Source organism: Bacillus sp. ISL-35 (genome assembly GCF_018613355.1).
GTDB lineage: Bacteria > Bacillota > Bacilli > Bacillales > Cytobacillaceae > Mesobacillus.
Window position 1 is genome coordinate 1 of sequence record NZ_JAGGQK010000020.1, and the last position, 196,526, is coordinate 196,526.

The 196,526-nt window shown below is 44.1% G+C and carries 189 protein-coding genes; 183 read left to right on the plus strand and 6 right to left on the minus strand.

Features of this window, described 5'->3' with window-relative positions; translation table 11 throughout:
* The coding region (locus tag J7E38_RS20225) for a hypothetical protein (RefSeq protein ID WP_215038869.1) at nt 1-188 on the minus strand (188 nt) is incomplete at its 3' end.
* Between the two features lie 139 nt (nt 189-327).
* On the opposite strand from J7E38_RS20225, the gene J7E38_RS20230 reads away from it, so the two are divergent.
* The 17 genes from J7E38_RS20230 (at nt 328) to spoVM (ending at nt 18,310) form a co-directional block, all read left to right on the plus strand.
* Entirely contained in the window at nt 328-3,018 is a 2,691-nt protein-coding gene (locus J7E38_RS20230) for a calcium-translocating P-type ATPase, SERCA-type (protein ID WP_215038871.1), read from the plus strand.
* A 111-nt stretch (nt 3,019-3,129) separates the two neighbouring features.
* Entirely contained in the window at nt 3,130-4,005 is an 876-nt protein-coding gene (locus J7E38_RS20235; RefSeq protein WP_214703931.1) for a YicC/YloC family endoribonuclease, read from the plus strand.
* A gap of 56 nt (nt 4,006-4,061) precedes the next feature.
* Entirely contained in the window at nt 4,062-4,325 is a 264-nt protein-coding gene (remA, locus tag J7E38_RS20240; protein WP_023614949.1) for an extracellular matrix/biofilm regulator RemA, read from the plus strand.
* A gap of 9 nt (nt 4,326-4,334) precedes the next feature.
* Entirely contained in the window at nt 4,335-4,949 is a 615-nt protein-coding gene (gene gmk, locus J7E38_RS20245; RefSeq protein ID WP_214703937.1) for a guanylate kinase, read from the plus strand.
* Nucleotides 4,950-5,174, plus strand: a complete 225-nt coding sequence (gene rpoZ, locus J7E38_RS20250) for a DNA-directed RNA polymerase subunit omega (protein WP_214703939.1) — start codon at nt 4,950-4,952, stop codon at nt 5,172-5,174.
* Between the two features lie 153 nt (nt 5,175-5,327).
* Nucleotides 5,328-6,539, plus strand: a complete 1,212-nt coding sequence (gene coaBC, locus J7E38_RS20255) for a bifunctional phosphopantothenoylcysteine decarboxylase/phosphopantothenate--cysteine ligase CoaBC (RefSeq protein WP_214703941.1) — start codon at nt 5,328-5,330, stop codon at nt 6,537-6,539.
* Complete coding sequence (gene priA / locus J7E38_RS20260) at nt 6,536-8,950, plus strand: primosomal protein N' (RefSeq protein ID WP_214703942.1); 2,415 nt, start codon at nt 6,536-6,538, stop codon at nt 8,948-8,950. The genes coaBC and priA overlap by 4 nt, the downstream gene beginning before the upstream one ends.
* A gap of 281 nt (nt 8,951-9,231) precedes the next feature.
* Complete coding sequence (gene def, locus J7E38_RS20265) at nt 9,232-9,717, plus strand: peptide deformylase (RefSeq protein WP_214703944.1); 486 nt, start codon at nt 9,232-9,234, stop codon at nt 9,715-9,717.
* Nucleotides 9,714-10,667, plus strand: a complete 954-nt coding sequence (fmt, locus tag J7E38_RS20270) for a methionyl-tRNA formyltransferase (protein WP_214703946.1) — start codon at nt 9,714-9,716, stop codon at nt 10,665-10,667. The genes def and fmt overlap by 4 nt, the downstream gene beginning before the upstream one ends.
* Complete coding sequence (gene rsmB / locus J7E38_RS20275; protein ID WP_214703948.1) at nt 10,660-12,009, plus strand: 16S rRNA (cytosine(967)-C(5))-methyltransferase RsmB; 1,350 nt, start codon at nt 10,660-10,662, stop codon at nt 12,007-12,009. Before fmt ends, rsmB begins: the two co-directional genes overlap by 8 nt.
* A 1-nt stretch (nt 12,010) precedes the next feature.
* Entirely contained in the window at nt 12,011-13,102 is a 1,092-nt protein-coding gene (gene rlmN / locus J7E38_RS20280) for a dual-specificity RNA methyltransferase RlmN (protein ID WP_214703952.1), read from the plus strand.
* A 4-nt stretch (nt 13,103-13,106) separates the two neighbouring features.
* Nucleotides 13,107-13,859, plus strand: coding sequence for a Stp1/IreP family PP2C-type Ser/Thr phosphatase (locus J7E38_RS20285; RefSeq protein WP_214704279.1), 753 nt, complete (start codon nt 13,107-13,109; stop codon nt 13,857-13,859).
* Nucleotides 13,860-13,864: 5 nt separating this feature from the next.
* Complete coding sequence (gene pknB / locus J7E38_RS20290; protein WP_214703954.1) at nt 13,865-15,820, plus strand: Stk1 family PASTA domain-containing Ser/Thr kinase; 1,956 nt, start codon at nt 13,865-13,867, stop codon at nt 15,818-15,820.
* Between the two features lie 18 nt (nt 15,821-15,838).
* The gene (rsgA, locus tag J7E38_RS20295) at nt 15,839-16,720 is read left to right on the plus strand and encodes a ribosome small subunit-dependent GTPase A (protein WP_214703955.1); all 882 of its coding nucleotides are present in this window, start codon (nt 15,839-15,841) and stop codon (nt 16,718-16,720) included.
* Between the two features lie 3 nt (nt 16,721-16,723).
* Nucleotides 16,724-17,368 (plus strand): ribulose-phosphate 3-epimerase, encoded by a 645-nt coding sequence (gene rpe / locus J7E38_RS20300; protein WP_214703957.1) that lies wholly within the window; start codon nt 16,724-16,726, stop codon nt 17,366-17,368.
* A 75-nt stretch (nt 17,369-17,443) separates the two neighbouring features.
* A complete protein-coding gene (locus J7E38_RS20305) occupies nt 17,444-18,091 on the plus strand; it encodes a thiamine diphosphokinase (protein ID WP_214703959.1) in 648 nt (215 codons plus the stop codon).
* A gap of 138 nt (nt 18,092-18,229) precedes the next feature.
* Nucleotides 18,230-18,310 (plus strand): stage V sporulation protein SpoVM, encoded by an 81-nt coding sequence (spoVM, locus tag J7E38_RS20310; RefSeq protein WP_144475002.1) that lies wholly within the window; start codon nt 18,230-18,232, stop codon nt 18,308-18,310.
* A gap of 214 nt (nt 18,311-18,524) precedes the next feature.
* On the opposite strand, the gene rpmB is transcribed toward spoVM, so the two are convergent.
* Entirely contained in the window at nt 18,525-18,713 is a 189-nt protein-coding gene (gene rpmB / locus J7E38_RS20315) for a 50S ribosomal protein L28 (RefSeq protein ID WP_023614934.1), read from the minus strand.
* 295 nt (nt 18,714-19,008) lie between these two features.
* On the opposite strand from rpmB, the gene J7E38_RS20320 reads away from it, so the two are divergent.
* From J7E38_RS20320 to J7E38_RS20940, 125 genes are all read left to right on the plus strand, one after another.
* A complete protein-coding gene (locus tag J7E38_RS20320; protein WP_144474838.1) occupies nt 19,009-19,371 on the plus strand; it encodes an Asp23/Gls24 family envelope stress response protein in 363 nt (120 codons plus the stop codon).
* Nucleotides 19,372-19,386: 15 nt separating this feature from the next.
* A complete protein-coding gene (locus J7E38_RS20325; protein ID WP_214703961.1) occupies nt 19,387-21,057 on the plus strand; it encodes a DAK2 domain-containing protein in 1,671 nt (556 codons plus the stop codon).
* Nucleotides 21,058-21,359: 302 nt separating this feature from the next.
* The gene (recG, locus tag J7E38_RS20330; RefSeq protein WP_215038894.1) at nt 21,360-23,417 is read left to right on the plus strand and encodes an ATP-dependent DNA helicase RecG; all 2,058 of its coding nucleotides are present in this window, start codon (nt 21,360-21,362) and stop codon (nt 23,415-23,417) included.
* 310 nt (nt 23,418-23,727) lie between these two features.
* Entirely contained in the window at nt 23,728-24,297 is a 570-nt protein-coding gene (gene fapR, locus J7E38_RS20335) for a transcription factor FapR (RefSeq protein ID WP_214703965.1), read from the plus strand.
* Between the two features lie 13 nt (nt 24,298-24,310).
* Nucleotides 24,311-25,309, plus strand: coding sequence for a phosphate acyltransferase PlsX (gene plsX / locus J7E38_RS20340; RefSeq protein WP_214703967.1), 999 nt, complete (start codon nt 24,311-24,313; stop codon nt 25,307-25,309).
* 39 nt (nt 25,310-25,348) lie between these two features.
* Nucleotides 25,349-26,296 carry an ACP S-malonyltransferase gene (gene fabD, locus J7E38_RS20345; protein WP_214703969.1) on the plus strand — a complete coding sequence of 316 codons (948 nt, stop codon included), beginning with the start codon at nt 25,349-25,351 and terminating at the stop codon, nt 26,294-26,296.
* Complete coding sequence (gene fabG, locus J7E38_RS20350) at nt 26,293-27,036, plus strand: 3-oxoacyl-[acyl-carrier-protein] reductase (protein WP_214703971.1); 744 nt, start codon at nt 26,293-26,295, stop codon at nt 27,034-27,036. The genes fabD and fabG overlap by 4 nt, the downstream gene beginning before the upstream one ends.
* Nucleotides 27,037-27,140: 104 nt before the next feature.
* Nucleotides 27,141-27,374, plus strand: a complete 234-nt coding sequence (locus J7E38_RS20355) for an acyl carrier protein (protein WP_044394334.1) — start codon at nt 27,141-27,143, stop codon at nt 27,372-27,374.
* 217 nt (nt 27,375-27,591) lie between these two features.
* The gene (rnc, locus tag J7E38_RS20360) at nt 27,592-28,359 is read left to right on the plus strand and encodes a ribonuclease III (protein WP_214703972.1); all 768 of its coding nucleotides are present in this window, start codon (nt 27,592-27,594) and stop codon (nt 28,357-28,359) included.
* 188 nt (nt 28,360-28,547) lie between these two features.
* Nucleotides 28,548-32,114 carry a chromosome segregation protein SMC gene (gene smc, locus J7E38_RS20365; protein ID WP_214703973.1) on the plus strand — a complete coding sequence of 1,189 codons (3,567 nt, stop codon included), beginning with the start codon at nt 28,548-28,550 and terminating at the stop codon, nt 32,112-32,114.
* An 18-nt stretch (nt 32,115-32,132) separates the two neighbouring features.
* Complete coding sequence (gene ftsY, locus J7E38_RS20370; RefSeq protein WP_214703974.1) at nt 32,133-33,137, plus strand: signal recognition particle-docking protein FtsY; 1,005 nt, start codon at nt 32,133-32,135, stop codon at nt 33,135-33,137.
* Nucleotides 33,138-33,237: 100 nt separating this feature from the next.
* Nucleotides 33,238-33,567, plus strand: coding sequence for a putative DNA-binding protein (locus J7E38_RS20375; protein ID WP_214703975.1), 330 nt, complete (start codon nt 33,238-33,240; stop codon nt 33,565-33,567).
* Nucleotides 33,568-33,580: 13 nt separating this feature from the next.
* Complete coding sequence (gene ffh, locus J7E38_RS20380; protein ID WP_144474849.1) at nt 33,581-34,933, plus strand: signal recognition particle protein; 1,353 nt, start codon at nt 33,581-33,583, stop codon at nt 34,931-34,933.
* 109 nt (nt 34,934-35,042) lie between these two features.
* On the plus strand, nt 35,043-35,315 hold the full coding sequence (gene rpsP, locus J7E38_RS20385) for a 30S ribosomal protein S16 (protein ID WP_144474850.1): 273 nt from the start codon (nt 35,043-35,045) through the stop codon (nt 35,313-35,315).
* Between the two features lie 14 nt (nt 35,316-35,329).
* Nucleotides 35,330-35,560, plus strand: coding sequence for a KH domain-containing protein (locus J7E38_RS20390; protein ID WP_023614919.1), 231 nt, complete (start codon nt 35,330-35,332; stop codon nt 35,558-35,560).
* A 194-nt stretch (nt 35,561-35,754) separates the two neighbouring features.
* Nucleotides 35,755-36,147: a YlqD family protein gene (locus J7E38_RS20395; protein ID WP_214703976.1), complete on the plus strand. Its 393-nt coding sequence runs from the start codon at nt 35,755-35,757 to the stop codon at nt 36,145-36,147.
* Nucleotides 36,148-36,154: 7 nt separating this feature from the next.
* Nucleotides 36,155-36,673 (plus strand): ribosome maturation factor RimM, encoded by a 519-nt coding sequence (rimM, locus tag J7E38_RS20400; protein WP_214703978.1) that lies wholly within the window; start codon nt 36,155-36,157, stop codon nt 36,671-36,673.
* On the plus strand, nt 36,673-37,413 hold the full coding sequence (gene trmD / locus J7E38_RS20405; protein WP_214704280.1) for a tRNA (guanosine(37)-N1)-methyltransferase TrmD: 741 nt from the start codon (nt 36,673-36,675) through the stop codon (nt 37,411-37,413). Before rimM ends, trmD begins: the two co-directional genes overlap by 1 nt.
* Before the next feature lie 130 nt (nt 37,414-37,543).
* The gene (rplS, locus tag J7E38_RS20410) at nt 37,544-37,888 is read left to right on the plus strand and encodes a 50S ribosomal protein L19 (RefSeq protein ID WP_214703980.1); all 345 of its coding nucleotides are present in this window, start codon (nt 37,544-37,546) and stop codon (nt 37,886-37,888) included.
* Nucleotides 37,889-38,057: 169 nt separating this feature from the next.
* Nucleotides 38,058-38,612, plus strand: a complete 555-nt coding sequence (gene lepB, locus J7E38_RS20415; RefSeq protein ID WP_214703985.1) for a signal peptidase I — start codon at nt 38,058-38,060, stop codon at nt 38,610-38,612.
* A 52-nt stretch (nt 38,613-38,664) separates the two neighbouring features.
* Nucleotides 38,665-39,549, plus strand: a complete 885-nt coding sequence (gene ylqF / locus J7E38_RS20420) for a ribosome biogenesis GTPase YlqF (protein ID WP_214703987.1) — start codon at nt 38,665-38,667, stop codon at nt 39,547-39,549.
* 78 nt (nt 39,550-39,627) lie between these two features.
* On the plus strand, nt 39,628-40,398 hold the full coding sequence (locus tag J7E38_RS20425; protein WP_214703988.1) for a ribonuclease HII: 771 nt from the start codon (nt 39,628-39,630) through the stop codon (nt 40,396-40,398).
* 22 nt (nt 40,399-40,420) lie between these two features.
* Complete coding sequence (locus J7E38_RS20430) at nt 40,421-42,277, plus strand: hypothetical protein (protein ID WP_214703989.1); 1,857 nt, start codon at nt 40,421-40,423, stop codon at nt 42,275-42,277.
* Nucleotides 42,274-42,558: an EscU/YscU/HrcU family type III secretion system export apparatus switch protein gene (locus J7E38_RS20435; RefSeq protein WP_214703990.1), complete on the plus strand. Its 285-nt coding sequence runs from the start codon at nt 42,274-42,276 to the stop codon at nt 42,556-42,558. The genes J7E38_RS20430 and J7E38_RS20435 overlap by 4 nt, the downstream gene beginning before the upstream one ends.
* Nucleotides 42,559-42,859: 301 nt before the next feature.
* Nucleotides 42,860-44,020: an ADP-forming succinate--CoA ligase subunit beta gene (gene sucC, locus J7E38_RS20440; RefSeq protein WP_214703992.1), complete on the plus strand. Its 1,161-nt coding sequence runs from the start codon at nt 42,860-42,862 to the stop codon at nt 44,018-44,020.
* A 22-nt stretch (nt 44,021-44,042) separates the two neighbouring features.
* On the plus strand, nt 44,043-44,945 hold the full coding sequence (gene sucD / locus J7E38_RS20445; RefSeq protein ID WP_214703994.1) for a succinate--CoA ligase subunit alpha: 903 nt from the start codon (nt 44,043-44,045) through the stop codon (nt 44,943-44,945).
* Between the two features lie 63 nt (nt 44,946-45,008).
* Nucleotides 45,009-45,866, plus strand: coding sequence for a DNA-processing protein DprA (gene dprA, locus J7E38_RS20450; protein WP_214703996.1), 858 nt, complete (start codon nt 45,009-45,011; stop codon nt 45,864-45,866).
* Nucleotides 45,867-46,170: 304 nt separating this feature from the next.
* Complete coding sequence (topA, locus tag J7E38_RS20455) at nt 46,171-48,246, plus strand: type I DNA topoisomerase (RefSeq protein ID WP_214704003.1); 2,076 nt, start codon at nt 46,171-46,173, stop codon at nt 48,244-48,246.
* 342 nt (nt 48,247-48,588) lie between these two features.
* Nucleotides 48,589-49,896: an FADH(2)-oxidizing methylenetetrahydrofolate--tRNA-(uracil(54)-C(5))-methyltransferase TrmFO gene (trmFO, locus tag J7E38_RS20460; protein ID WP_214704005.1), complete on the plus strand. Its 1,308-nt coding sequence runs from the start codon at nt 48,589-48,591 to the stop codon at nt 49,894-49,896.
* A 60-nt stretch (nt 49,897-49,956) separates the two neighbouring features.
* Nucleotides 49,957-50,859 (plus strand): tyrosine recombinase XerC, encoded by a 903-nt coding sequence (gene xerC, locus J7E38_RS20465; RefSeq protein WP_214704007.1) that lies wholly within the window; start codon nt 49,957-49,959, stop codon nt 50,857-50,859.
* A gap of 20 nt (nt 50,860-50,879) precedes the next feature.
* Nucleotides 50,880-51,422, plus strand: a complete 543-nt coding sequence (hslV, locus tag J7E38_RS20470) for an ATP-dependent protease subunit HslV (RefSeq protein ID WP_214704009.1) — start codon at nt 50,880-50,882, stop codon at nt 51,420-51,422.
* 15 nt (nt 51,423-51,437) lie between these two features.
* A complete protein-coding gene (hslU, locus tag J7E38_RS20475) occupies nt 51,438-52,850 on the plus strand; it encodes an ATP-dependent protease ATPase subunit HslU (RefSeq protein WP_214704016.1) in 1,413 nt (470 codons plus the stop codon).
* Between the two features lie 129 nt (nt 52,851-52,979).
* The gene (gene codY / locus J7E38_RS20480) at nt 52,980-53,759 is read left to right on the plus strand and encodes a GTP-sensing pleiotropic transcriptional regulator CodY (protein WP_214704018.1); all 780 of its coding nucleotides are present in this window, start codon (nt 52,980-52,982) and stop codon (nt 53,757-53,759) included.
* A gap of 470 nt (nt 53,760-54,229) precedes the next feature.
* Nucleotides 54,230-54,625 carry a flagellar basal body rod protein FlgB gene (gene flgB / locus J7E38_RS20485; RefSeq protein ID WP_214704019.1) on the plus strand — a complete coding sequence of 132 codons (396 nt, stop codon included), beginning with the start codon at nt 54,230-54,232 and terminating at the stop codon, nt 54,623-54,625.
* 2 nt (nt 54,626-54,627) lie between these two features.
* Nucleotides 54,628-55,077 carry a flagellar basal body rod protein FlgC gene (flgC, locus tag J7E38_RS20490; protein WP_214704020.1) on the plus strand — a complete coding sequence of 150 codons (450 nt, stop codon included), beginning with the start codon at nt 54,628-54,630 and terminating at the stop codon, nt 55,075-55,077.
* 45 nt (nt 55,078-55,122) lie between these two features.
* Nucleotides 55,123-55,401 carry a flagellar hook-basal body complex protein FliE gene (gene fliE, locus J7E38_RS20495; protein ID WP_251030418.1) on the plus strand — a complete coding sequence of 93 codons (279 nt, stop codon included), beginning with the start codon at nt 55,123-55,125 and terminating at the stop codon, nt 55,399-55,401.
* A 77-nt stretch (nt 55,402-55,478) separates the two neighbouring features.
* Nucleotides 55,479-57,074: a flagellar basal-body MS-ring/collar protein FliF gene (gene fliF, locus J7E38_RS20500; protein WP_214704022.1), complete on the plus strand. Its 1,596-nt coding sequence runs from the start codon at nt 55,479-55,481 to the stop codon at nt 57,072-57,074.
* 14 nt (nt 57,075-57,088) lie between these two features.
* The gene (fliG, locus tag J7E38_RS20505) at nt 57,089-58,102 is read left to right on the plus strand and encodes a flagellar motor switch protein FliG (RefSeq protein WP_214704024.1); all 1,014 of its coding nucleotides are present in this window, start codon (nt 57,089-57,091) and stop codon (nt 58,100-58,102) included.
* Nucleotides 58,086-58,859, plus strand: a complete 774-nt coding sequence (fliH, locus tag J7E38_RS20510) for a flagellar assembly protein FliH (protein ID WP_215038895.1) — start codon at nt 58,086-58,088, stop codon at nt 58,857-58,859. The genes fliG and fliH overlap by 17 nt, the downstream gene beginning before the upstream one ends.
* Nucleotides 58,859-60,172, plus strand: a complete 1,314-nt coding sequence (gene fliI / locus J7E38_RS20515; protein ID WP_215038874.1) for a flagellar protein export ATPase FliI — start codon at nt 58,859-58,861, stop codon at nt 60,170-60,172. The genes fliH and fliI overlap by 1 nt, the downstream gene beginning before the upstream one ends.
* A 7-nt stretch (nt 60,173-60,179) precedes the next feature.
* A complete protein-coding gene (gene fliJ / locus J7E38_RS20520) occupies nt 60,180-60,626 on the plus strand; it encodes a flagellar export protein FliJ (protein WP_214704027.1) in 447 nt (148 codons plus the stop codon).
* A 4-nt stretch (nt 60,627-60,630) separates the two neighbouring features.
* Nucleotides 60,631-61,230, plus strand: coding sequence for a MotE family protein (locus tag J7E38_RS20525; protein WP_214704029.1), 600 nt, complete (start codon nt 60,631-60,633; stop codon nt 61,228-61,230).
* Nucleotides 61,231-61,260: 30 nt separating this feature from the next.
* The gene (locus J7E38_RS20530) at nt 61,261-62,505 is read left to right on the plus strand and encodes a flagellar hook-length control protein FliK (protein WP_214704030.1); all 1,245 of its coding nucleotides are present in this window, start codon (nt 61,261-61,263) and stop codon (nt 62,503-62,505) included.
* A gap of 10 nt (nt 62,506-62,515) precedes the next feature.
* Nucleotides 62,516-63,145, plus strand: coding sequence for a flagellar hook assembly protein FlgD (flgD, locus tag J7E38_RS20535; protein WP_214704031.1), 630 nt, complete (start codon nt 62,516-62,518; stop codon nt 63,143-63,145).
* A 17-nt stretch (nt 63,146-63,162) separates the two neighbouring features.
* Nucleotides 63,163-63,552, plus strand: coding sequence for a TIGR02530 family flagellar biosynthesis protein (locus tag J7E38_RS20540; RefSeq protein ID WP_214704037.1), 390 nt, complete (start codon nt 63,163-63,165; stop codon nt 63,550-63,552).
* An 85-nt stretch (nt 63,553-63,637) separates the two neighbouring features.
* Complete coding sequence (locus tag J7E38_RS20545; protein WP_214704038.1) at nt 63,638-64,837, plus strand: flagellar hook protein FlgE; 1,200 nt, start codon at nt 63,638-63,640, stop codon at nt 64,835-64,837.
* A 54-nt stretch (nt 64,838-64,891) separates the two neighbouring features.
* A complete protein-coding gene (locus J7E38_RS20550) occupies nt 64,892-65,113 on the plus strand; it encodes a flagellar FlbD family protein (RefSeq protein ID WP_214704039.1) in 222 nt (73 codons plus the stop codon).
* Nucleotides 65,103-65,531 carry a flagellar basal body-associated protein FliL gene (gene fliL / locus J7E38_RS20555; RefSeq protein WP_214704040.1) on the plus strand — a complete coding sequence of 143 codons (429 nt, stop codon included), beginning with the start codon at nt 65,103-65,105 and terminating at the stop codon, nt 65,529-65,531. The genes J7E38_RS20550 and fliL overlap by 11 nt, the downstream gene beginning before the upstream one ends.
* Before the next feature lie 42 nt (nt 65,532-65,573).
* Complete coding sequence (fliM, locus tag J7E38_RS20560) at nt 65,574-66,575, plus strand: flagellar motor switch protein FliM (protein WP_214704042.1); 1,002 nt, start codon at nt 65,574-65,576, stop codon at nt 66,573-66,575.
* A complete protein-coding gene (fliY, locus tag J7E38_RS20565) occupies nt 66,562-67,839 on the plus strand; it encodes a flagellar motor switch phosphatase FliY (RefSeq protein ID WP_215038896.1) in 1,278 nt (425 codons plus the stop codon). Before fliM ends, fliY begins: the two co-directional genes overlap by 14 nt.
* Nucleotides 67,840-67,857: 18 nt before the next feature.
* Nucleotides 67,858-68,220, plus strand: a complete 363-nt coding sequence (locus J7E38_RS20570) for a response regulator (protein ID WP_079508438.1) — start codon at nt 67,858-67,860, stop codon at nt 68,218-68,220.
* 25 nt (nt 68,221-68,245) lie between these two features.
* Nucleotides 68,246-68,920: a flagellar biosynthetic protein FliO gene (locus tag J7E38_RS20575; RefSeq protein WP_483297187.1), complete on the plus strand. Its 675-nt coding sequence runs from the start codon at nt 68,246-68,248 to the stop codon at nt 68,918-68,920.
* A complete protein-coding gene (fliP, locus tag J7E38_RS20580) occupies nt 68,913-69,578 on the plus strand; it encodes a flagellar type III secretion system pore protein FliP (protein WP_214704054.1) in 666 nt (221 codons plus the stop codon). Before J7E38_RS20575 ends, fliP begins: the two co-directional genes overlap by 8 nt.
* A gap of 14 nt (nt 69,579-69,592) precedes the next feature.
* Nucleotides 69,593-69,862, plus strand: a complete 270-nt coding sequence (gene fliQ / locus J7E38_RS20585) for a flagellar biosynthesis protein FliQ (protein WP_214704056.1) — start codon at nt 69,593-69,595, stop codon at nt 69,860-69,862.
* Between the two features lie 4 nt (nt 69,863-69,866).
* Nucleotides 69,867-70,643, plus strand: a complete 777-nt coding sequence (gene fliR / locus J7E38_RS20590; protein ID WP_214704058.1) for a flagellar biosynthetic protein FliR — start codon at nt 69,867-69,869, stop codon at nt 70,641-70,643.
* Between the two features lies 1 nt (nt 70,644).
* Nucleotides 70,645-71,730, plus strand: coding sequence for a flagellar biosynthesis protein FlhB (gene flhB / locus J7E38_RS20595; RefSeq protein WP_214704060.1), 1,086 nt, complete (start codon nt 70,645-70,647; stop codon nt 71,728-71,730).
* A gap of 35 nt (nt 71,731-71,765) precedes the next feature.
* On the plus strand, nt 71,766-73,802 hold the full coding sequence (gene flhA / locus J7E38_RS20600; RefSeq protein ID WP_214704061.1) for a flagellar biosynthesis protein FlhA: 2,037 nt from the start codon (nt 71,766-71,768) through the stop codon (nt 73,800-73,802).
* Nucleotides 73,799-74,977, plus strand: a complete 1,179-nt coding sequence (gene flhF, locus J7E38_RS20605; RefSeq protein ID WP_214704062.1) for a flagellar biosynthesis GTPase FlhF — start codon at nt 73,799-73,801, stop codon at nt 74,975-74,977. The genes flhA and flhF overlap by 4 nt, the downstream gene beginning before the upstream one ends.
* Nucleotides 74,970-75,836 carry a MinD/ParA family protein gene (locus J7E38_RS20610; protein ID WP_214704063.1) on the plus strand — a complete coding sequence of 289 codons (867 nt, stop codon included), beginning with the start codon at nt 74,970-74,972 and terminating at the stop codon, nt 75,834-75,836. The genes flhF and J7E38_RS20610 overlap by 8 nt, the downstream gene beginning before the upstream one ends.
* A 7-nt stretch (nt 75,837-75,843) precedes the next feature.
* Nucleotides 75,844-76,932 carry a protein-glutamate methylesterase/protein-glutamine glutaminase gene (locus tag J7E38_RS20615; protein ID WP_215038876.1) on the plus strand — a complete coding sequence of 363 codons (1,089 nt, stop codon included), beginning with the start codon at nt 75,844-75,846 and terminating at the stop codon, nt 76,930-76,932.
* Nucleotides 76,933-76,951: 19 nt separating this feature from the next.
* Nucleotides 76,952-79,018, plus strand: a complete 2,067-nt coding sequence (locus J7E38_RS20620; RefSeq protein ID WP_214704064.1) for a chemotaxis protein CheA — start codon at nt 76,952-76,954, stop codon at nt 79,016-79,018.
* A 42-nt stretch (nt 79,019-79,060) separates the two neighbouring features.
* On the plus strand, nt 79,061-79,516 hold the full coding sequence (locus J7E38_RS20625) for a chemotaxis protein CheW (RefSeq protein WP_214704065.1): 456 nt from the start codon (nt 79,061-79,063) through the stop codon (nt 79,514-79,516).
* An 18-nt stretch (nt 79,517-79,534) separates the two neighbouring features.
* On the plus strand, nt 79,535-80,176 hold the full coding sequence (locus tag J7E38_RS20630; protein ID WP_214704067.1) for a chemotaxis protein CheC: 642 nt from the start codon (nt 79,535-79,537) through the stop codon (nt 80,174-80,176).
* The gene (locus J7E38_RS20635; RefSeq protein ID WP_214704069.1) at nt 80,169-80,666 is read left to right on the plus strand and encodes a chemotaxis protein CheD; all 498 of its coding nucleotides are present in this window, start codon (nt 80,169-80,171) and stop codon (nt 80,664-80,666) included. Before J7E38_RS20630 ends, J7E38_RS20635 begins: the two co-directional genes overlap by 8 nt.
* A 48-nt stretch (nt 80,667-80,714) precedes the next feature.
* Entirely contained in the window at nt 80,715-81,476 is a 762-nt protein-coding gene (locus tag J7E38_RS20640; protein WP_214704071.1) for a FliA/WhiG family RNA polymerase sigma factor, read from the plus strand.
* A gap of 19 nt (nt 81,477-81,495) precedes the next feature.
* Nucleotides 81,496-82,878: a flagellar assembly protein A gene (locus J7E38_RS20645; protein ID WP_214704073.1), complete on the plus strand. Its 1,383-nt coding sequence runs from the start codon at nt 81,496-81,498 to the stop codon at nt 82,876-82,878.
* 4 nt (nt 82,879-82,882) lie between these two features.
* The gene (locus J7E38_RS20650; protein ID WP_215038884.1) at nt 82,883-83,194 is read left to right on the plus strand and encodes a hypothetical protein; all 312 of its coding nucleotides are present in this window, start codon (nt 82,883-82,885) and stop codon (nt 83,192-83,194) included.
* A gap of 9 nt (nt 83,195-83,203) precedes the next feature.
* Nucleotides 83,204-83,788, plus strand: coding sequence for a hypothetical protein (locus J7E38_RS20655; RefSeq protein ID WP_214704076.1), 585 nt, complete (start codon nt 83,204-83,206; stop codon nt 83,786-83,788).
* A gap of 144 nt (nt 83,789-83,932) precedes the next feature.
* Nucleotides 83,933-84,643: a 30S ribosomal protein S2 gene (gene rpsB / locus J7E38_RS20660; RefSeq protein ID WP_192470361.1), complete on the plus strand. Its 711-nt coding sequence runs from the start codon at nt 83,933-83,935 to the stop codon at nt 84,641-84,643.
* A gap of 148 nt (nt 84,644-84,791) precedes the next feature.
* The gene (gene tsf / locus J7E38_RS20665; protein ID WP_214704078.1) at nt 84,792-85,676 is read left to right on the plus strand and encodes a translation elongation factor Ts; all 885 of its coding nucleotides are present in this window, start codon (nt 84,792-84,794) and stop codon (nt 85,674-85,676) included.
* 132 nt (nt 85,677-85,808) lie between these two features.
* Entirely contained in the window at nt 85,809-86,534 is a 726-nt protein-coding gene (gene pyrH / locus J7E38_RS20670; protein WP_214704083.1) for a UMP kinase, read from the plus strand.
* Nucleotides 86,534-87,091 carry a ribosome recycling factor gene (gene frr, locus J7E38_RS20675; RefSeq protein WP_214704086.1) on the plus strand — a complete coding sequence of 186 codons (558 nt, stop codon included), beginning with the start codon at nt 86,534-86,536 and terminating at the stop codon, nt 87,089-87,091. The genes pyrH and frr overlap by 1 nt, the downstream gene beginning before the upstream one ends.
* A 520-nt stretch (nt 87,092-87,611) precedes the next feature.
* Nucleotides 87,612-88,388, plus strand: a complete 777-nt coding sequence (locus J7E38_RS20680) for an undecaprenyl pyrophosphate synthase (protein WP_214704088.1) — start codon at nt 87,612-87,614, stop codon at nt 88,386-88,388.
* 19 nt (nt 88,389-88,407) lie between these two features.
* Nucleotides 88,408-89,196, plus strand: a complete 789-nt coding sequence (locus tag J7E38_RS20685) for a phosphatidate cytidylyltransferase (protein WP_214704091.1) — start codon at nt 88,408-88,410, stop codon at nt 89,194-89,196.
* Between the two features lie 81 nt (nt 89,197-89,277).
* Complete coding sequence (locus J7E38_RS20690; RefSeq protein WP_215038886.1) at nt 89,278-90,420, plus strand: 1-deoxy-D-xylulose-5-phosphate reductoisomerase; 1,143 nt, start codon at nt 89,278-89,280, stop codon at nt 90,418-90,420.
* Nucleotides 90,421-90,472: 52 nt separating this feature from the next.
* Nucleotides 90,473-91,735, plus strand: coding sequence for an RIP metalloprotease RseP (gene rseP / locus J7E38_RS20695; protein WP_214704093.1), 1,263 nt, complete (start codon nt 90,473-90,475; stop codon nt 91,733-91,735).
* A gap of 96 nt (nt 91,736-91,831) precedes the next feature.
* Nucleotides 91,832-93,535, plus strand: coding sequence for a proline--tRNA ligase (locus J7E38_RS20700; RefSeq protein ID WP_214704095.1), 1,704 nt, complete (start codon nt 91,832-91,834; stop codon nt 93,533-93,535).
* Between the two features lie 534 nt (nt 93,536-94,069).
* Nucleotides 94,070-98,395 (plus strand): PolC-type DNA polymerase III, encoded by a 4,326-nt coding sequence (locus J7E38_RS20705; protein WP_214704102.1) that lies wholly within the window; start codon nt 94,070-94,072, stop codon nt 98,393-98,395.
* Nucleotides 98,396-98,678: 283 nt separating this feature from the next.
* Nucleotides 98,679-99,149 carry a ribosome maturation factor RimP gene (rimP, locus tag J7E38_RS20710; protein WP_214704103.1) on the plus strand — a complete coding sequence of 157 codons (471 nt, stop codon included), beginning with the start codon at nt 98,679-98,681 and terminating at the stop codon, nt 99,147-99,149.
* Between the two features lie 119 nt (nt 99,150-99,268).
* Nucleotides 99,269-100,378: a transcription termination factor NusA gene (nusA, locus tag J7E38_RS20715; protein WP_214704104.1), complete on the plus strand. Its 1,110-nt coding sequence runs from the start codon at nt 99,269-99,271 to the stop codon at nt 100,376-100,378.
* A 16-nt stretch (nt 100,379-100,394) separates the two neighbouring features.
* Nucleotides 100,395-100,676: an RNase P modulator RnpM gene (gene rnpM, locus J7E38_RS20720; protein WP_214704105.1), complete on the plus strand. Its 282-nt coding sequence runs from the start codon at nt 100,395-100,397 to the stop codon at nt 100,674-100,676.
* Entirely contained in the window at nt 100,676-100,978 is a 303-nt protein-coding gene (locus J7E38_RS20725; protein ID WP_214704107.1) for a YlxQ family RNA-binding protein, read from the plus strand. Before rnpM ends, J7E38_RS20725 begins: the two co-directional genes overlap by 1 nt.
* A gap of 19 nt (nt 100,979-100,997) precedes the next feature.
* The gene (infB, locus tag J7E38_RS20730) at nt 100,998-103,295 is read left to right on the plus strand and encodes a translation initiation factor IF-2 (protein ID WP_215038888.1); all 2,298 of its coding nucleotides are present in this window, start codon (nt 100,998-101,000) and stop codon (nt 103,293-103,295) included.
* The gene (locus tag J7E38_RS20735) at nt 103,295-103,576 is read left to right on the plus strand and encodes a DUF503 domain-containing protein (RefSeq protein WP_214704108.1); all 282 of its coding nucleotides are present in this window, start codon (nt 103,295-103,297) and stop codon (nt 103,574-103,576) included. Before infB ends, J7E38_RS20735 begins: the two co-directional genes overlap by 1 nt.
* Nucleotides 103,577-103,594: 18 nt before the next feature.
* Nucleotides 103,595-103,975 (plus strand): 30S ribosome-binding factor RbfA, encoded by a 381-nt coding sequence (gene rbfA, locus J7E38_RS20740; protein WP_214704115.1) that lies wholly within the window; start codon nt 103,595-103,597, stop codon nt 103,973-103,975.
* 112 nt (nt 103,976-104,087) lie between these two features.
* Entirely contained in the window at nt 104,088-105,005 is a 918-nt protein-coding gene (truB, locus tag J7E38_RS20745) for a tRNA pseudouridine(55) synthase TruB (protein WP_214704118.1), read from the plus strand.
* Nucleotides 105,006-105,094: 89 nt separating this feature from the next.
* Nucleotides 105,095-106,048 (plus strand): bifunctional riboflavin kinase/FAD synthetase, encoded by a 954-nt coding sequence (ribF, locus tag J7E38_RS20750; RefSeq protein ID WP_214704120.1) that lies wholly within the window; start codon nt 105,095-105,097, stop codon nt 106,046-106,048.
* Between the two features lie 124 nt (nt 106,049-106,172).
* Complete coding sequence (gene rpsO / locus J7E38_RS20755; protein ID WP_214704121.1) at nt 106,173-106,442, plus strand: 30S ribosomal protein S15; 270 nt, start codon at nt 106,173-106,175, stop codon at nt 106,440-106,442.
* A 292-nt stretch (nt 106,443-106,734) separates the two neighbouring features.
* Nucleotides 106,735-108,852, plus strand: coding sequence for a polyribonucleotide nucleotidyltransferase (pnp, locus tag J7E38_RS20760; RefSeq protein WP_214704125.1), 2,118 nt, complete (start codon nt 106,735-106,737; stop codon nt 108,850-108,852).
* Nucleotides 108,853-109,019: 167 nt separating this feature from the next.
* On the plus strand, nt 109,020-109,985 hold the full coding sequence (locus tag J7E38_RS20765) for a polysaccharide deacetylase family protein (protein ID WP_215038898.1): 966 nt from the start codon (nt 109,020-109,022) through the stop codon (nt 109,983-109,985).
* Between the two features lie 84 nt (nt 109,986-110,069).
* Nucleotides 110,070-111,302 carry a M16 family metallopeptidase gene (locus J7E38_RS20770; RefSeq protein WP_214704133.1) on the plus strand — a complete coding sequence of 411 codons (1,233 nt, stop codon included), beginning with the start codon at nt 110,070-110,072 and terminating at the stop codon, nt 111,300-111,302.
* 108 nt (nt 111,303-111,410) lie between these two features.
* Complete coding sequence (locus J7E38_RS20775) at nt 111,411-111,656, plus strand: YlmC/YmxH family sporulation protein (protein WP_214704134.1); 246 nt, start codon at nt 111,411-111,413, stop codon at nt 111,654-111,656.
* 380 nt (nt 111,657-112,036) lie between these two features.
* Nucleotides 112,037-112,939 carry a dipicolinic acid synthetase subunit A gene (gene dpaA, locus J7E38_RS20780; RefSeq protein ID WP_214704137.1) on the plus strand — a complete coding sequence of 301 codons (903 nt, stop codon included), beginning with the start codon at nt 112,037-112,039 and terminating at the stop codon, nt 112,937-112,939.
* The gene (dpaB, locus tag J7E38_RS20785; protein WP_144474921.1) at nt 112,936-113,532 is read left to right on the plus strand and encodes a dipicolinate synthase subunit B; all 597 of its coding nucleotides are present in this window, start codon (nt 112,936-112,938) and stop codon (nt 113,530-113,532) included. Before dpaA ends, dpaB begins: the two co-directional genes overlap by 4 nt.
* 374 nt (nt 113,533-113,906) lie before the next feature.
* The gene (gene asd, locus J7E38_RS20790; protein ID WP_214704139.1) at nt 113,907-114,956 is read left to right on the plus strand and encodes an aspartate-semialdehyde dehydrogenase; all 1,050 of its coding nucleotides are present in this window, start codon (nt 113,907-113,909) and stop codon (nt 114,954-114,956) included.
* A 42-nt stretch (nt 114,957-114,998) separates the two neighbouring features.
* On the plus strand, nt 114,999-116,243 hold the full coding sequence (dapG, locus tag J7E38_RS20795) for an aspartate kinase (protein ID WP_214704141.1): 1,245 nt from the start codon (nt 114,999-115,001) through the stop codon (nt 116,241-116,243).
* A 53-nt stretch (nt 116,244-116,296) separates the two neighbouring features.
* Nucleotides 116,297-117,163, plus strand: coding sequence for a 4-hydroxy-tetrahydrodipicolinate synthase (gene dapA, locus J7E38_RS20800; protein WP_214704142.1), 867 nt, complete (start codon nt 116,297-116,299; stop codon nt 117,161-117,163).
* Between the two features lie 447 nt (nt 117,164-117,610).
* The gene (locus J7E38_RS20805) at nt 117,611-119,281 is read left to right on the plus strand and encodes a ribonuclease J (protein ID WP_251030412.1); all 1,671 of its coding nucleotides are present in this window, start codon (nt 117,611-117,613) and stop codon (nt 119,279-119,281) included.
* Nucleotides 119,282-119,461: 180 nt separating this feature from the next.
* Nucleotides 119,462-120,211 carry a ClpP family protease gene (locus J7E38_RS20810; RefSeq protein ID WP_214704291.1) on the plus strand — a complete coding sequence of 250 codons (750 nt, stop codon included), beginning with the start codon at nt 119,462-119,464 and terminating at the stop codon, nt 120,209-120,211.
* The gene (locus J7E38_RS20815) at nt 120,208-120,420 is read left to right on the plus strand and encodes a YlzJ-like family protein (protein WP_214704144.1); all 213 of its coding nucleotides are present in this window, start codon (nt 120,208-120,210) and stop codon (nt 120,418-120,420) included. Before J7E38_RS20810 ends, J7E38_RS20815 begins: the two co-directional genes overlap by 4 nt.
* A 182-nt stretch (nt 120,421-120,602) precedes the next feature.
* Complete coding sequence (locus J7E38_RS20820; protein ID WP_214704147.1) at nt 120,603-122,939, plus strand: DNA translocase FtsK; 2,337 nt, start codon at nt 120,603-120,605, stop codon at nt 122,937-122,939.
* Between the two features lie 309 nt (nt 122,940-123,248).
* Complete coding sequence (locus tag J7E38_RS20825) at nt 123,249-123,974, plus strand: GntR family transcriptional regulator (protein WP_214704148.1); 726 nt, start codon at nt 123,249-123,251, stop codon at nt 123,972-123,974.
* Nucleotides 123,975-124,062: 88 nt separating this feature from the next.
* Entirely contained in the window at nt 124,063-125,163 is a 1,101-nt protein-coding gene (locus tag J7E38_RS20830) for a BMP family lipoprotein (RefSeq protein WP_214704151.1), read from the plus strand.
* Between the two features lie 192 nt (nt 125,164-125,355).
* Nucleotides 125,356-126,879, plus strand: coding sequence for an ABC transporter ATP-binding protein (locus tag J7E38_RS20835; protein WP_214704152.1), 1,524 nt, complete (start codon nt 125,356-125,358; stop codon nt 126,877-126,879).
* A complete protein-coding gene (locus tag J7E38_RS20840) occupies nt 126,876-127,955 on the plus strand; it encodes an ABC transporter permease (protein WP_214704154.1) in 1,080 nt (359 codons plus the stop codon). Before J7E38_RS20835 ends, J7E38_RS20840 begins: the two co-directional genes overlap by 4 nt.
* A 1-nt stretch (nt 127,956) precedes the next feature.
* A complete protein-coding gene (locus J7E38_RS20845; protein WP_214704156.1) occupies nt 127,957-128,910 on the plus strand; it encodes an ABC transporter permease in 954 nt (317 codons plus the stop codon).
* 187 nt (nt 128,911-129,097) lie between these two features.
* Nucleotides 129,098-130,183, plus strand: coding sequence for a GGDEF domain-containing protein (locus J7E38_RS20850; RefSeq protein ID WP_214704157.1), 1,086 nt, complete (start codon nt 129,098-129,100; stop codon nt 130,181-130,183).
* A gap of 228 nt (nt 130,184-130,411) precedes the next feature.
* Complete coding sequence (gene yfmF, locus J7E38_RS20855) at nt 130,412-131,689, plus strand: EF-P 5-aminopentanol modification-associated protein YfmF (RefSeq protein ID WP_214704158.1); 1,278 nt, start codon at nt 130,412-130,414, stop codon at nt 131,687-131,689.
* Nucleotides 131,689-132,981 (plus strand): EF-P 5-aminopentanol modification-associated protein YfmH, encoded by a 1,293-nt coding sequence (gene yfmH, locus J7E38_RS20860; RefSeq protein WP_214704159.1) that lies wholly within the window; start codon nt 131,689-131,691, stop codon nt 132,979-132,981. The genes yfmF and yfmH overlap by 1 nt, the downstream gene beginning before the upstream one ends.
* A gap of 73 nt (nt 132,982-133,054) precedes the next feature.
* Nucleotides 133,055-133,777: an elongation factor P 5-aminopentanone reductase gene (gene ymfI / locus J7E38_RS20865; RefSeq protein WP_214704160.1), complete on the plus strand. Its 723-nt coding sequence runs from the start codon at nt 133,055-133,057 to the stop codon at nt 133,775-133,777.
* Nucleotides 133,778-133,878: 101 nt separating this feature from the next.
* A complete protein-coding gene (locus J7E38_RS20870; protein ID WP_214704161.1) occupies nt 133,879-134,136 on the plus strand; it encodes a DUF3243 domain-containing protein in 258 nt (85 codons plus the stop codon).
* A 194-nt stretch (nt 134,137-134,330) separates the two neighbouring features.
* Entirely contained in the window at nt 134,331-135,122 is a 792-nt protein-coding gene (locus tag J7E38_RS20875; protein WP_214704166.1) for a DUF3388 domain-containing protein, read from the plus strand.
* A gap of 20 nt (nt 135,123-135,142) precedes the next feature.
* Nucleotides 135,143-136,024 (plus strand): helix-turn-helix domain-containing protein, encoded by an 882-nt coding sequence (locus J7E38_RS20880; protein WP_214704167.1) that lies wholly within the window; start codon nt 135,143-135,145, stop codon nt 136,022-136,024.
* A 206-nt stretch (nt 136,025-136,230) separates the two neighbouring features.
* Nucleotides 136,231-136,809, plus strand: a complete 579-nt coding sequence (pgsA, locus tag J7E38_RS20885; RefSeq protein ID WP_144474939.1) for a CDP-diacylglycerol--glycerol-3-phosphate 3-phosphatidyltransferase — start codon at nt 136,231-136,233, stop codon at nt 136,807-136,809.
* 23 nt (nt 136,810-136,832) lie between these two features.
* Complete coding sequence (locus tag J7E38_RS20890; RefSeq protein WP_214704169.1) at nt 136,833-138,080, plus strand: competence/damage-inducible protein A; 1,248 nt, start codon at nt 136,833-136,835, stop codon at nt 138,078-138,080.
* A 286-nt stretch (nt 138,081-138,366) separates the two neighbouring features.
* Nucleotides 138,367-139,407, plus strand: coding sequence for a recombinase RecA (recA, locus tag J7E38_RS20895; RefSeq protein WP_214704171.1), 1,041 nt, complete (start codon nt 138,367-138,369; stop codon nt 139,405-139,407).
* 295 nt (nt 139,408-139,702) lie between these two features.
* Nucleotides 139,703-141,265: a ribonuclease Y gene (gene rny, locus J7E38_RS20900; RefSeq protein ID WP_214704292.1), complete on the plus strand. Its 1,563-nt coding sequence runs from the start codon at nt 139,703-139,705 to the stop codon at nt 141,263-141,265.
* A gap of 113 nt (nt 141,266-141,378) precedes the next feature.
* Complete coding sequence (locus J7E38_RS20905) at nt 141,379-142,176, plus strand: TIGR00282 family metallophosphoesterase (RefSeq protein WP_214704172.1); 798 nt, start codon at nt 141,379-141,381, stop codon at nt 142,174-142,176.
* 1,280 nt (nt 142,177-143,456) lie between these two features.
* Nucleotides 143,457-143,717: a stage V sporulation protein SpoVS gene (gene spoVS, locus J7E38_RS20910; protein WP_010193268.1), complete on the plus strand. Its 261-nt coding sequence runs from the start codon at nt 143,457-143,459 to the stop codon at nt 143,715-143,717.
* Between the two features lie 104 nt (nt 143,718-143,821).
* A complete protein-coding gene (locus tag J7E38_RS20915) occupies nt 143,822-144,757 on the plus strand; it encodes a dipeptidase (RefSeq protein ID WP_214704173.1) in 936 nt (311 codons plus the stop codon).
* Nucleotides 144,758-145,054: 297 nt separating this feature from the next.
* Nucleotides 145,055-146,788 (plus strand): 2-oxoacid:acceptor oxidoreductase subunit alpha, encoded by a 1,734-nt coding sequence (locus J7E38_RS20920; protein ID WP_214704174.1) that lies wholly within the window; start codon nt 145,055-145,057, stop codon nt 146,786-146,788.
* Between the two features lies 1 nt (nt 146,789).
* On the plus strand, nt 146,790-147,656 hold the full coding sequence (locus J7E38_RS20925) for a 2-oxoacid:ferredoxin oxidoreductase subunit beta (protein ID WP_144474945.1): 867 nt from the start codon (nt 146,790-146,792) through the stop codon (nt 147,654-147,656).
* 335 nt (nt 147,657-147,991) lie between these two features.
* Nucleotides 147,992-149,536, plus strand: coding sequence for a tRNA (N6-isopentenyl adenosine(37)-C2)-methylthiotransferase MiaB (miaB, locus tag J7E38_RS20930; protein ID WP_214704175.1), 1,545 nt, complete (start codon nt 147,992-147,994; stop codon nt 149,534-149,536).
* 1 nt (nt 149,537) lies between these two features.
* Nucleotides 149,538-149,975, plus strand: a complete 438-nt coding sequence (locus J7E38_RS20935; RefSeq protein ID WP_214704176.1) for a YlbF/YmcA family competence regulator — start codon at nt 149,538-149,540, stop codon at nt 149,973-149,975.
* Nucleotides 149,976-150,275: 300 nt separating this feature from the next.
* On the plus strand, nt 150,276-150,818 hold the full coding sequence (locus tag J7E38_RS20940) for an outer spore coat protein CotE (protein WP_214704177.1): 543 nt from the start codon (nt 150,276-150,278) through the stop codon (nt 150,816-150,818).
* A 118-nt stretch (nt 150,819-150,936) separates the two neighbouring features.
* On the opposite strand, the gene J7E38_RS20945 is transcribed toward J7E38_RS20940, so the two are convergent.
* Nucleotides 150,937-151,848 (minus strand): 4Fe-4S binding protein, encoded by a 912-nt coding sequence (locus tag J7E38_RS20945; RefSeq protein WP_214704179.1) that lies wholly within the window; start codon nt 151,846-151,848, stop codon nt 150,937-150,939.
* A 308-nt stretch (nt 151,849-152,156) separates the two neighbouring features.
* Between J7E38_RS20945 and J7E38_RS20950 the strand changes: the two genes are divergently transcribed.
* The 17 genes from J7E38_RS20950 to J7E38_RS21030 all read left to right on the plus strand — a co-directional run bounded on the left by J7E38_RS20950 (nt 152,157) and on the right by J7E38_RS21030 (nt 170,098).
* Nucleotides 152,157-152,774 (plus strand): molecular chaperone TorD family protein, encoded by a 618-nt coding sequence (locus J7E38_RS20950; RefSeq protein ID WP_214704184.1) that lies wholly within the window; start codon nt 152,157-152,159, stop codon nt 152,772-152,774.
* A 153-nt stretch (nt 152,775-152,927) separates the two neighbouring features.
* On the plus strand, nt 152,928-155,123 hold the full coding sequence (locus J7E38_RS20955; protein WP_214704186.1) for a molybdopterin-containing oxidoreductase family protein: 2,196 nt from the start codon (nt 152,928-152,930) through the stop codon (nt 155,121-155,123).
* On the plus strand, nt 155,123-155,659 hold the full coding sequence (locus J7E38_RS20960) for a 4Fe-4S dicluster domain-containing protein (protein WP_214704188.1): 537 nt from the start codon (nt 155,123-155,125) through the stop codon (nt 155,657-155,659). The genes J7E38_RS20955 and J7E38_RS20960 overlap by 1 nt, the downstream gene beginning before the upstream one ends.
* A 6-nt stretch (nt 155,660-155,665) precedes the next feature.
* Nucleotides 155,666-156,562 carry an NrfD/PsrC family molybdoenzyme membrane anchor subunit gene (nrfD, locus tag J7E38_RS20965; protein WP_214704197.1) on the plus strand — a complete coding sequence of 299 codons (897 nt, stop codon included), beginning with the start codon at nt 155,666-155,668 and terminating at the stop codon, nt 156,560-156,562.
* Nucleotides 156,563-156,974: 412 nt separating this feature from the next.
* Complete coding sequence (locus tag J7E38_RS20970) at nt 156,975-157,439, plus strand: NUDIX hydrolase (RefSeq protein WP_214704199.1); 465 nt, start codon at nt 156,975-156,977, stop codon at nt 157,437-157,439.
* A 181-nt stretch (nt 157,440-157,620) separates the two neighbouring features.
* A complete protein-coding gene (locus tag J7E38_RS20975; protein ID WP_214704201.1) occupies nt 157,621-157,764 on the plus strand; it encodes a hypothetical protein in 144 nt (47 codons plus the stop codon).
* A 23-nt stretch (nt 157,765-157,787) separates the two neighbouring features.
* On the plus strand, nt 157,788-158,114 hold the full coding sequence (locus J7E38_RS20980) for a hypothetical protein (RefSeq protein WP_214704205.1): 327 nt from the start codon (nt 157,788-157,790) through the stop codon (nt 158,112-158,114).
* Nucleotides 158,115-158,267: 153 nt separating this feature from the next.
* The gene (locus tag J7E38_RS20985) at nt 158,268-158,714 is read left to right on the plus strand and encodes a GNAT family N-acetyltransferase (protein WP_214704206.1); all 447 of its coding nucleotides are present in this window, start codon (nt 158,268-158,270) and stop codon (nt 158,712-158,714) included.
* Between the two features lie 144 nt (nt 158,715-158,858).
* Complete coding sequence (locus tag J7E38_RS20990; RefSeq protein WP_214704210.1) at nt 158,859-159,902, plus strand: sensor histidine kinase; 1,044 nt, start codon at nt 158,859-158,861, stop codon at nt 159,900-159,902.
* Nucleotides 159,889-160,506, plus strand: a complete 618-nt coding sequence (locus J7E38_RS20995) for a response regulator transcription factor (protein WP_251030426.1) — start codon at nt 159,889-159,891, stop codon at nt 160,504-160,506. The genes J7E38_RS20990 and J7E38_RS20995 overlap by 14 nt, the downstream gene beginning before the upstream one ends.
* A gap of 151 nt (nt 160,507-160,657) precedes the next feature.
* Nucleotides 160,658-161,599 (plus strand): ABC transporter ATP-binding protein, encoded by a 942-nt coding sequence (locus J7E38_RS21000; protein ID WP_251030414.1) that lies wholly within the window; start codon nt 160,658-160,660, stop codon nt 161,597-161,599.
* Between the two features lie 13 nt (nt 161,600-161,612).
* Nucleotides 161,613-162,803, plus strand: a complete 1,191-nt coding sequence (locus J7E38_RS21005) for an ABC transporter permease (RefSeq protein ID WP_214704214.1) — start codon at nt 161,613-161,615, stop codon at nt 162,801-162,803.
* Nucleotides 162,796-163,929, plus strand: coding sequence for an ABC transporter permease (locus J7E38_RS21010; protein WP_214704215.1), 1,134 nt, complete (start codon nt 162,796-162,798; stop codon nt 163,927-163,929). The genes J7E38_RS21005 and J7E38_RS21010 overlap by 8 nt, the downstream gene beginning before the upstream one ends.
* 259 nt (nt 163,930-164,188) lie before the next feature.
* The gene (mutS, locus tag J7E38_RS21015; protein ID WP_214704216.1) at nt 164,189-166,840 is read left to right on the plus strand and encodes a DNA mismatch repair protein MutS; all 2,652 of its coding nucleotides are present in this window, start codon (nt 164,189-164,191) and stop codon (nt 166,838-166,840) included.
* Nucleotides 166,841-166,911: 71 nt separating this feature from the next.
* Nucleotides 166,912-168,840, plus strand: coding sequence for a DNA mismatch repair endonuclease MutL (mutL, locus tag J7E38_RS21020; RefSeq protein WP_214704218.1), 1,929 nt, complete (start codon nt 166,912-166,914; stop codon nt 168,838-168,840).
* Nucleotides 168,841-169,034: 194 nt separating this feature from the next.
* Nucleotides 169,035-169,478, plus strand: coding sequence for a hypothetical protein (locus J7E38_RS21025; RefSeq protein ID WP_353049963.1), 444 nt, complete (start codon nt 169,035-169,037; stop codon nt 169,476-169,478).
* A gap of 101 nt (nt 169,479-169,579) precedes the next feature.
* On the plus strand, nt 169,580-170,098 hold the full coding sequence (locus J7E38_RS21030) for a DinB family protein (protein WP_214704223.1): 519 nt from the start codon (nt 169,580-169,582) through the stop codon (nt 170,096-170,098).
* A gap of 229 nt (nt 170,099-170,327) precedes the next feature.
* Here the strand turns inward: J7E38_RS21030 and mreBH are convergent, their stop codons facing one another.
* Entirely contained in the window at nt 170,328-171,335 is a 1,008-nt protein-coding gene (gene mreBH, locus J7E38_RS21035) for a rod-share determining protein MreBH (RefSeq protein WP_214704225.1), read from the minus strand.
* Between the two features lie 276 nt (nt 171,336-171,611).
* On the opposite strand from mreBH, the gene miaA reads away from it, so the two are divergent.
* The 5 genes from miaA to J7E38_RS21060 all read left to right on the plus strand — a co-directional run bounded on the left by miaA (nt 171,612) and on the right by J7E38_RS21060 (nt 175,631).
* On the plus strand, nt 171,612-172,565 hold the full coding sequence (gene miaA / locus J7E38_RS21040) for a tRNA (adenosine(37)-N6)-dimethylallyltransferase MiaA (RefSeq protein WP_214704227.1): 954 nt from the start codon (nt 171,612-171,614) through the stop codon (nt 172,563-172,565).
* Nucleotides 172,566-172,595: 30 nt separating this feature from the next.
* Nucleotides 172,596-172,826, plus strand: a complete 231-nt coding sequence (hfq, locus tag J7E38_RS21045; RefSeq protein WP_044391830.1) for an RNA chaperone Hfq — start codon at nt 172,596-172,598, stop codon at nt 172,824-172,826.
* 307 nt (nt 172,827-173,133) lie between these two features.
* Nucleotides 173,134-174,093, plus strand: coding sequence for a stage V sporulation protein K (spoVK, locus tag J7E38_RS21050; protein ID WP_214704229.1), 960 nt, complete (start codon nt 173,134-173,136; stop codon nt 174,091-174,093).
* Between the two features lie 83 nt (nt 174,094-174,176).
* Nucleotides 174,177-174,407: a glutaredoxin family protein gene (locus tag J7E38_RS21055; RefSeq protein WP_214704231.1), complete on the plus strand. Its 231-nt coding sequence runs from the start codon at nt 174,177-174,179 to the stop codon at nt 174,405-174,407.
* A gap of 204 nt (nt 174,408-174,611) precedes the next feature.
* On the plus strand, nt 174,612-175,631 hold the full coding sequence (locus tag J7E38_RS21060; RefSeq protein ID WP_214704233.1) for an STAS domain-containing protein: 1,020 nt from the start codon (nt 174,612-174,614) through the stop codon (nt 175,629-175,631).
* 52 nt (nt 175,632-175,683) lie between these two features.
* Here J7E38_RS21060 and J7E38_RS21065 read toward each other — a convergent pair whose 3' ends face one another.
* Nucleotides 175,684-176,289: a trimeric intracellular cation channel family protein gene (locus tag J7E38_RS21065; RefSeq protein ID WP_214704235.1), complete on the minus strand. Its 606-nt coding sequence runs from the start codon at nt 176,287-176,289 to the stop codon at nt 175,684-175,686.
* A gap of 179 nt (nt 176,290-176,468) precedes the next feature.
* Between J7E38_RS21065 and hflX the strand changes: the two genes are divergently transcribed.
* The 4 genes from hflX to glnA all read left to right on the plus strand — a co-directional run bounded on the left by hflX (nt 176,469) and on the right by glnA (nt 180,957).
* Nucleotides 176,469-177,728, plus strand: a complete 1,260-nt coding sequence (gene hflX / locus J7E38_RS21070) for a GTPase HflX (protein WP_214704240.1) — start codon at nt 176,469-176,471, stop codon at nt 177,726-177,728.
* Nucleotides 177,729-177,754: 26 nt separating this feature from the next.
* Nucleotides 177,755-179,026: a methionine gamma-lyase family protein gene (locus J7E38_RS21075; RefSeq protein WP_214704241.1), complete on the plus strand. Its 1,272-nt coding sequence runs from the start codon at nt 177,755-177,757 to the stop codon at nt 179,024-179,026.
* A 144-nt stretch (nt 179,027-179,170) separates the two neighbouring features.
* Nucleotides 179,171-179,575 (plus strand): MerR family transcriptional regulator, encoded by a 405-nt coding sequence (locus tag J7E38_RS21080; protein WP_214704243.1) that lies wholly within the window; start codon nt 179,171-179,173, stop codon nt 179,573-179,575.
* Between the two features lie 41 nt (nt 179,576-179,616).
* Complete coding sequence (gene glnA, locus J7E38_RS21085) at nt 179,617-180,957, plus strand: type I glutamate--ammonia ligase (RefSeq protein ID WP_214704246.1); 1,341 nt, start codon at nt 179,617-179,619, stop codon at nt 180,955-180,957.
* A gap of 405 nt (nt 180,958-181,362) precedes the next feature.
* Here glnA and J7E38_RS21090 read toward each other — a convergent pair whose 3' ends face one another.
* Entirely contained in the window at nt 181,363-182,268 is a 906-nt protein-coding gene (locus J7E38_RS21090; protein WP_214704247.1) for a hypothetical protein, read from the minus strand.
* Nucleotides 182,269-182,920: 652 nt separating this feature from the next.
* On the opposite strand from J7E38_RS21090, the gene J7E38_RS24220 reads away from it, so the two are divergent.
* From J7E38_RS24220 to paaX, 15 genes are all read left to right on the plus strand, one after another.
* Nucleotides 182,921-183,049, plus strand: a complete 129-nt coding sequence (locus J7E38_RS24220) for a hypothetical protein (protein WP_285291762.1) — start codon at nt 182,921-182,923, stop codon at nt 183,047-183,049.
* Nucleotides 183,050-183,184: 135 nt separating this feature from the next.
* Nucleotides 183,185-183,889, plus strand: a complete 705-nt coding sequence (locus J7E38_RS21095) for a hypothetical protein (RefSeq protein WP_214704249.1) — start codon at nt 183,185-183,187, stop codon at nt 183,887-183,889.
* A gap of 542 nt (nt 183,890-184,431) precedes the next feature.
* Nucleotides 184,432-185,763, plus strand: coding sequence for a phenylacetate--CoA ligase family protein (locus J7E38_RS21100; protein WP_215038892.1), 1,332 nt, complete (start codon nt 184,432-184,434; stop codon nt 185,761-185,763).
* 14 nt (nt 185,764-185,777) lie between these two features.
* Complete coding sequence (paaA, locus tag J7E38_RS21105) at nt 185,778-186,737, plus strand: 1,2-phenylacetyl-CoA epoxidase subunit PaaA (RefSeq protein WP_214704252.1); 960 nt, start codon at nt 185,778-185,780, stop codon at nt 186,735-186,737.
* Nucleotides 186,738-186,792: 55 nt separating this feature from the next.
* Entirely contained in the window at nt 186,793-187,137 is a 345-nt protein-coding gene (gene paaB / locus J7E38_RS21110; protein WP_214704253.1) for a 1,2-phenylacetyl-CoA epoxidase subunit PaaB, read from the plus strand.
* Nucleotides 187,134-187,952, plus strand: a complete 819-nt coding sequence (paaC, locus tag J7E38_RS21115; protein WP_214704255.1) for a 1,2-phenylacetyl-CoA epoxidase subunit PaaC — start codon at nt 187,134-187,136, stop codon at nt 187,950-187,952. Before paaB ends, paaC begins: the two co-directional genes overlap by 4 nt.
* A 6-nt stretch (nt 187,953-187,958) precedes the next feature.
* Nucleotides 187,959-188,441: a 1,2-phenylacetyl-CoA epoxidase subunit PaaD gene (paaD, locus tag J7E38_RS21120; protein WP_214704266.1), complete on the plus strand. Its 483-nt coding sequence runs from the start codon at nt 187,959-187,961 to the stop codon at nt 188,439-188,441.
* 99 nt (nt 188,442-188,540) lie between these two features.
* Complete coding sequence (locus J7E38_RS21125; RefSeq protein ID WP_214704267.1) at nt 188,541-188,849, plus strand: EthD family reductase; 309 nt, start codon at nt 188,541-188,543, stop codon at nt 188,847-188,849.
* A complete protein-coding gene (locus tag J7E38_RS21130; protein ID WP_214704269.1) occupies nt 188,842-189,621 on the plus strand; it encodes an enoyl-CoA hydratase-related protein in 780 nt (259 codons plus the stop codon). Before J7E38_RS21125 ends, J7E38_RS21130 begins: the two co-directional genes overlap by 8 nt.
* A 14-nt stretch (nt 189,622-189,635) precedes the next feature.
* On the plus strand, nt 189,636-190,409 hold the full coding sequence (locus J7E38_RS21135; protein WP_214704271.1) for an enoyl-CoA hydratase-related protein: 774 nt from the start codon (nt 189,636-189,638) through the stop codon (nt 190,407-190,409).
* A 31-nt stretch (nt 190,410-190,440) separates the two neighbouring features.
* Nucleotides 190,441-191,958: an aldehyde dehydrogenase family protein gene (locus J7E38_RS21140; protein WP_214704272.1), complete on the plus strand. Its 1,518-nt coding sequence runs from the start codon at nt 190,441-190,443 to the stop codon at nt 191,956-191,958.
* A gap of 67 nt (nt 191,959-192,025) precedes the next feature.
* Nucleotides 192,026-192,889 (plus strand): 3-hydroxyacyl-CoA dehydrogenase, encoded by an 864-nt coding sequence (locus J7E38_RS21145; RefSeq protein ID WP_214704273.1) that lies wholly within the window; start codon nt 192,026-192,028, stop codon nt 192,887-192,889.
* 12 nt (nt 192,890-192,901) lie between these two features.
* Nucleotides 192,902-194,110 carry a 3-oxoadipyl-CoA thiolase gene (pcaF, locus tag J7E38_RS21150; RefSeq protein WP_214704274.1) on the plus strand — a complete coding sequence of 403 codons (1,209 nt, stop codon included), beginning with the start codon at nt 192,902-192,904 and terminating at the stop codon, nt 194,108-194,110.
* Nucleotides 194,111-194,887 carry an enoyl-CoA hydratase-related protein gene (locus J7E38_RS21155; RefSeq protein ID WP_214704275.1) on the plus strand — a complete coding sequence of 259 codons (777 nt, stop codon included), beginning with the start codon at nt 194,111-194,113 and terminating at the stop codon, nt 194,885-194,887.
* A 130-nt stretch (nt 194,888-195,017) separates the two neighbouring features.
* The gene (paaX, locus tag J7E38_RS21160) at nt 195,018-195,893 is read left to right on the plus strand and encodes a phenylacetic acid degradation operon negative regulatory protein PaaX (RefSeq protein ID WP_214704278.1); all 876 of its coding nucleotides are present in this window, start codon (nt 195,018-195,020) and stop codon (nt 195,891-195,893) included.
* Nucleotides 195,894-196,526 lie beyond the last annotated feature (633 nt).

Sequence of the window (196,526 nt, forward strand, 5' to 3'; positions counted from 1 at the left end):
TCGGAGTTGGACAGTCGCCTCTGCTTTTCGAATTGTCTAGTGTCGCCTCCTAGAAACTCCGAAACTTCAACTCCGCCGGCAGAAGCAAAAAGCGCTTCTTTGTCGGAGTCTCCAGTTTCTGCGTTTCTGGACAGTCGGCTATACTTTTCGGTTTCGGTCCGCCCAATGAAGTCAAAGAACGACTTCACTGGTCGGCCCTCCAGCGCTTGTCGGAGTTAAGCAGTCGCCTCCGCTTTTATATCTATTAAACATCTTATCATTTTTTTGGACAGGGCTGAATAAGCTTTCTTTAGAGTAGGACAAACAAGGAGGAAGTGTGATGGCCCCATGAAGTTCCATGAAATGAATGAACAAGAAATTGCTAGTGCCTTAAGAACAGATTTTACAGAAGGATTGGAGGAAAAGGAAGTAAAACGCAGACGTGATCAGCATGGGTATAATGCTCTGGCGGAAGGCGAAAAGCAATCCGCCCTGTTATTATTCTTCAGCCAGTTCAAGGATTTTATGGTGCTTGTCCTTTTGGCGGCAACGTTAATATCAGGCCTTCTTGGTGAGATGGTCGATGCAATCGCGATAATTGCTATCGTACTGGTAAATGGCATCTTGGGATTTTTTCAGGAAAGAAAGGCGGAGAAATCACTCGATGCCTTAAAGGAACTGTCAGCCCCGCAGGTTCATGTGTTAAGGGACCGGGAATGGGTGAAGATTCCTTCGAAGGAAGTCGTGCCAGGGGATGTCCTGAAATTTTCAAGTGGGGACAGGATTGGAGCGGATATTCGGCTAATTGAATCCTGGAGTCTTGAAATTGAAGAGTCGGCACTCACTGGGGAATCAGTTCCGGTTCAAAAAAGCACCACACCATTAAGAATTCCGAATCCGGGGCTTGGCGATATGGAAAATATGGCGTTCATGGGCACGATGGTCACAAGAGGAAGCGGTACCGGAGTGGTCGTTGCTACGGGAATGAAAACGGCAATGGGGCAAATTGCCGATTTGCTGCAAACCGCTGAAGCCCAGGAAACACCTCTCCAGCGCAGACTTGAACAGTTAGGAAAAATCCTGATTACAGCTGCGCTATTCCTGACACTGCTTGTTGTTGGGATTGGAGTCCTTCAAGGCCATGACCTGTATACAATGTTCCTGGCCGGGGTCAGCCTTGCCGTGGCGGCGATTCCCGAGGGTCTTCCGGCCATTGTGACCGTTGCATTGTCACTGGGTGTCCAGAGGATGATCAGAAAGAATGCGATCGTCCGGAAATTGCCTGCAGTGGAGACGCTTGGCTGTGCATCTGTCATATGCTCGGATAAGACAGGAACGATGACGCAAAACAAAATGACGGTGACCCATTTATGGAGCGGCAGCAAAACCTGGAGAGTTGATGGAGTGGGTTATTCCCCGACAGGCTTGTTTTTCCATAAGGACAAAAGCATTGATCCACAGAGCGAAAAATCACTTCAGCAGCTGCTGACCTTCGGAATGCTGTGCAATCATGCAGAGATGGTTGAGAAAGAAGGGGAGTATACCATCGATGGTGATCCAACTGAGGGGGCGCTGCTGGTTGCCGCGATGAAAGCAGGCTATCGGAAAAATCTCCTGCTCGAGCAATTTGAAATTGTCAATGAGTTCCCATTCGATTCCAAGCGGAAAATGATGAGCATAATTGTTAAAGATAAAACAGGCAGAAAATTTGCTGTTGTGAAAGGAGCACCGGATGTCCTGATTGGATTGAGTGAATCCATTCTCTGGGATGAAAGGCAGCAGCGGTTAACGAAGGAGCTGAATGCAAAAGTCCAGGGAGCAATTGACGAACTTGCAGGTAACGCATTAAGAACGATTGCAATCGCGTTCAAGCCAATTCCGCAGGGGACGGTGATCCTCCATGAAAACGAAGCTGAAAAAGACTTGACCTTCATCGGGCTGCAGGGAATGATCGATCCGCCACGTCCTGAAGTAAAAACAGCCGTAAAAGAATGCCGTGATGCAGGAATCAAAACCGTCATGATTACCGGTGACCATGTTATCACAGCAAAGGCAATCGCCAAACAGTTAGGGATATTATCAAAAGACAGCAAAGTAATAGAAGGCAAAGCTTTATCCGAAATGTCAGTTTCTGAGCTGGAGGATATTGTTGACGATGTTTCAGTTTTTGCCCGGGTATCGCCAGAGCATAAATTGAAAATTGTGAAGGCACTGCAAAACAGAGGGCATATCGTCGCAATGACAGGTGATGGAGTAAACGATTCACCGGCCATCAAAGCGGCAGATATCGGTGTGGCAATGGGTATCACGGGTACCGATGTCGCGAAGGAAGCCTCGTCTCTGGTACTTCTGGATGATAACTTTGCCACCATCAAAGCAGCTATCAAAGAAGGCCGTAATATCTATGAAAATATCAGGAAGTTCATCCGCTATCTTCTTGCCTCGAATGTTGGCGAGATTTTGGTCATGCTCTTCGCGATGATCCTCGGGCTGCCGCTGCCGCTCGTTCCGATCCAAATCCTCTGGGTGAACCTTGTTACAGATGGCCTGCCAGCAATGGCCCTTGGGCTTGATCAGCCGGAGGACGATGTGATGAAGAGGGATCCTCGCCATCCTAAGGAAGGCGTCTTCTCCCGCGGGTTAGGGTGGAAGGTCGTTTCCCGTGGCTTCTTGATTGGGCTGATGACATTGATCGCATTCATCGTTGTATATAAAAGGAACCCAGATGAACTGATCTACGCCCAAACAATTGCCTTCACAACACTTGTCATGGCTCAACTGATTCATGTGTTTGACTGCAGGAGTGAAAAATCGATCTTTGCCCGTAACCCATTCGGAAACAAATATTTGGTTTGGGCAGTAATCTCATCCCTGGTTATGGTCCTTGGCGTCATTTATTCACCTGTCTTACAGCCAATTTTCCATACGGTCCCGATCCTGCTGACTGACTGGCTGTTGATAATAGGCTTATCAGCCGTTCCAACATTTTTGCTTGCCGGAACATTTTTTGCAAGAAAAACAAAGAGAAATATGATATAATCCGTTAGGTAATAGAGAACACTCTATTGCCTTTCTTTTTTTTTACATATATTACCCGTTCCATGGGTCAACAGGAAACTCGACTTTTTGGTGAGATTGGATGTGTCTGGAATGGTCGTCAGTATGACTGGGTTTGGCAGGAGCAAGGCAGAATCTGAACGTTGCAGTGTCACGGTTGAGGTGAAAACGGTCAATCACCGTTTTTGTGAATTTCATATTCGAATGCCTCGGCAGCTCCTGAAAACGGAAGAAAAAATCAAGAAGAAACTTGGCGAACATATTAAAAGAGGAAGAGTCGAAGTATTTGTCACTTTGGAAGGCGAAGGGATCGTCAGCCGAAGGGTACATATTGACTGGGAAGCCCTTGACGAATTTGTCGATAACATATCCGAGATTAAAAACAGGTACAGTTTAGCTGGAGACTTAGAAATCCGTGATATTGTCAGCAGGGAAGACATCATCCATATTGAAGAAAAGGAAGCAGAGAATGCCGAACTGGAAATTCTTGTCCTATCTGCAGTTGAAGAGGCAGGCCTTAAGCTGGTTGAAATGCGCAGACTTGAAGGTGCAGCCCTTCAAAAGGATGTCTTGCAATATATAAGTCTGATGTCAAATCATATTTTGCGTGTAAAGCAATTTGCTCCTGATGTTGTGGAGCAGTACCGTGAGAGGCTAAGAAAAAAGATGGCTGATTTCATGGAAGGCAGTGCAGAGGATGACAGGATCATGACAGAAGCAGCTTTTTTTGCGGATAAAGCAGATATCAGCGAAGAAATTGCCAGGCTTGAAAGTCATGTAAGCCAATTCAACGAAATCCTGGAGGTGGATGAGCCCCTGGGAAGGAAGCTGGATTTCCTGCTCCAGGAAATGAACCGAGAGGTCAACACGATTGGATCCAAAGCGAATGATTCAAAGATTGCCAGGGAAGTTGTCGAGATGAAAAGCCTCCTTGAAAAGGTTAAGGAACAAGTACAAAATATAGAGTAGCGTTTAGAATGGGCCTCGCAGGGCCAAAATAATTAACTGATGATTGGGGGACCATCATGGCAATTAAGCTTATCAATATAGGCTTCGGCAATATTGTTTCAGCAAACAGGATCATTTCAATCGTAAGTCCTGAATCAGCTCCGATCAAACGGATCATCCAGGATGCACGTGATCGTGGATCTTTAATAGATGCTACATATGGAAGAAGGACCAGGGCTGTCATCGTCATGGACAGCGATCATGTCATTCTCTCTGCGGTACAGCCGGAAACAGTGGCACACCGCTTGAATGACCGAGATGATATTATTGATGAAGGGTAGGACGTGTTCATGCAGGAAAAAGGATTGTTGATTGTGCTTTCGGGACCTTCCGGTGTTGGTAAAGGAACGGTCAGGAAAGAGTTGTTTTCCCAGCCGGATACCGCTTTTGAATACTCGGTGTCCGCGACAACGCGGCTTCCGCGAGAAGGAGAACGGAATGGAGTAGATTATTTCTTCAAAACAAGGGAAGAATTTGAAGAGATGATCAGGGAGGACCAACTGCTTGAGTATGCAGAGTTTGTAGGCAATTATTATGGCACTCCTGTTGAGTACGTCCGTGAAACTCTTGATGCGGGGAAAGATGTTTTCCTTGAGATAGAAGTTCAGGGAGCCAGCCAGGTAAGAAGGAAATTTCCCGAAGGCCTGTTCATTTTCCTTGCGCCGCCTAGCCTTTCAGAATTGGAGAATCGGATCGTGACTAGAGGAACCGAGACGGAAGATATCATCAGAGGCAGGATGAAAGCGGCAAGAGAAGAGCTTGAAATGATGGAATTATATGATTATGTTGTTGAAAACGACCAGGTGGAGAGAGCAGCCTCACGTGTTAAATCGATTGTCGTTGCTGAGCACTGCCGCAGGGAACGAGTTCAACATCGTTATAAAAAAATGCTGGAGGTAGATTAAATGCTTTATCCTTCTATTGATTCTTTAATGACAAAAATTGATTCGAAATATTCTTTAGTATCTGTTGCGGCCAAGCGCGCACGCAGCATGCAGGTTCATATGGACCCAAAAATTGAAAAGTATGTTTCCAACAAATTCGTAGGAAAAGCACTTGAAGAAATCAATGCTGAAAAGCTTCACTTCAAAACAGCTGGAAGCCACGAAGAGCTCAATATCAACGAATAACACCGCGATAACAACCTATTTATTGGGTTGTTATTTTTTTGTTTTTTGTGACTTATGATGTGGTTTCATCTTGCCTATTTCATGCTTATTCTGTGAAAAAATGTTATAGTTCTATCATAATGATAGATTGTTATAAAATGGGGGTTCTCTGACATGCTGAACGGTAAAAAGATACTATTGTGCGTAACCGGCGGGATTGCTGTATATAAAGGCGCTGCGCTGACAAGCAAGTTGACCCAGGCTGGCGCAGAGGTAAAGGTAATCCTGAGTGAATCAGCAGCGAAATTTGTCACTCCGCTCACATTCCAGGCGTTGTCCAGAAGTGAGGTTTATACCGATACATTTGATGAAAAAAATCCGGAAAAGATTGCGCATATCCATTTAGCCGATTGGGCTGATCTGATCATCGTTGCCCCGGCTACTGCCAACATTATCGGCAAGCTGGCAAACGGGATTGCCGACAATATGATTTCAACGACATTGCTGGCGGCGACTGCTCCGGTTTGGATCGCTCCAGCCATGAATGTGCATATGTACCAACATCCGGCCGTTGTAAAAAATATGGAAACACTCAGGAGCTTCGGCTATGAATTCATTGAACCGGGTGAAGGCTATCTGGCATGTGGATACACAGGGAAAGGCCGCCTGGAGGAACCGGAGACGATTGTAGAGCGAGCCAGCCAGTTTTTCATAACAGAAAGCGGGGAACTTTCTGGAAAGACTGTTTTGATCACTGCGGGGCCTACGAGGGAGAAAATCGATCCAGTGCGGTTCCTTACCAATCATTCGACCGGAAAAATGGGTTACGCAATTGCCGGGGAAGCGGTAAAGATGGGGGCAAAAGTCATCCTCGTTTCCGGTCCGGTTTCCATTGCTCCGCCAAAAGGAACTGAGCTGGTTAACGTTGAAAGCGCCGAAGAGATGTACCGCGCCGCACTTGAACATTTCACGGAAACGGATGTCCTGATTGGAACCGCTGCGGTAGCAGATTACCGGCCTAAATATATTTACGAAGAAAAGATGAAGAAAAAAGAAGGCGACCAGGCACTTGAGCTGGAACGGACGAAGGATATCCTTTTTGAACTTGGGCAAAGAAAAGCTGCCCAGGTCATTGTTGGATTCGCAGCTGAAACCAATGATATCGAAAAGCACGCTATGGGCAAACTCACCAGGAAAAATGCCGACATGATTGTGGCAAATGACGTAAAAAAGGCAGGTGCCGGGTTCGGTGCCGATACAAATATTGTCACCATATACAAGAAAGACGGCAGTAAGAACGAACTGCCCCTCATGGCCAAAACGGAGGTTGCCCGTCAAATCCTCTCAGAAGTCGTCCTTCTTTTAAAAAAGGATGAAAGCCAATGAATATAGCCAGTGTTATTGTCGATGTCCCTGCAAAGCAGACGGACAAAACGTTTGACTATAAAATTCCTGATAAGTTCCTGGATGTCATTAAGCCCGGGACAAGGGTCATCGTGCCTTTTGGCCCGCGGAAAATCCAGGGTTTTGTCACGGGTCTCAAAGACCAGTCAAGTTTTTCCAAGCTGCGGTCCATCGTTGAACCGCTGGATTTGACCCCGGTATTGAATAAGGAACTTCTGCAGCTGGGGGAATGGCTGACAGAACATACATTAAGCTATAAAATTTCATCTTACCAGGCAATGCTTCCAGCAGCGCTAAAAGCAAAATACGAAAAAAAGATTGTTTTGGCAAAAGGGACGGAATTAAGTGGCTTGCCAAAAAATCTTGCCGAATTATTTCAAGAACATAGTGAACTGAAATGGGAAGATGCCGTTGCCCAGGGGCTGGTCCAGCAGCTGCAGAAAGAGGCCGCGGCCGGCAGGGTAGAGGTTGTCTACCAAGTGAAGGACAGGGTGCGCAAAAAGCTGCTCAAGCATGTTTATCCTGCGATTGGCACGGAACAGCTGCAAGAAGCAAGAGACACGCTTTCAGCACAGGCGTCAGGACAGCAGGCTGTGATTGATTTCTTCCTGGAACATCCTGAGCCTGTGGAACAGAGGCTGCTTCTCACCACTCTTGGAATCTCGCAGGCGTCGGTTCAATCACTCGTCAAAAAGGGAATCATGAAAACTGAAGAGATGGAGGTATACAGAGACCCTTATTCAGAAAGGGAATTTGAAAGGAAAGTTGCCCTGGAATTGACCGCTGAGCAGGAAAAAGCAATCAGTCCAATTCTATCTTCGATTGAAAAGGAGCTTCATGAAGTCTTCCTTCTATATGGAGTCACCGGAAGCGGCAAGACGGAAATCTACCTGCAGTCGATCCAGGAAGTCTTGCGCAAAGGAAAAGAAGCAATCGTGCTTGTGCCTGAGATCTCGTTGACTCCCCAAATGGTCACCCGTTTCAAGGAGCGGTTCGGTGACCTTGTTGCCGTCATGCACAGCGGCCTTTCTGCAGGTGAGAAATATGATGAGTGGCGGAAAATCCAGCGAAAGGAAGTCAAAGTAGTCGTAGGGGCGCGGTCGGCCATTTTTGCTCCATTCGAGAACCTCGGCATCATCATCATTGATGAAGAGCATGAAACAAGCTACAAGCAGGAAGAAAACCCGCGCTACCATGCCAGGGATGTTGCGATTCAGCGTGCTAAAACCTATGCGTGCCCGGTCGTTCTCGGCAGTGCTACACCGTCACTTGAATCCTTTGCCAGGGCGCAAAAAGGGCGATACACCTTGCTGTCGCTGCCGAAAAGGATGAACAACCAGCCACTTCCCGCAGTTGAAATCGTTGATATGCGGGAAGAGCTGCGAACGGGCAATCGGTCGATGTTTTCGGTAAAGCTTTTTGAAAAAATTAAAGACCGGCTTGAGAGGAAGGAACAGACAGTCCTGTTCCTTAATAAACGTGGACATTCCTCTTTTGTCATGTGCCGTGATTGCGGCTATGTGATGAATTGTCCGCATTGCGATATTACGCTGACCTATCACCGATACAATGAACAGATGAAATGCCATTACTGCGGGTATGAAGACAGGGTGCCGACAATTTGCCCTGAATGCAATAGTGAACATATCCGTTATTTCGGAACCGGAACTCAAAAAGTGGAGGAAGAGCTGCTCAAACTGATTCCTGAAGCAAGGATCATCAGGATGGATGTCGATACAACAGGGCGTAAGGGGTCTCATGAGAAGCTGTTGACTGCTTTCCAGGAAGGACAGGCAGATATATTATTGGGGACTCAAATGATTGCCAAGGGGCTTGATTTTCCCAATATCACGCTTGTAGGCGTGCTTTCGGCAGACACGATGCTGAATCTGCCGGATTTCCGTTCTTCGGAAAAAACTTTCCAGCTTCTGACTCAGGTCAGCGGGCGAGCTGGAAGGCACAAGCTTCCAGGTGAGGTGGTCATCCAGACTTATACCCCTGAGCACTATAGTGTTGAGCTGGCAGGAACCCAGGATTACGACCGTTTTTACCAGCAGGAGATGCTGATGCGGAAGGTGCATCAATATCCGCCGTTTTATTTTCTGTCACTTGTGACGGTCAGTCATGAAGAATTGATGAAAGTGGTATCGGTCACTGAGAAAATCGCCAAATTCATTACATCCAGACTGTCTAACGATTCAGTGGTCCTCGGCCCGGTTGCGTCGCCGATCCCTCGCATCAACGATAGATATCGTTATCAATGTCTGATAAAATACAAAAAGGAACCAGAACTTAGCACTACGCTAAAATCCATACTGGACCATTACCAGCAGGAAATGGGATCAGGCGGACTGCAGATTTCCGTCGACCTGAATCCTTACATCCTGATGTAGTGATCATTTTATGGAAGGCTGTTATCGTAAAGGTTATTGTTAAAATCTTAAAGCCGATTTTTAACGTGATAGAAGCAATTTGTATGTTAGTACTAAGTTTGCAAGCTCTTTTCTCATAATAGTCGTTAATTATGTGAATAATCTTAGGTAATTCAATCCAATTTTGTAGGCACTAGCAACAAAGTTTGAGAAAAGAGCCTTATGGAAACATGAAAGTTTACGTTAAAAGCTGATTGAACAAGCTAATACTATATTTAAATGGATTTATTGGAGGATTTATTTTGGCAATAAGAAAAATAGTAACCTACCCGGCAGAAATATTGGAGCAGGAATGTGAAAAAGTCACCGTTTTTGATAAAAAGCTGGCCAAACTGCTGGATGATATGTACGATACAATGATCGAGTTTGATGGAGTCGGCCTGGCCGCCCCTCAGATTGATATAAAGAAACAGATTGCGGTTGTCGATATTGATGATGAGCATGGCACGATCGAGATGATCAACCCGGTGGTTCTTGAAACCAGTGGTGAGCAGACTGGGCCGGAAGGGTGCTTAAGCTTTCCTGGATTGTACGGAGAAGTAACCCGGCCAAATTATGTGAAGGTGAAGGCCCAAAACCGGAAAGGAAAGACCTTTGAAATCGAGGCCGAGGAGTTTTTAGCAAGGGCGATCCTGCATGAAATCGACCATCTGCACGGTGTGTTATTTACCACGAAAGTGTCCAAATATATGGAAGAAGCTGATTTAGAGGAGTTGAACCAGGAATGACAAGAATTGTATTTATGGGAACTCCAGACTTTTCAGTACCGGTTTTGCGAAGGCTGGTAGAGGAAGGTTACGAGGTGGTCGGCGTCGTCACGCAGCCTGATCGCCCTGTTGGCAGAAAACGCGTACTGACGCCGCCTCCTGTAAAAGCAGAAGCGCTGAAGCATGGCATCCCGGTTTACCAGCCGGAGAAAATCCGCCAAAAGGAAGAACTGGATAAAATCCTCGCGCTTGAACCAGATTTAATCGTCACTGCAGCCTTTGGACAGATTCTGCCAAATCAGCTGCTTGAAGCACCAAAGTTTGGCTGTATCAATGTCCATGCTTCACTCTTGCCCGAATTGCGCGGTGGTGCACCTATCCATTACGCAATCATTGAAGGAAAAGAGAAGACGGGTATCACGATTATGTATATGGTTGAAAAGCTGGACGCTGGCGACATCCTGACACAAGTCGAAGTTCCGATCACGGAAACAGATACAGTAGGTTCATTGCACGATAAAATGAGCCCTGCTGGAGCAGATCTTTTATCTGAGACAATTCCAAGGTTATTGAACGGGGAGATCTCTCCTGTTCCGCAAAATGATGCCGAAGCGACTTTTGCCTGGAATATCAAGCGTGAACAGGAGAAAATTGACTGGAGCAAACCAGGACACGAAATCTATAACCATATCCGCGGCATGAATCCCTGGCCGGTTGCCTATACGACAATGGATGGTGCAGTGATGAAGATATGGAGTTCTGTGAAGACGGACTATAAAGGGAGCGGACAAGCCGGGACGATCGTCAAGATTGAAGATGACGGTTTTATAGTGGCAACCGGAGATGAAACAGCCATTAAGATTACAGAGCTCCAGCCAGCTGGCAAGAAAAAGATGGACGCTAAGCAATTCCTGCTTGGGGCAGGGTCGAATTTAGAGCCCGGCGTCAGGTTAGGAGACTGGAATGAGTAAAAAGAAGAATGTCAGGGATACTGCATTGCAGCTGTTGGAAACGGTTGAAAAGAACCAGGCTTACAGCAATCTGCTCCTGAACAATGCAATTGAAAAAAATGAAATTAATCCCATCGATGTCGGCTTGTTGACTGAGTTGGTTTATGGGACTTTACAGCGAAAAATGACTCTCGATTTTTACCTTAAGCCGTTCATCGAGAAAAACAAGAAATTGCAAACCTGGGTGGTCAATCTGCTGCGGATGACTGTTTATCAGATGGAGTATTTAGATAAAATACCAGACAGGGCAGCGATTTTTGAAGCAGTCGAAATTTCCAAGCGGCGAGGACATAAAGGCATTGCCAGCCTGGTGAATGGTGTGCTCCGCAGCATTCAGCGAAACGGACTTCCTTCCCTGGATTCGATATCCAACCCAGCGGAAAGAATCTCAATAGAAACAAGCCACCCATTATGGTTAGTCAAAAGGTGGGTAGATCAGTTCGGGATTGAAAAGACAAGAGAAATGTGCGAAGTGAATCTGACTGCGCCGCTGCAGACAGGAAGGGTCAATTTGACAAGGATTTCCCGTGAGGAGTGCCTGGAATTGCTGGCGGAAGAAGGCTTTGAAGTGGAACCCAGCCCAATCCTGCCAGAAGCCATCAAATGTCTCCGAGGCAATCTCGCCTCTTCTAAGGCATTTAAATATGGTTTGTTGACAATTCAGGACGAGAGTTCTATGCTAGTTGCCCATGCACTAGGCATTCAGGAAGAAGAAGTAATCCTCGATGCATGTGCTGCCCCTGGGGGGAAATCCTCTCATATTGCGGAAAAGCTTGGCAACAGCGGCAAAGTGATCTCACTGGACCTTCACGACCATAAAGTCAAGCTGATTGCCCAGAATGCTAAGCGTCTTGGCCTCGAGAATATCGAAGCGCAAAAAATGGACAGCCGGGAGGCGGCACAACGATTCAAGCATGAATCGATTGACCGCGTTTTGCTTGATGCACCTTGCTCAGGACTGGGCGTAATGAGACGGAAGCCTGATATGAAATATACGAAGAAAGAACAGGATCTCAGCCAGCTAAAGTCAATCCAGCTGAGCCTCCTTGAATCAGTCGCGCCATTGCTTAAAGATGGCGGTACGCTTGTCTATAGCACTTGCACAGTAGATCGGGAAGAAAACCAGGAAGTAATAGAAATATTTTTACGCGAGCATCCTGAATTCTCAGGAGATCCAACACTTGCAGAAAGAATGCCAGATGCAATCAGGCCATTGATCAATGGTTTCGATATTCAGATTCTTCCTCAGGATTTTGGTTCGGATGGGTTTTATATTGCTTGTTTGAGAAAGAAGGTGGAATAACATGGAACAGGAAAAATCAACTAGAACATCAGCAACACAAGAATCAGTCAAGAAATCCATTTATTCACTTCAGCTGCACGAACTGAAAGACTGGCTGAAGGAACAAGGAGAAAAGCCATTCAGGGCAGAACAAATCTATGACTGGCTTTACAAGAAGAGAGCAGCTTCATTCGAAGATATGTCCAATCTGTCAAAGCCTTTACGCGACAAGCTGGAACAGCATTTTGTGCTGACTACCCTGAGTACGATCATCCAGCAGACATCATCAGATGGAACCATCAAGTTCCTGTTTGAACTGCATGATGGGGTCTCAATTGAAACCGTGCTGATGAGGCATGAATATGGAAATTCCGTATGTGTAACAACACAGGTTGGCTGCCGCATTGGCTGCACATTTTGTGCTTCGACACTTGGTGGCTTAAAAAGGAATCTGGAAGCAGGAGAAATCGTTGCCCAGGTCGTAAAGGTACAACAAGCTCTTGATGAAACAGACGAGAGAGTAAGCTCAATCGTCATCATGGGGATCGGTGAGCCGTTCGATAACTATGATCACATGCTTTCATTCCTGAAAATCATGAACCATGACAAAGGGATGAACATCGGAGCCCGCCATATTACTGTATCGACCAGCGGAATCATTCCAAAGATTTATGAATTTGCGGATGAAAACATGCAAATCAATTTTGCGATCTCACTGCATGCTCCGAATACCGAGCTTCGCAGCAGATTGATGCCAATCAACCGAGCATACAAGCTTCCTGATTTAATGGATGCGGTCCGCTACTATGTAAACAAAACCGGCCGCAGAATCAGTTTTGAATATGGTCTTTTTGGCGGCGTGAATGATCAGGTTGAGCATGCGGAAGAGCTTGCCCAGCTGGTAAAAGGATTGAAATGCCATATCAATTTGATTCCGGTCAACTATGTACCTGAACGCGATTACGTAAGGACACCTAAGAGCCAGATCTTCAAATTTGAACGTACTCTCCGCGACCGTGGAGTGAATGTAACGATAAGAAGAGAACAAGGGCATGATATTGAAGCAGCTTGCGGACAACTTCGGGCAAAAGAAAGAAAAGAAGAGACGAGGTGACAAGATGAAGGCTGTTTTCATGACAGACAGGGGAAAGGTTCGCCTGCATAATGAAGACAATGGCGGCATCTTTATGAACTCTCACGGACAACGCCTTGCCATCGTAGCAGATGGCATGGGCGGCCACCGTGCAGGAGATGTAGCCAGTGAAATGACAATCCAGCATCTAAAAGGTCTTTGGGAAAAGTCAACAAAGATACATACAGCAGAAGAAGCGGAACAATGGCTGCAGGAGTCTGTTTTACAAGTGAATCAGGAGATTTTTCAGCACTCATTGAATCATACGGAATGTGAGGGCATGGGCACGACAATTGTTGCTTCCATTTGCACGAACCTGTTCGCAACAGTGGTGAACATCGGTGACAGCCGCTGTTATTTACTGAATGAAACAGGATTCAAACAGTTGACAGAGGATCATTCCCTCGTCAATGAACTTGTACGTTCCGGACAAATTTCTAAAGAAGATGCAGAGCACCATCCTCGTAAAAATGTTCTATTAAGAGCCCTTGGAACAGAAGAATCAGTGGAGATGGACATTAAGACCATTATCTATGAAGAGGAAGATGTGCTGTTGCTTTGTTCGGATGGCCTTTCCAATAAAGTGAGCCAGGAAGAAATGGAAAGCATCCTGACAGACAATCATATGTCACTGGAAGATAAAGCGGCAGAATTTATCAAAAGGGCCAATCAGTATGGCGGCGAAGATAATATAACTCTTGCAATCGTCGAATACCAGGAATTCAACGAGGGCAGGTGAAAAATATGATCATCGGAAAAAGAATCAGCGGCCGTTATAAAATCAAGGATATGATCGGCGGCGGCGGGATGGCGAATGTCTATCTTGCGCATGATATGATCCTTGACAGGGATGTTGCGGTCAAAATGCTCCGTCTTGATTTTGCCAATGACGATGAATTCATCCGCAGGTTCCATAGAGAGGCACAATCTGCAACGAGCCTTGCCCATCCGAACATCGTCAGTATATATGATGTCGGAGAAGAGGACGGACTATACTATATCGTGATGGAATATGTCGACGGCCAGACACTGAAGCAATACATACAGCAGCATGCACCAGTTCCAGTTGAAGAAGCCCTGGACATCATGAAGCAGCTGACATCTGCTATCTCCCATGCCCATCATAATCATATTGTCCACCGTGATATCAAGCCGCATAATATTTTGGTAGACAGCAGCGGTACAGTGAAAATTACAGACTTTGGCATTGCGATGGCATTGAGTGCAACAAGCATCACCCAGACGAATTCAGTGCTGGGATCTGTGCATTACCTGTCACCAGAACAGGCCAGAGGCGGCATGGCAAATAAAAAATCGGATATTTATTCAATTGGGATCGTCATGTTTGAATTGCTGACAGGCAGACTCCCTTTTTCAGGTGAATCAGCCGTATCCATCGCATTGAAGCATCTTCAGTCGGAAACGCCTTCTTTAAAAAGATGGAATCCGCAAATCCCGCAAAGCGTTGAGAATATCGTGCTCAAGGCCACTGCGAAGGATCCATTCCATCGATACGACAATGTCGATGAAATGGAAGAGGATTTAAGGACAGCGCTTGACAGCAACCGTCTGAATGAGAGCAAGTTTGTCATACCGGAGGACGATGAAGCAACCAAAGCGATTCCTATCATAACGAATGACCGGCCTTATCATAATCTAGATGAAACGATTATCCGCAAAGATGCCCAAAACTCCATGGAACAGGCACCAAAAGATAAACAGCTGAAAAAGAAGAAAAAGAAATGGCCAATTATTTTAACTGTTTTGTTTTTGCTTATTCTGACTGCGGGTATTGTCATGGTGACGATGGGGCCAGATCTTTTTGGGCCAAAAGAGAAGGAAGTGCCTGAAGTTACAGGCATGGAAGTCGATGAAGCTGTTGCCGAATTGATGTCCGCTGGTTTCATCATTGGTGACAAAAAAGAAATCAGTGATGAAGAAATCGAAGAAGGCAATGTCATACGGACCAATCCAAAGGCCGGAAAGATGATTAAAGAGGGCAATAAAATTGATCTTTATATCAGCACAGGCAAGGAAGAAATAGAGTTATCGGATTATACAGGCAGAATGTACGATGATGTAGAGAGATTGCTCGAATCAAAGAATTTTGGGAACCCTGTAAAAAATGAAATCCATGATGACAGTGAACCTGGTACAATCTTGAAGCAATATCCTCCGGGCGGGGAGTTTGTAATCCCCGATGAAACGGAAATGGAATTCACCGTCAGTATTGGGCCAGAGTTAATAAAGCTTGAAGATCTGAGCGGTTATAATGAAAAAGCGCTTAATAATTATTTGCAGATGTATGGTTTAGAGAAAGAAAGCACAGAAGAATTCCATGAAACGGTTCAAGAAGGATCAGTCATTTCCCAAGAACCAGCTCCTGGTACTGAACTAAAAAAAGGAAGTAAAGTAAAAGTGGTCATTTCTAAAGGGCCTGAGCAGATACCTCCTAAGGTCGTCAAAGAAAAGATCAATATTCAATATGAGCCTGCAGAGCCCGACCAAGAGCAATCCATTCAGATTTATGTCGATGATTTGGAGCACAACATCTCAGTTCCCTATGACTCCTTTGTAATAACAGAGAACAGGGAATATGAAATTGAACTCAGGATTCCGGCAGGCGGTAAAGCGTCATATATGGTAATGCGGGATAACAGTATGATCCTTAGTGACGAGGTTCCATATCCAGAAGACTAACAGACAGGGAGTGTTGCTATGCCTGAGGGCAAAATTATCAAGGCGCTGAGCGGTTTTTATTATGTTGCCAATGAGGACGGAATAGTGCAATGCCGTGGAAGAGGGGTTTTCCGCAAGAATAAGGTTACACCCCTTGTTGGTGACGAGGTGGTTTTCCAGGCTGAGAATGACACGGAAGGCTATATCCTGGAAGTCAAGGACCGGAAAAATGAGCTGGTCCGTCCGCCGATTGCGAATGTAGACCAGGCCATCCTTGTTTTTTCAGCTGTTGAACCTGGCTTCAGTACAGCCTTGCTCGACCGGTTTTTAGTTCTTGTAGAATATAATCACATTGAGCCCCTCATCTGCATTACGAAAATGGATTTGACCAATGAACAGGAGAAATCGCGTCTCGAAGAATATGCAGAGGATTATCGGAAAGCAGGCTATGAGGTTATTCTTACATCTTCTGAAACTTCTGAGGGTCTGGAAAAGTTGAGACCTCATATTGAGGGAAAGATTTCAGTCTTTGCGGGCCAATCTGGAGTCGGGAAGTCATCCCTGCTCAATGCGATCCGGCCAGATCTCGAGTTGAAAACCGATGATATATCCTCCCATCTGGGCAGGGGCAAGCATACGACAAGACATGTGGAGCTGATTACCATTAATAATGGGCTTGTTGCTGACACTCCTGGATTCAGTTCTCTTGAATTCACGGAGATCGAAGCGGAAGAGCTAAATTCATGCTTTCCTGATCTTGCTGAGGTCAGCGAGGATTGCAAGTTCCGCGGCTGTCTTCATATGGCTGAGCCCAAATGTGCGGTCAAAGCAGCAGTCGAGTCAGGCACTCTGCCTGAATACAGGTATGAGCATTATAAAGACTTTTTGTTAGAAATCAAAGATAGAAAGCCGAGGTATTGATTCATGGTTAAGATCGCACCTTCAATCTTATCAGCCGACTTTGCGCGACTTGGCGAAGAAATAAAGGATGTCGAGCGCGGCGGGGCCGATTATATCCATGTGGATGTAATGGATGGGCATTTCGTGCCGAATATCACGATCGGGCCACTGATTGTCGAGGCAATCAGGCCGGTGACAAAGCTTCCCCTTGACGTTCACCTGATGATTGAGAACCCGGACCAATATATTGAAGCATTTGCAAGGGCAGGTGCCGATTATATCACTGTCCATGTGGAAGCATGCAGACATCTTCACAGGACAATCCAATTGATTAAATCAACAGGGGTCAAGGCAGGCGTCGTCTTAAATCCTGCTACACCAGCAGAAAGCCTGAAGTACATCATCGAGGATGTTGACATGGTCCTGCTTATGTCAGTCAATCCTGGTTTTGGCGGTCAGAAGTTCATCTCTTCCGTACTTCCAAAAATCAGGGAAGTCAAAGAACTGGCTGATTCACTGAATCCAGACCTGGAAATCGAGGTCGACGGCGGAGTGAACGAGGAGACGGCCAAGCTTGTGATTGAAGCTGGGGCAAATGTTCTCGTGGCGGGTTCGGCAATCTTCAATAAAGAAGACAGAGAAGCCGCGATCGCCGGCTTGAGACCATAAAGAAAAGCCAGCCTTACAGAGGCTGGCTTTTCTTCAATAAGGGCAATGGAATCCAGAAACAAAGGAGATCTTTTAATGAAAATTAACTTGGTTGCCGGTGGACCGCGGTACCTGATACCTGATTTCCATCTTTACGAAGAGGAAAATGTGATCTGGGTAGGGATTGATAGGGGTGTATTTTATTTATTAGAAGCAGGAGTCAATCCCGCAGCAGCATTTGGCGATTTCGATTCCGTTTCCGAAGAAGAATTGGCTAACATTGAAAAGGCGGTTGCCGACTTGAAGAAATTCAAGCCGGAAAAAGATGAAACCGATATGGAGCTGGCGCTAAATTGGGCTCTGGATCAGCACCCGGAGTCGATTGCCATTTTTGGTGCGACAGGGGGGCGCCTTGACCATTTTATGGCCAATATCCAGCTGCTGGTCAGGCCCCTTGAAGAGGATGCTCCTGTACACATCCAGATCATTGATTCCCATAATATTTTATATGTGAAAAAACCAGGAAGCTATACAGTAAAGCAGATTGAAGATTTCAAGTATGTTTCCTTCCTTCCAGTCACACCAGCTGTCTCCGGACTGTCGCTTGAAAATTTCAAATACCCGTTAAATGATTGTCATATTCCGATGGGCTCGACACTATGTATTAGTAATGAACTTATTAGAGGTCATGGTACTTTTTCTTTTTCCGAAGGCATATTATTAGTTGTAAGGAGCAAGGATTGAGATGTCTTCATTTAGCTCATGGTTCTTTTCAGCAATATGAATTCTTCCCCTGAAAAGAGCAAATTTTGTATACCCGGGAATATACTATAGGGATACAGAAAGAAGACGGGTTTGCGAGAGATGGTGAGGAGGGACGGTATGAGATTCTATACAATCAAACTGCCTAGATTTTTGGGTGGCCTCGTACGGGCGATGTTAGGTGCATTTAAAAAGGATTAAAAACCATTTAGCGTGAAGAATAATCAAAGATTGAAAACCGATATGCAAGCATTTGGCACCCTGGTGACGGGGTGCTATTATTTTTTATCGAATTGGGCAGAATGAACAGAAGGATGGACGGTGCAAGTTCAGGCAATAAAAAAGGCATCCTTTATGGATGCCGTGCAGCTTACTTCCGGCTGCTGGAGCCAGGCAGTAAGTCTGCGGTTTTTAATTATACGCGTTCAACTTTACCTGATCTTAGAGCTCTTGCAGATACCCAAACACGCTTTGGCTTACCGTCTACAAGAATACGTACTTTTTGAAGGTTAGCACCCCATGTACGCTTGTTAGCGTTCATTGCGTGGGAGCGTGCGTTACCAGAACGAGTTGATTTACCAGTTACTACACATTTACGTGGCATATGATTTCCCTCCTAACTGACAAAAGCTGTTACTATTTTTTGCTGCAATTATTTGCATATCGTCAGAATTGCGAATGAAACAGGATAACCTTTTCTCTGACATACTTTAATAATTTATCATAGAAATTTCCCATTTGCAATACTTCCGGTAAAAGCTATAAAGAAAAAAACCTTGACATATAGTTCAGATTCTTGCTGAATAATAAAGGGAAGGGCAGAATAACTTTAAAAATTGATTGGCTTATAGTAAAATAACTGTAGCATAATGCTATTTTTTCCAAAGGGGGAACGAGTCATGTCCATCGAGCTAAAAACGAAGTACGGACAAATTGATATATCAAATGATGTCATTGCAACAATTGCAGGCGGTGCAGCAGTTGATTGTTATGGTATTGTCGGGATGGCTTCAAAGAATCAGATCAAGGACGGATTAACAGATATCCTGCGCAGGGAGAATTTTACCCGCGGAGTCATCGTTCGCCAGGAAAATGACGAAGTACATATCGATATGTATATTATTGTGAGCTATGGGACGAAAATTTCCGAGGTTGCCCACAATGTCCAGTCAAAGGTTAAGTACACCCTTGATAAAACAGTCGGGCTGGCTGTTGACTCGGTCAATATTTACGTTCAGGGAGTTCGTGTAACGAACCCGTAAGAGGAGGAAAGATTTGTGTCTATTAATGTTCTAGACGGAAAACGTTTTGCGGAGATGGTGATTCAGGGTGCCAACCATTTGGCGGCGAATGCCAAGTATGTCGACGCGTTGAACGTCTTCCCTGTTCCTGATGGTGATACGGGAACAAATATGAATTTATCCATGACTTCCGGAGCTAAGGAAGTAAAGAACAATGTGCAGGAACATATCGGGAAGGTAGGTTCCGCGCTTGCTAAAGGTTTGCTTATGGGAGCGAGGGGGAACTCAGGAGTCATCCTTTCCCAATTGTTCCGCGGATTTGCGAAAGCAATTGAAACAAAGCCGACTGTTACATCTGTTGAATTTGCAGCTGCGTTAAACGCTGGTGTGGAGACTGCTTACAAAGCAGTTATGAAGCCGGTTGAGGGAACGATTTTAACAGTGGCCAAAGATGCTGCAAGGCATGCTGTTGCAGTCGCACCAAACCACGACAGCATTGACGGACTTATGGAAGAGGTTCTTAAAGAAGCGAAAGCGTCATTGAATCGCACACCAGATTTGCTGCCGGTCCTGAAGGAAGTAGGAGTAGTAGACAGTGGCGGACAAGGACTTGTTTTCGTTTATGAAGGCTTTCTTGCAGAATTGAAGGGCGAAAAGCTTCCTGACTCCCCATCTGCCATGCCAAACATGACTGAGCTTGTAAGCGCCGAGCACCATAAGAGTGTCCAGAGCCACATGAATACGGAGGACATCGAATTCGGCTATTGTACTGAATTCATGGTCAGGCTTGAAGGGAAAGAGGCATTCTCTGAGGAGAATTTCCGTCAGGACTTGAGCAAATATGGAGATTCTCTTCTTGTCATTTCCGACGAAGAGGTCGTAAAAGTACATATCCACTCAGAACAGCCTGGCGATGTTTTGTCTTATGGACAAAAATACGGAAGCCTCATCAATATGAAAATCGAAAATATGCGTCAGCAGCATACGGATATTGTCGGTGAATCGACAACACCGTTGCGCACACAGACTAATGAACCAAAGAAAGAAAAGCAGGAATACGGAATCGTCGCTGTCTCGATGGGTTCCGGCATTGCCGAACTTTTCCGCAGCATTGGTGCTAATGCCGTGATCGAAGGCGGGCAGACGATGAATCCGAGCACCGAGGATATCATCAAGGCTGTCAAAGAGGTAAACGCACGAAAGGTCATCATCCTGCCGAACAATAAAAACATCATCATGGCTGCAGAACAGGCAGCTGAGGTAGCGGAGGAAGAAGTGGTAGTCATCCCTTCAAAAACTGTGCCTCAGGGAATGACAGCATTGCTCTCATTCAATCCATCAGCCGATCCTGCCGCAAATAAAGATGCGATGTCAGAAGCGATGCAGCATGTGAAAACGGGTCAACTGACATATGCAGTGCGTGACACCAGCATCGATGGACTTGAAATCTCAACCGGAGATTTCATGGGCCTGGCAGATGGAAAAATTGTCTTGAAAGATCGGGATAAAGTTAAAGCAGCAAAGGACCTGCTGGACCAGATGCTCGATGAAGACACTGAAATCCTGACCATCCTTAAAGGGGAAGACGCTTCAGATGAAGATGTTGATTCCATCGTTGAGTTTGTTGAGGGTAAATATGGAGATGTTGAGATAGAAGTCCATAATGGAGAACAGCCATTATACGCCTTCATCTTCGCAATTGAATAAATAATTCCGGTTTCGGAGAATCTCCGGCTGGACAAATAAAATTGCAATATGATACTAAGAAATAGAAGGGGATTCCCCTTCTATTTCGTTTTGTATACAAAAGGATTATCATATCTGAAAAGTAAACGTAAGAACAGCTGTATGAACTGAATACAGGGTGGTTGGACAAAAAGGAACTTTGCATTGTCATTCTGATCTCCAATTAAATCAAAATAACATCAGTACTCCAGAAACAGCGTAAGGAGGGGGAGCGGCAGCACCGATTGGCCGGGAGCTGGAGGCCAAGAGTTTCGGCACACCGCTTGAATAATGTGAATGAACAACTAAAGCAACCAGTAACAGCAATAAAAGGGATCGGCAATGAAATGGCGGAGACTCTGGCGGATATGCACATCAGGACTGTCGGTGATCTGCTCGAATACTTCCCATATCGTTATGAAGATTATCGGCTTAAAGATCTGGCAGAAGTAAAGCATGACGAAAGAGTCACGGTGGAGGGCAAGGTACACAGCGAGCCTGCACTCGTCTATTACGGACGGAAAAAGAATCGACTTACCGTCAGGCTGCTAGTAGGCCGTTACTTAATCATTGTCACTTTCTTTAACCAGCCTTATTTAAAACAAAAAATATCCCTCGGAGAGACGATTACTGTCACGGGGAAATGGGATCAGCACAGACAGACGATCACTGCCAGTCAAATGTCATTGGGAGAGCAAGCTCAAAGCCAGGATTTTGAACCGGTTTATGCGGTGAAAGGAAAAATGACCGTAAAAACGATCAGAAGGCTGATCAAGCAGGCTTTTTCCCAGTTCGGACATGAAATAGACGAGATATTGCCGGCAGAGCTTTTGCAAAAATATAAGCTGCTGAACCGCAGGGATGCGTTACGAATCATGCACCTTCCTTCAGGTTCTGACGAGATGAAGCAGGCGAGAAGAAGATTTGTGTACGAGGAGTTTCTGTTATTCCAGCTTAAAATGCAGTCTTTGCGGAAATTGGAACGTGAACAGAGTCCAGGTATTGCGTTTGCCTATGAATTGGACAAGCTGAAGCAATTCATCGGCGGGCTTCCATTCCCGCTAACCGGAGCCCAAAAACGGGTAGTCAATGAGATCCTCGGTGACATGAAATCGCCTTACCGTATGAACCGCCTCCTACAAGGTGATGTCGGTTCAGGTAAAACGGTGGTCGCAGCGATTGCCCTTTATGCCGCAAAGACAGCTGGCTATCAAGGAGCATTGATGGTCCCAACGGAAATACTGGCCGAACAACACTCGCAGTCCCTGACACAGTTGCTTGAGCCATTCGGTGTAAAAGCGGCTCTGCTGACAAGCTCGGTAAAGGGGAAGCGCCGAAGAGAGATGCTCGAGCAGCTAAAGCAGGGTGACGTTGATGTCTTGATCGGGACGCATGCTTTGATCCAGGATGAAGTCGACTTCCAGAGCCTTGGTCTCGTCATCACAGATGAACAACATCGATTTGGGGTTGAACAAAGGCGGGTTCTTAGGGAGAAGGGTGAAAATCCGGATGTCCTGTTCATGACAGCAACACCTATCCCGAGGACATTGGCAATCACGGTCTTTGGTGAAATGGATGTCTCGGTGATCGATGAAATGCCGGCGGGTCGCAAGACGATCGAAACGTATTGGGCCAAGCACGAGATGCTTGAACGGGTGCTTGCTTTCATGGAAAAGGAACTGGCAAAAGGAAGGCAGGCCTATGTGATATGCCCATTGATCGAGGAGTCAGATAAGCTTGATGTCCAGAATGCGATCGATGTCCACAGCACCTTGAGTTTCTATTTTAAGGGAAGATTTCAGGTTGGCTTGATGCATGGACGTCTCCATTCCGATGAAAAAGACCAGGTGATGAAGGCCTTCAGTGAAAATGAAGTGCAAGTGCTCGTATCCACTACCGTCGTGGAAGTTGGAGTGAATGTCCCGAACGCGACGGTGATGCTCATATATGATGCCGAAAGATTTGGTCTGTCACAGCTCCACCAGCTTAGAGGCAGGGTTGGCCGTGGCAGTGACCAATCATATTGCATTTTGCTCGCCGATCCGAAAAGCGAAGTCGGGAAAGAGCGCATGAAAATCATGTCAGAAACCAATGATGGTTTTGTTCTTAGTGAGAAGGATCTGGAGCTGCGCGGTCCTGGAGATTTCTTCGGAAAAAAACAAAGCGGTCTGCCAGAATTCAAAGTGGCGGATATGGTCCATGACTACCGAGCTTTGGAAACAGCGAGGAATGATGCATCCTTGCTGGTGCAGTCAGGAGCTTTCTGGCAAAGCGAAAAATATCGTTTATTGCGAGAGTATCTCGCAGAGTCCGGTGCGCTGGCAAATGAAAAACTGGATTGACCCAATTCAATCTACTTATTTTTAGAAGAATGATAGAGCGGAAGCAGTCATCTGCTTCCTTTTTTTATAGGTTAAGAAAGTATAAAATTCACTTCGAGAATTGTCCAGCTCCAGCGCCTAGCCCCTCGAGACGTTTCGGTCCGCCCAATAAAGTCAAAGAACGACTTCACCGGTCGGCCCTCCAACGCTTGTCAGGGCTGACCAAGGCGCTTACGCTTTTCTGATAAAAATATTTCTTCTTGCAATCTTTTTTTATAATATATATACTACTATTAGTACCTAGTCTTAATAGCTCGGGCGGTGTTTTTAAATGAAACGCAATAAAAAAGAACGGCAGTCACTGCTGACTGATACGATAAAAGATAACCCATTCATAACAGATGAAGAGCTGGCCGAAAAATTTGCTGTCAGCATCCAGACGATAAGACTGGACAGACTCGAATTGTCTATTCCTGAACTTAGGGAGAGAATTAAGAACGTTGCTGAAAAACGTTTTGAAGACGAAGTCCGTTCATTGCCGCTGGAAGAAGTAATTGGAGAAATCATAGATATTGAACTTGACCAGAGTGCAATTTCCATACTTGATATAAAAAGAGAACATGTTTTCAAACGAAATAAAATCGCCAGAGGACACCACTTGTTTGCACAGGCGAATTCATTGGCGGTTGCTGTGATCAATGATGAGCTGGCGCTGACCGCAAAATCGAATATCCAGTTTACCAGATCGGTAAAAGAAGGTGAACGGGTCATCGCCAAAGCGAGGGTCACAAAAATCGATAGTGATAATGGGCGGACAATCGTGGAAGTGATGAGTTACGTAAATAGTGAACTCGTCTTCAAAGGCGAATTTGAAATGTACAGATCAAATAATGAAAAGTAAGGGATGAAAAGCGATGAGGCTTGCAGTAGATGCGATGGGCGGAGACAATGCACCAAAAGAAATCGTCCTCGGAGCAATGAAAGCAGTAGAGAACTTCAAAGACATACATATCCTCCTTGTGGGTGACGAGAAAAAAATCAGGGAGCATTTGACGGCAGAAGAAAGAATTGAAATTCTACATACTGAAGAGGTCATCCTGGGAACAGACGAACCTGTAAGGGCTGTTCGCCGTAAAAAGACTGCATCTATGGTTCTGGCGGCACAGCAGGTAGCGGACGGAAAAGCCGACGCCTGCATTTCAGCAGGAAACACTGGAGCGCTGATGGCTGCAGGATTGTTTGTGATTGGCCGGATCGAAGGCATAGAACGGCCTGCGCTTGCTCCGACACTTCCGACGATTGGTGGAGAAGGCTTCCTGCTTCTGGATGTTGGCGCAAATGCTGACGCCAAGCCGGAGCATCTTGTCCAATATGCGATCATGGGCTCTATCTACAGTGAGAAAGCAAGGGGGATTGAGCGCCCGAGGGTTGGATTGCTGAATATCGGCACAGAAGAGAAGAAGGGCAATGAATTGGTAAGAAGCACTTTTGAATTGCTGAAAGACGCAGATATCAATTTTATCGGCAATGTCGAATCAAGAGACTTGCTGGATGGTGTGGCAGATGTGGTCGTGGCGGACGGATTCACCGGCAATATGGTGCTGAAGACTATCGAAGGAACGGCTATGTCAGTATTTAAAATGCTGAAATCGGCCCTGACATCAAGCTTCAAGAGCAAGATGGCTGCCGCAGTTCTGAAGCCAGACCTTACACAATTGAAAAATAAGATGGATTACACAGAATACGGTGGTGCCGGATTGTTCGGATTGAAAGCTCCGGTCATTAAGGCACACGGATCATCGGATGCGAATGCCGTTTTCAACTCAATCCGACAGGCCAGAGAAATGGTTGAAAATGATGTTTCAGGCACAATCAGGGCGGCAGTTGAAAAAAGAGAAGGCGTTAATCAGTAGGATCAACTGGATAAAATAAACGATAAAGGGGAATCTTTCATGGGGAAAATCGCGTTTTTATTTCCGGGCCAGGGGTCACAGACAGTTGGCATGGGGCAGGCACTTGCTGAATCCGAGCAAACAGTTTCCGAAACATTTAAAAAAGCGGATGAAGTCCTTGGGGAGTCACTGAGCAAATTGATATTCGAAGGTCCTCAGGAAAAGCTGACCCTCACGACAAATGCGCAGCCTGCACTGCTGACGACAAGCATTGCCGTCCTGAAATATTTCAGCCAGTTTGGAATCAAGCCGGACTTTACCGCAGGCCATAGCCTTGGCGAATATTCAGCACTTGTTGCATCGGAGGCGCTGTCCTTTGAGGATGCAGTGTACGCAGTCCGCCAGCGTGGTGAGTTCATGGAAGAAGCGGTGCCAAATGGAGAGGGCACAATGGCAGCCGTCCTTGGAATGGATCGCGATAAACTTATGGATGTGACCGAGACCGTATCGGCAGGTGGCAATCCTGTTCAGTTGGCCAATTTAAATTGCCCGGGGCAAATTGTCATTTCAGGTTCCAAACTTGGAGTGGAAGAAGCGTCTGTAAAAGCCAAGGAAGCCGGAGCAAAACGGGTTATTCCTTTGGATGTGAGCGGGCCATTCCATTCTTCGCTAATGAAGCCTGCAGCCGAAAGATTTGAAGCTGTACTGGACAATATTTCACTTAAGGAAGCCTCAACCCCTGTGATCGGCAATGTGACTGCTGAACCGATGACAGAAGCATCTGAAATCAAAAAGAGATTGGTAGAGCAGCTATACTCTCCTGTACTATGGGAGGATTCTGTGACAAAGATGCTTGAACTCGGAGTTGATACTTTCGTAGAAATCGGACCTGGCAAGGTGTTATCCGGTCTTGTAAAAAAAGTGAACCGCTCTGCAAGGACATTCGCAATCTATGATGCGGAAACTTGTACTGCGGCCGTGGCAGCATTGAAGGAGGAAAAGGAATGAGACTTGAAGGTAAAGTAGCGCTTGTAACAGGCGCATCACGTGGAATTGGCCGGGAAATCGCCTTTGAACTTGCCCGTGAAGGTGCCTCGGTTGCTGTCAATTATGCCGGCAGTGAAGCCAAAGCATTAGAAGTGGTTGATGGAATCAAAGCGATGGGCCGGGATGCTTTTGCCATCCAGGCGGATGTTTCCAGTTCTGATTCAGTGACAAGTATGGTAAAAGAAACAATCGAACATTTCGGGAAGCTTGACATACTTGTTAACAATGCGGGTATTACAAAAGATAACCTGTTGATGAGAATGAAAGAATCCGAGTGGGATGATGTCATCAACATCAACCTTAAAGGTGTCTTCCTTTGCACGAAAGCTGTCACAAGGCAAATGATGAAGCAAAGAAGCGGAAGGATCATCAATATTTCATCGATCGTCGGTGTCAGCGGTAATCCGGGGCAAGCCAATTATGTCGCCGCAAAGTCCGGAGTGATCGGGCTGACAAAAACCTCTGCGAAAGAATTATCGTCAAGAGGAATCACTGTCAATGCCATTGCGCCAGGCTTTATCACGACTGACATGACTGATAAACTGAATGAAGACGTCAAGGCGGAAATGCTGAAGCAAATACCATTGGCGCGTTTTGGAGAGCCAAAGGATATTGCCCGGACTGTTATCTTCCTCGCTTCTGAAGACGGTGCTTATATGACAGGCCAAACCCTCCACGTCGATGGCGGCATGGTAATGTAGAAGCCTGCACACCTGAAAAAAGCCAGAACAAAATAAAAAGTGATTGCAGCCATTTATTAATTATATAAAATCATCTATAATGGCTTGAGGGGAGGTGAACGAGCATGGCAGACGTTTTAGAACGCGTAACAAAAATTATTGTTGACCGTTTGGGAGTAGATGAATCTCAAGTAACTTTAGAAGCATCTTTTAAAGATGATCTAGGTGCTGATTCCCTTGATGTTGTTGAATTGGTTATGGAATTGGAAGACGAATTCAACATGGAAATTTCCGATGATGACGCTGAGAAAATCGGTACAGTTGGTGACGCTGTGAACTACATAAATAGCCAAGTGTAATTGTTCGATTTACTGAGAAGCTCCGTTTTTAAAAAACGGGGCTTTCTTCTGTAAATAAAGCTCTTGGCTTTCTTCAGTATGGAATCTGCTGGAATCAAACCAAGTTTTTTTGCTTTATGGACATCATTTTTTGTAAACTGTTAGTAGTCTGTATGAATTGTGTAATCCGCAATTCATGTAAAATCAGCTTTAATTTATGAGCAAGGTGGAATTAATCATGCGCAATAATGGCAGAGAAAGAGATAAGAAGAATATCCGCGCAAAGGACATGAAATTCAAAGAATTCCAGGATAGGATTGGAATTCATTTTGACAGTGACAAGCTATTGAAACAGGCTTTTACCCATTCATCCTATGTGAATGAGCATCGCAGGAAACCCCATGAGGATAATGAGAGACTGGAATTCCTCGGGGACGCTGTGTTGGAACTGACTGTATCCCAATTTTTGTTTAAAAAATACCCGATGATGAGCGAGGGTGAATTGACAAAGCTGCGGGCAGCTGTCGTTTGTGAACCGTCGCTTGTGGCTTTTGCCAATGAGCTAGCCTTTGGCGAACTGGTGCTACTTGGCAAAGGTGAAGAAATGACAGGCGGCAGGACAAGGCCTGCACTCCTGGCTGATGTTTTCGAAGCATTCATCGGTGCTTTGTACCTTGATAAAGGAATTGATACAGTCACAACATTTCTGGAAGAAATCGTATTTCCAAAAATCAATGCCGGTGCTTTTTCTCATGTGATGGATTTTAAGAGCCAGCTTCAGGAACTCGTCCAGCGCGATGCCGCAGGCTCGCTGGAATACAAGATCATGAAGGAGATTGGTCCAGCGCACAGCAGGGAATTCGAATCCCGTGTCTACCTGAATGGCCAAGAATTGGGTGCTGGTACTGGCCGCTCCAAGAAGGAAGCAGAGCAGCATGCTGCCCAGATGGCTCTTGAAAAGCTGAAGGCCCACATAGAGGCTGCCCCGGAACAGGACGAACAATAGGACACAAGGCTGATGATAGAATCATTAATGATTTTCGCTATGAGAAAAGCCAGCTATAGAGCTTAGCCAGTTACACCCTGGATTGGCGTTCCTCAAGAAATTAGCGAAAAGCTTTGACTTGGAGCAGCTCGAGTCGCTTGTGCCTAATGACATCTCAGATAAAGTTAAACAGGAAAGGGAGAGCCATATTGTTTTTAAAACGATTAGATGTGGTCGGCTTTAAATCGTTTGCCGAGAGAATCTCTGTCGAATTCGTTCCGGGCGTGACCGCTGTCGTAGGACCGAATGGAAGCGGAAAGAGCAATATCACCGATTCCATTCGCTGGGTTCTAGGGGAACAATCAGCCCGGTCGCTACGAGGCGCAAAGATGGAGGATATTATTTTTGCCGGCAGTGATTCACGAAAACCGCTTAATTTTGCAGAAGTCACATTAACCCTTGATAACGAAGACCAAGCTTTGCCGCTCGATTATAACGAAGTGAGTGTAACAAGACGTGTCTACCGATCAGGAGATAGTGAATACTTAATCAATAAACAGAATTGCAGACTGAAGGATATTGTCGATTTATTCATGGATTCCGGACTTGGACGAGAAGCCTTCTCCATCATCAGCCAGGGAAGGGTTGAAGAAATCCTCAACAGCAAGCCTGAAGAACGGAGGACCATCTTTGAAGAAGCGGCTGGAGTCCTAAAGTATAAATCACGGAAGAAAAAAGCAGAAAGCAAGCTGTTCGAAACGCAGGAGAACTTAAACCGTGTAACTGACATCATCCATGAGCTTGAAGGCCAGGTTGAGCCTTTGAAAATCCAGGCATCGATTGCAAAGGATTATCTCCAGCAAAAAGAAGAACTTGAACAGATTGAAGTAGCGCTGACAGCGTATGAAATAGAGGAGCTGCATGCCCGCTGGGAGCAGCTCTCTAGGCAGCTGGAACAGCATAAAGAAGATGAAATCAAGCAGTCTGCGATTCTTCAGAAAAAAGAGGCGGAAATTGAAAGAATGAGGGATCAGTTGGCTGCGCTGGATGAATCGGTCAGCGATCTTCAAAATGTCCTCCTGCATGCAAGCGAGGAGCTTGAAAAGCTGGAAGGCAGGAGGGAAGTCCTCAAGGAACGTAAAAAAAATGCCTCTCAGAATAAAGGCCAGCTTGAAAAGAATATTGAGGAACTGACATTCTCCATTGCCAGACTTGAAGAACAGAAGGCTGAATATGAGCAATCTGTATCTGAGCTGGCGGCAGAGGCGGCTGCGCTGCAAAAAGAGCTTCAGGAAAAACAGGAGCAATTGAAGCTCTATAGCGAAGATGTCGAGCTCAAGATCGATTCGATCAAAAGTGATTATATCGAGGTGCTGAATGAACAGGCCGGCGCCAAAAATGAAAAAATCTATATCGATCAGCAGCTCCAGCAGCATGCAGCCAAGGGGTCAAGACTGGATCATGACAATGATCGGTTTGTATCGATTCGCGATGAGATCAATGAAAAGAAAGCTGAAATCGAGAAGAAGGCCGCTTCGGCACAACTGGAATTGGAAGAACAGGCAAAGCTTTATTTTAATGAACAGAAGAAACTGGAATCGCTAAGAAACAATTATGAGAAGCAAGAAAAAACACTTTATCAAGCCTATCAGTTCCTGCAGCAGGCGAAATCGAAGAAAGAAATGCTCGAGGAAATGGAAGAAGACTATTCAGGCTTCTTCCAGGGGGTCAAAGAAGTGTTGAAAGCCAGGAATACCCGTCTTCAAGGGGTAGAGGGAGCCATTGCCGAACTAATCCATGTACCCAAGCAATATGAAACGGCAATTGAAACGGCTCTTGGCGGGGCAATGCAGCATATTGTGGTCCAGACGGAAGAAAATGCACGGGCTGCGATCCAGTATCTAAAGCAAAAATCATTTGGCAGAGCAACCTTCCTGCCTCTCAGCATCATCAAGGGCAAGTATCTGGCAAGCTCTCAGCTATCACTTCTTTCAGGGCACAGCGCCTATATCGGCACTGCAGCTGATTTGATTCAATATGATCAAAAGTATGCTGAGGTCATAAAGAACCTGCTTGGAAATGTCGTGATTTCAAGAGATTTGAAGGGTGCCAATGAAATAGCGAAAATGCTGCAATACCGCAGCAGGATCGTGACCCTTGAAGGCGACGTAGTCAATCCGGGCGGTTCGATGACGGGCGGTGCAGTGAAGCAGAAGTCATCATCACTTTTAAGCCGTAAAGGTGAATTAGAGGATTTGACCAACAAGCTGGCTGACATGGAAGAGAAAACCAGGACGCTGGAATCGCGGGTAAAAACATTGAAGGCTGACACGCAATCAAGTGAAGCAAGGCTTGAAGAACTCAGGAAAACCGGAGAAGAGCTTCGTTTCAAGCAGCAGGCCCTGAAAGGTGACCTAAGGGAAGTCGAGCTGGAACATAAAAATATCAATGAACGTTTGTCTGTCTATGATTCTGAAAAGACCCAGCTTGATACAGACAAGGAAAAGCTTGAATCAAGATTGGTCGAATTGGATGAGCTGCTGGCAAAGTATCAGCAGACTCTAATTCAATTTGATAAAGAAATAGAAAGACTGACAGAGCTGAAAAACTCGAATTCTACCTCCAAGGATACGCTTGTTTCTGAAATCAGTGATTTGAAAATCAGCCTGGCTGCAAAGAAAGAGCAGCTTTCGCATGTGAAGGAAAAACTGGATTCTGCAAGCTTGCAGGCAGAAGAACAATCAGCGAAATTGTCAGTGCTGAAAGAAGACCTGTCACTTCTTTCATCAGAAATGACGGATAGTTCCTCCGGAGAAACTCAGCTGGAGGAAGCAGCAAAGCGGAAGCTTCAGGATAAAAATGAAACATTGAAGCTGATCGCATCCAGGAGACATGAGAGGCTTGAACTGCAGAACAGGCTCGAGGACCAGGAATTGGAGTCGAAGGAGCTAAGAAGGCTGCAAAAAGGCATCAATGAAGTCCTCAAGGATGAGGAAGTAAAACTGAACAGGCTAGATGTGGAACTGGACAATAAGCTCGCTCATCTTCGCGAAGAGTACCTGCTTTCCTATGAGGGTGCTAAAGAGCAGTATCCGCTGACAATCCCGGCTGATGAAGCAAGACGGAAAGTAAAGCTTATCAAACTGGCGATTGAAGAACTGGGAACCGTCAATCTTGGTGCAATAGAGGAATATGAGAGAGTATCTGAACGTTATGAATTCCTGCTGGAGCAAAAAAATGACCTCCAGGAAGCAAAGGACACTCTTTTCCTTGTCATCGAGGAAATGGACCAGGAAATGAAGAAGCGTTTTGAGCAGACATTCACCGGCATCCGTTCCCACTTCGAACCCGTTTTCCAGGCGTTGTTCGGCGGAGGAAGAGCAGATTTGCGGCTGACCCAGCCTGATGACCTGTTAAACACCGGTGTCGAAATTGTTGCACAGCCACCCGGGAAAAAGCTTCAGAACCTCGGGCTGTTGTCTGGCGGTGAGCGTGCATTGACGGCGATCGCACTGCTGTTCTCCATCCTGAAGGTACGTCCAGTCCCATTCTGTATTCTGGATGAAGTGGAAGCGGCATTGGATGAAGCCAATGTATACCGATTCGCCCAATACCTGAAAAAATACCGTGATGAAACGCAATTTATTGTCATCACCCACCGAAAAGGTACAATGGAGGAAGCGGATGTCCTGTATGGTGTAACAATGCAGGAATCGGGCGTCTCCAAGCTTGTGTCCGTCCGGCTGGAGGACTCAAAAGAACTTGTGAAATTGTAATGAGAGAGGCGATGGACTGTGAGTTTTTTCAAGAAATTGAAAGAAAAATTTACGACACAGACTGAGAGTGTCACAGAGAAATTCAGAGATGGCTTGACGAAAACGAGGGATAACTTTTCCAATAAAGTGAATGACCTTGTATCCCGTTATCGTAAAGTCGATGAGGAATTTTTCGAAGAGCTTGAAGAAATCCTCATCCAGGCGGATGTTGGATTCGAAACGGTGATGGAATTAGTCGAGGAACTGAAGAAAGAGGTTAAGCGACGCAACATCCAGGATACGAAAGATGTCCAGGCTGTCATTTCCGAGAAGCTTGTTGAAATTTATGAAAACGGAGCAGATGAACAATCGTTCGACCTGAACATCCAGGAAGATGGATTGACTGTCATCTTGTTCGTAGGAGTCAATGGCGTCGGCAAAACAACGACCATCGGCAAACTGGCCCATAAATTCAAGAGTGAAGGAAAGACTGTCCTTCTTGCTGCAGGGGATACATTCCGTGCAGGTGCAATCGAGCAGCTTGAGGTCTGGGGAGAGCGTGTCGGGGTGGATGTCATCAAGCAGGCAGAAGGCTCCGACCCTGCGGCTGTCATGTATGATGCTGTCCAGTCTGCGAAATCCCGTAAAGCAGATATCCTGATTTGCGATACGGCCGGACGTCTTCAAAACAAGGTCAATCTCATGAAGGAACTTGAAAAGGTGAAACGTGTCATTGAACGTGAAGTGCCGGGTGCTCCTCATGAGGTATTGCTTGTACTGGATGCCACTACCGGCCAGAACGCACTGATCCAGGCCAAGACGTTCAAGGAAGCGACAGATGTCAGCGGCATCGTTCTGACCAAGCTTGACGGTACTGCCAAGGGTGGTATTGTCCTTGCCATACGCAATGAATTGAATATCCCGGTGAAGTATGTCGGTCTTGGCGAAAAGATGGATGACCTCCAGGAATTCGATCCTGAAAGATATGTATATGGCCTGTTTGCTGACCTTGTCGAGGAAGAGGAAATAGCGGAAGAATCTTGATTTACAGGCATATGGCTGTAAAGAACTTATCTTGACAGGGAAGAGGAACGTGTGTAAACTCTTAATGTAAAGGTATTTCACTTAACATGGGGGAATTGAAATGCTTGAGAAAACGAACCGAATGAATTATTTGTATGATTTTTATCAGGCATTGCTGACTCCAAAACAAAGCAGTTATATGGCTCTATACTATCTTGATGATTACTCTCTGGGGGAAATTGCGGAAGAGTATGATGTTAGCCGGCAGGCGGTATACGACAACATCAAACGTACCGAAGCGATGCTTGAGGAGTATGAAGAGAAGTTGTTGCTGTTCGAAAAATTCCAGAAACGAATAGAGCTGATTTCCAAAATGAAAAAGCTTGTGGGGAATGGCGAGAACAGCGGTGATCTAGCTGAAATGATAGCCGAGCTTGAGAAATTAGACTAGGGAGGCACATGATATGGCATTTGAAGGATTGGCCGACCGACTGCAAAATACAATGCAAAAGATCCGCGGAAAAGGCAAGGTCTCAGAAGCGGATGTAAAAGAAATGATGCGAGAGGTCCGTCTGGCGCTTCTTGAAGCCGACGTTAACTTTAAAGTTGTAAAAGACTTCGTGAAGAAGGTCACTGAAAGGGCTATAGGCCAGGAGGTTGTAAAAAGCCTGACACCAGGCCAGCAGGTCATCAAGGTTGTTAAAGAAGAACTAACCGAGTTGATGGGCGGGGAACAAAGCAAGATTGCTGCCTCCAATCGCCCGCCGACTGTCATCATGATGGTCGGTCTTCAAGGTGCGGGTAAAACGACAACAACCGGAAAGCTGGCAAATCTTCTTCGCAAAAAATATAACCGCAAGCCATTGCTTGTAGCGGCGGATATCTACCGCCCGGCTGCGATCAAGCAGCTTGAGACACTCGGCAAGCAATTGAGCATGCCGGTATTCTCGCTGGGAGACCAGGTCAGCCCGGTTGAAATTGCCAAGCAGGCAATTGCCAAGGCGAAGGAAGACCACAATGACTATGTCCTCATCGATACTGCGGGCCGTCTTCATGTGGATGAAAACCTGATGGATGAGCTTAAGCAGATCAAGGAGCTTTCTAAACCTGATGAAATCTTCCTTGTTGTCGATGCGATGACAGGGCAGGATGCCGTCAATGTGGCCCAGAGCTTCAATGAACAGCTTGGCTTGACTGGTGTTGTCCTTACGAAGCTTGACGGCGATACTCGTGGCGGTGCAGCGCTCTCCATCCGTGCGGTGACCAATACGCCAATCAAGTTTGTTGGTCTTGGCGAAAAACTTGATGCACTGGAAGCATTTCACCCTGAAAGGATGGCATCCAGAATCCTTGGAATGGGAGATGTCCTTACTCTGATCGAGAAGGCCCAGGCCAATGTTGATGAAGAGAAAGCGAAAGAGCTCGAGAAAAAAATGCGCACAGCATCCTTTACCCTTGACGACTTCCTGGACCAGCTTGGCCAAGTAAGGAAGATGGGGCCGCTGGATGAAATCCTGAAAATGATGCCTGGTGCAAATAAAATCAAGGGCATGAACAATCTCCAAATCGACGAGAAACAAATCTCGCATGTTGAGGCGATCATCCAATCGATGACGGCCAATGAAAAAACTCATCCTGAAATCATCAACGCCAACAGGCGCAAACGGATCGCGAAAGGAAGCGGGACCTCCATCCAGGAAGTCAACCGTCTCCTGAAACAATTCGAAGATATGAAAAAGATGATGAAACAGATGACGAACATGCAGCAAAAAGGCAAGAAAAAAGGCGGATTCAAGCTGCCGTTCAACCCTTTTTAACTTGTAAATTCAGGTATTTTCAGTCTGTAAAGAAAAAAACCTTTACAAGCTGTTTTTAATTTGGTATTATTCTATCTTGTGTGAAACTATTCGGAGGTGCTTATTTAAAATGGCAGTAAAAATTCGTTTAAAACGTATGGGAGCTAAAAAATCTCCTTTCTATCGTATTGTAGTAGCTGATTCCCGTTCACCACGTGACGGCCGTTTCATCGAGTCTGTAGGAACTTACAACCCAGTTGCTCAACCAGCAGTGGTTGAACTTAACGAAGAGTTGGTTCTTAAGTGGTTGAACGACGGAGCAAAACCATCTGATACAGTGCGTAACTTGTTCTCTAAGCAAGGTATCATGGAAAAATTCCACAACGCAAAGCTTAGCAAGTAATTGTGGACACGCCCATGAAAGAATTAATCGAGACGATCGTGAAACCCCTTGTTGATTTTCCGGAAGATGTTCATGTGAATGAACATGAAGAGGATCAGCGCGTAACCTATAAGCTTTCCGTCAACAAAAGTGATATGGGCAAAGTAATTGGAAAGCAAGGCCGCGTTGCAAAGGCGATTCGAACAGTAGTCTATGCAGCAGGATCATCACAGCAAAAGAAGATTTTCTTGGAAATCGTCGAATAACAATCAGCTGCGCAAGCAGAAGGTAGATAACTCTATATGATTGTTCTAAAAGGGAGGGGTAACCCTCCTTTTTTCTATTTTCAGAAACTAGGGTATAATAGATACTTGATATAGTAATGAGCACTAGGTTAATGGTTATCTGTGACCAGCTCTGAAAAATGCTGTGAACAGGTTGGCTTTAAGGAGGGAATGCTTTGAAGGTACTGCAAAAGGTCATTGTCAAACAGGTACTGACAGAAGAAAGCAAGGAAAAAATCCACCAAAAATACCACTCCAGAAAGCTTCAGCTGCAGAAAGAATGCGATCAACTTAGATTTGAACTCAAGAAACTAGAAAAATCCAAGAAGTTTTCGCCTGAAACATTGAAGAAGCATTTTGAACAGGAAATAAAAGTCCATAAAGAAAAAATCAAACTCCTGGATTTTCAAATAGAACAACTACATATTCTTCCGCTTGGGAGTGAAATTAAAGAAACAGAGCTTCAGGGGATCGTTGAAGTGAATATAGGCGATCAGTGGGATGAGTTTCTTTCAGGTAAGACAATAATTGTAAAAGATGGCATCGTGACCGAAATACGCGAGAGGTGATCAAACAATGGAGAAATTTTTTAATGTAGGAAAGATTGTCAACACGCATGGAATCCGGGGCGAGGTAAGGGTGATCTCAAGAACGGACTTTCCAGAGGAGCGTTACAAAATAGGCAATACACTATTTTTATTCATGCCAGGTTCAAAGGATCCAGAGACATTGGTCGTGAAAAGCCACAGGACACATAAGAATTTCAATCTGCTGACATTTGAAGGCTTCGATAATGTCAATCAGGTTGAAAGGATGAGGGGCGGTATCCTCAAGGTTCCTGAGACACAGCGCGGTGAACTGGAGGAAGGCGAGTTCTACTTCCAGGATATTATCGGCTGCACAATGATGACCACCGATGGGGAAGAACTTGGCAAGGTAATCGAGATCCTCACGCCAGGTGCCAACGATGTATGGGTGGTTAAGGGAGAAAAAGGCAAGGAAGTCCTGATTCCGTATATTGAAGACATCGTGAAAAAAGTTGACGTCAAGGAAAAGATGATTGTGATTGAGCCGATGGAAGGGCTCCTCTCATGATGAATATCGATGTCCTTTCCATTTTTCCAGAAATGTTCGAAGGTGTATTTGGCCAGTCGATCTTGAAGAAGGCTGCTGAAAAAGGAGCTGCCAGGTATAATGTCGTCAACTTCCGAGATTATGCCGATAACAAGCATCAGACCGTTGATGATTATCCATACGGAGGCGGTGCCGGAATGGTCTTGAAGCCGCAGCCTATCTTTGATGCAGTAACAGGTTTAAAAGAACAGGCAAAAAGCACTTCGCCTAGAGTGATCCTGATGTGTCCTCAGGGGGAAAGGTATACACAGAAAAAAGCCGAAGAGTTGGCAAAGGAAGAACATTTGATTTTCATCTGCGGACATTATGAGGGATATGACGAACGCATCCGTGAGCATGTCATCACCGATGAGATTTCGATCGGCGATTATGTCCTCACAGGCGGCGAGCTCGGGGCAATGGTCGTGATCGACAGCGTTGTGCGCCTGCTCCCGGGTGTACTGGGCAGTGAAGAGTCCCATATCCAGGATTCTTTCAGCACAGGGCTGCTAGAGCACCCGCACTATACCAGACCGGCAGACTTCCGGGGGATGAAAGTTCCGGATGTGCTCGTCTCCGGCAATCATAAGCTGATTGAAGAATGGCGGATGAAGGAAAGTCTTAGAAGGACGCTGAGCCGGAGGCCTGATCTTCTTGAAGAAGCAGATTTGACTGATCAGCAAAAAAAATGGCTGGATGAGCTGATAAAACTTAATGAATAATATTGCAGTCAGTCCCTGTTTATGTTAAGATACTTCTTGTGGCTAAAAGCAATCGTGCTGGATGTCGCTTATAACAATGTTCCGCTGCAAAGAAAGTATGCAAGAGCATTCGTGGGAGGAGTTGAAAACGATGCAACAATTAATCGAAGAAATCACAAAAGCACAACTTCGCACTGATCTTCCATCTTTCCGTCCTGGTGACACTGTACGTGTACACGTTAAGGTTGTTGAGGGAACTCGCGAACGTATCCAGTTGTTTGAAGGTGTAGTGATTAAGCGTCGTGGTGGTGGAATCAGCGAAACTTTTACAGTACGTAAGGTTTCTTACGGAGTAGGCGTTGAGCGTACTTTCCCTGTTAACACACCAAAAATTGCGAAGCTTGAAGTAATCCGCCGCGGTAAAGTCCGCCGTGCGAAACTTTACTACCTGCGTAACCTGCGCGGTAAAAAAGCTCGTATCAAAGAAATTCGATAAGAATGAATGTCAAAAAGGAGCTTGCCTAGCCAAGCTCCTTTTTCATTACAAATTGCCTGAATGAAAATTTATTTTAAAAAATCATCGCCCATCGTGTTTATCTTGACTGACTTATGTAAAATAAAGTTATGTACCTAAACTACATTTATTTTGGAATGGTGGGAAAAGAATGGCCGAAAAAAAGAAAAACGAACTATGGGAATGGACGAAGGCACTGCTGATTGCTGTCGTGCTCGCAGCAGTGATCCGATACTTTTTATTTGCCCCAATCGTAGTGGACGGATTATCGATGATGCCGACTCTCCATGACCAGGACCGAATGATCGTAAATAAGCTGAGCTATAAAGTGGGGGAGCCTGAAAGATTTGATATCATTGTCTTTCATGCACCAGAGAACAAAGATTACATAAAAAGAGTCATCGGCCTTCCAGGCGATAAAATAGAATACAAAAATGACACGCTGTATGTGAATGGCAAAGCATATGAAGAACCATACTTGGAAGAATATAAAAAACAGGTGATTGATGGGCCCCTGACAGACCCATTCACGCTGGAAGAGAAGATTGGCAGTGAAACAGTCCCTGAAGGGCATCTGTTCGTCATGGGCGATAACCGTCGTTTCAGTAAGGACAGCCGTCACATAGGCACTGTTCCATTCGAAAAGGTATTGGGAAAAACAAATGTCATTTACTGGCCGATTGAAGATATCCGGACAATAGACTAGTATTTGAACTGCCGCCGTATTGAAAGTTGTAAACAGATAGGAGGTGGCTGCTTTGACGATCCAATGGTTTCCTGGCCATATGGCCAAGGCTCGCAGAGAGGTCACGGAAAAATTAAAGCTTGTCGATGTCATATTTGAACTGGTGGATGCCAGGATTCCATACTCATCCAGAAATCCAATGATTGATGAAATCATCCAGCATAAGCCAAGAATAGTTTTATTGAACAAAGCAGATATGGCCGACAAAGCTGTCACCGATCAGTGGCTGCGCTATTATCGTGAAAAAGGGATAACTGCACTTGCAATTAATTCACAGGCCGGGACAGGCTTAAAGCAAATTGTCCAGGAATCAAAGGTCCTGCTTAAGGATAAACTTGACCGCTTAAAGTCTAAAGGAGTCAAGCCAAGAGCAATCCGGGCGATGATCGTCGGGATTCCGAACGCAGGGAAATCGACATTGATCAACCGCCTTGCCGGAAAAAATATTGCCCAGACCGGGAACAGGCCGGGTGTGACGAAGGCCCAGCAGTGGATCAAGGTAGGAAAAGAACTTGAACTCCTTGATACTCCAGGAATCCTCTGGCCAAAATTTGAGGATCAGGAAGTAGGGACTAAGCTCGCGATAACAGGGGCAATCAAGGATACCATTCTCAATCTTCAGGATTTAACCGTATATGCATTAAGGTTCCTGGAAAAGCAATACCCTGAGCGGCTGCAGGAAAGGTACAAGCTTTCCTCGCTCCCTGAGGATATTGTTGAACTTTTCGACGAGATTGGCGATTTCCGGGGCTGCAAAATGGCTGGCGGTTATGTTGACTATGACAAAGTGGCTGAACTGGTAATCAGGGAAATACGCACTGAAAAATTAGGTCCTCTTTCCTTTGAAAGACCTCAAGACCTGTTGAATGAAGATGCAGATAAACAAGAAGAAAATTGAAGGTCCTGATTTCAGGACCTTTATTTTTCTTTCTTCTTGCCGATACATAATAAAGAACATAACTAGGGGAAATTGGATATGGAAAAATGGACAATTGGCGAAATTGATCAGGTGCTATTCAGTAAAGAGAAAGTGGATAGGGAATTCATTGAGGAATTAAAAAAAGACAACCGCAAAGGTGTTCAAAAACTCATCATGAAATGGGAGAAGCAAGAAGCGCAAAAAGAACTGATCCACAGGCAGTTCGTTGAGATGACATCTTTTGAAAGGAAGTATCGGTCCCAGGGTTTCAGGTTTCTTGCCGGTATTGATGAAGCCGGCCGCGGACCGCTAGCTGGCCCGGTTGTAGCTGGGGCAGTCATCCTGCCGGAGGATTTTTACCTTCCGGGCCTCAATGATTCTAAGAAACTGACAGAAGCGAAAAGGGAAGAATATTTTAAAATCATTAATGACCAAGCTCTTGCTGTCGGTATTGGAATCATCGAAGCTGCCGAAATAGATGAAATCAATATTCTTGAGGCGAGTAAAAAAGCGATGCTCCATGCGGCAGCCCAATTGGAAATTAATCCTGATTTTCTATTGATTGATGCAGTCAAGCTGGTGACACCTTATCCCTTTGAAGCATTAATCAAAGGAGATGCCAGAAGCATCTCCATAGCCGCGGCTTCGGTCATTGCAAAGGTGACAAGGGACCGGCTGATGAAGGAGCTGGGTCTTCGATTCCCGCAATATGGCTTTCAGGCAAATATGGGTTATGGAACTGCTGAGCATTTGAATGCCCTGAGAGAACACGGCGTTACAGACCATCACCGGAAGACCTTCGCTCCGGTAAGAGAGTGTATTCAGTAGAACTTGGCAAAGCGGGTGAACCATGGAAACAGGAGCGCTTAAAAGTTTATTTAACCAAAAGACAACACAGCAAACAAAAATAACCGAATTCCGACCAGGGCAAATCATCAATGGAAAAATCATTAAGCTATACCCTGATCAAGTAGCTGAAGTTCAAATCGGGAACCAAAAAATGGTCGCCCAATTAGAAGTGCCGTTATCTGCAAATGAACGCTATTGGTTTCAGGTTCAGCCAGGAGAAGGAAAGGTCCATTTAAAGCTGATTAGTTCAAGTGCTGAGGAGAAGGGCCAGCCAGGGAACCTGGCCAGGGTCCTGGCTGAATTCGGATTGCAGCCGACAAAGGAAAACCTGGATCTTGTCCGTTTTTTCATCAAGGAACAGCTCCCTGTCAATGGTGAGCTTCTTAAACTCGCGTCAGAATGGTTAAAATCGGCTGAATCCCGGACTGCAGGCCAGGATGCCATAAAGATGCTGCTGACAAGGGGGATGCCTTTAACCAAGACTGCATTTGAGGCCCTTTATACAGCCACGAAGGAACAGTCGCTGGTTATGCTTATGGAACAGCTCGGAAAGTCCCTGGAGGCAGCAGAAGACACGGATACAGTTGCAAGCCTGAAAAAGCTATTGGATGAGATGCTGCCAGCAAACAGGGCTATATCCTCTGCAGCCGCTTTGAACCATCTTGCTTCAGCTTGGCTCGGCAGCAATGGGAAGGAAAGCGAAGCCGCTTTGGGACTGCTTCAACAGTACGGAGCGATTCCGGCAAAAAGCAGTGAAAGCAATGTTTTGCAGCAGCTGTTATCGAATCTTCAAAATTTGGATGTAGAAGAAAAGAATTTGCCAGAAGGATTGAAATTTGTTAAGACTGTCTTAACGCTTATCGAGAAGGGAGACAGTTTCTCCGTACGGCAGATCATGGCAAGCTTCAACCCTGATAAATCATTTCCTGTAAACAATGTCGCAGACTCGCTTCATTTCATTTTTGACAGGACAAATGGAAAGGACACGAATGTGCAAACCGGACTCCTTGCCTTTAAACAGCTATTATCACACGCCAATGTCAACGGTGCGATGTCCTTCATACTTGCGGGGGAAGCAGACTGGGAACAAGCAGGAATAAAACTGCTGGAGGCTGCAGGAAGGCAGCAGCAAGCCCGTACAGGGGGAATGCATGCCCAGCTGTTATCGGAAGCCGCGGGCAAAGCAGAGCCGGCACCTGCACTTCAGGAAAACGGAATCTCACTTCTGTCGGATGCAAGGATAAAAGGATATCTTTCTGCTCTGGGCCTCTCTTACGAACACCATCTTAGTGAAGTCATGAAGGAGGGCGAGGTGGGAAAAGCGCAGGTCCCAGATACACTTAAATCACTGACACTTCGATTGTTGAATGAAAATCCTCCTCAGGCTGTCAAAGACGCTGCAGAGCCGCTGTTAAATAAACTCACAGGCTTCCAGCTGCTGTCGCAGGAAGCAGGCCCAATTCAGCAGCTCGTGGTCCAGGTCCCTTTTATTCTGGGAGGGAAGACAAGTGAACTCTCGATGCAGTGGAGTGGGAAAAGGACTGAAGATGGCAAAATAGACGCTGATTTTTGCCGTGTCCTCTTTTACCTGAAGCTACAGCACCTTGACGATACCATTATCGATATGCAAGTTCAGAATCGAGTCATGAGCATACAGATTTTTAATGATCAACCCGATCTTAAGAAAATGGCCGAACAGATGACGCCGTTATTGAAAAAAAAGTTGGCTGAATTGGATTATCAGCTGTCTGCTGTTCACTTCCATGTCCCAGGGCGATCTAAGGCTGGAAGGAATCAGCGCAGTCTATCAGAATTATATGGGCAAAAAGAATATTATGGAGTGGATATTAAAATATGAAAACTCCTAAGCATACAAGAAAGACAGCTGTTGCTCTGGGGTATAACGCGGGAAGCATGGATGCCCCAAAAGTGATGGCGAAGGGAAAGGGCCTTGTGGCTCAGCAAATCATCGAAAAAGCAAAGGATCATGATATTCCCATCCAGGAAGACCCATCATTGGTTGAAGTATTGTCGCAGCTGGAATTAAATGAGAGAATACCAGAAGAACTGTACCAGGCAGTGGCCGAGGTTTTTTCCTATATCTATCATCTTGACCAGCAAGCAGGGAAACGAAATTAATATTTTCAATCAATAAAAATAGTTTTTCCATCCAGGAATTTCAATGCTAAAAGCCGGGAAAGGTTATCATCCCGGCTTTTTATAATAGCATTCAATCACAATGAAACTTTTTTACAATATTTAAAAACGGGAAATATTTAAATCATAAAGGTAGACAATCAATATTTCATTATATAAAATGAAAGCGCAGTCTATTTTTTAAAAATTTAAATGAATTATATTTTCTACTTAGGAAAACATTTTCAGGCCATAGTCTGGCCATGAAACGATGAAGTTTTTCTAATAGATAGGAGGATGGGAAATGAATGTCCATGAGTATCAAGGAAAAGAAATCCTCAGAAAATATGGGGTAAAAGTACCTAATGGGAAGGTTGCTTTTACAGTTGATGAAGCTGTTGAAGCGGCTAAAGAGCTTGGTACGTCAGTAGTAGTCGTAAAAGCTCAGATCCATGCCGGCGGAAGGGGTAAAGCTGGCGGTGTCAAGGTTGCGAAAAACCTTGACGAAGTGCGTACATATGCTTCCGAAATCCTGGGCAAGACGCTGGTTACTCACCAGACTGGACCAGAAGGCAAGGAAGTAAAACGTCTGTTGATTGAAGAAGGCTGTGACATCAAGAAGGAGTACTACGTAGGTCTTGTACTTGACCGCGCGACTTCACGAGTTGTCCTGATGGCTTCAGAAGAGGGCGGAACGGAAATTGAAGAAGTTGCAGAAGCGACTCCTGAAAAAATCTTCAAAGAAGAAATCGATCCTGTGCTAGGCTTGATGCCATATCAGGCTCGCCGTATCGCTTTCAATATCAACATTCCTAAAGAGCTTGTCAACCAGGCTGTTAAATTCATGATGGGCTTATATACTGCGTATATCGAAAAAGATTGCTCAATCGCTGAAATCAACCCGCTTGTTGTTACAGGTGACGGACAGGTAATGGCTCTTGACGCTAAACTAAACTTCGATGCGAATGCTCTTTATCGTCAGAAGGATGTCCTTGAGTACCGCGACCTGGAAGAAGAGGATCCAAAAGAAATTGAAGCATCCAAGTATGACTTGAGCTATATTTCTTTGGATGGCAACATCGGCTGCATGGTTAACGGTGCCGGACTTGCGATGGCAACAATGGACATCGTCAAGCATTACGGCGGAGACCCTGCCAACTTCCTTGATGTTGGGGGCGGTGCTACTGCAGAGAAAGTAACAGAAGCATTCAAAATCATCCTTTCAGATCCAAATGTTAAGGGTATCTTTGTTAATATCTTCGGCGGCATCATGAAGTGTGATGTCATCGCTACAGGTGTCGTGGAAGCAGCCAAGCAGGTTGGTCTTGAAGTGCCACTTGTCGTCCGCCTGGAAGGTACTAACGTTGATCTTGGAAAACAGATTCTGAACGAATCTGGCTTGAATATCATTGCTGCTGAATCAATGGCAGACGGCGCTGAAAAAATCGTTTCATTAGTTAAGTAGGATCGAAAGGAGAGAATTTGACGTGAGCGTATTCATTAATAAAGATACAAAGGTCATTGTTCAAGGAATTACGGGTTCTACAGCCCTTTTCCATACAAAACAAATGCTTGAATATGGTACAAAAATTGTTGGGGGAACATCTCCTGGCAAGGGCGGTTCAGAAGTAGAAGGCGTTCCTGTATTCAACACAGTAAAAGAAGCTGTTGAAACGACTGGTGCTAACGCGTCTGTTATCTATGTGCCTGCTCCATTCGCAGCAGATGCGATCATTGAAGCTGTAGATGCTGAGCTTGATCTGGCAATCTGTATCACAGAGCATATCCCAGTATTGGATATGGTCAAGGTAAAACGTTATATGGAAGGCAAGAAGACTCGCCTGGTAGGCCCTAACTGCCCTGGTGTCATTACTCCTGACGAGTGCAAGATCGGCATCATGCCTGGTTATATCCATACTAAAGGGCATGTCGGTGTTGTATCACGTTCCGGAACATTGACATACGAAGCTGTACACCAGTTGACTCAGGCTGGAATTGGCCAATCCACAGCTGTAGGTATCGGCGGAGACCCGGTAAACGGAACAAACTTCATCGATGTTCTAAAAGCATTCAATGAAGATCCTGAAACGTACGCTGTTATCATGATTGGTGAGATCGGCGGTACGGCTGAAGAAGAAGCGGCTGAGTGGGTCAAGGCACACATGACCAAACCAGTTGTCGGCTTCATAGGCGGAAGAACGGCTCCTCCAGGAAAGCGCATGGGTCACGCTGGTGCGATCATTTCAGGCGGAAAGGGTACTGCTGACGAAAAGATCCGTGTTATGAACGAATGCGGAATCAAGGTAGCTGATACTCCGTCTGTCATGGGTGAAACGCTGATCGGCGTATTGAAAGAACAAGGATTGTACGATAAGTGCAAAACACACTAATATAATCAAACAGGCAGTCCCTCTGAACAGAGGGGCTGTTTATTAATCCCTGGGGGGAAGAAAATGGACGAATTTAAAAGGAAACTGATTCAGCTTGTCCACAGCAGGCATGCGAGCTGGAAAACAATCTATTCCATCCTGAAATACGATGCATCCAGAAATATTAATGAAGAAACTCAATATGCCTTCAAAAATCAACCTCAAACACAACAACTCCAACGAGACCTTCAGCTCATATCCGTTGATCGACTTCTCTTTCAATACTCCTCACAAAATATCCATCTTATCACCATTTTTGATGCTGAATACCCTGAAAGACTCAAGAATATCTATCAGCCTCCATGGGTCCTTTTTGCTAAAGGTGATCTTTCTCTGCTGAAAATAGACAAAGCCCTGGCTGTAGTTGGCTCCAGGAATGCGACAGACTATGGGTTTAAGTCTATTGATTTCTTGTTTCCTTCATTAATAGAGAAGAATATTATGATTGTAAGCGGGCTTGCAAAAGGGATCGATGCGCATGCCCATAAAACAGCGATCAAACTTGTCGGTAAAACAATCGGAGTCATTGCCGGAGGTTTTCATCATCTATATCCCAGGGAAAATAGCAAGCTGGCAGAATATATGATGGAAAAGCAGCTCGTGGTATCGGAATATCCTCCTTCCACTTACCCGGCAAAATGGCATTTTCCGATGCGAAACAGGATTATCAGCGGCCTTTCAGAGGGTACACTGGTTATTGAGGCAAGAAAGAAGAGCGGTTCATTGATCACCGCAGATTTTGCTTTGAATGATGGTCGGAATGTATTTGCTGTTCCCGGAAGTATTCTGACACCAGATTCAGATGGAGTCCACTATTTGATTCAACAGGGCGCGAAATTGATAAAAAGTCCGGAGGATATCCTGGAGGAACTCGGAAACTAATCTGTAATGATAACAAAAGAATTGTATATAATGCTTAAAAAGCAGGAAGAATTGACGTTTTGGAGCTAAGATCGAACAGTTAAACTTGTTTTGAATTACCCCATTTTGGAAGAAAATTATGAATAAATCTCAGAAATTGCAACAAAAAGGTTGAAATAATTTTCAATCTGTTATACATTTTGCATCAGGTATTTTAAAATCCCCAAATCAGATGAAACCGTTTACTTTTAGGGTAAATTTGACAATTTTAAGATATGTATATAATAATTAATGATAATTTTATACCTCTAAGGAGGACAAATGGATGTCAGATTTTTTAGTAATCGTCGAATCGCCGGCCAAGGCTAAGACGATCGAGCGTTATCTTGGTAAAAAATATAAAGTGAAAGCTTCTATGGGCCATTTGATAGATTTGCCCAAGAGCCAAATGGGAATCGATACAGAAAATAACTATAACCCAAAATACATTACAATCAGGGGCAAGGGTCCCGTACTGAAAGAATTGAAATCTGCCGCTAAAAAGGCAAAGAAAGTCTATCTCGCGGCTGACCCCGACAGAGAAGGGGAAGCGATTGCCTGGCATTTAGCGCAAAGCCTTGAGGTTGATGTTCATTCCGATTGCCGGGTAGTATTCAATGAGATTACGAAGGATGCCATCAAGGAATCGTTCAAACACCCGAGGGCGATCAATATGGACCTGGTAGATGCCCAGCAGGCGCGCCGTGCATTAGACAGGCTGGTAGGATACAATATCAGCCCGCTCCTTTGGAAGAAGGTAAAGAAAGGGCTGAGTGCAGGCCGTGTTCAATCTGTCGCTTTAAGAATGATCATCGACCGCGAAAAAGAAATTGCGGCCTTTGAACCTGAAGAATATTGGACAATCGGTGCTGAATTCCTAAAAGGCAAAAATGCTTTTGAAGCTTCCTTTTATGGAATTGGCAAGGAAAAAGCCGAATTGAAATCTGAGGAAGATGTAAAGAACATCCTCAAGCAAGTGAAGGGGAACAAATTCTCAGTCGATTCAGTGACGAAGAAGGAAAGGAAAAGAAATCCAGCACCACCATTCATCACTTCTTCATTGCAGCAGGAAGCAGCAAGAAAACTTAATTTCCGTGCCAAGAAGACGATGATGCTTGCCCAACAGCTTTATGAAGGAATCGATCTTGGAAAAGAAGGAACAGTCGGTTTGATTACGTATATGAGAACGGACTCTACGAGGATTTCCGAGCTTGCCCAGGGAGAAGCAAAAGAGTATATCATTGGCGAATATGGCGAAAAATTTGTCCAAACCGAGCCGAGAAAAGAGAAGAAACAATCAAACGCTCAAGATGCCCATGAAGCGATCAGGCCAACGAGCACAATGAAAGTTCCGGAGAAGATTAAGGAATTTCTTTCAAGGGACCAGTACAGGCTTTATAAATTGATCTGGGAACGATTCGTAGCCAGCCAGATGGCTTCTGCGATCATGGATACGATGAGCGTTGATTTAAGGAATGGAGATATTACTTTCCGTGCGACCGGATCAAAGGTTAAATTTCCAGGTTTCATGAAGGTGTATGTAGAAGGAACGGATGACCAGGTTGAAGAAAAAGATAAATTCCTTCCTGACCTTAAAGAAGGAGACGAGGTCACCAAGAAAGATATTGAACCGAAACAGCACTTCACCCAGCCGCCTCCAAGGTATACAGAAGCCAGGCTCGTAAGGACGCTAGAAGAAATGGGAATCGGCCGGCCATCAACATATGCGCCAACTCTTGATACAATCCAGAAAAGGGGATATGTATCCCTTGATAATAAGCGGTTTGTACCGACAGAACTTGGCGAGGTCATTCATGAATTAATGATTGAATTCTTCCCGGAGATCCTGGATTTAGAGTTCACAGCTAAAATGGAAGAGAACCTTGACCATGTCGAGGAAGGAAAAATCAATTGGGTCAAGGTCATTGATGATTTTTATCGGGATTTTGAAAAGAGTCTTGAAGTAGCAGAGAAAGAAATGCAGGAAATTGAAATCAAGGATGAACCTGCAGGTGAGGATTGTGAACAATGCGGCTCGCCAATGGTCTTTAAGATGGGTCGTTACGGAAAGTTCATGGCTTGCAGCAATTTCCCTGAATGCCGGAACACGAAGGCAATTGTCAAGGATATAGGTGTCAAGTGCCCGAAATGCGAAGAGGGGAACATCATCGAACGAAAAAGCAAGAAACGCCGCATTTTCTACGGCTGTGACCGCTATCCTGAGTGTGACTTCCTATCATGGGACAAACCACTTGCACGGAAATGCCCGAAATGCGAAAATATGCTTGTCGAGAAGAAGCTTAAAAAGGGTGTCCAGGTTCAGTGTACAGAATGTGATTTCAAAGAAGAACCACAAAGCTAGAGTGAGCCATGGGCTCACTCTTTATGTTTGTAAAGAAGTTGCAAAGCGCCTTCACTGCCATGCCCTCCAGTGCTTGTGAGGGCTGATCAAGGCGCTTCCGCTTTTCTAAAAAATGAAACTTTTTTCTTTCTTTTTCGTAAAGAAAAGTGCAAAATGATACAGGTGTCAGGGAAAAGTAAGTAAGATGAGTATATAATAGAAGCTTTATGTAAAGGCAGATGGTATAATAAGCTTTTTGATAATGCTGTTCATGCGACTTTGCCTGATCTAGGAGCATTACATACTGTCTAAAAATGGTTTTTCACTAATTGATGACTTTTAATAGCAATGGAGGAAATAGATATGACAGAAGCAACAGTAAATGTCATTGGTGCCGGTCTTGCCGGAAGTGAAGCTGCCTGGCAGCTTGCCGAGAGAGGCATCAAAGTCAACCTATATGAAATGAGGCCGGTGAAGCAGACACCTGCCCACCATACCGATAAATTTGCCGAGCTGGTTTGCAGTAATTCTTTACGGGCGAATACATTGACAAATGCCGTAGGAGTATTAAAGGAAGAAATGAGAATGCTAAATTCTGTCATCATCGGAGCTGCAGACGCATGTGCTGTTCCAGCTGGCGGTGCTCTGGCTGTCGACCGGCATGAATTTGCTGCTCACGTAACGAATTCTGTAAAAGAGCATCCGAACGTAACGGTCATTAATGAAGAAATCACTGAAATTCCTGAAGGGCCTACCGTCATTGCCACCGGGCCATTGACAAGCCAAGCATTGTCCGAGCAATTGAAGCAGCTTACTGGGGAAGAATATCTATACTTTTATGATGCGGCTGCACCGATCCTCGAAAAGGAAAGCATCGATATGGATAAAGTCTACCTGAAATCCAGATATGATAAAGGCGAAGCTGCCTACCTTAACTGTCCAATGACAGAAGAAGAATTCGACAGATTTTACGAAGCGTTAATTACCGCTGAAACTGTTCCGTTGAAGGAATTCGAAAAGGAAGTCTTTTTCGAAGGCTGCATGCCGATTGAGGTTATGGCACAAAGAGGAAGAAAGACGATGCTGTTTGGCCCTATGAAACCAGTAGGTCTAGAGGATCCAAGAACAGGGAAAAGGCCATATGCTGTTGTCCAGCTGCGCCAGGATGATGCTGCGGGCACATTGTACAATATTGTTGGCTTCCAGACACATTTGAAATGGGGTCCGCAAAAAGAAGTGCTAAGGTTAATTCCGGGTCTTGAAAATGCTGAGATCGTCCGTTATGGTGTCATGCACCGCAACACGTTCATCAATTCTCCAAGAGTCCTTAAAGCGACATATCAATTCAGGAATAGAGAGGATTTATTTTTTGCGGGACAGATGACCGGTGTCGAAGGTTATGTAGAATCTGCTGCCAGCGGCTTGATTGCCGGAATCAATGCTGCACGTCTTGTCAAAGGGGAAGAGCCAGTTGAATTCCCGCATGAAACAGCGATGGGCAGTATGGCGAGATATATTACAACAACTAACGCAAAGAATTTCCAGCCGATGAACGCTAACTTTGGTCTTTTCCCTGATCTTCCAGAGAAAATCAAAGCCAAGCAGGAACGTAATGAAAAGCATGCTTCCAGAGCATTGGAAACAATTCAGAAATTTGTGAAAAATTTGTAATTTCTATTGCGAGGGCTATATAAATATGATACTATTTAGTAGCCCTTGTGAGGTGATAAGATGGAAGCAAATGTGAACAATTCTTTAAAGTTGTTTATTGAATATTTACAAATTGAGAAAAACTACTCACAATATACAATTGAACATTATCAACATGATATTAGGGGATTTTTTTTGTTCATGTCTGAACAAGGGCTGACAAGTCTGGATGATGTTGAGTATGCGGACACAAGGATTTACCTGACAAAATTATTTGATCAGCAGCTCTCCAGAAAATCAGTCGCGCGGAAGATTTCCTGCATGCGCAGCTTTTATAAGTTTTTGCTTCGTGAGAAAATGGTCGGTGACAATCCATTTTCGCTTGTATCCATCCCGAAACTGGAAAAGCGGCTGCCGGATTTTTTTTATGAAGAGGAACTATCTCAGCTGTTCAAAGCATGTGAAACCGAAACAGCACTTGGAAAAAGGAACAATGCACTCCTGGAGCTGCTTTATGCAACGGGAATCCGTGTAGGTGAGTGCTGTAAAATACAGGTGAAGGAAGTGGATTTGTCTCTTTCGACTGTTTTGGTTCATGGAAAAAGGAAAAAGGATCGATATGTGCCTTTCGGAAGTTTTGCTCAGGATGCGATTGAAGACTACATAAAGAATGGGAGGCCAGACTTGCTGAACGGCAAGGATGATCATGGCCAATTGTTCGTAAACTTCCGTGGAGGCCCTCTTTCAGACAGAGGGATCAGGGAAATTCTGAACAAACTAATTGAAAAGTCTGCCCTTACCGGTAAAATCCATCCGCATAAATTGCGGCATTCCTTTGCGACACATATGATGAGCAACGGAGCTGATATGAGGACTGTCCAGGAGCTTCTGGGGCATGCCTTCCTGTCTTCGACGCAAGTATATACCCATGTTACAAAGGAACACTTACGCAATATTTATATGTCACACCACCCGAGGGCATAAGCCAAAAGGAGGACGAAAAGATGTCGGAATTCCATGCCACTACGATATTTGCTGTTCAACATAAAGGGCAATGCGCCATGTCAGGCGATGGTCAGGTTACCATGGGCAATGCTGTAGTGATGAAACACACAGCAAAGAAGGTCCGGAAGTTGTTTAATGGTAAAGTAATTGCAGGTTTTGCTGGTTCGGTAGCTGATGCGTTCACCTTGTTTGAAAAGTTCGAAGGCAAGCTGGAGGAATACAACGGCAATCTTCAGAGGGCTGCTGTGGAGCTTGCCAAACAGTGGAGGAGCGACAAAGTCCTCCGACAGCTTGAAGCCATGCTGATCGTAATGAATGAAAGTGGTATGCTTCTCATTTCCGGAACTGGTGAAGTCATCGAACCTGATGACGGCATTCTTGCCATCGGCTCTGGCGGGAATTATGCCTTGTCTGCTGGCCGTGCGTTAAAGCAATATGCTGGGGACCATCTGACAGCTAAAGATATCGCGAAGTCTTCATTGGAAATTGCAGCTGATATTTGTGTCTACACAAACCACAATATCATTGTGGAAGAACTGTAATGATAAAAAGGAGTGATGAGTGTGAAACAAACAACAAATTTAACTCCAAGGCAGATCGTTGAAAAGCTGGACCAGTATATAATCGGACAAAAGGATGCAAAAAAAGCGGTGGCAGTTGCTCTTAGGAACAGGTATCGCCGTGGATTGCTCGCTGAAAATATCAGGGATGAGATCATTCCCAAGAACATCCTGATGATTGGACCCACGGGCGTCGGTAAAACGGAAATTGCCAGAAGGATGGCTAAATTGGTTGGCGCTCCTTTCGTCAAGGTTGAAGCCACCAAATTTACCGAAGTCGGCTATGTGGGCCGTGATGTCGAGTCAATGGTCAGGGATCTGGTCGAAACATCAATCAGACTTGTGAAAGAAGAGAAGATGGAGAAGGTCAAGGAACCAGCGGAAGAGAATGCAAATCGCCGTCTCGTTGAGCTCCTTGTCCCATCAGCGAAAAAATCGGTGAATTATAAAAATCCTTTGGAAATGCTCTTTGGCGGCAGCCAGCAGCAGCCTGAACAAGAAACAAGCCAGTCCGAGGATATGGGATTATTCGAAAAACGGAAAATCATTAAGCAAAGGCTCGAACAAGGAGAGCTTGAAGATGAGCTGGTAACCGTTGAAGTCGAAGAGCAGGCGCCTTCCATGTTTGATATGCTCCAGGGCTCCGGGATGGAACAAATGGGGATGAACATGCAGGATGCATTAAGCGGCCTGATGCCAAAGAAACGGAAGAAACGGAAACTTCCTGTACGTGAGGCAAGGAAATTGCTGATCAACGAGGAAGCGCAAAAGCTGATCGATATGGATGAGGTTACGCAGGAAGCTACATATCGTGCTGAGCAGGCGGGTATCATTTTCATTGATGAAATTGACAAAATCGCCAGCAAGAATTCCGGCGGTTCCAGTGCGGACGTCTCTCGAGAGGGTGTTCAACGAGACATCCTGCCTGTAGTGGAAGGTTCGACGGTCAACACGAAATATGGTCCTGTCAAAACAGATCACATCTTATTCGTCGCTGCAGGTGCCTTCCATATGGCAAAACCGTCTGATCTGATACCGGAACTGCAAGGTCGTTTCCCGATTCGCGTCGAGCTCACCAAGCTGACTGTTGATGATTTCTATCGGATTCTGGTTGAACCAGATAATGCATTGACAAAGCAATATGAAGCTTTATTGGAAACAGAAGGTATACAAATTGAATTTTCTGACGATGCTATTCGTAAGATAGCAGAAGTCGCATTCGAAGTGAATCAGAATACGGATAATATTGGAGCCAGAAGGCTGCAGACGATTCTGGAGAAGCTTCTTGAAGATCTGAGCTTTGAAGCACCAGACATCAATATGGAGAAGGTAGCGATCACTCCGCAATATGTTGAAGAAAAACTGGGCGCTATCTCAAGAAATAAGGATTTAAGCCAGTTCATATTATAATGGTTAACCGTTTTAATGCATACTCAATAGGGTAGACAAATAAAGGCTGCCTATTGTGCTAAAGCATTGAAACAAGCCATTATTAAAATAAACGTTATTTTTGTTTGAAGCAAATAGGAGGAAGAAACAATGGACTTACTATCAAAAACGAGAAAAATTAATGCCCTGCTCCAAAAAGCTGCCGGTAAACCGGTGAACTTCAAAGAAATGTCAGAAACACTAAGTGAAGTAATCGAAGCAAATATCTTTGTTGTCAGCCGCAGAGGGAAGCTGCTAGGCGTCGGAATCAATCAGCAAATTGAAAACGAGCGCATGGTAAAAATGCTTGAAGACCGCCAGTTCCCTGAAGAGTATACAAAGAATCTATTCAACATCCAGGAGACATCTCCGAATTTGGATGTGGACAGTGAGTATACAGCATTCCCTGTTGAAAACAGAGAGTTATTCAAGAATGGATTGACAACAATTGTGCCAATCATCGGCGGCGGCGAGCGACTTGGAACATTAATCCTTGCTCGTCTGGAAGAACAGTTCCATGACGATGATCTTATCCTTGCCGAATACGGCGCAACTGTTGTAGGAATGGAAATCCTGCGTGAAAAGGCTGAAGAGATCGAGGATGAAGCACGAAGCAAAGCTGTCGTCCAGATGGCAATCAGCTCACTATCGTACAGCGAACTTGAAGCAATCGAGCACATCTTTGAAGAACTTAACGGAAAAGAAGGCTTGCTTGTTGCATCAAAAATCGCAGACAGAGTCGGCATCACTCGTTCTGTCATCGTAAACGCATTGCGTAAGCTGGAAAGCGCCGGCGTCATTGAATCCCGTTCTTTAGGTATGAAAGGAACATACATTAAAGTATTGAACGATAAGTTCTTGTTTGAGCTAGAAAAACTTAAAAATAACTAAAAGAAAAATCCGCTGACCTCAGCGGATTTTTTTTGGTCTTATTTGGTGAGTCATGATCTAAGCAACCATTGAAATATTACAAAAAGATTGCGGCTTTTTTACACGGGTGCATTCATGGATTGTATTTCTACAGGAAAAAATAAAGAAAATAATGGAAAATAAATAATTACTTATGGGTATTTTAACCCGACTGCGTAACTTTTAAGGAATATTATTTAATGCTTTTTTCCTGGTTAACTAATAAAACTTTACAAAAAAATGGGTGGTTTTTTAAAAAATATAAATAAAAGTAAACACATAGGTCTTTTGTCCTGTTTTGTAAAATGAGCAATATGCATGATAAAAATTAACTGAAAGTACATAGACAGATTATTTCAGATTCTTTACAATTAGTGATAGATTGACGAAATTCACCAAGGAATTACAAATTTCAGCAAAATCATCCTGTTTTGTAAATGAGAGGTGCAAAAATGAAATTGTTTTCAAATACGGTATCGACGCTGGAACATGCGCTAAACTACTCTTCTGCAAAGCAGAAAGTTATTTCGCAAAATATTGCCAATGTTGATACGCCTAACTATAAAGCGAAGGATGTGTCTTTCAAAGCGGTATTTCAGGATGTTATGGGGCAATCCTTTCAAGCGCATAAATCGGACTTACGACATTATGACTTCACCAGCAGACCAAGCCGTATGCCGGGAGTCATCAATAAACCAAACGTCAATTATAACGAGAATGGGAATAGCGTTGATTTGGATAAAGAAATGGCCGATATGGCAACAAACCAAATTTACTATAATGCGCTGACTGAGAGGATCAATGGGAAATTCAATACGCTCCAATCCGTCATAAGGGGAGGCAAGTAGGAATGACAATCTTTCATAGCATGGATACGACAGCATCTGCGTTAACTGCGCAGCGTCTAAGAATGGACGTCATCTCCTCCAATATGGCGAATGTCGATTCCACAAGAGGTGTGAATGGAGAGCCTTATCGCAGGAAGATGGTTGTCATGCAGCCAAAGGAAGGAAGCTTCTCTTCATTCCTAAATAAAGCCATGGGAAAAACGGACGGATCAGGAGCTGGAAATGGAGTTAAAGTAACAAGAATCATAGAGGACAGAGAAAATCCTCTCAAAATGGTATATGATCCAGAGCATCCCGATGCTGATGCAGATGGCTACGTTGCATATCCTAATGTGGACCCTTTAAGGGAGATGGTGGACTTAATAAGTGCCACTCGTTCGTATGAAGCAAACGTTACAGTTTTCAACGCCTCAAAGGGCATGATGATGAAAGCACTTGAAATTGGAAAGTAAGGAGATAACTAAATGAATACAGCTGGGATCAATTCGGTAACCCAAATGGTCAAGCCTTTTGAAACAAAAGGGTCTGCTCCCACACCTACACCATACGAAGCGCAGAAAAGTTTTTCGTCCGTACTTAAGCAATCAATTGAAAATTTAAATGAAACTCAGCTTCAATCCGATGTGCTGACCGAAAAACTTGCTCGTGGAGAAAATATTGACCTTCACCAGGTGATGATCGCAAGCCAAAAGGCGAGCATTACACTGCAGGCAACCATGGAAGTCAGAAATAAAGTGATCGAAGCATATCAAGAAATGATGAGAATGCAAGTTTAATATTATTGGCTAAAAACTAAGATTAGATCGGTTATTAGCTGTATAAAAAGAAGAGACATAATAACCGGGGGATTGAAATGAAAGAAACCGTTCAAAAGTATATACATACAATGAAGGATTTCTGGCAAGGGCGCACCAGAAAACAAAAAATAAGTATTGGGGCGTCTATTTTCTTTATTTTGACCGTTGCCGTCCTAACCGCTTTTTTGGCCACAAGGACTTCCCTAGTGCCGCTTTATAGCAATCTATCACCCGCCGAGACGGGAACAATCAAAGAAAGTCTTGATGCCAGGGGCATTAAATCAGAAATAACGGATGGCGGAAAAACCATTATGGTTCCCGAAGAGTCAGTCGATAGCTTGAAAGTAGAGCTGGCCGCTGAAGGGATTCCGAAGTCGGGCAGTATCGATTATTCATTCTTTAGCCAGAACGCAGGCATGGGCATGACAGATAACGAGTTCAATGTACTGAAGCTTGAAGCCATGCAGACGGAATTGGCCAATTTGATGAAAGGAATCGATGGAGTCAATGATGCCAAGGTAATGATCAACCTTCCTGAAAAAGGAATATTTGTCAGTGATAATGAGGAGCCGGCTTCGGCATCCATCGTGCTCAACACCAGTCCGGGTTATCAATTTAAGGATGAACAGATCACTGCTCTTTACCATCTGGTAGCAAAAAGTGTTCCGAATCTTCCTACTGATAATATCGTCATCATGAATCAGTTTTTTGAGTACTTTGATTTAAAAAATGAAAAAAATTCCAGTGGCGCTACATTCGCCTCACAGCATGAAATTAAACAAGAGATTGAAAGAGATGTTCAGAGACAAGTCCAAAATATGCTCGGAACGCTAATGGGTCATGATAAAGTCGTTGTTTCAGTAACTGCCGATATTGACTTTACCCAGGAAAACAGGGAAGAAAACCTCGTTGAGCCTGTTGATAAAGAAAATATGGAAGGAATCGCAATCAGTGCCCAGCGGATTACAGAGACATTTACGGGTAATGCTGATCAGGCTGGAGGGATTCCTGAAGGAGGCAATCCTGGAGAAACGACTGGTTCCCAATACCTTGAGGGAGCGACCGGGAACGGTGACTATGAACGAGTGGAAGAAACCATTAATAATGAAGTAAGCAGGATCCGTAAAGAAATAACAGAAAGCCCGTACAAGGTGAGGGATTTGGGAATCCAGGTAATGGTTGAACCTCCGACTCCTGATGACCCTAATTCATTGCCTCAGGAAAGAAGAGAAGATATAACCAAAATCCTCGGTACGATTATCAGGACAACTATTGATAAAGATGCTCTTGGAACAGAGTTGACTGATGAGGTGATTGAGGACAAGGTTGTCGTTTCTGTCCAGCCGTTCAACGGAAAGGTCACATTCGATAATCAGGTTGTTGAAAAACTGCCTTGGTGGGTATACCTCATCGGCGGATTGCTGCTGGCGGTAATTGTCGTCCTGCTGCTGTTATTCATGAGATCAAGAAAGAACAAAGTGGAAGAAGAAGAGTATGTCATGGAAGAAAAGTATGAACCAATTCGTGTTCCTGATGTGAACAAGGAATTTGAAACAGAAGGCACAATGAAGAAAAAACAGCTGGAAAAAATGGCGAAAGAAAAGCCAGAGGATTTCGCAAAGCTATTGCGGACATGGATTTCTGAGGATTAGGAGGGGGACCAACAGTGAGGAAAGACCAAAAAGAATTAACTGGAAAACAGAAGGCAGCCATCCTCCTGATCTCGCTTGGACCAGATGTTTCTGCTTCGGTATACAAGCATCTAAGTGAAGAAGAAATCGAGAAGCTTACACTTGAAATCTCAGGTGTGAAAAAAGTGGACTCCATGGCAAAGGAAGAAATTCTTGAAGAGTTTCACAGCATTGCGCTGGCGCAGGATTACATCACCCAGGGCGGAATCGGATATGCGAAAACGGTATTGGAAAAAGCATTAGGAACCGATCAGGCAGCGGTAATCATCAATAGATTGACTTCATCACTGCAAGTAAGGCCGTTTGATTTTGCGAGAAAAGCGGATGCTGGCCAGATTCTCAATTTCATCCAAAATGAGCATCCGCAAACGATCGCACTGATCCTTTCTTATTTGGACTCCGCACAGGCCGGACAGATCTTATCTGAACTGCCGCAGGAAGTACAGGCGGATATTGCCCGTCGTATTGCAGTGATGGACAGTACCTCACCGGAAATCATTAATGAGGTAGAGCAAATCCTTGAAAGAAAGCTGTCAGCTACTGTCACTCAGGATTATACTCAAACCGGCGGAATCGAGGCTGTTGTTGATGTATTGAACGGTGTAGACCGTGCAACCGAGCGCACAATTCTCGATGCACTGGAAATCCAGGACCCTGAACTGGCTGAGGAAATCAAAAAGCGGATGTTCGTATTTGAAGATATTGTCACTCTTGATAACCGGGCGATCCAGCGTGTTATCCGCGATTGTGAAAATGAAGATCTTATGCTTGCTCTTAAGGTATCAAGTGATGAGGTCAAGGAGATTGTCTTCAAAAATATGTCTAAACGGATGATGGAAACCTTCCAGGATGAAATGGAATTCATGGGCCCTGTAAGGCTGCGTGATGTGGAAGAGGCTCAATCAAGGATTGTTGCCATCATTCGCCGCCTGGAGGAAGCCGGTGAAATCGTCATTGCCCGTGGCGGAGGGGATGATATCATTGTCTAGGCTAATCAAATCACAATTCACCACTGCTTTGACAACAGAAAAGAAAGTCATTTCCATCAGGATGCTGGAAACTTCCGCAGAAGCAGAAACTGCTTCGCCTGTCTTCACTCATACAGAGGATGAGAGGAAGAGAATCCTGGACAACGCTGTGATGGAAGCAAATCGTATTGTTTCGAAGGCGATAGAGGAAGCCGATTTTATCAGGAGGCAGGTTGCATCCGAAAAGCAGGATTGGGAACAGCAAAAAGATATTTTGGCTGAGGAATCCAGGCAATCGGGTTTTGAACAGGGATATCAAGATGGCAGACATCAAGGGTACGAAGAATACCGTCAGGCAATAATGTTTGCACAAGAAACGGTGGATGCGGCGAAACAGGATTACCAGAACCATATCGACTCTTCGGAAAAAGTGATTCTCGACCTTGGGGTGAAAATCGCAGGAAAGATCATTGGAGAAAAATTGGCCGCTGATGAAGGGTTCCTTCCGCTTGTTAAAAGAGCATTGAAAAATGCAAGGGATTATAAGGACATTCAGCTACATGTCCATCCAAACCACTATCAGGAATTGCTTGCTCACAAAGAGGAATTGATCGCTATTTTTCCAAAAGAGATTGTGTTCTACATCTATCCGGATGAGGAACTGGAAGAAACGGCCTGCCTGATCGAATCTGAAAATGGCAGGATTGATGCTAGTGTGGACAGCCAGTTGGAAGAAATCAAAAATAAACTGTTCGAGATTCTGGAGAGTGAACTATAGTGAAGGCTGAGGATTTATTGCATCATGTCGACTCTTTGGATAGCTTCAAGCGTTTCGGCAGGATCAAGCGGGTAGTTGGCTTGATGATCGAATCTCAAGGTCCGGAAAGTTCAATTGGGGATGTTTGTTTCATCCATGTAGGCACAAAGAAGAAACGGAAGATCCAGGCTGAGGTCGTCGGATTTAAAGATGAAAATGTCATTCTGATGCCTTATACATCTCTTCATGATATCTCGCCTGGAAGTCTCGTGGAAACTACTATGAAACCACTTGAAATAAAAGCCGGTCCAGGTTTGATTGGGAAAATCGTTGATTCTCTGGGAGTCCCATTGGATCAATCCAGTCTCCCGAAAGGACTTGCATCGGTTCCAACAGAGCAAGATCCACCCAACCCTTTGAGCAGGCCGCCAATCTCAGAACCAATCGAAGTTGGAGTCAGGATGATTGACAGTCTGCTGACAGTTGGCAATGGCCAGCGTGTTGGGATATTTGCGGGTAGTGGTGTGGGGAAAAGTACTTTGCTGGGAATGATTGCGCGAAACACTACCGCAGACCTGAATGTCATCGGGCTGATTGGAGAACGTGGAAGAGAAGTAAGGGAGTTCATTGAACGCGATTTAGGGCCTGAAGGTTTAAAGCGTTCGATTGTCGTTGTCGCAACATCAGATCAACCGGCATTGATGCGGATCAAAGGGGCTTATACGGCAACCGCGATCGCAGAATATTTTCGCGATAAAGGCCTGAATGTCATGCTCATGATGGATTCTGTAACGCGAGTCGCGATGGCGCAGCGTGAAGTTGGTCTGGCTGTTGGCGAGCCTCCAACGACCAAAGGTTACACTCCATCGGTGTTCGCGATCCTATCAAGGCTTCTCGAAAGAACAGGTACCAATGAATTTGGGTCGATCACTGGCTTCTACACTGTCCTTGTCGATGGAGATGATATGAATGAGCCTATTGCAGATACAGTTCGGGGAATCCTGGATGGCCATTTTGTACTGGACAGGGACTTGGCCAATAAAGGACAATACCCTGCAGTGAATGTCCTGAAAAGTATCAGCAGGATCATGAACAATATTGTCAGCGATGATCATGTAAAGGCAGCTGAGAGATTGAGGGAATTATTAAGCACCTATATGAACTCTGAAGATTTGATCAATATAGGGGCCTATAAGAAAGGCACGTCTGCGGAAATCGATGAAGCCATTATGAAGTACCCTCAAATACTGAATTTCTTGAAGCAGAGTACAAATGAAAAGGTCTCGATCAATGAGAGTGTAGAGGCTCTATTGCAGCTAGTAAGGAAAGGTTGATCGTTCGATGCGTTATCAATACAAATTTGATAAAATCCTTTCTCTCAAGTCAAGAGAAATGGACGAGGCACAAGTCGTTTACCAAGAATCAGTCAAAAAGTTCGAAGATGCGGCTGAAAGACTTTATGAGCTTTTAAAGAAAAAAGAAGATCTTGAGAGCTTCCAATCTGACAGGCTTCTCGGTGGTTTGCCGGTACAGGAAATACGTCACCATCAACAATTTATCGGCAATCTGGAAAAATCGATTGCGCATTATCAAAAAGTTGTGATGAACGCGAGGAATATAATGAACTTTCAGCAAATGCAACTGATGGAAAAGAACAAGGAAGTCAAAAAGTACGAAAAAATCAAAGAGAAAGACCATCTCCAGTTTCTTGCGAATGAAAAGTATGCGGAGAGCAGGATGATGGACGAAGTCTCGATTCAGCAATACATGAACCGGGAAATTAGGTGATTAAATGGCGGAGAACATGGAGGAAAAAGAAAACCAGCGTGAGAGTAAGTTCCAGGGTTTTTTGCTCGTAGTAGCAATACCGATTCTATTTGCGATTGTTGTGGCTTTGGTTGCCCTTTCCTTTCTAGGAATCAATATTTTTGAAACAGCAAAGGATATCGGCGGCAGGGTCCCATTCCTATCAGAAATCGTGAAAGAAGATAAGCAGCCATCCGTTGAGGAGTTCCAAAAGAATATCGTCAGTCTGGAGGCAGAGATAAAGGACCGTGAAGCTAAAGTGGAACAGCTTCAGTCCAAAGTCGACAGCAAGGATACACAGTTGAAAAGAATTGAACTCGAGAAAGCCCAGCTTCAGGCGCAGATAGAGGAATTGACTGCAATCCAGGAAGAAAACAAACGAGCATTCCGGGAAATTGTCAAGACGTATGAAACGATGTCAGCCAAAAGCGCTGCTCCGATTATTTCTAAAATGGAATCAGATGAAGCGGTAAAGATCCTGACAAATATCAAACCAGAATCACTTGCTGCAATCATGGAAAAGCTTCCGGCAGATGTAGCAGCAAGATATACGGAATTATTGACGAACGAAACGGAAAGCAATTAGAGAGTTGCATTTTTGAAAGGGGGTGAAAAGATGGAAATTGGAGGCCTTGGATTCTTTAATAGTGTCGCAGCTGTGAAACAGCCTGCATTCGGCAAGAGTGAAATGGAAGGCGGTTTTGCTGGCATGATGGCAATGGTCCTTTCTGGAGCAAATGGCGCAAAGACTGCTGAAACACCAGGACAAGATACTAAAGCATTAGAGAGTCTGGCAGATTTGGCTGGCTTTTTAAACACTGAGGACCTGTTGGATTTGGAAGATGGACTGAAGCTGATGGAATCGCTTATGACAGATTCAGAAAATCTTTTAGGCCAGGCTCTTTCCCATTTAGGAATCAGCATGGATCAAGTTCAGCTGCTTCTTCAGAAATGGTCTGGGATCAATGAGGGAAGGAAAGATAATCTTCCTGAAGATGAATTGCTGGCGTCACTTGCCGCTATCCTGGCTGGAATCGCAAATTTGCCAAAAAATGAACTCGCCGCCAGGCTTGATACCAATGATGTTGAAACCATCAAGGCTCTAAAGCTGTATGAGCTGATGTCCAAGTATGCTGATGGCTATGAATCTAAGAGCGCAGCATCACTGAAGGAGACGGTGCAGAAACTTGAGGAAACTTTGACTAGCCTTTTAAAACCTGATAACCGAAGTGGTCAAAGTGAGTATATACAAACTCGATTTACCCAGTTAGCAAGAGAGTTAAACCTGTTAAATGCGAAAAAAACAAATTTTACAGAAGTTAATAGTTTAGCAGATACAGAACCGTCCATTAAGACGGATGGGCAAACGGGGGCTGTTACATTTCTCCCTCAAATGGGAAGGGCAGAGCAGCTGACATTAATGATGAATAGTCCTGAAAGACCCGTTTCAGCAGAGCAATTAATGAAACAATTCGAAGCCATTCTCTCAAAATCTCAATTCATGAATAGCGGCGGAACACAAAAGCTTTTCATAAAATTGTTTCCCGAGCACCTGGGCAGCATTCGGGTAGAGTTATTCCAAAAAGACCAGACAATGATGGCCAGGATCATTACTACTTCCGGCACTGCAAAAGAAACATTGGAATCCCATATTAACGGTCTCAAACAGGCTTTCGCTGCACAAAACCTTTCAGTCGAGAGAATCGAAGTTTCCCAGCAGCAGGCACAACAAGAGCGGTTCTTGAATAGAGATTCCCAGCAGCAGGAAAGACAGCAGGACAACAGGGAACGTGAAAAGAAAGAAGATCAAGGGGATTTTACCCTAACCTTCGAGGAAGCACTGCTAAATACTGAAGCATAGGAGCAAGACAATGGTGAACTCAATCAATTCTTCTTATCTGCTATCGAATCTTCAAAAGGACAGGAAAGCCGGTTCAGACATTCTTGGGAAAGATGATTTTTTGAAAATCCTCATGACCCAGCTTCAGAACCAGGATCCTATGAATCCGATGCAGGATAAGGACTTTATAGCGCAAATGGCAACATTCTCGACACTTGAGCAAATAACGAATATGGGAAAATCTATCGACCGTTTTGTTCAGGCAGAGCAGCAAAACAAGATGATCTCCTACAGTCAGTTTGTAGGCAAGGAGGTTACCTGGCATAAGATTGACACTGCCGACGGCCAGGAAACGATTCAACAAGGAAATGGAAAGGTCGCCTCTGTCCAGTTCAAGGAAGATACCGTTTCGTTTATTCTTGAGGATGGCACTGTCCTGGAACCTGCTAACATTTCCCAGATCAATGAGCTATCAAGTGAAAACCATATGCTGCAGGCGAGCATGCTGATTGGTAAATCTGTTACCTATCTAGATGAAAATAAACAAGAGAAATCAGCTAATGTCCTGTCTGTTTCATTTAAAAATGGAAAGACATCCTATTTACTGGATGATGAGAATAAAACAAGCATCATTTCTTCACAGATCACCAAAATTCAATGACCTAAGGAAGTGAGGTAATGGATAAAACAAATTTTCGTCCAATTCATTCACTGCCTGTTAACAGGACAAACCAAAAACCTGTGAAAGCCAACAACTTTACGCAAACACCTTTTTCCTTGCAATTGCAAAATGCCATCCAATCGAAGAATGGACTGACCATTAGCAAGCATGCAACTGAACGCTTGGAGCAGCGGGGAATAAGCATTTCCCAGGAGCGCTGGAACAGGATTGAGGAAAAAGTCAGTCAGGCGAAGGCCAAGGGCGTGAGTGATTCGCTTGTCCTGCTGAAAGACGCAGCGCTGATTGTCAGTGCGAAAAACAACACCGTCATCACTGCGATGGGCAGGCAGGAAGCGGCAGAACAAATTTTCACCAATATTAATGGAACGATTGTTATGGAAAATTAAAAATACTAAATGGCTGGACCTTCACGGAGGCCTGGGCTGTGGACCGATTGAAGCAGCCCCTAAATCGAAAGGAGTTTTACAAGTTATGCTTCGTTCAATGTACTCAGGAATCAGCGGAATGAAAAATTTCCAGACTAAGCTTGATGTCATCGGCAACAACATCGCCAATGTAAATACATACGGCTTCAAAAAAGGCCGTGTCACTTTTAAAGATACAATGAATCAAACCATCTCTGGAGCAAGTGCTGCGACACAGAATAAAGGCGGAAAGAACCCGATGCAGGTAGGCCTTGGTTCTACAATCGCAAGTATTGACATGATCGATACCCAGTCAAGCCTGCAAACTACAGGCCGTGCGCTTGACCTTGCCATATCGGGAGATGGCTACTTTGTAGTAAAACAGGGACAATCACAGATGTATACACGTGCCGGAAACTTCTATCTGGATGATAATGGGACGCTTGTTACCGGGGATGGATTGAAGGTACAATCATTGAATAATGGAGTTCTTGAAGACATTACAGTTAACGTAAATGCCTTGTTACCGGCCAAGGTTACGACCGAGTTGGAGATGAAAGGAAACCTACCAAAGGACGCGAAAGGTTCATCTGAACTGCTTCAGCAATTAAAGGTGGTGGATAATGACGGAATAGAACATGTGATTGACATGACCATCTCTCCAATTAATGCATCTACTGGTGACTGGAAATTGTCATTTGTTGATAAATCATTGCCTGTTGATCCAAACAATCCTAATGCCAATATAGAAGAAGTGGATATTAAAATTCCAACAGATGATATCGAAAATGCAGATCTGCTAATTAATAAAGGAGGAGTAGCAACCGTATTCAAAGTGGCTATTCCACTGGAAAATCTGACTATTGATGGTGGCAGCCTTGACGCAAACGCCTACCCTGACGGCAACACCCAGGGTGCTCTGGAAAGCTTCAACATCGGCTCAACTGGTGAAATCAATGGAGTATTCTCGAATGGATTAGTCCTCACGCTTGGACAACTTGCGCTTGCTAAATTCAGCAATCCGTCAGGTCTTTCCAAGGTAGGGAATAATACATTACAGGAATCAGTTAACTCTGGAACAGCCAATATTAATGTTCCTGGAGAAGGCAGGGGATCCATCGCAGCTGGGGCACTTGAAATGTCCAATGTAGACCTTTCTGAAGAATTCACGGAAATGATCACGGCTCAGCGTGGTTTCCAGGCAAATACAAGAATCATTACTACATCAGATGAAATCCTCCAGGAGCTCGTGAACTTAAAACGATAGATTAAGAGAGGAGCAGGGCTGAAAGGGTCATCCTTTTAGCCCCTGTGGATAATAGTGATAAAAGTAACGAAATTAAATGGTAAATCGTTCAGGATTAATTCATTATTTATTGAGACTATTGAGGCCTTTCCGGACACAACGATCACGCTGGCCAATGGCCGGAAGTATGTAGTCAGGGAAAGTGAAAATGAAGTAGCGATTTTAATCAAGGAATATTACCAGAGTATCGGCCTTCTCGGAGGTCGGTTGTTGGAGGAACTGGATCATGAAGAATAATAAACTGGTCATGATTATGACAGTCATGCTGGTAGCCATCCTGCTCGTAGGAACAGTCGCAGTTGTAGCGGTGATGAAGCTAAAAGCTGGTGATGGTGAAAAGGAACCAAGTATTGAAGAGGTGCTGGAAGCTTCGGTAGATATACCGGAGGTAACGACGAACCTAGCTTCAAATGATTTCATCAAAATTTCATTCAAAATTGAAACAGATGGTAAAAAAGCAAAAGAAGAACTAGAGAAGAGAGATTTCCAGGTTAAGAACCTGATTATCTATGAACTATCCGAGAAAAAGGCTGAAGAACTGCAAGGCAAGGAAGGCAAGATGAACCTCGAAGAAACTCTCAAAGTGAAGTTGAATGACCTGATGCAGGATGGAAAAATCAAGAAGGTCTACATAACAGGTTCTCTCCTCCAGTAACAGAATGAATCTTATTACCGTAAACGTATGGAGGTGAAGAGAATGTCGGGAGAGGTATTATCACAAAATGAAATAGATGCTTTGTTGTCCGCCCTGTCTACAGGAGAAATGGATGCCGATGAATTAAAGAAGGAACAGGTAGAAAAAAGAGTCAAAGTATATGATTTCAGGAGGGCATTGCGTTTCTCTAAGGATCAAATCCGCAGCCTGACCCGAATTCATGAAAACTTTGCCAGGCTGCTGACAACTTTTTTCTCAGCTCAGCTAAGGACATATGTCAATATTAGCGTGGCTTCAGCTGACCAGATACCTTATGAAGAATTCATTCGGTCTATACCAAAGATTACGATATTAAATGTGTTTGATGTAGAACCGCTTGAAGGCAGGATCCTCATGGAAGTCAATCCGAACATTGCTTATGCCATGATGGACCGTCTGCTAGGCGGCAGGGGGACAAGCCACAACAAAGTTGACAGTTTGACAGAAATTGAGACAAAGATCATGTCAAATATGTTTGAGAAAGCTTTTGAAAATTTCAGGGAGGCATGGGGGTCGATTTCGGATATCGATCCGCAGCTTTCGGAATTTGAAATCAATCCGCAATTCTTGCAGATGGTTTCTCCAAATGAAACTGTCGTAGTCATCTCTTTGAATACGACGATCGGGGAAGCGAGCGGAATGATCAATATATGTATACCGCATGTAGTCCTGGAACCGATCATTCCTAAATTGTCAGTGAAATATTGGATGCAATCGGATAAGAAACAAAGCTTGCCAATTGAAAATTCAGTACTGCAGAGTGAAATCCAAAAGGCTGATGTTTCAATTACAGCAGAAATAGGGTCGTCTGAAATTTCGATCCAGGATTTTCTTATGCTTGATATCGGCGATGTAATTGAATTGAATCAGCAGATAGACCAGCCTTTACTGATAAAAGTCGGAGATATCCCTAAATTTGTAGGACAGCCAGGGAAATTGAACAAGAAGTTAGCCATTCAAGTGTTTGATACATTTAAGGGGGGAGACGATGATGGTGAGCGATGACATGTTATCTCAAGATGAAATTGATGCGCTTCTAAGAGGGACTTCTGATGAGGCGGAAGAAACAGAAAACGTGATTGATGTAGATGACTATTTTTCTTTTATGGAGAGAGATGCCCTCGGTGAAATAGGGAATATTTCATTCGGCAGCTCTGCTACAGCATTATCCACTCTGCTGAACCAAAAGGTTGAAATCAATACACCTACGGTTACAGTTGTGCACAAGTCCAAACTGGAAGATGAATTCCCGGATCCGTATGTGGCGGTCCAAGTGCATTATACAGAGGGATTCATCGGCAGCAATATGCTTGTGATCCAGCAAAATGACGCAGCGATCATCGCCGACTTAATGCTGGGCGGCGATGGAATGAATCCAAGGGAACTGCTTGATGAAATCCAGCTTAGTGCAGTTCAAGAGGCGATGAACCAGATGATGGGTTCGGCGGCAACCTCAATGTCAACTGTATTTAGCAAGAGGGTCGATATTTCGCCTCCAAATATCAATCTATTGAATGTGGTTGAAGGGGAAGGAACAGAATCGATTCCTGAAGATGATATTTTAGTTAAGGTATCATTCTCTTTAAAAATTGGCAGTTTAATTGATTCAAACATCATGCAGCTTTTGCCGGTAACCTTCGCGAAAAGTCTTGTTGATGAATTATTGAATCCAGGGGGATCAGGAGCGGTCCAGCAGGAAGAGGCTGTGCCTCAAACACCGCAGGCCAACCAGGCTGCCACAGAACAAAACAATCCTTATGAACAAGGGCAGCAGCAAAATACTGTTCAACACCAAGGTTTCCAGCAGCCGGAATATCAGCCGCAGCCGGAGCAGGTTTATTATCAGCCTCAGGCACAGCAAAATATCCCGCAAGGATATGGATATAATCCTCAGCCGATGCAGCAGGGGCCGCAGCATTATGGCGGCAATGTGATGGCCGGAAGCCAGCCGACAGTCCAGCCGGCAGTCTTCTCCAGTTTCGAGAATGTTCAAGGGCAGCAGGCTGAAACAAAGAACCTGAATATGCTGCTTGATATTCCGTTACAGGTAACTGTGGAGCTGGGAAGGACGAAACGCTCGGTAAAGGACATCCTTGAACTAGGTTCCGGATCAATCATTGAATTGGATAAACTGGCAGGCGAGCCTGTCGATATCCTGGTGAACAACCGTTTGATTGCACAAGGGGAAGTAGTGGTCATCGATGAGAACTTTGGAGTCCGGGTTACAGATATTATCAGCCAGAGCGATCGAATTAAAAAATTGAAATAATCTACAGGAGGAATTCCAATGGCGAACAAAATTTTAGTCGTAGACGATGCGGCTTTCATGAGAATGATGATCAAAGATATTTTAACAAAGAATGGGTTTGAGGTGGTTGCTGAAGCTGCTGATGGAGCCCAGGCTCTTGAGAAATATAAAGAATTTCAGCCTGACCTCGTCACAATGGATATTACCATGCCGGAAATGGATGGAATCACTTCACTGAAGGAGATTAAAAAGATCAATCCAAATGCCAAGGTCATCATGTGTTCAGCAATGGGCCAGCAGGCAATGGTCATTGATGCCATCCAGGCAGGAGCGAAGGATTTCATCGTGAAACCTTTTCAGGCAGATCGAGTTATTGAAGCGATTTCCAAAACATTAGGATAATGGACTTATTTATCTATTTTAGAGGGTGCGGCAATTGTTAAGACTAATCCGAACTGCCTCGGCCATTCTTTTCTTATTAGCTGCTCTGTTCAGTCCTATTGGCTTGACTAATGCAGAGCAGCTGAATAAAAGTGTTCAGGATTGCATGAAAAATCCTGATTCTTGTGATGATGGGCAGGCAAAAACTACAGCAAAACAATCAGGTGAAGCACAAGCACAACCACAAGTAGGAGTAAGTTTCCTGGATTTTGTCAGGATGATCCTTGCTACGGTCTTTGTGGCAGCGTTAATATATTTCCTTCTCAAATTCATCAATAAGAAAAGTATGTCATATAAAAGCTCACAGCTTGTTGAGAATCTTGGTGGCACAAGCCTTGGAGCCAACAGGTCTGTCCAGATCGTAAAGGCGGGAAACCGGCTTTTGATTGTTGGAGTGGGTGAAAATATTCAGCTGTTGAGAGAAATAGACGATCCAGAAGAGTACGATCAAGTCATCCAGGAGTATAACAATAAAATGGAACAGCTTATACAGCCAAGCGATATTGTGACAAAGTTGCTTAAAAGAACGAAGAAAGATGGCAGCGATCCACAAAGTTCCAACTTTTCCGCATTGCTTAAAAGTCAGCTGAATGACATGGCGAGCGGACGAAAGAAGATGCTTGAGGAGATACAAAAGAAAGGGTCAAAGAACGATGAATGAGTTCATGGAGTTTTTCAACAGCAGTGATCCAGAAAGTGTATCTACATCCGTAAAATTGATGCTCTTGCTGACTGTACTTTCGATTGCGCCTGGCATCTTGATTCTAATGACCAGTTTTACAAGGATCATCATCGTTCTTTCCTTTGTCAGAACGGCGCTTGCCACTCAGCAAATGCCGCCTAACCAGGTACTGGTTGGCCTTGCGATGTTCCTGTCATTCTTCATCATGGCACCTACTTTCCAGGAAGTGAATGAACAGGCCCTTACACCGTTATTTAATGAAGAAATCAATCTGGAGCAGGCTTATGATAAGGCATCGATTCCTTTCAAGGAGTTCATGAGCGCACATACGAGGCAGAAGGACCTGGCATTATTCCTTCAATATGCTAAGGCGGACACCCCTGAATCGGTGCAGGATATTCCGCTGACGGCGCTTGTCCCGGCTTTTGCGATCAGTGAAATCAAAACGGCATTCCAGATTGGCTTTATGATTTTCATCCCATTCCTGGTGATTGATATGGTAGTAGCGAGTGTCCTGATGTCAATGGGTATGATGATGCTGCCGCCGGTAATGATTTCTCTGCCATTCAAAATCCTCCTGTTTGTCATGGTGGATGGCTGGTATTTAGTCGTGAAATCATTATTACAAAGTTTTTAAGCAGGTGATTGATAATGACAGCAGAATCGGTAATCTCAATAGCCGAGCGAGGAATATATACAGTTTTAATGATCTCAGGACCGCTGCTGATTTTGGCGCTTGTAGTGGGCTTGATTGTCAGTATTTTTCAGGCAACCACACAAATACAGGAACAGACGCTGGCTTTCGTTCCGAAAATTGTAGCTGTTCTCATCGGTGTTATTTTTTTCGGTCCCTGGATGCTCAGCTATATGCTTTCCTATGCAACAGAGATCTTTTCAAATCTTACAAGGTTCGTAGGCTGATGGGATGCTAGATTTTATTCCATCCTTTCCGGCTTTCCTGCTGATTTTTGTGAGGGTAACATCATTCTTCCTGATGATGCCGTTATTTTCCTATCGGACTATCCCGGCAACGCATAAAATAGGCCTTGGTTTCATGCTGGCACTTATCATGTTTTCTGCGATCGGTGCTCCTGAGGTAGCGATTGACAGCGTCTATTTCATGTTAGTCATCAAGGAGGCCCTGGTTGGGTTATTCATAGGGTTCATTGCGGCGATGATGATGGCTGCTATCCAGATTGCCGGCGGTTTTATCGACTTCCAGATGGGGTTTGCGATTGCGAATGTCATCGATCCACAAACAGGCGCACAAAGTCCGTTGATGGGACAATATTTATATACCATTGCCCTTTTGTTTTTACTGACTGTCAATGGCCATCATTTGCTGATGGATGGAATCTTTTACAGCTATAACTTTATACCGATTGACCAGCTGATGATCCCTTTCGGCAATGAAAACATCGCGGAATTCGTTATTCTTTCTTTTAATAAGATGTTCATCATTGCCTTCCAGATGTCCCTGCCAGTTGTGGGCACATTGTTTCTGGTGGACGTTGCACTTGGAATCGTGGCCAGGACTGTGCCGCAGCTGAATATTTTCGTTGTTGGCCTGCCAATTAAAATCGGTGTCAGCTTTTTGGTCCTTATAGCGGTTATGGGTGTGCTGATCGCAGTTACATCGGATCTTGTTTCGACAACACTCTCGACGATGCGGGGATTGATGGAACTGATCGGGGGAGCTTAAAATGAACTTTTTGAAATTGGACCTGCAATTTTTTGCTGGTGAAAAAACAGAAAAAGCGACGCCTAAAAAAAGGCAGGATGCCCGAAAAAAAGGGCAGGTTGCCAAAAGTCAGGATGTCAATACGGCGATTGTATTGCTTGCCGTATTCCTGTTTTTGATGTTTTTTGGGAAAACAATGGTTGAGAGATTGATTGGGGTTCTCCGCCATGCACTGCAAAATTATATGTTCATGGAATTGACCGCAAATAATATAGAATCGATTGTGATTGAAATACTTGGTGAACTTGTCTTTTTCCTCGGCCCGGTGATGGCCGTTGCCTTGATTGCAGGGGTAGCCGCCAATTATATACAGGTTGGCTTTATGTTTTCCACTGAGGCTATTCAGATGAAACTGGAGAAAATTAATCCGATCAGCGGCTTTAAAAGGATTTTCTCGATGAGGGCAATTGTCGAGTTACTTAAATCAATTCTTAAGATCACCTTCATTGGAGTCATCGCTTTTTCCGTCCTTTGGCTGAGGATGGATGAAGTATTGCTGCTGGCCAATAAAAGTGTCGGTGCCGCAATCGCGACAATTGCCGGGCTAACGCTTCAAATGGGGCTTTTTGCTTCCGGAGCATTGCTATTTTTGTCATTATTGGACTTTTTGTACCAAAAATATGACTTTGAAAAGGGTATCCGCATGTCAAAGCAAGACTTGAAGGATGAGTATAAGAATATAGAAGGTGACCCGCTCATCAAATCAAAGATCAAGCAGAAGCAAAGAGAGATGGCAATGCGGCGGATGATGCAAGAAGTTCCGAAGGCAGATGTAGTCATAACGAACCCGACTCACTACGCCATAGCTTTAAAGTATGACGAAGAGAAGTCCGATGCGCCAGTCGTGGTTGCCAAAGGTGTCGATTTTGTCGCGCAGAAAATCAAATTGATTGCCAAAGAAAATGAAATCATGACTGTCGAAAATCGTCCGCTTGCCAGGGCTTTATATAGTCAGGCTGAAATCGGGGACGCCATACCTGAGGAATTTTTCAAGGCCGTGGCCGAGATTCTCGCGTATGTATATCAAACAAAAAATAAAGTGCTGTAATTTTCAAGGTATGCAGTGTTTAGGAGAGAAGAAATATGTCCGGAAAAGACCTATCTGTCATATTCGGTGTCATTTTAATAGTTGCGATGTTAATCATTCCTTTCCCATCCTGGCTGTTAAGTATACTGATTATGGTCAATATATCAATCGCACTGCTGGTGCTTTTGAACACAATGAATATGACGGAGCCGCTGCAATTTTCTGTTTTTCCTTCATTGCTGTTAATTTTAACTTTGTTTCGTCTGGGCCTCAATGTCTCCACAACCCGTTCCATCCTGTCACATGGAGAGGCTGGGGGAGTTGTTGAGGTATTCGGTTCTTTCGTTGTAGGTGGAAATGTAGTAGTAGGTATGGTTGTTTTCTTCATTTTGGTCATTATCCAATTCATAGTCATCACAAAAGGGTCTGAACGTGTATCAGAGGTTGCTGCGAGGTTTACACTTGATGCGATGCCCGGTAAACAAATGAGCATCGATGCTGATTTGAACGCAGGGATGATCTCTGAACAACAGGCCCGTGAACGACGCGAAAAGGTAAGCAGGGAGTCTGATTTCTATGGAGCGATGGACGGAGCCAGCAAGTTTGTTAAAGGGGATGCAATTGCTGGTATCATCATCGTTCTGATTAACCTGATTTTTGGTATCGTTATCGGTATGACGCAGCAGGGACTGGGGATTGGCGATGCTGCTCAACGGTACTCGCTATTGACAGTGGGAGATGGCATTGTAAGCCAGATCCCTGCGTTGTTGATTTCAACTGCTACTGGCATTGTCGTCACTAGGGCAGCATCAGATGGGAATTTGGGTTTCGACATAACTTCACAGCTAACTGCTTACCCAAAGATGCTTTATGTGGCCGGTGGTACAATCTTCATGCTTGGTTTGTTCACACCAATAACAGATTTGCTGACCATTCCGTTAGCCGGGTTATTAGCTTATGGCGGATATGCTTTCTCCCGTGTAACTGAACCTGATCAACAACAGCTTCAGGAAATGGAAGAGGATATCCAGATGGATGAGATGAAGAGCCCGGAAAGTGTTGTCAATCTATTGAATGTCGATCCAATAGAGTTCGAATTCGGTTACGGACTGATTCCTCTGGCAGACGCCAACCAGGGTGGAGACCTCCTTGACCGGATTGTCATGATCAGAAGGCAGCTTGCCATTGAGCTGGGACTCGTTATCCCTGTCGTCAGGATCCGTGACAATATCCAGCTTCAGCCCAATGAATACCGGCTGAAAATCAAAGGCAACGAAATGGCCAGGGGAGAATTGCTTCTGGACCACTATCTCGCCATGAGTCCTGGAATCGAGGATGAATCGATTGAAGGAATTGATACGGTTGAACCAAGCTTTGGCTTACCGGCAAAGTGGATTACAGAAGAAATGAAGGAACAGGCTGAAATTTTTGGTTATACCGTCGTTGATCCGCCTTCAGTCGTATCCACGCACATTACGGAAGTGATCAAAGCAAATGCCCACGAGCTTCTTGGACGACAGGAAACAAAGCAGCTGATCGACCATCTTCGGGAAAGCTATCCTATACTGGTCGAGGAAGCTACGCCAAATCCATTGTCAGTAGGCGAAATCCAAAAGGTGCTTGGCAAGCTGCTTAGGGAGAATGTCTCAATCAGGAACCTGCCGATCATCTTTGAAACACTTGCAGATTATGGAAAAGTCACAACTGATACGGATATCCTTGCCGAATATGTACGCCAGGCGCTGGCAAGGCAAATCACCAACCAGTATTCAAGAAATGGAGAAACACTTAAGGTCATAACATTATCTGGCAGGGTAGAAAAAATGATAGCCGAAGGTGTACAGCAAACCGAACATGGAAACTATCTGTCGCTTGATCCAACGGTTTCCCAGGGAATCCTCGAATCAGTTGCAAGTCAGGTGGAGCAGTTGAGCATCATGGAACAGACACCGATCATCCTCTGCTCGCCAGCAGTAAGGATGTATGTACGCCAGCTGACGGAAAGATATTTTGCCCAGATCCCTGTATTGTCATATAACGAACTTGAAGCGAATGTCGAAGTCCAAAGTGTCGGAGTGGTGAATATAGAATGAAAGTAAAAAAATATACAGCTTCATCCATGCCCGAAGCAATGAAACAGGTTAGATCCGAGCTTGGCAGCGATGCCGTGATCCTGAATTCCCGTGTGGTCCAGACAGGAGGATTCATGGGTTTCTTCAAGAAAAACAGCATCGAGGTCATTGCCGCTATTGATCCGGACACTGAGATCGCCTCTAAACCGGTAAACTTGGATAAATCCTTGAAATATAATACTTCATCCAAAAAAACAGAAGAACCTAAAGCAGAACAAACCTTTTATAAAAAGGGAACGGAACTGACGGCACCATCAATGGCTGACAAAGATTTATTAAAGGAGATATCACAGCTGAAAGACATGCTTAAGTCATCTGGCAGCACAGAAGGAATTTCACTTCCAGATCCTGTGAGCAGGCACCTTCAGCACTTAAGGGATCAGGATGTGGACCAGTCTATTATTGATGAATTGTCTGGTGTCATTCTGGAAAAATGGTATTTGAACGGTGCAGCTGCAAGTGAAGGTGAAGTCGCTGAATGGAGTGCTCAAGCCATTCGGCAAAGGTTGAGCGGACTTTCTTTCGGCGGGGTTTCTTTTACAAAGAAATTCGTCAATGTGATTGGACCGACAGGCGTCGGGAAAACAACTACGCTGGCAAAAATCGCTGCGGAATGTGTATTGAAGCATCAAAAGAAGGTAGCTTTTATTACGACGGACACCTATAGGATCGCAGCGATTGAGCAGTTGAAAACATATGCGAAAATCCTAAATGTGCCAATCGAGGTCTGCTACAACATGGACGATTACAAGGCAGCGACCGGGAAGTTCGCACAATATGATGTGGTTTTCATTGATACAGCAGGACGGAATTTCAGGAATCAAAAATATGTAAATGATTTGAACGATGTCATTGATTTCAGCGAGGAAATGGAAACCTTCCTTGTATTGGCGCTGACTTCAAAACAAAAGGATATGGAGGAAATACGCAATCAATTTTCACTTATCCATATCGACAAATTCATCTTTACCAAACTTGATGAGACTTCCGTTTACGGTTCAATGCTCAATATGGCGGAAAAGTTTTCGACCGGTATTGCCTATTTGACCAATGGCCAGGATGTACCTGATGATTTAATCGGGGCCAGTCCGGAAATTACGGCCAATACAATCATTGGAGTCAACCACTATGAGTGACCAGGCAGAAAAGTTAAGAAACCGGCTCATGACGAATATTCCGATGAATGAAGCAAAGACCCTTGCTGTTGTCAGCGGAAAGGGAGGGGTAGGGAAATCGAACTTTTCTCTGAACTTCTCGATTTCCCTGGCAAAGCAGGGAAGTCGAGTATTGCTATTTGATCTGGATATCGGAATGGGAAACATCGAGATTTTAATGGGCAAGCATTCTCCTCTGTCGATCGCTGACTTTCTTTCAGGTAAAGCATCAATGGAAGAAGTGATTTTTCAAGGCCCACATGGGGTTGAATATATATCGGGCGGAACAGGCTTGAGCCAGCTGATCCGGATGGACAGGGAAAGTGTCGAATATTTCACCTCAAGTTTAAGTGATGTATTAAGAAAATATGATTATATTATTTTTGATATGGGAGCGGGTTTGAATGAAGAAACTCTCTCAATCCTTCTGTCGGTAAACGAAATTTTCGTGATTACCACAACTGAGCCGACCTCCTTGATGGATGCCTACGCTACAATGAAATACATCCATCTTGCCGATGCCGGGCTGCCCTTTTATCTTGTCGTCAACAGGGCTGGTACAGTCAAGGAAGGCAAGGAAACGATGGCCAGGCTTGAGGATGTACTCGTTAAATTTCTGGGCAGGACTCCAATCAAGCTCGGGATTCTGCCGGATGATAAAACGGTCCAGGAAGCAGTAAAGCGGCAAATTCCTTTTGTGCTGTTCAATGAACGGTCACAAGCGTCAAAGGGAATGGCCCAAATTATCGAAAAATATATCAATAAAGAGAGCTACAATGCCGAAAAGAGAGATAACAGGAGTTTTACAGCAAGATTGAAGCAATTCCTTTTCGAAAGGTAGTGGTCGAGTGGCAAAGATAAGAGTTCTCATCGTAGATGATTCAGCTTTCATGCGAAAGCTGATCAGCGACTTTCTATCAGAACACCCAGAGATAGAGATTATAGGCTCGGCGCGAAACGGAGAGGATGCCATAAGGAAATTCCGGGAAATGCGCCCTGATGTCATTACCCTTGATGTCGAAATGCCAAAACTGAATGGCCTCGAGGTCCTGAAAATGATCATGCAGGAACGTCCTCTTCCTGTCGTCATGCTTTCTAGCACAACTAAAGAAGGCGCGGACACGACACTGCAGGCAATTCAGGCAGGTGCGGTGGATTTTGTGGCAAAACCTTCAGGATCCATATCGATTGATCTACATAAAGTCAAAACAGAGTTAATCCAGAAAGTGCTGTCTGCAAGCAAGGCGAACCTGTCCAAAATAAACAGCCAGCATGAACCAAGAACAGTCAGAAAACAGGTGTCCCAGGCAGCAGAACCGGACAGAAAGCGATCTGAGGTCCTGTACAACAGAAGATTTGATCAAGAATCAAAAAAAATCGTCTGTATCGGAACGTCAACAGGAGGGCCAAGGGCTTTGCAGCAAGTATTAACCTCACTTCCTAAAGATATTGGCGTACCGGTGCTTGTTGTCCAGCACATGCCGCCCGGCTTTACCAAGTCCCTTGCCAGCCGACTGGATTCCTTGAGCCAGATTACCGTCAAGGAAGCGGAGGATGGAGAGCTGCTGCAAAAAGGAACAGCCTATATTGCCCCTGGCGGATTTCATTTGGAAGTTAAGAATGTTGGTACGGCTCTGGCAATCAGTTTAAGTCAATCACCACCTCGAAACGGTCATCGTCCTTCTGTGGACGTAATGTTCGAGTCGGTCAGCACCATCAAGAATTACTCGAAAATTGCTGTCATCATGACCGGGATGGGTGCGGATGGCTCAAAAGGGCTGGTTGAATTGAAAAAGAACGGCATGGTAAAAGCGATTGCCGAATCGCAGGATACATCCATTGTATTTGGGATGCCAAAAGCAGCGATTGCAACGAACATGGTTGATGACGTAGCAAATGTCGATCACATTGCAGAAACAATCATGAATTATATTTAAGGCCGGAGGTGCGGTGCACATGGAGTTAAATCAATATCTTGAAGTGTTTTTAGAAGAAAGTAGAGAGCATTTACAGACCTGTAATGAGCAGCTGCTGGAGCTGGAGAAAAATCCACAGGATTTGTCGATCATAAATGAAATTTTCAGATCTGCCCATACGTTAAAAGGGATGTCAGCAACGATGGGGTATGAGGATATAGCAAGCCTGACGCATCAAATGGAGAACGTTCTGGATGCAATCCGTAATAACCGTTTGCTCACGACTCCAGAAATCATCGATGTAATCTTTATGGCTGTTGACCATCTCGAGGATATGGTTGAATCTATCGGATCTGGAGGAGATGGGAAGAAGGACGTTTCCGAAACAGTCGAGAAGTTGAAATTGATTGAAAAGGGAGAGCCGTTATCAGGTTCTGCAGATTTGGAAGTGGCTGCAGCTGCAACCTTGGAAGCAACTCCAAAGTCTGCCTCCAGCTATGATGAATTTGAACTGACCGTCTTGAAGCAGTCCAAAGAACAGGGCTTCGGTGTGTATGAAATTGAAATCGGGTTGCGTGAAGATTGCCTTCTGAAAGCCGCCCGCGTGTACATGGTATTTGAAGTGCTGGAAAAAATCGGAGAGGTAATCAAAGCGAATCCTTCAGTTGAACAACTAGAGGAAGAGCAGTTTGATGATGAGTTTTCAGTAACCATTATCTCAAGGGAAGAGCCTGAAGATATCAAAGGAAAGATCATGAAGGTATCTGAAGTGGTCAAAACCGATGTGCGGCCAATTGATTTCAATGAAGCAAAACCAGACTTAACGACTGAAATCCCGGAAAAACCAATCGACACAGATACAGGAAAGTTACAAGCTGCTGAATCGTCTTCTGCCAACGCAATATCAGACGCAGCGCCAGTCCAAGAAGGTAAGAGCAGCGTTAAACAGCAGACTAATAGCAGCAAAACGATCCGTGTAAATATCGAACGGCTCGATATTCTCATGAATTTATTTGAAGAGTTAGTCATCGACCGCGGACGATTGGAGCAAATATCCAAAGAGTTGGAGAATGGCGAATTAACTGAAACGGTTGAGCGTATGTCCAGGATTTCCGGAGACTTGCAAAATATCATCCTGAATATGCGGATGGTGCAGGTGGAAACGGTATTCAATCGATTCCCTAGAATGATCCGTCAATTAGCGAGGGACTTGGATAAAAAAATCAATCTTGAAATCGTCGGCGCGGAAACAGAATTGGATCGTACTGTGATTGATGAAATCGGCGACCCACTCGTGCACTTACTGCGAAATTCTGTAGACCATGGCATTGAATCACCGGAAGTTCGCAGGGCCAAGGGCAAGAACGAAGAAGGAACTGTGGTGCTGCGTGCATTCCATAGCGGAAATCATGTGTTCATTGAAATTGAAGATGACGGTGCCGGAATCAACAAAGACAAAGTATTGCAGAAAGCCATCAGCAAGGGAATCATTACGGAACAATCCGCTGCTGGCTTTACGGATAAACAAGCCTATGAATTGATTCTTTCATCAGGTTTTTCTACAGCAGAGACCATTTCTGATATCTCCGGGCGCGGAGTAGGGCTGGATGTTGTGAAAAATACAATCGAATCACTGGGAGGCTCTATTTCTATTGATTCCAAGGAGAATCAGGGCACGATCTTCTCGATTCAGCTTCCGCTTACATTATCAATCATTTCGGTCATGTTAGTAGAAATCCAAAAGGAGAAATTCGCTATTCCGCTATCTTCTATTATCGAGACAGCGATTATCAAGGATTCTGAAATCATGAATGCCCATAATCAAAAGGTGATTGATTTCAGGGGCAAGGTCGTCCCGCTGCTATTCCTGAAAGATATCTTCGAGGTTCCTAACGAAGGAGAGGAAGATCAGTTCCACTCTGTCATAATTGTCCGAAAAGGAGATAAAATGGCTGGTTTGATCGTCGACTCCTTCATAGGCCAGCAAGAGGTAGTCCTAAAATCGCTAGGAAATTACTTAACCAATGTTTTTGCGATTTCCGGTGCAACGATTCTTGGTGATGGCCAGGTAGCATTGATTGTGGATTGCAACGCATTGATTAAATAGATTCCTTGGCAGACTGATGATGATATTTTAGGAGTGATGAAGATGGATGAAAGTTTGGTTTCAGATTTGAAAGTAATCGTTTTCCAATTAAATCAAAAAGAATATGCAGTCCCTGTGAGTCAGGTTAGGTCAATTGAAAAAATCATGCATATCACCAGAGTTCCACATGTGAACCCTTTTGTGAAAGGGGTTATGAACCTTAGAGGAGTGGTCACTCCTCTATTGGATTTGCGTGTCAGGTTTGGCATGGAGGAACAAAGTTACTCAGACAGCACCCGAGTCATCATTGTTGCAGATGATGATAAAGAAGTAGGGTTGATTGTGGATGGAGCAAACGATGTCATTGATATACCATCAAGCATGATTGAACCTCCGCCCGAGGTAGTAGGCCTTGCTGCAGAGGGATTCATCAAAGGAGTTGCCAATCTCGATAGAAGATTACTAATTTTAATTGATTTGGATAAAATTCTTGAGTCCGATGAAGTAAAAGCTATATAGGCGGAAAGGAATCTGGCTATGACTTTTCTAAAAAGCATTTCGGACATTCACCTGGATATTTTAAAAGAGGTTGGAAACATTGGCGCTGGTCATGCTGCAACAGCCTTATCAACTCTATTGAATAAAAAGATTGATATGAAAGTGCCCAGTGTCAGGGTCGTGTCATTCGACGAAGTGATGGAACTGGCAGGAGGCGCGGATAATGTCGTAGCAAGCGTATTCCTCCGGATCGAGGGAGAGGCTCCCGGGAGTATGTTTTTTATCCTTCCGCTCCCTCAGGCAGAAAAATATATCCGCCAGCTGACTAAGAACCAGTCATTCTCATTTTCCGATGAACAGGACAATGAGTTGGCATTGTCGGCACTTCAGGAATTAGGCAATATTTTATCAGGTTCTTATCTTTCCTCATTGTCCGATTTCACCAATTTAAGCATGTATCCATCTGTTCCTGCTCTTAGTATTGATATGGTGGGGGCAGTCATCAGTTTTGGGCTGTTGGAGTTATCACAGGTGAGTGATTACGCGATCGTGATTGATACGGCCCTGGATGAAGAAGATGCCAAGCTGCCAGAAAGTGTGAGAGGCCATTTCTTCTTATTGCCTGACCCTGATTCATTCCATATCATTTTTTCTGCGCTGGGAGTAAAGGTTGATGCATAAAACAGCAGAAATCATTAAAGTGGGCATTGCGGATATGAATATTGTGAAAGTACCTGATTTGATCCGGACCACTGGTCTGGGGTCCTGTGTTGGTGTGGTGCTGTATGATCAGGGTGCAGAATTGGCCGGCATGGCGCATATCATGCTTCCGGATTCATCGCTTTCGCGAACAGAACCGCTGAATAAGGCAAAATTCGCCGATACAGCAATCAAAGAACTTTTGGAAGTCATGATTCAATCAGGTGCAAGACAGGCAAGCATAAAAGCAAAGATTGCCGGTGGCGCACAAATGTTCCAGTTTTCAGGCAGCAGTGACATGATGAGAATTGGACCGAGGAATGTAGAAGGCGTTTTAAAGGAATTGAAAGAACTTCGAATTCCCCTCATAGCCCACGATGTAGGCGGCAATAGCGGCAGGACCATCGAATTCGATCCGAAGTCTGGTTTAATGCAAATCAGGACTGTGAATAAAGGGAATAGTGAGATTTAGTTAGGATAGCAACTAGAAAAATGCGTAATGCGCGTGAGGAGGGTGACAATGGTGCGAGGATCCACTTCGGAAGAACAGTTAACATGGGATAAATGGGTACAATCCCGAGATCCGGATGCGGGGAATATGCTGATAAAAAAATATATGCCACTTGTTTCCTACCATGTGCAAAGAATCTCTGTGAGTCTTCCGAAGAGTGTTTCCAGGGATGATTTAAGAAGCTTAGGGATGATTGGTTTATATGATGCTCTCGAAAAATTCGATCCAAACAGGGATCTGAAGTTTGATACATATTCTTCATTTCGGATTCGCGGGGCGATTTTGGACGGATTAAGAAAGGAAGACTGGCTTCCAAGAAGTACCCGGGAAAAAGCAAAGAAAATAGATGCAGCAATTGAGAGACTTGAACAGCGCTTGATGCGCAATGCGACTATTGAGGAAATTGCCAGTGAATTGAATATGGATGAAACGGAGATACACACAACTATCAATGAACATTTTTTCGCGAATGTCCTCTCAATAGATGAGCATCCAAATGAAAATGATGAACGTGACAACCAGTCATTCGTCATCAAGGACGAAAAGGCTGAGATCCCTGAGGACAAGCTCATTAAATCTGAGCTTCTTGAAGAAGTAGCTGACAAGATTTCAAAATTGAATGATAAAGAACAACTTGTGCTGAGTTTGTTTTACAAAGAAGAATTAACCTTAACAGAAATCGGTCAAGTCATGAATTTATCTACCTCCAGAATTTCACAAATTCATTCAAAGGCAATTTTTAAGTTGAGAAAATGGCTGGAATCAGCCTGATAAAAGGCAGGAGATGGATGTGGCGACGGATTATTTAGTGAGGATATCCAATGACAGGCTTTCTGCTGAACTTGAAATTGATATCCAGGAACATGATTTTTCATTATCTGTTCGAAATTTATTGAGCGTCCTGGAAAAAGAGAATATTGTGTTCGGTATTAAAATGGATGTATTGGCGCAAATTGCCGAAAATCCTGCTTCTGTTGAATATCCTGTAACAATTGCCGTTGGAATGCCAAATGTGGATGGTGAAGATTCCTATTTGCGCAATGAACTAACACAAACCAGCATGGAGGAACAGAAAGTCTTTCATTTCCGTTCGATTATGCATATCCCGTCAGTAAGGAAAGGTCAGTTGCTCGCATGTGTTGTCCCTCCTGTCAACGGAACACCTGGGAAAGACGTAACCGGAAGGATCGTTCCGGCAAAGCCCGGCCGTCCGCTTAGGGTCAAAGCAGGGGATAATGTGATGTTCGAAGCTGGACAATTTTATGCCGTATGCGATGGACAAGTAAGTATTACGCAGAAATCCATTTCCGTTAATCCTGTTTATGAGGTAAAAGGTGATCTTGATTTGAGAACAGGGAATTTGGACTTTGTGGGCAATATCGTCATAAAAGGCAATGTTCCCAGCGGTTATGAGCTGAAAGCCGGCGGGGACATCATCGTAGATGGACTAGTTGAAGCAGCCAATCTCCAGGCAGGAGGAAATATTGTCGTTAAAGGCGGAGTGGCCGGAGCGATGAAGGGGAGAATGACTGCAGGCGGGAACGTATTCGCCAATTATCTTAACCAGGCAAATGTAAAAGCTGGCCAGGATATCATTGTCAAGTCATCCATCCTCCACAGCAAACTGACAGCTGCTGGAAGTGTGGACTGCCAAACTGGCACTATCATCGGAGGTACCATTTCGGCTGGCCGGAATATTTCAGTCAAGGAACTAGGAAATGAGCTCTTTACCAAAACCGAGTTAGCTGTAGGCTGGGATCCCTTGCTTGAGAAAACTGAACAGGAAACGATTGCTTCCATCGAAACAGCAAGAGTGAATATACGGAAACTGACAGAAATAGAAGTGAAGCTTGCTGAAATTGGCAGGCGTGCAGGTGCCTTGACGAACGATCAGAAGCAAATGATTGCGAAACAGCGGAATACCAGGCTGCAGCTTGAAGAATCCCTAGCAGAACTGTTGGCAGATCTGGAGTTTTTACAGCTTGAAAAACAGGATCGATTGAATTCCTGCTTAACCGTTAATGATAAGGTATTCCCAAATACGAAGGTGTTTTTCGGGAAGTACGCCTTCTTGACAAACCAGATATACAAAAAGGTGAATTTCTATCTCGAAAATAGTGAGATTTCAATTAATCCGATTGTAAAAGTCGAGACTTCACAAGTTAGGAAGTGACATGATGAGCCTCAAAGCAATCGAAATGCAGATTGCTCTTCCGAGGACACATGATGCCGGCAAAATTCAAGAGCAACTTCAACAGCGGGGACAGCATCTTCAGGAGCATGCGGCACAAAGTGTGACGAAGGAAGATGATTTAAAACGCAAGACGGTGGTTAAAAACAACCAGAAGCAGGAAGCCCGCCTTAATCAGGAGGACGGCCAACCAGGAGGCCAACAGCAAAAGGGCAGGGACAATCAAAAGAACAAGGATGAACAAAATGTACAGCCACACCACCCTTATAAAGGGAAGGTGATTGATTACAGCGGATAGAGGGATACAATGACCACTTTTCTACTACTCTTAAGCCTCATACTGAACGCGGCGGCAATCTTCGCCATTATCCTATTATATTTACGGCAAAATCGGCTTGTTGAAGCAGAAAAAAAACAGGAAAAAATCATCAGCGAAATGGAAGAGATTTTTTCGTCCTATCTTTATGAATTGAAGGAAGAGAATGATAAATTTCTTGAGTTGATGACGAACACCAATATTCAAGTGAATACGGGCAAAGAGGAAATGCATCCTGATGAAACTAATATGGGATCACAGAAGGACCCCGAAGTCAGAAACCACAAAATCCAACAACACCGTCCCGGTAAAGGGATATCCTATCACGCTGCAAGACAGGCATACCATAAAGCAGGTGAATCAATCACAGTCCCGCCTGGAGATACGGAACTGACAGAAATCGATAACGGCCAACCTGCCGATCCAGAACCAAAAACAAAGGAAATCAGCTTGATTGATCAAGTTACAGCCATGAGACATCAGGGGCTGACGATCGAAGAAATAGCCAGGGATCTGGATAAAGGGAAAACGGAGATAGAACTTTTACTTAAATTTCGTCAAAATACAAAAGATTAACTTGATTGTCAGTTTTATTTATGCTATATTATCTCATGGTGTTAATACACACGTTCAATGATTTGGCCAGATGGTGCTGCGAAGGCAGTTCCTGGCTGAAGATGAGTTGGACGGAGGAAATCAAAACCATTAGGAGGAAACACAATGTCAGTAATTTCTATGAAGCAACTGCTTGAAGCTGGTGTACACTTCGGTCACCAGACTCGCCGTTGGAACCCTAAGATGAAGAAATATATCTTCACTGAGCGTAACGGCATCTACATCATCGACCTTCAAAAGACTGTTAAGAAGGTTGAAGAAGCTTACAACTACGTGAAAGAGCTAGCTGGTAACGGCGGTACTGTTCTTTTCGTAGGTACTAAGAAACAAGCTCAAGATTCTGTTAAAGAAGAAGCAGCTCGTTCTGGTATGTACTATGTGAACCAACGTTGGTTGGGTGGTACTCTAACTAACTTTGAAACAATCCAAAAGCGTATCTCTCGTCTTAAGAACATCGAAAGAATGTCAGAAGACGGAACTTTTGAAGTACTTCCTAAGAAAGAAGTAGTTCAATTGAAGAAAGAGCAAGAGCGTTTAGAAAAGTTCTTGGGCGGAATCAAGGACATGAAGGGCCTTCCAGATGCTCTTTTCATCATTGACCCACGCAAAGAGCGCATCGCTGTTGCTGAAGCACGCAAATTGAACATTCCTATCGTTGGAATTGTTGATACAAACTGTGATCCAGACGAAATCGACGTAGTTATCCCTGCGAACGATGACGCGATCCGCGCTGTTAAATTGTTAACTTCTAAAATGGCTGACGCTATTATTGAAGCTAAGCAAGGCGAAGAAACTACAGAAACTGTAGAAGCTTAATTTAAAATAAGGTGATATAGGGAAGCACCCTTTATCACCTTTTTTTAAGACTTTATTCCATATAAGCCTCATTAGGGTTTATATTGGCAAAATCAAGTTAAAATAAAGTATAGTTACATATAACCGAGATTTTAGGAGGAATTTCATTATGGCAATTACTGCACAAATGGTTAAAGAATTGCGCGAAAAAACTGGCGCAGGTATGATGGACTGCAAAAAGGCACTTCAGGAAACAAATGGTGATATGGACCAGGCAATCGATTTCCTTCGTGAAAAAGGTATCGCTAAAGCTGCGAAAAAAGCTGACCGTATCGCTGCTGAAGGAACAACTTACATCCTTACAGAAGGAAATGAAGCAGTCATCCTTGAAGTGAACTCTGAAACAGACTTCGTAGCAAAGAACGAAGGCTTCCAGGTTCTTGTTAAGGAAATCGCTGAGCATCTTCTTAAGAATAAGCCAGCATCTGTAGAAGAAGCTAATGCTCAAACAATGGGAAATGGCGATACAGTAGAAACGACTATCAACAATGCAATCGCTAAAATCGGTGAGAAGTTGTCACTTCGCCGCTTTAAAGTTGTAACTAAGACTGATAGCGATGCATTCGGTGCTTACCTTCACATGGGCGGACGCATTGGCGTTTTATCTGTTCTTGAAGGAACTACAGACGAAGCAGCAGCTAAAGATGTTTCTATGCACATCGCTGCATTGAACCCTAAATATGTATCACGTGATGAAGTATCACAAGAAGAAGTTGAGCATGAGCGTCAAATTCTTACACAACAAGCTCTTAACGAAGGCAAGCCAGAAAATATCGTTGCGAAAATGGTTGAAGGCCGCCTAAGCAAATATTTCGAAGATGTTTGTGTTCTTGATCAGGCATTCGTAAAGAACCCTGACCAAAAAGTACGCCAGTTTGTTGAATCAAAAGGCGGAACACTTCGTGAGTTCACTCGTTATGAAGTAGGCGAAGGCATCGAAAAGCGTGAAGATAACTTTGCTGAAGAAGTAATGAATCAGGTAAACAAGAAATAGTTTTTCACTAGCCTATGTAATTGCAGGGAACACTACAGTGTTCCCTGTTTTTGGACATAGCTTTAATTAGGCTTTTCCTTAAGCATGCGTGCATGCTTTCGCTAAGCCTTAAATTACATATGGAGGTACCCTATGACCAGCCCTAAATACAAAAGAGTTGTTTTAAAGTTAAGTGGAGAAGCATTAGCCGGAGAACAAGGATTTGGCATCAATCCGTCGGTAATCAAAAATGTTGCAGACCAGGTAAAGGAGATTGCTGAGCTGGGTGTGGAAGTCGCTGTAGTAGTAGGCGGAGGAAATATCTGGAGAGGCAAAATCGGCGAAGAAATGGGAATGGACAGAGCGACGGCAGACTATATGGGCATGCTTGCTACCGTCATGAATTCCCTGTCATTGCAGGACAGTCTGGAACAAGCGGGAATCGAGACAAGGGTTCAAACTTCCATCGAAATGCGTCAGGTTGCAGAACCGTATATTAGAAGAAGAGCAATCAGGCATCTCGAGAAGAAACGCGTTGTCATTTTTGCAGCAGGAACAGGAAATCCGTACTTCTCAACGGATACTACAGCTGCCTTGCGTGCTGCTGAGATCGAAGCAGATGTGATCCTTATGGCGAAAAATAATGTCGATGGTGTATATTCAGCTGATCCGCGCATTGACAAGAACGCAACTAAATATGAAGAACTTTCATACCTGGATGTGCTCAAGGAAGGTCTTGCTGTCATGGATTCAACAGCTTCATCCCTGTGTATGGACAATGATATCCCATTGATTGTATTCTCTATCATGGAAAAAGGTAATATTAAACGAGCCGTTATGGGCGAAACAATCGGAACAACAGTGAGGGGGAAAAACTAATGCCAAAACAAGCTATTGCTAATGTAAAAGAAAGAATGTCAAAAGCGATCCAGGCTTTTTCACGTGAACTTGCCAGCATCCGTGCAGGAAGAGCAAACGCCTCTCTTTTAGACAGGATTCAGGTGGATTATTATGGTGCACCAACACCAGTCAATCAGCTTGCCGGAATTTCTGTGCCGGAAGCTCGTCTTCTGGTCATCCAGCCGTATGATAAGTCAATCCTTGGAGAAATCGAAAAAGCCATCCTGAAGTCTGATTTGGGATTAAATCCTGCTAATGATGGATCCATCATTAGAATCGCGATTCCTCAGTTAACAGAAGAACGACGCAAAGAACTTGCAAAGCTCGTGAAAAAGGAAGCTGAAGAAGCGAAAATCGCTGTCCGTAACATCCGCCGTGATGGAAATGAAGACTTGAAGAAACTAGAGAAAAACGGAGAAATCACTGAAGATGACCTCCGTGGATACTCTGACGATATTCAAAAGCTTACTGATGAGCATATTGCCAAGATCGATCAGATTGCAAAAGACAAAGAAAAAGAAATCATGGAAGTTTAATTCCAGGTAGTGATCATCGAAAACCCTCTGTTTTCCAGGGGGTTTTTTCTCTATACATAATAGCGGGAATGAAGAGATTGGAATGTGAACCAGTCAGCTGTTTCAGAAGGACCTGGCAGAGAGTCATGGCATAGGAAATCAGCCATTTATTCTGGTGCAACAGCAAATTTTCGTAAAGTACATAAAACAATGAGTTTACGTAAACGGCCTGAATGATAGAATATAATAATATTAGCTGTATTATTCTGTTTTAACTTCGAACAACATAGTCTGTATATAAGGCGGCTATTGATCTCGAGCAGGCAAAAACAAAATAATATCACGCATAGTCCATCCGTTTATAGAGATATCTTTATTCTTTTTTGGTATGATAGTGGCATATGGAAAAGAAAGAGAGAAGAAAAGGATTACTCTATGGCTTTTGGTGAGCAGTCCAGCTTCAGTGCCAGACCATTACCGGGAAAAGTCAGCCCGGTTGATTGAATGGTGCTAAAGATAATCTTTTGGGGGAGCTGTCACAATGTTAAATAAAATGAATCCGTGGAAGAAGGATCCAAGTCCATCCGGTTTCCGAGATCGAATACTTCAAATAAAAGAACATCAAGTCCCGTCCCATGTAGCCATTATCATGGATGGAAACGGACGCTGGGCAAAAAAACGCGCGTTACCCCGTGTAGCTGGCCACCATGAAGGGATGAAGGTTGTCCGGAAAATTACCAAACTGGCCAATCAAATTGGGGTCAAAACTCTGACTGTATATGCTTTCTCTACAGAGAACTGGAAAAGGCCAAAAATGGAAGTTGATTTCCTGATGAAGCTGCCAGAAGAATTCCTTGGTACATTCCTTCCTGAATTAATTGAGGAAAATGTCCGGGTCGAAATGATAGGATACATGGATAAGCTTCCAGAGCATACAAGAAAAGCAGTTGGGAAAGCAATGGAGGATACTAAGGATAATACAGGCCTAGTTTTGAATTTTGCTCTTAATTACGGGAGCAGGGCAGAAATTTTAGATGGTGTCAAAAAAGTCATGGAAGATGTGAGAAGTGGCAAGATTTCAGAAGATGATTTGACCGAAGAAGTTTTTTCTTCGTACTTGATGACAAAGGACATGATTGATCCCGATTTACTGATCAGGACAAGCGGAGAAATTCGTTTAAGCAATTTCATGCTTTGGCAGCTTGCCTATACAGAGTTCTGGTTCACTGACGTACTTTGGCCCGATTTTAACGAAGAACATTTAATCGAAGCAATAGAAGCATTCCAGGGCCGTCAGCGGCGTTTTGGAGGAGTATAAAAAAGGTGTGAATAAGTAAATGAAGCAAAGAATCATTACAGCAGTCATAGCAGCAGCTATTTTTCTTCCAATCGTGATCTTCGGAGGCTGGCCATTCATCGCAATGGTATATTTAATAGCTTCCGTTGCCTTATATGAAGCGCTAAAAATGAAACAGTTAAATCTTTTTTCGGTTCCGGGAATTCTTTCCCTGGTCCTGTTATGGATTTTCCTGATTCCGAGTCAGTACAGCGGCTTTCTAAATGAGTTTGATTATACTAAATTGGAGCTTTTCTTCCTTGGAGTACTATTGTTTTTGACTTATACTGTCATTACTAAAAATCGATTCACATTTGAAGATGTTGCATTTTCGATTATGTCGACTCTTTATGTCGGACTTGGTTTTTACTTCTTTATTGAAACACGTGAAGCAAGCCTGATTTATGTATTTTATTCGCTGTTCATCATTTGGGCGACTGATTCAGGTGCGTATTTTATCGGAAGGGCAATTGGCAAACATAAGCTTTGGCCGGAAATCAGCCCAAACAAGACGACAGAGGGCTTTTTTGGAGGGATCGTATCCGCGCTTATCGTTGCTCTGTTGTTCAGCATATTCGGTGATATGGAAGTATCGGCTATCATCCTGTTGACTGCGACTGCTTTCTTATCTGTTTTTGGACAAATAGGCGATCTTGTCGAGTCTGCGCTGAAACGCCATTATAATGTCAAGGACTCAGGCAACATCCTCCCTGGACATGGCGGCATGCTAGACAGGTTTGACAGTCTGCTGTTTGTCTGGCCATTAATCCACTTATTCCATCTGTTGTGATTAATCTAAGATGGAACCTAAAAGCATGATCGTTCCGGGTGTGGACATTTACCCGTTGAAGATATTAGGAGTGAAAGAATAGTGAAAAGAATCAGCTTGTTGGGTGCGACGGGATCGATTGGGATCCAGACACTTGAAGTCATCAGGGAGCACCCCGAGGAGTTTAAACTTGTTTCAATGTCTGCTGGCCGGAACATAGAGCTAAGCAGGAAAATCATCAAAGAATTTCAGCCAGAACTGGTTTCAGTACAGGAAAAGGACGATGCCGACCGGTTAAAGTCAGAGTTTCCATCGGTCAAAATAGTGCATGGACTGGCTGGGCTTGAAGAAACAGCGGTCTTTAACAAGGCTGATGTCCTGGTAAATGCTGTCCTTGGCAGTGTAGGGTTAAGGCCGACTCTTGAAGCAATCCGTTCAGGCAAAACCATCGCGATTGCCAATAAAGAAACGCTTGTTACCGCCGGCCATATCGTCATGGAAGAAGCAAAACGCCATAAAGTGGCCATCCTTCCGGTCGACAGTGAACATTCTGCTATCTTCCAGGCTTTACAGGGAGAAAAAGAAAAAAATATTGAACGTTTGATCCTTACAGCATCAGGCGGAAGCTTCAGGGACCGGACAAGGGAAGAACTGCATGGGGTGACAAAATCAGATGCTTTGAACCATCCCAACTGGTCGATGGGAGCAAAAATAACGATTGATTCCGCCACAATGATGAACAAAGGTTTAGAGGTCATCGAAGCGCACTGGCTATTTTCTCTTCCGTATGACGATATTTCTGTTCTCCTCCACCGGGAGAGCATCATCCATTCGATGGTTGAATTCCATGATACCAGTATCATCGCCCAGCTCGGGACACCAGATATGAAAGTGCCGATTCAGTATGCTCTTACATACCCAGACCGGCTGCCGCTTGTGTCAGGAAAGAGACTGAACCTGGCCGAAATAGGAAGGCTTCACTTTAAGGATATGGATCTTGAACGATTCCGGTGCCTAAAGTTTGCTTATAATGCCGGACGGGCAGGAGGAACGATGCCTGCGGTGATGAACGCGGCAAACGAAGCAGCTGTTGCTGCCTTTTTAGAGGACAGAATCACTTTCCTCCAAATTGAAGACTTGATAGAGAAAGCAATGGAACATCATGGCATCATTGAAACTCCAGACCTCGAAACAATTCAAGAGGTTGACAGAGAGACAAGAAACTTTGTAAATTCGCTAGTATAAAGGTGAATCTTACAAAGTGGATTCTTATCCTTAAAAAAGGTGGTTAGATAATTTGAATACAGTTATTGCCTTCATTGTCATTTTTGGCGCCCTCGTATTCTTCCATGAACTTGGGCATCTGATATTCGCCAAACGGGCCGGCATCCTTTGCCGGGAATTTGCGATTGGATTCGGGCCTAAAGTCTTCTCGCACAAGAAAAATGAAACGGTTTATACGGTCCGTCTCCTCCCCATCGGCGGTTTTGTGAGAATGGCTGGCGAAGACCCGGAAATGATTGAAATCAAGCCAGGGCACAGAGTAGGTTTGCTTTTTAATAAGAATGATGAAGTTCAAAAAATCATCCTTACGAACAAGGACAAGTATCCTGATGCGAGGATCATCGAAGTTGAAAAAGCGGATATTGAACACGAGCTTTTTATTAAAGGTTATGAGGAAGGAGAGGACGACAGCCAGCTGAAATCCTTTCCTGTCAGTAAAACAGCGGTACTTGTCGAGAATGGTGTAGAGACACAGATTGCGCCATTTGACAGGCAGTTCGCATCAAAAACCCTTGGCCAAAGAACAATGGCGATCTTCGCAGGACCGATGATGAATTTTATCCTGGCAATGGTGATTTTCATTATCCTTGCTTTGTTTCAGGGGATTCCTTCAGACGAACCAGTACTGGGCAAGCTTACACCTGATGGCAGTGCCCTTAAAGCGGGTCTGCAGGAAGGGGATGTAGTCAACAGCATTGAAGGCTCAGAAGTTTCAAGCTGGCAGGATGTTGTGGAAATCATCCGCAAAAACCCTGGAAATGAACTTGATTTCTCGATCAACCGTGAAGGACAAAGCATGGAATTGCCGGTTACACCTGAAGTGAAAGACGTAGAAGGTGAAAAAATCGGCTTGATTGGTGTATACAGCCCTGTAGAAAAATCACCATTAAAGTCAATCTCGTATGGCGTCAAGGAAACATATTTCTGGACAACTGAAATTTTCTCCATGTTAGGGAAACTCTTGACTGGCCAATTTTCGATTGACGCTTTATCGGGCCCTGTAGGAATCTATGTGTCCACCGATACTGTGGCTAAGTCAGGAATTTTCTATTTAATGAAATGGGCTGCGATCCTAAGCATCAACCTCGGGATCATGAACTTGCTTCCATTCCCAGCTTTGGATGGCGGCAGGCTGACCTTCTTTGCGGTTGAAGCGCTTAGAGGAAAACCGATCGACAAGCAAAAAGAAGGAATGGTCCACTTCATTGGCTTTGCGTTATTGATGCTGCTGATGCTCGTGGTCACATGGAATGATATTCAAAGGTTTTTCCTGTAAAAAAAGATGGTTGGATATGAACTTCCTGCCCGGGATTAATCGGGCAGGAACATTTTTTCAAAGAGAGATGAAATAATCATAATGAGGTGTTAATCTATGAAGCAAAGTATGTCGCTTATTCCTACTTTAAGAGAAGTACCAGCTGACGCAGATGTAAAAAGCCATCAGCTTTTGCTAAGAGCCGGCTTCATCCGTCAAAATGCCAGCGGTATATATACATACATGCCTTTAGGGCGAAAGGTCCTGCAAAAAGTAGAGGCAATCATCAGGGAAGAAATGAACCATGCCGGTGCGGCTGAGTTATTCATGCCTGCGCTCCAGCAAGCGGAACTATGGCAGGAATCCGGCCGCTGGTATTCTTATGGTCCAGAGCTAATGAGACTGAAGGACAGGAATGATCGTGAGTTTGCCCTTGGCGCGACCCATGAAGAGGTCATCACCAGCCTTGTGCGTGATGAAGTAAAGTCTTATAAGCGCTTGCCGCTGACACTTTATCAGATCCAAACAAAATTCCGTGACGAAAAGCGACCAAGATTCGGACTCCTTCGCGGCCGTGAATTCATCATGAAGGATGCTTATTCCTTCCATGCAACCCAGGAAAGTCTGGATGAAGTATATGAACGCATTTTTCAGGCATATTCCAATGTGTTCCGGCGTTGTGGCCTGAATTTTCGTGCAGTCATTGCTGATTCGGGAGCAATGGGAGGAAAAGACACCCATGAGTTCATGGTTCTTTCAGATATTGGAGAGGATACAATTGCCTACTCTGATACATCCAATTATGCTGCGAACATCGAAATGGCTCCAGTCACTGCAGTGTACGAAAAGAGCTGCGAACCGGCTAAAGAGCTGGAAAAAGTCCGCACAGAAGGCAAGAAGACAATCGAAGAAGTTTCAGGTTTCCTGAATGTCGAAGAGAAAGATTGCATCAAGTCTCTGCTGTTCAAAGTAGATGATCGCTTTGTGCTTGTTTTGGTACGTGGGGACCATGAAGTGAACGATATCAAACTGAAAAATTATTATGGAGCTGCGATTGTTGAATTAGCAGATACCAATACGACTAATGAAGTACTTGGCTGCTCTGTTGGCTCCCTGGGACCAATAGGCGTGGATGGCGTAGAGGTCATCGCAGATCATGCTGTTGAAGCTATCGTCAACGGTGTCTGTGGCGCTAATGAAGAAGATTACCATTATACAAATGTGAATCCTGAACGTGACTTCAAGAATACAGCCTATATTGACCTTCGCTTTATTAAAGAAGGAGATCCATCTCCAGACGGACAGGGAACGATCGTTTTCGCAAAGGGAATCGAAGTAGGCCATGTATTCAAGCTAGGCACAAGGTATAGCGAATCGATGAATGCTGAAATCCTTGATGAAAACGGAAGGTCAAAGCCAATGATCATGGGCTGCTATGGTATCGGGGTATCTCGTACAATGGCAGCAGTTGCCGAGCAATTCAATGATGAAAGCGGACTTGTATGGCCAACGAATATTTCTCCATTCGACGTCCATCTGATCGCTGTGAACATGAAAGACAGTGCACAGGCAGAACTGGCTGAAGACCTGTATTCCAGCCTGCAGCATGCAGGAATGGAAATCCTGATGGATGACCGACAGGAGCGCCCAGGAGTGAAATTCGCTGATTCGGACCTCATTGGTTTGCCTGTAAGAGTCACCGTCGGCAAGAAAGCCAGTGAAGGAATCGTCGAAGTCAAAATCCGCAAAAACGGCGAAATGCAGGAAGTGCACAAAGATGATCTGGCGAATACACTGAAAAACATTTTGAAAGAACTATAATCAGAAGGCGGATCCTTTATCAGGGTCCGCTTTTTCATTTTAATCGATTATAGCTATACTTTGAGAGATTAATGAAATTAGAGCTTGTTTAAAGAAATTAATAATATATAAGAGAATAGTTCTTCCTGTCCTGCGGGATCAGCTGGTCAGGTGAGACCCCGCGGACGCCAACGGCGGCGTGGAGGCTCACCGCCAGCCAGGAAGAATTGCCTTTTGAAAAAGCCGGCTGTTGGGCTTTTTCATTATTCTTCCAGCGGATAACGAAGCGCCCGGAACGGAAATCAACAGCCCCCTTCCTACCTCGACTAAGTGAAAAAACGTTATTTTTGTCTTTGTTTTAACCACTCGAGTTTAGTTGTAAGGAATGCAATGATTAATCGAAATGGAAATATCAAACACGGGTAACGGCGCAACCATTTTATGTTATAATAACCTTTGCTATTAAACACTAAATGATAAAACTAAAACAGTTTTCAACGGGCCATTTCGCCCGATAGATAGAAATAAAGCTTTTCAGATGGGAGAGAAATAAACATGAGTGATCTTTCGTCAGGGAAAAAAGAAAGGTTTCAGCTCCTGCTGCAGCAGCTGCAGCTTACAGAAGATGCCATTGTCACCCAATTCCAAAATGCTGAAATTGACAGGGTCATAATTGAAAAGCAGGCAAGGAAATGGCATTTCTTTTTCCAATTTGAAAGAATCATTCCTAGTCAGCTTTTTAGCAGCTTTGCAGGAAAACTCGAGCAGACCTTTTCACATATTGCAAAGATATCCTACTCGGTGAAAGTGCTGGAGCAGGCAATCAGCGAACAGCAAATCCTTGATTACTGGAAGATGTGCATAAAGGAAATTGATGGGATTGCACCTCCGTTATTGAAGCTCCTGAATGAACAGGTACCAAAAGTTCAGGGGACAAAAATCATTCTAACAGCCAGGAATGAAGCTGAAGGACTTGCTCTTAAAAGGAAATACGGGGTCATTATTGCTGAGATCTACCAGGGTTTCGGTTTTCCGCCATTGATAGTGGATACTGTTGTCAGTGAAGATAGCAGTTCGGATGAATATGAAAAATTCATGAAGGCAAAAGAGAAGGAAGACCAGGAACGCGGATTGATGGCGATGATTGAAATGCAGAAGAAGGAAGCAGAAAAAGCCCAGGGGGATGGACCAGCTCAGGATGGGCCAGTAACCATCGGCCTGACGATCAAAGATGATGCTGATTTCCGCAAGCTTGAGGACATCATTGATGAAGAGCGCCGCGTAGCTGTCGAAGGATATGTATTCTTCGCCGAGACCAAAGAGCTTCGCAGCGGCAGGACGCTTCTGACCTTCAAGATTACCGATTACACCAGCTCCATCATGGTAAAAATGTTCTCGCGAGATAAGGAAGACGCCGCTATTTACCAGCGCATTTCAAAAGGGATGTGGCTAAAGGTAAGAGGAAGCATCCAAAACGACACCTTTGTTCGCGATCTTGTCATGATTGGAAATGACGTGAATGAAATCAAGCCTAAAGGAAGAATTGATTCTGCGCCAGAAGGCGAAAAAAGAGTCGAGCTTCACCTTCACAGTCCAATGAGCCAGATGGATGCAGTGACTCCTGTCAGCGCACTGGTCGCCCAGGCAGCAAAGTGGGGACACAAAGCCGTTGCGATTACAGACCATGCAGTCGTCCAATCTTACCCGGAGGCATATGGAGCCGGGAAGAAAAATGATATCAAAATCCTTTATGGTGTAGAAATCAACCTTGTGGATGATGGGGTGCCGATTGCGTATAATGACGCTCATCGAGTGCTGGCTGATGATACGTATGTCGTTTTTGACGTCGAAACAACAGGTCTTTCAGCTGTATATGATACGATTATTGAACTTGCCGCTGTCAAAATCCGCGGCGGTGAAATCATCGACCGGTTCGAATCGTTCGCAAATCCACACCATCGGTTGTCGGCCACGACGATCAACCTAACCGGCATCACGGATGATATGGTCCGAAATGCACCGGAGGTAAGTGAAGTCCTGCAAAAGTTCCATGAGTGGACAGCAGACAGTGTTCTTGTTGCCCACAACGCATCATTCGATATGGGCTTCCTGAATGTCGGCTATAAAAAGATTGGTATAGGAAAAGCTCCAAATCCGGTAATTGATACACTGGAATTAGGCCGCTTCCTGTATCCTGATATGAAGAACCATAGATTGAATACCCTTGCCAAAAAGTTCGATATTGAATTGACACAGCATCACCGTGCGATTTATGATGCCGAAGCGACCGGGTACCTATTGTTGAAAATGCTAAAGGATGCCGCTGAAAAGGGACTGGAATACCATGACCAGCTGAATGACAATATGGGTCAGGGGAAAGCTTTCCAAAGAGCTCGTCCATATCACGCCACATTGCTGGCTAAAAATGAAGTCGGTTTGAAAAACATCTTCAAGCTGGTTTCGATTTCTCATATTGATTATTTTTACAGAGTGCCAAGAATTCCGCGTTCGTTGCTGAATAAGCATCGCGAAGGGATCTTGATTGGTTCCGGATGCGACAAAGGGGAAGTTTTTGAAGGCATGATGCAAAAAGGTCCAGAAGAGGTCGAAGAGGCAGCGCAGTTCTATGACTATCTTGAAGTCCACCCAAAAGCAGTTTATGCCCACTTGCTGGAGCTGGAATTAGTCAGGGACCAGAAAGCACTCGAGGATATTATTACAAATATCGTCAAGCTTGGAGAGAAACTGGACTTGCCGGTAGTTGCTACAGGAAATGTCCATTACTTAAATGAAAATGATAAGATCTACCGCAAAATTCTCGTAAATTCCCAGGGCGGTGCTAATCCACTGAACCGGCATGAGCTTCCTGACGTTCATTTCAGGACCACGAATGAAATGCTGGACGCCTTTAAGTTTTTGGGAGAGGAAAAAGCGAAAGAAATTGTCGTTGAAAATACGAACAAGGTTGCTGATATGATCGATGTTATCAAACCGATCAAAGACGATCTTTACACGCCAAAAATTGAAGGCGCCGATGAAGAAATGCGCAGCATGAGCTATGGAATGGCCCGAAGCATCTATGGGGATGACCTTCCTGAAATCGTAGAGGCACGCCTTGAAAAAGAACTGAAGAGTATCATAGATAATGGATTTGCTGTTATCTATTTGATTTCTCATAAACTCGTTAAAAAATCTTTGGATGATGGCTATCTCGTAGGTTCCCGTGGATCAGTCGGTTCTTCTTTCGTTGCGACAATGACTGAAATCACGGAAGTCAACCCGCTGCCGCCGCACTATGTATGCCCTAAGTGCAAGAAATCTGAGTTCTTCAATGATGGTTCGGTCGGTTCAGGTTTTGACCTTCCTGACAAGGACTGCCCGGATTGCGGTATAAAATATAAAAAGGACGGTCACGACATTCCGTTTGAAACCTTCCTTGGATTTAAAGGGGACAAGGTTCCCGATATCGACTTGAACTTCTCGGGTGAATACCAGCCGCGTGCCCATAACTATACGAAAGTCCTGTTTGGTGAGGATTATGTTTACCGCGCTGGAACAATTGGGACAGTTGCGGATAAAACAGCGTATGGTTATGTAAAAGGCTATCAGGGTGACAATAACCTCAATCTGAGGGGGGCGGAAATAGACCGTCTCGCATCTGGCTGTACTGGTGTCAAACGAACAACCGGACAGCACCCTGGCGGAATCATTGTTGTGCCGGATTACATGGATATTTTTGATTTTTCGCCGATCCAATTCCCGGCAGACAGCAGCACTTCCGAATGGAAAACGACTCACTTTGATTTCCATTCAATTCACGATAACTTGTTAAAGCTGGATATTCTCGGTCACGATGACCCGACCGTAATCAGGATGCTTCAGGATTTAAGCGGAATCGACCCTAAGACAATTCCGACGGATGATCCTGAGGTGATGAAGATTTTCAGCGGTACAGAATCTATCGGTGTTACAGCGGAACAAATCATGTCGAAGACTGGATCGCTGGGGATTCCGGAATTTGGTACGCGCTTTGTACGCCAGATGCTTGAGGATACGAAGCCGACGACATTCTCGGAGCTTGTCCAGATCTCCGGCCTTTCCCATGGAACGGACGTTTGGCTCGGCAATGCCCAGGAATTGATCCATAACAATATCTGTAACCTTAGCGAGGTAATTGGCTGCCGTGATGATATCATGGTTTACCTGATCTATCAGGGCCTTGAGCCGGCATTCGCCTTTAAAATCATGGAATCTGTCCGTAAAGGTAAAGGCCTGACGGATGAAATGGAAGAGGAAATGCGGAAGAACAAGGTGCCTGAATGGTATATTGATTCTTGTAAAAAGATCAAGTACATGTTCCCTAAAGCCCACGCAGCTGCCTACGTTCTGATGGCTGTCAGGATCGCGTATTTCAAAGTGCACCATCCGCTCATGTACTATGCAGCATACTTCACAGTCAGAGCAGATGATTTCGATGTAGACGCGATGGTCCGTGGATCAGAAAGTATCCGAGCAGTCATCGAGGAAATCAACGCCAAAGGGCTTGATGCTTCGACAAAAGAGAAGAACTTGATGACCGTAATGGAACTGGCACTTGAAATGTGTGAACGCGGATTTGGGTTCGCAAAAGTAGATTTGTACAAATCAAGTGCAACAGAATTCATCATAGAAGGCGATAAATTGATTCCGCCATTCAATGCGATCCCTGGACTCGGTACAAACGCTGCGATCAATATTGTCAATGCGCGTCAACAGGGAGAATTCCTGTCAAAAGAAGACCTCCAGCAGCGCGGAAAGATCTCAAAAACAATCCTGGAATATCTCGACAATCATGGCTGCCTGGAAGGAATGCCTGACCAGAACCAATTGTCATTATTCTAATGGAGGTCCATCTGGACAAATTCTTTTAGATGAATAAAATAGACTCCGTTTACGGGGTCTATTTTTATTAAATAAAAATCATGGGCTAACTGCATGAAATCAGCGTTAAGACACCCTTTGTTTGCAATAAATATCTGGTTATGTTATATTTTTATTGGAAATACTAAGGATAACTCTGGCAGAGGAGAGTGGGGCAACCCGCTCTTTCTTGTTTGTTAAGCACTTTTTCGTGGGATAATAACCAAAAAAGTATGAACTCATGTTATGTCAAAGGAGGGATTTTATGAGCAAGGTTACAGAAACAGTGGAAGAGCTAGTAACTCCCATCTTAAATGAAAATAACTTGGAATTAGTAGACATTGAATACGTCAAAGAGGGAAAGAACTGGTTCCTGCGCGTATACATTGATAAGGACAACGGTATTGATATCGAGGAATGCGGCATCGTCAGTGAGCGCCTTAGCGAGAAGCTTGATGCCATTGATCCAATCCCGCATAACTACTTTTTGGAAGTTTCCTCACCAGGTGCAGAACGCCCTTTGAAAAAGGAAAAAGATTATCAAAAAGCCATCGGCAAGAATGTCTTTATAAAGACGTATGAACCAATTGATGGGGAAAAGGCGTTTGAGGGGATCTTGACCGATTATAATGGTGAAACCGTAACTGTGGAAATGAAGATCAAAACCCGTAAGAAAACAGTTCAAATACCTTTTGATAAGATTGCCAGCGCAAGGCTTGCAGTCACTTTTTCATAATCTGTCCAGAAATATCTTCAGTTAAATATTTAAAAGGCCGATTTGGATTATTCAGGTTACATAGTTTCTGAAAAAAGCCTTAAAAAGATGGGTAGTTAAAAAAGGGGGATTTATATCTCATGAGCAGCGAATTGTTGGATGCTCTTACAATTCTTGAAAAAGAAAAAGGGATTTCCAGAGACGTTTTAATTGACGCAATTGAAGCAGCACTAATTTCTGCGTACCGACGCAACTTCAATCAGGCCCAAAACGTCCGCATTGACTTGAATTTGGGAAATGGTTCAATGCGTGTTTTTGCCAGAAAAGAAGTAGTTGATGAAGTCTTCGATCCGCGTCTGGAGATTTCACTGGAAGACGCACAAAAAATCAATCCTAACTATGTAGTAGAAGATGTAGTTGAACTCGAAGTCACGCCGAAGGACTTCGGCAGGATTGCTGCACAGACTGCCAAACAGGTTGTCACTCAACGTGTCCGTGAAGCTGAAAGAGGAATCATCTATTCAGAATTCATCGATCGTGAAGAGGATATCATGACAGGCATTGTCCAGCGTCAGGATCCAAAGTTCATCTATGTGAGCCTGGGTAAAATCGAGGCGATCCTGCCAGCGAATGAGCAGATGCCAAACGAACATTACAAGCCTCATGACCGCATCAAAGTTTTTATCACCAAGGTTGAAAAAACCACTAAAGGCCCACAAATTTTCGTTTCCAGAACCCACCCGGGGCTGTTGAAGAGACTTTTCGAAATTGAAGTGCCTGAAATCTATGACGGCACTGTTGAAATTAAATCAGTCGCACGTGAAGCAGGAGACCGTTCAAAGATCTCTGTCCATTCAGATAACCAAGAGGTTGACCCAGTAGGTTCATGTGTCGGTCCTCGCGGAAATCGTGTTCAGGCTGTCGTTAATGAGCTTAAGGGCGAAAAAATCGACATCGTCAAATGGTCTGAGGATCCAGTTGTATTTGTTGCAAATGCATTGAGCCCTTCTAAAGTACTTGATGTCATCGTCAATGAAGAGGAAAAAGCAACAACGGTAATCGTTCCGGATTATCAGCTATCACTAGCGATTGGAAAACGCGGCCAAAACGCGCGGCTTGCCGCTAAGCTGACTGGATGGAAAATTGACATCAAAGCGGAAACTGAGGCAAGAGAGTCCGGGATTTATCCACGCGACAATGAGCCACTATTATCTGCCGATGATGATTATGAAGATGAAGACATCGATTAATGTGAGGTGAATGATCGTGAACAGCCGTAAAAAGGTTCCTATGCGAAAATGTGTCGCAACCGGTGAAATGAGACCGAAAAAAGAACTAGTTCGCATCGTTCGCTCCAAAGAAGGAGAAGTATCCGTTGACCTGACAGGCAAGAAATCAGGCCGTGGAGCTTATCTTTCAAAAGAAAAAGAAGCAGTGGAATTAGCAAGAAAACGAAATATATTGTCCAAGCAGCTTGAAACACAAGTGGACGATGCAATATATGATGAGCTGAATGACCTCATCGAAAAGGAGAGCAGACGATCCTGATGAACTCTAATCAATGGATGTCACTGCTTGGTTTAGCCAATCGAGCGCGGAAAATTATTTCAGGGGAAGAGCTTTCCGTCAAAGAAATCAGAAGCGGAAAAGCGAAACTCATTTTGCTTTCAGCGGATGCATCCGCAAATACTACAAAGAAGATTACCGACAAGTGCAACTCCTATAACGTTCCCTTCAAGATGGTTCCGGACAGGTTCCAGCTTGGCCAGGCGATTGGAAAGGAAGCACGTGTTGTAGTAGCCCTGTTGGACGAGGGTTTTGCAAAAAAACTGTTGACGTTGCTCGATTAATTCTAGCGGGGGTGAAAATATGAGTAAAACACGCGTTTATGAATATGCAAAAAAGCATAATTTATCGAGTAAAGACGTGATTATAAAATTAAAAGAAATGAATATTGAGGTTTCTAACCATATGACTGCAATGGAAGAGGAAACTGTCAAGAAGCTGGATTCGATCTACCAAAAGAAAGATGGTAATCAGCCAGCGAAGAAGCCGCAGCAAAATCAGCCAAAGGCTGCGCAGGGTGACAAACAGGGCCAGAACCGCAACCAGGGCCAAAAGCCAAATCAGGGCCAGAATCGCAATCAAGGCCAAAATCAGCAAAAAAACAATAATGGACAGCAGAAGCCTCAGCTTAAGACGACTGCCAGCGCGTTTTCTGATGATGAGCGTCGTGCGACAACACCTGAAAAGGTAAAAACTTCTGCAGCAGCTAAAAAGCCTGGAAATTCCCAGCCTTTCAACAAAAACAACAACAAGAACAAACAGAACAACAGAAACAGAAACCAGCAGAACCAAAATAAAGGCAGACAAAACCAGCAGCAGGTACAACAGCAGCCGAAAAAGGTAAAAGAGCTTCCAACAAAAATTACCTTCAGTGAATCCCTCACAGTGGCTGAACTAGCCAAGAAGCTGAACCGTGAGCCTTCAGAAATCATCAAGAAGCTCTTCATGCTTGGTGTCATGGCAACAATCAACCAGGATCTCGATAAAGACGCAATCGAATTGATCGCCACTGACTATGGTGTCGAAGTGGAAGAGGAAATCAAAATCGATTCAACAGATCTTGAAGTTTACTTTAATGAGGATGAGGCTGCAACTTTGGTTGAGAGGCCTTCCGTCGTTACCATCATGGGCCACGTTGACCATGGTAAAACAACGTTGCTTGACTCTATCCGAAATACTAAGGTGACAGCTGGCGAAGCTGGGGGAATCACTCAGCATATCGGTGCCTACCAGGTTGAAGATAATGGCAAGAAAATTACGTTCCTTGACACACCTGGTCACGCGGCCTTCACAACCATGCGTGCTCGCGGTGCGAAAATTACGGATATCACGATTCTGGTTGTTGCTGCTGATGATGGTGTCAAGCCACAGACAGTGGAAGCATTGAACCATGCAAAAGCGGCCGAAGTTCCAATCATCGTTGCCGTTAACAAGATGGATAAACCAACTGCAAATCCTGATCGTGTCATGCAGGAATTGACAGAATATGGCCTTGTTCCGGAAGCATGGGGCGGGGATACAATCTTTGTGCCAATCTCGGCATTGACAGGTGAGGGGATTGACAGCTTACTTGAAATGATTCTTCTTGTAGGTGAAGTGGAAGAATACAAAGCAAATCCGAACAGAAATGCAATTGGTACTGTGATTGAAGCGCAGCTTGACAAAGGGCGCGGCTCCGTGGCAACTTTGCTTGTCAAGAATGGTACTTTGAAAATTGGGGATCCGATTGTTGTCGGAAACACATTCGGACGTGTACGTGCTATGGTGAACGACTTAGGCCGTCGCGTAAAAGAAGCTGGACCGTCTACTCCTGTAGAAATTACAGGTTTGAATGATGTGCCACAGGCGGGTGACCGCTTCGTCGTGTTCGAAGACGAAAAAACTGCGCGCCAAATTGGCGAAACCCGTTCACAGCAGGCATTGCAGGCACAGCGCAGCGAAAAAACGCGCGTAAGCCTCGATACATTGTTTGAACATATGAAACAAGGGGAAATGAAAGACCTAAATCTAATTATTAAAGCCGACGTTCAAGGTTCAGTTGAAGCACTTGCTGCAGCATTGCAAAAACTGGAGGTTGAAGGTGTAAATGTAAGAATCATTCACACTGGTGTTGGTGCGATCAATGAGTCTGACATCACCCTTGCAGCAGCTTCAAATGGTATCGTCATCGGTTTCAACGTCCGTCCGGACAATAATGCAAAACGCGCTGCGGATTCTGAAAGTGTCGATATCCGACTTCACCGCATTATCTATAAGGTAATCGAAGAAATCGAATCTGCGATGAAGGGTATGCTTGATCCGGTTTATGCTGAAAAGATCATTGGCCAGGCTGAAGTCCGCCAGACTTTCAAAGTATCAAAAATCGGAACAATTGCTGGCTCATATGTCACTGATGGTAAGATTACACGTGACAGCGGCGTTCGCCTGATCCGTGACGGAGTCGTCATTTTTGAAGGGGAAGTCGATGCGCTGAAACGCTTCAAAGATGATGCCAAGGAAGTAGCGCAGGGCTATGAATGCGGTATTACCATTAAAAACTTCAATGACGTCAAGGAAGGCGATGTAATTGAAGCATATATCATGGAAGAAGTGGAACGTTAATGGTAGTAGGCTTAGCAGCCTGTGAATGCATCATCTATGATGCTCATTCTCTAAAAGAAAAGAGAGCTGTACTGCAGCGGATTATCACAAGGCTGAAGCAAAAATTCAATGTCTCAGTTTCCGAAGTGGAACATCACGATGTATGGCAGCGGACAACGATAGCGGTTGTTGCTGTCTCTGCATCAAAGGTGGCGACAGAGAGAGAGCTTCAGAACGCCTTGAAAATGATTGATTCTTTTCCTGAGATCGAACGTACCATCACCGATATAGAATGGCTTTGATTAAAGAGGTGATTGAAAATGGGTCATAGAGTAAATCGTGTTGGCGAACAAATGAAAAAAGAATTAGGCGATATCATCAGCCGCAAAATTAAAGATCCGCGAGTTGGTTTCGTGACCGTGACGGATGTCCAGGTTACCGGAGACCTTCAGCAGGCTAAAGTGTACATCTCTGTTTTAGGCGACGAACAACAGAGAGAAGATACACTAAAAGGATTGGCAAAAGCCAAAGGCTTCATCAGGACAGAAATTGGCCAGCGAATCCGTCTGAGAAAGACGCCTGAACTGATCTTTGAGTTTGATGAAACAATGGCATACGGAAATCGCATCAATTCACTCATCCATGAGCTGCAAAGAGAAGAACAGCCTGGAGAAGAAGAGCAAGATAAAGATACTGACTAAAAAGGAATTTAGTCAGGAAACTTAACCAGATTAAAATGGATAGACAAAACGTCTATCCATTTTTTTCGAGATTTTTTGTTTTTAATACATAAATACTCAAGGAGGAAGGGATATGGAAGGGATTCTGCCTCTTTTTAAACCAGCTGGAATGACTTCGCATGATTGTGTGTTTAAACTCAGGAAGCTGCTAAGGACGAAAAAGGTGGGCCATACAGGTACTTTGGACCCCGATGTAACCGGGGTACTGCCAATCTGTGTCGGCAAGGCAACAAAAATAGCAGAATACATTATAGATGCAGGAAAAGCCTATGAAGGTGAAGTGACCCTTGGATTTACCACCACCACTGAAGATGCTTCAGGAGAAAAGGTTAATGAAAAACCAGTGGACCGGACACTAACAAAAAAGGAAATAGAAAGTGTCCTTCAATCACTGGTGGGTGAAATTGAGCAAACTCCACCGATGTATTCGGCAGTAAAAGTGAATGGAAAGAAACTATATGAATATGCCAGACAAGGAATCGAGATCGAGCGCCCAACCAGGAAAGTGACGATTTATAGCATAGAATTGCTCGATGATCGTGATGCATATGAAGGTGAGCTGGTCAGCTTTAAATTCAGAGTATCATGCAGCAAAGGGACATATATCCGGACATTGGCGGTTACGATTGGTGAAAAATTAGGATATCCGGCGCATATGTCTTCACTTGTCAGGATTCAGTCTGCCTCCTTTTCTTTGGAAGATTGCTTTACATTCGGACAGCTTGAAGAAATGGCGGAGGAATCAAAGCTTGAAACAGCTCTGCACCCTTTGGAGACTGGTATTTCTTATTTGCCGAAATATCGCATTAATGATAAAGTAGCAGAGAAAGTGAAAAATGGGGCATTGCTTCAAATCCCACAGGAACTTGAATGGGTTGAAGGCCCTATTGTAGCAGAAACAGAAGACGGAAAAGCGCTCGCCATTTACAGGGCACATCCAACCAAACACGGGAAGATGAAACCTGACAAAGTATTGAGAAATGAGCAATAAATAGTATTGCCACACTAGGATACAAAATCAGTGATCGAATAAAAGTCCTGATTAAAAGAGCAGCTGGGTCAGAAAAGGTGAGTTAAATCGTGGAATTGATTAAGCTAAACCATCCTCATGGGTATAAAATAGAAGACTTTCCGGCAATGGCCATCGCATTAGGCTATTTTGACGGAGTTCACCTGGGCCACCAGCAGGTGATCAGGGAAGCGAAAAAAATAGCTGAAGCCAGGGGAGTAAAGAGCGCGGTCATGACATTTGATCCCCACCCTTCAGTCGTGCTGGGTAAAAGTGTCCAACATGTAGAATACATCACTCCATTGGAAGAAAAGGCCCGATTGATTGAAGAAATGGGGGTCGATTACTTATTTGTAATCACCTTCTCCACCGAATTCTCCGGTCTATTGCCCCAGGAATTCGTGGATCAATATATCATTGGGCTGAATGTCCAACACGTCGTAGCCGGCTTCGATTACTCATATGGTAAGATGGGCAAGGGGAATATGGAGACAATCCAATTCCATTCCAGGTCGAAATTTGATTTTACTGTAGTATCCAAACTGTCAACTCAAGAAGATGAAAAGGTAAGCTCTACCTTGATCCGCGGATTCTTGAGAGATGGAAAAGTAGATGAAATGCCACATTTGCTTGGAAGATACTTTACAACAAAAGGAATCGTGATTAATGGAGAGCGGAGAGGACGAACGATCGGTTTTCCGACTGCGAACGTGCTGATGGATGAAGAATACATCCTCCCGCCAACAGGTGTTTATGCTGTGAAAATCCAGGTTGAAGGCAAATGGCATGAAGGGGTCTGCAATGTCGGCTATAAGCCAACCTTCCACCAGGAGAAAAAAGCAAAACCATCGATAGAAGTCCATATTTTTAACTTCAATAAAGAAATTTACGGGGAATCTGCCGTTATCGAGTGGCACCTCCGCCTGAGAAGCGAACGGAAATTCGAGGGTATTCAGCAGCTTGTTGCCCAAATCGAAAAAGATAAGCAAGAAGCGGTCGTATACTTTGAAAAAAACAAGGGTTAGACTTGCTTTTTGTCGTAAAAAGATGTATTCTTATTAACGTATCAAAAACGAACCTTTGCTTGGCAAGTCGAGTCACCGACGCTTGCTCGGTAACAGGGGATTATAATATTGGAGGTGAACACGGATGGCAATCACAAAAGCACGTAAAAACGAACTTATCAATGAATTCAAGGTTCACGAAAGTGACACTGGATCTCCAGAAGTTCAAATCGCTGTCCTTACTGCAGAAATCAACACTTTGAACGATCACTTACGCGTTCATAAAAAGGACCACCACTCACGTCGCGGTCTTCTAAAGATGGTAGGTAAGCGTCGTAATCTTTTGACTTACCTTCGTAACAAGGATGTTGCTCGTTACCGCGAGTTAATCAACAAGCTTGGTCTACGTAGATAGTCTGTAAAAGCGGGATTTATCCCGCTTTTTTATTAGGCAATTTTTTTGTCCTTTACATAACCTTTGATTGATATGAAGTGCTCGTTTTTTGGAGATAATATAACATAAAAGACATTTAACGTGACTCCCTTTAAAGTACCTGTTGATGGACTAGCATACATGCAGGGCTGGATAGGACAGTTTATGGTTTTATCATTGTTTATTAAGGTATATTGGTTATATGACAAGCATGTTTAAATAAATACCCGGGCTCAGCCAGGGTGTATTTTGTGGTAGAGAGGGGCTAAAAAGTATGGTACAAGAAAAACAAAGTTTTTCCTTTGACTGGGCAGGGCGCAAGCTGACAGTCGAAATCGGACAGCTTGCAAAGCAGGCAAATGGTGCAGTCCTTGTCCGTTATGGAGATACAGCTGTATTAAGTACAGCTACTGCGTCAAAAGAACCGAAGAATCTAGATTTCTTCCCTTTGACTGTAAATTATGAAGAGAGACTATACGCTGTCGGGAAAATCCCTGGCGGTTTCATTAAGCGAGAAGGCCGCCCTAGTGAAAAAGCGATCCTTGCAAGCCGTTTGATCGACCGTCCAATCCGTCCGTTATTCCCAGATGGATTCCGTAATGATGTACAGGTAATCAGCATTGTCATGAGTGTCGATCAAGACTGTTCATCAGAAATGGCCGCAATGTTTGGTTCATCTTTGGCACTTTCAGTTTCTGATATCCCATTTGGAGGACCTATCGCTGGTGTTACTGTCGGAAGGATCGATGGTAAATTCGTAGTCAATCCATCTGTTGAAGAAGCGGAAAAAAGTGATATGCACCTGGTAGTGGCAGGTACAATGGATGCAATCAACATGGTTGAAGCAGGCGCTGAAGAGGTACCTGAAGAAGTGATGCTCGAAGCAATCATGTTCGGTCATGATGAAATCAAGCGTCTGATTGCGTTCCAACAGGAAATCGTCGCTCAGGTTGGTAAAGAAAAAAGAGAAATTAAACTTTTTGAATTAGATAAAGATCTTGAAGCTGAAGTTCGCGGAGCTTGTGAGCAGGATATGATTTCTGCTATCCAGGTACAGGAAAAGCACGCTCGCGAAGATGCAATCAAAGAAGTGAAAAATGCTGTCGTTGGCCGCTATGAAGAGCAGGAAGCAGACGAAGACAAGCTTAAGCAAGTGAAACAAATCCTTGATAAAATTGTCAAAGGTGAAGTTCGCCGCTTGATTACTGAAGAAAAAGTACGTCCAGACGGCCGTGGAGTCGATGAAATCCGACCGCTTTCTTCTGAAGTAGGCTTGCTTCCTAGAACGCATGGTTCTGGATTGTTCACAAGGGGACAAACTCAGGCACTAAGCATCTGTACGCTAGGTGCAATGGGTGATGTTCAGATTCTTGACGGTCTTGGAATAGAAGAAGAAAAACGATTCATGCACCATTACAATTTCCCATTATTCTCTGTTGGTGAAACAGGTCCAATCCGTGGGCCGGGCCGACGTGAAATCGGGCACGGAGCACTTGGTGAAAGAGCTCTTGAGCCTGTAATTCCGAATGAGAAAGATTTCCCGTACACTGTCCGTCTTGTATCTGAAGTACTTGAATCAAATGGTTCTACTTCACAGGCAAGTATTTGTGCTAGTACATTAGCGCTAATGGATGCAGGGGTGCCAATCAAAGCTCCGGTTGCAGGTATTGCAATGGGTCTGATCAAATCTGGAGAACATTATTCAATTCTTTCAGATATCCAGGGTATGGAAGACCACCTTGGAGACATGGACTTCAAAGTTGCTGGAACTGCAAAAGGTGTTACAGCCCTGCAGATGGATATCAAGATTGAAGGATTATCCCGTGAGATTCTTGAAGAAGCTTTACAACAGGCGAAAAAAGGCCGTATGCATATTCTTGAATCCATGCTCGCAACGATCAAAGAACCACGTGAACAGCTTTCAAAATATGCACCAAAAATCATCACTATGTGGATCAAACCTGATAAAATCCGTGACGTCATTGGGCCAAGCGGTAAACAAATCAACAAGATCATCGAAGAAACTGGCGTAAAAATCGATATCGAACAAGATGGTACGGTATTTATTGGCTCAGTAGATGAAGAGATGATCCAAAGAGCGAAGAAAATCATTGAAGACATTGTCCGTGAAGTTGAAGTAGGAGAAATGTACCTTGGAAAGGTCCGCCGCATTGAAAAGTTTGGTGCGTTCGTGGAAATCTTCCCTGGTAAAGATGGTCTGGTCCATATCTCTGAGCTTGCTGAAGAGCGAGTAGGAAAAGTCGAAGATGTTCTTAAGCTTGGCGATGAACTCCTTGTCAAGGTCACCGAAATTGACAAACAAGGAAGAGTAAATCTTTCACGCAAAGCAGTGTTGAAAGAACAGCGCGAAAAAGCTGAAAAACAATCATAAGAGTATAAAAAAGGCCGGGGAACCCCCCGGCCTTTTTATGTATGCGTACAAATCACTCTCGTTCTACCTTGTCCTTCTGCTTCATAAAGTAAAATAAGGCCCTCTTTACTCGGTGACGAACATAAAAGCTTTAGAGGCCTAACAGAAGAGGAGGCACATAGATGAAAATGAGAAAAATTGCATTGGTTTCTATCATGCTGATTGCAGCCTGGACCATGGTTAATAATCCATTTTCCCATACATATGTAGCAGGACTTAAAACGGGAACGATGGCTGTTTCAGGAAAAGAGGATTCCTTAATCGCGGAGATTGAAATGAAGGCAAAAGACTTTGAGGTAGAACCCTCTGACGCAAGGAAGGATCCAGTCTGGAAGGTAATTCCCGGCTATAATGGACTAAAAGTCGATGTAAAAAAATCATATGCCAAGATGAAAAAAGATGGCAAATTCAATCCTGATAAACTTGTCTATATCCAAGTGCCGCCTGAAATTCATTTAAGTGACTTGCCGCCTCAGGCAGTCTACAAAGGACATCCTGAGAAACCAATGGTCAGTTTTATCATCAATGTGGCATGGGGAAATGAGTATCTTTCCGGTATGCTTGCCACATTAAAAAAACATAATGTTACCGCAAGTTTTTTTCTGGAGGGAAGATGGGTAAAAAATAATCCGGGGATGGCCAAAATGATTGCAGATGCAGGGCATGAAGTTGGCAACCACTCCTTCACACACCCGGATATGAAACAACTTTCAGCCCCTAAAATCAATGAGGAAATCAGAAAGACCGATGAGGTCATTGAAGCTGTGACAGGTGAAAAGACTAAATGGTTTGCACCACCAAGCGGCTCGTATAAGGATGAAGTAGTTGACATTGCAGCTGCCCATAATTTGGGCACAGTAATGTGGAGCGTAGATACAATCGATTGGCAGAAACCTACCCGGGAAAAGCTGATTGGAAGAGTGATGGGGAAGGTTCATAATGGAGCCTTGATCCTGATGCATCCTACCGAGGCGACTGCTTCGTCGTTAGACCAATTAATCACGGAAATCAAAAGTAAGGGGCTGCAAATAGGAACGGTATCAGACATGTTAAGTGAAAATCGAATACTTCCGGCAAAAAATATGAAAGAATAGCATTGTATTTGGAAAAAGTAAGTTAAATGGACTATACTTAGTAAATGCAGTAGTTTTAGCAGCAGGTTCCAGAGGAGGAATATAATGATAAAGAAATATACATGCCAAAACGGTGTAAGAATCGTACTAGAAGAAATCCCTACAGTCCGATCAGTAGCTATCGGTGTTTGGATCGGGACGGGGTCCCGTAATGAAAATCCAGAGAACAATGGAATTTCCCATTTCCTTGAACATATGTTTTTTAAAGGCACCAAAACCAGGTCTGCAAGAGAAATTGCTGAATCCTTTGACAGTATTGGCGGGCAGGTGAATGCATTCACCTCGAAAGAATATACTTGCTATTACGCGAAGGTGTTGGATAATCATGCCCAGTATGCTCTCGAAGTATTGGCTGATATGTTCTTCCATTCTACTTTTGACTCTGAAGAATTGAATAAAGAGAAGAATGTAGTCAATGAAGAAATCAAAATGTATGAGGATACGCCTGATGATATCGTCCATGATTTGCTGAGCCAGGCCATTTACGGTGACCATCCACTTGGGTATCCGATCCTTGGTACTGAGGAAACGCTCCAAACCTTCACAGGGGAAAAATTGGAGCAGTACATGCATGAAATGTACAGGCCGGAAAATGTGGTCATATCAATTGCCGGGAACGTTCCTGAATCGTTCATTAAAAATGCAGAACAATTCTTTGGCTCATACGAAGCAAGCAACGAAAAGATGGAATACATCAAACCTGAATTCCATGCGAAACAAGTATCACGCAAGAAAGAGACTGAGCAAGCTCACCTTTGCCTTGGATTCGAAGGGTTGCAGATCGGCCATTCTGACGTATACAACCTGATCGTCCTTAACAATGTGCTCGGCGGCAGCATGAGCAGCAGGTTATTCCAGGAGGTCAGGGAACAGCGCGGTCTGGCCTACTCTGTATTTTCCTATCATTCTGCATACCGGGATAGCGGAATGGTGACAATTTATGGCGGAACCGGTGCAAATCAGCTGAACGTTCTATATGATACAATCCAGGAGACACTGGATAAGCTTCGCGCTGATGGCATTACGGAAAAAGAACTTAATAACAGCAAAGAACAGCTTAAAGGCAGTTTGATGCTTAGCCTTGAGAGCACAAACAGCCGCATGAGCAGGAATGGGAAAAATGAGCTTCTGCTTGGAAGGCATCGCTCTCTTGATGAAATCGTCGAACAAATCGATCAAGTGACAAAAGACCGTGTTGACGGCATGGCCAATAATATTTTTACAGACCAGTACTCAGTATCCCTGATCAGCCCTAGCGGCGAGCTCCCAACACATTAATAAAACCAGAACAGCAGTTTCTTAAAGAAGCTGCTGTTTTTTTATATTCTAAAAAGGAATCCGGAACGATACATATAGAATAAGGACAAAGTGACAGGGAGGTTCATCATGAAACTGAGTGAACTTGGCGGCAAAGAAATTGTTGATGTGAAAAGGGCTGAAAGGTTAGGGGTACTTGGTCAAACAGATTTGGATATCAACGAGAGAACCGGGCAGATCGAAGCATTGATCATTCCATCCTTAAAATGGTTTGGCCTCCGTAAGCAATCCGGGGAGGTAAGGGTTCCATGGAAGCACATCAAGAAAATTGGTTCAGATATGATCATCATCGATATACCTGATGATGATGAGTAAGGCTCTTTTCTCAAACTTTGTTGCTATTGAATACAAAATTGGATTGAATTAGCTGTTTACCCTTGTAAGGAAGACGCTTTTTATGAGAAAAGAGCATGTAAACTTTATACCGACCTTCGCAATATGTATTCTATTACGTTAAAATCGGCTTTAGGAATTTAACAACAATCTTTACGAAAACAGCCATGAGTAAAAGCGGGCTAAATGCCGGCTTATTTTTTTTGCTGATAACAAGATTAATGAGTTCAAGCGCTGACATGGTCGGCGCTTTTCTTTCGTGGAAAACTCACCTATTCCGCGTTTGATACATATGATGTGGAAGTAGTTCATGTTGAATAGATTTTAGTCCAGGATTAATGGAAAAGAAGGTGATTGTTCTCATGCTGACAGGAATGCAAATCGCGGTTATCGGCGGTGATGCGAGACAGCTGGAGATTATTCGCAAGCTGACAGAGCTTGATGCAAAGCTTTCTTTAATAGGCTTCGAGCAGTTGGACCATGCTTTCACAGGTGCCTCAAAAGAAAAGATAGATGAAGTTGATTTTTCAGTACAGGATGCTTTGATCCTGCCAGTTCCCGGAACCAGCCTGGAGGGTCAGGTCGAAACCATTTTCTCAAATGAAAGAGTAGTACTCATAAAAGAAATGCTGGAACGGACTCCGGAACACTGTACAGTTTATTCAGGTATCAGTAACTCGTATTTGACCGGAATTTCCAGCCAGGCAAACCGCAAACTCGTACAGCTATTCTCCCGTGATGATGTCGCCATCTATAACTCGATTCCGACGGTGGAAGGAACGATCATGATGGCAATCCAGCACACGGATTTTACGATACATGGTTCCAAGGTCGCTGTTCTGGGTCTTGGCAGAGTCGGTATGAGTGTTGCGAGAACCTTCCATGCGCTTGGAGCGAAGGTTAAGGTAGGGGCCCGGAAAAGCGAGCATATTGCAAGGATTACGGAAATGGGATTAGAACCTTTCCTTTTATCAGACATAGGCAAGGCAGTTTCTGATAGCGATATATGCATCAATACTATTCCTCACCAAATTGTTACTGCTTCCGTCATTTCGAGGATGCCGGCACATACCTTGATCATTGACCTTGCATCCAAACCAGGTGGAACGGATTTTCGCTATGCGGAAAAACGGGGAATCAAGGCTTTGCTTGCGCCGGGTTTGCCGGGGATCGTAGCCCCGAAAACAGCCGGGCAGATTTTAGCGAATGTTCTTTCTCAGCTGCTAATGGAAGACTTTTCTAATCGAAAGGAGAAAGAAGTATGAGTTTACAAGGAAAAAAGATCGGATTTGGATTGACAGGTTCGCATTGTACCTATGACGCTGTTTTTCCGGAAATTGAAAAATTAGTGAATGCTGGTGCAGAAGTTTTGCCGGTAGTCACATTCACCGTAAAAAATACAGAAACACGTTTTGGGAAAGGAGAGGATTGGGTACAGCGGATTGAAGAGCTCACTGGCAATAAGGTGATCGACTCAATTGTGAAGGCAGAGCCTCTTGGCCCAAAAATCCCACTGGATTGCATGGTCATTGCGCCTCTCACCGGGAACTCCATGAGCAAATTCGCAAATGCCATGACAGATTCACCAGTCTTGATGGCGGCGAAAGCAACCTTAAGAAACCAGAAACCAGTAGTGCTCGGCATTTCCACGAATGATGCATTAGGACTCAATGGCGTCAATCTGATGAGACTAATGGCAACCAAGAATATTTTCATGATTCCTTTCGGCCAGGATGATCCGGTAAAAAAACCAAATTCAATGGTTGCCAGAATGGAAATGCTCTCCGAAACAGTTCTGGAGGCGATGGAAGGAAAGCAGCTGCAGCCAGTACTGGTTGAACGTTATAAGGATAACTAAAAAAAGTTCAAGGAACGATATCACCTAATCAAGACAAAATTAGACAAACGAGATGAATATTCTAACTGGAAACGCTTTTCTCCGTCAGTGAAGCAAAATGTTTCTTTCCTTAGTGATTGAATATGATAAAATATAGGATAATATACAAGGCGGTTTTTAAGACAAGTAAAATGTCCAGACTCTGCGCCTGGCCTGTTTTAACCTGGGAGAACGTCCACCGGTATCCAGTGAACGCATTGGTTCGGACGAAGGAGGTGTTGCTGGGCAGGCCTTGGCGCTTGCGCTTTTCTTTTGAGCCGCCGATATACTTATGTTCAAACAACCGGCATTTGCCGGATATGAAAACGATATTGGCAGTGGAAGGGGAAACAGTTATGTCAGAGAGAAAAGGTTACCGAGTAGCAGTAGTGGGAGCAACAGGAGCAGTGGGTCAGCAAATGATCCAGACACTTGAAAACAGGGATTTTCCAGTTTCAGAGTTATTATTGCTATCTTCATCTAGATCTGCTGGTACGAAGGTTCAATATAAAGGTAACGAAATTACAGTCCAGGAAGCAAAACCGGAAAGCTTTGAAGGAGTGGATATTGCCCTTTTCAGCGCCGGAGGCAGTGTTTCAAAACAATTGGCCCCGGAAGCTGTAAAACGAGGTGCAATTGTTGTCGACAATACAAGTGCTTTCAGAATGGATGAAAATATTCCGCTGGTAGTACCAGAAGTGAATGAAGAAGATTTGCATAATCATAATGGAATCATCGCCAACCCGAACTGCTCGACGATCCAGATGGTTGTGGCATTGGAGCCCCTGCGCAAGAAGTACGGACTTGATAAAATCATCGTCTCAACCTATCAGGCAGTTTCTGGTGCAGGTGCAGCAGCGGTGGAGGAGATGGAGGAACAAACTCGGGCAATCCTCGATGGCAAGGAATATGAGCCGAAGATCCTACCTGTCAAATCTGGAGAAAAGCACTACCAAATTGCCTTCAATGCGATTCCGCAAATTGATACATTCGTTGAGAATGGATTCACGTATGAAGAAATGAAAATGATCAATGAAACAAAGAAAATCATGCATATGCCTGAGCTTCAGGTTGCAGCTACATGTGTGCGCCTGCCTGTAGGAACTGGCCACTCAGAATCAGTGTACATTGAAATTGGCGAAGGCGGAGTGTCCGCATCAGAAGTGAAGGAACTATTGGCAGAATCACCTGGAGTAGTGCTTCAGGATGATCCGGAACAGCAATTATATCCAATGCCTGCATTCTGTGTAGGCAAAAATGATGTATTCGTAGGCCGGATCAGGAAGGATCTTGATAACGATAAAGGCTTCCACATGTGGGTTGTATCAGATAATCTGCTCAAAGGCGCTGCGTGGAACTCTGTCCAGATTGCTGAAAGCCTTGTGAAGCTTGGACTTGTAAAATAATTTGCATAGTAGGTTTAATGACAGAATTTCTGAGGTGTTACGATGAAAATAATCGTTCAAAAATTTGGCGGTACGTCTGTTCGTGATGAGCAAAGCCGCAGTCACGCAATAGGCCATATTAAAAATGCGGTTGCTGACGGATATAAAGCAGTTGTGGTTGTTTCCGCCATGGGCAGGAAGGGTGACCCCTACGCCACAGATACCCTCCTAAGCCTGATTGGAGGAAATGAGAGCAGGATCAGCAAGCGCGAGCATGACCTGCTGCTGTCATGCGGGGAAACGATCTCGAGTGTCGTTTTTACCAATATGCTGATTGAGAATGGCATCAATGCAACTGCGCTGACCGGTGCACAGGCGGGGTTCAGGACGAACAGCGAGCATACGAACGCAAGGATCCTGGATATGAAGTGTGACCGTTTGCTGCGGGAACTGGACCATGTTGATGTTGTTGTTGTAGCTGGGTTCCAGGGAGCAGCCAAAAATGGGGACGTGACAACGATCGGAAGAGGCGGCAGTGATACATCCGCGGCAGCTTTGGGTGCAGCTTTGAACGCTGAATGGATTGACATTTTCACCGATGTAGAGGGAATCATGACAGCCGACCCGAGGATAGCGGATAACGCACGGCCGCTTTCCGTGGTGACCTATACCGAAGTTTGCAATATGGCATATCAGGGCGCGAAGGTCATCCACCCTCGTGCTGTTGAAATTGCCATGCAGGCAAAAGTACCGATCAGGATCAGGTCCACGTATTCCGATGGCCTCGGGACACTGGTTACTACCCTGAATCGCGAAAATAAAGGAACTGACATCAAGGAGCGTCCTGTTACAGGTATCGCCCATGTTTCGAATGTCAGCCAAATCAAAGTTTTTGCCAAAAAGGATCAATACAATCTACAATCAGAAGTGTTCAAGGCTATGGCCAATGAAAACATCAGCGTGGATTTCATCAATATATCTCCAAATGGAGTAGTGTATACGGTGCTGGATGAAATGACAGACCGGGCGGTGAAGGTCCTCGAAGGTTTAGGCCACACTCCGCAGATTGAGAAAAATTGTGCGAAGGTCTCTGTCGTAGGAGCAGGTATGGCAGGTGTTCCTGGGGTGACCTCGAAGATCGTTACAGCGTTATCCGAAAAGGGCATCCGCATCCTCCAATCCGCTGACAGCCACACAACCATTTGGGTTCTGGTCAAACAGAAGGATTTGGGAAAGGCAGTGAATGCACTTCATGATGCTTTCCAGCTCGAAGAAGAAACAATAGAGTTCGAAAGACACGATATATAAAATGGCTTCCAGCCTATGCAGGCGGAAGCTTTTGAGAATAGGAGTGAACAGGAATGGTTCAATTCGGAAGAGTATCTACAGCAATGGTGACCCCATTCGATCATAAAGGTCACATTGATTTCGCAAAAACGACCCAGTTAGTCAACCATTTGATTACGAACGGCACCGATTCACTAGTTGTCGCGGGAACGACAGGTGAATCTCCCACTCTTTCAAAGGAAGAAAAAATCGCTTTATTCCAGCATGTCGTGAAAGTCGTTGATAAAAGAGTTCCGGTCATCGCTGGCACAGGCAGCAACAACACTTATGCTACGATCGAATTAACGAAAAAAGCCGAAGAAATTGGTGTGGACGCAATAATGATCGTTGCCCCGTATTATAACAAGCCTAACCAGGAAGGACTCTACCAGCACTTTAAAGCGGCAGCTGAAGCTACCTCATTGCCGGTTATGGTTTACAACATTCCTGGCAGGTCTGTAGTCAATATTCAGCCTGAAACGGTAATCAAGCTGGCTGAAATCCCGAATATCGTGGCTGTCAAGGAAGCGAGCGGCGATCTGAACGCGATGACAAAAATCATTGCCGGCACACCTGATGATTTCCTTCTATACAGCGGAGACGACGGGTTGACACTTCCAGTGCTTGCTATCGGCGGAGCTGGAATCGTCTCTGTAGCATCCCATGTCATTGGTAACGAGATGCAAGCAATGATTGAAGCATTTTTCAGCGGAAGAAACGAGGATGCAGCAAAACTGCACCAGCGTCTGCTTCCAATCATGCAAGGTTTGTTTGCCGCACCAAGCCCTGGACCAGTGAAAACGGCATTGCAGCTAAAAGGCCTCGACGTCGGCTCAGTACGCTTGCCAATGGTGCCATTGACAGAACAAGAAAGAACAGCGGTAGCGAATCTATTCGAATAGTACAAAGGCCAGCCTGATGAGGCTGGCCTTTTTTTATTTTATTTTATAGGAAATTATAAAAGCATTTTTGTGTGGATAACTGCAAATGGGTTTCTATATCCAGCTCCAGCGCCTAGCCCCTCGAGACGCTTGTCTAGTGTCGTCTCCTAGAAACTCCGAAACTTCAACTCNNNGGGCAGTCGGCTATACATTTCGATTTCGGTCCTGCCAATGAAGTCAAAGAACGACTTCACTGTCAGGCCCTCCAGCGCTTGTCGGGGCTGAACAAGGCGCTTGCGCTTTTTGTTCTTTGGATAAAAAAGTTTTGATGATACTTTTCCTTTCCCGCATATGGATATCCGCTAATAATAGTGACCGGAGAATAAAGTTGTAAAGGTTTTCTGCCATCAAGTATAATGATTTTAACTGATTTCGTTCGGGAGATAACTACATAGGAGGAGCATAGAATTGATTAAAAAGAAAAATGAAAACATTAAAATCATTGCACTTGGTGGCGTTGGGGAACTCGGTAAAAATATGTATGTCACCGAAGTGGACAATGATATTTTTGTGGTGGATGCCGGGTTGATGTTTCCAGAAGATGAAATGCTGGGGATCGACATTGTCATTCCGGACTGTTCATATTTGAATGCTAACAGTGAAAGGGTAAAAGGGATTTTTCTGACTCATGGTCATGAAGACCATATAGGGGCGCTGACCTACCTCCTACGAAAAATGGACGTACCAGTATATGGAACAAAGCTTACTCTTGCGCTTGCAAAGGAAAAAATGAGGGAGCAGGAATTTACCGAAAAAGTTAAATTCCATGAAATTACGGCAGATACCGAACTGGACTTTGAAGTGGTTTCCGTATCATTTTTTAAGACAAACCATAGTATTCCAGACTCTGTCGGAGTTTGCATCCATACATCGGAAGGGGCCATTGTACATACAGGGGACTTTAAGTTCGACCAGGCAGCAGCACCGATGTATAAACCGGATATCGGAAGGATGGCCGCCATTGGCAAGCAAGGGGTTCTCTGCCTTCTTTCGGACAGTACAGAAGCTGAAAAACCTGGTTACACACCTTCTGAAACAACCGTTATAGAGGAGCTATCGAGTGTTTTTTATAATGCAAGTGGCCGTATCATTGCTGCCTGCTTTGCTTCGGATTTAAACAGGATCCAGCATCTTTTCAACAGTGCAGCTTCGCATGGCCGCAAGGTAGCGGTGGTTGGAAAAAGCCTGAAAAGGGTGTTTGATATCGCTTTGGATCTCGGCTATCTTCAAGTTGAAAGTGACTTGCTCATTGGTGTGGATGACCTCAAGAAGTACGCTGATGCTGAAGTCGTTATTTTAACGACTGGCAGCCAGGGAGAGCCAATTGAAGCCCTGCAGAAAATGGCTAAGCAAGCCCATCCTCAGGTGAATATCAAGGTAGGGGACACTGTCCTGTTCGCTGCCTCTCCTCTAAGGGGAAGTGAAGTATTCATTTACAAAACAATGGATATGCTTTACCGGGCAGGCGCGAACGTAGTGGCGAGCAAGAAAAGTGTCCAGGTTTCAAGCCATGGAAGCCAGGAAGAATTGAAATTCATGATCAACCTGATGAATCCAAAATTCTTCGTTCCTGTACACGGTGAATATAAGATGTTGAAGGCACATAAAAAAGTGGCTCAATCATGTGGCATACCGGAAGAAAATATTTTCATACCCGACCGTGGAGATGTCATTGAGATTTCTGGCGGGAAACTAAAGTTCACAGAAAAAGTGCAGGCAGGAAACACATTGATTGATGGAATCGGTGTAGGAGATGTGGGTAATATCGTCCTCCGTGACCGGAGACTGCTTTCACAGGATGGTGTTTTAATTGTTGTCGTGACACTGAATAAAGCAAACAGGAAAATTGCTGCCGGACCAGAAATTATTTCACGCGGGTTCGTCTATGTTCGCGAATCAGAAAAACTGATGGCAGAGTCAGCCTCTCTTATTAGGGAAATCGTTGAAAAAAATCTTCTAAAAGACCCGTTCGACTGGGCTGGCTTAAAGCAGGATATGCGCGATTCCCTGCATCAATATTTATTTGAAAAAACAAAACGCCGTCCAATGATTATGCCAATATTAATGGAAGTAAAATGATAAACGAAAGGCACTGGCTCAACTGCCAGTGCTTTTATCGTTCAAGAGTCAAATTATATGCGCTTTTGATAAAATTCTTGAAAACAACCTTCGTAAAAAGTGCTGCCGGAATGAAATTGATGATGATGTTCATACTAAAATTATCATGCCTGAAGGGAGCATAAAAGGATGGATAAGGAAATGAATTTAAACAATGCAGAAACCCAGGATGGACAGCAGGGGCAACAAGGGGAACAGGAAAATAAACCATCTGGTCTTCTAGAAAAGATCCAGCAGCTGGGCCAGACGAATGTACCGCAGCTGTCCCAGGATTCGAAAATTCATTGCTTGACGATTGTGGGCCAAATCGAAGGCCATATGCAGCTGCCGCCACATAACAAGACGACAAAGTATGAGCATCTTATTCCGCAGCTTGTTGCCATTGAGCAAAACCAGAATATCGAGGGGCTTCTTGTCATCTTAAACACAGTTGGCGGCGACGTAGAAGCGGGTCTTGCCATTTCAGAGATGCTTGCTTCCCTTTCGAAGCCGACAGTCTCTATCGTGTTGGGAGGAGGCCATTCAATCGGTGTGCCGATCGCGGTATCCTGCGATTACTCGTTTATCGCCGAAACAGCGACGATGACGATTCATCCAATCAGGTTGACCGGACTGGTAATTGGTGTTCCAGCAACCTTTGAATACCTGGATAAAATGCAAGAGAGAGTTGTTAACTTTGTGACAAAGCATTCGAACATTCCTGAGGAAAAATTCAAAGAGCTTATGTTTGCCAAAGGAAACCTGACCAGGGACATTGGAACAAATGTCGTTGGCCATGACGCAGTGGACATGGGCTTGATCCATGAAGTCGGCGGCATCGGACAGGCAATGAAGAAGCTCAATGAACTGATCGATATTAATAAACCAAAGTCAGAAGTGATCGTACAATGATCCTGTATACAATGATGCCCTATGAACAGGTTTTCCCTTACAGCGAGGAAGAAGCGATCAACCAGGTTATGATTTCCTACAACGGAATCCCGTTAATGGCTGAATGGACTGAACAAAATGAATACCGGATTGTCAGGGTGATGAGTACGGATCCGAATCACTATATGGACCCAATATGTAAACCTGGGTCGACCATTTCGCTTACTTAGAATGGTTTTGTTTTTATGTGCATAATAAAACGAAGTGCCGTTTCAACTGGCAAATATGATATAATATGGATACACTCAGCATTGGGCAGCCGGATAGGGCTGCTTTTCTTCTTACTGAAGTTTGAAGGTTCGTTTTGTTGATTATGCTGTAAGTGAAGCTATATAGATTCAGGTGATATATAATGGCCAAAAAGAAAAGACGGCAATCGAGAAAGAAGAATGCAGTAAAAACAACCGTTCAATATGAACTTGCCGGGTTAGCCTTGCTCGCATTGGCCATCATTGCGATGGCGGACCTGGGCGCTGTCGGAAGAACAATCGTGATGTTTTTCCGCTTTTTCTTCGGCGAATGGTATATGCTCAGTCTCGTTGGGCTGGTCGTATTTAGCATCTTTATCATGTGGAAAAGACGTCTCCCTTTTATTTTCCACACTAAATTGATTGGTACATACTTGATTATCGGTGCGATTTTGTTGCTAAGTCATGTGACGTTATTTGAACTTTTATCCAATGGCGGGAAGTTTGAAGACCCCAGTGTCATCAAGAATACCTTTGATTTATATGTCATGGAAGCGAAAGGCGAGACAAGCACCACAGACCTTGGCGGAGGTATGATTGGCGCTGTGATGTTTGCGTTGTTTTACTATTTATTCGATGCAGCAGGCTCTCAGCTGATTGCGTTCCTTTTGATCATCATTGGCGGAATTCTCGTAACAGGCAGAACCTTTACAGAAGTTACGGGTAAAATTATTGCGCCGATTGGAAGGTTCATCAGAGATCAATGGCTTTCATTCATTGAGGATCTAAAGCAATGGAAAGAAAATCAGCAGCAAAAGAAAACAGCTCAAAACAAAGAAGCTAAAAAGACTAAAAATGAAGGTAAGCAGCCAACCCTTGAAGAGGAATCTGTGGAAAGGACCGTTGACATTCCAGTGGAACCGGCTCCAGAACCACTCATATCCAGCTTTGCAGAGCGAGCATATGCCGCTCCCTCTGAAACACCAGTACAGCAGCCGGAAAAGAAAGCTAAAGCGGAAACTAAATCCGAAGACGAGGGTGACGACCTGCAGCAGCCGATTACTTTTACAGAGGTAGAGAATACCTCTTATGAATTGCCGCCAATTGATTTATTGAAACTGCCGAATAAAACCGACCAGAGCGGCGAATATGAATTGATTCATGCAAATGCGGCCAAGCTTGAGCGGACATTCCATAGTTTTGGAGTGAAAGCAAGGGTGACCCAGGTCCATCTCGGACCAGCAGTAACAAAATATGAAGTCCATCCGGATGTCGGAGTGAAGGTCAGCAGGATTGTGAGCCTGAATGATGATTTGGCGCTTGCTTTGGCTGCCAAGGATATCAGGATCGAGGCACCGATTCCAGGTAAGTCTGCAATCGGGATAGAAGTTCCAAACTCAGAGGTGGCAATGGTTTCTTTACGGGAGGTCATTGAATCAAAGCAGCATAATAAACCAGGGTCAAAGCTCCAGATTGGACTTGGACGAGATATTACAGGCGAAGCAGTACTGGCAGAATTGAATAAAATGCCCCATCTTCTTGTTGCCGGTGCGACAGGCAGCGGTAAGAGTGTCTGTATAAATGGAATCATTACAAGCATTTTGATGAGGGCCAAGCCTCATGAGGTCAAACTGATGATGATCGACCCCAAAATGGTCGAACTGAATGTTTACAATGGTGTTCCTCATTTGCTGGCGCCAGTGGTAACAGATGCAAAAAAAGCATCACAGGCACTCAAGAAAGTGGTCAATGAGATGGAAAGACGTTATGAACTCTTCTCACATACCGGAACAAGAAACATAGAAGGCTATAATGAATATATCAAGCGGTACAATAATGAGGAAGAAGCCAAGCAGCCACTACTGCCTTTCATTGTCGTTATTGTGGACGAGCTCGCAGACTTGATGATGGTCGCATCCTCTGATGTCGAGGATTCGATTACGAGGCTTGCACAGATGGCCCGAGCTGCAGGCATCCATTTGATCATCGCTACCCAGAGGCCTTCTGTCGATGTCATTACCGGCGTGATCAAAGCGAACATACCTTCAAGAATCGCATTTGCCGTATCTTCAATGACAGACTCAAGGACGATACTGGATATGGGCGGCGCTGAGAAGCTGCTGGGAAGAGGAGACATGTTGTTCCTGCCTGTTGGCGCCTCGAAGCCTGTCAGGGTACAGGGAGCATTTTTATCAGATGATGAGGTAGAAGAAGTTGTGAATTATGTAATCGGGCAGCAGAAGGCGCAGTACCAGGAGGAAATGATTCCTGAAGATGTCCCTGAGAATACTTCAGAAGTCGAGGATGATCTATACAATGATGCTGTCGACCTTGTCGTCGAGATGCAGACGGCATCTGTATCAATGCTCCAGAGAAGGTTCAGGATCGGATATTCACGTGCTGCCAGACTGATTGATGAGATGGAACTTCGCGGAATTGTCGGCCCATATGAAGGCAGCAAACCACGGACTGTCCTCGTGGCTAAGTCAGAAGAAGCGTAAGAAGTGATTGTGACTGAGTAAAAAGCCGGATGCATGCATCCGGCTTTTATTCTTGTTTATAGGTAAATAGCACTTGTAACAACTAATAGTGTCATACTATTAAAAACGCTTTCAAAATACAATTATATCAGAAACATAGGTTTTTTGTCCCGGAAAAATTGACAATTTTGGTCTTTCTAGCTTTTTTCGACAAAATGATGAAACGCTATTTATTTATCTTTGAAAAAGTGTTATAGTATTTTCGATTAGTAGGAATGCTATACATCAGAGGTCTGATGTCTTTGAGCAAAAGGGTTGGAGGAACGCCTCATGTCGATCAAATCAGATAACCGGCACCTGTATTTACAAGTAATCGATCACCTGAAGCAGGATATTCAGAAGGGTGTTTATAAAGAAAGAGAAAAACTCCCATCAGAATTCGATCTTGCCAAACAGCTTGGCGTAAGCAGAGCTACACTAAGGGAAGCCTTACGGATTCTTGAAGAAGAAAATGTCATTATCCGAAGGCATGGTGTAGGTACTTTTGTTAATGCCAAACCATTGTTTTCTTCAGGAATCGAGCAGCTTAACAGTGTTACCGCAATGATTGAACAGGCCGGGATGAAGCCAGGGACCATCTTTTTGAACTCTACGACAACTGGGCCAACTGAAGAGGATATCCGTCGTTTTACATGCTCTTTGGATGATGAAATTACTTTGATTGAACGAGTAAGGACCGCAAATGGGGAGCCAGTTGTCTATTGTCTGGACAAAATCCCCGGAAAAATCCTGTCTGGTGACTTTTCATATGAAGATGAATCATTGCTTCATCTCCTTGAAGTCATGTCGAACAGGAAAGTTACATATGCGGTCGCGCAAATCGAGCCGATAGGCTATCATGAAAAGATTTCGCCGATCCTGGAATGTGAACCTGAAACAGCGCTGCTAGTTTTGAAGCAGATGCATTTCGATGAAAATGACGTGCCGATCCTTTATTCAGTAAATTACTTTAAAGCCGATAAGTTCAGTTTTCATGTTCTTAGAAAGAGAGTTTAATTTTTTCTGAGTTATGAAAACGCTAACTATTCGGTTTTTCAGAACATTCCTGCGAAATCCAACAAACATTCTCTAGGGGGTACAAGCCTTGAAAAAGCGTAAATTTGGTTTGGTAATGTCATTGCTTTTGGCAGCAGGCACAATGTTAGCTGGCTGTGGCAGCGATAGCGATGAAAAAGGCGGCGACAGTGGCAAGAAGTCAGATTTAAAAGTTGGTATGGTTACGGATGCTGGTACAATTGATGACAAATCATTCAACCAGGGAACATGGGAAGGTATCCTCAAGGCTGAAGACGAATTCGGTGTTGACACAAAGTACCTAAAGCCTGCAGGAACTACTGAAGCTGAATACTTAAAAGAAATGGGTAACCTATACGACGCAGGATATAAGTTTATCGTTACACCTGGCTTTAAGTTCGAAACTGCTGTTTTCCAAGCCCAAGATAAATATAAAGATGCTAAGTTCGTCATTCTTGACGGAAATCCACATAATGGGGACTTCAACCCTGTTGTAAAAGATAACACAGTCGCTGTATTCTTCGCAGAGCACGAATCAGGATTCCTAGCTGGTGTAGCAGCTGCTCAAGAATTAAAAGAAGGTGAAGCTGGCTTCATCGGCGGTATGGAAATCCCTGCTGTACAGAAGTTCAACTGGGGCTTCCAGCAAGGTCTTAAGTATGCTAATGAAAACCTTGGCACAAATGTAGTAATCAAACAAGAAAACGTTATCTATCAAGGTTCATTTGATAATGCTGCTGCTGGCGGACAAATTGCTGCACAATACTATGACCGTGGCGTTGATGTCATCTTCACAGCTGCAGGCGGTGTTGGAGTAGGTGCTATTAAAGAAGCGAAAGACCGCGCTAAATCAGGCGAAAAAGTTTGGATCGTTGGTGTAGACGTTGACCAGTACGAAGATGGTAAGTACGAAGGCGACAAATCAGTTATCCTGACTTCTGCAATGAAGAAGCTTGACCAGGTTTCTTACGATATGGTTCAGGCTGAACTTGATGGCAAATTCCCTGGCGGACAAACTCTGACTTTCGATGCAAAGAACGATGGTATCGGTCTTCCTGACAAAAACCCTAACCTAAGCGATGAAACTGTTAGCAAGGTGAAGGAAGTTTACGAAAAGATCAAGTCTGAAGAAGTTAAAGTCTCTGCTGAACAAGGAGATTTGTTTAAGTAAAATAGAGTGAAAGAGACGGTTCTTTCCGTCTCTTTTGTCTATTAAAGTCTGAACGGTAAATTTTTGAAATAAGGACTTGAATATTTTCAATCTTTCAAAAGTCTTTTAATCTTTTTCCAGAAGTTCTGTTCCAGTATAGGGGACTCCCTATTTTAAAAAGGTATAGAGTCTAATACAAAGGTGAGTGCTACTATGAGTTATGTTGTAGAAATGTTAAATATCCGGAAAGAGTTCCCGGGTATCGTAGCCAACGATAATATCACCCTTACATTAAAAAAAGGGGAAATTCATGCACTGTTAGGGGAAAATGGTGCAGGTAAATCAACCTTGATGGGCGTTTTATTCGGGATGTATCAGCCTGAACAAGGCATCATTAAAGTGAATGGAAAAGAAGTGCGCATCACGAATCCTAATGTGGCGAACCGTTTAGGAATTGGGATGGTGCACCAGCACTTTAAATTGGTTGAAAACTTTACAGTAACCGAAAATATCATACTGGGCAGCGAGCCGCTTAAAGGCATGGTGCTTGATATCGACAAAGCAGCAAAAAGAATTGAAGAATTATCAAAGCATTACGGATTGAATGTAGATCCTCACTCCAAAATTGAAGATATATCAGTAGGTATGCAGCAAAGGGTAGAAATTTTAAAGATGCTTTACCGAGAAGCAGACGTCTTGATATTGGATGAACCAACAGCTGTTCTTACACCAGCAGAAATTGATGAATTGATGAAGATTATGCGCAATCTAATTAAAGAAGGAAAGTCTATCATCATAATCACACATAAACTGAAAGAAATTAAAGCAGTAGCTGACCGCTGTACGGTAATTCGCCGTGGAAAGGGAATCGGTACTGTCAATGTGGCTGAAGCAAGTGAGGCAAGCCTTGCAGAAATGATGGTAGGCCGGCATGTTTCATTCAAAGTGGATAAGAAAGAAAGTACTCCTGGAGAGGTAGTACTTAAAATAGATTCTCTATCTGTGAAAAACAATAGAAAAGTAATGGGCCTCAAAGATTTTTCGCTTGAAGTCCGTACTGGTGAAATCGTAGGGATTGCCGGGGTCGAAGGCAATGGGCAAACGGAGCTTATTGAAGCAATTACAGGGTTACGGAAAGCGGAATCAGGCTCTATCCAGATTGATGGCAACGAGATCATCAACTTGCCTGTTCGCGACAGACTAGAAAAAGGAATGAGCCATATTCCGGAAGACAGGCATAAGCGCGGACTGGTTCTGGATTACTCTTTACAGGAAAATATGGTTCTGCAAATTTATAACAAGAAGCCTTTTTCAAAAAATGGCATCCTGAACAAAAACGCTATGAAAACATATGCTCAAAACATATTGACAAACTTTGACGTGCGTTCCGGTGAAGGTGCAGTCTCCATTGCCAGAACACTATCAGGCGGTAACCAGCAAAAAGCAATCATCGGCAGGGAACTTGAGCTTGATCCAAAGCTGCTGATTTGTGTGCAGCCTACTCGCGGGCTGGACGTAGGATCTATTGAATATATCCATAAGAGAATCGTAGAACACCGTGATAAGGGGAATGCAGTATTGCTTGTTTCTCTTGAGCTGGATGAAATCTTGCAGCTATCTGACCGTATAGCCATCGTTAACAACGGTGAACTGGTCGGAACAGTGATCGCTGCTGAAACGAACGAAAATGAAGTTGGTCTAATGATGGCAGGCGTGGCTAAGGAGAGAAGCATATGAGACATACCATCGTATCTTTAATATCGATTATATTAGGACTGGTGGCCGGGGGGATCCTGATGCTCTTCATCGGAAGCAACCCGATTGAAGGCTATTCCTATCTTCTTCAAGGTGCCCTGAAAAACCTTGAGCGTATCGGGAATACATTAGCGACGGCTACTCCACTTATATTCACCGGTCTGTCCGTTGCTTTTGCTTTCCGTACAGGTTTGTTCAACATTGGCGCTTCAGGACAAATGTTAGTTGGTGGCTTATTGGCTTCAGCTGTTGGTCTAACTTATGATTTTTCAAGACCTGTCCTTCTTGCAGTCATGATTTTGGTTGGGATGCTTGGCGGAGCGCTTTGGGCATTCGTTCCTGGATTACTGAAGGCAAAGTTCAATGTTCATGAGGTTGTATCGACAATCATGATGAACTGGATTGCTTATTGGACGATCTATTATGTGGTTCCTGGATACTTCAAAGGAGAATTCCTTGAAACTGAATCCAGGAAGCTGGCAGAATCCGCTACCCTGCGTACTCCTTGGCTGACAGATATGTTCCAGGGTTCCTATATCAATCTTGGCTTATTCCTGGCTGTTATTGCGGTAATCATTATAGCGTTCATTATCGATAAAACGACTTTAGGTTATGAGTTAAAGGCTGTAGGTTTTAATAGATTTGCAGCCGAATATGCAGGCATGAAGGTAAATCGCAATATCATTTTATCCATGCTGATTTCAGGTGCTCTTGCCGGACTCGGAGGAGTAGCCCTGTACACAGGGAATGCTTCCAGTATCCAGATCGGAATCCTGCCAGCCCAGGGTTATGATGGAATTGCAGTAGCATTGCTTGGTGCCAATAATCCAATTGGTGTATTCTTCGCAGCTGTTTTATTTGGAATCCTCTATTCTGGAACAGGCTTTATGAATGCGATGACTGAAATTCCGCCTGAACTGGCGAATACAATCATTGCGATCATCATCTACTTTGCAGCGACAAGTGTACTGATTGAGCGCATGCTGAACAAATTCAAGAAGAGAAGCTCAAATCGAAAAGACAAAAGTGGTACTGTAGTCGAGAAGGGAGATTCCTAAGATGTGGCATATTATAGAACAAATATTTCCTTACGCGATTGTCTTTACAATTCCTCTTCTGATTACAGCCCTGGGCGGTCTTTTTAGTGAACGAAGCGGGATTGTCAATATTGCCCTTGAAGGCTTAATGATCATCGGTGCTTTCTCTGGTGCTTTATCCATCCATTATCTGAGTGGGGTAATCGAAAACAATACACTCGTTCTTTGGCTGGGATTATTGGCTGCTGTAGTAGCAGGTATCCTTTTCTCCATTTTGCATGCATTCGCGAGCATCAATTTGAATGCGGATCAGATCATAAGTGGTACGGCAATCAATTTGATTGCGTCTGCCCTTACGATATTCCTGGCAAGAAATATGACGGGCAGCGGAAATATCCGCATCACTAGTGGATTCACACCGTCTAATGTCCCTTTCTTGTCTGATATTCCGATAATTGGAGATCTTTTCTTTACAAAAACATATCCAACAACTTGGTTTGTATTGGCAATTCTTTTCATCAGTTCGTTCATCCTTTACAAGACAAAATTCGGTCTGCGTCTAAGATCCTGTGGTGAATTCCCGCAGGCAGCAGAGGCGGCAGGGATAAATGTACGAAGAATTCGCTATAGCGGAGTACTTATTTCTGGTGCTTTTGCTGGTCTTGGTGGAGCTTTGATCATTGTAACTTACGCTGGTGAATTCACCGGTACTGTATCTGGTCTTGGTTTCCTTGCATTGGCATCCTTGATCTTCGGACAATGGAAGCCGCTTGGCGTATTGGCAGCGACATTCTTCTTTGGTTTTGCTAGTACAATTGCAAACGTATCACAGGTAATTCCCGAATTGGCTGTCATCCCGCCAATTCTGCTGAAGATTTTCCCTTATGTCGTAACATTGCTTGCATTGGTCATTTTTTCTAAGTCTTCACAGGCTCCAAAAGCCGTCGGTGAAACGTTCGACAGTGGAAAACGATAAGTTTATGCTAAGAGGTGCCTTTCTAAAGGTGCCTCTTTTCTTTACATTTTGGAAGTACATTTCTGTAAAATGACAACCTTTAAATTATAGAAGGAAATGACACATTAAATTTAGAATTTTTCAAACTGTTATGGTAGAATATAGGAAAATGCTGGTTAAAAAATAAAAGCGGTAAGAGGTCTAAAAGATGAAGCTATCATTATATTTGGATGACCGTGAAACAGAGAAGATATTTTCTTATTTGCGCTGGATTTTCCTTGTTATAGGTGTTCTTGTTTTTTATTATCCACCTCTCGCGGACAGGCTGGATTTTACAGAAGAGACCTTCCCGCTGCTTTTGACAGTGGGATTCATTTATATGGCCTCTGCCCAGATTGCTCTGGTCAAGCTGCCTCCTGGCAATGAATATTTTTCACTGCTTACAAAAGCAGGCATTGTATTCGACTATGTTGCACTCATCTGGCTGCTCGTTTTAACCCGGGGTACCATGTCTCCGCTATTTCCAATCTCATACTTGCTTGTCATGCATGCGACGATTTATTGGAGAACAAAGGGGGCGATTTTGTCATCTGCCTTTTTAACTCTTGGCTACAGCATCATTTACGTTGCACAGGGCCATTTTGAATTTTATACTTCCTTTGTGTTTATCCTGAATCTCGCGTTCATTTGGGTTGTAGGTGTGTTTGGTTCACTAATTGTCATAAGGGAAAGAAAGCACCTCAAGCAAAAGGAAATCTTTCATGAACTGATGTTCACCGATTATCTCACAGGTTTATACAACCACAGGCATTTTCAAGAACAATTGAGGATGCTTACTGTCAATAAAGAAAACTTCATGCTTGTCATGGGGGATATTGATTACTTTAAGCAGGTGAATGACCAATTTGGCCACCTGACAGGGGATGAAATTTTAAAGCGAATTGGGTTGATTTTTCAGGAGCTTGCCGATCGCCATGACGCACAGGCATTTCGATATGGTGGAGAAGAGTTTGCGTTCCTGCTGCCTCTAATGGATGAAATGAAACAAATAGCGTTTTTTGAAGATCTATATTCAACCCTGGCAGCTGAGGAATTTACCCAGGATTGTAAAACCGTAACGATGAGCTTCGGGATCGCTTCTTCACAAACAGAAGCACTGCCTGATAAACTATTAGGCTATACAGATCAACTTTTGTACAGTGCGAAGGCTGCCGGCAAAAATCAGGTAAAATTTGAAACTGGCTATACATATCGTTTTGCTGCTGTTTCTGAAATTGCCGCAGCAAAAGAATGAAAATGTAAAGCTCCCCATTGAGGGGAGCTTTTGCTTTCAAGTTTTAGTGAATTGGCAATTGCTTGAATTAGACAACTATGGAAAGGTATAGTTAGAGTGTATTTATAGGAATATTAAATATGAGCATCTCAACGTATACATAAAGTAAAGATGTTTTGCATGATTCCAAACAGTGAAGAATGGATAAAGAAAGACTACTCATTGTGTTCCCATTAAAGGAGGATTTAAATGGCTGTCATTTCAGAAACAATCAAGAATATGAAGGGTTACAAGCTTCACATCGTAAAAACAGCAAAGTTCAAGACAAATACAATTGTCTGGAAGATGAAAACACCTTTGACGAGCGAAAACGTTACAAAACGTGCTTTGCTTCCGTATGTGCTGCAGAGCAGTTCAAAGGCATACGAATCAACTACAAAGCTGCGCTCCTATTTAGATGAGCTCTATGGTGCAAATCTTTATGTTGATGTATCGAAGAAAGGGGAGTACCAGGTCATTAGCTTCTCACTCGAAATCGCGAATGAAAAATTCCTTAGTGACCCAGAGCCTTTGCTAAAAAAAGGGATGGAATTAATCGCGGAAATCCTCGTAAATCCTCTCGCGGAAAATGAAGCTTTTGACAAAGATACGGTGGAGAAGGAAAAGCGCACGCTTAAGCAGAGGATCCAGGCTGTTTATGATGATAAAATGCGCTACTCCAATTTCAGGCTTGTTCAGGAAATGTGTAAAGGTGAGCCATATGCATTGCATGTAAATGGAGAAATAGACGATATCCCGCAGATTAATGAGAGGAATTTGTATGACTATTACAAGCAGGCATTCGCTGAGGATGAAATGGATTTGTACATCATTGGCGATGTGAACGAAGACGAAGTCCAATCAGTTGCTGACGAACTGCTACGATTCGAGGATCGGGTCCCTGTGAAGGTGGAAACACATCAAGCTGGCAGCGTAGAAGAAAAGACAGTAAAAGATAAGGAAGATATCAAACAAGGCAAGCTGAATATCGGCTACCGGACAAATGTGCTTTATGGGGATCAGGACTATTATGCACTCCAAGTCTTCAATGGAATTTTTGGCGGCTTTTCACATTCCAAGTTATTTTTGAATGTCCGCGAAAAAAACAGCCTAGCCTATTATGTCGCCAGCCGTCTTGAAAGCCACAAAGGTTTGATGATGGTCATGTCCGGTATTGAATTCGAAAACTTCGAGCTTGCTGTTAAAATCATCCGTGAGCAAATGGAAGCGATGCAAGCCGGTGATTTTACCGATCAAGAAGTTGAACAAACAAAAGCGGTGATCGAAAACCAAATGCTTGAAACATTGGATACTGCAAGAGGCATGGTAGAAGTCCTGTATCATAATGTAGTTTCAGGTCAAAATGTCAGCCTCGATGACTGGCTTCAGGGCATGAGTAAAACCACAAAAGAAGAAATCGTCGATGTAGCCAAAAAGGTCCAGCTTGACACGGTTTACTTCTTAACTGGATTGGAGGCGGACAAATAATGGAGAAGATCACTTTTGAACAGCTTCAGGAAGAAATGTACTATGAAAAGCTGAATAATGGACTTGATGTATATATTCTTCCGAAAAAGGGCTTCAACAAAACATATGCTACATTTACAACAAAATACGGTTCAATCGACAATCACTTCCTTCCTCCGGGAAAGGATGAATTCGTTAAGGTCCCTGATGGCATCGCCCACTTCCTGGAGCATAAATTATTTGAAAAGGAAGATGGAGATGTATTTCAGCAGTTCAGCAAGCAGGGTGCATCGGCTAACGCGTTCACATCGTTTACAAGGACCGCTTATTTATTTTCCAGTACATCCAATGTGGAGAAAAACCTTGAAACATTAATTGACTTCGTTCAAGAGCCTTATTTCACCGAGAAGACAGTTGAAAAGGAAAAGGGGATTATCGGGCAAGAGATCACAATGTATGATGATAATCCTGATTGGAGGCTGTATTTTGGGCTTATCCAGAATATGTATAAAAATCACCCTGTAAGCATCGATATCGCGGGTACCATTGAATCGATCTCCCATATAACGAAAGATATGCTGTATGAGTGCTATGAAACCTTCTACCATCCAAGCAATATGCTATTGTTTGTGGTTGGTCCTGTCAATCCCGATGAAATCATGGGCTTGATCAAAGACAATCAGAGCAAGAAGGATTATAAGAACAAGCCTGAAATCCAGCGGAAATTCGATGCAGAACAGGCTGGAGTCGCTGAAAAGAAACAAGTTCTTAAAATGAATGTCCAAACTTCAAAATGCCTTGTGGGCATCAAAGCGGCCAACCCGAAAGAATCGGGCAGCGAAATGCTGAAAAATGAGCTTTCAGTTAACGTGCTGCTCGATATACTATTTGGAAAAAGCTCTGATAACTACACTGAACTGTATAGTTCAGGGCTGATTGACGACACATTTTCCTATGACTATTCACAGGAGCAGGGCTTTGGATTCGCGATGGTTGGCGGAGATACAAATGAGCCAGATGTCCTGGCCAGCAAGCTTGAGGCGATGCTGAAGGAAGCGAAATCGGGCCAGGGACTGACTGCTGATAGCCTCGAAAGGACAAAAAAGAAAAAAATTGGGGCCTTCTTAAGGGCGGTGAATTCACCAGAATATATCGCAAATCAATTCACGCGTTATGCTTTCAATGATATGGATTTGTTCGACGTGGTTCCAGTGCTTGAGAGCCTGACAATTGATGATCTCAATCAGGCGGCTGGAAGGCTTATTTCAGAAGATCGGTTCACAGTCTGCCAGGTGGTGCCAAAGGGGAAGTAACAGACATTTGAAGTATATGCGCCGGCTATTCCCGGCGCATATTTATTTAGAATTGTTGAGAGGGAAAAAAGACATGAAAAGATTCGCATTAGTAACGGGTGCAAGTGGAGCAATCGGCAAAGCAATCTCGATCAAGCTGGCATCAGAAGGATATTCGCTCTACTTGCATTACCATCAGAACGAGAAAGGGATTGACGAGCTGCTCCGCGAGATTGGGTCATTCGGCGGGGAATATATACCGATCAAGGCTAATTTGGCCTCGAAGACAGGATACGTCGACTTAGCGAACCAGATTTTTTCGCTTGATGCGATCGTACATAATGCCGGCAATGCTTTATATGGACTTCTGGAGGACCTGGAGGAAGAAGATACGGAAGCTTTGATTCAAATCCATGTGACGTCTCCTCTCCTTCTGACAAAAAAGCTGGTCCCAAAATTGCGGCAGAAACAAAATGGAAATATTGTGATTGTCTCATCGATATGGGGCCAGACAGGAGCGTCATATGAGGTGGCCTATTCAACGGTAAAAGGAGCACAGCTGGCATTTGCGAAGGCGTTAAGCAAAGAGCTGGCACCTTCTAAGATTAGGGTGAATGCAGTTGCGCCCGGGGCGATCCAGACTCCGATGATGGAAGGCTTTAGCCTCGAGGAACGTGAAGCGATTGCTGCCGAAGTCCCTTCCGGCCGTCTTGGGACCCCTGAGGAAGTAGCAAACGGAGTGGAATTCCTTTTATCCGAGAAATCCTCCTATATTACCGGGCAGGTGCTGGCAATCAACGGCGGCTGGCTAACCTGAACAATTTGTGACAAATTTTCTAATCCTGTTTCTTGATGAATAATTCTTCGCGAACGAATGCAAAATAACCTTGTACTATTTTAGACAAGGAGGTTGTCAATATGTCTGTTTTGGAAAATTGGAATCAGTGGAAAGACTTCCTGGGAGACCGTCTTCATCAGGCGCAGGATCAAGGAATGAATAAAGATGCAATGGGTGATCTTGCCTACCAGATCGGCGACTATCTTGCCAAGAACGTCGACCCTAAGAACGAACAGGAAAGAGTTCTTTCAGACCTTTGGTCAGTGGCAAGCCCGGACGAACAGCATGCGATCGCGACCATGATGGTAAAGCTTGTTCAAAACAACGGAAGTAAATAAGTGAGTTTGATGAAGAGGGGACTTACATTCCTCTCTTTTTTTATTTATAAGATTATAAAGCACACCCTTTTGGCTAGTTTTCATTTCTGGCTTGTTTTTCCTTTCATCTTCTTTAAAAATCATATATTATAGTAGCTAGATATTCGATGTCAAAATGTGTCGCAATTATTGGCTGAAAGCAGAGGAGGAGAATGATGGAGAAGAAAGAATGGTACTTGGAATATGAAATCATGATTAACCGTCCAGGACTGCTAGGTGATATTTCCTCTTTGCTTGGAATGCTGTCCATCAATATTGTAACGATCAATGGTGTGGATGAAGGAAGGCGTGGCCTTTTGATCCTTGCGAAAGATGATGATCAAATTGAGAGACTTGAGTCAATTTTACATACTATGGATACAATAAGGGTAATTAAAATCAGGGAGCCTAAACTGCGTGACCGAATGGCGGTCAGACATGGCAGGTACATACAACGTGATGCGGACGATAAAAAAACATTCCGGTTTGTGAGGGATGAACTTGGACTGCTTGTTGACTTTATGGCAGAATTATTTAAGATGGAGGGCCATAAACTGATTGGCATCCGTGGAATGCCTCGCGTCGGCAAGACAGAATCTGTTGTTGCATCAAGTGTTTGTGCCAATAAAAGATGGCTGTTCGTTTCCTCTACATTATTGAAACAGACGATCCGCAATCAGTTGATTGAAGATGAGTACAATGCTGATAACTTATTCATCATCGATGGAATTGTTTCAACAAGGAGAGCCAATGAAAAGCACTGGCAGCTTGTCAGGGAAATCATGCGCCTCCCTGCGGTCAAGGTAGTGGAACATCCTGATATTTTTGTCCAGAACACAGAATATACATTGGATGATTTTGATTATATTATCGAATTAAGAAATAATCCCGATGAGGAAATCGTATATGATATGGTCCAGAAGAATCACATGTTTACTGATTCTGATTTTGGAGGATTTGATTTTTAACAGTATTGGAAGGTGTTATCGTGTCTGAGTTAGGAATTATTTTAAAGGAAGCCCGTGAAGCAAAAGGCCTCAGCCTGGACGAACTGCAGTCCATCACGAAAATTCAAAAACGTTATCTCCTCGGCATTGAAGAGGGCAACTATTCAATGATGCCAGGTAAATTCTATGTGCGGGCATTCATCAAACAATATGCCGAAGCAGTGGGCCTTGATCCGGACGAGCTTTTTGAACAGCATAAATCCGAAATCCCATCTACATACAACGAAGAGTTGCCAGAACAGCTTTCCCGTGTCCAATCGAGGAAAAGTCTTTCACCAGAAACTTCTAAGGTTCTGAATGTACTTCCAAAAATATTGATTGTCATCTTCATTATTGGTGCGATTGCCCTTGTGTGGTATTTGATTGTCAAGAACGCAGGCGATGACGCCGGACAGACTGCGAATACCAATAAGAGTCAGCCGATCGTTGAAGAACCTGCAGGAAGCGCAGATGATTCCGCTGATGAAGGGACAAGCGAATCCGATGCCCCTGCTGAAGAAAAGCCTGCTGAAGAAGAAGCAAAGCCTGAAACCCCTGAACAGGAGCTTACAGTCGCTTCGAACACTGGCAGCAATACGGTTTACGAACTGAAAAATACCGATAAGTTTGTCGTTAAGATTGTGTCTCTTGGACAAACCTGGGTTGGCGTTTCCAATGGGTCTGGGAAATCCATTTTCCAGGAAACGCTCGTTAAAGGCAAAAACGAAAGCCGGACAGAAGATTTGACCAGTGAAACAGAGGCAGTTATCAATGTCGGACGTGCACCTGAGACAGAAATTTACGTTAACGACCAGAAGCTAGAGTATGCCGTTTCGCCGGAACAAGATATGACACAGTTGATTACGATCAAGTTTGTAAAATAGAACATAAATTGCAGATGATTAGAGACTGCTGCAACAAAAATGCCCGTATGGACGTTTGTTTATACGGGCTATACTATTAGTGCTAAGCTTAAGAGCTTGGCGAGACTGATCTAGCTCTAGGCATATTTAATGTCGTTTTTTACATATTGGATATAATGAAGAAGTCAGCCAAATGGCTGTGTAATTAACATCTGGAGGAATAGGATATGAATTTGCCAAATAAAATTACGGTCTCACGCATTTTATTGATTCCGTTATTCTTGATTGTGATGGTTGTTCCATTTTCCTGGGGCGAGATTGCCCTGCTTGGAACGACAATGCCGGTTACTCATTTAGTAGGAGCGCTGATCTATATTTTCGCCTCTGTTACAGACTGGGTAGATGGGTATCTTGCACGAAAACATAACCTCGTTACGAATCTTGGGAAATTCCTTGACCCGCTGGCGGATAAACTGCTGGTCTCATCGGCACTGATCGTGCTTGTTGAACTTGGTTATGCCCCAGCATGGATTGTCATCGTGATCATCAGCAGGGAGTTTGCTGTGACAGGACTTCGTTTATTGCTTGCAGGAGGCGGCGAGGTTGTTGCTGCCAAGATGCCAGGGAAAATCAAAATGTGGGCTCAAACAGTCGCGATTTCCGCTTTGTTACTGCATAATATCATTTTTGAAGCTTTCTCCATCCCGTTTGCTGATATCGCCTTATGGGTGGCGATGTTCTTTACAATCTGGTCTGGATGGGACTACTTCGCAAAGAACAAGCAAATATTCAGCAATTCTAAATAATTGATTTGCCAGGAGGATGTCAAATGAATGCAGAAATCATAGCAGTTGGGTCTGAACTGCTTCTCGGGCAAATTGTCAATACGAATGCGAGGTTCCTGTCGAGGCAGCTTGCAGACTTAGGAATCAATGTATTCTATCACACGGTTGTCGGGGATAATTCGGATAGACTGAAAAGTGCAATCAGGATTGCCCAGGAACGTGCAGAATTGATTATTTTTACGGGTGGCCTTGGGCCCACTAAAGATGATCTCACTAAAGATACGATAGCCGCTCAGCTAGGAAAGAAATTGGTGCTTGATGAGGAAGCTATGAATTCGATCGAGCTCTATTTTGAAAAAACGAAGAGGGTAATGACTGAGAATAACAGGAAGCAGGCTCTAGTGATCGACGGTTCCATGATCCTTAAAAACGAAAATGGCATGGCTCCGGGTATGTTCCTGTCAACAGCAGACCACAAATATATGTTGTTGCCAGGCCCTCCTTCTGAAATGGAGCCCATGTTCCTGAAATATGGACAAGCAGCCATTACTGGCATAAATGGCAGCCAGGCAAGGATTGAATCAAGAGTCCTCCGCTTCTTTGGAATAGGTGAGGCAGCATTGGAAGCACAAATAGAGGATTTGATCGATCAGCAAAGCAACCCGACTATTGCCCCGCTGGCAGGTGACGGGGAAGTCACTCTGAGGCTTACGGCAAGAGATGATGCTAACGGCACTGCCCAGGAATTAATTGATAAAGTGGAAGCGGAAATCATGGACAGAGTCGGTGAGTACTTTTATGGTTACGACGAAACCTCGCTAATATTGGAACTTTCCAAACTATTAAAAACCAAGAACTTGACGATATCAGCAGCCGAAAGCCTGACAGGCGGTTTGTTCCAGCAGGAATTGACCTCTGTTTCCGGAGCTAGCAGCTTTTTCAAGGGCGGGATTGTCTGCTATTCGAATGAGGCTAAAATAGGGCTTGTGAACGTCAGCCCTGCTACAATAGAAAACTTCGGTGCTGTCAGCAAAGAATGTGCGGAAGAGCTGGCGGTCAATATTGCATCGGTTTCCAATTCGGATATTGGCTTAAGCTTCACCGGAGTGGCAGGCCCTGACTCCCTTGAAGGGCATCCGGCAGGAACTGTTTTCATTGGTGTACATGTAAAAGGCAAGCCAGTCCATGTAGAAAAATTGAGCCTGAGCGGGTCACGAACGGCCATCAGGAGCAGATCAGTAAAGTTTGGCTGCCAGCTGCTAATTCATAGATTATCAGAAACACGGAAGTGATTTGCTTCCGTGTTTTTTTTTATTTGTCCTGATTGCTGGCGCACTTAATAGGCAGATTTCTTGCCAAATTCGTGTTTTAAAGGGTATATTCCTACTCAAAACTAGTAAAAAAGCTGTTGAAAATTCAATTTTAATGATTATTCCTGCTTCAAAAAAAACGAATAAATGTTCGATTTTTTAATGGACAAACCGCATGGAAAAAGGTATAGTAATAGTAGGCTTTAAATAAGAGATTTGCGGACAGGCAGCATGCTGGTTCGTTTTTATATAAAAGGAGGAAGATTGAGTGAGTGATCGTCAAACGGCGTTAGATATGGCATTAAAACAAATCGAAAAGCAATTTGGTAAAGGTTCGGTTATGAAGTTGGGTGAGAAGACTGACACTAAGGTTTCTACATCTCCAAGTGGTTCCCTTGCGCTGGATGTAGCACTAGGAATAGGCGGCTATCCTCGCGGACGTGTTATTGAGATCTATGGACCTGAAAGTTCAGGTAAAACAACTGTTGCGCTTCATGCAATTGCCGAAGTGCAGGCTAATGGCGGCCAGGCAGCGTTCATTGACGCTGAACACGCACTGGATCCTGTATATGCACAGAAACTCGGTGTAAACATTGACGAACTACTTCTGTCACAGCCGGACACAGGAGAGCAGGCCTTGGAAATCGCGGAAGCTCTTGTACGAAGCGGAGCGATTGATATCATTGTTATTGACTCTGTTGCAGCTCTTGTCCCTAAGGCTGAAATCGAAGGTGAGATGGGCGATTCCCACGTCGGCCTTCAGGCTCGCTTGATGTCTCAGGCACTGCGCAAACTTTCCGGTGCAATCAACAAATCGAAGACTCTTGCCATCTTCATCAACCAGATTCGTGAAAAAGTTGGCGTTATGTTCGGTAACCCTGAAACTACACCAGGCGGCCGTGCTTTGAAGTTCTACTCAAGTGTCCGTCTTGAAGTACGCCGTGCTGAAACATTGAAGCAGGGTAATGAAATGGTCGGTAACAAAACAAAGATTAAAGTTGTCAAGAACAAGGTTGCTCCGCCGTTCCGTACAGCTGAAGTGGATATCATGTACGGCGAAGGGATTTCCAAAGAAGGGGAAATCATCGATATTGGTTCAGAGCTTGATATCGTCGACAAGAGCGGTTCTTGGTATTCCTATAATGGTGAGCGTCTTGGACAGGGAAGGGAAAACGCAAAGATCTTCCTTAAAGAAAACCCGTCCATCCGTCTTGAAATCCAGAAAAAGATCCGTGACCACTACGGCCTTGATGGTGAATTCACTGTGACTGAAACAGACGAAGACCAGGAAGAACTTCAACTGGATTAATAGATTCACAATAAGGATCAGCAAGGTCTCCTGAATGACAGGAGGCCTTTTTGGTATGGATTCTCACTAAAAATAAGAATTGAATGAATAATTAATCAAAATCGATGGTATCCTTATCGGACAAACCCTTGACAATAAAATTTGGCAGCTTTACAATTAAAAATGTATATTTTACATTTTCATGGTATTAAAAACGTTTAAAAGCATTAGAGCTGTATGTTGATGCTTGTAACAATGTACATGCCGACACTTTAAAAAACGTAACACAAGTTCATAGCAAGAGGAGGTGAAAATGATGGATCTAATTATTTCAATCATCTCCATTTTGCTTGGCCTATTCGTCGGTGCAGTTGTTGGCTATTTTTATCGTAAATCCGTTGCGGAAGCAAAAATTGCAGGTGCCAAAAACGCCGCAGAACAAATTGTTGAAGATGCGAAGCGTGGAGCAGAGGCAATGAAGAAGGAAGCCCTGCTGGAGGCTAAGGATGAAAATCACAAACTGCGTACTGAAGCAGAGCGTGAGATTCGTGAACGAAGAAATGAACTGCAAAAACAAGAAAATCGTTTATTGCAAAAAGAGGAGAATCTTGATCGTAAAGATGAATCGTTGAACAAACGTGAGAATCTTTTAGAGAAAAAAGATGACGCTCTTACCAAAAGACAACAGCATATTGAAGAGATGGAAAGCAAAGTGGACGAGATGGTACGAAATCAGCAGGCTGAACTGGAACGCATCTCGAGCTTAACGCGTGATGAGGCTAAATCCATCATTTTGGAGCGTACGGAGCAAGAACTTGCTCACGACATTGCATTAATGATTAAGGAAAACGAAAACAGGGCGAAAGAAGAATCCGATAAGAAAGCGAAAGAAGTACTTTCACTTGCCATCCAAAGATGCGCAGCTGACCATGTCGCTGAAACGACTGTGTCAGTCGTGAATCTTCCGAATGATGAAATGAAGGGACGCATTATCGGACGTGAGGGACGGAATATCCGCACCCTGGAAACGTTGACGGGAATTGACCTCATAATTGATGATACTCCGGAAGCGGTTATATTATCCGGATTTGACCCAATCAGACGTGAAACAGCCCGATTAGCTCTTGAAAAGCTTGTCCAGGATGGACGTATTCATCCGGCCCGAATCGAAGAAATGGTTGAAAAGGCACGCCGTGAAGTGGATGAACATATTCGTGAGGTTGGTGAACAGACGACCTTCGAAGTGGGAGTACACGGGCTGCACCCAGACCTGATCAAGATTCTTGGCCGCTTGAAGTATCGTACAAGCTACGGACAGAATGTTCTTAAACATTCAATGGAAGTAGCCCAATTGTCCGGATTACTTGCTGCAGAGCTAGGTGAAGATGAAACTTTGGCTCGCCGTGCAGGACTCCTGCATGACATCGGAAAGGCAATTGACCATGAAGTAGAAGGCAGCCACGTTGAAATTGGCGTGGAGCTGGCTACGAAGTACAAGGAACATCCTGTTGTCATCAACAGTATTGCTTCCCACCATGGTGATACAGAGCCTACTTCGATCATCGCAGTTCTAGTTGCTGCTGCTGATGCATTATCAGCTGCAAGGCCAGGTGCCCGCAGCGAAGCACTTGAAAACTATATCCGCCGTCTTGAAAGACTGGAAGAAATCTCGGAATCCTATGAAGGAGTCGAGAAGTCATTCGCCATTCAGGCGGGAAGAGAAATCAGGATCATGGTTAGACCAGATCAGATCGATGACTTGCAGGCACACCGCCTCGCTCGTGATATCCGCAAGAAAATCGAGGAAGAGCTCGATTACCCAGGGCATATCAAGGTTACAGTCATCCGTGAAACACGTGCAGTTGAATACGCAAAATAAAGCGGTGCTTAGGCGCCGCTTTTTATATTGTGGCCACTTTACTGGTTTTCCTCTGATCACGATGTTATGATACAATTTTTACATAAATAACTTAAAGGCAGGAATGAAGATCAATGAGAATTTTATTTGTAGGGGATGTTGTAGGTTCTCCTGGCAGGGATATGGTTACCGAATACCTGCCAAAGCTTAAGGGGAAGTTTCGTCCGACTGTTACAATCATAAATGGAGAGAATGCAGCGAGCGGTAAAGGAATAACCGAGAAGATTTACCGGCAGTTTCTCGAGCAGGGTGCACAGGCTGTCACTTTAGGAAACCATGCATGGGATAACCGTGAAATTTTTGAGTTCATTGAGGGAGCTAAATATCTGGTAAGGCCTGCTAATTTTCCGGAGGAAGTTCCTGGAAAAGGGATTGTTTATTTAAAGATTAACCAAGAAGAACTGGCTATCATCAATTTGCAGGGCCGTACATTCTTGGCGCCAATTGATTGCCCATTTAAAAAAGCGGATGAACTGATTGAGGAAGCGAGAAAGCGCACCTCCCTCATTTTTGTCGACTTCCATGCAGAAGCAACTAGCGAAAAACAGGCGATGGGCTGGTATCTTGATGGCAAAGTTTCCGCTGTTGTCGGTACGCATACACATGTCCAGACTGCAGATGAGAGAATTTTGCCTTCCGGGACAGCTTATTTGACTGATGTAGGCATGACAGGTCCGTATGATGGTATTTTAGGAGTCGAAAAAGAAGCAGTGCTCAGAAGGTTCATGACAAGCCTCCCAACCCGTTTTGAAGTCGCCAAGGACGGAAGGAACCAGCTATCAGCAGTATTGATCGATTTGGATAAGAAGACTGGCAAAGCGGTGAAGATCCAGAAAATCCTTATCAATGACGACCACCCCTTTTATGAATAAGACATCAGAGTGACGATCCTTTTGACTGCAGACAAACTCATGCGAGTTTTTCTGCAGTCTTTATTATGCGCTGAATTGGTTATTTGGAGACGGATCAAATTGGGATAAAGATGTCCTTGCGAAGAGGGAAGAGTCTTAATGAGGGTACCATTCCGGCCGAGAGATACCCTTCTGAAGAGGGAAGAATGCACATAAGGGCACCATTCGCGTCGAGAGATACCCTTATGAAGGGGAAAGTGTGCGGATAAGGGCACCATTCGCGCAGAGAGATACCCTTATGAAGAGAAAAGAGTGCACATAAGGGCACCATTCACGCCGAGAGATACCCTTATGAAGAGGGAAGAGCAAGCATAAGGGTACCATTCGCGTCGAGAGATACCCTTATGAAGGGGGAAGTGTGCGGATAAGGGCACCATTAGCGCAGAGAGATACCCTTATGAAGAGAAAAGAGCAAGCATAAGGGTACCATTCGCGTCGAGAGATACCCTTATGAAGGGGAAAGTGTGCGCATAAGGGTACCATTCCGCCTGAGAGATACCCTTATGAAGAGGGAAGAGCAAGCATAAGGGTACCATTCGCGTCGAGAGATACCCTTATGAAGGGGGAAGTGTGCGGATAAGGGTACCATTCGCGTCGAGAGATACCCTTATGAAGGGGGAAGTGTGCGGATAAGGGCACCATTCCCCACGAGAGATACCCTTATGAAGAAAAAAGAGTGCACATAAGGGTACCATTCACGCCGAGAGATACCCTTATGAAGGGGGAAGAGCAAGCATAAGGGTACCATTCGCGTCGAGAGATACCCTTATGAAGGGAGAAGTGTGCGGATAAGGGCACCATTCCCAACGAGAGCCTTATGAAGAGAAAAGAGTGCACATAAGGGCACCATTCACGCCGAGAGATACCCTTATGAAGGGGAAAGTGTGCGCATAAGGGTACCATTCACGCCGAGAGATACCCTTATGAAGGGGAAAGTGTGCGCAAAAGGGCACCATTCCCCACGAGAGATACCCTTATGAAGCCAAAGAATACGCAAAAGGCCACGAATCCGACCGAAAAGCATCTTCACGGAGAGCCAACCAGGTTCAGAATGGGAGTTACCAAAATTCCATCTTTAATTAAATCAGCTATAAAAACAGAATCTTCATCATCAATAACATTGCTTTTTTTAACTGAAGGTCATATGTGGGCTTCCTCCTGAATATAGTAGCAGTGGAACAGACTAACCTGGATGTCCACGCTGGGCATCCGGTACGGGACAAAATAAGGAGGAGCCAGGAATGGAGATATTAAAAGTTTCAGCAAAATCTAATCCTAATTCTGTAGCTGGTGCGCTTGCTGGAGTACTGCGCGAAAGAGGGGGCGCAGAAATTCAGGCAATTGGGGCGGGTGCATTAAATCAGGCCGTTAAGGCAGTAGCGATCGCAAGAGGGTTCGTAGCACCCAGCGGCGTTGATTTAATTTGCATCCCGGCATTTACTGATATCCTGATTGATGGCGAAGAGCGGACAGCCATTAAATTGATTGTTGAACCCCGATAATGTAAAAACCAAACATATAAGACATTGTTGATATACTCGCCTGTTTGCATGTGCAAGCAGGTTTCTTTTATTTTCTTGTATAATAGGCACAAGGGGGAGTTCTTTTGAAAATCTATGATGGTCATTGTGATGTTCTCTATAAACTATTAATGGACCCGACACTTGATTATGTAAATGCATCGGAATTACAGGTAAATTTGGAAAAGTTAAAAGCTTCGGGAACGAAAGTCCAGTTGTTCGCCATATATGTACCCGAATCTGTTCATCCTGATTTAAAGTTTGAGGCAGCGCTTAGGATGGTGGACTTGTTTTACGAAAAGGTTCTATCGCCGAATCCTCAAATGAAGCTGGTGACAAACAGGGCAGAGATTAGGGGTCTTGCTGAACATGAGATAGGTGCCGTTCTTACCCTTGAAGGCTGTGATGCCATTGGCCAGGATATGTTAAAATTGCGCACTCTTATAAGGCTTGGAGTACGTTCAGTAGGATTGACGTGGAACTTTGGAAATTATTGCGCCGATGGGGCTTTAGAGGAACGGGGTGCAGGGCTGACAAAATTTGGCCGGCAGGTTGTCCAGCTGTTGAATGAAACGGAAACAGCCTGTGATGTCTCCCATCTATCTGAGAGGGCATTCTGGGATGTGCTGGAAGTATCAGACCGTGTGTTTGCTTCTCACTCAAACAGCTATACGAAATGCCAGCATCCGCGGAACTTGAGGGATGATCAAATCAAAGCGCTGATCGACCTGGATTCTGTCATGGGTCTCACCTTTGTGCCGGAATTTTTATCAGGTAAAAAGGACTCAGCATCGATCGATAATATAATCCGCCATCTGGAACATATCTGTACTCTCGGAGGAGAAAATCATGTCGGCTTCGGTTCCGATTTTGACGGTATTGAATTTACGGTGAAGAATCTATCGGGAAATGATCAATATGAGAACCTTTGGAACGAATTGCAAAAATATTATTCTGATATACAAGTCAGAAAGTTCCTTTTTGACAATATGGCTTCCAAACTTCCATTGCAAAACGGCTGAAATCAATAGATACAACAGGATTCACTCCGTGGAAAAAAGGGTCAGATAGCAGGAAACGTAAAATATTTTAACAAATAAAAAAATATTCATATTTTCGTCAATAATTATTCTGAAAGGGTTGCTTTTTTTTTCACATAGGTCTAGAATTGTAAGCGTTTAGTACCATCCATTTACTAGATTTGACAGGGGTTTTTTAAGAGATATCCATTAAATTCTAGTGAATTACTTGGAAAAGTGCTACACTTAATAACGAAGCGTTTTTACATATTTTTTTACGTATCTAAAGGGGTGTAAGAGATGATCAATCAACTTTCATGGAAAGTTGGCGGACAGCAGGGAGAAGGAATTGAATCTACCGGGGAAATTTTCTCTATTGCATTGAACCGTCTAGGCTACTACTTGTATGGCTACCGTCACTTTTCATCACGTATCAAGGGCGGACACACAAATAACAAGATTCGGGTAAGCACTACAGAGGTTCGATCTATTTCTGACGATTTAGATATTCTTGTAGCTTTCGATCAGGAAACGATCGATGTTAACTACAAGGAACTGCATGAGAAAGGCGTCATTTTAGCTGATGCGAAGTTTGACCCTAAAAAGCCAGAAGATACTCAAGCTGCATTGTATGCGGTTCCATTTACGGAAATGGCTACAGAACTTGGAACATCTCTTATGAAGAACATGGTCGCGATTGGTGCGACAAGTGCAATCCTTGACCTGGATATCCAGGTTTTCGAGGAAGTCGTCCAGGAAATCTTCGGACGCAAAGGACAACAGGTAGTCGATAAAAACATGGAAGCCATTAAAGCTGGCTACGAATATACGAAGGAAAAACTGGCTGGCGCAGAAACCATGCAGCTTGAGAAGGCTGATGGACAGAAACGCCTGTTCATGATCGGGAATGACGCGATCGCAATGGGAGCAGTTGCAGGAGGCTGCCGTTTCATGGCTGCATATCCGATCACACCGGCTTCAGAAATCATGGAATACCTGATCAAGAAGCTGCCTGCTCTTGGCGGTACGGTCATCCAGACAGAAGATGAAATCGCTGCTGCTACAATGGCAATCGGTGCCAACTATGGCGGTGTCCGCGCGATTACCGCATCTGCTGGTCCTGGCCTTTCACTGAAAATGGAAGCAATCGGCCTTGCCGGAATCACTGAAACTCCGATCGTTATCGTTGATACACAGCGTGGCGGTCCATCAACAGGTCTTCCTACGAAACAGGAACAATCAGACCTTATGGCAATGATCTATGGAACACACGGCGAAATCCCTAAGATTGTCATGGCTCCAAGTACGGTCCAGGAAGCATTCTATGATGCAGCTGAAGCATTCAACCTTGCTGAAGAGTATCAGTGCCCTGTTATCGTCTTGACCGACCTTCAGCTTTCACTTGGAAAGCAAACAGTCGAGCCGCTTAACTTTGATAAAGTGGAGATCCGCCGAGGCAAGCTGGCGACAGAAGAACTTCCTGAAATTGAGAACAAAGGGTACTTCAAGCGTTATGAAGTAACTGAAGATGGTGTTTCACCTCGTGTCATTCCAGGCATGAAAAACGGAATCCACCACGTTACAGGTGTTGAGCATGACGAAACAGGTAAGCCTTCAGAATCTGCAGCGAACCGCATTGCCCAAATGGATAAGCGTTTCCGCAAAATCAGCAATCTGAAGTTCGATACGCCAATCCATAAAAATGCTCCGCATGAAGAAGCTGATCTCTTAATCGTAGGTTTCAACTCTACTAGAGGTGCAATCGAAGAGGCAATGGGAAGACTGGAAAAGGATGGTTTGAAAGTTAACCATGCTCATGTACGTTTGATCCACCCATTCCCGGCTGAGGAAATGATGCAGCTTGTAAATTCTGCTAAGAAAGTGGCAGTTATTGAAAACAATGCGACTGGACAACTTGCGAACATCATGAAGATGAATGTCGGAGGACATGAGAAGATCCACAAGATCCTCAAGTACGACGGAAATCCATTCTTGCCGCAGGAAGTCCACACAAAATGCAAGGAGTTGTTCTAGGATGGCGACTTTTAAAGAATTTCGCAATAATGTAAAACCAAACTGGTGCCCAGGCTGCGGCGACTTCTCTGTGCAGGCTGCCATGCAGCGCGCTGCTGCTAACGTTGGCCTTGAGCCCGAAGACCTGGCTGTCATTTCAGGTATTGGCTGTTCTGGCCGTATCTCTGGATATATCAATTCTTATGGTTTCCACGGAATTCATGGCCGTTCACTTCCAATCGCACAAGGTGTGAAAATGGCGAACCGTGATTTAACGGTTATCGCTTCAGGTGGTGACGGGGACGGTTTCGCGATCGGAATGGGACATACTGTCCATGCGATCCGCCGTAACATCAATATCACTTACATTGTCATGGATAACCAGATTTATGGTCTGACAAAGGGACAAACTTCTCCGCGTTCGGCTGCTGGATTCAAGACAAAATCAACTCCAGCAGGTTCAATCGAGCAGGCTATTTCCCCTATGGAACTGGCTTTGACAGCTGGCGCTACTTTCGTGGCACAAAGCTTCTCGACTGACCTTAAGGACTTGACTGCGCTTATCGAAGCTGGAATAAAGCATGAAGGTTTCTCATTAATCAACGTATTCAGCCCTTGTGTAACTTACAACAAGGTAAACACATACGACTGGTTCAAGGAAAACTTGACAAAGCTAAGCGACATTGAAGGCTATGATCCGTCAAATCGTGAAGCGGCGATGCAGACCTTGATGGAACATAAAGGATTGGTTACAGGCCTAATCTATCAAAATACAGAGCAAAAATCTTATCAGGATCTGGTTAGCGGTTATTCCGAAACTCCGCTTTCAAAAGCAGACCTTAAGCTTGACCAGGCTCATTTTGATAAGCTGGTTGCTGAATTCATGTAATAAATCTGCACGATTGAAATAAACCCCAATCATCAATGGATTGGGGTTTTATTTTTCTAGGGGGTATAAAGCTGAGTAGTGATTAGTATCACTACTATAATGTAAGTTATAAGGTAATATGATTGAGTCGGCTTTTTTTACCGTGCATGCTGTATTTCCATTGCATGCTATTGTTTTCATTGATTCAAGAGTTTATACTATTATAATGTGTATATTTAATAATTTCAGGGTAAACTATCGCCCTTTTTGCAAGTAGAATGCAGTTTAGTATACTTCTCTGCAAAATACAGGGATTTTAAGCTGCCTGCACGCTTTCTAATGAAAGGAGATCTGTCATGAACGAAAATCAACGCTTGGAAGGACAGCAAGTACAAACTGAAAATTCTTCGGACAAAAAATCCAGCAAGGATTATAGCAAGTACTTTGAAACAGTATATACTGCTCCTTCTTTAAAGGATGCCAAAAAGCGCGGAAAAGAAGAGGTTAAGTACCATAAGGACTTCGACATTCCTGAAGAGTTCCTAGGAATGGGTGAAGGCCGAAAATTCTACATCCGCACGTATGGATGCCAAATGAATGAACACGACACTGAAGTCATGGCAGGTATTTTCCTTGGTTTAGGCTATGAGCCGACTGACAGTGTCGAGGATGCAAATGTCATCCTGCTGAATACCTGTGCGATCCGGGAAAACGCCGAAAACAAGGTGTTCGGTGAACTTGGTCATTTGAAACATCTAAAACGTGAAAAGCCTGATCTGCTTTTGGGTGTATGCGGCTGCATGTCACAGGAAGAATCTGTCGTCAACAAAATCCTGAAAACCTATAACCAGGTTGATATGATTTTTGGGACGCATAATATCCATCGCTTGCCGAATATTCTCCAGGAAGCATACATGTCCAAAGAGATGGTCGTTGAAGTTTGGTCAAAGGAAGGCGACGTTATTGAAAACCTTCCTAAAGTACGCAGAGGGAACATCAAAGCATGGGTTAACATTATGTATGGCTGCGATAAATTCTGCACATACTGCATCGTTCCTTATACACGAGGCAAAGAGCGAAGCCGCCGTCCGGAAGATATCATCCAGGAAGTCCGTCAGCTTGCGGCACATGGCTATCAGGAAATTACCCTGCTGGGCCAGAACGTAAACGCTTATGGTAAAGATTTTACAGACTTCGAGTATGGTCTAGGTGACTTGATGGATGAAATGCGCAAGATCGATATCCCACGTGTCCGTTTTACAACCAGCCATCCTCGTGATTTTGACGATCATCTGATTGAAGTCCTGGCAAAAGGCGGAAACCTGATGGACCATATCCATCTTCCAGTGCAATCAGGTTCTACCGATGTATTGAAGATCATGGCCCGGAAGTATACGCGTGAACAATATCTTGAACTTGTACGCAAGATTAAGGCAGCCATTCCGAATGTCACTTTAACAACAGATATCATCGTCGGATATCCGAATGAAACGGATGAACAATTCGAGGAGACATTGTCACTAGTCCGTGAGGTTGGTTACGAATCAGCGTATACCTTCATCTACTCTCCAAGAGAGGGAACCCCAGCAGCTAAAATGCAGGATAATGTTCCTATGGAAGTGAAGAAGGAACGTCTTCAGCGTCTGAATGCACTTGTGAATGAACAGTCTGCCCAGTCGATGAAGAAGTATCAGGATCAGATTGTCGAGGTACTGGTCGAAGGTGAAAGCAAAAACAATCCTGATGTACTTGCGGGATATACAAGCAAGATGAAGCTCGTCAATTTTGTCGGTCCTAAGTCGGCAATCGGCAAAATCGTCAAGGTAAAGATCACAAATGCAAAAACATGGTCTTTAAACGGGGAAATGGTAGAAGAAAACGAACCAGTTGAGGTGAAGTAAGTTGGCAAAATACAATAAAGATGACATTATCGAGCGCTCAAGAGAAATCGCACGAATGATTGCTGAAACAGAAGAAGTGGACTTTTTTAAGCGTGCAGAGGCACAAATTCATGAGAATGAAAAAGTAAGAACACTTATTTCTTCTATAAAAGGTCTTCAAAAGCAAGCTGTAAACTTCCAGCATTACGGAAAAACAGAAGCTTTTAAAAAGACCGAAGAAAAAATCGCTTCCTTAGAAGCTCAGCTTGATGCAATTCCGGTTGTACAGGAATTCAAGCAATCCCAAATCGATGTAAATGACCTGCTGCAGATGGTCGCAACGACAATTTCCAATACTGTTACAGATGAAATCGTCGTATCGACCGGAGGAGATATCCTCCGCGGCGAAACTGGCGCTTCACTCCAGAACGGAGCAAGCTGCCACACCCACGAACATTAAATCACTAGTTTACAACCAGGCACCTGTTTATAGCAGGTGTCTTTTTTATGGAAAAAGGGCTTTCCTTCCGCAATTGCAAAACATTATTTCACCTTCCACCTCAGGTTTCTCAACGTAAACAGTCTCCAGTTACTGATCAAATCAATTACCCATCATCTTTCATCAATCGGGAACATTCATCGCCTGTGGGCATACAATGAACTATGCCTAAGTTTTTAACAGCGGTTCTAAAATTAATCGCACACTAGTCTAATATCACGCATAGGATGAATTGAAAAAGATTGAGGAGGTTTCGCTCGCATGGGAGATTACAGAGAGATTATTACGAAAGCCGTCGTAGCGAAAGGACGTAAATTTACACAGTCCAATCATACGATCAACCCAGCGCACCATCCAAGCAGCATTCTTGGCGCTTGGGTCATAAACCATAAGTACAAGGCAAAAAAAGTAGGGAAAGTGGTTGAGGTAAACGGGTCTTACGAAGCCAACATCTGGTACTCCTACGATGATAATACAAAAACAGAAGTAGTCACGGAGAAAGTAACTTACTGCGACGTCATCAAGCTTAAGTACCGTGATCCAGATTGCATGGATGACCATGATGTGCTCGTTGAAGTCCTTCAGCAGCCTAACTGCATCGAAGCCGTCATTTCGCCAAATGGCAACAAAATCATCGTTCACGTCGAGAGGGAATTCCTTGTCGAAGTCATCGGTGAAACAAAGGTTTGTGTTGTCACTCATCCAGGCGGATGTGACTGCGACGATGACGAGTGGGGTCACGGAGTCGATGATGATGAATTTGAAGACTTGAACCCAGACTTCCTTCTTGGAGAGGAAGAATAACATCGAACTAGGAAGCTTGTACTTCCTAGTTTTTTTTTACGCAAAAAAGACTATAAATCAGGCGGCGGACACCCTGTAAGTAACCAGGGATGGATGCCGCCTCTTTTCGATCATGTGTTTATAGAAAGAAATTCGGTTTTTCAACGGAGCTGCAAATTGGGCATAATTCTCTTGCACTCCAGGAATGAAAGGGGGTGTGGCATTTTTGACAGTTGGTTTTGACAACCGGTCGGCTTTCTTCCTCACTCTTATGGACTTTATAGAAGATTTGCACCGAATTTTCTTTGCAAATATCACTGCAAAGACGGCAGCCGCTGCAGTTATGGTCTGTAAGTTTCAATGAATCATCAACAAGGCGGAATACTTCAGAAGGACAAATCGCGAAACATGCCTCGCATAATGTACAATCTTCTTGATTCAATTTTACCTGATAAAATGACCACCCTTTAAATAGGTTCGAAGTTTTGAAGCTGTTTTCATTGAACCGCCACTTAATTGGAGTCATAGAAGAAAGAACGGTCTTTTTGCTGTCTGAAGTAAGCTTGGCAAAAAAGGCACGTCTTGATATCCTCGGCTGATCTTCTCTATCCAATTCAACTTTATTTACAATGGATAGGGGCTCAAATTCTATTTTTGCAAGAATGTCATTTGCCTGCTTGACATTCTCCATTAGCTCCTCGCTCACTAATGGTTCATAGACACGCCGTATTCCTTTCTTATGATAATAAAGAAGTTCCGCGACAGTTGGTAAAGCAGAGCCATCCCCCAGCAAAATGTGATTTTGAATGATTCTCCTGGGTGGTGATTGCCCTTTGATTGCTTGTACTGGGCAAACCGTGATACAGACACCACAGGTCGTGCATGATTGTTTGCTAATATTTAATTCCCCATTTTCCACACTTATGGCTTCTGTGGGGCATTCGTCCATGCAGGCTGAACAGGAACTCATGTGACTGATCTTTCTTGTACAGGAGGAGGAAATCTCCAATTCATAACTCAAGCTTTCAATCCAATTGCCAACCAGCGACATTGAAGGTCACCTCAACATTCATTTTTACTACACTACCATTTTACGATTAAATTCTTTTAAAAAAGGTGTGTTCGTCAGAAATTCAAATAGATGTAAAGGAATGGTCACAAACCCTCTAGCACGAAAAACGAAAAAAGTAGAACAGAGGTGATCTAGCACAGTGAGTTGTAAGAATTCCAGTGAAAATCCTCCAGTCATGTTAGGTGAAATCCTTCACATATAAAAAGCCTATTCTCCATAGAATGTTCATTGTTTCACAAACTTGGTTGCCATATAGTGAAGATGTAATCGAAAGGTGGTGTAACCAGATGATGGAGTCAATCGAAAAGAGAGCCGAAACTGCAATGGTTTTTACGATTATTGCAGACTTATATAAGCCGCCTGCTTTGGAGACATGGAAAGAGATCGAGCAAAACCATTTACTGAAAAAGCTTGAGTTAATGGCCAGGGATTTATATGGTTTTGAATTTCCATTAGAGGGGATCTTGCCTGATAATTTTGAGCATTTTTGCGAAATACATAGAAAGGCGATCGGGTCTGCAGAAGAGAAAGCCGTTCTCCCGATAGAGTCGCTATATAAACCATGGACACAGGATGAAACTTGTACTCTTCCATTTGCTCGGGAAAAAGGCTACCTGCAAGGTGATCCCGCCATGCACATTAGGTTCATTTTAAATGAACTGCAAATGGAAATTCCGATTCAGTACAAGGGCATTCCCGATCATTTGTCTATTCTGCTTGAGCTGGCAGCATATTTCATCGAGCATGCTCCTGAAAAATTCAGTAGTGAGTTCATTGAGGATCACCTGGACTGGCTGGGCGAATTTGAAATACAACTAATAGAAAAATCGAGCCCTCCTTTCTATGGAGCAATTACTGGTTTTTTAATAAAAGTAATTGATGCGCAGCAAAAAATGAGTTTTTAAAAAGGTAAGCAACATAAAGGTGGTGATGCTTTCGGTGGAAGCAATGAGACGATTGCAAGGAGGAAAGGCTGGTTTAAATCTGTTAAAGATTTACGAAGCTGCCTGCCTGGCTGAAGGCGGAAATGGGTCAAGAGAAAAAGGAGGGCAAGTATAATGCTAAAAACAAAACTATCAAGGCGCCGATTCATTAAAGCTTCTGCCGCGACAGCTGCCCTGGCATCGGCGGGGACTGTGGGTTTTAATGAATGGTCCAAAGAATATGTAAAAGCTAGTGCTAACGCGGAAATTAAAGAAATTCCCAGTACATGCAATGCATGCTCAAGCAAATGCGGAATGGTTGGCCACGTTAAAAATGGGCGTTTATGGAAGCTTACTGGGCATCCAGATCATCCGTATTCCAAAGGCAAACTTTGTGCCAGAGGACATGGATATGCGACAGTTGTTTATTCAAAAGACAGGCTGACCCAGCCATTGAAACGGATTGGAAAAAATAAATTCAAGCCTATTACCTGGGAGCAGGCCTATAAAGAAATTGCTGAAAAATTGACTAAGATCATCAACGAACATGGTCCGCAGGCAGTGGCGCTTACAGAAGACCCAAGAGCTTCTGGAAAATTCTATTCTCCACGCTTCATTAATGCGCTTGGCTCGGCCAATTATTATACACATCATGTCGTTTGTTCAAATTCAAGAGATGCCGGTTTTCTTCATACAGTCGGAGTAACTGCAACGAGTGCTGACATAAGCAATGCAAAATACATCATGTTCATTGGCAGGAGCTACGGCGATGGAATTCGTCCGAGTTCGGTCCAGTCTTTGGCAGCTGCCAGGGACAATGGTGCAAAGATTGTCATCGTGGATCCGCGATTGAATAACACAGGCAATCTCGCCACTGAATGGCTGGCCATTCGTCCAGGTACAGACCTTGCGCTAGTGCTGGCAATGTCACATGTTTTAATAAAGGAAAACCTTCATGATTTGGAATTCATTAAAAAGTATACAGTTGGTTTTGAAGCATACGCCAATGAATTGGTAAAATACACTCCACAATGGGCAGAGGGGATTACAGGTATTCCTGCGGACGATATCTCCCGAATTGCAATCGATATGGGGAAAGCAAAACCCAAGGCTCTTATTGAACAATCTTGGAGAGGCGCATTTGGCTGCAACTATGAAAATAGCACAGAAACGGGCCGTGCCGTCGCCATGTTCAATGCTCTGCTGGGTAATTTTCAGCAAAAAGGCGGAAGTATCTTTGGAGCTAAACCCCATATGGGTAAATTGGATGAAGCGAAATATCCAAACCCGAAAGAACCAGTGTTGCCAAAGGCAGGCAAAAAGGAATTCCCTCTTGCCTACCAGGGTAGCGGCGTGGCAACAATCGTCGCGAAGGAGGCACTTGAAGGAAAAATGAAGGCGGCTATTTACTATCATTCTAATGCTGCCCTTGGCTATGGAAACCCTAAAGTGATGAAAGAAGCATTCTCAAAAATGGATCTGGTAGTAGCAATCGATGTCCAAATGTCTGAAACGGCTCAATTGTCCCACTATGTTCTTCCGGAAGTCACCTATATCGAACGTGACGAGGTCATTGAAGAGTTATCCGGGAAAGTACCGGGAATCGCTTTAAGACAGCAAATGGTTGATAAAGTCCATCCAGAGACAAAGCCAATCCATGAGATTTACACAGAGTTAGCGAAAGCGTGCGGTGTTGGCCAATATTTCAATTTCACTCTGGATGAATTGAACGAAGCTATGCTCGCACCGACTGGTATCACGTATAAGCAGCTGAGAGAAAAAGGAACCATCATGTTCCCTGCCGAGGAACTTACGATGGGCGAAATGCCGAAATTAAAAACGCCATCTGGAAAAATTGAATTCTACAGTGAAACGTATAAAGCAGCCGGATTTAAGCCTATTGTCGAATGGATCGAGCCAAAAGTTAGTCCTGCAGATGATTCTTTCCGGTTGATCACAGGCAAACAGGCGATCCACAGCCACACCCAAACTGCGAATATACCAATTTTGATGCAGATAACAAAGGATTATGATTTAGAAAGAATCTGGATCAACCCTGTTCGTGCCAAAGCGTTGGGAATAAAGGATGGGGATCTGGTAGAAGTGAAATCCAGTGAAGCTACCAGCAAAATCCGCGTTAAAGTAACGGAAAGGATCCATCCCGAGGCAATTTTTGTTCCAAGCCACTATGGGATCACATCCAAGGATTTAAAAACCGGATACGGTGTGGGCTTTGGCTATATGGAGCATGTACCGTTCGATTTTGAAAAATGGAGCGGAGCAGGAAATATTCACGAAGTAATCGTGAAGGTAAGGAAGGTGAATGGCTGATGGCACGCTATGGAATGTTGATCGACACAAGAAAATGCGTCGGCTGTTATGCATGCCGGGTAAGCTGCCAGATGCAGAATGAGCTTCCGGTAGAAGAGTCTTTTATTAAATTTTATGAAAAAGAAACGGGTGTTTTCCCGAACGTCAAGAATGAAATCATCCCCGTGCAATGTCAGCATTGCGAGGATGCACCATGTGTAAGTGTCTGCCCGACAAAGGCTACCTACATGACTGATGAAGGCATTGTACTCATAGACTCTGAAAAATGTATAGGCTGCAAGTATTGTATGGTTGCATGCCATTACGGAGCAAGAACACAGAATCACGAGACAGGAGTAGTGGAAAAATGCCGTTTCTGTTCCGAACTCGTGGCGGAAGGAAAACAGCCGGCTTGCGTTACGACATGCATCAGCAATGCCCGGATTTTCGGTGACCTTGATGACCCGAACAGTGAAGTATCAAAGGCGATTGTAAAATTGAATGCCCAGCCTTTGAGGCCGGATTTAGGGAAGGCAAAAATATACTACGTGAGGTGATTATAAATGGTTTGGGGAACAATTATCGCAGCTTATTTATTCCTGGCCGGGCTGAGTGCCGGAGCGTTCTTAACCTCTTCCTATGCAGCAAGGAAATATCCTGATGCTGTTGCCGTCCGTTTTGCTGGCAGGCTGATCAGTCCAATCCTGATGGGAATAGGTCTATTGCTTCTCATCGTCGATGCTGAGGCAGGATTGAAAGATCCGTTGCGCTTCATCTATTTGTTCACGAATTTCAAGTCAGTCATGACGATCGGGACTTATTTCATCAGCTTCTTCATGATGGCTGCAGCCTATATGGCCGTGATGGAATTGTTGAAAAAAGATACTAACAAAATAATCGAATATATCGGCATGATTTTTGCTGTAGCAACAGCGATTTACACCGGCTTCCTGATTGGTGTCATTGGTGCGGTACCACTTTGGAACACAGCCATTTTGCCAATCCTGTTTGTTGTATCTGCTTTCTCAACAGGGATTGCCGGCACAATGTTAACGGCATCGCTCATGGATAAAAAAGTCATCCATCATGTGATGTCCATCAAAAAAATCCACTTATCGCTGCTGATTGCGGAAGTATTCCTGATTTTCACGATGTTCTTAATCACATCTTCAACCAATGAATCGGCTGCCCAATCGGTATCCATGCTGTTGACAGGCGCATACAGCGCAATCTTCTGGATTGGATTGATTGTGATAGGGCTGATTGTGCCAATCATCATCGAAGGGCTGGAGTTGTTTAACTTCAGAAAGCTGAATAGCAGCCGCGCAGGACTTGAGGTTGCAGTAGGGGGTACAAATGGAATTGCCACAACCCTAATAACCGAAAGCGCCGTCCTTGCCGGAGGTTTCATCCTTCGTTATCTGTTGCTCGCAGCAGCAGTCCCGGTAATCTTTTTATAAGAAGAATACGAATCAGCGTGAAGTCTTGGTAGAAGACTTCACGCATTTTTTATTTGGCTTTGTTACCTTGGTATCAGCAGGGGGGAATGAATGAAGTAGGTATAAGTTCGGACAAAACTTAAGCAACAGCAGGCGGAAATGTTCGAAGTGGGATCGTGTTCGTACAAAACTTTGGCATCAATAGCGGGAAATGTCTGAAGTAGTGTCATGTTCAGACAAAGCTCTAGCGTCGCTACCCGGAAATATCTGACGTATAGTCGTGCTCCCAAAAATGCCGGCTGCAGAAGAAGGATCCCAAAAAAAAAACCAATAATTAAGCTGAACCCGCATCCCGGTTCAGTTTGTTGACATTAACAGGTATTTCCAGCGATAATATCTTAAAATGCACCTCAAAAACTAAGAGGATACGAATATGATAATCTTTGGTAAAAAGGAAGCAGACATCAGGTACAAATGGAGACCAGGTGTTTATGGATTGATTTTAAACGATAGGAATCAAATCGCCTTGATCCGGACAGATGATGGGAAGTATTTCCTTCCGGGTGGCGGCCTGGAAGATGGAGAAACACATGAGGAATGTCTCGTTAGGGAAGGTATTGAAGAAACCGCCAACATTCTTACAGTCGGTGAATGGATTGGCAAAGCGAAGCAATATTTTTATTCGAAAAATGATCAACAATATTATTTGTCTGAAGGAGATTTCTATTTAGCTCAAATTGCCGGACAAGCTGATGGGCCTGCTGAACCAGACCATCACCTGGAATGGGCCGAATTGGACACAGCCATTGAAATACTGTTTCACGAGCACCAGCGCTGGGCTGTTCGAAAAGTCCTGTCGCTGGGTAGAGTCACAACCAGCTGTCAGTTTGATAAATAAGGTGATAGAAGATAAATCTATGCTATTTGGGTTAATCAAATGCCCCAAATTACCTCTTTTCTTTCACACCTGCTTAATGGTAATGTTAGCTTAATCACCTTTACCTTACATAAAAATAGTTTGATGGATGCATTTAGTGGGAAAATATTTCGTAGAACAGCAAAGAATAATGAGGGTGATTATGGATATCAACTATGAATTTCAGATCTTCCACCAAGAATTAAAAAAGCTGAAGAGAGATTTTCAGCGTTGTGAAGATGTGACAATAAAGAAATCAATTGCCAATGACATTGAACTTTTGGAAAATGCGCTTAAAGCGATCTGAAAAAATGAAGCAGGAGATTTACTATGAGTAGACAAATAACTGATCCAGAATTCCTTTCTTTCTGTGAAACTGCCACACCGATCGAAGTAGTTGAGAAAATTACTGACCATACCATCCGCGGGCTTGAGAAGATTGCGCTTCGTTCGATTTCGACGCGGAACAAGCTTCCGGCTAATGTTGCGAACCTTTTGGTGGCCTATTTTTACAGCCACTATGGGAATCAGGTATATAATCGGAATGATCTGGCACGGCTTTATGACTACTGGGCCTCAAGGGACGTCAGGACAATGGCGAAGGGTACAGAAATGGTCCAGGAGGATATCGAGGAAGTCCTTAAATCATTGAAATAGTCCATTTTTTATGAACAGGCTGAAATCAGCCTGTTTTTTTTTAGAGGAGAATTTGCATTTATCCCGAAATCCTATAAAAAAGATGGAAAGCAGGGTGGTATTTTGCTCCAAGAATCTCTGATAAAAATAGCTAATGTGAATGAGGGTCAAAAGGTGGTCCAGTTATTAAAGCGAATTGCACAGTGGATGAAGGACAATGGGATCAATCAGTGGAGATACCTTCTTAGTGGCGGGGATGATGAAGAAATCCTGCATGCCATAAAAAAGAAGGAAACTTATATCGTTTTGCATGAGGATGAAGTGATTGCAACCTTTACTATTTCGGAAGGCCAGAGTGAATGGGATCAACATATCTTTGGTGATGATGTCGCTAGGGATTCACTTTATTTGCATAGATTGGCCATTTCACCGGAATGGATTGGAAAAGGTGTTGGAAGCGAACTATTGTCCTGGATTTATCAAAACATATCCACAGACAAATCCTTCCTCAAATTAGATTGCGTTGCGGATAACAGGAAATTGAACCAGTTCTATATAGACAACGGCTTTGAATATATGGGCGAAACTGATCATCATAGTAAATACCAAAAAAAATTATAGCACTGAATCAGAGGACTCTAAATGGGTCTTTTTTTAGTGCATTCGTGCGAAGATGTCACTCAATGTTAATAAACAAAACACTTTACCCACAAAAACTGAGGTTACAATGGAGTTGTAAAGAGACCGCAGTTGTGAGGGATTGCTATGTTGATGCAAACAGAATACTTGGCAGACATTGTGAATTATCTGCCTGAGGGTATGATTGTCATGGATACAGTTCGGACGATTCATTACCTCAATGAAAAGGCGCTCGAGATGACAGGATGGAAACTCGGAGAGAAGGTGCCTTACTGTACCTATTGCCAGGAACGTGAAGTGAATGAGCATGAGAACCGCTGTATTCTTACAGCGGATGAGCCAATTCCATCTTTTAACTCCCATTTGGCTGTATATGAAGGCCTTGAAGAGTTTGAAATGTCCTTGAAAAAACTGAACATTGCTGAAGAAACCTATTTTGTCTTGCGGATCCGCCAGCCTGTGCAAAATGAAAACAGCGAACGCGCCAGGTTCCATGAGCTGCTTGTCCGGGAGACGCTGCTTGCCCAGGAGGCAGAACGTAAGAGGATTGCCAGGGAATTGCATGACCATATAGGCCAAAGTGTTTATAGTATATTCCTTGGCCTGGAGGTCATAAAACAGGGAATCAGCGATGAGAAATATCAGCATCATCTTTTCAATATGATGAATGTCATGGAAAAAACGCTCGAAAATATCAAACAGCTGACCAAAAGCCTCCGGCCAGAAATTGTCTACGATATCGGTCTCGAAAAATCACTTCGCCAGGCAGTAAAGGACTGGCGGAAATTATATCAGATTGAGATTTTCCTTGAATTGGAACTGGATAAAGAACAGGAGCCTGACCCGGAAAAAGAGCTCCATCTATTCAGAGTCATACAGGAAAGTGTCGCAAATGCGGTTCGCCACGGTCAAGCAACCTATGTTTCCATTCATTTAAAAACCTATTACCAATATGTCTTCTTCAATTTATTCGATAACGGAAGCGGATTTTTAACAGAAGGCTGTAAAAAGAAAGGGCTTGGCTTAAAGCATATGTATGAGCGCTGCAAAATGCTGGATGGAGATATTAAATGGCTTAGCAAAGAGGGTGGACCTACAAGAGTGGAAGGGTTTGTATCCTTGATCAAAGCGGAGGGAGAGAGGGAAAGTGAATTTAATGATCATCGATGACCATGAGATTGTCAGGGATGGATTGAGCATGCTTCTCCAACAATCATTTTGCATTGATGGAAGGATCTGTGCCTGTGATGGTTATGAGGCTGTAAAAGCTGCAGAAAATTTTCCCGCAGACCTCGTACTGCTAGACCTTTCGATGCCTGGCGGATTGGATGGTATGTCAACTCTGGTAAGATTAAGAAAATTGCTGCCGGCGGCCAAGATTGTCATCTTCTCGATGCACGATGATATCGGCTACCAGAAGAAAGCGTATGAGGCAGGAGCTGACGGCTTTTTAATCAAACAGTTGAAACGGGATGATCTCATCCAGTCCCTTGATCAGATTTTGGCAAACCAGAAGGTATTCGATACGCATGTTTGGGAAGAAGGTTCAGTAGAAGATCATTTTAATCTGGTCGACCTCCCGATAACCAAACGCGAAAAAGAAGTTTTCGTCCTGACTGTTAAAGGATATTCACAAAAAGATATTGCAGAAAGGCTTGACATTTCAGTGAAAACCGTAGAAAACCACCGGCAGAAAATCGGTGAGAAGCTCGGTACCCACAAGCGTTATGAATGGGTAGAAACCGCCAGGAAATACAATGTATTCTACTCTTAACAACAGGGCGTATAACTGTCCTGTTTTTTATTTATTCTCAAATACCTTAGAGATTTTTTTTGGAATGAATATATTTTTACTGGTAATTATTTCATGTCGGGATTTTTTTTGCGATAATGGAAGAATAATAGTCCGAAAGCAGGTGTTTTTGTTGCAAGTACTTCAAGTTAATCAGGTAACCAAGAGATTCAAAGATTTTGAGGCTGTAAAAAATGTCTCTTTTTCTGTTAATAAGGGAGAATCATTTGGTCTGCTTGGCCCTAATGGCGCCGGTAAGACAACGACAATCCAAATGGTATCCGGACTGTTTCCTCCAAGTTCAGGAAGCATCGAGATTGCTGGGATTGATATGATCAGGCAGCCCAAAAGAGGACAGGGACTCTTAGGGATCGTTCCGCAGGAAATTGCTCTTTATCAGACAATGAGTGCAAGGGAAAACCTTGCTTTCTGGGGGAGGATGTACGGTTTAAGGGGACATAACCTGCAAAAGAGGATCAACGATGTGCTGGAAATCATCGGACTGGCTGATCGGGCAAAGGAAAAGGTTGCGACTTTTTCTGGAGGAATGAAGCGGAGAGTCAATATTGGAGCTGCCATTTTACATAATCCTGAATTATTGATCATGGATGAGCCTACTGTAGGGATCGATCCCCAATCCCGGAGCCACATTCTTGAAACAGTAAAAAAGCTTAATCAAGCAGGGATGACTGTCATTTATACAAGTCATTATATGGAGGAAGTCGAGTACCTTTGTGAAAAGATTGGCATTATGGACAATGGAGAATTCATCACTTCAGGAACCATTTCTGAATTAAGGGAGACAATCGGTGATCGGTCTCGGATTGTGATGAATTTTTCGGAAGCGCACGAACCAGGGAACATAAAGAAGGCCCTGAGTCCGTTAGTGCCTGAAGAGGATTTGGCTATCCAAGATGGTGAACTTGCCATCTTCCATAATGAACCGCAAAAGGTCTTGAGTGAATTGATTCAGACAGTAACTGGAGCTGGATTCGATATCACATCTGTTGAAATCGTTGAACCGAATCTTGAAAGTGTCTTCCTCCATTTGACTGGACGAAGCTTAAGGGACTGAGGGGGGGATTATCATGGGATTTTGGTGGCTGGCATTGAAGGATGCGCTCCTGATTGGAAGAGATAAAAAAGCGTTGCTGACACTTATTTTCATGCCGATTTTATTAATTGGTATTCTTGGTGCAGCCTTCGGCAATATGATGGGAAAAGATGATGAAGCTCCCATTAAAAAATTCAAGATTGGAATTGTCAATCTTGATGAAGGTGCTCTTGGCAAGGTATTAGAGGAAGAAGTCTTTATGGAAGGACTGCCAGATCTTATTTCTGCTGAGGAAATGGGCGAAGACGAACTAAAAGATCAATTAAAACAGCAGGCCATCTCCGTGGGTGTCATTCTTCCACGAAATTTTTCGGATTATATTATTTTAGGTGAACAATCAAAAGTTCGAATCATCTCCATTCCATCTGCTTCGATTCAGTCATCGATCGTTGAAAGCGTGGTGCTGCAATTTGCGCAGGGTGCTGCCGTAAATGTGGCAGCGATAAAGGTTGCGGGTCCGCCAGACCCTGGTAAGTCTGTTTCTGCATTTGCCACGTCTGCCATTCCAGCCTTTGACCTTGTCGAAGAGGTAGCAGTGAAGCAGGAACAGAAGCCTGTAGGGTCGTTCCAGTATTATGCAGCAGGAATGGGAGTGATGTTCCTGCTTATGACTGTTATTACGGGTGTAAGCACAATGATTGAAGAAAAGGAACAAGATGTTTTTAATCGTCTGCTAATCACCAAGTTGACCAATACTGATTACCTTTTAGGCAAATTCGTCGGTTTACTGTTCCTGTCCTCAATCCAATTTTTCATCATCATCATCGGAACAAGATACCTGTACGGCGTTGATTGGGGAAATTCAATGTTGGCTGTCATGGTAGTTGGCCTGTCTTTCGTTTTTAGCGTATGCGGTCTTGGAGTCCTTCTGGGCACGCTTGTGAAAACAGAGAAAACGTTCAATGCGGCTGGTATGCTTGGCACGCAGATCATGGCGGCTGTTGGGGGAAGCATGGTCCCGTTATATGTTTTTCCGGAGTGGATGAACTCAGTCGTGAAAATCCTTCCTAATGCCCTTGCACTCCAGACGTTCCTTGATCTGATGACCGGAGCAGACTTGTGGCAAGTATTGGTGGAAGCGGGTATTTTAATCGCCATAGGGATTGGTTCGCTTGTACTTGCGTTTGCATCCCTTTCTGTAAAAAGGAGGGCTTCACATGCTTAAAGTATTCTCCATTGCGGTTTTACATCTGAAAACAATGTTCAAAACACCTTCTGCCATCATTTTGATGTTTGTCATACCAATAATGTTCAGCTTGATTTTTGGCGGAATTGGCTCAGGTGGATCCTCTGAAAATAATAAGCCAGTAGTCATGGTCGTAGAATCAAAAGAAGATTCAGATGGCTCCATCATGAAGCTCTTATCCTCTAACAGCCAGTACAAATGGCAGCGGGCTAGTGAAAAAGCAGCAAGAGATTCGGTCGAAAACCAGAAAGCAATCGCAGCAGTGGTCATGGCTGAATCAATGATAGGAAATTATGAACAGGAAAAACCGCTTTTTCAAATGATTGTCCAAAGAAAAACCCAAGAGTATCTTTCTTTGAACAATTATGTCAAAGGAGTCGGAAGGACAGTTGGACAGTCATTAGAAGTCAACGCGGCACAAGGCAATGAAAAAGCTTTTGATATGATCGGCGAAGTGGCAGCAAAGGAACCGATCGGAGTGAACAGGCAAATAGCCAAAAAAGAACAATCAGAATCAGAATCTGTGGGCATGCTGGCGATTGGCTTTACGATCATGTTCATGATGTTTGGCATTTCAGGAGCTGCATCGGCCATCCTTGATGAAAGAATCGGCGGGACCTGGCAGCGGCTGCTCACTTCTCCTGCTTCCAAAGCCCAGGTGATGGCAGGATATTTAATTTCTTATTTCTTGATGGGAGCTATTCAATTATCCGTCCTGATGGCGGTGATGAACCTGATTTATGGTTCATCATGGGGAAATCTCGTTTATTTCGCTCCTTTTGCGGCACTGGTAATCATAACGATTGTTGGCTTTGGCCTAATGATGGCTGGCATCGTGAAAACAAGACAACAGTCTGGGGCACTAAGTGCGGTGCTGATTGTCAGTACGTGTATGCTTGGCGGAGTCTATTGGCCGATCGAAATCGTACCAGAGTTCATGCAGCAGATTGCTAAAGCAGTGCCTCAGAGCTGGATGATTACAGGATTTCGGGAAATTGTCAGTGGAAGCCTTTATACCCCTGCAATCGTCAACTCTACACTAGTACTGCTCGCTTTCAGTACGATTTTTTTTACTATAGGCTTAAGGAAAATGAAATTTAGTTGAAGATTGCCAGTCCATTTATGGGCTGGTAATTCTTTTTAAGTGGATTCTATCGAAAATTATATTTTGTCGAGTTATAATAGATATTTAGAGTAAGAGTCGAATCAGCGAGCCCTTTCCTTTGCCCGAAAACAGGAAAGAGCCGTGAAACGTTAAAAGAAGAGGTGCTGCACTGCCCTCAAATCAGAAATGTACATGACACGGTAAAAGTGGAAAACCACTATAAATTAACAATAACGCAAAGTGAATTTTGGAGGATAATATGGCTGCATATACCCCTATGATCAAGCAATACCTGCAAGTGAAGGCAGATTACCAGGATGCCTTTTTATTTTTCCGTCTCGGAGATTTTTATGAAATGTTCTTTGAGGATGCGCTGAAGGCATCCCAGGAGCTTGAAATCACACTTACCAGCAGAGAGGGCGGCGGTGAGGAACGGATCCCGATGTGCGGAGTTCCCTACCATTCTGCTCCTAACTATATCGAACAGTTGATAAACAGAGGCTATAAAGTGGCCATCTGTGAACAAACGGAAGACCCGAAGACAGCCAAAGGCGTTGTAAAGCGTGAAGTGGTCCAGTTGATTACACCCGGAACAGTGATGGAAGGGCGAGGGCTTCTGGAAAAAGAGAATAACTTCATTGCCACTGTATCTGTATTTTCTAATAATCAGTACGGTTTTGCCTGCAGTGACCTTTCAACAGGAGAAAGCAGGGCTACATTGATTAAAGGGAGTATTGATGAGCTGGTCAACGAATTATCGATGTCAGGAGCAAAGGAAGTAGTCATTGAAAGCACACTTTCGCCGGAGATCCAGAAAAAGCTCAAGGAACGCTCCATTCTGGCCCTTTCAATAGAGGATAACAGCGAAGTAAATGAGAGTTTTTCAGATTTGTTCGCGGAACTGGATAATGAGGAACTGATCACCACTGCTTCAAGATTGTTTAATTATCTGTACCGAACGCAAAAGCGAAGCCTTGACCATTTGCAAAAAGTTTCGGTTTACCATGTCCAGCAATATATGAAGATTGATTATTTTTCCAAGCGGAATTTAGAGCTGACTGAAACAATCCGCTCCACAGCGAAAAAAGGGACGCTTTTGTGGCTGCTGGATGAGACGATGACAGCAATGGGCGGAAGGATGCTGAAGCAATGGATCAACAGGCCGCTGATTGACAAGTCTGAAATCGGCCGCCGGCAGGAGCTGGTCCAATTATTCGTAGGCCAGTTTTTCGAACGACAGGAATTACGGGAAAAATTAAAGGATGTATATGACCTGGAACGTCTGGCAGGCCGCGTTGCTTTTGGCAATTTGAATCCAAGAGACTTGATGCAGCTGAAGAGATCATTGCTGCAGGTGCCTGTGCTCAAAGATCTACTGGAGAATCTCTCCCATGATGAAGCAGCCAGGATGGCAGAGAGGCTCGATCCTTGTGAGGAAGCTGCCGATTTACTTGAACAGGCAATTGTGGAAAATCCTCCTATCTCTGTAAAAGAGGGCAATATCATTCGTGACGGATATGACCAGCAGCTGGACCAATATCGTGATGCCAGCCGCAATGGGAAGACATGGATTGCGATGCTTGAGCGCGAGGAGCGGGAAAAGACTGGTATCAAATCGCTAAAGGTTGGCTATAACCGGGTGTTTGGCTACTATATTGAAGTGACCAGAGCTAATTTGCATTTGCTGCAGGAAGGACAGTATGAAAGAAAGCAGACTCTTTCCAATGCAGAGCGTTTCATCACTCCTGAGCTGAAGGAAAAGGAAGAACTGATCCTTGCTGCCGAGGAAAAAAGCGTCGAGCTTGAGTACCAGCTATTTACCGGCATCCGCGAGACAATCAAAGAATATATTCCGAGATTGCAGGGCCTTGCAAAGGCGCTCAGTGAACTGGATGTCCTGCTAGGCTTCGCAGAGCTTAGTGAACAAAGACATTATGCCAGACCGGTATTCTCGGCTGACGGTAGAATACACTTGAAGGATGGACGCCATCCCGTGGTCGAAAAGGTGATGGACGCTCAGGAATATGTACCGAATGACTGCTATATGGACAATGAACGCGAAGTCCTGTTGATTACAGGTCCGAATATGTCTGGTAAAAGTACTTATATGCGCCAGGTTGCATTGACCGCCATCATGGCTCAAATTGGCTGTTTCGTTCCTGCTGAAGAGGCTGAGCTGCCAATTTTCGACCAGGTGTTCACCAGAATCGGGGCGGCTGACGATCTTGTTTCAGGTCAAAGTACATTCATGGTTGAAATGCTCGAGGCGAGGAACGCGATTATCAATGCCTCCGGCGACAGCCTGATCCTATTCGATGAGATCGGACGGGGGACCTCGACTTATGATGGTATGGCTCTCGCCCAGGCAATGATTGAATACATCCATGACAAAATTGGCGCGAAAACATTGTTCTCTACCCATTATCATGAATTGACCACCCTGGAAAAGGAATTGCATAAATTGAAAAATGTCCATGTCAGCGCAGTGGAACAAAACGGCAAGGTCGTCTTCCTTCATAAAATCAGGGAAGGCGCTGCGGATAAAAGTTATGGTATCCACGTTGCTCAGCTAGCTGAGTTGCCGCCGGAACTAATTGAACGTGCTGCGGAAATCCTGCAGTTCCTTGAGCAGACGGATAACCAGATTTCCGGTGATATGGACTTTAAGAAGAGCCTGGATACCATTAGGGCATCTGCGGAAGAAGATCTGAGTGTGCTTCAGGCAAGGGAAACAGCAGCTGCGGCACAACTGTCATTTTTCGATGAAGATCCCGGACAACAAAAAACCAATAAGACAAGCAAGAAAGAAAAGCAAGTCCTCGATCAATTGAGTGGACTTGAAATTCTCGATATGACACCATTACAGGCGATGAATACGCTCTATGAATTGCAAAAAAAGCTTCGTAAGTAATGAACAATAAATGATTTTAAAAACCGAACGATCAGGTTACTCCTGATTTCATGATTGCTGGAGGTGAAGAAATGGGAAAGATCATGCAGCTCGATGATGCACTATCGAATAAAATCGCTGCCGGTGAAGTAGTTGAACGTCCCGCTTCCGTTGTAAAAGAGTTGCTCGAGAACGCAATCGACGCCAACAGTACTGTAATTGAAATCGATTTGGAAGAAGCAGGACTTGCGAGGATCCGTATAACAGATAATGGCGATGGCATCGATGAAGAGGATGTTCTTATCGCCTTTCAAAGACATGCTACCAGTAAAATCAAGAATGAAAACGACTTGTTCCGGATCAGGACGCTTGGGTTCAGGGGAGAGGCATTGCCAAGTATCGCCTCTGTTTCAAGGCTTGAAATGAAGACATCGACCGGATTGGAAGGCAATAAAGTGTTGATTGAAGGCGGCAAAGTACAATCGATAGAGAAAGCAGACAGCCGAAAAGGAACGGATATCAGTATCTCTGACCTGTTTTTCAACACACCTGCACGCCTTAAATATATGAAGACCATCCATACTGAGCTCGGCAATATCACAGATGTCGTGAATCGCCTGGCACTCGCGAATCCGAATATTTCATTCAGGCTTGTCCATAATGGACGCCAGCTATTGAAGACGACCGGGAATGGAGACGTCCGGCAGGTACTCGCTGCTATTTATGGCATCAATATGGTCAAATCCATGATCCCCATTTCCGGGGAATCATTGGATTATAAGATAAGCGGCTATATTTCGATGCCTGAGATTACCAGGGCTTCAAGAAACTATATATCGACGATGATCAATGGACGTTTTATCAAGAACTATGCGCTGGTGAAGGCAATCCAGGAAGGGTATCATACCCTGCTCCCGATTGGCCGCTATCCGGTTGTCCTGCTGAACATCGAAATGGACCCGCTGCTCATTGACGTGAACGTCCATCCTTCAAAAATGGAAGTACGATTGAGCAAGGAACAGGAACTTAATCATCTAGTGTCCAGTGTCATCAAGGATGCATTCAAGACGAAAGAGCTGATTCCAGCAGGGTTTGTTGCACAGAAAAAGGAAAAGCCCCAATCGGAACAAACCTTTATGGAACTTGACCACATGGACCATCCTGCTAACCGGCCGGCTAATGGGCAAACTCCTGTGGCCAGCAAACCTTTCGTCGAGGAAAAAGCAGCCGAACTGAGCGAGCGCTACCAAGCAGCAGGACAGCAGGAATTTCCTAAAACCGAGCTGCCAAACTGGCAAAAAGCCTTCGCAGCCCAGGAGCCGTTCATGGACACGAAGTTTAATTCCCAGGAAGAACATCAAGATGTTCAAATCACAAACGTGGTTGAAAATGAGGACTCTATGGAAGAGGAAGAATCTCCATTACAGGTATCTGCACCCCGGGTTCCTCCTTTATATCCAATCGGACAGATGCACGGAACTTATATACTTGCCCAGAATGACCGCGGCTTATATATCATTGACCAGCATGCTGCCCAGGAACGGATCAAATATGAATATTTCAGGGACAAAGTTGGCCAGGTGGCGACTGAGCTGCAGGAAATGCTTGTGCCAATCACCCTTGAATATTCTGCCGATGAATGCATCAAGATCAGCGAATATCAGCATGAGCTTGAGAAGGTCGGTGTATTCCTGGAGCCATTTGGCTACAACAGTTTCATCGTCCGCTCGCACCCTCAGTGGCTTCCTCGCGGCGAGGAAAAAGAGCTGATTGAAGACATGATTGAACAGCTTTTGCTGATGAAAAAGGTGGATATTAAAAAGCTGAGGGAAGAAGCAGCGATCATGATGAGCTGCAAAGCATCGATCAAAGCGAATCATCACTTGCGGATGGACGAAATTCAGGCTTTGCTGGATGAACTCCGCCGCTCGTCTGATCCATTCACATGCCCGCATGGCAGACCCATCATCGTCCATTATTCAACCTATGAAATGGAGAAAATGTTCAAAAGAGTGATGTAAGATGTGAAACAGTGTTTCCTAAAAGGAGACACTGTTTTTTACATCTCAGGGATAGAAGATTTTTCACCTTTAGGATAAAAATGCTTTAAGAAACGCATGTAATAGTGTAAATTTACACTAATAGAAATATATTTCGAAATTATCATCCAACCCAGTTGATTTTTATATGATAAAAGAAAGGGGGAGATTCATTGGTGGTGTTTTCGTTATTAATTACAATCATGCCGATCGTGGTACTGGTTTTTATTGTAGCTTTTGCAGTGAAAAATAAGGAGCAGGGGGGAGAAAAAGTGGTTAGACATTTATACACTTATCTAGTTTTATTTGCCACATTAATGATGGTCATAGGCGGAGGGGTGTCAATTTTCATGGCAGCAGCAGATCTTGCTAGCCCGACAGGCTATTATCAAAGTTTTACAGAATATAAGCAAATGACGATAGCTGGTAAAATAGAAGGTTCGAAAACGGAAATAAGCGAAGAAGAAATGCGGAGTAATTATGAAGTTTATGTAAAAGAGGAACAAAAGCGGGAAAAAAACAGGGCAGTCAATCAAATTATCAAGAGTCTTGGTTTTATTGTCATTCCGCTTCCGGTTTTCCTTTATTTCAACAGGCTTAGGAAGCAGCAATCAGAGTGAACTTCCAGAAGGCACTGCATTTGGTGCCTTTTTTATTTTGTTAGAGGAATAAACCGCATTATAACGAATTTAGAAATCGAAAGTAGAAAGGTGGCGATCATATGTTAAAACGGCCAGATCTAGAAGAGTTTCCAGTATATATGAGGAGTTATGTTCAATTGATTCCAGAAGGAGACATAATCCAGATCCTCAACGGACAACTTGCATCAACGCACAAATTATTTTCCGTGGTTACAGAAGAGCAAGCTGATTACAGGTATGCGGAAGGAAAATGGACTTTATCAGAAGTATTGGGACATTTAACTGATACTGAAAGGATCATGAGCTACAGAATCCTACGTATTGCCCGTGGAGACAAGAGTCCATTGATGGGATTCGACGAAAATGAATATGTACAAGAAGCATCTTTTTACGAAAGAGCGATAGCTGAACTTCTGGAAGACTATCAAAATGTTAGAAGATCAACGATCAGTTTGTTAAAAGGGCTGCCGCAAAAATCTTTACTGAATAAGGGCAATGCCAATGGATTTGAGGTATCGGTGGAAACAATCGCTTATATGATTGCAGGGCATGAACTCCATCATCTAAAAATCATTCAACAAAAGTATTTAAGATATTAAATCATCCAAGTTTATAGAGATACTATGGCTTCAAAAAGAAATCCTGGAGTTGCAAAGTTTTGAGCAGGACGTACAAAGAGACATATAGACTATATGAAAAAAGATTTCCGGTATGCTGAGGATCAAAGAAAAAAATTAATTGCGGGTCAATACAAATAACTCCCTTTTATAGATTGAATATAAAAAGATCGCTAACTAAATAGCGATCTTTTTCTCTGAAAGCTGAAATTTATCTTACAGCGGGCTGAAGTTTATGGATATACTGCAAGGCCTTGCCTGTGCCGATTGCTACAGATTCCAACGGGTTTGGAGCGATATGGACTGGTACCACCATTTCGCTTCCGAGCCAATCCTGCATACCGTTAAGCAGGGCACCGCCGCCAGATAAGATCACGCCGCGGTCAACAATATCTCCGCTCAATTCAGCAGGGCAATCTTCCAAAGTCGCGCGGATCGCTTCCATGATATGAAGAAGAGATTCCTTGATAGCGTCTCTGATTTCATATGAATTAAGAGTAACAGTCTTTGGAAGTCCTGTTACGAGATCACGTCCGCGAATGTCCATTTCCAATTTTTCATGGTCTACAAGCGCGTAACCAATTTCCATCTTGATTTTCTCAGCTGTTCTTTCCCCAATCAGCACGTTGTATTCCTTGCGAACATATTGAATGATATCCTCGTCCAGTCTGTCACCGGCGATCCGGATGGAGTGGCAGGCTACGACGCCTCCATAAGAGATAATCGCTACTTCAGTCGTACCTCCGCCAATATCAACGACAACATTTGCCACTGGTTCATCAACAGGAAGTCCAGCCCCAATCGCTGCGGCTACCGGCTCCTCAATCAAATGGACCTTTTTTGCGCCAGCATTTCTGACAGCATCCTGAATGGCACGACGCTCAACGCTTGTTGAACCAGAAGGTGTGCAGACGACTACATCAGGCTTGCGAAGTGAAAATCCGCCTTTTTTGGCGGCTTTCTTCATTATTTGCTTCAGCATTTCGGTCGTCACGTCAAAATCCGCAATCACACCGTCTTTCAATGGACGGATGGCAACGATTTTGCCAGGTGTCTTCCCGATCATTTCCTTCGCTTCCTTGCCGACCGCAAGGACATTTTTCGTTTCAGTATCAATCGCCACAACTGAAGGCTCGTTCAAGGCGACTCCTTTATTTTTACTATATACTAGAGTATTTGCAGTACCTAAATCAATTCCGATTTCTGTAGTTGATAACATGTTTGTTCACCCAGTTCCCTAAAAATTATTAAACCATCATAAACTTCTATTAAACTATCATGGTTTTGGGGGTGAAAGGGCTTTTGTTACCGAATCGTTATCTAAATGTAAAGGTTAAGGAAAATTTTATCAAGAAATGATATATGGGAATAATACTTGTAAAATAGGGGTATAATGCATAGATGTTCAACTGCTTTCTACTTAATGGTAAAATAAATGTAAGATGTCGGAGTTTAACGACCTGACACCCTCAATGAAAAGGCAGTGTGAAATTTTTTGGAAGAAAAACAGAAACTGATTGTATTAATTGGGCCAACTGCTGTTGGCAAAACAAAGTTAAGTATCGAACTAGCGAAAAAGTACAATGGTGAAATCATCAGTGGGGACTCCATGCAGATTTATAAAGGGATGGATATCGGCACTGCTAAAATCAGTCCGGAAGAGATGGAAGGAATCCGCCATCATTTAATTGACGTCAAAGACCCGGATGAAAGTTTCTCAACTGCGGAGTTTCAGGACATGGTCCGCGAGAAAATACATGAAATCAGCGGACGCGGGAAGATGCCGATGATTGTTGGCGGTACCGGTTTATATATTCAATCCGCTATTTATGATTACCATTTCACCGAGACACCTTCCGACCCGGATTTTCGCCACAGGTTAGAAAAAGAAGCCGAAGAAAAAGGCCCTGAAGCTCTACATGGAAAGCTGGAAATTGTGGACCCGGAAAGCGCATCCAGAGTTCATCCCAATAATATCCGCCGTGTGATCAGGGCGCTCGAAATCAACCACTGTACCGGAAAAACTGCGGGTGAGCTGCAGGCCAACCAGTCACCGGAATTGATGTATAATAATGCGATCATTGGCCTGACAATGGAGAGAGAATTGCTTTACAACCGGATTAACCGCCGTGTCGACCTTATGATGGAGCAAGGGCTTCTAGATGAGGTCAAGTATTTTTATGACAAAGGTTTGAAAGAATGCCAATCGATCCAGGCGATTGGCTACAAAGAGCTTTACGAATACTTTGACGGGAAGGTTACCCTGAGTGAAGCGATTGAAAATTTAAAACAAAATTCCCGCCGCTATGCAAAAAGGCAGCTAACCTGGTTTCGAAACAAGATGAATGTGGAATGGTTTGATATGTCAGAGTCTAATGACGCTGAAAAAAAATTCGCTGAAATTTCCAAGTTCATTGAAGGAAAGCTCAAGATAAAAGCGAATACATAATAATAGAGATAAAAGAGGAGGATCCCGCCCATGAAACAAGTGAACATTCAGGACCAGTATTTAAACCAGCTACGCAAGGACAACATCAATGTGACCGTATTTTTATTGAACGGATTTCAGCTGAGAGGTCAAATAAAAGGATTTGACAACTTTACTGTCTTATTCGAGTCAGAAGGGAAACAGCAGCTTGTGTATAAGCATGCCATTTCAACCTTTGCGCCGCAAAAAAATGTCCAGATTGATTTCGAAGCTCAGGCTTAATTCCATAATGAACGAAGAAAACCCGCTGATTGCGGGTTTTTTTGTGCGGGCTTAGCGAGTGAGTCAATAAGAAGATTAAATGTTTATTTTAAAATGAATTCCATCGTCCTTGAATACATATAAATATAGAAGTTTTATTTCTTGGGAAACCGCATAATACGACAAATTTAAAAGTCCTGCTGGAATTTTGTCGCCGACACTTTCCCAAAAAATCAATAACTATGAATATATAATGTAAGAATGATAGGTGAATATCACATATACAGCGTTGATGCGTATATTGTTTCCAGAATGAGAGGTGATATCTTTGGACCAACCGCAACGCAAGAAAAACAACGGTCAAATCAGCATTGTATTGAACGCTCAGAAAAGGAAGGCGTTGACAAAAGAATTGCCTGAGCCGCAGCTGGTTCCAAAGTCCATCCCGCAGGAGCATACAGCTTTAAAGGAAATAGAGGAAGAGCTCGGCGCCCTGGTTGGCATGGAAGAAATGAAAAGGATGATCAAAGAAATCTATGCTTGGATCTATGTGAACAAAAAGCGGGAAGAGATGGGACTAAAAGCCGGAAAACAGGCTCTCCATATGATGTTCAAGGGAAATCCTGGAACCGGCAAGACGACGGTGGCCAGGATAATCGGTAAGCTTTTCCTCAAGATGAATGTCCTTTCAAAAGGGCACTTGATCGAGGCGGAGAGAGCGGACCTTGTTGGGGAATACATTGGACACACGGCGCAAAAAACGCGGGATCTGATAAAGAAAGCGATGGGTGGAATCCTGTTCATTGACGAGGCCTATTCACTAGGCCGTGGAGGAGAGAAAGACTTCGGCAAGGAAGCGATTGATACATTGGTAAAGCATATGGAGGATAAGCAGCATGAATTCATCTTAATCCTGGCAGGCTATTCACGGGAAATGGATTTTTTCCTGACCCTGAATCCCGGCCTTCATTCAAGATTTCCGCTAGTTATAGACTTTCCCGACTACTCCATCGACCAGCTGATGGAGATCGGCCAGCGAATGCTGAAGGAAAGAGAATATAGCTTGAGCCATGAGGCCGAACGGAAACTGAGGGAACATCTGATAACAGTGAAATCAACCCTTGGAGCTGCAGCTTTCTCGAATGGACGATATGTCAGGAACGTCATCGAAAAATCCATCAGGGCCCAGGCGATGCGTTTACTTATGCAAAATCAATATGACCGCCATGAACTGATGACCTTAAGGAGCAATGATCTCGTTTTTTCTGATGATCAGAAGGGGAAATAATGTCAGCAGTCTTGTTGACATTATTTTTTATTCTTGATAATATACCCATATGGGTATACTGAATTTAACGGGGGTATTTTAAAATGAACGAAATTACTGTCTACACTACTAACACATGTCCTTATTGCACAATGCTGAAGAATTTCCTTGATGATAAAGGGATTTCGTACAAAGAAGTGAATGTCCAGCAAGATCCGATCGCAGCGCAAAGGTTGGTAAATGCAACTGGACAAATGGGAGTGCCACAGTCCAATGTCAACGGAAACTGGGTACTGGGATTTGATCCAAATTCAATCATGTCACTCCTGAAATAAAAAAAGTAAAAGGGATTCCAATGATCTGGAATCCCTTTTTTTAATCCTCAAATATGCTGATCGATTTACAGATGAATTGGATAAACTAAAAATCGATAGGTTTAATAAGTGTTAAATTGGGTAAATACAATGGGGTTTCCCTAACTGATTTAGAATAAAATTGGTCCTAAGCCAATTATACAGAGATAAAGGAGTTAAAAACTGATGGGGTATGAGTATAAGTATGAAATCAAAGGTATTGATTTTGGATGGGATATAGAATCAGGTAGATTCATTTTTGAAGGTGATGATGCAGTCCTTTTCTGGATCTCTTCCGCTATGAAAACCTTTTTCGATACAATTGAAGAAATTTCAGGTGAGGAAGCTTCCAATCTTGTGTTCGAATCCACAGGATTCCGCCAGGGTCTTGTGGTTGGCCAATATTTTGAAAAGATGAAAGAAGTCAGTGTGGCAGAAGCGGCAGAGATGATTACCAATACATATGCTTCAGCAGGCTGGGGCCTCACAATCATCAAAGACCTGGATTTTGAGACAAGAACATTTACCGCTTTTATGAAGGACAGCTGGGAACATAAAGTCAATGTCGCCCAGGGAAAGAAAAAGGGAGGCAGCTTCCTGCCCGCACATTATGCAGGTGTGTTTTCCGGTTTATTTGGAACGAATATCTGGTATGAAATCAAACAGCATCAACTTGAAGGGCATGAATATAGTATAATTGAATATTTTCCGTCTGATGTGACCATTGCTGATAATATCCATCAACTGGCCCGCAATAAAGAATCTGAACAAATCAAGAAGCTTGAAACCCTGGTCGAGGAGAAAACAGCTGAATTAAAAGATTTGGTCCATCAGCTCTCTTCCCCGATCATCCCTGTCCTCGAAGGAATCGTTGTTGTCCCGTTGATTGGGAAATATGATGAAGAAAGGGCAGACCAGCTGATTGTGAAGACATTGAATCATCTTCCGTCCTATAAAGCAAGTTATCTTGTCCTTGATTTAACAGGATTGGATCAGGAAATCGGACCGCATGCCGTCAGTCTCATTGAGAAAATCGGATCAGCTGCCAGGCTCATCGGTACAAAGACAATTCTCGTCGGCATTTCGTCCGCGCTGGGAATCGAAATTACACAGTCCAACATCAATCTCGCAAAATTCGATTGCTTCCAGACCCTGCAGCATGGAATTCACTATGCTATTGGACAGATGGGACGCAAAATCATATAGTTGTTGGAACAGGAAATTAAAAAGCAGAGCCGTTATTTCGGCTCTGCTTCTTTTAGTTGACCCCCAGTTTCCGGACGGGCAAATGCCACTTATATGTGTAGGAAAGGACGCGAAGGGCAGTGATGACAACAAATAGGCCATAAAGTTCGACTGCTTTATCCGCCATGCCCAGTCCAATGACAAGGCCGGCAAGTACGGCCCATACCGCGTAGATTTCAGCTTTCAGAACCAGCGGTTTTCTGCCTGCCAGGAGATCGCGGAGCATTCCACCGCCGCTTCCGGTCAATACAGCTGCTACAATTACTGCACTCAATGGGTGGCCCATATTGGAGGCATAGATCGCTCCCTGGATCGCGAAGGCCGCAAGCCCTATCGCATCGAAGAAATTGCCCCATCGCTGCCAGTGTTTTAAAAGATTGCGGGGAAACAGGAATACAATGGTGATTGAAAGCAACGCCAAATTAAAGAATATTCCCTGATCCCAAATCGCCGAAACCGGAACCCCGATGAGGAGATTGCGGATTGCTCCGCCTCCAAATGCTGTCACGATCCCTAATATATAAACTCCGAAGATGTCGTATTCCTCTTCCATCGCAATGATAGCTCCGCTGATTGCGAATGCTACTGTTCCGATCATGCTAAGAACTTCCCATGTCATCCTGTTTTTCTCCTCTTGTTCAAATGGTGTCTTAATACTAAAATATGAAAATGCAAACATATTGATTTTATCATGTCTGTTCCAATTTACAATGTATTTCTCCGCTGTTTTCAAAATTTTTATTTGATGATTTATTTTGGTATGATGTCTTTAGCTATATAAGGAGAGAAGGGTGCTATGTGGAACAGGATAATGTATTCGAAAAAGTCATTCTTGTAGGCTGCCAGACGACGGAGGAAGATGATCTTCGTTTTCAATACTCCATGGAGGAGCTTGAATCGCTTACCGAAACCGCGAAGGGAAATGTCCTGATGCAGGTTGTCCAAAAGCGTCCCAAGATCCATCCTGCTACATACATAGGAAAAGGCAAGGTAGAAGAACTACAGGCGCTCGTAGACGAACTCGAGCCAGACCTGATCATATTCAATGATGAGCTTTCGCCCAGCCAGAACCGGAACTTGTCAGCTGGCTTGAATGCCAGGATCATCGACCGGACGCAGCTGATTCTCGACATATTCGCGCAAAGGGCGAGGTCGAAGGAAGGGAAGCTCCAGGTTGAGCTTGCCCAGCTACAGTACCTGCTCCCGCGCCTTGGCGGACAGGGTATTGAAATGTCACGGCTCGGTGCCGGTATCGGTACTAGAGGGCCTGGTGAAACCAAACTGGAATCTGACCGCCGCCATATCCGCAGACGGATTGATGATATCAAAAGTCAGCTGTCAGTCATCGTCCAGCATCGGGACCGTTACAGGGAAAGAAGGAAAAAGAACAAAGCATTCCAGATTGCACTTGTCGGCTACACGAACGCCGGGAAATCAACATTGTTCAATCGATTGACTGAAGCTGATTCATTCGAGGAAAACCAACTATTTGCAACGCTGGATCCAATGACAAGGAAGGCGATTTTGCCAAGCGGTTTTACAGCGCTGCTGACAGACACGGTCGGATTTATCCAGGACTTGCCGACAACCCTGATTGCCGCGTTCCGTTCCACTCTTGAGGAGGTCCGTGAAGCGGATTTGCTCCTTCATGTTGTCGACATGTCGAATGAGGATTATTTTTCCCATGAACAGACTGTCAACAAACTGCTGGAGGATCTGGAAGTCCATCAGATTCCCCAGATTACCGTGTACAATAAACGGGATATCGCCCATCAGGATTTCGTGCCAAACGCCCAGAACGAGACGGCATTTATAAGTGCGTTCAGTGAGGAAGACCGAAGAAACTTGCTTCTGAAGATTGAACAGACAATCATAGGCATGATGGAGCCTTTCCATGTACTGGTACCATCTGATGAGGGGAAACTGCTGGCTCAGCTGAAAAATGAGACCATTCTCCGTGAACTTGCTTTTGACGAAGAAAAACAAGGATATGTTTGCAGAGGCTTCTCTTTGACTGACCATCAAATAACCGGTCAGCTAAAGCGATTTTCACTTTAAAATGAGTTATGAGATAGGAGAGCAACATGTTTACACAATTGAAGAACGGGCAATTGCTGCAGCCGCTGGTTAGTGAGGTAGAGCAGCAAATTGCCGGTGTGCACAAGAAAATAGAAGAACAAATCGACACCAATCAATTCAGGGTGCTGCAAAGCTTTCAGAAACATCGAGTAAGTGATTCACATTTCATTCCGACAACTGGATACGGCTATGATGATGCAGGGCGCGAAACACTCGAAAAGATTTATGCAGAGGTGTTGGGTGCTGAAGCGGGACTTGTCCGCCCGCAAATCATATCAGGAACCCACGCAATCTCTATTGCGTTGTTTGGGATCCTGCGTCCTGGAGACGAGCTTTTGTACATCACTGGAAAGCCTTATGATACCCTAGAAGAAATTGTAGGTATACGCGGAACAGGAAATGGTTCGTTAAAAGAATTCGGTATCTCCTATAATACGGTCAACCTTACCGAAAAAGGAGAGGTAGACTGGGATGCGATAAAAAAGGCAATCAAGCCTGAAACGAAAATGATTGGCATTCAGCGCTCGAAAGGTTATGCAACGAGGCCCTCGTTCACTGTTGAACAAATTGGCGAAATGATCAGGTTTGTGAAGGAAATCAAATCGGATGTCATCGTTTTCGTTGATAATTGCTATGGGGAATTCGTGGAAGAGCTGGAGCCCTGCCATGTCGGAGCTGACTTGATGGCAGGTTCATTAATCAAGAATCCTGGAGGTGGAATTGCCAAGACTGGAGGATACATCGTTGGCAAAACACAATACGTAGAGTCCTGCTCCTACCGGATGACTTCTCCGGGAATCGGTGCTGAAGCAGGAGCTTCCCTGTATTCTTTACAGGAAATGTACCAGGGTTTTTTCATGGCACCCCATATTGTCGCCCAGGCACTGAAGGGAGCAGTTTTCACGGCAGCGATGCTTGACCGCTTAGGAATGAATTCTTCCCCGAAATGGGACACGGAGCGTACAGATTTGATTCAGTCTGTCCAATTCGATGACCGCGACAAAATGGTTGCCTTTTGCCAGGCTATTCAGTATGCATCCCCAATCAATTCATATGTAACTGCCCATCCGGCCTACATGCCTGGTTATGAAGATGATGTCATTATGGCTGCTGGTACATTCATCCAGGGCGCAAGCATTGAACTGACTGCGGATGGACCAATCAGGCCGCCGTATGTAGCGTATGTACAGGGGGGCTTGACTTATTCCCATGTGAAGATGGCTGTTCTCATCGCGGTCGATTCTTTAATTGAAAAAGGTTTAATCTCATTAAAATAGGTAAATATACAACAGGACGCTTGCTAAATTGGTCCTGTTGTTTTTTTATGATTTTTCATGTCAGATAATCTAACATATGTTTGACAACATACCTTACATTGAATATAATGAGATTATCTTAAGAGGGAAGGAGGAGAAATCATAATGGGCGGAAGTGAAATTCGCCGGAATATGCCGCTTTTCAGCATCGGGATTGTCATGCAGTTGACAGATTTGACTGCCAGGCAAATCCGTTACTATGAAGAGCATGAATTGATTTCTCCGGCTAGAACCGAAGGAAACAAACGCCTCTTTTCCTTGAACGATATAGACAAACTCTTAGAAATCAAAGATTTGATTGACCAGGGTGTCAACATGGCAGGCATCAAGAAGATATTTAATGTAAAACAAGAGGCAGACATGAGTGCTGCTGAAAAGAAACAAGCAGAAAAAACGAGACGGGATCTTTCCGATGCAGATTTAAGAAAATTGCTTCGCAAAGAACTGCTCCAGGCAGGTCGCTTCAACCGCTCAACAGACCGAGGCGACATGTCAAGATTCTTTCACTAATGCACTATTGATAAAGTTTAAATTTTAGGAGGAAATCCAGTATGGCTAAGACGTATTCAAGAGAAGATATTATCCGTTTATCAAAAGAAGAAAATGTAAAATTCATTCGTTTGCAGTTCACCGACATTTTAGGAACAATCAAGAACGTTGAAATTCCAATCAGCCAGCTTGAAAAAGCACTTGATAATAAAATGATGTTTGACGGATCTTCAATTGAAGGTTTCGTTCGAATCGAAGAGTCTGATATGTATCTGATTCCTGATCTGGACACATGGGTTATTTTCCCTTGGACAGCAGAAAAGGGTAAAGTTGCCCGCTTGATCTGTGATATCAAAAATTCCGATGGCACACCATTCGCTGGTGACCCTCGCGGAAACCTAAAGCGAATCTTGAAAGAAATGGAAGAGCTGGGCTTCACCAACTTCAACCTTGGACCAGAACCGGAATTCTTCCTGTTCAAGCTTGATGCAAATGGCGAGCCAACACTTGAATTGAATGATAATGGCGGATACTTTGACCTTGCACCGACTGACCTTGGTGAAAACTGCCGCCGCGATATCGTGCTCGAGCTAGAGGAAATGGGCTTTGAAATCGAAGCATCACACCATGAGGTTGCTCCTGGACAGCATGAAATCGACTTTAAATATGCAGATGCACTAACTGCTTGTGACCAAATCCAAACTTTCAAGCTTGTTGTAAAAACAATCGCACGTAAACATGGATTGCATGCGACATTCATGCCAAAACCATTGTTCGGGGTGAACGGATCAGGAATGCACTGCAATATGTCATTGTTCAACAACGGCGAAAACTCATTCTATGATCCATCCGATGAAAAACTTGAACTAAGCGAAACGGCTTACCAGTTCATCGCAGGTACATTGAAGCACGCATCTGGCTTCACAGCTGTAACTAACCCGACAGTAAACTCATATAAGCGCCTTGTTCCTGGCTATGAAGCACCTTGCTATGTAGCTTGGTCTGCTAAGAACCGCTCACCATTGATCCGTATTCCGGCATCACGCGGTCTGAGTACACGTGTCGAGGTCCGCAGTGTTGACCCGGCTGCTAACCCGTATCTTGCTATGGCAGTATTGCTGGCTGCAGGACTTGATGGAATCAAGAAAAAGATGGCTCCTCCTGCATCAGTTGACCGCAACATCTACGTGATGAACAAAGAAGAGCGTGTAGAAGAAGGGATCGACGATCTGCCGCCAACACTTGCAGCTGCACTTGACCAGCTGAAGAAGGATGAAGTAATCAGCGCTGCACTTGGCGAACACATCCTTGAACATTTCATTGAAGCGAAAGAAATCGAATGGGATATGTTCCGCACCCAGGTTCACCCTTGGGAACGCGAGCAGTATATGAGCATGTATTAAAAGAATTAGCCCTTGATACCAATGGTATTGAGGGTTTTTCTTTTTAGGGAGAATTCCTATTGGAGGATAAAATGGCCCAAATTTGCCACAGAATTAAAAAAGATCTTTCGTCCACTTTCATACTTTTCAATTGCTTCCTGCTTCCTCTTCTTCGATACATGAGCGTATACATCTTAGGTTATTAGTTCACTTCCTTCGCCGGTTATTCCTGCAGTTTCTTCATGCTATGCCTGTCTCCAGACATGGAGATAACGTCGGCTTTGAAGTTTTTATTGATATTAAATAGAATAATCTAGGGGAATAAAGTAAGTTTGAAAAGGGACGAAAATATTATGTCCTTAATGCCTTAATTAAAGAAGTGAGCTAAAGGAGAAAAAAAACCAGGCTAATAAAGCCTGGTAGAAATCATTTAATGCTCTTTTTTACAATCCAACCCTTAACTAAGTAATGCCTGGAAGCATTGAATTGCCAAATCCATGTATCACTGTGCACAATATCAAAATTTTTTAGCATATCTTCTGTAATTCTTCCTGCTATTACGAGTCCGGAGTTCTCGAATTCTTGCTGATTCGTTGGAGTTAGCATATCTTTTGGTTCTTTAATGAGGGTACCTATTTTACTGCTTTCATATGATTCACCTACTGACCATACGTATTGCTCCGATGTAATCAATGCAAGCGAATCAGTATTTTCATCTAGCAAATTATAAATTTGCATTACATGGTTTTCGGTTGCCTTATTAGCAAATTCTGTACATTGCTTCATAAGCTTTTTTGTCAATATCCCTCTAGAACGTGTCTCTGTGATAAGAAGGAGAGGTGTGGCGAGTTGGGATGATACTGTAGATGATATAACAAATTGGAATTTCTCTTGCAAAGGACTTTTTGGAAGAATAGCATCATCTTTTAATAACTTTTCTAATATTGAATTTGCTTTATATTGGTCGTTATCTTTAATTATAGCTAGGATATATTGTTTCGTATAACTTCTATCCGCATTGGTAAGGTCTTTAACAACATTTTTTACTTTTAATTGTGTTTCCATAGGCAGTGATTTTTTTGTTTCTTGTAATGAATCTTTATCAATATCTAAAAGAATAGTTGATTGAAACCTGTCAGTAATCTTTGTAAGTGGTAAATCTTGTCCTGTACCGATACCTAGAATAATAGCATTTCTTTGGTCAGGTAATAAAGATAAAGATTTATCGCAAAGAAAATCTAACTGTTTTTTATGGTCTTTCCAATAAAGAGAGGTTTCTTTTGCATCGTTGTTAATTGAGTTATAAAAACTACTAATTATTTCCTTGCTCAATGATTCGCACCTACTTTTATATTCTTAGATTGTATAATACTACAACTTATTATAGAAATCACTAGGGGACTAAGGTTTCGAATTAAATTCTACTATTGAATAGTATGTACGACTTATCAATATCAAACTTATAATCAAGAATATAAATAGGATGAGCTAAGGTGGGTCAATTTGTATGGACCTTGTAGTATCTTTTGATGAAAATTGGATACTAATTACATGATTAAAACATTCGGTTACGGAGCAGACAGCAAGCAATGTAAAACTGCTCCATCTTTTTAGAAAACTATTTATGCAGGCACTTACAATAAAAGTAATTTGATGATAAATACTATCGGTTGACCCACTGTTAATCGGGTAAACAGGACAGCGTGAAGGAAATTTGAGGAGGACAAATAATTATGACGAACCGAATGATTCTTATAGGAAAATTAACCAAGGATCCAGAATAAAGTTTGCGTCATAGTCGAGTTGTGTTCACTACCTTCACGGTAAAACCATTCTCCCTAATTACTGTTCAAGTAGTAAGTGGGAGAACTGCCATCGTTTGTGATTACCTCTGTGAAGTGTTTGAAAAAAGTAAAAGGGAGCTGAAGAATAATGCTGAATTTTCTAGTTTCTAATATTAAATATCACTTATGCAGAGGGCCAATTGGAGAGCGTCGAGGTACACTTCTATGTACAAGATGAAAAGAGAAACCTGTTCGATGTGAATAGCTATATTCCGTTTACTGCTGAAGAATACGCTGGCAATGATTTAGGTACATCCTTAACCGGATAAGAAAGGGAGAGTATTTCAAATAGATTACTTCAAACAGATGCCGTAAAGGACTTTTTATTTAGTTTATAGAATATGTATTCTCCCAGCTTTTCTAATGATATTATGGTAAAAAAAGTGAATAAAGGTGGAGGAAAGATGTTGTACACTGAATTTATTAACAGAATTGTAAAGTCGCCTGCACAAAGAAAAGAATTAGAGGAAGACATGGGTAAACTGGAAGTCCACGCTTTAAATCTTTTGAAAGATATGGATGTGTGCCGTTTTATAATTAAAAACTGGTTCGGTAAATTTGATCATTTTTTAATTGGACCTTTATTTGATGTAGATTCAGTAATTGATACAGTTAATTATTATTTAGAGGACAAGAAAGTTGAACCTGATCCTAATTTTAAAGGGAAAGGCGCACTTGCATTTGTAAAAAGTATGGAATTAACAATAAATAAAGATGAGGGAGCAATAAAATTAAGTGATGAATTTAGAAGCTGGGATAAAGAAGTTAAAGAATTTTTGATTTACACATATGTTAAAGCTTTTTGTGACTTTAAAACATCAGAATCAATGTTAATAATTGAACCAAAAGAAACAATTGAACAACCTAAAACCTTTGAAGAGAAAGCAATAGAGACTTTAGGATTGGCTGTTTTAGGGAATGTAACTGGAGTACCAGGTATTGGCTTAATGAAAAAAGTAGATAATTGGTCAGAAAAAATCAGACAGAAAAAGATATATAATGAACGCATGTCAGATGTTGATATAAACTTTTTTGATGAGATTCTTAAACAAGAAAAATTCCAACGATTAAAAAGTTTAATGATAAAGAGAGTTCAAGAAAATCTATAGTAAACAAAAGGAGCTAACTTAGCTCCTTTTTATCTGGTTAATCTAGGTAATCTGAGCACTGTCCTACAACTGCCCCAGTAAATGAGAGAAAAGAAGGCGACAGGTGCAATTATTTCTTTTCGTAAATCGTCATTCCATACATTTAGGATTCGTTTTGAAACCAACTATAGCAGTAGAATCCGTACACAGGTTCATCTTTGGGAACACGAGCAGTATATGAGCAACAATTCCTGTGATAGCAGATTCAGATTAAATAGAAGTATTTGCATGTAAATCCAAATGATCGTCAAATGCCATAAGCTAACAATAAATGATCACTAGCTTTTATCATTTTTTTCACATTAATCACTAAATCCCCGCAAATCACTCCTTTTTCAACCAGTTGGATAAAATCACTCGCCAAAAATTAAAATTTTCAGAAAAATAATTGACTTTTTCCTATTTACACGTTATCTTTGTTTTAAAATATATAACACATTTATTGCGTTACGGTAATATAACGTTATATAAATAAAATTTTATGTAATACAGGGGGCGGAATCTTGATCTTACATGAAATCGAAACGAAAAGCCGTGAGTTTATCGAAGAAATTCAGTTGCAAAGGCTTAAGTCAGTAGTCGAAAAAGTAGCTCAGAGAGTACCCTTTTACCAGAAGAAATTTGAAAAAGCCAATTTTTCTCCTGAAATGTTGAACAGTCTGCAAGATTTGGAAGCGCTTCCTTTCACCGATAAGCAAGATCTGCGTGACCATTATCCATTCGGATTATTCGCTGTTTCCCAGAGTGAACTGGTAAGGGTTCACGCCTCTTCTGGAACAAGCGGAAAGCCGACAGTTGTAGGCTATACCCAAAATGATATTGACATGTGGGGAGAAATTGTCGCAAGGGCAATCGCTCTGGCAGGCGGTGAACCAGGGAAGTTCCTCCATAACGCCTATGGATACGGCCTTTTTACCGGGGGCCTCGGGCTACATTATGGAAGTGAAAAGCTGGGAATGGTGACTGTGCCCGTATCTGGAGGCAATACCCAGAGACAAATCATGCTGATTGAAGATTTTAAACCGGAAGTCATATGCGGAACTCCTTCATACATTCTAAACATTGCTGAGACGATGGAAGAAATGGGCAAGGATCCACGCAATACTTCGCTGAAATATGGAATCTTTGGTGCTGAGCCCTGGTCGGAAGAAATGAGGAAAACACTGGAAGAGAAGTTGGGAATCAAAGCATGTGATATTTATGGGCTTAGTGAAGTAATCGGGCCGGGTGTTGCAAATGAGTGCCATGAAGCACAGGCAGGACTCCATGTCGCAGAAGATCATTTTTATGTAGAAGTCATAGACCCGCAAACATTAAAACCTGTACCTGATGGGGAAGAAGGGGAACTGGTCTTCACAAGCCTGACAAAGGAAGCATTTCCAGTGATCCGTTACCGTACAGGAGATATCGCGTCGGTGACAAGGGAAAAATGCAGCTGTGGCAGGACAACAGTAAGAATGTCGCGCGTCAAGGGCAGAATCGACGACATGCTCATCATCAATGGTGTCAATGTCTTCCCTTCACAAATAGAACACTGCATGCTGACAGTCCCGGAACTTGCTCCTCATTACCAGATTCAAATTTTACAGAAGCGGACGTTAAAGGTTCTGGAACTGCATGTTGAGATGAATGAGGAATACTTCTCCCTGATTGGTGAGGATCCGATTTCCGATATGGTTTATCAGCTCGAGCAAAGGATTCAATCGCTGCTTAAAAGCCAGTGCCTGATTTCGATGGAGGTGCGTGTCCATCGTCCAAAAACAATCCCTCGTTCTGAAGGGAAAGCAGTCCGGATCATCGATAAAACAAAGGAACCAATTGGAACGGAATCATAAGGAGGTAAAACAGCATGGAAAATACACTTTCCTTCGACCAGTTGACGGAAGAAGAGAAATATCAGCATTTTATGAAGCGGATCGAAGCTGGAGAAAAAATCGAGGCGGATGACTGGATGCCGCAGGACTATCGAATGACGCTGATCAAGCTGATTTCAATGCATGGCATCAGTGAAATTATGGGGGCGCTGCCGGAAAAGGAATGGGTGCCCAAAGCTCCTTCGTTAAAAAGAAAGCTTGGAATCATGGCAAAGGTCCAGGATGAAATGGGACACGGCCAGCTGCTGTTAAGGGTGGCGGAAGATTTGATGAAGCCTCTTGGAAAATCGAGAGAGAATATCATCGAAGACTTGCTTTCCGGTGATTTAAAATTTCACAATGTCTTTCATATGGAAGCGAAGACCTGGGGAGATGCCGGTTTGATCGGATGGCTTGTTGACGGAGCGGCGATCATCACACAGACGAATATGCTTGATGCTTCTTATGGCCCATATGCTAGAGCATTGAAACGCATATGTGCTGAGGAAGTTTTCCACGCCCAGCATGGAGAGGCGATCATCATGGCCCTTGCTGAAGGAACAGAAGAGCAAAAAGCGATGATCCAGGATTCGATTGACCGCTGGTGGGAAGCGCTGTTAATGTTCTTTGGACCCGGGGATGCAACGACAACTGGAACTTCAAAACAGGATACGACAATCAAATACAGGATCAGGACCAAAACAAACGAAGACCTGCGCCAGGATTTTTTCACAAAATATATCCCGAGGGTCCTTTCGCTTGGCCTGAAGCTGCCTGATGAAACCATGCATTTTGACCAGGAGTCGGGCATGTGGCAATACAAGCAGCCGGATTGGAGCAAGTTCAAGCAAATCATCAAGAACAACGGGCCAAAATCAAAAGAACGTCTCAGATTAAGGGAGATTTCCTACAGCAACAATAAATGGGTAATCGACGCGTTAAGCGCTCAAGCATAAAACAAATGGGGCAGATGCATCTGCCCTCTGACTTCAAGGGAAAGGGGATGAATTCATGTCTGGGAAAGGATTTTACCAGGAGTTTGAAGTATTCAGCAAGCGGACGGATACATCGCCGATGCAATATCAGTTCTCATTGCTCGCTCCGAACCATGAGCTAGCGCTGGTGATGGCACAGGAAAACTTTATGCGCCGAGAACCGGTTGCCGATATTTGGGTGGTAAAACGGGATGATGTAAGGAAGATGTCGCTAGAGGAACGGCAAACATTGCAAAGGCTTGATAATAAAGACTACCGCAATACAAAAGGCTATGGCTATTTGAAAAAGAAATGGCGTCATTACGAGCAGGAGATGCTTGATGAAAAAGAAATACTGTCTTGGGGAGGGAAGGGGACATGAGATATGAACTTGAAGATGTTCAAAAAGATAATGCTTACTGTGGCGCTGTTCATGAGCTCCTGTTCCAGCTGGCCGATGACGATTTCATCCTTGCCTATCGTGGCTCGGAGTGGCTGGGCCTCGCCCCCCACATCGAGGAAGATGTCGCGTTTTCATCCATCAGCCAGGATACGATGGGGCACGCCGCGATGTTCTACCAGCTTCTAAGTGATTTGGGAGCAGGTGACCCTGACAGGCTTGCCCATGCGAGACCGGCAGCTGAACGAAAGAATGCGGTCTTGCTGGAAAAGGTGAATGGTCCTGGAACCTATTTGACAGAGCCACACTATGACTGGGCATTCGCGGTCGTCAGGAACTTTTTTTACGCACAGGCCAAGAAAGTGAAGATTGAATCATTGAAGAACTCTTCGTACCAGCCACTGGCCGAGGCAGCTGTCAAGATCAATATGGAGCTATACTATCATTTATTGCACTGGAAGACCTGGTTTTCGCAGCTTGTCAGTGCAGGAGGCGAAGCAAGGTCAAGGATGGAAGCTGCAATGGAAAAGGTGTTTGAAGAGCTTGATGGCTTGTTTTCGTTCGGAGCAAAAGGTGAAGAGTTTTCGAAACATAGCTTGATAGATTCTGAGGCAGCACTGAAGACCAGATGGGTCCAAGTGTTGACACCATTGTTTGAGTCATTGAACCTTGGTATGCCGGAGAAATTCGGGATGAAGAGCGGAAATGGGCGGAATGGCGAACATACAGCAGATTTGCAGACAGCTCTTGATACATTGGGTGAGGTTTATAACTTTGATCCGGCAGCAAGCTGGTGATGACGGATGCTGAGAGATAAAGTTTACGAGGCACTGCAAACTGTTAAGGATCCTGAAATCGATAGTGTTTCGATTATCGAGCTTGGTATGGTAGAAGAGCTCCAAGTCCTGCCGGATGCCATTCTGATCAAGCTTTTGCCGACATTCATGGGGTGCCCGGCGCTTGATATCATCAAAAACAATGTTGTCAAAGCAGTTTCGGCGATCGACGGAGTCGATAAGGTAGAAGTGGAATTCATTTTCCATCCGCCATGGACCTCTGATCGGGTTAGCGAAGCTGGCAGGGAAAAGCTTAAGGAATTCGGCATCGCCCCGCCGCCGAGGCATATTGCGGACACTGGCGAGTGGCAGGCGGACTGCCCATATTGCGGTTCGACTTATACAACCATGGATAACCTCTTTGGACCGACAGCATGCCGCAGTATACTCTACTGCAAGTCTTGCAAAAATCCATTTGAGGCAATGAAACCGGTATCAACATTGATGTGACCTAAAATGTCAGATCAATTGATTAATAGCTTCAAGAATCTGCGCATATATTCACTTTGGTGTTAAAACATTTATTTTTTCAAAAGGGAGAGATTATTAATGGTAAAACTAATCGCAATCTACAAGCATCCACAGGACAAAGAGGCATTTGATAAGCATTATTTTGAAACGCATGCACCGCTGACTGCCAAAATCCCGGGCCTTCGCAAAATGGACGTAACCCGCATCGTCGGCAGCCCAATGGGTGGGGAAGGCAAATATTATCTAATGTGCGAAATGTACTATGACGATCATGAAGCGTTGAAGGCTGGCATGAAATCAGCAGAAGGAAAGGCGTCCGGAAAGGATGTCATGAGCTTTGCAGGTGATCTGGTCACGATGATGATCGGTGAAGAAGTGAATGAATAAAAACTATGAACTGATTGAAACGTCTGTCAAAGGGGAAGTTGGCCTGATTGAGCTTAACCGCCCCAACGTTCTTAATGCCCTGAACAGGCAAATGGTTTCAGAGGTTCTTTCCGCGATGGAAGCTTACGACAATGATCCAAAAATAAAAGTCATTGTCCTCGCAGGAAAAGGAAGGGCGTTTGCAGCTGGTGCAGATATCGACGAAATGATGGATGCCGATGCCATCAGCATGGAAACATTGAATCAGTTCACGGACTGGGATCGATTAGCCTGGATCAAGAAGCCAGTCATCGGGGCTGTCCACGGATTTGCGCTTGGCGGGGCATTCGAACTGGCGCTCTGCTGCGATATGCTGTTTGCTGCAGGGAATGCAGAATTCGGATTCCCGGAAGTGAACCTGGGTGTCATGCCCGGAGCCGGGGGAACACAGCGTCTGACCAAGCTTGTCGGCAAAACGAAAGCAATGGAATGGATCCTCAGCGGCAAGCGGATTAGTGCAAAAGAAGCTTTGCATTACGGAATCATCAATTCAACCTTTGCCGAGGAAGTATTGATGGAGGAAACGCTAAAATTCGCGCAGACCATTGCAAAGCAGGCACCTATCGCCGTCAGGCTGATCAAGGAATCAGTCTTAAAGGCAGTGGATTATTCTCTTTACGAAGGCATGCAATATGAGCGCAAAAATTTCTATATGCTTTTTGCCACTGAAGACCAGAAGGAAGGCATGAGGGCTTTTAAAGAAAAGCGGAAGCCGGAATTCAAGGGAAGATAAGGGGGTACATAGCTGTGTTTGAAACCGTTTTGTATGAAGTGCGGAACAAGGTAGCCTACATCACCCTGAACCGACCTGATAAATTGAATGCCTTCACCAAGCAGCTGAATAAGGAAATCCAGACAGCAATCAAGACTGCCTCCCGCGATAAAGAGGTAAGGGCACTGGTCATTACGGGTGCAGGCCGGGCATTTTGCTCCGGGGAGGACCTGGCAGGTGTATCCGATGAAATGGATCATGGAGAAGTGCTTCGCAAACGCTATAATCCAATGCTGATGGAACTTGACCGTTGTGAAAAACCGGTGATTGCAGCAGTCAATGGTGTCGCAGCAGGTGCTGGAATGAGCCTTGCGCTCGCCTGTGATTTCCGCATTGCTTCAGAAAAAACTAGTTTTGTAGAGGCATTTATCCATGTCGGCCTCGTGCCTGATGCAGGCAACCTTTATTACCTGCCGCGTCTGATAGGTCATGCAAAAGCAATGGAACTGGCTGTTTTTGGTGAGAAGGTTCCTGCTGAAAAGGCAAAGGAACTAGGTCTGGTAACTGAAGTTTATCCATTGGATAACTGGAATGAAAATGTTGCCGCTTTTGCAGAAAGACTCGCCAAAATGCCAACGAAGGCAATTGGTCTGATCAAAAGGAATCTGAAAGCCAGCTGGCATTCAAGCTTTGAAGAATATCTTGAAAGAGATGCCCAGAGCCAGCGGATTGCAGGACAGACAGCTGACCATAAGGAAGGCGTACAGGCGTTCATGGAAAAAAGAAAACCCGTTTTCAAAGGTGAATAAACCATCAATCTACTAAAAGGAGATGTTACGCGTGACAACAGTAAAAGAACAAAAATTCGAACCAATGGCGGTAAAACGCGAGACATATCAGCTGATTATCAATGGGGGTCGCCAGGACAGCGCGAATGGAGAAACATATAAAGTATATAATCCTGCTACTGGTGAAGAAATCGCAACCGTTGCCAAAGCTTCCAAAGAAGATGCAGAGCTTGCCGTCCAGGCAGCAAGAAATGCATTCGATTTCGGAAAATGGCGCCATTTTCCTGTCAACAAGCGTTCACGGACACTTAATAAAATTGCATCAATCATGCGCTCCCGTTTTAATGAATTAGTAGAATTGGAGATTCTTGATACTGGTAAATCTCTTGCTGCCGCACAGGGACAGGTAATGCAGGCTATTGAAGACTTCGAGTTTTACGCAGGTGCGATCGTCAGCCACCGCGGCGCTGTCAACAGCATGCCTGGTGCATTCCAGAATATTACGGAAAAAGAACCGGTTGGTGTTTGTGCCCAGATCATTCCTTGGAATTATCCATTGATGATGGCGGCATGGAAGGTTGCTCCGGCTATTGCTGTCGGCTGCTCGGTAATTATTAAGCCAGCTTCCCTGACACCTTTGACAGCAATCGTTCTTGGTGAAATCTGCATCGAAGCTGGTGTTCCAGAAGGTGTAGTGAACGTCATTCCAGGTTCTGGCTCTGTCGTCGGAAACTATCTCGTCGAACACGATAAAGTTGACAAGGTTGCATTCACAGGCTCAACGCCAATCGGGAAGGATATCATGGCAAGAGCTTCCCAGACTCTTAAGCGCGTAACACTTGAGCTTGGCGGAAAATCACCAAGCATTGTTTTCAATGATGCTGATATTGATGCTGCAGTAGACGGTTCACTGTTCGGAATCTTCTATAATACTGGCCAATCATGTGAAGCCCGTTCACGTTTATATGTCCATGAAGACGTATACGATGAATTCATCGAGAAATTCGTCGCTAAAACAAAGCAGCTAAAGCTTGGCAATCCTTTCGATAAAGAAACACATGTCGGAGCTGTGATCAGTGAAGACCAGCTGAATGTAATCGATGGGTATGTGAAATCAGCTGTTGAAGATGGTGCAGAAGTTTTGACTGGAGGAAAGGCTGCCAATCTGGAAGGCTATGAAAATGGCTACTGGTATGAGCCTACCATCATTGCAGAAACAAACCACAGCATGAAAGCTGTTAAAGAAGAAATCTTCGGACCGGTTGTAGTCGTCATGAAGTTCAAGGACGAAAAAGAAGCAGTCAAACTGGCCAATGATAGTGAATATGGTCTTGGTTCTGCAATCTGGACGAAGGATTACGGCAGAGCGACTAGGGTTTCCAAACAGATCCAGGCTGGAATCGTGATGGTCAACTGTCCATTCTCGGCATTCCCTGGCACACCGTTCGGAGGCTACAAGCAATCTGGTTTCGGACGCGAACTTTGCATTGAAACACTTGATTTATATACAGAAACAAAGAGTATCGTCTCTTACTACGGCAGCCGCCCGCTAAACCCGTTCAACGTATAAAAAATGAGGCGAGCACTCCTCGAACCGGGTGCTCGCCTTTCAGTTTTTTATAAAAAGGAGGATATCCATGAAAAAACTAGTCATAATCGGTTCAGGTGTAATGGGCAGAGGCATTGCCTACGTCAGCTGCCTGGGCGGATTCGATACCGTACTTATAGATGTTGATGAAAAACAACTTTACAAGGCGGAACAGGAAATCAACAGCATTTTTGAAAAAGGGATTTCCCGCGGTAAAGTTAGCGCAGACGATGCAGAATCTGCAAAATCCAGATTATCGTATTCCAACTTTCTCGCTGAGAACGTGAAGGATGCAGATCTAATAATTGAAGCTGTCCCGGAAAAAATCGATATCAAAAAGACGATTTTTGAAGTGATTGACCAGCACGCACCGGCAAACTGCCTGTTTGCATCCAATACATCGACAATGAGCCCTACGGAAATTGCCTCTTTTACAAAGCGTCCTGAAAAGGTCATCGCCATGCATTTCTTCAACCCGGTCCATAAAATGCCGCTCGTTGAAATCATCCGCGGTCTGGAAACGAGTGATGAAACGGCACAAGCAATCCAGCAGGCCGCTATCCAAATGGGCAAGGAAACGGTTATTGTCAATGAATTCCCCGGTTTCGTGACCAGCCGGATCAGTGCGCTTGTCGGGAACGAAGCATTTTATATGCTGCAGGAAGGATTGGGCACTCCTGAGGATATCGATAAGGCGATCAAGCTGGGACTGAATTATCCAATGGGACCATTTGAACTGGGGGATCTTGTAGGTCTGGATACACGCCTGAATAATTTAAAATACCTTCATGAGAAACTCGGGGAAAAATACCGTCCGGCACCATTGCTTGAGCAATATGTAAAAGCCGGCCGCCTCGGCAGGAAAACTGGGCGCGGTGTGTATGATTACCGAGAATCAGTGACGACGAAATAGAGGAGGATGAGAATGAGAGAAGTTGTGATTGTAGATGCCGTCAGGACACCGATTGGTAGATACAACGGAAGCCTCCGTTATATCCGTCCGGATGATTTAGGTGCAATTGTCATTAAGGCATTGGTCGAGCGCAATCCAGACGTGCCTGCCGCTGGAATTGAAGAAGTTGTACTGGGCAATGCCAACCAGGCTGGTGAGGATAACCGGAACGTTGCGAGGATGTCAGGTCTATTGGCCGGTCTGCCTGTGGAGGTTGCCGGAACAACGATCAACCGTTTATGCGGTTCCGGACTGGATGCAGTCAACTATGCGGCAAGGGCGATCCTTGCTGGGGAAGGCGATATCTTCATTGCCGGGGGAACGGAAAGCATGACAAGGGCCCCGTTTGTGATGGCAAAGCCTGAAAAAGAGTTTCCGCGCGGCAATATGGAGATGTTTGATACCACCATTGGCTGGCGTTTCGTCAACAGCAAGCTAAAGGAGATGTACGGAACGGACAGCATGCCGGAGACTGCGGAAAATGTTGCAAAAAAATATAGCATCACACGGGAAGCCCAGGACGAATTTGCAGCAGAAAGCCAGCTTCGCGCCCAAAAGGCAATGGAAGCAGGGAAGTTTGAAAATGAAATTGTCCCTGTTGTGTATGAAGATAAAAAAGGCAATAAAACAGTAATTGACACAGATGAACATCCGCGGCCAGGGACGACAATCGAGAAATTGTCAAAGCTAAAGCCATTGTTCAAGGATGGTACTGTAACAGCCGGGAATGCTTCCGGTGTGAATGACGGTGCGTCTGCACTGCTGCTTATGAGCCACGAAAAGGCAGAAGAGCTGGGGCTGAAGCCGCTGGCCAAATATGTTGTGTCAGCAACTGCAGGCCTTGAACCGTCCATCATGGGGATGGGACCGGTTTACGCAGTCCAGAAAGCATTGAAGCGAGCGAAATTGTCTGTTGATGAAATTGATCTGATCGAACTGAACGAAGCATTCGCTGCCCAATCCCTCGGCTGCATCCAGGAGCTGGGACTTGACCAGTCTAAGGTCAACGTCAATGGCGGGGCAATCGCATTTGGCCATCCGCTAGGGGCAAGCGGTGCACGAATTTTGACGACCCTGTTATATGAAATGAAAAAACGGGATTCCAGGTACGGACTAGCGACGATGTGTGTCGGCGTTGGCCAGGGAATCGCGACAATTATCGAGAATATAGGAGAGAAATAAATGAACAACATCAAATTCCAAAAAGAACAGCATATCGCATATGTCACGATTGACCGTCCGGAATCATTGAATTGCTTCAATTATGAAACACTGGTGGAGCTTGGCGACCTGGTAGACAGACTGCATACAGATTCGGATGTAAGAGTGGTCATTTTTACAGGCGCTGGGGAGAAAGCATTTAGTGCCGGGGCAGATTTAAAGGAGAGAAAGCATCTGACCGAGGCGGAAGTGCGCCGTAACGTGAAAAAAATCCGTGATGTGTTCAGCGCGGTTGCCGAGCTGCCGCAGCCGACCATTGCTGCTGTTAACGGATTCGCTTTTGGCGGAGGATTTGAATTGATGCTGGCCTGTGATTTTAAAATTTCAGCAGATAGCGCCTTAATGGGAATGACAGAGGTGAGCTGGGGGATCATTCCAGGCGCAGGCGGTACACAGCGTCTGTCAAGGCTGATTGGAGAGATGAAGGCGAAGGAATTGATTTTAACAGCCAGGAAAATCTCCGCTGAGAACGCTTATGAGCTGGGGATTCTTACCGCTGTAACTTCTAAAGAGGAAGTCATGACTGCCTGCAAGGAGCTGGCGGAGGAAATCCTCCAGAATGCACCGATTGCGGTGAGGCAGGCGAAGTATGCGATCCAGCATGGAAGCAGCACGGACCTGCAAACTGGTCTCGCCATCGAATCGAAAGCATACGAGGTAACAATTCCAACAAAAGACCGTGTTGAAGCATTGAACGCATTCAGTGAAAAACGCAAACCTGTTTTCACTGCGCAATAATCCATAGGGAGAAATCCCTATGGTTTTTTCGCATTTAAGCACATTATTTTTGCAAAATAATGATTATACTGTAAAATGTTTTATAACGGTTTTATAACGAATATCAAAAACGAATGAGGATGACAGAGGATTGAATACACGATCAATGATTTTCACCCTTTACGGTGACTATATTACCCACTATGGCAGCAAGATTTGGATTGGCAGTCTGATCAGGCTGCTGAATGAATTTGGACATAATGACCAGTCGGTGAGGGCTGCAATTTCACGCATGAATAAGCAGGGATGGGTGCAGGCTGAGAAAATCGGGAACAAAAGCTATTACTCGCTGACACCCCGCGGCCAGAAAAGGATTGCCGAAGCAGGTAAGCGTATTTTCAAATTGAAGCCAGAAGAATGGGATGGCAAATGGAGAATCCTCATGTATACGATTCCCGAGGAAATCCGCAACGTCCGTGACGAGCTGCGCAAGGAACTGATCTGGAGCGGCTTCGGTTCGATGTCGAACAGCTTCTGGATCTCGGCCAATAATCTTGAAAGACAGGTCAAGGATTTGATTGAGAAATACGAAATTGAACAATATGTCGATTTCTTCGTTGCCGAATATAAAGGCCCGCATGAAAACCAGCGCCTGGTGGAAAAAAGCTGGGACCTTGTTGAAATAAACGCAAAGTACCAACAATTTATCAGTGAATACAGCCAAAAATACATCATCGATAAAAACAAGATTCAAAAAGGCAGCATGACCGACGCTGAATGCTTCGTTGAACGGACGAAGCTAGTCCATGAATACAGGAAATTCCTCTTCTTCGACCCGGGCCTTCCTGAAGAACTCCTGCCGGAAAAATGGCTCGGAAGCCATGCAGCAGCTTTGTTCAGTGAATACTACAAGGAACTAGCCGAACCAGCATCCCGCTTCTTTGAATCCGTTTTTAAAGACGGCAATGAAATCAAGCATAAAGACGTTGACTATAATGTCATGGACCACCCGTATATATTAGAGTAGCATCAAGCCATCCTCGACCATCCTGGATGGCTTTCTTTTATCTGAGGAAAATAAAAAGCAGCCCCGAGTTCGGACAGGTTTAGTGGGAGAAGGAGAAAAGCTGTCCGAGGTAGCCCCGGGTTCGGACAGGTTTAGAGGGAGAACGAGAAAAGCTGTCTGAAGTAGCCCCGAGTTCGGACAGGTTTAGAGGAAGAAGGAGAAAAGCTGTCTGAAGTAGCCCTGAGTTCGGACAGCTTTTGGAAGGAAAAGCGAAAAGTTGTCCGAAGTACTCCCAAGTTCGGACAGGTTTAGAGGAAGAAGGAGAAAAGCTGTCCGAAGTAGCCCCAAGTTCGGACAGGTTTAGAGGAAGAAGGCGAAAAGTTGTCCGAAGTAGCCCCGAGTTCGGACAGGTTTAGGGGAAGAAGGCGAAAAGTTGTCCGAAGTAGACCTGAGTTCGGACAGCTTTTGGAAGGAAAAGCGAAAAGTTGTCCGAAGTACTCCCAAGTTCGGACAGGTTTAGGGGAAGAAGGAGAAAAGCTGTCCGAAGTAGCCCCAAGTTCGGACAGGTTTAGAGGAAGAAGGAGAAAAGTTGTCCGAAGTAGCCCCAAGTTCGGACAGGTTTAGAGGAAGCAGGATTAAGCCCATATAATTGTG

Excerpts from the sequence above, each read along its gene's own strand:
- J7E38_RS20230 (WP_215038871.1), top strand. The coding sequence starts at position 328 with ATGAAGTTCCATGAAATGAATGAACAAGAAATTGCTAGTGCCTTAAGA.
- J7E38_RS20235 (WP_214703931.1), top strand. The coding sequence starts at position 3,130 with ATGGTCGTCAGTATGACTGGGTTTGGCAGGAGCAAGGCAGAATCTGAA.
- remA (WP_023614949.1), top strand. The coding sequence starts at position 4,062 with ATGGCAATTAAGCTTATCAATATAGGCTTCGGCAATATTGTTTCAGCA.
- gmk (WP_214703937.1), top strand. The coding sequence starts at position 4,335 with ATGCAGGAAAAAGGATTGTTGATTGTGCTTTCGGGACCTTCCGGTGTT.
- rpoZ (WP_214703939.1), top strand. The coding sequence starts at position 4,950 with ATGCTTTATCCTTCTATTGATTCTTTAATGACAAAAATTGATTCGAAA.
- coaBC (WP_214703941.1), top strand. The coding sequence starts at position 5,328 with ATGCTGAACGGTAAAAAGATACTATTGTGCGTAACCGGCGGGATTGCT.
- priA (WP_214703942.1), top strand. The coding sequence starts at position 6,536 with ATGAATATAGCCAGTGTTATTGTCGATGTCCCTGCAAAGCAGACGGAC.
- fmt (WP_214703946.1), top strand. The coding sequence starts at position 9,714 with ATGACAAGAATTGTATTTATGGGAACTCCAGACTTTTCAGTACCGGTT.
- rsmB (WP_214703948.1), top strand. The coding sequence starts at position 10,660 with ATGAGTAAAAAGAAGAATGTCAGGGATACTGCATTGCAGCTGTTGGAA.
- rlmN (WP_214703952.1), top strand. The coding sequence starts at position 12,011 with ATGGAACAGGAAAAATCAACTAGAACATCAGCAACACAAGAATCAGTC.
- J7E38_RS20285 (WP_214704279.1), top strand. The coding sequence starts at position 13,107 with ATGAAGGCTGTTTTCATGACAGACAGGGGAAAGGTTCGCCTGCATAAT.
- pknB (WP_214703954.1), top strand. The coding sequence starts at position 13,865 with ATGATCATCGGAAAAAGAATCAGCGGCCGTTATAAAATCAAGGATATG.
- rsgA (WP_214703955.1), top strand. The coding sequence starts at position 15,839 with ATGCCTGAGGGCAAAATTATCAAGGCGCTGAGCGGTTTTTATTATGTT.
- rpe (WP_214703957.1), top strand. The coding sequence starts at position 16,724 with ATGGTTAAGATCGCACCTTCAATCTTATCAGCCGACTTTGCGCGACTT.
- J7E38_RS20305 (WP_214703959.1), top strand. The coding sequence starts at position 17,444 with ATGAAAATTAACTTGGTTGCCGGTGGACCGCGGTACCTGATACCTGAT.
- spoVM (WP_144475002.1), top strand. The coding sequence starts at position 18,230 with ATGAGATTCTATACAATCAAACTGCCTAGATTTTTGGGTGGCCTCGTA.
- rpmB (WP_023614934.1), bottom strand. The coding sequence starts at position 18,713 with ATGCCACGTAAATGTGTAGTAACTGGTAAATCAACTCGTTCTGGTAAC.
- J7E38_RS20320 (WP_144474838.1), top strand. The coding sequence starts at position 19,009 with ATGTCCATCGAGCTAAAAACGAAGTACGGACAAATTGATATATCAAAT.
- fapR (WP_214703965.1), top strand. The coding sequence starts at position 23,728 with ATGAAACGCAATAAAAAAGAACGGCAGTCACTGCTGACTGATACGATA.
- plsX (WP_214703967.1), top strand. The coding sequence starts at position 24,311 with ATGAGGCTTGCAGTAGATGCGATGGGCGGAGACAATGCACCAAAAGAA.
- fabD (WP_214703969.1), top strand. The coding sequence starts at position 25,349 with ATGGGGAAAATCGCGTTTTTATTTCCGGGCCAGGGGTCACAGACAGTT.
- fabG (WP_214703971.1), top strand. The coding sequence starts at position 26,293 with ATGAGACTTGAAGGTAAAGTAGCGCTTGTAACAGGCGCATCACGTGGA.
- J7E38_RS20355 (WP_044394334.1), top strand. The coding sequence starts at position 27,141 with ATGGCAGACGTTTTAGAACGCGTAACAAAAATTATTGTTGACCGTTTG.
- rnc (WP_214703972.1), top strand. The coding sequence starts at position 27,592 with ATGCGCAATAATGGCAGAGAAAGAGATAAGAAGAATATCCGCGCAAAG.
- J7E38_RS20375 (WP_214703975.1), top strand. The coding sequence starts at position 33,238 with ATGCTTGAGAAAACGAACCGAATGAATTATTTGTATGATTTTTATCAG.
- ffh (WP_144474849.1), top strand. The coding sequence starts at position 33,581 with ATGGCATTTGAAGGATTGGCCGACCGACTGCAAAATACAATGCAAAAG.
- rpsP (WP_144474850.1), top strand. The coding sequence starts at position 35,043 with ATGGCAGTAAAAATTCGTTTAAAACGTATGGGAGCTAAAAAATCTCCT.
- J7E38_RS20390 (WP_023614919.1), top strand. The coding sequence starts at position 35,330 with ATGAAAGAATTAATCGAGACGATCGTGAAACCCCTTGTTGATTTTCCG.
- rimM (WP_214703978.1), top strand. The coding sequence starts at position 36,155 with ATGGAGAAATTTTTTAATGTAGGAAAGATTGTCAACACGCATGGAATC.
- trmD (WP_214704280.1), top strand. The coding sequence starts at position 36,673 with ATGAATATCGATGTCCTTTCCATTTTTCCAGAAATGTTCGAAGGTGTA.
- rplS (WP_214703980.1), top strand. The coding sequence starts at position 37,544 with ATGCAACAATTAATCGAAGAAATCACAAAAGCACAACTTCGCACTGAT.
- lepB (WP_214703985.1), top strand. The coding sequence starts at position 38,058 with ATGGCCGAAAAAAAGAAAAACGAACTATGGGAATGGACGAAGGCACTG.
- J7E38_RS20425 (WP_214703988.1), top strand. The coding sequence starts at position 39,628 with ATGGAAAAATGGACAATTGGCGAAATTGATCAGGTGCTATTCAGTAAA.
- J7E38_RS20430 (WP_214703989.1), top strand. The coding sequence starts at position 40,421 with ATGGAAACAGGAGCGCTTAAAAGTTTATTTAACCAAAAGACAACACAG.
- J7E38_RS20435 (WP_214703990.1), top strand. The coding sequence starts at position 42,274 with ATGAAAACTCCTAAGCATACAAGAAAGACAGCTGTTGCTCTGGGGTAT.
- sucC (WP_214703992.1), top strand. The coding sequence starts at position 42,860 with ATGAATGTCCATGAGTATCAAGGAAAAGAAATCCTCAGAAAATATGGG.
- dprA (WP_214703996.1), top strand. The coding sequence starts at position 45,009 with ATGGACGAATTTAAAAGGAAACTGATTCAGCTTGTCCACAGCAGGCAT.
- topA (WP_214704003.1), top strand. The coding sequence starts at position 46,171 with ATGTCAGATTTTTTAGTAATCGTCGAATCGCCGGCCAAGGCTAAGACG.
- trmFO (WP_214704005.1), top strand. The coding sequence starts at position 48,589 with ATGACAGAAGCAACAGTAAATGTCATTGGTGCCGGTCTTGCCGGAAGT.
- xerC (WP_214704007.1), top strand. The coding sequence starts at position 49,957 with ATGGAAGCAAATGTGAACAATTCTTTAAAGTTGTTTATTGAATATTTA.
- hslV (WP_214704009.1), top strand. The coding sequence starts at position 50,880 with ATGTCGGAATTCCATGCCACTACGATATTTGCTGTTCAACATAAAGGG.
- hslU (WP_214704016.1), top strand. The coding sequence starts at position 51,438 with ATGAGTGTGAAACAAACAACAAATTTAACTCCAAGGCAGATCGTTGAA.
- codY (WP_214704018.1), top strand. The coding sequence starts at position 52,980 with ATGGACTTACTATCAAAAACGAGAAAAATTAATGCCCTGCTCCAAAAA.
- flgB (WP_214704019.1), top strand. The coding sequence starts at position 54,230 with ATGAAATTGTTTTCAAATACGGTATCGACGCTGGAACATGCGCTAAAC.
- flgC (WP_214704020.1), top strand. The coding sequence starts at position 54,628 with ATGACAATCTTTCATAGCATGGATACGACAGCATCTGCGTTAACTGCG.
- fliE (WP_251030418.1), top strand. The coding sequence starts at position 55,123 with ATGGTCAAGCCTTTTGAAACAAAAGGGTCTGCTCCCACACCTACACCA.
- fliF (WP_214704022.1), top strand. The coding sequence starts at position 55,479 with ATGAAAGAAACCGTTCAAAAGTATATACATACAATGAAGGATTTCTGG.
- fliH (WP_215038895.1), top strand. The coding sequence starts at position 58,086 with ATGATATCATTGTCTAGGCTAATCAAATCACAATTCACCACTGCTTTG.
- fliJ (WP_214704027.1), top strand. The coding sequence starts at position 60,180 with ATGCGTTATCAATACAAATTTGATAAAATCCTTTCTCTCAAGTCAAGA.
- J7E38_RS20525 (WP_214704029.1), top strand. The coding sequence starts at position 60,631 with ATGGCGGAGAACATGGAGGAAAAAGAAAACCAGCGTGAGAGTAAGTTC.
- J7E38_RS20530 (WP_214704030.1), top strand. The coding sequence starts at position 61,261 with ATGGAAATTGGAGGCCTTGGATTCTTTAATAGTGTCGCAGCTGTGAAA.
- flgD (WP_214704031.1), top strand. The coding sequence starts at position 62,516 with ATGGTGAACTCAATCAATTCTTCTTATCTGCTATCGAATCTTCAAAAG.
- J7E38_RS20540 (WP_214704037.1), top strand. The coding sequence starts at position 63,163 with ATGGATAAAACAAATTTTCGTCCAATTCATTCACTGCCTGTTAACAGG.
- J7E38_RS20545 (WP_214704038.1), top strand. The coding sequence starts at position 63,638 with ATGCTTCGTTCAATGTACTCAGGAATCAGCGGAATGAAAAATTTCCAG.
- fliL (WP_214704040.1), top strand. The coding sequence starts at position 65,103 with ATGAAGAATAATAAACTGGTCATGATTATGACAGTCATGCTGGTAGCC.
- fliM (WP_214704042.1), top strand. The coding sequence starts at position 65,574 with ATGTCGGGAGAGGTATTATCACAAAATGAAATAGATGCTTTGTTGTCC.
- fliY (WP_215038896.1), top strand. The coding sequence starts at position 66,562 with ATGGTGAGCGATGACATGTTATCTCAAGATGAAATTGATGCGCTTCTA.
- J7E38_RS20570 (WP_079508438.1), top strand. The coding sequence starts at position 67,858 with ATGGCGAACAAAATTTTAGTCGTAGACGATGCGGCTTTCATGAGAATG.
- fliP (WP_214704054.1), top strand. The coding sequence starts at position 68,913 with ATGAATGAGTTCATGGAGTTTTTCAACAGCAGTGATCCAGAAAGTGTA.
- fliQ (WP_214704056.1), top strand. The coding sequence starts at position 69,593 with ATGACAGCAGAATCGGTAATCTCAATAGCCGAGCGAGGAATATATACA.
- fliR (WP_214704058.1), top strand. The coding sequence starts at position 69,867 with ATGCTAGATTTTATTCCATCCTTTCCGGCTTTCCTGCTGATTTTTGTG.
- flhB (WP_214704060.1), top strand. The coding sequence starts at position 70,645 with ATGAACTTTTTGAAATTGGACCTGCAATTTTTTGCTGGTGAAAAAACA.
- flhA (WP_214704061.1), top strand. The coding sequence starts at position 71,766 with ATGTCCGGAAAAGACCTATCTGTCATATTCGGTGTCATTTTAATAGTT.
- flhF (WP_214704062.1), top strand. The coding sequence starts at position 73,799 with ATGAAAGTAAAAAAATATACAGCTTCATCCATGCCCGAAGCAATGAAA.
- J7E38_RS20610 (WP_214704063.1), top strand. The coding sequence starts at position 74,970 with ATGAGTGACCAGGCAGAAAAGTTAAGAAACCGGCTCATGACGAATATT.
- J7E38_RS20620 (WP_214704064.1), top strand. The coding sequence starts at position 76,952 with ATGGAGTTAAATCAATATCTTGAAGTGTTTTTAGAAGAAAGTAGAGAG.
- J7E38_RS20625 (WP_214704065.1), top strand. The coding sequence starts at position 79,061 with ATGGATGAAAGTTTGGTTTCAGATTTGAAAGTAATCGTTTTCCAATTA.
- J7E38_RS20630 (WP_214704067.1), top strand. The coding sequence starts at position 79,535 with ATGACTTTTCTAAAAAGCATTTCGGACATTCACCTGGATATTTTAAAA.
- J7E38_RS20635 (WP_214704069.1), top strand. The coding sequence starts at position 80,169 with ATGCATAAAACAGCAGAAATCATTAAAGTGGGCATTGCGGATATGAAT.
- J7E38_RS20640 (WP_214704071.1), top strand. The coding sequence starts at position 80,715 with ATGGTGCGAGGATCCACTTCGGAAGAACAGTTAACATGGGATAAATGG.
- J7E38_RS20650 (WP_215038884.1), top strand. The coding sequence starts at position 82,883 with ATGAGCCTCAAAGCAATCGAAATGCAGATTGCTCTTCCGAGGACACAT.
- J7E38_RS20655 (WP_214704076.1), top strand. The coding sequence starts at position 83,204 with ATGACCACTTTTCTACTACTCTTAAGCCTCATACTGAACGCGGCGGCA.
- rpsB (WP_192470361.1), top strand. The coding sequence starts at position 83,933 with ATGTCAGTAATTTCTATGAAGCAACTGCTTGAAGCTGGTGTACACTTC.
- tsf (WP_214704078.1), top strand. The coding sequence starts at position 84,792 with ATGGCAATTACTGCACAAATGGTTAAAGAATTGCGCGAAAAAACTGGC.
- pyrH (WP_214704083.1), top strand. The coding sequence starts at position 85,809 with ATGACCAGCCCTAAATACAAAAGAGTTGTTTTAAAGTTAAGTGGAGAA.
- frr (WP_214704086.1), top strand. The coding sequence starts at position 86,534 with ATGCCAAAACAAGCTATTGCTAATGTAAAAGAAAGAATGTCAAAAGCG.
- J7E38_RS20680 (WP_214704088.1), top strand. The coding sequence starts at position 87,612 with ATGTTAAATAAAATGAATCCGTGGAAGAAGGATCCAAGTCCATCCGGT.
- J7E38_RS20685 (WP_214704091.1), top strand. The coding sequence starts at position 88,408 with ATGAAGCAAAGAATCATTACAGCAGTCATAGCAGCAGCTATTTTTCTT.
- J7E38_RS20700 (WP_214704095.1), top strand. The coding sequence starts at position 91,832 with ATGAAGCAAAGTATGTCGCTTATTCCTACTTTAAGAGAAGTACCAGCT.
- J7E38_RS20705 (WP_214704102.1), top strand. The coding sequence starts at position 94,070 with ATGAGTGATCTTTCGTCAGGGAAAAAAGAAAGGTTTCAGCTCCTGCTG.
- rimP (WP_214704103.1), top strand. The coding sequence starts at position 98,679 with ATGAGCAAGGTTACAGAAACAGTGGAAGAGCTAGTAACTCCCATCTTA.
- nusA (WP_214704104.1), top strand. The coding sequence starts at position 99,269 with ATGAGCAGCGAATTGTTGGATGCTCTTACAATTCTTGAAAAAGAAAAA.
- J7E38_RS20725 (WP_214704107.1), top strand. The coding sequence starts at position 100,676 with ATGAACTCTAATCAATGGATGTCACTGCTTGGTTTAGCCAATCGAGCG.
- infB (WP_215038888.1), top strand. The coding sequence starts at position 100,998 with ATGAGTAAAACACGCGTTTATGAATATGCAAAAAAGCATAATTTATCG.
- J7E38_RS20735 (WP_214704108.1), top strand. The coding sequence starts at position 103,295 with ATGGTAGTAGGCTTAGCAGCCTGTGAATGCATCATCTATGATGCTCAT.
- rbfA (WP_214704115.1), top strand. The coding sequence starts at position 103,595 with ATGGGTCATAGAGTAAATCGTGTTGGCGAACAAATGAAAAAAGAATTA.
- truB (WP_214704118.1), top strand. The coding sequence starts at position 104,088 with ATGGAAGGGATTCTGCCTCTTTTTAAACCAGCTGGAATGACTTCGCAT.
- rpsO (WP_214704121.1), top strand. The coding sequence starts at position 106,173 with ATGGCAATCACAAAAGCACGTAAAAACGAACTTATCAATGAATTCAAG.
- pnp (WP_214704125.1), top strand. The coding sequence starts at position 106,735 with ATGGTACAAGAAAAACAAAGTTTTTCCTTTGACTGGGCAGGGCGCAAG.
- J7E38_RS20765 (WP_215038898.1), top strand. The coding sequence starts at position 109,020 with ATGAGAAAAATTGCATTGGTTTCTATCATGCTGATTGCAGCCTGGACC.
- J7E38_RS20770 (WP_214704133.1), top strand. The coding sequence starts at position 110,070 with ATGATAAAGAAATATACATGCCAAAACGGTGTAAGAATCGTACTAGAA.
- J7E38_RS20775 (WP_214704134.1), top strand. The coding sequence starts at position 111,411 with ATGAAACTGAGTGAACTTGGCGGCAAAGAAATTGTTGATGTGAAAAGG.
- dpaA (WP_214704137.1), top strand. The coding sequence starts at position 112,037 with ATGCTGACAGGAATGCAAATCGCGGTTATCGGCGGTGATGCGAGACAG.
- dpaB (WP_144474921.1), top strand. The coding sequence starts at position 112,936 with ATGAGTTTACAAGGAAAAAAGATCGGATTTGGATTGACAGGTTCGCAT.
- asd (WP_214704139.1), top strand. The coding sequence starts at position 113,907 with ATGTCAGAGAGAAAAGGTTACCGAGTAGCAGTAGTGGGAGCAACAGGA.
- dapG (WP_214704141.1), top strand. The coding sequence starts at position 114,999 with ATGAAAATAATCGTTCAAAAATTTGGCGGTACGTCTGTTCGTGATGAG.
- dapA (WP_214704142.1), top strand. The coding sequence starts at position 116,297 with ATGGTTCAATTCGGAAGAGTATCTACAGCAATGGTGACCCCATTCGAT.
- J7E38_RS20810 (WP_214704291.1), top strand. The coding sequence starts at position 119,462 with ATGAATTTAAACAATGCAGAAACCCAGGATGGACAGCAGGGGCAACAA.
- J7E38_RS20815 (WP_214704144.1), top strand. The coding sequence starts at position 120,208 with ATGATCCTGTATACAATGATGCCCTATGAACAGGTTTTCCCTTACAGC.
- J7E38_RS20820 (WP_214704147.1), top strand. The coding sequence starts at position 120,603 with ATGGCCAAAAAGAAAAGACGGCAATCGAGAAAGAAGAATGCAGTAAAA.
- J7E38_RS20825 (WP_214704148.1), top strand. The coding sequence starts at position 123,249 with ATGTCGATCAAATCAGATAACCGGCACCTGTATTTACAAGTAATCGAT.
- J7E38_RS20835 (WP_214704152.1), top strand. The coding sequence starts at position 125,356 with ATGAGTTATGTTGTAGAAATGTTAAATATCCGGAAAGAGTTCCCGGGT.
- J7E38_RS20840 (WP_214704154.1), top strand. The coding sequence starts at position 126,876 with ATGAGACATACCATCGTATCTTTAATATCGATTATATTAGGACTGGTG.
- J7E38_RS20845 (WP_214704156.1), top strand. The coding sequence starts at position 127,957 with ATGTGGCATATTATAGAACAAATATTTCCTTACGCGATTGTCTTTACA.
- J7E38_RS20850 (WP_214704157.1), top strand. The coding sequence starts at position 129,098 with ATGAAGCTATCATTATATTTGGATGACCGTGAAACAGAGAAGATATTT.
- yfmF (WP_214704158.1), top strand. The coding sequence starts at position 130,412 with ATGGCTGTCATTTCAGAAACAATCAAGAATATGAAGGGTTACAAGCTT.
- yfmH (WP_214704159.1), top strand. The coding sequence starts at position 131,689 with ATGGAGAAGATCACTTTTGAACAGCTTCAGGAAGAAATGTACTATGAA.
- ymfI (WP_214704160.1), top strand. The coding sequence starts at position 133,055 with ATGAAAAGATTCGCATTAGTAACGGGTGCAAGTGGAGCAATCGGCAAA.
- J7E38_RS20870 (WP_214704161.1), top strand. The coding sequence starts at position 133,879 with ATGTCTGTTTTGGAAAATTGGAATCAGTGGAAAGACTTCCTGGGAGAC.
- J7E38_RS20875 (WP_214704166.1), top strand. The coding sequence starts at position 134,331 with ATGGAGAAGAAAGAATGGTACTTGGAATATGAAATCATGATTAACCGT.
- pgsA (WP_144474939.1), top strand. The coding sequence starts at position 136,231 with ATGAATTTGCCAAATAAAATTACGGTCTCACGCATTTTATTGATTCCG.
- J7E38_RS20890 (WP_214704169.1), top strand. The coding sequence starts at position 136,833 with ATGAATGCAGAAATCATAGCAGTTGGGTCTGAACTGCTTCTCGGGCAA.
- rny (WP_214704292.1), top strand. The coding sequence starts at position 139,703 with ATGGATCTAATTATTTCAATCATCTCCATTTTGCTTGGCCTATTCGTC.
- J7E38_RS20905 (WP_214704172.1), top strand. The coding sequence starts at position 141,379 with ATGAGAATTTTATTTGTAGGGGATGTTGTAGGTTCTCCTGGCAGGGAT.
- spoVS (WP_010193268.1), top strand. The coding sequence starts at position 143,457 with ATGGAGATATTAAAAGTTTCAGCAAAATCTAATCCTAATTCTGTAGCT.
- J7E38_RS20920 (WP_214704174.1), top strand. The coding sequence starts at position 145,055 with ATGATCAATCAACTTTCATGGAAAGTTGGCGGACAGCAGGGAGAAGGA.
- J7E38_RS20925 (WP_144474945.1), top strand. The coding sequence starts at position 146,790 with ATGGCGACTTTTAAAGAATTTCGCAATAATGTAAAACCAAACTGGTGC.
- miaB (WP_214704175.1), top strand. The coding sequence starts at position 147,992 with ATGAACGAAAATCAACGCTTGGAAGGACAGCAAGTACAAACTGAAAAT.
- J7E38_RS20940 (WP_214704177.1), top strand. The coding sequence starts at position 150,276 with ATGGGAGATTACAGAGAGATTATTACGAAAGCCGTCGTAGCGAAAGGA.
- J7E38_RS20945 (WP_214704179.1), bottom strand. The coding sequence starts at position 151,848 with ATGTCGCTGGTTGGCAATTGGATTGAAAGCTTGAGTTATGAATTGGAG.
- J7E38_RS20950 (WP_214704184.1), top strand. The coding sequence starts at position 152,157 with ATGATGGAGTCAATCGAAAAGAGAGCCGAAACTGCAATGGTTTTTACG.
- J7E38_RS20955 (WP_214704186.1), top strand. The coding sequence starts at position 152,928 with ATGCTAAAAACAAAACTATCAAGGCGCCGATTCATTAAAGCTTCTGCC.
- J7E38_RS20960 (WP_214704188.1), top strand. The coding sequence starts at position 155,123 with ATGGCACGCTATGGAATGTTGATCGACACAAGAAAATGCGTCGGCTGT.
- nrfD (WP_214704197.1), top strand. The coding sequence starts at position 155,666 with ATGGTTTGGGGAACAATTATCGCAGCTTATTTATTCCTGGCCGGGCTG.
- J7E38_RS20970 (WP_214704199.1), top strand. The coding sequence starts at position 156,975 with ATGATAATCTTTGGTAAAAAGGAAGCAGACATCAGGTACAAATGGAGA.
- J7E38_RS20975 (WP_214704201.1), top strand. The coding sequence starts at position 157,621 with ATGGATATCAACTATGAATTTCAGATCTTCCACCAAGAATTAAAAAAG.
- J7E38_RS20980 (WP_214704205.1), top strand. The coding sequence starts at position 157,788 with ATGAGTAGACAAATAACTGATCCAGAATTCCTTTCTTTCTGTGAAACT.
- J7E38_RS20990 (WP_214704210.1), top strand. The coding sequence starts at position 158,859 with ATGTTGATGCAAACAGAATACTTGGCAGACATTGTGAATTATCTGCCT.
- J7E38_RS20995 (WP_251030426.1), top strand. The coding sequence starts at position 159,889 with ATGATCATCGATGACCATGAGATTGTCAGGGATGGATTGAGCATGCTT.
- J7E38_RS21005 (WP_214704214.1), top strand. The coding sequence starts at position 161,613 with ATGGGATTTTGGTGGCTGGCATTGAAGGATGCGCTCCTGATTGGAAGA.
- J7E38_RS21010 (WP_214704215.1), top strand. The coding sequence starts at position 162,796 with ATGCTTAAAGTATTCTCCATTGCGGTTTTACATCTGAAAACAATGTTC.
- mutS (WP_214704216.1), top strand. The coding sequence starts at position 164,189 with ATGGCTGCATATACCCCTATGATCAAGCAATACCTGCAAGTGAAGGCA.
- mutL (WP_214704218.1), top strand. The coding sequence starts at position 166,912 with ATGGGAAAGATCATGCAGCTCGATGATGCACTATCGAATAAAATCGCT.
- J7E38_RS21030 (WP_214704223.1), top strand. The coding sequence starts at position 169,580 with ATGTTAAAACGGCCAGATCTAGAAGAGTTTCCAGTATATATGAGGAGT.
- mreBH (WP_214704225.1), bottom strand. The coding sequence starts at position 171,335 with ATGTTATCAACTACAGAAATCGGAATTGATTTAGGTACTGCAAATACT.
- hfq (WP_044391830.1), top strand. The coding sequence starts at position 172,596 with ATGAAACAAGTGAACATTCAGGACCAGTATTTAAACCAGCTACGCAAG.
- J7E38_RS21055 (WP_214704231.1), top strand. The coding sequence starts at position 174,177 with ATGAACGAAATTACTGTCTACACTACTAACACATGTCCTTATTGCACA.
- J7E38_RS21060 (WP_214704233.1), top strand. The coding sequence starts at position 174,612 with ATGGGGTATGAGTATAAGTATGAAATCAAAGGTATTGATTTTGGATGG.
- J7E38_RS21065 (WP_214704235.1), bottom strand. The coding sequence starts at position 176,289 with ATGACATGGGAAGTTCTTAGCATGATCGGAACAGTAGCATTCGCAATC.
- J7E38_RS21075 (WP_214704241.1), top strand. The coding sequence starts at position 177,755 with ATGTTTACACAATTGAAGAACGGGCAATTGCTGCAGCCGCTGGTTAGT.
- J7E38_RS21080 (WP_214704243.1), top strand. The coding sequence starts at position 179,171 with ATGGGCGGAAGTGAAATTCGCCGGAATATGCCGCTTTTCAGCATCGGG.
- glnA (WP_214704246.1), top strand. The coding sequence starts at position 179,617 with ATGGCTAAGACGTATTCAAGAGAAGATATTATCCGTTTATCAAAAGAA.
- J7E38_RS21095 (WP_214704249.1), top strand. The coding sequence starts at position 183,185 with ATGTTGTACACTGAATTTATTAACAGAATTGTAAAGTCGCCTGCACAA.
- paaA (WP_214704252.1), top strand. The coding sequence starts at position 185,778 with ATGGAAAATACACTTTCCTTCGACCAGTTGACGGAAGAAGAGAAATAT.
- paaB (WP_214704253.1), top strand. The coding sequence starts at position 186,793 with ATGTCTGGGAAAGGATTTTACCAGGAGTTTGAAGTATTCAGCAAGCGG.
- paaC (WP_214704255.1), top strand. The coding sequence starts at position 187,134 with ATGAGATATGAACTTGAAGATGTTCAAAAAGATAATGCTTACTGTGGC.
- paaD (WP_214704266.1), top strand. The coding sequence starts at position 187,959 with ATGCTGAGAGATAAAGTTTACGAGGCACTGCAAACTGTTAAGGATCCT.
- J7E38_RS21125 (WP_214704267.1), top strand. The coding sequence starts at position 188,541 with ATGGTAAAACTAATCGCAATCTACAAGCATCCACAGGACAAAGAGGCA.
- J7E38_RS21130 (WP_214704269.1), top strand. The coding sequence starts at position 188,842 with ATGAATAAAAACTATGAACTGATTGAAACGTCTGTCAAAGGGGAAGTT.
- J7E38_RS21145 (WP_214704273.1), top strand. The coding sequence starts at position 192,026 with ATGAAAAAACTAGTCATAATCGGTTCAGGTGTAATGGGCAGAGGCATT.
- pcaF (WP_214704274.1), top strand. The coding sequence starts at position 192,902 with ATGAGAGAAGTTGTGATTGTAGATGCCGTCAGGACACCGATTGGTAGA.
- J7E38_RS21155 (WP_214704275.1), top strand. The coding sequence starts at position 194,111 with ATGAACAACATCAAATTCCAAAAAGAACAGCATATCGCATATGTCACG.